This is a genomic window from Paraburkholderia sp. GAS82 (assembly GCF_050436285.1).
Taxonomy (GTDB): Bacteria; Pseudomonadota; Gammaproteobacteria; order Burkholderiales; family Burkholderiaceae; genus Paraburkholderia; species Paraburkholderia phenazinium_B.
This window is the reverse complement of the sequence record NZ_JBNDLX010000008.1, coordinates 170,999-398,594: the sequence shown is the minus strand read 5'-3', so window position 1 is coordinate 398,594 and position 227,596 is coordinate 170,999. Positions and strand designations below refer to the sequence as shown.

The 227,596-nt window shown below is 62.2% G+C and carries 206 protein-coding genes, 3 tRNA genes and 3 pseudogenes (1 of these 212 only partly in view); 103 read left to right on the top strand and 109 right to left on the bottom strand.

Features of this window, described 5'->3' with window-relative positions:
• A protein-coding gene (locus P3T17_RS25860) for a DHA2 family efflux MFS transporter permease subunit (protein ID WP_429286979.1) crosses the window boundary here: on the bottom strand, positions 1-1,246 show its 5' portion. It extends 242 nt beyond the left edge of the window; the window shows 1,246 of its 1,488 coding nt (coding positions 1-1,246); its start codon is at positions 1,244-1,246; the stop codon falls past the left edge of the window.
• 213 nt (positions 1,247-1,459) lie between these two features.
• Here P3T17_RS25860 and P3T17_RS25855 point away from each other — a divergent pair, with 213 nt between their 5' ends.
• A complete protein-coding gene (locus P3T17_RS25855) occupies positions 1,460-1,906 on the top strand; it encodes a MarR family winged helix-turn-helix transcriptional regulator (protein ID WP_429409341.1) in 447 nt (148 codons plus the stop codon).
• 73 nt (positions 1,907-1,979) lie between these two features.
• On the opposite strand, the gene P3T17_RS25850 is transcribed toward P3T17_RS25855, so the two are convergent.
• Genes P3T17_RS25850 through P3T17_RS25835 form a run of 4 tightly spaced genes read right to left on the bottom strand, consistent with a single transcriptional unit; the run spans position 1,980 to position 3,739 of the window.
• Positions 1,980-2,417, bottom strand: coding sequence for a response regulator (locus P3T17_RS25850; RefSeq protein WP_074263428.1), 438 nt, complete (start codon positions 2,415-2,417; stop codon positions 1,980-1,982).
• 60 nt (positions 2,418-2,477) lie between these two features.
• On the bottom strand, positions 2,478-2,864 hold the full coding sequence (locus tag P3T17_RS25845) for a response regulator (RefSeq protein WP_429409340.1): 387 nt from the start codon (positions 2,862-2,864) through the stop codon (positions 2,478-2,480).
• Between the two features lie 29 nt (positions 2,865-2,893).
• The gene (locus P3T17_RS25840) at positions 2,894-3,322 is read right to left on the bottom strand and encodes a response regulator (RefSeq protein ID WP_074263430.1); all 429 of its coding nucleotides are present in this window, start codon (positions 3,320-3,322) and stop codon (positions 2,894-2,896) included.
• Positions 3,323-3,376: 54 nt separating this feature from the next.
• Positions 3,377-3,739 (bottom strand): response regulator, encoded by a 363-nt coding sequence (locus P3T17_RS25835; RefSeq protein ID WP_429409339.1) that lies wholly within the window; start codon positions 3,737-3,739, stop codon positions 3,377-3,379.
• 278 nt (positions 3,740-4,017) lie between these two features.
• On the opposite strand from P3T17_RS25835, the gene P3T17_RS25830 reads away from it, so the two are divergent.
• The 4 genes from P3T17_RS25830 to P3T17_RS25815 all read left to right on the top strand — a co-directional run bounded on the left by P3T17_RS25830 (position 4,018) and on the right by P3T17_RS25815 (position 6,683).
• On the top strand, positions 4,018-5,235 hold the full coding sequence (locus tag P3T17_RS25830; RefSeq protein ID WP_074263431.1) for a sensor histidine kinase: 1,218 nt from the start codon (positions 4,018-4,020) through the stop codon (positions 5,233-5,235).
• Between the two features lie 293 nt (positions 5,236-5,528).
• Positions 5,529-5,657: a hypothetical protein gene (locus tag P3T17_RS25825; RefSeq protein WP_429409338.1), complete on the top strand. Its 129-nt coding sequence runs from the start codon at positions 5,529-5,531 to the stop codon at positions 5,655-5,657.
• A gap of 296 nt (positions 5,658-5,953) precedes the next feature.
• A complete protein-coding gene (locus P3T17_RS25820; RefSeq protein ID WP_429409337.1) occupies positions 5,954-6,343 on the top strand; it encodes a DUF2917 domain-containing protein in 390 nt (129 codons plus the stop codon).
• Positions 6,344-6,398: 55 nt separating this feature from the next.
• Complete coding sequence (locus P3T17_RS25815; protein ID WP_429409336.1) at positions 6,399-6,683, top strand: hypothetical protein; 285 nt, start codon at positions 6,399-6,401, stop codon at positions 6,681-6,683.
• 187 nt (positions 6,684-6,870) lie between these two features.
• Here P3T17_RS25815 and P3T17_RS25810 read toward each other — a convergent pair.
• From P3T17_RS25810 to P3T17_RS25795, 4 genes are all read right to left on the bottom strand, one after another.
• Positions 6,871-6,947: transfer RNA gene (locus P3T17_RS25810), tRNA-Met, on the bottom strand.
• A 127-nt stretch (positions 6,948-7,074) separates the two neighbouring features.
• Positions 7,075-8,733, bottom strand: coding sequence for an MFS transporter (locus tag P3T17_RS25805; protein WP_074263435.1), 1,659 nt, complete (start codon positions 8,731-8,733; stop codon positions 7,075-7,077).
• Positions 8,734-8,963: 230 nt separating this feature from the next.
• Positions 8,964-10,505, bottom strand: a complete 1,542-nt coding sequence (locus tag P3T17_RS25800; protein ID WP_074263436.1) for a sensor histidine kinase — start codon at positions 10,503-10,505, stop codon at positions 8,964-8,966.
• Positions 10,506-10,514: 9 nt separating this feature from the next.
• Positions 10,515-11,270: a response regulator gene (locus P3T17_RS25795; RefSeq protein WP_429409335.1), complete on the bottom strand. Its 756-nt coding sequence runs from the start codon at positions 11,268-11,270 to the stop codon at positions 10,515-10,517.
• A gap of 230 nt (positions 11,271-11,500) precedes the next feature.
• Between P3T17_RS25795 and recA the strand changes: the two genes are divergently transcribed.
• From recA to P3T17_RS25755, 8 genes are all read left to right on the top strand, one after another.
• The gene (gene recA, locus P3T17_RS25790) at positions 11,501-12,577 is read left to right on the top strand and encodes a recombinase RecA (protein ID WP_074263438.1); all 1,077 of its coding nucleotides are present in this window, start codon (positions 11,501-11,503) and stop codon (positions 12,575-12,577) included.
• A 7-nt stretch (positions 12,578-12,584) separates the two neighbouring features.
• Positions 12,585-13,367 carry a recombination regulator RecX gene (gene recX, locus P3T17_RS25785; protein WP_429409334.1) on the top strand — a complete coding sequence of 261 codons (783 nt, stop codon included), beginning with the start codon at positions 12,585-12,587 and terminating at the stop codon, positions 13,365-13,367.
• Positions 13,368-13,464: 97 nt separating this feature from the next.
• On the top strand, positions 13,465-14,202 hold the full coding sequence (locus tag P3T17_RS25780; protein ID WP_074263439.1) for a DUF2889 domain-containing protein: 738 nt from the start codon (positions 13,465-13,467) through the stop codon (positions 14,200-14,202).
• The gene (sucC, locus tag P3T17_RS25775) at positions 14,199-15,368 is read left to right on the top strand and encodes an ADP-forming succinate--CoA ligase subunit beta (protein ID WP_074263440.1); all 1,170 of its coding nucleotides are present in this window, start codon (positions 14,199-14,201) and stop codon (positions 15,366-15,368) included. Before P3T17_RS25780 ends, sucC begins: the two co-directional genes overlap by 4 nt.
• Before the next feature lie 122 nt (positions 15,369-15,490).
• Positions 15,491-16,372, top strand: coding sequence for a succinate--CoA ligase subunit alpha (sucD, locus tag P3T17_RS25770; protein WP_074263441.1), 882 nt, complete (start codon positions 15,491-15,493; stop codon positions 16,370-16,372).
• Positions 16,373-16,576: 204 nt separating this feature from the next.
• Positions 16,577-17,314 carry a TerC family protein gene (locus P3T17_RS25765; RefSeq protein ID WP_429286810.1) on the top strand — a complete coding sequence of 246 codons (738 nt, stop codon included), beginning with the start codon at positions 16,577-16,579 and terminating at the stop codon, positions 17,312-17,314.
• 150 nt (positions 17,315-17,464) lie between these two features.
• On the top strand, positions 17,465-18,103 hold the full coding sequence (locus tag P3T17_RS25760) for a pilin (protein ID WP_074263443.1): 639 nt from the start codon (positions 17,465-17,467) through the stop codon (positions 18,101-18,103).
• Between the two features lie 111 nt (positions 18,104-18,214).
• The gene (locus P3T17_RS25755) at positions 18,215-19,999 is read left to right on the top strand and encodes a PglL family O-oligosaccharyltransferase (protein ID WP_429409333.1); all 1,785 of its coding nucleotides are present in this window, start codon (positions 18,215-18,217) and stop codon (positions 19,997-19,999) included.
• 77 nt (positions 20,000-20,076) lie between these two features.
• Here the strand turns inward: P3T17_RS25755 and moaC are convergent, their stop codons facing one another.
• The 7 genes from moaC to P3T17_RS25720 form a co-directional block, all read right to left on the bottom strand.
• On the bottom strand, positions 20,077-20,559 hold the full coding sequence (moaC, locus tag P3T17_RS25750) for a cyclic pyranopterin monophosphate synthase MoaC (RefSeq protein WP_429409332.1): 483 nt from the start codon (positions 20,557-20,559) through the stop codon (positions 20,077-20,079).
• 69 nt (positions 20,560-20,628) lie between these two features.
• Positions 20,629-21,234: a DUF2946 family protein gene (locus tag P3T17_RS25745; RefSeq protein WP_429409331.1), complete on the bottom strand. Its 606-nt coding sequence runs from the start codon at positions 21,232-21,234 to the stop codon at positions 20,629-20,631.
• Positions 21,227-22,297 (bottom strand): hydrolase, encoded by a 1,071-nt coding sequence (locus P3T17_RS25740; protein ID WP_074265935.1) that lies wholly within the window; start codon positions 22,295-22,297, stop codon positions 21,227-21,229. The genes P3T17_RS25745 and P3T17_RS25740 overlap by 8 nt, the downstream gene beginning before the upstream one ends.
• 34 nt (positions 22,298-22,331) lie before the next feature.
• Positions 22,332-22,778 carry a nuclear transport factor 2 family protein gene (locus P3T17_RS25735; RefSeq protein WP_074263447.1) on the bottom strand — a complete coding sequence of 149 codons (447 nt, stop codon included), beginning with the start codon at positions 22,776-22,778 and terminating at the stop codon, positions 22,332-22,334.
• Between the two features lie 164 nt (positions 22,779-22,942).
• On the bottom strand, positions 22,943-23,968 hold the full coding sequence (gene waaF, locus P3T17_RS25730; protein ID WP_074263448.1) for a lipopolysaccharide heptosyltransferase II: 1,026 nt from the start codon (positions 23,966-23,968) through the stop codon (positions 22,943-22,945).
• Between the two features lie 166 nt (positions 23,969-24,134).
• Positions 24,135-24,329, bottom strand: coding sequence for a zinc-finger domain-containing protein (locus P3T17_RS25725; protein WP_074263449.1), 195 nt, complete (start codon positions 24,327-24,329; stop codon positions 24,135-24,137).
• Between the two features lie 69 nt (positions 24,330-24,398).
• A complete protein-coding gene (locus P3T17_RS25720) occupies positions 24,399-25,319 on the bottom strand; it encodes a branched-chain amino acid transaminase (protein ID WP_074263450.1) in 921 nt (306 codons plus the stop codon).
• A 233-nt stretch (positions 25,320-25,552) separates the two neighbouring features.
• On the opposite strand from P3T17_RS25720, the gene P3T17_RS25715 reads away from it, so the two are divergent.
• The 3 genes from P3T17_RS25715 (at position 25,553) to P3T17_RS25705 (ending at position 28,069) form a co-directional block, all read left to right on the top strand.
• Positions 25,553-26,311 (top strand): AzlC family ABC transporter permease, encoded by a 759-nt coding sequence (locus P3T17_RS25715; RefSeq protein ID WP_074263451.1) that lies wholly within the window; start codon positions 25,553-25,555, stop codon positions 26,309-26,311.
• The gene (locus tag P3T17_RS25710; protein WP_074263452.1) at positions 26,308-26,634 is read left to right on the top strand and encodes an AzlD domain-containing protein; all 327 of its coding nucleotides are present in this window, start codon (positions 26,308-26,310) and stop codon (positions 26,632-26,634) included. The genes P3T17_RS25715 and P3T17_RS25710 overlap by 4 nt, the downstream gene beginning before the upstream one ends.
• Before the next feature lie 241 nt (positions 26,635-26,875).
• Positions 26,876-28,069: a phosphoglycerate kinase gene (locus tag P3T17_RS25705; protein ID WP_429409330.1), complete on the top strand. Its 1,194-nt coding sequence runs from the start codon at positions 26,876-26,878 to the stop codon at positions 28,067-28,069.
• Between the two features lie 223 nt (positions 28,070-28,292).
• On the opposite strand, the gene P3T17_RS25700 is transcribed toward P3T17_RS25705, so the two are convergent.
• Positions 28,293-28,484, bottom strand: coding sequence for a hypothetical protein (locus P3T17_RS25700; RefSeq protein ID WP_143787464.1), 192 nt, complete (start codon positions 28,482-28,484; stop codon positions 28,293-28,295).
• Between P3T17_RS25700 and pyk the strand changes: the two genes are divergently transcribed.
• From pyk to P3T17_RS25665, 7 genes are all read left to right on the top strand, one after another.
• A complete protein-coding gene (gene pyk / locus P3T17_RS25695; RefSeq protein ID WP_074263454.1) occupies positions 28,483-29,919 on the top strand; it encodes a pyruvate kinase in 1,437 nt (478 codons plus the stop codon). The genes P3T17_RS25700 and pyk overlap by 2 nt on opposite strands.
• Positions 29,920-30,119: 200 nt before the next feature.
• A complete protein-coding gene (gene fba, locus P3T17_RS25690) occupies positions 30,120-31,184 on the top strand; it encodes a class II fructose-bisphosphate aldolase (RefSeq protein ID WP_429409329.1) in 1,065 nt (354 codons plus the stop codon).
• Between the two features lie 132 nt (positions 31,185-31,316).
• Positions 31,317-32,207, top strand: coding sequence for a phosphoribosylaminoimidazolesuccinocarboxamide synthase (locus P3T17_RS25685; protein WP_074263456.1), 891 nt, complete (start codon positions 31,317-31,319; stop codon positions 32,205-32,207).
• Positions 32,208-32,247: 40 nt separating this feature from the next.
• A complete protein-coding gene (gene purE / locus P3T17_RS25680; RefSeq protein ID WP_429409328.1) occupies positions 32,248-32,784 on the top strand; it encodes a 5-(carboxyamino)imidazole ribonucleotide mutase in 537 nt (178 codons plus the stop codon).
• Between the two features lie 160 nt (positions 32,785-32,944).
• Entirely contained in the window at positions 32,945-34,141 is a 1,197-nt protein-coding gene (locus P3T17_RS25675; protein ID WP_429409327.1) for a 5-(carboxyamino)imidazole ribonucleotide synthase, read from the top strand.
• A 12-nt stretch (positions 34,142-34,153) separates the two neighbouring features.
• Positions 34,154-35,311, top strand: a complete 1,158-nt coding sequence (locus P3T17_RS25670; protein ID WP_429409326.1) for an L-threonylcarbamoyladenylate synthase — start codon at positions 34,154-34,156, stop codon at positions 35,309-35,311.
• Positions 35,312-35,438: 127 nt separating this feature from the next.
• The gene (locus P3T17_RS25665; RefSeq protein ID WP_074263459.1) at positions 35,439-36,020 is read left to right on the top strand and encodes a nucleotidyltransferase domain-containing protein; all 582 of its coding nucleotides are present in this window, start codon (positions 35,439-35,441) and stop codon (positions 36,018-36,020) included.
• Positions 36,021-36,187: 167 nt separating this feature from the next.
• Here P3T17_RS25665 and P3T17_RS25660 read toward each other — a convergent pair whose 3' ends face one another.
• From P3T17_RS25660 to dacB, 3 genes are all read right to left on the bottom strand, one after another.
• Positions 36,188-37,426: an SGNH/GDSL hydrolase family protein gene (locus P3T17_RS25660; protein ID WP_429409325.1), complete on the bottom strand. Its 1,239-nt coding sequence runs from the start codon at positions 37,424-37,426 to the stop codon at positions 36,188-36,190.
• An 85-nt stretch (positions 37,427-37,511) separates the two neighbouring features.
• Positions 37,512-38,468 carry a sterol desaturase family protein gene (locus P3T17_RS25655; RefSeq protein ID WP_429409324.1) on the bottom strand — a complete coding sequence of 319 codons (957 nt, stop codon included), beginning with the start codon at positions 38,466-38,468 and terminating at the stop codon, positions 37,512-37,514.
• A 195-nt stretch (positions 38,469-38,663) separates the two neighbouring features.
• Positions 38,664-40,370: a D-alanyl-D-alanine carboxypeptidase/D-alanyl-D-alanine endopeptidase gene (gene dacB, locus P3T17_RS25650; protein ID WP_429409323.1), complete on the bottom strand. Its 1,707-nt coding sequence runs from the start codon at positions 40,368-40,370 to the stop codon at positions 38,664-38,666.
• Positions 40,371-40,694: 324 nt separating this feature from the next.
• Between dacB and P3T17_RS25645 the strand changes: the two genes are divergently transcribed.
• The 6 genes from P3T17_RS25645 to P3T17_RS25620 all read left to right on the top strand — a co-directional run bounded on the left by P3T17_RS25645 (position 40,695) and on the right by P3T17_RS25620 (position 46,452).
• Positions 40,695-41,357, top strand: coding sequence for a response regulator (locus tag P3T17_RS25645; RefSeq protein WP_074263462.1), 663 nt, complete (start codon positions 40,695-40,697; stop codon positions 41,355-41,357).
• Between the two features lie 4 nt (positions 41,358-41,361).
• A complete protein-coding gene (locus P3T17_RS25640) occupies positions 41,362-42,663 on the top strand; it encodes an ATP-binding protein (RefSeq protein WP_429409322.1) in 1,302 nt (433 codons plus the stop codon).
• Positions 42,664-42,792: 129 nt separating this feature from the next.
• Entirely contained in the window at positions 42,793-44,319 is a 1,527-nt protein-coding gene (locus P3T17_RS25635; RefSeq protein WP_074263464.1) for a DegQ family serine endoprotease, read from the top strand.
• A 209-nt stretch (positions 44,320-44,528) separates the two neighbouring features.
• On the top strand, positions 44,529-45,026 hold the full coding sequence (locus P3T17_RS25630; protein WP_429409321.1) for a carboxypeptidase regulatory-like domain-containing protein: 498 nt from the start codon (positions 44,529-44,531) through the stop codon (positions 45,024-45,026).
• Between the two features lie 216 nt (positions 45,027-45,242).
• A complete protein-coding gene (locus P3T17_RS25625) occupies positions 45,243-45,665 on the top strand; it encodes a DUF427 domain-containing protein (RefSeq protein ID WP_429409320.1) in 423 nt (140 codons plus the stop codon).
• Positions 45,666-45,699: 34 nt separating this feature from the next.
• On the top strand, positions 45,700-46,452 hold the full coding sequence (locus P3T17_RS25620) for a CoxG family protein (RefSeq protein WP_429409319.1): 753 nt from the start codon (positions 45,700-45,702) through the stop codon (positions 46,450-46,452).
• Between the two features lie 7 nt (positions 46,453-46,459).
• On the opposite strand, the gene P3T17_RS25615 is transcribed toward P3T17_RS25620, so the two are convergent.
• Positions 46,460-47,119, bottom strand: a complete 660-nt coding sequence (locus P3T17_RS25615) for a TetR family transcriptional regulator (protein ID WP_429409318.1) — start codon at positions 47,117-47,119, stop codon at positions 46,460-46,462.
• A gap of 422 nt (positions 47,120-47,541) precedes the next feature.
• On the opposite strand from P3T17_RS25615, the gene P3T17_RS25610 reads away from it, so the two are divergent.
• The 3 genes from P3T17_RS25610 to P3T17_RS25600 are packed head-to-tail and all read left to right on the top strand — an operon-like array spanning position 47,542 to position 53,518.
• Positions 47,542-48,768 (top strand): efflux RND transporter periplasmic adaptor subunit, encoded by a 1,227-nt coding sequence (locus tag P3T17_RS25610; RefSeq protein WP_074263469.1) that lies wholly within the window; start codon positions 47,542-47,544, stop codon positions 48,766-48,768.
• A gap of 15 nt (positions 48,769-48,783) precedes the next feature.
• On the top strand, positions 48,784-51,993 hold the full coding sequence (locus P3T17_RS25605; protein WP_074263470.1) for an efflux RND transporter permease subunit: 3,210 nt from the start codon (positions 48,784-48,786) through the stop codon (positions 51,991-51,993).
• A gap of 1 nt (position 51,994) precedes the next feature.
• The gene (locus tag P3T17_RS25600; protein WP_429409316.1) at positions 51,995-53,518 is read left to right on the top strand and encodes an efflux transporter outer membrane subunit; all 1,524 of its coding nucleotides are present in this window, start codon (positions 51,995-51,997) and stop codon (positions 53,516-53,518) included.
• Positions 53,519-53,733: 215 nt separating this feature from the next.
• Here P3T17_RS25600 and P3T17_RS25595 read toward each other — a convergent pair whose 3' ends face one another.
• A complete protein-coding gene (locus P3T17_RS25595; RefSeq protein WP_074263472.1) occupies positions 53,734-55,149 on the bottom strand; it encodes a nucleobase:cation symporter-2 family protein in 1,416 nt (471 codons plus the stop codon).
• A gap of 485 nt (positions 55,150-55,634) precedes the next feature.
• On the opposite strand from P3T17_RS25595, the gene P3T17_RS25590 reads away from it, so the two are divergent.
• The gene (locus P3T17_RS25590) at positions 55,635-56,741 is read left to right on the top strand and encodes an S-(hydroxymethyl)glutathione dehydrogenase/class III alcohol dehydrogenase (RefSeq protein ID WP_074263473.1); all 1,107 of its coding nucleotides are present in this window, start codon (positions 55,635-55,637) and stop codon (positions 56,739-56,741) included.
• A 34-nt stretch (positions 56,742-56,775) separates the two neighbouring features.
• A complete protein-coding gene (gene fghA / locus P3T17_RS25585; RefSeq protein ID WP_429409314.1) occupies positions 56,776-57,639 on the top strand; it encodes an S-formylglutathione hydrolase in 864 nt (287 codons plus the stop codon).
• 11 nt (positions 57,640-57,650) lie between these two features.
• Here the strand turns inward: fghA and P3T17_RS25580 are convergent, their stop codons facing one another.
• The 3 genes from P3T17_RS25580 to P3T17_RS25570 are packed head-to-tail and all read right to left on the bottom strand — an operon-like array spanning position 57,651 to position 60,345.
• Positions 57,651-58,433 (bottom strand): metal ABC transporter permease, encoded by a 783-nt coding sequence (locus P3T17_RS25580; protein ID WP_074263475.1) that lies wholly within the window; start codon positions 58,431-58,433, stop codon positions 57,651-57,653.
• Positions 58,426-59,364 carry an ABC transporter ATP-binding protein gene (locus P3T17_RS25575; RefSeq protein WP_429409313.1) on the bottom strand — a complete coding sequence of 313 codons (939 nt, stop codon included), beginning with the start codon at positions 59,362-59,364 and terminating at the stop codon, positions 58,426-58,428. Before P3T17_RS25575 ends, P3T17_RS25580 begins: the two co-directional genes overlap by 8 nt.
• 24 nt (positions 59,365-59,388) lie before the next feature.
• Positions 59,389-60,345 carry a metal ABC transporter solute-binding protein gene (locus P3T17_RS25570; protein ID WP_429409312.1) on the bottom strand — a complete coding sequence of 319 codons (957 nt, stop codon included), beginning with the start codon at positions 60,343-60,345 and terminating at the stop codon, positions 59,389-59,391.
• A 345-nt stretch (positions 60,346-60,690) separates the two neighbouring features.
• On the opposite strand from P3T17_RS25570, the gene P3T17_RS25565 reads away from it, so the two are divergent.
• The 6 genes from P3T17_RS25565 to P3T17_RS25540 all read left to right on the top strand — a co-directional run bounded on the left by P3T17_RS25565 (position 60,691) and on the right by P3T17_RS25540 (position 66,776).
• Positions 60,691-61,473 (top strand): L-iditol 2-dehydrogenase, encoded by a 783-nt coding sequence (locus P3T17_RS25565; protein ID WP_429409311.1) that lies wholly within the window; start codon positions 60,691-60,693, stop codon positions 61,471-61,473.
• 78 nt (positions 61,474-61,551) lie between these two features.
• Entirely contained in the window at positions 61,552-62,874 is a 1,323-nt protein-coding gene (locus tag P3T17_RS25560) for an ABC transporter substrate-binding protein (protein ID WP_074263479.1), read from the top strand.
• Between the two features lie 178 nt (positions 62,875-63,052).
• Positions 63,053-63,988: a carbohydrate ABC transporter permease gene (locus P3T17_RS25555; RefSeq protein WP_074263480.1), complete on the top strand. Its 936-nt coding sequence runs from the start codon at positions 63,053-63,055 to the stop codon at positions 63,986-63,988.
• On the top strand, positions 63,985-64,854 hold the full coding sequence (locus P3T17_RS25550; RefSeq protein ID WP_074263481.1) for a carbohydrate ABC transporter permease: 870 nt from the start codon (positions 63,985-63,987) through the stop codon (positions 64,852-64,854). Before P3T17_RS25555 ends, P3T17_RS25550 begins: the two co-directional genes overlap by 4 nt.
• The gene (locus P3T17_RS25545) at positions 64,851-65,555 is read left to right on the top strand and encodes an HAD family hydrolase (protein ID WP_429409310.1); all 705 of its coding nucleotides are present in this window, start codon (positions 64,851-64,853) and stop codon (positions 65,553-65,555) included. The genes P3T17_RS25550 and P3T17_RS25545 overlap by 4 nt, the downstream gene beginning before the upstream one ends.
• Positions 65,556-65,666: 111 nt before the next feature.
• Positions 65,667-66,776: an ABC transporter ATP-binding protein gene (locus tag P3T17_RS25540; RefSeq protein WP_074263483.1), complete on the top strand. Its 1,110-nt coding sequence runs from the start codon at positions 65,667-65,669 to the stop codon at positions 66,774-66,776.
• 70 nt (positions 66,777-66,846) lie between these two features.
• Here P3T17_RS25540 and P3T17_RS25535 read toward each other — a convergent pair whose 3' ends face one another.
• The 3 genes from P3T17_RS25535 to dalD all read right to left on the bottom strand — a co-directional run bounded on the left by P3T17_RS25535 (position 66,847) and on the right by dalD (position 70,918).
• Entirely contained in the window at positions 66,847-67,794 is a 948-nt protein-coding gene (locus tag P3T17_RS25535; RefSeq protein WP_074263484.1) for a sugar-binding transcriptional regulator, read from the bottom strand.
• Positions 67,795-67,868: 74 nt separating this feature from the next.
• Positions 67,869-69,350 carry a xylulokinase gene (gene xylB, locus P3T17_RS25530; RefSeq protein ID WP_429409309.1) on the bottom strand — a complete coding sequence of 494 codons (1,482 nt, stop codon included), beginning with the start codon at positions 69,348-69,350 and terminating at the stop codon, positions 67,869-67,871.
• 161 nt (positions 69,351-69,511) lie between these two features.
• The gene (gene dalD, locus P3T17_RS25525) at positions 69,512-70,918 is read right to left on the bottom strand and encodes a D-arabinitol 4-dehydrogenase (RefSeq protein ID WP_074263486.1); all 1,407 of its coding nucleotides are present in this window, start codon (positions 70,916-70,918) and stop codon (positions 69,512-69,514) included.
• Between the two features lie 441 nt (positions 70,919-71,359).
• Between dalD and P3T17_RS25520 the strand changes: the two genes are divergently transcribed.
• On the top strand, positions 71,360-72,349 hold the full coding sequence (locus P3T17_RS25520) for an AraC family transcriptional regulator (RefSeq protein ID WP_429409308.1): 990 nt from the start codon (positions 71,360-71,362) through the stop codon (positions 72,347-72,349).
• Between the two features lie 52 nt (positions 72,350-72,401).
• Here P3T17_RS25520 and kynA read toward each other — a convergent pair whose 3' ends face one another.
• The 3 genes from kynA to kynB are packed head-to-tail and all read right to left on the bottom strand — an operon-like array spanning position 72,402 to position 75,336.
• Positions 72,402-73,400: a tryptophan 2,3-dioxygenase gene (gene kynA, locus P3T17_RS25515; RefSeq protein WP_429409307.1), complete on the bottom strand. Its 999-nt coding sequence runs from the start codon at positions 73,398-73,400 to the stop codon at positions 72,402-72,404.
• Positions 73,401-73,410: 10 nt separating this feature from the next.
• Complete coding sequence (gene kynU, locus P3T17_RS25510; protein WP_429409305.1) at positions 73,411-74,661, bottom strand: kynureninase; 1,251 nt, start codon at positions 74,659-74,661, stop codon at positions 73,411-73,413.
• 30 nt (positions 74,662-74,691) lie between these two features.
• Positions 74,692-75,336 (bottom strand): arylformamidase, encoded by a 645-nt coding sequence (kynB, locus tag P3T17_RS25505; RefSeq protein WP_429409304.1) that lies wholly within the window; start codon positions 75,334-75,336, stop codon positions 74,692-74,694.
• A gap of 131 nt (positions 75,337-75,467) precedes the next feature.
• On the opposite strand from kynB, the gene P3T17_RS25500 reads away from it, so the two are divergent.
• Complete coding sequence (locus tag P3T17_RS25500; protein ID WP_074263491.1) at positions 75,468-75,983, top strand: Lrp/AsnC family transcriptional regulator; 516 nt, start codon at positions 75,468-75,470, stop codon at positions 75,981-75,983.
• 98 nt (positions 75,984-76,081) lie between these two features.
• On the opposite strand, the gene P3T17_RS25495 is transcribed toward P3T17_RS25500, so the two are convergent.
• Positions 76,082-76,591, bottom strand: coding sequence for a flavin reductase family protein (locus tag P3T17_RS25495; protein WP_429286823.1), 510 nt, complete (start codon positions 76,589-76,591; stop codon positions 76,082-76,084).
• 342 nt (positions 76,592-76,933) lie between these two features.
• Between P3T17_RS25495 and msrA the strand changes: the two genes are divergently transcribed.
• Positions 76,934-77,482 carry a peptide-methionine (S)-S-oxide reductase MsrA gene (gene msrA / locus P3T17_RS25490; protein WP_429409303.1) on the top strand — a complete coding sequence of 183 codons (549 nt, stop codon included), beginning with the start codon at positions 76,934-76,936 and terminating at the stop codon, positions 77,480-77,482.
• An 81-nt stretch (positions 77,483-77,563) separates the two neighbouring features.
• Here msrA and P3T17_RS25485 read toward each other — a convergent pair whose 3' ends face one another.
• The 3 genes from P3T17_RS25485 to pdxH all read right to left on the bottom strand — a co-directional run bounded on the left by P3T17_RS25485 (position 77,564) and on the right by pdxH (position 81,005).
• A complete protein-coding gene (locus P3T17_RS25485) occupies positions 77,564-78,916 on the bottom strand; it encodes a DUF72 domain-containing protein (protein WP_429409302.1) in 1,353 nt (450 codons plus the stop codon).
• Between the two features lie 79 nt (positions 78,917-78,995).
• Positions 78,996-80,219: an SAM-dependent methyltransferase gene (locus P3T17_RS25480; RefSeq protein WP_074263494.1), complete on the bottom strand. Its 1,224-nt coding sequence runs from the start codon at positions 80,217-80,219 to the stop codon at positions 78,996-78,998.
• A gap of 144 nt (positions 80,220-80,363) precedes the next feature.
• A complete protein-coding gene (pdxH, locus tag P3T17_RS25475) occupies positions 80,364-81,005 on the bottom strand; it encodes a pyridoxamine 5'-phosphate oxidase (protein WP_074263495.1) in 642 nt (213 codons plus the stop codon).
• Positions 81,006-81,230: 225 nt separating this feature from the next.
• Here pdxH and tcdA point away from each other — a divergent pair, with 225 nt between their 5' ends.
• On the top strand, positions 81,231-82,097 hold the full coding sequence (tcdA, locus tag P3T17_RS25470; protein ID WP_074263496.1) for a tRNA cyclic N6-threonylcarbamoyladenosine(37) synthase TcdA: 867 nt from the start codon (positions 81,231-81,233) through the stop codon (positions 82,095-82,097).
• Between the two features lie 40 nt (positions 82,098-82,137).
• On the opposite strand, the gene trxA is transcribed toward tcdA, so the two are convergent.
• Together trxA and P3T17_RS25460 are read right to left on the bottom strand one after the other, a co-directional pair.
• Complete coding sequence (gene trxA / locus P3T17_RS25465) at positions 82,138-82,986, bottom strand: thioredoxin (protein WP_429409301.1); 849 nt, start codon at positions 82,984-82,986, stop codon at positions 82,138-82,140.
• 159 nt (positions 82,987-83,145) lie between these two features.
• Positions 83,146-84,027, bottom strand: a complete 882-nt coding sequence (locus tag P3T17_RS25460) for a pirin family protein (RefSeq protein ID WP_074263498.1) — start codon at positions 84,025-84,027, stop codon at positions 83,146-83,148.
• A 129-nt stretch (positions 84,028-84,156) separates the two neighbouring features.
• On the opposite strand from P3T17_RS25460, the gene P3T17_RS25455 reads away from it, so the two are divergent.
• On the top strand, positions 84,157-85,038 hold the full coding sequence (locus P3T17_RS25455) for an EamA family transporter (RefSeq protein ID WP_429409300.1): 882 nt from the start codon (positions 84,157-84,159) through the stop codon (positions 85,036-85,038).
• Between the two features lie 43 nt (positions 85,039-85,081).
• On the opposite strand, the gene P3T17_RS25450 is transcribed toward P3T17_RS25455, so the two are convergent.
• Both P3T17_RS25450 and tsaE read right to left on the bottom strand, forming a co-directional pair.
• Positions 85,082-86,635: an N-acetylmuramoyl-L-alanine amidase gene (locus tag P3T17_RS25450; protein WP_429409299.1), complete on the bottom strand. Its 1,554-nt coding sequence runs from the start codon at positions 86,633-86,635 to the stop codon at positions 85,082-85,084.
• On the bottom strand, positions 86,617-87,186 hold the full coding sequence (gene tsaE / locus P3T17_RS25445) for a tRNA (adenosine(37)-N6)-threonylcarbamoyltransferase complex ATPase subunit type 1 TsaE (RefSeq protein ID WP_429409297.1): 570 nt from the start codon (positions 87,184-87,186) through the stop codon (positions 86,617-86,619). Before tsaE ends, P3T17_RS25450 begins: the two co-directional genes overlap by 19 nt.
• A 17-nt stretch (positions 87,187-87,203) precedes the next feature.
• Here tsaE and queG point away from each other — a divergent pair, with 17 nt between their 5' ends.
• From queG to xerD, 3 genes are all read left to right on the top strand, one after another.
• Complete coding sequence (gene queG, locus P3T17_RS25440; RefSeq protein ID WP_429409296.1) at positions 87,204-88,478, top strand: tRNA epoxyqueuosine(34) reductase QueG; 1,275 nt, start codon at positions 87,204-87,206, stop codon at positions 88,476-88,478.
• An 82-nt stretch (positions 88,479-88,560) separates the two neighbouring features.
• Positions 88,561-89,037: a methylated-DNA--[protein]-cysteine S-methyltransferase gene (locus P3T17_RS25435; protein WP_429286981.1), complete on the top strand. Its 477-nt coding sequence runs from the start codon at positions 88,561-88,563 to the stop codon at positions 89,035-89,037.
• The gene (gene xerD / locus P3T17_RS25430) at positions 89,034-89,978 is read left to right on the top strand and encodes a site-specific tyrosine recombinase XerD (protein ID WP_074263504.1); all 945 of its coding nucleotides are present in this window, start codon (positions 89,034-89,036) and stop codon (positions 89,976-89,978) included. Before P3T17_RS25435 ends, xerD begins: the two co-directional genes overlap by 4 nt.
• 41 nt (positions 89,979-90,019) lie before the next feature.
• On the opposite strand, the gene P3T17_RS25425 is transcribed toward xerD, so the two are convergent.
• Positions 90,020-91,582, bottom strand: a complete 1,563-nt coding sequence (locus P3T17_RS25425) for a class I adenylate-forming enzyme family protein (RefSeq protein ID WP_429409295.1) — start codon at positions 91,580-91,582, stop codon at positions 90,020-90,022.
• A 139-nt stretch (positions 91,583-91,721) separates the two neighbouring features.
• Between P3T17_RS25425 and ybaK the strand changes: the two genes are divergently transcribed.
• Positions 91,722-92,213 (top strand): Cys-tRNA(Pro) deacylase, encoded by a 492-nt coding sequence (gene ybaK, locus P3T17_RS25420; protein WP_429409294.1) that lies wholly within the window; start codon positions 91,722-91,724, stop codon positions 92,211-92,213.
• 214 nt (positions 92,214-92,427) lie between these two features.
• Positions 92,428-93,063, top strand: a complete 636-nt coding sequence (gene plsY, locus P3T17_RS25415; protein WP_429409293.1) for a glycerol-3-phosphate 1-O-acyltransferase PlsY — start codon at positions 92,428-92,430, stop codon at positions 93,061-93,063.
• A 180-nt stretch (positions 93,064-93,243) separates the two neighbouring features.
• On the opposite strand, the gene P3T17_RS25410 is transcribed toward plsY, so the two are convergent.
• Positions 93,244-93,729, bottom strand: coding sequence for a YajQ family cyclic di-GMP-binding protein (locus P3T17_RS25410; RefSeq protein WP_074263507.1), 486 nt, complete (start codon positions 93,727-93,729; stop codon positions 93,244-93,246).
• A gap of 172 nt (positions 93,730-93,901) precedes the next feature.
• On the opposite strand from P3T17_RS25410, the gene murB reads away from it, so the two are divergent.
• Positions 93,902-94,942, top strand: coding sequence for a UDP-N-acetylmuramate dehydrogenase (gene murB / locus P3T17_RS25405; protein WP_429286836.1), 1,041 nt, complete (start codon positions 93,902-93,904; stop codon positions 94,940-94,942).
• Positions 94,943-95,134: 192 nt separating this feature from the next.
• Here murB and argF read toward each other — a convergent pair whose 3' ends face one another.
• Positions 95,135-96,064: an ornithine carbamoyltransferase gene (gene argF / locus P3T17_RS25400; RefSeq protein ID WP_074263509.1), complete on the bottom strand. Its 930-nt coding sequence runs from the start codon at positions 96,062-96,064 to the stop codon at positions 95,135-95,137.
• A gap of 424 nt (positions 96,065-96,488) precedes the next feature.
• Between argF and P3T17_RS25395 the strand changes: the two genes are divergently transcribed.
• Positions 96,489-96,830: a DUF3579 domain-containing protein gene (locus tag P3T17_RS25395; RefSeq protein ID WP_074263510.1), complete on the top strand. Its 342-nt coding sequence runs from the start codon at positions 96,489-96,491 to the stop codon at positions 96,828-96,830.
• A 272-nt stretch (positions 96,831-97,102) separates the two neighbouring features.
• On the opposite strand, the gene rpsT is transcribed toward P3T17_RS25395, so the two are convergent.
• Entirely contained in the window at positions 97,103-97,381 is a 279-nt protein-coding gene (gene rpsT / locus P3T17_RS25390) for a 30S ribosomal protein S20 (RefSeq protein ID WP_074263511.1), read from the bottom strand.
• A 391-nt stretch (positions 97,382-97,772) separates the two neighbouring features.
• Here rpsT and murJ point away from each other — a divergent pair, with 391 nt between their 5' ends.
• Both murJ and P3T17_RS25380 read left to right on the top strand, forming a co-directional pair.
• Positions 97,773-99,323: a murein biosynthesis integral membrane protein MurJ gene (gene murJ / locus P3T17_RS25385; RefSeq protein WP_429409292.1), complete on the top strand. Its 1,551-nt coding sequence runs from the start codon at positions 97,773-97,775 to the stop codon at positions 99,321-99,323.
• Positions 99,320-100,171, top strand: a complete 852-nt coding sequence (locus P3T17_RS25380; protein WP_074263513.1) for a SirB1 family protein — start codon at positions 99,320-99,322, stop codon at positions 100,169-100,171. Before murJ ends, P3T17_RS25380 begins: the two co-directional genes overlap by 4 nt.
• Positions 100,172-100,240: 69 nt before the next feature.
• On the opposite strand, the gene P3T17_RS25375 is transcribed toward P3T17_RS25380, so the two are convergent.
• From P3T17_RS25375 to lpxK, 5 genes are all read right to left on the bottom strand, one after another.
• On the bottom strand, positions 100,241-100,999 hold the full coding sequence (locus P3T17_RS25375; RefSeq protein WP_429409291.1) for a 3-hydroxyacyl-CoA dehydrogenase: 759 nt from the start codon (positions 100,997-100,999) through the stop codon (positions 100,241-100,243).
• Between the two features lie 318 nt (positions 101,000-101,317).
• Positions 101,318-101,983 carry an adenylate kinase gene (gene adk / locus P3T17_RS25370; protein WP_429286839.1) on the bottom strand — a complete coding sequence of 222 codons (666 nt, stop codon included), beginning with the start codon at positions 101,981-101,983 and terminating at the stop codon, positions 101,318-101,320.
• A gap of 217 nt (positions 101,984-102,200) precedes the next feature.
• Complete coding sequence (gene kdsB / locus P3T17_RS25365; protein ID WP_429409290.1) at positions 102,201-103,016, bottom strand: 3-deoxy-manno-octulosonate cytidylyltransferase; 816 nt, start codon at positions 103,014-103,016, stop codon at positions 102,201-102,203.
• Positions 103,017-103,168: 152 nt separating this feature from the next.
• Positions 103,169-103,375, bottom strand: a complete 207-nt coding sequence (locus P3T17_RS25360) for a Trm112 family protein (RefSeq protein WP_074263517.1) — start codon at positions 103,373-103,375, stop codon at positions 103,169-103,171.
• Entirely contained in the window at positions 103,356-104,372 is a 1,017-nt protein-coding gene (gene lpxK, locus P3T17_RS25355) for a tetraacyldisaccharide 4'-kinase (protein WP_429409289.1), read from the bottom strand. Before lpxK ends, P3T17_RS25360 begins: the two co-directional genes overlap by 20 nt.
• Positions 104,373-104,887: 515 nt before the next feature.
• Between lpxK and xseA the strand changes: the two genes are divergently transcribed.
• The 3 genes from xseA to P3T17_RS25340 all read left to right on the top strand — a co-directional run bounded on the left by xseA (position 104,888) and on the right by P3T17_RS25340 (position 108,683).
• Positions 104,888-106,267 (top strand): exodeoxyribonuclease VII large subunit, encoded by a 1,380-nt coding sequence (gene xseA / locus P3T17_RS25350; protein WP_429409288.1) that lies wholly within the window; start codon positions 104,888-104,890, stop codon positions 106,265-106,267.
• A gap of 197 nt (positions 106,268-106,464) precedes the next feature.
• Positions 106,465-107,043, top strand: a complete 579-nt coding sequence (gene sodB, locus P3T17_RS25345; protein WP_074263520.1) for a superoxide dismutase [Fe] — start codon at positions 106,465-106,467, stop codon at positions 107,041-107,043.
• A 521-nt stretch (positions 107,044-107,564) separates the two neighbouring features.
• Positions 107,565-108,683, top strand: a complete 1,119-nt coding sequence (locus tag P3T17_RS25340; RefSeq protein WP_429286843.1) for a porin — start codon at positions 107,565-107,567, stop codon at positions 108,681-108,683.
• A 48-nt stretch (positions 108,684-108,731) separates the two neighbouring features.
• On the opposite strand, the gene P3T17_RS25335 is transcribed toward P3T17_RS25340, so the two are convergent.
• Together P3T17_RS25335 and clpP are read right to left on the bottom strand one after the other, a co-directional pair.
• Positions 108,732-110,174 (bottom strand): NYN domain-containing protein, encoded by a 1,443-nt coding sequence (locus P3T17_RS25335; protein ID WP_429409287.1) that lies wholly within the window; start codon positions 110,172-110,174, stop codon positions 108,732-108,734.
• Positions 110,175-110,241: 67 nt separating this feature from the next.
• Positions 110,242-110,871: an ATP-dependent Clp endopeptidase proteolytic subunit ClpP gene (gene clpP / locus P3T17_RS25330; protein WP_074263523.1), complete on the bottom strand. Its 630-nt coding sequence runs from the start codon at positions 110,869-110,871 to the stop codon at positions 110,242-110,244.
• 298 nt (positions 110,872-111,169) lie between these two features.
• On the opposite strand from clpP, the gene P3T17_RS25325 reads away from it, so the two are divergent.
• Complete coding sequence (locus tag P3T17_RS25325) at positions 111,170-112,225, top strand: sigma-70 family RNA polymerase sigma factor (protein WP_429409286.1); 1,056 nt, start codon at positions 111,170-111,172, stop codon at positions 112,223-112,225.
• On the opposite strand, the gene P3T17_RS25320 is transcribed toward P3T17_RS25325, so the two are convergent.
• From P3T17_RS25320 to P3T17_RS25310, 3 genes are all read right to left on the bottom strand, one after another.
• Positions 112,181-113,455 carry an EAL domain-containing protein gene (locus P3T17_RS25320; RefSeq protein WP_074265940.1) on the bottom strand — a complete coding sequence of 425 codons (1,275 nt, stop codon included), beginning with the start codon at positions 113,453-113,455 and terminating at the stop codon, positions 112,181-112,183. The two genes, P3T17_RS25325 and P3T17_RS25320, sit on opposite strands and share 45 nt — an antisense overlap.
• 255 nt (positions 113,456-113,710) lie before the next feature.
• Positions 113,711-115,171 (bottom strand): multidrug transporter subunit MdtD, encoded by a 1,461-nt coding sequence (gene mdtD, locus P3T17_RS25315; RefSeq protein WP_429409284.1) that lies wholly within the window; start codon positions 115,169-115,171, stop codon positions 113,711-113,713.
• 123 nt (positions 115,172-115,294) lie between these two features.
• Positions 115,295-116,707 (bottom strand): PLP-dependent aminotransferase family protein, encoded by a 1,413-nt coding sequence (locus P3T17_RS25310; protein ID WP_429409282.1) that lies wholly within the window; start codon positions 116,705-116,707, stop codon positions 115,295-115,297.
• Positions 116,708-116,880: 173 nt separating this feature from the next.
• Between P3T17_RS25310 and P3T17_RS25305 the strand changes: the two genes are divergently transcribed.
• Complete coding sequence (locus tag P3T17_RS25305) at positions 116,881-117,201, top strand: DUF2917 domain-containing protein (RefSeq protein WP_429409281.1); 321 nt, start codon at positions 116,881-116,883, stop codon at positions 117,199-117,201.
• Between the two features lie 104 nt (positions 117,202-117,305).
• Here P3T17_RS25305 and P3T17_RS25300 read toward each other — a convergent pair whose 3' ends face one another.
• Positions 117,306-118,535 (bottom strand): citrate/2-methylcitrate synthase, encoded by a 1,230-nt coding sequence (locus tag P3T17_RS25300; RefSeq protein WP_429409280.1) that lies wholly within the window; start codon positions 118,533-118,535, stop codon positions 117,306-117,308.
• Between the two features lie 130 nt (positions 118,536-118,665).
• Between P3T17_RS25300 and P3T17_RS25295 the strand changes: the two genes are divergently transcribed.
• The gene (locus P3T17_RS25295; RefSeq protein WP_429409279.1) at positions 118,666-120,060 is read left to right on the top strand and encodes a CoA transferase; all 1,395 of its coding nucleotides are present in this window, start codon (positions 118,666-118,668) and stop codon (positions 120,058-120,060) included.
• Positions 120,061-120,087: 27 nt separating this feature from the next.
• Here P3T17_RS25295 and P3T17_RS25290 read toward each other — a convergent pair whose 3' ends face one another.
• The gene (locus P3T17_RS25290) at positions 120,088-120,834 is read right to left on the bottom strand and encodes a GntR family transcriptional regulator (RefSeq protein WP_074263530.1); all 747 of its coding nucleotides are present in this window, start codon (positions 120,832-120,834) and stop codon (positions 120,088-120,090) included.
• A 253-nt stretch (positions 120,835-121,087) separates the two neighbouring features.
• On the opposite strand from P3T17_RS25290, the gene P3T17_RS25285 reads away from it, so the two are divergent.
• Complete coding sequence (locus P3T17_RS25285; RefSeq protein ID WP_429409278.1) at positions 121,088-121,933, top strand: aldo/keto reductase; 846 nt, start codon at positions 121,088-121,090, stop codon at positions 121,931-121,933.
• 177 nt (positions 121,934-122,110) lie between these two features.
• Here P3T17_RS25285 and P3T17_RS25280 read toward each other — a convergent pair whose 3' ends face one another.
• The 10 genes from P3T17_RS25280 to P3T17_RS25235 all read right to left on the bottom strand — a co-directional run bounded on the left by P3T17_RS25280 (position 122,111) and on the right by P3T17_RS25235 (position 134,375).
• Positions 122,111-122,914, bottom strand: coding sequence for a hypothetical protein (locus tag P3T17_RS25280; protein ID WP_429409277.1), 804 nt, complete (start codon positions 122,912-122,914; stop codon positions 122,111-122,113).
• A 498-nt stretch (positions 122,915-123,412) separates the two neighbouring features.
• The gene (locus P3T17_RS25275; protein WP_429409276.1) at positions 123,413-125,572 is read right to left on the bottom strand and encodes an ABC transporter ATP-binding protein; all 2,160 of its coding nucleotides are present in this window, start codon (positions 125,570-125,572) and stop codon (positions 123,413-123,415) included.
• Positions 125,569-126,441 (bottom strand): ABC transporter permease, encoded by an 873-nt coding sequence (locus tag P3T17_RS25270; RefSeq protein ID WP_429286854.1) that lies wholly within the window; start codon positions 126,439-126,441, stop codon positions 125,569-125,571. The genes P3T17_RS25275 and P3T17_RS25270 overlap by 4 nt, the downstream gene beginning before the upstream one ends.
• Positions 126,438-127,448, bottom strand: coding sequence for an ABC transporter permease (locus P3T17_RS25265; RefSeq protein WP_429409275.1), 1,011 nt, complete (start codon positions 127,446-127,448; stop codon positions 126,438-126,440). Before P3T17_RS25265 ends, P3T17_RS25270 begins: the two co-directional genes overlap by 4 nt.
• 28 nt (positions 127,449-127,476) lie before the next feature.
• Positions 127,477-129,141 carry an ABC transporter substrate-binding protein gene (locus P3T17_RS25260; protein WP_429409274.1) on the bottom strand — a complete coding sequence of 555 codons (1,665 nt, stop codon included), beginning with the start codon at positions 129,139-129,141 and terminating at the stop codon, positions 127,477-127,479.
• Between the two features lie 292 nt (positions 129,142-129,433).
• Positions 129,434-129,976, bottom strand: coding sequence for a cupin domain-containing protein (locus tag P3T17_RS25255; RefSeq protein ID WP_429409273.1), 543 nt, complete (start codon positions 129,974-129,976; stop codon positions 129,434-129,436).
• A gap of 160 nt (positions 129,977-130,136) precedes the next feature.
• The gene (gene fusA, locus P3T17_RS25250) at positions 130,137-132,242 is read right to left on the bottom strand and encodes an elongation factor G (protein ID WP_074263537.1); all 2,106 of its coding nucleotides are present in this window, start codon (positions 132,240-132,242) and stop codon (positions 130,137-130,139) included.
• A gap of 299 nt (positions 132,243-132,541) precedes the next feature.
• Positions 132,542-133,048: a DUF192 domain-containing protein gene (locus P3T17_RS25245; protein WP_074263538.1), complete on the bottom strand. Its 507-nt coding sequence runs from the start codon at positions 133,046-133,048 to the stop codon at positions 132,542-132,544.
• Between the two features lie 155 nt (positions 133,049-133,203).
• Positions 133,204-133,404, bottom strand: a complete 201-nt coding sequence (locus tag P3T17_RS25240; RefSeq protein WP_074263539.1) for a hypothetical protein — start codon at positions 133,402-133,404, stop codon at positions 133,204-133,206.
• A 395-nt stretch (positions 133,405-133,799) separates the two neighbouring features.
• Entirely contained in the window at positions 133,800-134,375 is a 576-nt protein-coding gene (locus tag P3T17_RS25235; protein WP_429409272.1) for a pseudouridine synthase, read from the bottom strand.
• Positions 134,376-134,730: 355 nt separating this feature from the next.
• Here P3T17_RS25235 and icd point away from each other — a divergent pair, with 355 nt between their 5' ends.
• The 3 genes from icd (at position 134,731) to P3T17_RS25220 (ending at position 138,493) form a co-directional block, all read left to right on the top strand.
• A complete protein-coding gene (gene icd / locus P3T17_RS25230) occupies positions 134,731-135,987 on the top strand; it encodes an NADP-dependent isocitrate dehydrogenase (RefSeq protein WP_074263541.1) in 1,257 nt (418 codons plus the stop codon).
• A gap of 151 nt (positions 135,988-136,138) precedes the next feature.
• The gene (locus tag P3T17_RS25225) at positions 136,139-136,612 is read left to right on the top strand and encodes a hypothetical protein (protein WP_429409271.1); all 474 of its coding nucleotides are present in this window, start codon (positions 136,139-136,141) and stop codon (positions 136,610-136,612) included.
• Between the two features lie 303 nt (positions 136,613-136,915).
• Complete coding sequence (locus P3T17_RS25220; RefSeq protein WP_429409370.1) at positions 136,916-138,493, top strand: multicopper oxidase family protein; 1,578 nt, start codon at positions 136,916-136,918, stop codon at positions 138,491-138,493.
• A 141-nt stretch (positions 138,494-138,634) separates the two neighbouring features.
• Here P3T17_RS25220 and cspD read toward each other — a convergent pair whose 3' ends face one another.
• Positions 138,635-138,841 carry a cold shock domain-containing protein CspD gene (gene cspD, locus P3T17_RS25215; RefSeq protein ID WP_017776809.1) on the bottom strand — a complete coding sequence of 69 codons (207 nt, stop codon included), beginning with the start codon at positions 138,839-138,841 and terminating at the stop codon, positions 138,635-138,637.
• A gap of 673 nt (positions 138,842-139,514) precedes the next feature.
• Here cspD and clpS point away from each other — a divergent pair.
• Together clpS and clpA are read left to right on the top strand one after the other, a co-directional pair.
• The gene (gene clpS, locus P3T17_RS25210) at positions 139,515-139,829 is read left to right on the top strand and encodes an ATP-dependent Clp protease adapter ClpS (RefSeq protein ID WP_074263544.1); all 315 of its coding nucleotides are present in this window, start codon (positions 139,515-139,517) and stop codon (positions 139,827-139,829) included.
• Positions 139,826-142,123: an ATP-dependent Clp protease ATP-binding subunit ClpA gene (gene clpA / locus P3T17_RS25205; protein ID WP_074263545.1), complete on the top strand. Its 2,298-nt coding sequence runs from the start codon at positions 139,826-139,828 to the stop codon at positions 142,121-142,123. Before clpS ends, clpA begins: the two co-directional genes overlap by 4 nt.
• 136 nt (positions 142,124-142,259) lie before the next feature.
• Here clpA and dut read toward each other — a convergent pair whose 3' ends face one another.
• From dut to P3T17_RS25175, 6 genes are all read right to left on the bottom strand, one after another.
• Positions 142,260-142,706, bottom strand: coding sequence for a dUTP diphosphatase (dut, locus tag P3T17_RS25200; protein WP_429409270.1), 447 nt, complete (start codon positions 142,704-142,706; stop codon positions 142,260-142,262).
• 64 nt (positions 142,707-142,770) lie between these two features.
• Complete coding sequence (locus tag P3T17_RS25195; protein WP_429409269.1) at positions 142,771-143,772, bottom strand: LLM class flavin-dependent oxidoreductase; 1,002 nt, start codon at positions 143,770-143,772, stop codon at positions 142,771-142,773.
• A gap of 51 nt (positions 143,773-143,823) precedes the next feature.
• Entirely contained in the window at positions 143,824-145,038 is a 1,215-nt protein-coding gene (gene coaBC, locus P3T17_RS25190) for a bifunctional phosphopantothenoylcysteine decarboxylase/phosphopantothenate--cysteine ligase CoaBC (RefSeq protein WP_429409268.1), read from the bottom strand.
• A gap of 28 nt (positions 145,039-145,066) precedes the next feature.
• Positions 145,067-145,570, bottom strand: coding sequence for a signal peptidase II (gene lspA, locus P3T17_RS25185; protein ID WP_429409267.1), 504 nt, complete (start codon positions 145,568-145,570; stop codon positions 145,067-145,069).
• Positions 145,570-148,407 carry an isoleucine--tRNA ligase gene (ileS, locus tag P3T17_RS25180; RefSeq protein ID WP_429409266.1) on the bottom strand — a complete coding sequence of 946 codons (2,838 nt, stop codon included), beginning with the start codon at positions 148,405-148,407 and terminating at the stop codon, positions 145,570-145,572. The genes lspA and ileS overlap by 1 nt, the downstream gene beginning before the upstream one ends.
• Before the next feature lie 175 nt (positions 148,408-148,582).
• Positions 148,583-149,578: a bifunctional riboflavin kinase/FAD synthetase gene (locus P3T17_RS25175; RefSeq protein ID WP_429409265.1), complete on the bottom strand. Its 996-nt coding sequence runs from the start codon at positions 149,576-149,578 to the stop codon at positions 148,583-148,585.
• A gap of 111 nt (positions 149,579-149,689) precedes the next feature.
• Here P3T17_RS25175 and purN point away from each other — a divergent pair, with 111 nt between their 5' ends.
• The 5 genes from purN (at position 149,690) to nadA (ending at position 155,843) form a co-directional block, all read left to right on the top strand.
• Positions 149,690-150,355, top strand: coding sequence for a phosphoribosylglycinamide formyltransferase (gene purN / locus P3T17_RS25170; RefSeq protein ID WP_429409264.1), 666 nt, complete (start codon positions 149,690-149,692; stop codon positions 150,353-150,355).
• Positions 150,352-151,611, top strand: a complete 1,260-nt coding sequence (locus tag P3T17_RS25165; RefSeq protein ID WP_429409263.1) for an RsmB/NOP family class I SAM-dependent RNA methyltransferase — start codon at positions 150,352-150,354, stop codon at positions 151,609-151,611. Before purN ends, P3T17_RS25165 begins: the two co-directional genes overlap by 4 nt.
• An 83-nt stretch (positions 151,612-151,694) precedes the next feature.
• The gene (locus P3T17_RS25160; protein ID WP_429409262.1) at positions 151,695-153,047 is read left to right on the top strand and encodes a mechanosensitive ion channel family protein; all 1,353 of its coding nucleotides are present in this window, start codon (positions 151,695-151,697) and stop codon (positions 153,045-153,047) included.
• 263 nt (positions 153,048-153,310) lie between these two features.
• Positions 153,311-154,507: a DesA family fatty acid desaturase gene (locus P3T17_RS25155; RefSeq protein WP_074263555.1), complete on the top strand. Its 1,197-nt coding sequence runs from the start codon at positions 153,311-153,313 to the stop codon at positions 154,505-154,507.
• A 196-nt stretch (positions 154,508-154,703) separates the two neighbouring features.
• On the top strand, positions 154,704-155,843 hold the full coding sequence (nadA, locus tag P3T17_RS25150; RefSeq protein WP_429409261.1) for a quinolinate synthase NadA: 1,140 nt from the start codon (positions 154,704-154,706) through the stop codon (positions 155,841-155,843).
• A 234-nt stretch (positions 155,844-156,077) separates the two neighbouring features.
• Here nadA and nadB read toward each other — a convergent pair whose 3' ends face one another.
• The 4 genes from nadB to radC form a co-directional block, all read right to left on the bottom strand.
• Positions 156,078-157,676, bottom strand: coding sequence for an L-aspartate oxidase (gene nadB / locus P3T17_RS25145; protein WP_429409260.1), 1,599 nt, complete (start codon positions 157,674-157,676; stop codon positions 156,078-156,080).
• A 306-nt stretch (positions 157,677-157,982) separates the two neighbouring features.
• The gene (rpmG, locus tag P3T17_RS25140) at positions 157,983-158,150 is read right to left on the bottom strand and encodes a 50S ribosomal protein L33 (RefSeq protein ID WP_074263557.1); all 168 of its coding nucleotides are present in this window, start codon (positions 158,148-158,150) and stop codon (positions 157,983-157,985) included.
• A gap of 10 nt (positions 158,151-158,160) precedes the next feature.
• On the bottom strand, positions 158,161-158,394 hold the full coding sequence (rpmB, locus tag P3T17_RS25135) for a 50S ribosomal protein L28 (RefSeq protein WP_007180631.1): 234 nt from the start codon (positions 158,392-158,394) through the stop codon (positions 158,161-158,163).
• Between the two features lie 264 nt (positions 158,395-158,658).
• A complete protein-coding gene (gene radC / locus P3T17_RS25130) occupies positions 158,659-159,462 on the bottom strand; it encodes a RadC family protein (protein ID WP_429409259.1) in 804 nt (267 codons plus the stop codon).
• Between the two features lie 190 nt (positions 159,463-159,652).
• On the opposite strand from radC, the gene P3T17_RS25125 reads away from it, so the two are divergent.
• The 7 genes from P3T17_RS25125 (at position 159,653) to P3T17_RS25095 (ending at position 166,371) form a co-directional block, all read left to right on the top strand.
• Complete coding sequence (locus P3T17_RS25125) at positions 159,653-160,108, top strand: FKBP-type peptidyl-prolyl cis-trans isomerase (protein WP_074263558.1); 456 nt, start codon at positions 159,653-159,655, stop codon at positions 160,106-160,108.
• Positions 160,109-160,110: 2 nt separating this feature from the next.
• Positions 160,111-161,070: a 4-hydroxy-3-methylbut-2-enyl diphosphate reductase gene (gene ispH, locus P3T17_RS25120; protein WP_074263559.1), complete on the top strand. Its 960-nt coding sequence runs from the start codon at positions 160,111-160,113 to the stop codon at positions 161,068-161,070.
• A 640-nt stretch (positions 161,071-161,710) separates the two neighbouring features.
• Positions 161,711-162,427 (top strand): ABC transporter substrate-binding protein, encoded by a 717-nt coding sequence (locus P3T17_RS25115; protein WP_429409258.1) that lies wholly within the window; start codon positions 161,711-161,713, stop codon positions 162,425-162,427.
• Positions 162,428-162,655: 228 nt separating this feature from the next.
• Entirely contained in the window at positions 162,656-163,606 is a 951-nt protein-coding gene (locus P3T17_RS25110; protein WP_074263561.1) for a branched-chain amino acid ABC transporter permease, read from the top strand.
• A 24-nt stretch (positions 163,607-163,630) separates the two neighbouring features.
• Complete coding sequence (locus tag P3T17_RS25105) at positions 163,631-164,800, top strand: ABC transporter permease subunit (protein WP_074263562.1); 1,170 nt, start codon at positions 163,631-163,633, stop codon at positions 164,798-164,800.
• Between the two features lie 78 nt (positions 164,801-164,878).
• Positions 164,879-165,655: an ABC transporter ATP-binding protein gene (locus P3T17_RS25100; protein WP_074263563.1), complete on the top strand. Its 777-nt coding sequence runs from the start codon at positions 164,879-164,881 to the stop codon at positions 165,653-165,655.
• Positions 165,655-166,371 carry an ABC transporter ATP-binding protein gene (locus P3T17_RS25095; protein WP_074263564.1) on the top strand — a complete coding sequence of 239 codons (717 nt, stop codon included), beginning with the start codon at positions 165,655-165,657 and terminating at the stop codon, positions 166,369-166,371. Before P3T17_RS25100 ends, P3T17_RS25095 begins: the two co-directional genes overlap by 1 nt.
• A 160-nt stretch (positions 166,372-166,531) precedes the next feature.
• On the opposite strand, the gene P3T17_RS25090 is transcribed toward P3T17_RS25095, so the two are convergent.
• The 3 genes from P3T17_RS25090 to P3T17_RS25080 all read right to left on the bottom strand — a co-directional run bounded on the left by P3T17_RS25090 (position 166,532) and on the right by P3T17_RS25080 (position 169,605).
• Positions 166,532-167,041, bottom strand: coding sequence for a GNAT family acetyltransferase (locus P3T17_RS25090; RefSeq protein ID WP_074263565.1), 510 nt, complete (start codon positions 167,039-167,041; stop codon positions 166,532-166,534).
• 16 nt (positions 167,042-167,057) lie between these two features.
• The gene (locus tag P3T17_RS25085) at positions 167,058-168,242 is read right to left on the bottom strand and encodes an acetylornithine transaminase (RefSeq protein WP_429409257.1); all 1,185 of its coding nucleotides are present in this window, start codon (positions 168,240-168,242) and stop codon (positions 167,058-167,060) included.
• A gap of 331 nt (positions 168,243-168,573) precedes the next feature.
• Complete coding sequence (locus tag P3T17_RS25080; RefSeq protein WP_074263567.1) at positions 168,574-169,605, bottom strand: CDP-6-deoxy-delta-3,4-glucoseen reductase; 1,032 nt, start codon at positions 169,603-169,605, stop codon at positions 168,574-168,576.
• A gap of 67 nt (positions 169,606-169,672) precedes the next feature.
• Between P3T17_RS25080 and P3T17_RS25075 the strand changes: the two genes are divergently transcribed.
• Positions 169,673-170,680 carry an NAD-binding protein gene (locus tag P3T17_RS25075; protein ID WP_429409256.1) on the top strand — a complete coding sequence of 336 codons (1,008 nt, stop codon included), beginning with the start codon at positions 169,673-169,675 and terminating at the stop codon, positions 170,678-170,680.
• Here the strand turns inward: P3T17_RS25075 and P3T17_RS25070 are convergent.
• From P3T17_RS25070 to P3T17_RS25045, 6 genes are all read right to left on the bottom strand, one after another.
• Positions 170,673-170,861 (bottom strand): hypothetical protein, encoded by a 189-nt coding sequence (locus P3T17_RS25070; protein WP_074263569.1) that lies wholly within the window; start codon positions 170,859-170,861, stop codon positions 170,673-170,675. The two genes, P3T17_RS25075 and P3T17_RS25070, sit on opposite strands and share 8 nt — an antisense overlap.
• A 189-nt stretch (positions 170,862-171,050) precedes the next feature.
• Positions 171,051-171,755, bottom strand: coding sequence for a pseudouridine synthase (locus P3T17_RS25065; protein WP_429409255.1), 705 nt, complete (start codon positions 171,753-171,755; stop codon positions 171,051-171,053).
• 118 nt (positions 171,756-171,873) lie between these two features.
• Complete coding sequence (locus P3T17_RS25060) at positions 171,874-172,695, bottom strand: quaternary amine ABC transporter ATP-binding protein (RefSeq protein ID WP_429409254.1); 822 nt, start codon at positions 172,693-172,695, stop codon at positions 171,874-171,876.
• 36 nt (positions 172,696-172,731) lie between these two features.
• Positions 172,732-173,718 carry an ABC transporter permease gene (locus P3T17_RS25055; protein ID WP_429409253.1) on the bottom strand — a complete coding sequence of 329 codons (987 nt, stop codon included), beginning with the start codon at positions 173,716-173,718 and terminating at the stop codon, positions 172,732-172,734.
• A gap of 80 nt (positions 173,719-173,798) precedes the next feature.
• The gene (locus P3T17_RS25050) at positions 173,799-174,839 is read right to left on the bottom strand and encodes an ABC transporter substrate-binding protein (RefSeq protein ID WP_429409252.1); all 1,041 of its coding nucleotides are present in this window, start codon (positions 174,837-174,839) and stop codon (positions 173,799-173,801) included.
• Positions 174,840-174,939: 100 nt separating this feature from the next.
• Positions 174,940-176,079 (bottom strand): mandelate racemase/muconate lactonizing enzyme family protein, encoded by a 1,140-nt coding sequence (locus P3T17_RS25045; RefSeq protein WP_429409251.1) that lies wholly within the window; start codon positions 176,077-176,079, stop codon positions 174,940-174,942.
• Between the two features lie 210 nt (positions 176,080-176,289).
• Between P3T17_RS25045 and P3T17_RS25040 the strand changes: the two genes are divergently transcribed.
• The 6 genes and pseudogenes from P3T17_RS25040 (at position 176,290) to P3T17_RS25015 (ending at position 185,376) form a co-directional block, all read left to right on the top strand.
• Positions 176,290-177,720: a PLP-dependent aminotransferase family protein gene (locus tag P3T17_RS25040; protein WP_429409250.1), complete on the top strand. Its 1,431-nt coding sequence runs from the start codon at positions 176,290-176,292 to the stop codon at positions 177,718-177,720.
• A pseudogene (locus P3T17_RS25035) lies at positions 177,713-178,111 on the top strand (MFS transporter); the annotation flags it as partial. The gene P3T17_RS25040 and the pseudogene P3T17_RS25035, both read left to right, overlap by 8 nt.
• 143 nt (positions 178,112-178,254) lie before the next feature.
• Positions 178,255-179,979: a ubiquinone-dependent pyruvate dehydrogenase gene (gene poxB, locus P3T17_RS25030; protein WP_429409249.1), complete on the top strand. Its 1,725-nt coding sequence runs from the start codon at positions 178,255-178,257 to the stop codon at positions 179,977-179,979.
• A gap of 181 nt (positions 179,980-180,160) precedes the next feature.
• The gene (locus tag P3T17_RS25025; protein ID WP_429409248.1) at positions 180,161-181,537 is read left to right on the top strand and encodes an amino acid permease; all 1,377 of its coding nucleotides are present in this window, start codon (positions 180,161-180,163) and stop codon (positions 181,535-181,537) included.
• Positions 181,538-181,998: 461 nt separating this feature from the next.
• Positions 181,999-184,887 (top strand): muramidase, encoded by a 2,889-nt coding sequence (locus tag P3T17_RS25020; RefSeq protein ID WP_429409247.1) that lies wholly within the window; start codon positions 181,999-182,001, stop codon positions 184,885-184,887.
• Between the two features lie 3 nt (positions 184,888-184,890).
• On the top strand, positions 184,891-185,376 hold the full coding sequence (locus tag P3T17_RS25015) for a hypothetical protein (RefSeq protein WP_429409246.1): 486 nt from the start codon (positions 184,891-184,893) through the stop codon (positions 185,374-185,376).
• A gap of 245 nt (positions 185,377-185,621) precedes the next feature.
• Here P3T17_RS25015 and P3T17_RS25010 read toward each other — a convergent pair.
• Positions 185,622-186,181 (bottom strand): annotated as a pseudogene (locus tag P3T17_RS25010) (transposase); the annotation flags it as partial.
• On the opposite strand from P3T17_RS25010, the pseudogene P3T17_RS25005 reads away from it, so the two are divergent.
• The 3 genes and pseudogenes from P3T17_RS25005 to P3T17_RS24995 form a co-directional block, all read left to right on the top strand.
• Positions 186,116-186,394 (top strand): annotated as a pseudogene (locus tag P3T17_RS25005) (aromatic amino acid transporter AroP); the annotation flags it as partial. The pseudogenes P3T17_RS25010 and P3T17_RS25005 sit on opposite strands and share 66 nt — an antisense overlap.
• A 124-nt stretch (positions 186,395-186,518) precedes the next feature.
• Positions 186,519-187,154, top strand: a complete 636-nt coding sequence (locus tag P3T17_RS25000; protein WP_429409245.1) for a biliverdin-producing heme oxygenase — start codon at positions 186,519-186,521, stop codon at positions 187,152-187,154.
• 106 nt (positions 187,155-187,260) lie between these two features.
• Positions 187,261-188,895 carry a sensor histidine kinase gene (locus P3T17_RS24995; protein ID WP_074263579.1) on the top strand — a complete coding sequence of 545 codons (1,635 nt, stop codon included), beginning with the start codon at positions 187,261-187,263 and terminating at the stop codon, positions 188,893-188,895.
• 79 nt (positions 188,896-188,974) lie between these two features.
• Here the strand turns inward: P3T17_RS24995 and P3T17_RS24990 are convergent, their stop codons facing one another.
• From P3T17_RS24990 to hemN, 4 genes are all read right to left on the bottom strand, one after another.
• Positions 188,975-189,412 (bottom strand): response regulator, encoded by a 438-nt coding sequence (locus tag P3T17_RS24990; protein WP_074263580.1) that lies wholly within the window; start codon positions 189,410-189,412, stop codon positions 188,975-188,977.
• An 11-nt stretch (positions 189,413-189,423) separates the two neighbouring features.
• A complete protein-coding gene (locus P3T17_RS24985) occupies positions 189,424-191,814 on the bottom strand; it encodes an ATP-binding protein (protein ID WP_429409244.1) in 2,391 nt (796 codons plus the stop codon).
• Positions 191,815-191,960: 146 nt separating this feature from the next.
• Positions 191,961-192,045, bottom strand: a tRNA-Leu gene (locus P3T17_RS24980).
• A gap of 93 nt (positions 192,046-192,138) precedes the next feature.
• On the bottom strand, positions 192,139-193,524 hold the full coding sequence (hemN, locus tag P3T17_RS24975) for an oxygen-independent coproporphyrinogen III oxidase (RefSeq protein ID WP_429409243.1): 1,386 nt from the start codon (positions 193,522-193,524) through the stop codon (positions 192,139-192,141).
• 233 nt (positions 193,525-193,757) lie between these two features.
• Here hemN and P3T17_RS24970 point away from each other — a divergent pair, with 233 nt between their 5' ends.
• The 3 genes from P3T17_RS24970 to P3T17_RS24960 all read left to right on the top strand — a co-directional run bounded on the left by P3T17_RS24970 (position 193,758) and on the right by P3T17_RS24960 (position 195,653).
• Positions 193,758-194,111, top strand: a complete 354-nt coding sequence (locus P3T17_RS24970) for a YkgJ family cysteine cluster protein (protein ID WP_429409242.1) — start codon at positions 193,758-193,760, stop codon at positions 194,109-194,111.
• 28 nt (positions 194,112-194,139) lie between these two features.
• Positions 194,140-194,724: a DUF1439 domain-containing protein gene (locus P3T17_RS24965; protein ID WP_074263584.1), complete on the top strand. Its 585-nt coding sequence runs from the start codon at positions 194,140-194,142 to the stop codon at positions 194,722-194,724.
• A 92-nt stretch (positions 194,725-194,816) separates the two neighbouring features.
• Positions 194,817-195,653, top strand: coding sequence for an undecaprenyl-diphosphate phosphatase (locus P3T17_RS24960; RefSeq protein WP_429409241.1), 837 nt, complete (start codon positions 194,817-194,819; stop codon positions 195,651-195,653).
• A gap of 28 nt (positions 195,654-195,681) precedes the next feature.
• Here the strand turns inward: P3T17_RS24960 and trmB are convergent, their stop codons facing one another.
• Together trmB and P3T17_RS24950 are read right to left on the bottom strand one after the other, a co-directional pair.
• A complete protein-coding gene (gene trmB / locus P3T17_RS24955; RefSeq protein ID WP_074263586.1) occupies positions 195,682-196,467 on the bottom strand; it encodes a tRNA (guanosine(46)-N7)-methyltransferase TrmB in 786 nt (261 codons plus the stop codon).
• 182 nt (positions 196,468-196,649) lie between these two features.
• Positions 196,650-196,723: transfer RNA gene (locus P3T17_RS24950), tRNA-Gly, on the bottom strand.
• Positions 196,724-197,409: 686 nt separating this feature from the next.
• On the opposite strand from P3T17_RS24950, the gene P3T17_RS24945 reads away from it, so the two are divergent.
• On the top strand, positions 197,410-198,291 hold the full coding sequence (locus P3T17_RS24945; protein WP_074263587.1) for a hypothetical protein: 882 nt from the start codon (positions 197,410-197,412) through the stop codon (positions 198,289-198,291).
• Positions 198,292-198,428: 137 nt separating this feature from the next.
• Here the strand turns inward: P3T17_RS24945 and P3T17_RS24940 are convergent, their stop codons facing one another.
• From P3T17_RS24940 to P3T17_RS24930, 3 genes are all read right to left on the bottom strand, one after another.
• The gene (locus tag P3T17_RS24940) at positions 198,429-198,992 is read right to left on the bottom strand and encodes a YggT family protein (protein WP_074263588.1); all 564 of its coding nucleotides are present in this window, start codon (positions 198,990-198,992) and stop codon (positions 198,429-198,431) included.
• Positions 198,993-199,131: 139 nt separating this feature from the next.
• Positions 199,132-199,452: an EthD family reductase gene (locus P3T17_RS24935; protein WP_074263589.1), complete on the bottom strand. Its 321-nt coding sequence runs from the start codon at positions 199,450-199,452 to the stop codon at positions 199,132-199,134.
• 77 nt (positions 199,453-199,529) lie between these two features.
• Complete coding sequence (locus tag P3T17_RS24930) at positions 199,530-200,468, bottom strand: Rossmann-like and DUF2520 domain-containing protein (protein ID WP_429409240.1); 939 nt, start codon at positions 200,466-200,468, stop codon at positions 199,530-199,532.
• Between the two features lie 251 nt (positions 200,469-200,719).
• On the opposite strand from P3T17_RS24930, the gene P3T17_RS24925 reads away from it, so the two are divergent.
• From P3T17_RS24925 to P3T17_RS24915, 3 genes are all read left to right on the top strand, one after another.
• On the top strand, positions 200,720-200,881 hold the full coding sequence (locus P3T17_RS24925; protein ID WP_167379372.1) for a hypothetical protein: 162 nt from the start codon (positions 200,720-200,722) through the stop codon (positions 200,879-200,881).
• Positions 200,882-201,295: 414 nt separating this feature from the next.
• Positions 201,296-201,595 carry a hypothetical protein gene (locus P3T17_RS24920; RefSeq protein WP_074263591.1) on the top strand — a complete coding sequence of 100 codons (300 nt, stop codon included), beginning with the start codon at positions 201,296-201,298 and terminating at the stop codon, positions 201,593-201,595.
• A gap of 263 nt (positions 201,596-201,858) precedes the next feature.
• Positions 201,859-202,824: a threo-3-hydroxy-L-aspartate ammonia-lyase gene (locus tag P3T17_RS24915; RefSeq protein ID WP_429409239.1), complete on the top strand. Its 966-nt coding sequence runs from the start codon at positions 201,859-201,861 to the stop codon at positions 202,822-202,824.
• Positions 202,825-202,914: 90 nt separating this feature from the next.
• Here P3T17_RS24915 and P3T17_RS24910 read toward each other — a convergent pair whose 3' ends face one another.
• Positions 202,915-204,483: a UbiD family decarboxylase gene (locus P3T17_RS24910; RefSeq protein ID WP_429409238.1), complete on the bottom strand. Its 1,569-nt coding sequence runs from the start codon at positions 204,481-204,483 to the stop codon at positions 202,915-202,917.
• Positions 204,484-205,067: 584 nt separating this feature from the next.
• Between P3T17_RS24910 and P3T17_RS24905 the strand changes: the two genes are divergently transcribed.
• Positions 205,068-206,222, top strand: a complete 1,155-nt coding sequence (locus P3T17_RS24905) for a transglycosylase SLT domain-containing protein (RefSeq protein WP_074263593.1) — start codon at positions 205,068-205,070, stop codon at positions 206,220-206,222.
• Between the two features lie 88 nt (positions 206,223-206,310).
• Here the strand turns inward: P3T17_RS24905 and P3T17_RS24900 are convergent, their stop codons facing one another.
• From P3T17_RS24900 to ribBA, 4 genes are all read right to left on the bottom strand, one after another.
• Positions 206,311-207,498 (bottom strand): pyridoxal phosphate-dependent aminotransferase, encoded by a 1,188-nt coding sequence (locus P3T17_RS24900; RefSeq protein ID WP_429409237.1) that lies wholly within the window; start codon positions 207,496-207,498, stop codon positions 206,311-206,313.
• Positions 207,499-207,507: 9 nt separating this feature from the next.
• The gene (gene nusB, locus P3T17_RS24895; RefSeq protein WP_074263595.1) at positions 207,508-207,942 is read right to left on the bottom strand and encodes a transcription antitermination factor NusB; all 435 of its coding nucleotides are present in this window, start codon (positions 207,940-207,942) and stop codon (positions 207,508-207,510) included.
• Positions 207,939-208,457, bottom strand: a complete 519-nt coding sequence (gene ribH / locus P3T17_RS24890) for a 6,7-dimethyl-8-ribityllumazine synthase (RefSeq protein WP_074263596.1) — start codon at positions 208,455-208,457, stop codon at positions 207,939-207,941. Before ribH ends, nusB begins: the two co-directional genes overlap by 4 nt.
• Positions 208,458-208,532: 75 nt before the next feature.
• Positions 208,533-209,669 (bottom strand): bifunctional 3,4-dihydroxy-2-butanone-4-phosphate synthase/GTP cyclohydrolase II, encoded by a 1,137-nt coding sequence (gene ribBA, locus P3T17_RS24885; protein WP_429409236.1) that lies wholly within the window; start codon positions 209,667-209,669, stop codon positions 208,533-208,535.
• A 192-nt stretch (positions 209,670-209,861) separates the two neighbouring features.
• Between ribBA and P3T17_RS24880 the strand changes: the two genes are divergently transcribed.
• On the top strand, positions 209,862-210,626 hold the full coding sequence (locus P3T17_RS24880; RefSeq protein ID WP_074263598.1) for a tetratricopeptide repeat protein: 765 nt from the start codon (positions 209,862-209,864) through the stop codon (positions 210,624-210,626).
• Between the two features lie 164 nt (positions 210,627-210,790).
• Here the strand turns inward: P3T17_RS24880 and P3T17_RS24875 are convergent, their stop codons facing one another.
• A complete protein-coding gene (locus P3T17_RS24875) occupies positions 210,791-211,999 on the bottom strand; it encodes a porin (protein WP_429409235.1) in 1,209 nt (402 codons plus the stop codon).
• A 444-nt stretch (positions 212,000-212,443) separates the two neighbouring features.
• Complete coding sequence (locus P3T17_RS24870; RefSeq protein WP_074263599.1) at positions 212,444-212,956, bottom strand: cupin domain-containing protein; 513 nt, start codon at positions 212,954-212,956, stop codon at positions 212,444-212,446.
• A gap of 668 nt (positions 212,957-213,624) precedes the next feature.
• On the opposite strand from P3T17_RS24870, the gene P3T17_RS24865 reads away from it, so the two are divergent.
• Positions 213,625-214,803, top strand: coding sequence for a porin (locus tag P3T17_RS24865; protein WP_429409234.1), 1,179 nt, complete (start codon positions 213,625-213,627; stop codon positions 214,801-214,803).
• Positions 214,804-214,861: 58 nt separating this feature from the next.
• Here the strand turns inward: P3T17_RS24865 and P3T17_RS24860 are convergent, their stop codons facing one another.
• From P3T17_RS24860 to P3T17_RS24845, 4 genes are all read right to left on the bottom strand, one after another.
• Complete coding sequence (locus P3T17_RS24860) at positions 214,862-215,623, bottom strand: ATP-binding cassette domain-containing protein (RefSeq protein ID WP_074263601.1); 762 nt, start codon at positions 215,621-215,623, stop codon at positions 214,862-214,864.
• Positions 215,620-216,594, bottom strand: coding sequence for an ABC transporter permease subunit (locus tag P3T17_RS24855; RefSeq protein ID WP_083611355.1), 975 nt, complete (start codon positions 216,592-216,594; stop codon positions 215,620-215,622). The genes P3T17_RS24860 and P3T17_RS24855 overlap by 4 nt, the downstream gene beginning before the upstream one ends.
• 98 nt (positions 216,595-216,692) lie before the next feature.
• Entirely contained in the window at positions 216,693-217,673 is a 981-nt protein-coding gene (locus P3T17_RS24850) for an ABC transporter substrate-binding protein (RefSeq protein ID WP_074263603.1), read from the bottom strand.
• Between the two features lie 336 nt (positions 217,674-218,009).
• A complete protein-coding gene (locus P3T17_RS24845) occupies positions 218,010-218,303 on the bottom strand; it encodes a hypothetical protein (protein ID WP_074263604.1) in 294 nt (97 codons plus the stop codon).
• A 238-nt stretch (positions 218,304-218,541) separates the two neighbouring features.
• On the opposite strand from P3T17_RS24845, the gene P3T17_RS24840 reads away from it, so the two are divergent.
• From P3T17_RS24840 to argG, 3 genes are all read left to right on the top strand, one after another.
• Positions 218,542-219,615, top strand: a complete 1,074-nt coding sequence (locus P3T17_RS24840) for an esterase (RefSeq protein WP_429409233.1) — start codon at positions 218,542-218,544, stop codon at positions 219,613-219,615.
• Between the two features lie 83 nt (positions 219,616-219,698).
• Positions 219,699-220,169, top strand: coding sequence for a cyanase (gene cynS, locus P3T17_RS24835; RefSeq protein WP_074263606.1), 471 nt, complete (start codon positions 219,699-219,701; stop codon positions 220,167-220,169).
• Between the two features lie 199 nt (positions 220,170-220,368).
• Positions 220,369-221,703, top strand: coding sequence for an argininosuccinate synthase (argG, locus tag P3T17_RS24830; protein ID WP_074263607.1), 1,335 nt, complete (start codon positions 220,369-220,371; stop codon positions 221,701-221,703).
• A gap of 105 nt (positions 221,704-221,808) precedes the next feature.
• On the opposite strand, the gene P3T17_RS24825 is transcribed toward argG, so the two are convergent.
• The gene (locus P3T17_RS24825; protein WP_429409232.1) at positions 221,809-223,488 is read right to left on the bottom strand and encodes a tetratricopeptide repeat-containing sulfotransferase family protein; all 1,680 of its coding nucleotides are present in this window, start codon (positions 223,486-223,488) and stop codon (positions 221,809-221,811) included.
• 169 nt (positions 223,489-223,657) lie between these two features.
• On the opposite strand from P3T17_RS24825, the gene P3T17_RS24820 reads away from it, so the two are divergent.
• Together P3T17_RS24820 and P3T17_RS24815 are read left to right on the top strand one after the other, a co-directional pair.
• Positions 223,658-224,812 carry a serine hydrolase domain-containing protein gene (locus P3T17_RS24820; protein ID WP_429409231.1) on the top strand — a complete coding sequence of 385 codons (1,155 nt, stop codon included), beginning with the start codon at positions 223,658-223,660 and terminating at the stop codon, positions 224,810-224,812.
• Between the two features lie 92 nt (positions 224,813-224,904).
• On the top strand, positions 224,905-225,231 hold the full coding sequence (locus P3T17_RS24815) for a transposase (RefSeq protein ID WP_429409230.1): 327 nt from the start codon (positions 224,905-224,907) through the stop codon (positions 225,229-225,231).
• Between the two features lie 93 nt (positions 225,232-225,324).
• On the opposite strand, the gene P3T17_RS24810 is transcribed toward P3T17_RS24815, so the two are convergent.
• Complete coding sequence (locus P3T17_RS24810; protein WP_429409229.1) at positions 225,325-225,588, bottom strand: PAAR domain-containing protein; 264 nt, start codon at positions 225,586-225,588, stop codon at positions 225,325-225,327.
• A gap of 469 nt (positions 225,589-226,057) precedes the next feature.
• Positions 226,058-227,596, bottom strand: a complete 1,539-nt coding sequence (locus tag P3T17_RS24805) for a DUF6396 domain-containing protein (protein ID WP_429409369.1) — start codon at positions 227,594-227,596, stop codon at positions 226,058-226,060.

Genomic DNA, 227,596 nt, shown 5'->3' with positions numbered 1-227,596 from the left:
AATGCGCGACTTGCGTACCGCGCGTCATTAACGTCTGCACGATCGAAATGCCGATACTGCTGCCGATATTGCGCATCAGGCTATACGTGGCTGTGCCATCTGCGCGCAGTTGTGGCGTGAGAGTGGAAAACGTCAGCGCGCTCAGCGGCACGAAAACGAGACCGAGCCCGAATCCCTGAATGACGCCCGGCCATACGATATCCGACGCGGAGAGCACGATCGTGTAGTGCATCATCTGCCACAGCGCGAACGCAGAAATGAGGAATCCTGAGAGCAGCAGCAGGCGCGCGTCGATCCGTTTGAGCAGACGCCCCGCAAACAGCATGGCGATCATCGTGCCAGCGCCGCTCGGCGCCGTGACCAGGCCGGTCGTCGCGACCGGATAGTTCATGAGCGTCTGCAACATCGGCGGCAGCAGCGCGCGCGTGGCATACATCACCGCGCCGATCACGAAGATAAAGAACGTGCCGGTGGCGAAATTGGGGTCTTTCAGCAACTCGGACTTGAAGAACGATGTCTTGCCGACTGTCGTCGTGTGCACCAGAAAGAACGCAAAACTGATGGACGCAAGCAACGCCTCAGTGACGATTTCATTCGAGCCGAACCAGTCGAGTTGCTCGCCCCGATCGAGCATCGCCTGCAGTGCACCGATCGCAAGCGCGAGTGTCGCGAAGCCGAAGGCGTCGAACTTCACGTCGTGGCGGGGTTCCTTGCTCGGCAGAAACGTCAGGACGCCGAACAGCGCGAAAGCGCCGATCGGCAGGTTGATGAAGAAAACCCAGCGCCAGTTATAGCTGTCGGTCAGCCAACCGCCGAGCGTCGGCCCGAGAATCGGACCGACCATCACGCCCATGCCCCACACCGCCATCGCCTGACCTTGCTTCTCGCGCGGATTGATGTCGAGCAGGATCGACTGCGACAGCGGCACCAGCGACGCCCCGAAAATGCCTTGTAGCAGGCGCGAGGCGACGATCTCGGTCAGCGTTTCCGACATGCCGCACAACGCCGAGGCGATCGTGAAGCCCGCGATGGAAAAGGCCAGTAGCCGTTTGACGCTGAACCGGTCGGACAGCCAGCCGGTCAGCGGCGTGGCAATGGCGGCGGCGACGATGTACGAGGTCAGCACCCACGTGATTTCGTCCTGCGAGGCGGACAGCGTGCCCTGCATGTGCGGCAGCGCCACGTTGGCAATGGTGCTGTCGAGCGTCTGCATCAGGGTGGCGAGCATGATCGAGACGGTGATCATGGGCCGGTTAAGCGCGGCGGTACTGCTCCCTGACGAGGTTTCTGCAGACATGGACGGACGATTGGGCTATGCGGAGAAAGATAGTAAGCATGCTTAGTATAATGGAGCACACACTACGCGACTACCAGGAACAGTACGAGGACGGCCGTCTATAGCCCGGTACCGGACTGCTGTTCGCCGCCCGTTTAGCTCCTGCTTTCGTATAATCGCGCGATGGAAAAAGCCCAATTCGAAGAGCGTTTCGGCTTCTTGATTTCGGACGTTGGCCGCCTGTGCGGCAAGCGCTTCGACGACCTCGCCAAGTCGACTGTCGATCTGACCCGCGCGCAAGCCCGCGCCCTCGCGTATCTCGCGCACTATGGCGACGTCAACCAGGCGCGCCTTGCGGATCTGCTCGAAGTCGCGCCGATCTCAGCCGGACGCCTGCTGGACCGCATGGAAGAGGGTGGCTGGATCGAGCGCTGGAGCAATCCCGAGGATCGCCGCGAGCGTCAGGTACGGATGACGCCCAAGGCGGAGCGGGCGCTCGGCAAGGCCCGCAAGGTGGGCGACGAAGTGGCGGCGGAGGGCCTGAGCGGCTTCAGCGATGAGGAGGCCAGACAGTTCATTGCGCTGCTGCAGCGGGTGCGTGGCAATCTCAGCCGGATCGTGGACCGGTAGGCGAGCATCGAAAGACGCTCCTGATCCCATCCATCAGGCGCTCGCGATCCGGATCCAGACCGGAGTCGCCACGTCAATTCCAGAGTTTCCTTGGTGCCGGCTGCCAGCGCGAAGGTGCCGGCGCTGCGATAGTCGTGGCGTGGTGAGGGCTCGCAAGACGCTTCGCCAATAACGTATCGATGGTCGACTCAAGCGTATTCAGTTCAACTGGCTTTGGAAGAAACACAGTCCATAACGCCGATTTTTCCGCGGGTGGAGTCTGCCCCGACGACATCACAACCGGAATCTGGGCGAGCGCCGGATAAAACTTTAGCCGTCGGCACAGTTCGACGCCATCCGTGCCCGGCATGTTCCAGTCTGTCACGATCAAATCGGGGAGGCATCGGCTCGCCTTGTCCAGCGCCGCTTTGCCGTCCTCCGCGAGGATCACGTGGTGGCCGTGTCCCTCGAGCGCCAGTTGAAGCAGCCAGAGCGAATCGACGTCATCGTCGACGAGGAGGATGGTAGACATAGGTCGAAAAAGTCAGGAGTCTTCTGCTTTTCCGCAACAACCATGCCGCCCGGGCGGCGCCTAGGTTGCCGGGCGATCCCCGCCTGCTTCTGCGACGAGGCGCGTCAGCTGGTCCATCGACACGGGCTTGGTCACGTGTGCGTCAAAGCCCGCTTCGGCGGCTTTTTTCTTGTCCGCGTCGCCGGCGTATCCGGTGAGCGCGATCAGCCGCGTGTTCGCTAACGCCGGGTTGCTGCGCAGCAGCTGCACGAGATGCATGCCGCTCATGTCCGGCATGGAGACGTCGATCAAAGCCACGTCGGGGATAAACGTTTCAACCACGGCCAATGCGTCCGCGCCGCTGTACGCAGTGCGGACGCCGTGCCCGTCCAGCTCGAGCAGCATGGCCAGGGCGTCGATTGCGTCTGCCTGGTCGTCAACGAGAAGGATCTGTTTTGCTTGCGCCATGTATTAAGGTCTGGTTCTCATGAAATGGCTTAGCGCCAAAGCTTTTGCATCAATGCGAGCAGCGCCACCGGGGCCGTACCTTTGCGGCAGTAGCCATCGAAGTTGTGGCGCGCTTTTCCCGTTTCGCGGACATGGTCGTCGTCAAGCGAGGTAAAAGCCACGATCCCGAGGTTGGTCGTCGGCAGATACGTGCGTAACGCCTCGGCGGTTTCAAAACCGTCGCGCTCCGGCATCATGATGTCGAGCACGACTACGTCGGGAACCCAGTCCTTTACGCAGCGCAACGCTTCTCCACAACCATTGGCAGTACGTGTTTCCACACCTTCGTACGACAGATAGACGGCGAGGGCCTCGGCCGCTTCAGGGTTATCGTCGACCACCAGCACACGTGGTACGGCGTTCAGGAGACGAAGCTTGCGAGCGCTCCAGGTTTGGCACGGAGAGTGGAGTTGGGACAATTTCGACCGCCTTTAAAACGTTGACTGTCGACGAGCAGCAAGCCGCATGCCACATCAAGATCGGTCACCCTTACATAGCCCCTCGACAGTAGTCAGAAACATTTGCATAGGAGCGGGCTTTTGCAGGCAGGCATTCCAGGTCTGTACTTCTTCGGCACGCGGCGGCGCGGCCGAATGGACGAGAATAGGCAGATGCCCCAGCTCAGGGTGGGCTTTTAATTGACGGCACAACTCCGCACCGCCCATCAGCGGCATCATCCAGTCAGTGATCACGAGATCGGGGATGCTGACTTTCAGGTGATCGAGGGCTTCCAGACCGTTGCGCGCACAACATACCGCGTATCCTTCGTGGACCAGAATAGCCTGCCATGCGGCGAGCATGTCCGGGTCGTCATCCACAAGCAAGATTGAGTGCATTCGCGACTGCCGGTTCGTGAGCATGGGTTGGGCCGTATTAGCGCATGCAAAAGTCGTTCCATCGTTTGCGGTGCGTCATAATGGGCGAGCGATCAGTTGGCGCAAGGCTGCGAGGTCGACGGTCAACGCCCGCGCCGTAACCGGTTGCGCGATGACGGCCACGGGCGCGAAAGCCGCGCGGAAGTCGTACGGATGAGCCACAGCGCTTACCGCCTTAACTGTTTGACCCGGTAGAAGCAGATTCCTGTTGTAGAAACGATCTTCACTGAGTGGCCGTTATGACCGATACACCTACCGGGCCCCTGCGCGGGTTCGCAAATTATCTTCGCCGCGAGCGGCTTCGCCTGACCAACCAATGGATGAAGGCGGTCTTCGGCGACGCCGATCTGGTCGAAGCCGACAAGCTGACGTATGAACAGCTTGCCGACCACCTTCCGGAAATTCTCGACGCGCTATGTCTAGCCCTCGAAGCCGAAGATCTCGAGAAAGTGGAGCCGGCAATCGAGCGTGACGCGCGAATGCACGGCATGGTGCGCTGGCGCCAGGGATACCGGATCGAAGAACTGGTGCGCGAACTCGACCTGTTTCACCAGACGCTGATCGACGCTCTCGATGCGTTCGCGGAGACCGAAAGCGCCTTCACGCGCCGCCATGAGAAACGAGCGGGTCGCCTGATTGCAGAGGCATTGAGTCTCGTCACCTTGATGTCGATACGCGAGGTGGTCAACGAACGCGACCGGAAAATCGACGAATACACCGGCAAGCTTGAACGCGCGAATCACGAATTGAAGTTCAATCAGCGGCTGGTTAGTGATCTGCATGAATCGCGGATGCAAATTACCCGCAGCGTTGTGCACGACCTGCGTAATTTTCTGAACGCGTTTTCGGTTGCTCTGGCGCTGATCGAACGGGCACCTGCGAAGGCGGAAGCTGCGTTGACGTTGGCCAATCGCCAGGCGGCGGATATGAAGCAACTGGTCGACCAGATGGTGGAGTACTCGGTCGTATTGGGGGATAGCAGTCCGCTCGCCGTCGAGCCATTCGACTTGAGAGGGCTGTTCGATGAACTGGTGATATCGTCGAGACCCGCTATCGAGGCAAAGCGCCTGCGTCTGCTTACCGCGTTCGACGCGTCGCTGGCGCCGGTGATTTCGAATCGCCTGAAGCTGAAACAGGTTGCACTCAACCTGCTGTCGAATGCGACCAAGTACACGGCGGCCGGTGAGATAGAACTCGCCATGACCCGCGTGGGAGACGGGCATTGGTCCATTCGTGTCTCCGATACGGGTATCGGGATTGCGCCTTCGGATGCGGACCGGGTGTTCGATGAATTTGAGCGCGCCGCCGGTGACGATATTCCTGGCACAGGACTGGGACTCGCAATCGTCAAGGAGCTTTGCCGCGTGTTGCACGGACAAATCCATTTCGAGTCGCGCGAAGGGCGCGGGACGACGTTTGAGATCCGCTTTCCATTTGAACTCGAGGTGGTGAGCTAAGCCGTCGTGACGTCGCTATTTTCGTGGAACATGCTGCTCCCTCGTCAGGGTTCGACAAGGGACAACTGTGAAGCGATGGGTTATCCGTATTGCATCGGCGTTTGCCGTGCTGATCGCATTCATCGTTGTGACGGGGAGCGCCTATGAGTTTCTGCGGCGACATCAAGCTCGCCAGGAGTTTCCTCCGCCATGCAGCCGTTCTCCGAAGAAGAACTTCAGCAGATGAAGATAAGTGCGGCGCAGGGTGCCAAGGACAGGGCGATCTGGAAGCAGATGCAGGATGATGAAGCGACGTGGCGTCCAGAAGCCAGCATCAACTGGTCTACGACTCCAGCCACTACATCCAGTTTCACAGGCCTGATCTGGTGATCAATGCGGTGCTGTCGGTTGTCGATACGGTGCGTGCGGATACCGCTCATTAGACTGACGATGCGCTTCGCTTAAACGGCAGGAAGACGTGTCGCGCTAATGTCAACATTGTCAAAATTTTTGATTGACAAGCTATTCCATGCAATAGAAACTTCATGACATGAACACGCCAGCCCTTATCGCCATCGCGATTAAACACCGAATGATCACCGTATGGGGTAGATCATCGGGGGCGTGTGCGCGTTAGCCAGTAAGCAGTAACGCAAGTCACAAGGCCTCGCCGGAAACGGATGGGGCCTTTTTCTTTTGGTGGCTTCTCCGTCAATCGGCTCAATCGACGGAGATGACCATGCAACACGCCAGCCCGCAGTTCGATTGCTCCCAGTTATCTGGCGATCATGATGCCGTGCGTGAGACGTACGCGCCGCGGATGGTGATTCACCTGAGTCTCGTGCCACGGCAGACCGTGTCATGGCGGGTCGTCGCGGACTGCGAGGTCCGCGCATACGGCTCGCGTGTATGGCTCACGCGCATATTTTCCCCGCACGACTATTGGATGCAGGTTGGCGACGTGATTCGGATCGCGCGCGGGGAGCGCATCTGGCTGAGCGCCGATGGTGACCGGCCGGTGGAAGTCACTTTGACGAGCGAGTATGTCGAGCGAAAGCGATTGTTAACGCGAAGACCTTTGCGGTGGTTGCGGCGGCTTTTGGATATTTTGTTGCCGCTGGCCAAGTAGGGGTACTGACGTCAAATTGTGAAAGCGGTCGCGACGTACTATATAGGAATGCGAAATGAATAAGAGCGTTCAGGAACAAGTGATGGATCAGGCTGCGCCCCTGAGGGCGCGGCTCATTTCCGAGGTGGGGTGGCAATGGATGGTGGGGATCGCCAACATGCTGTTGATACTTGCGTTGTTCGTGTTGGCGGTCGTTAAGGCGCCGTCGAGCGCTAGGTCAAACAATACGCGATGCCTGCAGCAAGTCTCCAACGAGGAGCATGTGAGTCTCGAGGCGTTTTTTCAGAATCCGATGGAGCAGGATGCGATGGTGCAGGCTATGGAGGTTTGTGCTCGATGAGGGGGTACTGGAAGCCGGTACGATGTTACCGATATTCGGTACGCAGGGCTGGTGTCCGGCTGCGATGAAGGCAGGATAACGGAGATGGGTGATTGCCATGGCGAAAGCTTGATGAGAATTCGAGCTTTCGAGTTGCTTCGCCACGCGGAAAACGAAAAGCCCCGACGAGTCGGGGCTTTAGTAAAACTGGTGGCGAATCAGGGATTCGAACCCCGGACCTGCGGATTATGATTCCGTCGCTCTAACCGGCTGAGCTAATTCGCCAAAGAAGAAGCGAGATTATGAAGATGGTCGCGGCGACTGTCAACCCCCACCGCGGCACGGCGTCAAACCCCGCGACCCGGCCCGAACCAGCCTGAATAAGGCTGGCCCAGCCCCAGAAACCCCAGCCTCAATCCTGCGCGTAAATATCCGAGTCCTTGGTCTCCTTGACGAACAGCAGACCGATCACCAGGGTAATGAGCGCGATCACGATCGGATACCACAGCCCGGAGTAAATATTTCCCTTCGCCGCGACGATCGCAAACGCCGTAGCCGGCAGGAAGCCACCGAACCAGCCATTACCGATGTGATACGGCAGCGACATCGACGTGTAACGAATGCGCGTGGGGAACATCTCCACCAGCATCGCCGCAATCGGCCCGTACACCATCGTCACGTAGATCATCATGATCGTCAGGATCACCACGCTCATCGGCCAGTTGATCTGTGAAGGATCAGCCTTGGCCGGATAGCCGGCGGCCTTCAGCGTCGAGCCGAGCGTCTCGTCGAACGCTTTGCCTTGCTCCTTCGCATCCGGCGCTTTGCCGTCGAACGTATTGACCACCGTGTCGCCCACCTTGATCTGCGCGACGGTGCCCGCCGGTGCCGCAACGTTCTCGTAGTTCAGGCCGGCCTTCGACAGCGCGCTCTTCGCGATGTCGCATGAGGACGTGAACTTCGACGTGCCCACCGGATTGAACTGGAACGAGCACTCATCCGGGTTGGCGATCACCACAATCGGCGACTTCTGCGTGGCGGCTTCGAGCGCCGGATTGGTGAAGTGCGTCAACGCCTTGAACAGCGGGAAGTAGGTCAGCGCGGCGATCAGCAGGCCGGCCATGATGATCGGCTTGCGCCCAATCCTATCCGACAGCGAGCCGAAGAACAGGAAGAACGGCGTGCCGATCAGCAATGCCAGCGCGATCAGGATGTTGGCGGTCGGACCGGCAACCTTGAGCGTCTGCGTCAGGAAGAACAGCGTGTAGAACTGTCCGGTGTACCAGACAACGGCCTGGCCGGCGGTCAGCCCGATGAGCGCGAGAATCACGATCTTCAGGTTCTTCCATTGGCCGAACGCTTCGGTCAGCGGCGCCTTGGACGTCTTGCCTTCGGCCTTGATGCGCGCGAACACCGGCGATTCGTGCAGTTGCAACCGGATCCACACCGACACGCCCAGCAGGATGATCGACGCGATGAACGGCACGCGCCATCCCCAGACGCCGAACGAGTCTTCGCCGATCGAGGTGCGCACGCCGAGAATCACGAGCAGAGAGAGGAACAGGCCCAACGTGGCTGTCGTCTGGATCCATGCGGTGTAGAAGCCGCGACGGCCGGCCGGAGCATGTTCCGCGACATAGGTCGCAGCACCGCCGTACTCGCCACCGAGCGCCAACCCTTGCAGCAACCGCATAGCGATAAAAATCACCGGTGAAGCCATGCCGATCGCCGCATATCCCGGCAGCAGACCAACGAGGAAGGTCGACAGACCCATGATCACGATCGTGATCAGGAAAGTGTATTTACGTCCGACCAGGTCGCCCAGTCTGCCGAACACGATTGCACCGAACGGCCGCACGGCGAAGCCTGCCGCGAAGCTAAGCAGCGTGAAGATGAAGCCGGCTGTGGGATTGACCCCGGAGAAAAAGCTCTTGCTGATGAAGACTGCCAGCGAACCGGCAAGGTAGAAGTCGTACCACTCGAAAACAGTGCCTAGCGACGATGCGAAGATCACCCGCTTCTCTTCGTGCGTCATCGGCACGTGGGAGATTTGCCCGCCAACGGTAGCCATATGTCGTCTCCAATATTGATATGTGTACTCGGTCCGCCCGCGAGGCGTACCCGTGTCTCGGATTATTGGAGTGGAAACTTACGGCCTACTGACGTGGCATCTCAAAATCGTGTTAGAGGAGGAATGGCGTTGGATGTTGGTATCTGTCGTTAAATTAAAGCTAATTATCAGTCATCGTTGATTAAAACGGCGCTATGTTGCAAATTTTCGGCGGTTTAGTCTGGCCCCCGTTAGGGTAAGTCCCGGGCCGTTTCTCGCGCCCTCAAGCTGACGCGTACAAGTGTTCCGGCGAGACGCGGCGTGCTTTGATAAACGTTATCGTCGATCGTTAGCGTGCCGCCGTGCATGGTGACGATCTCGCGCACGATCGCCAGCCCGAGTCCGCTGCCGTCGCCCTCGCGGCCCAGGATCCGGTAGAAGCGTTCGACCACCCGCGCCCGTTCGGCAGCTGGAATGCCAAGCCCGGTGTCCTCTACCTCAAGGTGTACCTGGCTGGATGCCGGGTCTGGACGCACCCGCACTGTGATCCGGCCGCCGGCTGGCGTGTAACGGATCGCGTTGTCGATCAGGTTCGACAGCATCTCGCGCAGCATCAGCAGGCTGCCGTCTATTTCAACGGCTTCGTCCGGTCCCTCGTAGCCCAGATCCATCTGTTTGGCGAGTGCCGCCTGCACCCAGTCGCGCACCGCATTGCGCGCGACTTCGGTGATCTCGACCGGCGCAAAAATCTGTCCCGACAGCCGGTTTTCCGCGCGCGCGAGCGCCAGCAATTGCGTGACGAGCCGCGCGGCCTGCTCGGAACTGGTAGCGATCTGCTCGAGGGAACGGTGGACTTCCGCAGACACGTCCTGGCGCAGCGCCAGTTCGGCCTGAGTGCGTAGACCGGCGAGCGGCGTTTTCATCTGATGGGCGGCGTCGGCGATAAAACGCTTTTGCAGCTCCATATTCTGTTCGAGGCGCGTTAGCAGATCATTGAACGACGTTACCAGCGGTTCGATCTCCGGCGGAGCGCGGCGCGCTTCGAGCGGCGACAGGTCGTCGGGACGCCGCGCGCGGATATGCGCCTGCAGCGCATGCAACGGAGCGAGCCCGCGCGAGAGTCCGAACCACACGAGCACGATCGCGAGCGGCAGGATCACGAACTGCGGCAGGATCACGCCTTTGATGATGTCGTTGGCGAGCTGACTGCGTTTGTCAAGCGTCTCGCCCACCTGTACGAGCACCGGCAACGCACCCGGCGTGTGCGGGAACTCGACCGTCGTGTAAGCGACGCGGATGTCGTTGCCGTGCAGCACGTCGTCGCGGAATTCAACGAGGCCCGGCGGCGGCCGGTCTTCCTCGTGCGGCAGCGGCATATCACGATCGCCGCTCACCAGCTCGCCGCGCGTGCCCAGCACCTGATAGAAGACCTTATCGACGTTGTCTGCGCTCAAGAAGTCGCGCGTCGCAGCGGGCAGGGACAGCTCCGCCACGCCGTTCACCGGATGAATCTGGCGGGCCAGCACGTACGCATCGGTTTCGAGCGCGCGGTCGAACGGGCCGTTGGCGATCGATTTGGCGACCAGGTAAGTGACCGCAATGCTCATCGGCCACAACAGCAGCAACGGCGCCAGCATCCAGTCGAGGATCTCGCCGAACAGCGAGCGCGGGCGTGCCCCGGCGGCGGCTTCGGTTTCGTCGGGTGGCGCGAACGGGTTCGCGTAGCGGGCGTCGCGCGCCTCGTCGTCGAGGTCCACCGCTGGCGCCGCGGCGCGCTCTGCGCGTGCGGACATGAGCGCTCTCTATTTGAAGGGGTGGCTCGCGGGCATCTGGGTGGATGCAGGCGAGGAGGGCGTATTGGATTCGGGAGTTCCTGTTGTCCCCACTGCCGCGGTGGCCTTCTCCAGGCAGTAGCCAAGGCCGCGCACGGTGAGGATGCGCACGCCGCTTGGCTCTATTTTTTTGCGCAGCCGGTGCACGTAGACTTCGATCGCGTTATTGCTGACCTCTTCGCCCCATTCGCACAGATGATCGACCAGTTGCTCCTTCGATACCAGCCGGCCGATCCGCTGCAGCAACACTTCGAGCAGGCCCAGTTCGCGTGCCGACAGCTCGATGATCTGCTCGTTGATATAGGCGATACGCCCGACCTGGTCGAACGACAGCGAACCGTGCCGTACCACCGTCGGCCCACCCCCTGCACCGCGGCGCGTCAGTGCGCGCACGCGGGCCTCGAGTTCATTGAGGGCGAACGGTTTGGCCATGTAGTCGTCGGCGCCGAGGTCGAGGCCTTTGACGCGTTCGTCGACGCTGTCGGCGGCGGTCAAAATCAGCACCGGCAGGTTCGAATTGCGCGCCCGCAGACGGCGCAGCACTTCGAGTCCGGACATGCGTGGCAGGCCCAGATCGAGTATCAGGAGGTCGAAAGTTTGCATCGACAAGGCGGTATCCGCTTCGACGCCGTTCTTCACATGATCAACGGCGTATGCCGATTGGCGGAGTGATCGAATCAGACCGTCCGCGAGTATGCTGTCATCTTCGGCAATGAGAATTCGCATGATGCGCCAGCCTGGCCTTGCCGGCACCGTAGAAATCCCGGCGCACAGCGGTCTCCAAAGATTTTGTGGGTAGTTTGGTGCAGTTTGACCACACATAAATGCATCGATGTGCGAATCGTGCTTGCCAAAACTACTGTTTTTTTATACAGTGTCTGCGTTTAGTGTGCTGTCTGTGATGAATGGGCCGCACACCTGCCTCAGACGCCGTTCATCATAGCAAAGGACGATTCATGGAAGAAAGCAAGAAAGGCCCGGCTGGACTGACTGCTGAAAAGAGCAAGGCATTGGCTGCCGCGCTCGCGCAGATCGAAAAGCAGTTCGGCAAAGGGTCGGTCATGCGGCTCGGCGCAGGCGAGGCAGTCGAAGATATCCAGGTGGTCTCAACGGGATCGCTCGGGCTCGACATCGCATTGGGCGTCGGCGGTTTGCCGCGTGGCCGGGTGGTCGAAATCTACGGGCCGGAATCGTCGGGTAAAACCACGCTGACGCTGCAAGTGGTCGCTGAAATGCAGAAGCTCGGCGGCACGGCAGCATTTATCGACGCGGAACACGCGCTGGACATCCAGTACGCGGGCAAGCTCGGCGTGAACGTGAACGATCTGCTGGTCTCGCAACCGGATACGGGCGAACAGGCGCTGGAAATCGCGGACGCACTGGTGCGCTCGGGTTCGATCGACATGATCGTGATCGACTCGGTCGCGGCACTCGTGCCGAAGGCCGAAATCGAAGGCGAAATGGGCGACTCGCTGCCGGGTCTGCAGGCGCGTCTGATGTCGCAGGCGCTGCGTAAGCTCACCGGCACGATCAAGCGCACGAACTGCCTCGTCATCTTCATTAACCAGATCCGTATGAAGATCGGCGTGATGTTCGGCAATCCGGAAACCACCACGGGCGGTAACGCGCTCAAGTTCTATGCATCCGTGCGTCTGGACATCCGTCGTATCGGCTCGATCAAGAAGAACGACGAAGTGATCGGCAACGAAACGCGCGTGAAGGTCGTCAAGAACAAGGTGGCGCCGCCGTTCCGCGAAGCGATTTTCGACATCCTGTACGGCGAAGGCATTTCGCGTCAGGGTGAAGTGATCGACCTGGGTGTGTCCGCGAAGATCGTCGACAAGGCCGGTGCCTGGTATAGCTACAACGGCGAGCGTATTGGTCAGGGTAAAGACAATGCACGCGAATTCCTGCGCGAAAATCCCGAGATCGCACGCGAAATCGAGAACCGCATCCGTGAATCGCTGGGCGTGAATGCGATGGCGGATGTTGCTGCCGGCGCAGGCGCTGAACTCGCAGGCGAAGAGGAGTGATCGCCGCGTGATACGCAAGGGCCGACCTGTATCCAATGCAGGGCGTGATGCGGACGGCCCGCGCGACGGTGACCCAAGTGACTTGACCGGGTCACTGGGTTCACCCGAATCGTCATTCGATCCGTTCGAGTCTTTCGACGCGCACGATCAAGCTTCTGGCCGCGCATCCTCCGCGCGGCGGGGTTCAGCACTGGCGGGGCCAAGCGGCAACACTGACACCGCCAGTTCGCCCGCAGAAACCACCTACACCCGCTCACGCCGCACACCGGGCGAGGCTCGAGGCGGAGCCCAGGATAAGTCCGGTTCCGATCAAGACCGCGCCGCCAAATCAAAAGGCCCTGGCCGCTCCCTGAAGGGTCGCGCACTCGGCTATCTATCTCGCCGCGAATACAGCCGTGCCGAACTCTCGCGCAAGTTGATGCCCTTCGTCGAAGAGGCCGATTCTCTCGATACCTTGCTCGATTCACTCGAGAAAGAGGGCTGGCTGTCCGATTCGCGCTTTGCCGAAAGCCTGATCCATCGCCGCGCATCGCGTCTTGGCGCCAGCCGGATCGTCGGTGAATTGAAGCGCCATGCGGTTGGCCAGACACTCATCGAGGAAGCCAGCGCACAGCTGCGCGAAACCGAGCTCACACGTGCCCAGGCCGTCTGGAGCAAAAAATACGGTCAGCTTCCGGAAACGCCCGCGGAACGCGCGCGGCAAGCGCGTTTCCTCGCCGCACGGGGGTTTTCCGGCGCGACGATCGGCAAGATTCTCAAGGGTCTCGACGACGAGTGGTCAGGCGATTAGCCCTGCCCCCGGATTGGTGCTGTGCACAATCCAACCTGTCTCAAATACCCGGTATGCTAAAATCAGGTGGTTTTCCAATTCGGCCTTTTCCTTCCGCATGTCGCTTTCCCCGCCCGTCTCCCGTCAGTTGCGCCATCGCCGCGCAATTCGTGCGGAAGCTTACGAGCGCGAGGACGGCCTGTGGGACATAGAGGCGTGCCTAACCGACCAAAAGCCACGTGACGTGGCGCTTGCGTCGGGCGTCCGGCCCAACGGTCAGCCGATCCATGAACTCTGGCTCCGCATTACGATCGATCGCAAGCTCAACGTTGTCGACGCGCAAGCGTCGTCCGACTGGGTGCCCTATCCCGGTCTGTGCGAAGCCACCAATCCCGCCTATCGTGCCCTCATCGGGCTCAATCTGTTCCACAATTTCCGTCGCGAAGCCGCCCGTTTGCTCGGTGGCACTGCAGGTTGCACGCATCTCACCGAGTTGTGCGCTTTCCTTCCTACGGCCGCCATTCAGGCGTTCGCCGGCGACGTGTGGAATACCAATGATGGCAAGCCGCCACACGAAGCGGATTCAGGGGACGCTTCACCTCAAGCCTCAGACGAGCACTCAAACGACAAGCCGCCATTCCAGCTGGGTCGCTGCCACGCGCTGCGATTCGATGGTGAGGCGGTGCGACAGTTTTATCCGCGCTGGTATGGTCGTGCGCCGCGCTCAGCGGAACGCGCGGATGCAGCAAGCGAGCAAAGCCAGTCCGCCGGCAACGGCAGCGGCACGTCCCGTTTGAACGACAGCAGCGGAAACGAAGTTCAATCCAACTCTCAGACTGAAGGGAATCACGCATGAAGATTCACGAGTACCAGGGTAAGGAAATCCTGCGGAAATTCGGCGTCGCGGTACCGCGCGGCAAGCCGGTCTTCTCGGTGGATGACGCGGTCAAGGCCGCTGAAGAGCTCGGCGGCCCGGTATGGGTCGTGAAGGCTCAGATCCACGCGGGTGGCCGTGGCAAGGGTGGCGGCGTGAAGGTCGCAAAGTCGCTGGAGCAGGTTCGCGAGTACTCGAACCAGATCCTCGGCATGCAACTCGTCACGCACCAGACTGGCCCGGAAGGCCAGAAGGTGAACCGCCTGCTGATCGAAGAAGGCGCTGACATCAAGAAGGAACTGTATGTCGGCCTCGTGATCGATCGCGTCTCGCAGAAGGTCGTCGTGATGGCTTCGAGCGAAGGCGGCATGGACGTCGAAGAAGTCGCGGAAAAGACGCCTGAGCTGATCCACAAGATCGCTGTCGACCCGTCGACCGGTCTGAAGGATGCGGAAGCGGATGAACTGGCAACGAAGATCGGCGTTCCCGCCGCTTCGCTGCCGCAAGCTCGTGCAATCCTGCAAGGCCTGTACAAGGCATTCTGGGAAACGGACGCGTCGCTCGCAGAAATCAACCCGCTGATCCTGACCGGCGACGGCAAGGTCATCGCGTTGGACGCCAAGTTCAACTTCGATTCGAACGCCCTGTTCCGTCATCCGGAAATCGTCGCTTACCGCGACCTGGACGAAGAAGATCCGGCTGAAGTCGAAGCCTCGAAGTTCGATCTCGCGTACATCTCGCTCGACGGCAACATCGGCTGCCTCGTGAACGGCGCTGGCCTCGCAATGGCAACGATGGACACCATCAAGCTGTTCGGCGGCGAACCGGCGAACTTCCTCGACGTGGGCGGTGGCGCCACGACCGAGAAGGTCACGGAAGCGTTCAAGATCATGCTGAAGAACCCGAATCTGACGGCCATTCTGGTCAATATTTTCGGTGGCATCATGCGCTGCGACGTGATCGCGGAAGGCGTGATTGCAGCTTCGAAGGCTGTCTCGCTGAAGGTGCCGCTCGTGGTCCGCATGAAGGGCACGAACGAAGACCTGGGCAAGAAGATGCTGGCTGAATCCGGCCTGCCGATCATTGCGGCAGACAGCATGGAAGAAGCGGCTCAGAAGGTCGTCGCGGCCGCTGCGGGCAAGGCGTAAGCCTGCCGGGCGTTTACCAGGATTAGCCAGATTACGAATGGCGGCGCGCACGGCGACGCGGGCGGAGAACATTCCGCCGCGCAGTCGGCCAGAGCGCCCGCCAAACGAACAGAGGTCAATACATGTCGATTCTGATCAATAAAGACACGAAGGTCATCACGCAGGGCATCACCGGCAAGACCGGTCAGTTCCACACGCGTGCCTGCCGTGAATATGCAAACGGCCGCGAAGCGTATGTCGCGGGCGTGAACCCGAAGAAGGCCGGCGAAGATTTCGAAGGCATTCCTATCTACGCAAGCGTGAAGGAAGCGAAGGCTGAAACGGGCGCAACCGTCTCGGTCATCTACGTTCCGCCCGCAGGCGCAGCGGCAGCGATCTGGGAAGCCGTCGAGGCGGATCTGGATCTCGCAATCTGTATCACGGAAGGCATTCCTGTCCGTGACATGATCGAGCTCAAGGCACGCATGCGCGCAAAGAACAGCAAGACGCTGCTGCTCGGACCGAACTGCCCGGGCACGATCACGCCGGACGAACTGAAGATCGGCATCATGCCGGGTCACATCCACCGCAAGGGCCGCATCGGCGTCGTGTCGCGTTCGGGCACGCTGACGTATGAAGCAGTCGGCCAGTTGACGGCGATCGGCCTCGGCCAATCGTCGGCAGTCGGTATTGGCGGCGACCCGATCAACGGTCTGAAGCACATCGACGTCATGAAGATGTTCAACGACGATCCGGAAACGGACGCCGTCATCATGATCGGCGAAATCGGTGGTCCGGACGAAGCGAATGCGGCTGAGTGGATCAAGGGCAACATGAAGAAGCCGGTTGTTGGCTTCATCGCGGGCGTTACGGCTCCGGCCGGCAAGCGCATGGGTCACGCAGGCGCGCTGATCTCGGGCGGTGCCGATACGGCTGAAGCCAAGCTGGAAATCATGGACGCATGCGGTATCAAGGTCACGAAGAACCCGTCGGAAATGGCGCGTCTTCTGAAGGCGATGCTGTAAATCGAAATAGGCCAGCCAGTCCGGCCCGTTTTTTGATACTCTTACGAAGTCCTTTCGTAAGAACGAAGTCCTAAAAGCGAGGGAGCGAGCAATTGCTCCCTCGCTTTTTTATGTCGACCGGCGTTCGCGCTTTAGCGCTTGCTCCGGTCCCATGCAGTTTCATCGCGCTTTGCCCGGTTCCAATCGCCGTCTATCCTGCTTTCAATGCTCGCATTCTTCGCTACGCTCCACTGGGGGGCCGTTATCCAGATCATCGTGATCGACATCCTGCTGGGTGGCGATAACGCGGTGGTGATCGCGCTCGCCTGCCGCAATCTGCCGCCGGCGCAGCGCGTCAAGGGCGTGTTGTGGGGGACGGCGGGGGCAATCCTGCTGCGCGTCGCGCTGATTGCGTTTGCGGTGGTGCTGCTCGACGTGCCGCTGCTGAAGTTTGCTGGAGGCCTGTTGTTGCTGTGGATCGGCGTCCGCCTCATGGCGCCCGCACACGACGCTCACGAGCACGTGAAGCCCGCTGACAAGCTAATGACTGCCGTCAAGACCATCATCATCGCCGACGCGGTCATGAGCCTCGACAACGTGATCGCGATTGCCGGCGCGGCGGAAGCGGCGGACCCGGAGCATCGGCTGGCGCTGGTGATCTTCGGGCTGTTGGTCAGCATTCCGCTGATCGTATGGGGCAGCCAGCTCGTGCTGAAGTTGCTGGACCGCTTCCCGATCGTAATTACGCTCGGTGCCGCACTGCTTGGCTGGATTGCGGGCGGCCTGATCATCAACGATCCGGCCGGCGACCGCTGGCCGATTCTCGACTCGCCCGTGGCCGAGTACGGTATGAGCATCGCGGGAGCGCTGTTCGTAGTGATCCTTGGTTACGTGCTTAAACGGCGTAATGCCGAGCGGGCTGCGGCTCAATTGCCGCCTAATGCGCCTCCGGGTTCGCATTGACAACAGGGCACCCCCTCACGCTTTCACAGGCCCATCATCAGGTCCAACGTTAGCCATCTGGCTGACTGTTTAGAATCACCGTGGCTGGCTACGATCAATGCGCCTGTTCCGATTCACGGGGCAGGCGTTTTTCGTTTCTGGAGCCTGCCGATGACCGTTTCTCTCCCCAACTCTTCATTCCGTTGCGTGCTCTTGCGGCGCGACGACCCTGCTGCAGGCGCACCGATCTCCGACCCTGGCGTGCAATGGCCCACGCGGATCGCACGGGTCAGCCGCAAGCTCGGCTTCACGTTGATCGAACTGATGATCGTGCTCGCCATTGTTGGGGTGATTGCCGCCTATGCCATCCCCGCGTATCAGGACTATCTGGCGCGCAGCCGGGTAGGCGAGGGCCTGTCGCTCGCCACGTCGGCGCGGCTCGCGGTGGCGGAAAACGCCGCCAGCGGCGCGGCGTTCGGGGGCGGTTATGCGCCGCCAACCGCCACGAAGAATGTGGAATCAGTCCATGTGGATGACGACACAGGTCAGATCACCGTGGTCTTCACCACGCGCGTCGCGCCGTCCGGCAGCAATACGCTGGTGCTGGTGCCGTCGGTGCCCGACAACGCCGATACGCCGACCGCCCGGATCGCGCTAGTCAAAGGCTCGGCCCAACCGGGGACGCTGACATGGGAGTGCTTTGCGGGTGGCAAGTTGGCTTCGTCACTGCCCGCGCCGGGCGCAGGCCCGAGCCCAGCGGATCCGCCGACGTTGCCGTCCAATCTGGCGCCGCCCGAATGCCGCAGTTGATGGTTCGGTAAGGATACGGACCTGCCGATTTCGGGATATTTGAGGCCGTCCGGCGCACAGGGGGAGGATTTTTTTGTATAGTGCGCCGGTTGCTGACGCCCCCGGTTCCTCATGCCCACCCCATTTGCGCGCTTTTTATCTCTGGCCATACTGGCTTGTGCGTTGATTCTGCCTTACGCAGTGGTCAACCATACCTATCCGATTCCGACCTTTTACGCGGAATTTACCGCGCTGACGCTGTATGTGTTGACCAGCGCGGCCGTGGTGCTGCTGGCCTGGACGGAGCGTCGCCGCTTCGAGTTTGAATCGCCCACGGTCGCGCTTGTGCCACTGCTGTTCGGCCTGTTGCTGGTGGTGCAGACGTTTGTGCTGCAGGTCGAGCAGCCGTCGATGAACTGGCTCGGTGCCGGTTATCTGCTGGCGGCCTTCATGGCGACCCACACCGGCTACACCTTCAGCCGGGTCAGGATGAGCGAGGAGGCGCTGCGCTGGGCCGCCTACGCGTTGATTATCGGTGGACTGTTTGCAGTGTTTTGCCAGGTGATCCAGGTGTTCCATCTGGAGACCAAGGTCACGCCGCTCGTGGTTGCGTACAACATCACGGTCGATCGCCGGCCGTTCGGCAACATGGCGCAGGCCAACCACCTCGCCACCTACATCGCCTTCGCGATGACCGGCGCCTTGTTCCTGGTACAGACGCGGCGGCTTCCGCTCATCCTGTGGGCGCTGCTGTCGGTGATTTTTGCGGGCGGCCTTGCGTTGACCGTCTCACGTGGGCCGTGGTTGCAGATGGGCGTGATCGTCGTGGCTGGGTTCTGGATGGCCTTTGCCGAAGTCCGGCGCAATCCGGTTCTGCGGCGCAGTAACCGCGAATGGTTGACGCCAGTAGCGCTCGGCGTGTTGTTCTTCGTCGTGAACGCGCTGGTTCGTTGGGCTAATGTGCACTATCAGCTCGGTCTGGCCGAATCCGCTGCCGATCGTTTCAAGGATGCCGGTCAGATCGCGCCACGCCTTGCCCTATGGAAATACGGTTGGACGATGTTCAAGGCGCATCCGTTGCTCGGCGTCGGCTGGGGCGAGTTTCCGCGTTACCAGTTCGACTATGTACGGTCGCTGGGCGCCGTCGAGATTGCTAACAACTCGCACGACATCTTCCTCGATCTGCTAGGTAAAACCGGCCTGATCGGCCTTGCGATCGTGCTGCTCGGCCTGCTGGCGTGGCTCGTGCGCGTGGTGCGTGCTCCGCACACGGCCGCTCGGGTGTTCGGCGTAGCGCTGATCGGCGTGCTGGTGATGCACGCGCTGGTCGAGTATCCGCAGCAGTACATGTTCTTCCTGCTGCCGGCGATGTTCGTGTTTGGCCTGCTGGAGACGCGCTCGTTGCGGCTGGTGCCGAGCCGCGTGTCGTTCGGCGTCTACGCGGTGGTCGTGCTCGTTGGATTGGCCGCGCTGTATCCGGTCTATCGCGACTACAACCGCTCGGAGGTGTTGTACTACGGCTCGAGTCCGGCGCAGCAATACGCCAGCGATCCATCGTTCCTGTTCGGTGCGTGGGGCGAGTACGGGATGGCGACGCTGCTGCCGATGAACGCCCAGGATCTCGCTCACAAGCTCGCCATGCACAGGCAGGCGCTCGCACTGCTGCCGGGCGAAACGGTGTTGCGGCGTTATGCGGTGCTGCAGGCGCTGAGCGGTGACACGAACGGCGCTTTCGACACCGTCGTGCGGTTGAAGATCTTCGCGGAAGAATTGAAGGATTGGCCGTCGCAACAGGCCTATCTGTATCAGCTGTGCGATGAGCAGAAGAGTCTCGCTGGCTTCAAGGCGGAACTGATCAAGCTGTACGGTATGCCGCCGAAAGACGTCAATCAGGATGACGACGATAGCGACGATTGAGTCCGAGCGTCGTGCGTGAGCGCGACGCGGGATGAACGGAAATGCAGCGGAAGGGCGGGTAAGCGCAGAAGCAGCGTTTACTCAGCCGCTGCCACCCAGTCCCCAGACTTCCCGCCGTGCTTCTCGAGCACTTTCACATCGGTGATCGTCATGCCGCGATCCACCGCCTTGCACATGTCGTAGACCGTCAGCAGTCCCACCTGTACAGCGGTCAGTGCTTCCATCTCAACGCCTGTGCGCCCCAACGTTTCCACCTGCACCGTGCAATGCACGCCGGGCAGGGTCTCGTCGAGTTCGAAGTCCACTTTGACGCGGGTAAGGGCTAGCGGATGACACAGCGGAATCAGATCGGCGGTGCGCTTGGCTCCTTGAATCGCAGCGATGCGCGCGATGCCGATCACATCGCCTTTCCTGGCGTTGCCGTCGCGGATGAGCGCAAATGTCTCCGGCAGCATACGGATCGAGCCGCGCGCGATAGCGATGCGTTTGGTTTCCTGCTTGGCGCCGACATCCACCATGTGCGCCTGGCCGGCGGCGTCGAAGTGGGTGAGTTCAGGCATGGTGGGGCTCCTTCTGAGAGCGCCAATCATACCAGCGTGATGCGGATGGCAACCCGGGCGGAGCGTCGACTATGACGCCGCGTTTTTCGGAGCCGCAGCCTGAGCGGGACTTGCAACAAACCCAAACTGTTCGGCTACCTCCGCGCGTGCGACCGGCTGCAACGGTAGTGTCATCCCGTCACGCCAATGGAACCGCCCAGCGTCGCCATTCGCGGCCAGTTCGGCGTGCTCGGAAAACAGATCGAGATCGTGGTCATGCAAAACGGCGATTCGCGGCGGCGTTGACGCGTCCGTGAACAGCACCCCGCCCTCGTCATCCAGATAAGCCGCGGCAGGCTCAAACGCATTCCCGGCCTGATCCGTCAGCGTCAATGTCGCCTTGGCGCCATCCCCATCATCGAGGCCAAGCCGCACCACCCACGGCGTATAACCCAGTTCCACATACACCCGCTGTGGCCCGTTCTGAAAGAACCACTGCCCACCCGCGTCCGCTTCGTAGTTCCGGTTGATAAAGGCAAGCAACGCCGCATGCCGTATCGGTTCTCCCGGCGCGCCGCGCGCCTGAGCCTCATCGTCACGCATGCGCCAGTTGCCGCGCCGGTCAAGCAGCAGCCAGCCAGTGCAATGCGGCACGTTGGGCCATTTGGCGAGCGCCTGGCGAACGATGTCATCCATGGTCGACGAATGGGGCGAGGTAGTTGAAAACGCGCCGTGACAGCCAGTCGCTGCGCCCCGGAAACGGACCCGTCATGAAGCCGACGTGGCCGCCGTGCCGAGGCTGGTCCAGTTCGATCGCAGCCGACACTTCATGCCGTCCCGGCAACACGGCGCCGGGCAGGAACGGATCGTTCCGCGCGTTGAGCACGAGCGTAGGCACCGTGATCTGCGGCAGCAATGGCCGTGTGGTCGCTTGAGTCCAATAGTCGTCGGTATTGCGAAAGCCGTGCAGCGGGGCCGTGACGATGTTGTCGAATTCGTACATGTTGCGGCTTGCGAGCATCGCGTTGGCGTCGTACAGGCCCGGATACTGTTCGAGCTTCTGCAGCGCCTTCACTTTCAACGTTTTCAGAAAGTTGCGCGTGTACACCTTGCCGAAACCCTGCGATAGCGCCTGACCACCGGCATGCACATCGAGCGGCGCGGAGATTGCCGCGGCGGCAGTGAGAAACGAGGCATCTTCGCGCCGTTCGCCTAGCCAGCGTAGCAACACATTGCCGCCCAGCGAAACACCTGCCGCGACGATCGGCCCGCGATGCACGTCCCGAAGGCGCCGCAGGACCCAGTCCACTTCGGCGCTATCGGCGAGGTGATAAAAGCGCGGCAACAGGTTCAGCGGTCCGCTGCAGCTGCGAAAGTGCGGCACAACCCCGTGCCATCCGCGTTCACGCGCCGCGGCCATCAACGCGCGGGCATAGTGGGAGTTCGAACTGCCCTCTAGGCCGTGAAACAGCACGAAGAGCGGGACGTCGGACGAGGCTTCTTCGTTGTCCCAGGCGCCCGAGGCATCTGCCTCATGCACCAGCCAGTCGAGTTCGATGAAATCGCCATCCGGCGTGTCCCAGCGTTCGCGCCGATAGGTCACCGCGGGAAGTCGTGCAAAGAGGGCCGGGACAATGGTCTGAACGTGGCTGTTCGGCAGCCAGAGCGGCGCGCGGTAGAACATTTCGACGACGCTCGTCTCGACGGCCGCTGCGCGAGCGGTTGCGGGAGAAACGGTCTTGTTGTGCGTCGTACTCATGCCAGCGACCGGAAAAAACAGAAAACGTGAGTCGTCAGTGCAAAGACCCCTGACCATGACGCATTTTCGCAGCAAACTGATTCGCCGCTTCGTTCGGCATCGCACTCGCGTGGATATGTGCGATCTTCCATTCGCCGCGCTCGTGGACCATTACGTAGGTGCTGAAGACCATGGTGGGCGCGACCTTCGGATCCGCCGGGCGGTGCGCTTCCGCAATGGCATACACGACGGTGCCGAGGCTGTCGTACACGCGGATATCCACCGGTTCGATCGACACGGGATTGAGTTCGAGCTGGACGGCGAGGCCGGCGCGGATGGTGTCCAGACCGTGCAGGTGCGAGCCATCGGCGCTGATGTAGCTGGCAAACTCCTCGTCGATCCACAGGCCCATCAAACTCTCGAGATTGACCTCTGCTACCGCCTGGTAATAGGCGTTGAGAGTATCCGCAGCGGCTTCGAAGATGTGGGCAAAACGTGGCATGGCTCGTCAGTCTCTTGTGCGCGGCGCGCGCGGTTGCGGGCAGCAGTAAAAACAGGACAACCAGGAACAACCCGGCGGGACAACCGCGAGGATGCCCGCGCTCCAGGGCGCAGGGATGACGCCGCGTGGCGTGCTTGCAACGCGGCGTACGGCTGCCGGACGGTTCAGCGTTGCGCGAGGAGCATGCCGCGCAGGTCGCCGAATACCTGTTCGGCGCTCAGTTGCCGCAGGCAGTTCAGATGACCGAGCGGACACTCGCGCTCAAAACAGGGACTGCATTCGAGATGCAGCCATTGTACCTTCGCAAGCTCGGACAATGGCGGCGTGTGGCGCGGATCGGTCGAGCCGTAGACAGCCACAAGCGGCCGTCGCAGCGCCGCTGCCACGTGCATCAAACCGGAATCGTTGGTGACCACAGCGTTGGCGCGTGAGATCAGCGCGCACGCTTCGCCCAGCGCGGTTTGTCCGCACAGGTTGCGCACGTTGGGCGAGCGTTCCGCGATCGCCTGGGCGAGCGGCGCGTCTTTCGGCGAACCGAGCGCGATGATTTGCGTGTACGGAAAAGACTGGCCGACGATTTGCGCCAGTGCCGCGAAGTGTTCCGGCGGCCAGCGCTTGGCCGGACCGTATTCCGCGCCAGGGCAAAACACCAGCAGCGGCACCCGCGTATCCAGATTGAAGCGGGCCGATACGCGTGACGCCTCGTTCAGATCGGCGTCGAGCCGCGGCATCGGCAGGTCGTCCGGCACTTTGGCGTCCGGCTTATAGGCTAACGCCGCGTAGTGGCCGACCATCGGCGGACGCGCGTCCTTGCGCGGATTCGAATGGCGCACGTTGAGCAGGCCGTAGCGGCTCTCGCCGGTATAGCCAATGCGCAGCGGAATACCCGCCATCCACGGAATCAGCGCCGATTTGAGCGAATTCGGCAGCACGTAAGCCGCGTCATAGCCGACATCGCGCAGATCGCTGGACAGTTGCCAGCGCCGCAACATCTGCAGCTTGCCGTGCGCGAGATCGGTCGCATGGACATCGCGGATCTCCGGCATGCGTTCGAGCACGGGCGCCACCCACGAGGGCGCAACCGCGTCGATCGCGAGGCGGGGATGCAGCTTCATGAGGCGCGAGAACAACGGCTGCGCCATCAATGCGTCACCGATCCAGTTCGGTGCGATAACCAACGCGCGACGCATCAGGGTGAGTTTCCGGTGTCGAAAGAACGCGCCGCACGCATCGGCGCGCAGCGTTCTGGTTTTAGCAGGGAGGCGGCCGCATGCCTGCGCGCGGCGCCAGGATAAGTGGCTCCGCGCGCAGCATGCGGCCTGAGTGTGGTGGGCGCGCCCAGCCGGTGAGCGGCTTTCAGTGGCCTTTGACCACTTCGCCGTCACGCAGCTTGTAGCGCGTGCCGCAGTATGGGCAGCGCGCTTCGCCGTGCGTCACGTCGATAAACACGCGCGGATGGGCGCTCCAACGTGCCATCGACGGGTTCGGACAGTAGGCGGGCAGGTCTTTTGCCGTCAGTTCGACCAGCGGCATTTCCTTGATTTCGCTCATGAGGGCTTTCTCGATAGAGACAGGGCGCAGGCGCGCCGCAATGGCGGCCTGCGTTAATTTCATTCGGACTTAGACCTTGCTCAGCCAGTGCGCGTACTTCTCGCTCTTGCCGTTGACAATGTCGAAGAAGCCGCTTTGCAGCTTTTCCGTGATCGGGCCGCGTGCGCCGGAGCCGATCGTGCGGTTGTCGAGTTCGCGGATCGGCGTGACTTCAGCGGCGGTGCCGGTGAAGAACGCTTCGTCGCAGGTGTACACCTCGTCACGCGTGATGCGCTTTTCGATCACTTCGATGCCGGCATCTTTCGCCAGCGTGATGACCGTGTCGCGCGTGATGCCGTCGAGGCACGACGAGAGGTCCGGCGTGTACAGCTTGCCGTTGTTCACGAGGAAGAAGTTTTCGCCGGAGCCTTCCGACACGTAGCCGTCCACGTCGAGCAGGAGCGCTTCGTCATAGCCGTCGGCAGTGGCTTCCTGGTTGGCGAGGATCGAGTTCACATACCACCCCGAGGCCTTGGCGCGGACCATGGAAACGTTCACATGGTGACGCGTGAACGACGAAGTCTTCACGCGGATGCCCTTCGCCAGGCCGTCTTCGCCGAGATAGGCTCCCCACGGCCAGGCGGCGATGGCCACGTGGATCGTGTTGCCCTTGGCCGACACACCTAGCTTTTCCGAGCCGACCCAGATGATCGGGCGCAGATAGCAGGATTCGAGCTTGTTCTCGCGCACCACTTCGCGTTGCGCTGCGGCGAGCGTTTCGTGGTCGAACGGCACGTCCATCTGGAAGATCTTGGCCGAATTCAGCAGACGCTTGGTGTGTTCCTGGAGACGGAAAATCGCGGTGCCGTTAGCGGTCTTGTAGGCGCGCACGCCTTCGAAAACCCCCATGCCGTAGTGCAGTGTATGGGTGAGGACGTGGATCTTGGCGTCGCGCCAGTCGATGAGTTTGCCATCCATCCAGATCTTGCCGTCGCGGTCGGCCATTGACATACGATTCTCCAGCAGTGCGTTGTGAGGGGCGCGCCAGGCCGTACAGCGGTTCGGCAAGCGGCGAAGACCGTCATTTTAACGTCTTTTGCACACGGAACGGGCATTTGGCCGCACCCAGGACGCTATAATCCGGCCTCACATATTACAAATCCGATTGCGCCAGCGGGTGCTGGTCGGCCCGGCGCCGACTCCATGCCGCCGCGGCGTCGTCCCGCGCCGAGGCGCCCCGTCCGATGCTCGCCAGCCTGACCGATTTCCAGCGTCGTAGCTTTCGCGAAGGCGTGCGAGATTACTCGCCCACGCTGATGGCAATCTTCTCCTGGGGGCTCGTCACGGGCATCGCGATGAGCAAATCGGCACTCACGCTGCCCCAATCGCTCACCATGTCGCTGCTCTGCTATGCCGGTTCCTCGCAACTGGCCGTGCTGCCGCTGCTCGCCGCCAAATTGCCGGTCTGGACCGTGCTGCTGACTGCCGCCATGGTGAACACGCGTTTTGTGATTTTCAGCGCAGGACTCGCACCGCATTTCTCCTATCTGCCCATGTGGCGCCGGATCGTCCTCGGTTATTTCAACGGCGACGTCATCTATCTGCTGTTCCAGAAGAAAAGCTTTCAGACCGGTTACGTGCCGGGCAAGGAGCCGTACTACTGGGGCATGGCGAGCGCGAGCTGGTTGTCCTGGCAGGTCTCGTCGATCATCGGCATTCTGCTCGCCAGCCTGATTCCGGATAACTGGGGGCTCGCGCTCGCGGGCACGCTGGCACTGATTCCCGTGATGGTGTCGGCTATCAACAGCCGTGCAACGCTGGTTGCCGTGAGCGTGGCCGGCGTCGTGGCGCTGCTGGGCTTCGATCTGCCTTACCGGCTGGCCTTGCCGCTTGCGGTGATCGCGGCGATTGTCGCCGGCAGCGCGGCGGATCTGATGGTCGAGCGCGCCGACCTGCGCCGCATCCGCAACCGCGCCGGGGATTCCCCGGAGGGTTCGCCATGACCAGCACGCAAATCTGGATCGCCATCTTCGGCATGATGTTCGTCACGACATTGACGCGCGCGCTGTTCCTGATCGGCGGCGAGCGCACGGTTTTGCCGGAGCGCCTGCGGCGTATGTTGCGCTACGCGCCGGCTGCGGCGCTCGCTGCGGTTGTGCTTCCCGACGTGCTGGTCACTCCTGACGGACTGTCATTCGGGCTCTCCAACCACGAGTTTTACGCGACGCTCGCCGGGCTCGGCTGGTTCCTGTGGCGGCGCACGATGCTCGGCACGATTGTCGTCGGCATGCTGACTTTCACGATCCTCCGTCTTGTATTTCACTGACCTTGGTCTTGTTGTTGCGTCGCAGCATGCGAGCCTATCTCCCAAATACGGGACATTCGCTTCGGCGCGGGGCATCGCGGGGTGGGGATCGGTTAAAATGGTCGACTCCCGGATCACCGCGCGACGCTGCGGCAGATGCCGCCAGTGCCTGTTCGCAGAGCCACCCCTGCGGGGCTCGTGAGCGGAGGCTGTTCGCGCGCTGTCCGTCTCCGCCTTCCAATCAACTCGCAATCCAACGCTCATGAACCAGGTACTGCGTCTCTCCGATCTGATCTCCGAAGGCAAGCTGTCCGGCAAACGCGTGTTTATCCGTGCCGATCTGAACGTTCCGCAGGACGATCAAGGCAACATCACCGAAGACACCCGCATCCGCGCCTCCGCGCCGGCCATCAAGGCCGCGCTCGACGCCGGCGCCGCCGTGATGGTGACCTCGCATCTGGGCCGTCCCACCGAGGGCGATTTCAAGCCGGAAGATTCGCTCGCGCCGGTCGCGAAGCGTCTGGCCGAATTGCTCGGCCGCGATGTGCCGGTGGTGGCGAACTGGGTCGAAAACGGCGTGAACGTCGCGCCGGGCCAGGTCGTGCTGCTGGAAAACTGCCGCGTCAACAAGGGCGAAAAGAAGGATTCCGACGAACTCGCGCAAAAGATGGCGAAGCTCTGCGACATCTACGTCAACGACGCGTTCGGCACTGCGCACCGCGCCGAAGCGACTACGCACGGCATCGCGAAGTACGCGCCTGTGGCTTGCGCAGGTCCGCTGCTCGCGGCTGAACTCGAAGCACTCGGCAAGGCGCTCGGCGCCCCGAAGCGTCCGTTGGTGGCAATCGTCGCCGGCTCGAAGGTGTCCACCAAGCTGACCATTCTGAAGTCACTGGCCGAGAAGGTCGATCAGTTGATCGTGGGCGGCGGCATCGCCAATACGTTCATGCTGGCCGCCGGCCTGAAGATCGGCAAATCGCTCGCCGAAGCGGATCTGGTGAACGAAGCCAAGGCCATCATCGACGCTGCGAAAGCACGCGGGGCCTCGGTGCCGATCCCGACTGACGTCGTCACGGCCAAGGAGTTCTCGCCGACCGCCAAGGCGGAGGTGAAGGCTGTAGCCGACGTGCAGGACGACGACCTGATTCTCGACATCGGACCGGAAACCGCCAAGGCACTTGCCGCACAACTTGAAAAGGCCGGCACGATAGTTTGGAACGGCCCGGTCGGCGTGTTCGAATTCGACCAGTTCGGCAACGGCACGAAGACGCTGGCGGATGCGATTGCCAAGTCGCCGGCGTTCTCGATTGCCGGCGGCGGCGACACGCTCGCGGCCATCGCCAAGTACGGCATCCACGACAAGGTCAGTTATATCTCGACGGGCGGCGGCGCGTTCCTCGAATTCCTCGAGGGCAAGAAGCTGCCGGCGGTCGAAGTCCTGGAATCGCGGGCTTAATCAACGTGACGACACGTTCCCCATCGGCGAAAACTGCAAAGACGCGTGTGAAGTCGTCGGCCAGCAAGAACGCAGGCTCCGTGGCCTCCGCCAAGGTGAAGGCGGCAACGAAACCAGCAGCCACACAGGGCGCGGGGGCCACGCAGTCAGTCGCAGCAGGGGAGCGTGCTCCAGGTTCCACCGCTACACCGCAGCACACTGTTTCCACAGTTTCACCCGCCGGTCATGCCGGCGGCGCAGTATCCGCCGTACCGCTGGCGTCCCGCACGCTGGTCTCGAACACCGCTTCATTCCACAAGAAAGCGACGCCGGTTTCAACCGGCGCGCAGCCCCAGGCAGCTTCCATCGGTGCGCAGCCTCCGCACCCAACTCGCAGCGCTCTTTCCAGCGATCCCATCCAGACGAGGAGACTCATGCATCGCGCCACCAAGATTGTCGCCACCATCGGCCCGGCTTCCAGTACGCCCGAAATCCTGTCGCAAATGATTAAGGCAGGGCTCGATGTGGTACGCCTCAACTTCTCGCACGGCACGGCCGACGACCACCGCCAGCGCGCCGAATACGTGCGCGAAGCGGCCCGTCAGGCGGGCCGCGAAGTTGCCATCATGGCCGACCTGCAAGGCCCGAAGATCCGGGTCGGCAGGTTCGAAAACGGCAAGACCACGCTCGTTCCCGGCAACGCTTTTGTTCTCGATTCCGAATGCGAACTCGGTAACGACGACCGCGTCGGCCTCGACTACAAAGACCTGCCGCGCGACCTGAAACCGGGCGACGTGCTGTTGCTCAACGACGGCCTGATCGTGCTCGACGTCGTGCGCGTGCTCGGCAGCGAGATCCACACTACCGTGAAGATCGGCGGTGAGCTGTCGAACAACAAGGGTATCAATCGCCAGGGCGGCGGCCTCACGGCGCCCGCCTTGACGGCCAAAGACATGGAAGACATCCGCACGGCGATGTCGCTCGGCGTGGATTACGTCGCGGTCTCGTTCCCGAAGAACGCTACCGACATGGAAATGGCCCGCCAGCTCGCGAACATCGCGGGCGCGCCCTACGGCATCAAGCCGAAGATGATCGCCAAGATCGAGCGCGCGGAAGCGATTCCGGCACTGCAAGGCATCCTCGACGCCTCCGATGGCATCATGGTCGCGCGTGGCGACCTCGCCGTGGAAGTGGGCAATGCCGCGGTCCCGGCGCTGCAAAAGCGCATGATCCGCATGGCGCGCGAATCGAACAAGTTCGTGATCACCGCCACGCAGATGATGGAGTCGATGATCTACGCGCCGGTGCCGACCCGCGCCGAAGTATCGGACGTCGCCAATGCAGTGCTGGACGGCACCGACGCGGTGATGCTCTCCGCCGAATCCGCTGCCGGCAAGTACCCGGTGCAGACCATCGAAACGATGGCCGCGATCTGCGTCGAAGCGGAGAAGTCGGAGCAGTCCGAGCTGGACAAGGATTTCCTCGACCGCACGTTCACCCGCATCGACCAGTCCATCGCCATGGGCGCGCTGTTCACGGCGTTCCACCTGGGCGCCAAGGCGATTGTCGCGTTGACGGAGTCGGGCTCGACCGCACTGTGGATGTCGCGTCACTGGACCCACGTGCCGATTTTCGCGCTGACGCCGCGAGTGGGCAGCGAGCGCGCCATGGCGATCTACCGCAACGTCACCTCGCTGCATCTCGACACCAGCAGCGATCGCGACACCGCGCTGCAGCAGGCGCTGGAGACGGTGGTAAGCAAGGGCTACGCATCGCGCGGCGACATGGTCGTACTGACGGTGGGCGAGCCGATGGGTCAGGCCGGCGGAACGAACACACTGAAGATCGTGCGGGTGGGCGAACCGTACTGATCTGATCGGCTTCAAACTGCTCGAATCGGCACGGCGAAGCAGTCGCAGTACCCGCTAGAGGCGGCGCGCAGGTTTTTGGGGCAAGCCCTTTGGGCGAGCCCCGAGCCTTGCTGCGCAAGGGTAGGCGATTTGCTTCGCGATAAAATTGGTAAAAATTAGATGCCGACGGCACAGGATTCGTTTCAACTTAGGAGTAGTGCATGCCTCTCGTATCAATGCGTCAACTGCTGGACCATGCCGCCGAAAACGGCTATGGACTTCCGGCATTCAACGTAAACAATCTGGAGCAGGTGCAGGCCATCATGGCGGCGGCGGATCAGATCAACGCCCCGGTGATCATGCAGGCCTCGGCCGGCGCGCGGAAATATGCGGGCGAACCGTTCCTGCGCCATCTGATCGAAGCGGCCATCGAGTCGTATCCGCATATTCCGGTCGTGATGCACCAGGATCACGGGCAGTCGCCGGCAGTGTGCATGGCGGCAATTCGCAGCGGCTTTACCAGCGTGATGATGGACGGCTCGCTCGAAGCGGACGGTAAAACGGTCGCTTCGTATGAGTACAACGTGGACGTGTCGCGCAAGGTGGTGGAAGCGGCGCATTCGATTGGCGTGACGGTGGAAGCGGAGCTCGGCGTGCTCGGTTCGCTGGAAACCATGAAGGGCGACAAGGAAGACGGCCACGGCGCGGAAGGCACGATGACGCGCGAGCAACTGCTGACGGACCCGGAGCAGGCCGCCGACTTCGTCAAACTCACGCAATGCGACGCGCTGGCAATCGCCATCGGCACATCGCACGGTGCGTACAAGTTCAGCAAGAAGCCCTCGGGCGACATCCTGTCCATTCAACGCATCAAGGAAATTCACCGGCGTGTTCCGAACACCCACCTGGTGATGCATGGTTCGTCATCGGTGCCGCAGGAACTGCTCGCGGAAATCCGCGAATTCGGCGGTGACATGAAGGAAACGTACGGCGTGCCGGTCGAAGAAATTCAGGAAGGTATCAAGCACGGCGTGCGCAAGGTTAATATCGATACTGACCTGCGTCTGGCAATCACCGGTGCGATCCGTCGCTACATGGCGGAGAATCCGGGCAAGTTCGACCCGCGCGATTACCTGAAGCCGGCGCGCGAAGCGGCCAAGAAGGTTTGCCTGGAGCGTTTCGTCGCCTTTGGCGCCGAAGGGCAGGCTGGCAAGATCAAGCCGGTTTCGCTTGATAAAATTGCGGAGAAGTACAAGTCGGGCGGCCTCGCACAGGTCGGCCACTAAGCTGGCAGTACAGCATGGGCCTGGCCATCCGGCCAGGTTGCGGTCCGCCTCGCCGTTCCCGCATCATAGGGGGAACGGCGTTTCCCTTTTGTTCCGGTCTCATTTTTGCCTCACTTTTAGCGAACTACGACGATGTCTACCCTCTACGAATCCACGCTCCGCTCGCTGCCGCTGCTCGGCCGAGGCAAGGTCCGCGACAACTATGCGGTGGGCAACGACCAGTTGCTGATCGTGACTACCGACCGTCTGTCGGCGTTTGACGTCATCATGGGCGAGCCGATTCCGAACAAGGGTCGCGTGCTGAACCAGATGGCCAACTTCTGGTTCGACAAGCTCAAGCACATCGTGCCGAATCACCTCAGCGGCGTCGCGCCGGAGTCTGTGGTCGCGGCGGACGAAGCCGAACAGGTGAAGGGCCGCGCCGTGGTAGTGAAGCGCCTCGAGCCGATCCTCGTCGAAGCAGTGGTACGCGGTTACCTGGCTGGCAGCGGCTGGAAGGACTACCAGGCCACGGGTGCGGTATGCGGCGTCGAACTGCCGCCGGGTCTGCAAAATGCGGAAAAGCTGCCTGAGCCGATCTTCACGCCGGCAGCCAAGGCCGAAATGGGCCACCACGACGAGAACATCACGTACAACGAGATGGAACGCCGCATCGGCACCGAACTGTCGGCCACGATCCGCGACATCTCGATCAAGCTATATAAGGAAGCGGCGGATTACGCGGCGACCCGCGGCATCATCATTGCCGACACGAAGTTCGAATTCGGTCTGGATAATCACGGCAAGCTGTATCTGATGGACGAAGCGCTGACCGCCGATTCGTCGCGCTTCTGGCCGGCGGACGAATACCAGGTGGGCACCAATCCGCCGTCGTTCGACAAGCAGTTCGTGCGCGACTGGCTGGAAACGCAGTCGTGGAAGAAAGAGCCGCCGGCGCCGAAGCTGCCGGACGAGGTCGTCGCGAAGACCGCCGCGAAGTACCAGGAAGCGCTCGAGCGCCTGACCGGGCAGACGCTCGCTTAACGCCGCGCCTGCAGCCAAGGAAGATGAGGAAGTTTTACAGATGAGCCAAGTCCAGACTGCCCAGGCAGCACAAACTGCCCATACGCATGCTGCGCCGCTCGTCGGCGTGCTGATGGGGTCCAGTTCCGACTGGGAAATCATGAAGCACGCCGTTGCGATCCTGCAGGAATTCGGCGTACCGTACGAAGCAAAGGTCGTGTCCGCGCACCGCATGCCCGACGAGATGTTCGAGTATGCAGAAAAGGCGCGCGAGCGCGGCCTGCGCGCAATCATTGCGGGTGCCGGCGGCGCCGCGCATCTGCCCGGCATGCTGGCCGCCAAGACGACGGTGCCGGTGCTTGGCGTGCCGGTGGCGAGCAAGTATCTGAAGGGCGTCGATTCGCTGCATTCGATCGTGCAGATGCCTAAGGGCGTGCCGGTTGCGACGTTTGCGATTGGCGAAGCAGGCGCGGCGAATGCTGCGTTGTTCGCGGTGTCGATTCTGAGCGTCACGTCGACTGAATACGCGAACGCGCTGGCCGCGTTCCGTGTGCGCCAGAACGAAGCCGCGCACGCGATGGTGTTGCCCGCGCTGTAAGCGCGGTTTGATGCGCCGAAGTTTGTCCGCTAAGTCCGCCTGTTAAGTTTGCACAATGAGCTGGCCCGATTGATTCGACTGATCCGATCGGCCTGATGTCCATTGCCTGACCCCCGGTGTGGCGCACATTCATGTGCGCCGGCCGTGACCGACCACTGAGATGAATCCAGACAACACACCGGTTTCACCGATCATGCCCGGCGCCTGGCTTGGCATGGTAGGTGGCGGCCAGCTCGGCCGCATGTTCTGCTTTGCCGCCCAGGCGATGGGCTATCGCGTCGCCGTGCTCGATCCGGACGAAGCAAGTCCGGCAGGCGCTGTGGCGGACCGCCATCTGCGTGCCGCCTACGACGACGAAGCCTCGCTCACCGAACTCGCGCGCCTGTGCGCAGCGGTTTCGACGGAGTTCGAGAACGTGCCTTCAGCGAGCCTCGATTTTCTCGCGCGCACCACCTTTGTCAGCCCGGCTGGCCGATGTGTAGCAGTGGCGCAGGACCGTATCGCCGAGAAGCGCTTTATTGCCGAGTCGGGCGTTGCTGTGGCGCCGCACGTGGTGATCGAATCGTCGCAGGCGCTCGCCGCGCTCAAGGACGCCGCGCTCGATGCGGTGCTGCCCGGCATTCTGAAAACTGCCCGCCTCGGCTATGACGGCAAGGGGCAGGTGAGTGTGCGCAACGCCGAGGAAGTGCGCGAGGCGCATGCGTCGCTCGGCGGCGTTCCGTGTGTGCTGGAGAAGCGCCTGCCGTTGAAGTTCGAAGTGTCGGCGCTGATTGCGCGCGGCGCCCAGGGCACCTCGGTGGTTTATCCGCTCGCACAGAACACCCACCGCGACGGCGTGCTGTCGCACACCGTCGTGCCCGCGCCGGATGCCAGTTCGGCGCTCGTCAGCCAGGCACAACAGGCCGCGCTGCAGATTGCCGACAGGCTTGGATATATCGGCGTGCTGTGTGTCGAGTTCTTCATTCTGGAAGACGGCTCGATGGTGGCCAACGAAATGGCGCCGCGTCCGCACAATTCCGGCCACTACACCGTCGATGCCTGCGCGACCAGCCAGTTCGAACAGCAGGTGCGCGCCATGACCGGCATGCCGCTCGGCGACACGCGCCAGCACTCGCCGGCGGTGATGCTGAATATCCTCGGCGATATCTGGTTTCCGGACGGCGGCAAGCGTGCTGCCGTCACGCCGCCGTGGCACGAAGTGGCTGCGATGCCGGCCGCGCGTCTGCATCTGTACGGCAAGGAGGAGGCGCGTCCTGGCCGCAAGATGGGTCACGTGAACTTCACCGCCGCGACGCTCGACGAAGCCCGCACAGCGGCGCGCGATTGCGCGCGGCTGCTGCACATCCTGAAGGGCTGACGCGCTCGGATCATGCCGGATCAAGATAAACCTGCTGAGGGTGCTGCCAAGGCTGCTGCTGGCAGGACTGGCGCGGCGGCGAAAGCCGCTGAAGCGGCAAGTGCTGCGGGCGCTGTCGAAGGCGCTGAAGCTGTTCAGCCAGCTGGCGGTACCCCGACTGGCCCGGTTGTGAGTCCCGCGGAAATCACACACGCTGCGGCGCTGCTTGACGCAGGCGAGCTCGTCGCGTTTCCCACTGAGACCGTTTATGGCCTCGGCGGCGACGCCCAGAGTTCTGACGCCGTTGCGCGCATCTACGCGGCGAAAGGGCGGCCGGCGAATCATCCGGTGATCGTGCATCTCGCGCCGCATGGTGACCCGGGATATTGGGTCGAGCAACTGCCGCCGGAAGCGCTGCGCCTCATCGACGCTTTCTGGCCCGGCCCGCTCACCCTGATTCTCAAGCGCGCCGCGCATATCCCCGCTGCCGTGAGCGGCGGACAGGACTCGGTGGGTTTGCGTTGTCCCTCGCATCCGGTGGCGCAGGCGCTTCTCGAAGCGTTCAGCGCGCTACGTGGCGGTCACGGCGGCGTGGCTGCGCCGTCGGCTAACCGCTTCGGTCATGTGAGCCCGACTACCGCGCAGCACGTGCGCGACGAGTTTGGCGGCAGCATTCATGTGCTAGATGGAGGCTCGTCGGATGTCGGCATCGAGTCGACCATTCTCGATTTGTCGCGTGGGTTCCCCGCACTGCTGCGCCCGGGACGCGTGACGCCGCAGGATATCGCCGAAGTGCTCGGCGAAGCGCCGCGTCTGCCCGATGGCTCGGATGCGACGGCGCCGCGTGCCTCAGGCACGCTCAAGGCGCATTACGCGCCGCGCACACCGCTTGCGCTGCTGCCGTTCGAAGCGCTGGAACCTCTGCTGGCCGCACGTGAGGCGAACGAACGCGTGGCGCTCGTGGCTCGCGTGTCGCGCGCCAGCCGCTGGGCCGAGGCTGAAGGCGTCCACTTCATCGCGGCGCCCGAGGATCCCCACGTGTACGCGCGTGAACTCTACGGCTTGTTGCGTGCACTCGATCGCGCGAACGTCACGCGCATCCTGATCGAAAAGCTCCCCGATACGATCGAATGGATCGCGGTGAACGACCGGCTCGGCCGAGCCGCTGCGGCGTTCGAAGCGCAGGGATAAGCGACACAACAGGAGTAGGAACTGGGAGTCGTACCGCCCAGAAGTCTCCGCAGTGAAGATGCGGTCAGATGCCAGATGCTGGCATACTCATGCCAAGAATTGGTATTGACCACACCAAGGGAGACGCATGAGCATCGCCGATTTCATGTTCACGCCGCGCGAGCAGCGAGTACTGTCGTTGGTCCTTTCGGCCCCCGAGCGGACCTTTAATCTCGCGGAACTGATGTCCCGTTCAGGCGCCGGCAGCGGCGCCGGTCAACATACGGTGCGCCGTCTCTGGGAGGCGGGCGTGCTGCGCGAATCGCGACTGGGCAACCAGCGTCTGTTCCAGGCGAACACGGAGTTTCCGCTTTACCCGGAGTTGCGCAGCATCTGCGCTAAGTCGTTCGGTCTGGCCGGCATGCTGCGTGAGGCCCTGGCGCCGCTCACGGAGGAGATCGACGAAGCCTTCGTGTTCGGAGCGGTGGCACGGGGGACGGATACGGCGGGGAGCGTTATCGATCTGATGGTGGTCGGGCGAGTGAGTCTGGACGATCTGCTCGATCATCTGGCGCCGCTCGATGCGCAACTCGGGCGTTCGGTGCATGCCAACCTGCACCATCCGGCCGAATGGGCTGTACTGTCGCGGGACGATACGGTGGTCCGCGCAATCCTCGATTCGCCCACCATCAGGATCGTTCCGGACGACACGCCAAGACTGGCCGGATGAGCGCCGGCAACGCCACGACGCCACGGCGTTTCGCTTTCAGGCCACGCGCCAGGATCCAGACGCGCTCAAAGAATAAAAAGGCCCGGCTTAACCCAGCCGGGCCTTCCACCATCAAACAGGTAAAACGGCGGATCAGATCACCTCGATCCACCGTCACCCGTCCCGCCTTACTTACCCAATCCCGTTGCCGCAATCTGCTGCTCGACGAACTGCGCGAACAGTGCGTGCGAGTGCGTGCTCGGGTGGACCGTATCGGCGAAGACATAAGTCTGGTCGGCCCCCGCTACCGTGTAGGTCGCCGGCGAGCAGAACAGCGACGAGGCGAACTGCGAGCCATACTCGGCCGGAGTCAGACCGTTCAGGACAGCCGGATTCGCCGTGGCGTACTTGGTGGCGTTGGCCGCCATCGCCGTCAGGTTACACGCCGTGCCGGTATTGGTCGTGGTGAAGCCCAGCGACTGGGCGTTCGGCAGCAGGACGGTATCGAGCCACGTGAACGCATCGGCGACGATGACCGTGTGCGCTGCGATCTGCGTCGCGAGCGCCTGCTCGACGATGCCGTTAAAGGCGGCGCTGATGCCGGTCAGCAACGCGGCCGAGCCCGCTGCCTGGGCGTTCGCTGCGACGCCGAGAGGCGTCTGGCCGATGTCGGGCACGGTCATCAGCACGACGTGTGTCGCGCCGTTAGCGATGATGGTCTGGATCTGCGTCGCGAGCGCGACGGCGGCCGCTGCGACCTGGGTGCTGTTCGTCTGCAGGTAGCTGGCGATGAACTCCACCTGACCCGCCTGCGTGTTCGGCAGCAGGCCGGCCGCGACGGCAGCCGGGTACTGCGTCTGCAGCGCGGTGCCGAGCGCCGTCAGATTGGCCGTGGTCGCGAACTGGAAGATGTCGTTCGCGCCGCCGTCCACCAGCACGAGCTGGCTCGAATTGAAGCTCGTATGTGCGCTCAGGTATTGCGACACCTGAGTCGTGACCGGCACGGTCGTCGCGGCCAGGTTGTCCGGCGCCCAGCCTTCGCCTTCGGCGATGACGACGTCCGACCCGCCCTGCGCATAGCCATAGCCGCCGGCTGCCACCAGCGGCTGGCCGAAGCCGCCCAGGTAAGCCGCGGTCAGCGTGCCGCCATAGTATTGGGCGATCAGTTGCGTCCACACCTGACCCGGATTGGTCGTGAAGCGGCCGCCGCCAAAGTCTGCTGCGATGACCGGCGCGTACGTGCCCACGTCCGACAGGCTGTCGCCGAACGACACGACCTGCAATTTGACGCCGCCTGCCGGCGTGCTGCTGCTCGGACTGCTGCTACTGCCGCCGCCGCAGGCTGCCAGCATGACGAAGGCTGCGCTGGCGATCGCGACTTGCGACAGGCGCAACAGACCGCGATGTTTGGTTCCCTGTTGTTTCATGTTGATTTCATCTCCTCGTATGTGTGTGGCCTTTTTTGCCATGTGATGCAGGCGGCGCCCACCGCGTCGGCGGCGTGGCGACAGCTTACAGAATCTTTCCCGGTCTGCGTGGCGTTTGAAACGCCGCCGGGTTGTTTGCCGATGCATTGACGCATTCGTCCGGATGGCGCCCAGCGGTCTGCGAGTCGCGCGACGCGTGATACGCGGCAGCCCACGCGGGCGGCGCGAACAGCGCGCTCAGCTTGTTGCGCCAGCCCTGCACCTGCAGGAAATCGGCACCCATCGACGCCCATTCGTGAAACGTCGCCTTTAGCGGGTTATAGGTGTGAAGCGGCTCGACGATGCCGTAGACCGGTGCATCGTGGGCATCTTCTTCCACATAGCTGCCGAACAGCCGGTCCCAGATGACGAGCACGCCGGCGTAATTGCGATCGATGTAGCGGTCGTTGCGCGCGTGGTGTACGCGATGAATCGACGGCGTGTTCAACACGTATTCGAGCCAGCCGAGTTTGCCGATCGCCTGGGTGTGCACGAAAAACTGAAAGCCGAGATTGATCAGGACGATGGCGACGATCTGCTTCGGCGGAAAGCCCAGTACTGCGAGCGGAATCCAGAACACCCACATGCCGGCGATGGGGTACATCAGGCTCTGGCGGAAGGCAGTGGAAAAATTCATTCGCTCCGACGAGTGATGCACGACATGTGCGGCCCACAGCCAGCGCACCCGGTGGCTGCAGCGGTGAAACACGTAGTAGAGCAGGTCCTGTGCAACGAACAGGACGACGAACGATAGCCATCCCGCGCGCCATGTGTAGACGCGAAAATGGTCGAAGCAATACGCATAAATGGGGATGATCGCGAGCCACGCGAGCTTGTCGGCGGCCTGCTGCAGCAACGCAAGTGCGGCGTTGCAAAGCGTGTCGCGCCAGCTATAGAGGCGTGCTGCGGGGCGCGTGCGATGCAGGTGCCACGCCTCCCAGCCGATGCATGCAAGGAAGACGGGCGCCATGGCGAGCAGCAGCAATTCGGCATCGAATTGCATGGGCGTCTTCCTCCTGGGTCCCTGGCCGCTGCGAATGCCGCAGCAGGCGTTGTCGTTATCGTCTGATTCCGCAACGCCGCCCTGGGTGGCGCGCGGTTGGCGCGCGCCTGTATGGATGTCACGCGCGCTTCAAACACTGCCCGCAAGCGTACACGCTCTGGGGCCTGCCGCGCATGGCTTCGCTAGAAGGAATCCTCAATGCTGGTTGCCCTTGTGCGGGTTTTTCCTGGGCTTGCTGCGCGGTTCTTCCGCGACTTCCTGCATCGGTTGCGACGGTCCCTGGTAGACCCATTCGAGCAGGGCATCGTGCGCGGCTCGCGCAGCTTCCGAGTGTGGGTCGTTGATGATGCTGACGACGATATAACTGACACCGTCGGCGGAGGCCACGTAGCCCGCGATGGCGCGCACGTCGCGCAACGTGCCGGTCTTGATGTGCGCGTTGCCGCCGACCGGTTGCGAGGTGAGGCGGTTGCGCATCGTGCCGTCGACGCCGGCCACCGGCAGCGAATCGACGAACACCTGGGCGACCGGGCTCGCGTTGGCCGCCTGCAACAGATCCGCCAGCGAGAGCGCCGTGATGTGCTCGTCGCGCGACAGGCCCGAGCCGTTGTCGAGCGAGAGGTACTCCATGTCGAGGCCGTTTTTCTGCAGGAACGCTTCGATTGCACGCGCGGATTTTTCCGGCGTCGCCGGCGGTTTGCTGGTGACCGCGCCGATCGTCAGGAACAGGTTGCGCGCCATCGTGTTGTTGCTGAACTTGTTGATGTCGTGAACGATGTCCGACAGCATCGGCCCCTCGTGAGTGGCGATCAGGCGTGCTTCGACCGGTACAGGGCCTTCGCGCGTCGCGCCGGTGAAGGTGCCGCCGTTCTGCTCCCATAGCGCGAGGAAACCGCCGGCGAAGAACGCCGAGTGGTCGAGCATCGCCACGTTCAGTGTGCGTGGGCCGCAGCGCACGGGGTATTCGCCGATGAACGATGCGCTCACCGTGCCGTTCGGCTGCGGCGTCACCTCGGGCGTGGGCAGTTCGCCGCGGCACGGGCCGCCGGTGGCGTGCAACTGGTTGTCGATCTGAAGTTGCGCGAGCGCGGGTATGACGTCGATGGCCACGCTGCCATCAGGCGACGGCGTCAGCGTGAACGACAGCGACTTGAAAGCGTACAGCAGAGGATCGGGGCCGACGTTGTACGGAGCCGTGACATCGTCGTCGAACGGTGGCAGGTCGCGCGTCGAAGCGTCGAAAAAACGCTTGTCGAGCACCAGCGCGCCGTCGATCCCGTTGATGCCGGCCTTGCGGATTTTCTGCACGAGGTCGATCAGTTCTTCCGGCACGAGCTTCGGGTCGCCGGTGCCCTGGATGTAGAGATTGCCGTGCAGGATGCCGTTGGCGTCGAGCGTGCCGTCTGCGTAGGCGCTGGTGCGCCAGCGGTAATCGGGGCCCAGGATCGACAGGCCGGAGTAGGTCGTGACGAGCTTCATCGTCGAGGCGGGCATCATCGGCTTGCCCGCGTTGAGCGCGACGATGGGCGTGCGATCGCCGACTTTCTCGACCACCACGCTGATATTGGACAACGGCACGTGGGCGCGTGCGAGGTCAGTCATGACGACGGGCGGCAGCACCGTACTGACGCTGACAGTAGGGTGCTTGGCTTTGATGCGGGCTTGCGCCGGCGCGGCGCAGGCAAGCGCCGCACACGCCATCAGCAGGGCGACCGCGCCCATTGGGGCACGCCGCGCCGGGTTGCGCCGTGCTGCTCGCGTTGGGGCGACACCTTGCGCGGTAACGGTACCGTGTGGGATCGCGTCAGAGCATGTGGACGGTGCAGCAGTAACGAATGAGACCGACGAAGCAGCGCATGGCGCGAGGCGGCGGACGAGAAAAGACAGAAAGGCGTGCGTCATGAACGGGCGAAAAACCAAAGAGTCACGTGCTGAAGCACGGCGCTCGGCGCGCTGTACTCATGTAGGGCATACAAGGGGTCTAACGGCCGCGCGCAGCAAAACTTCATCGTCATGCGCGCGTTTGTTTTCCCTTGTGCGAGTCGCCATGTGGCCCCTTGTTTTCAGGGCCCGATGGCGCGCTGCGCAAAAGCGCTCATTGTAGAGACATGCCGCGCTGGTGAGGTGAAATTGCGCCATACCTGCAGCAATCCGCGGGGGCGAGGCGCACGAGGCCGGGACGGGCGCTAGAATGCGGCATCATGAGTGTTTCGGAATCGTAGAGTCATGCGCATATTGCTAGTCGAAGACGACCGGATGATTGCCGAGGGCGTGCGCAAAGCGTTACGTGGCGAAGGCTTTGCTGTCGACTGGGTGGAAGACGGCGAGGCGGCGCTCAGCGCGGCCGGCGGTGAACCTTACGATCTGGTGCTGCTCGATCTCGGGCTGCCCAAGCGCGACGGCCTCGACGTGCTGCGTGCATTGCGCGCACGCGGTCATACGCTGCCGGTGCTGATCGTGACGGCGCGTGACGCCGTGGCCGATCGCGTCAAAGGACTCGACGCGGGTGCCGACGATTACCTCGTCAAACCTTTCGATCTCGACGAACTCGGCGCCCGCATGCGCGCGCTGATTCGGCGTCAGTCGGGCCGCAGCGATTCGACCATCCGCCACGGCACGCTCACGCTCGATCCCGCTTCGCACCAGGTAACGCTGGCCGGCACGCCGGTCGCGCTTTCCGCGCGCGAATTTGCGCTGCTCGAAGCGCTGATTGCGCGGCCCGGCGCGGTGCTCTCGAAGAGCCAGCTCGAAGAAAAAATGTATGGCTGGGGTGAGGAAATCGGCAGCAATACCGTCGAGGTGTACATCCACGCGCTGCGCAAGAAGCTCGGCGCCGACCTGATCCGCAACGTGCGAGGCCTCGGCTACATGATCGCGAAGGACGCCTGAGCCGATGCGTTCCATTCGTCGTCAATTGCTGTTCTGGCTGCTTGCCATCGTGTTGCTCGGCGTCGGCATCGCCGGCTGGCTGATCTACCGTCAGGCGCTCGCCGAAGCCAACGAACTGTTCGATTACCAGTTGCAGGAGATTGCCGAAGCGCTGCCGTCCGAGCCCTTCTCGCAGGTGCTCGGCTCGCGCGATACCGGCGACGAAGGCATCGTGCTGCAGATCTGGAATCGCAACGGGGCGTTGATGTACTACTCGCGGCCGCGCGCGCCGCTCGCGCCGCGCGCCGAACTCGGCTTTTCAACCGAGCGCACCGACCGCGGCGACTGGCGCGTGTACGGCGCGATCGTCGGCGATAACGTCGTGCAACTGGCCCAGCCGGTGTCGGTGCGCAACCGCCTTGCTGCGAACGTGGCGTTACGCACGCTATGGCCGTTGATCGTACTGCTGCCGTTGCTGGGGTTGGCGGTGTGGATGGTGGTCGGGCGCGGACTCAGGCCGCTGCGCCGGGTAACCGGGGCGCTCGACACACGCCATCCGGAAGCGCTCGATCCGCTGCCCGACAGCCGCCTGCCGCTCGAAGTGCAGCCGCTGGTGCGCGCGCTCAATGGCCTGCTGCAGCGTCTCGCCACAGCGCTCGACACACAGAAGGCGTTCGTTGCCGATGCCGCGCACGAACTGCGCACACCGCTCGCCGCGGTGCAGATCCAGACACAACTCGTTGCGCGCGCGACCGACGACGCCACGCGCAGTGAAGCGCTCGCCGATCTGCAGGCAGGCGTCACGCGAGCGACGCGTCTCGCCGAACAGTTGCTGGCGTTGGCGCGTTCGGAACCGGACGGGCACACCCAGACCCAGGCGATCGATCTGCACGCGTTGCTCGAAGACTGCGTGATGGCCTACGCGCCGCTCGCGCAGCAACGTGGTGTCGATCTCGGCATTGAGTCGAGCGAGGCTGCTAGCGTGACTGGCAATGCGGACGCGCTGCGGGTGATGTTCAATAACCTGGTGGACAACGCAACCAAATACACACCGCGCGGCGGCAGGGTGGATGTGAGCCTGACCATTGAGGCGGGGCATCCGGTCGTGCGCATTGGCGACAGCGGACCGGGCATTCCGCCCGCCGAGCGCGAGCGTGTGTTCGACCGCTTCTATCGTGCCGGGGCGAGCGCCGATCGCGCCCGCACGGATGTCTCCGGTAGTGGACTGGGGCTGGCGATCGTGCGGCGCATCGCGCTTCAGCATGACGCGAGCGTGACCCTGGGCGAAGCACCGGCCGGTGGCCTCGAAGTGAGCGTGCGGTTCTGACGGGGAAAGTGCGTCGCGTGGTGGAAAGCTGGCTGTTTTGCCGAAGTTCCCCTGCTTAAGACTCTTTTAAGCGATAGCACGTACGCTTCATCCCATTCCCAAAGCCTTCCTCCCTGTCAGGAGCTCACGATGAATGCGAAAACCCTGTCCCGCAGTGCTGTTGCCGTGGCCGTTGTCGTCGCGCTGTCCGCCGGTTATGTGGCTGGCCACCGCGATCTGCCCGCGCCGCAGGTTATCGCGCCGGCGCAGGCCGCCGCGATGATGCCTGCCGAAGCTGCGGCAAAAACCGGCATCCCCGATTTCTCCGGCCTCGTCGAGACCTATGGTCCCGCTGTCGTCAACATCAGCGCGAAGCATGTCGTCAAGCAGACCGCTCTGCGCAGCGGCGGCGACAATGGCGAAAACGGCGGCAACGCCCAGCAACTGCCGATCGATCCTAGCGATCCGTTCTACCAGTTCTACAAACGCTTCTTTGGCGGCATGCCTGGCATGCAGGGCGGAGACGGCGGCGGCGATCAAGGCGACCAGCCGAGTGCGAGTCTCGGTTCAGGATTTATCGTCAGCAGCGACGGCTACATCCTGACCAATGCGCACGTGGTCGATGGCGCGAACGTCGTGACCGTGAAGCTGACCGACAAGCGCGAGTTCCGCGCCAAGGTGGTGGGTGCCGACAAGCAATCCGACGTGGCCGTGCTGAAGATCGATGCGAGCAATCTGCCGATCGTGAAGATCGGCGACCCGAGCCAGAGCAAGGTCGGCCAGTGGGTGGTGGCAATCGGCTCGCCCTATGGCTTCGACAACACGGTGACCTCGGGCATCATCAGCGCGAAGTCGCGCTCGCTGCCGAACGAAAACTACACTCCGTTCATCCAGACCGACGTGCCGGTGAACCCCGGCAACTCGGGTGGCCCGCTGTTCAACCTGCAAGGCGAGGTCATCGGTATCAATTCGATGATCTACTCGCAAACGGGCGGCTTCCAGGGACTGTCATTCGCGATTCCGATCAACGAAGCGATCAAGGTCAAGGACGATCTCGTCAAGACGGGTCACGTAAGCCGTGGGCGCCTCGGTGTTGCCGTGCAAGGCATGAACCAGACGCTGGCCAACTCGTTCGGCTTGACCAAGCCGAACGGCGCGCTCGTGAGCTCGGTGGACCCGGGCGGCCCGGCCGCCAAAGCCGGCTTGCAACCCGGCGACGTGATCACGGCGGTGAACGGTTCGCCGGTGGCCGATTCGACCGATTTGCCCTCGCAGGTGGCAAGCCTCGCACCGGGCAGTTCGGCGACCATCACGGTGTGGCGCGACAAGACGAGCAAGGACATCAAGGTGACGCTCGGTTCGATGTCGGATACCAAGGTCGCGAAGAACGACAATGCGCCTGAGCAGGTTCAGGGCCGTCTCGGGGTCGCGGTGCGGCCGCTTACGCCGGACGAAAAGAGTAACGCTTCGGTGTCGCACGGCTTGCTGGTGCAGCAGTCGGGCGGCGCGGCCGAGAACGCCGGGATCCAGCCGGGCGACGTGATTCTGGCGGTGAACGGCCGTCCGGTGACGAGCGTCGACCAGTTGAAGCAGATGATCTCGCAGGCGGGCAACAGCATCGCCCTCCTGATCCAGCGTGATAACGCGCAGATTTTTGTGCCGGTGGACCTCGGTTGACGTAAAACTTGCCGGTCCGTTTGCATAAACTGCCCACGGACCGGCGCCTTGTACGGGCAGCGCGCCCGCCTTTTGCCGCGACAGTAGTCTCAACGCGGGCCAGCAGGTTGGATGTTGGTGGGAAAAGTGGTCTGGGACTCAGGCGGGCACGGCAGTTGCAGTTGTCTGTCGGGGGTAGACCCACCAGGACTCTAACAAGGAGCGATGCAATGAAATTTCAAGGCAATCAGCGACGTCTCGTGGCGGTGGCGCTAACCGCGGCGCTGACGCTAGGTCTCGCGGGTGGCGCCTGGGCGCAGCAGTCGAACGACACGACCGGCGGCACCACCAGCGAGAGCGATAGCGCTGGCAACGTCAACGGCGGCGGCATGCCGCAGATCCAGCATCAGGGCGGCGTGGCCTACGTATCGGGCGGCGTCGGCAGCGACGAGTCGAAGGCGCTCCAGGGTGCCGAAAGCCACTGGCCGCTGGCGCTGCGCTTTACCGGCCCGGGCTCCGACTTCCTCGCCGACGTGCACGTGCAGATCGTCGACGCACACGGCGCGGATGTGCTGCAGGCCGATTCGCGCGGTCCCTATATGCTCGTGAGGTTGCGTCCGGGCCGTTATACGGTGCACGCGCGCTACAAGAGCGACGATCAGCAAAAGGCAGTGACGGTGCCCGCCCAGGGCGGCACCAAGTCGGCCTTCTACTGGAATACGCAGTAACACGGGCCGAATTCGCCGGCCGCGCGAAGGTTGCGCAATTGGCCGAAGATTGGCCGATAATGAAGCCACGGGTGCTCCCCGTGGCTTTTTTCATTCTGAAAGCCGCCGCCGGGCGTTGAAGTCCGAGCCATTCCTGGGACGCTTCGTGTGGATGGTTGCCTGATCACTTTTTGGCCGCTGCCTGAACCGCCGTTTTATCGCATACGGAGTCCTGACATGAGCGATCCCACGCCGCCCGCAGGGAGTCCCCCAGGGACCTCCCACGGCGCTTCGGGTTCCGGTGCGGCTACTGGCGCTCATCGCATCGAGATTAGCGTCAACCATCACCGGGTGCGGGTGATCCATCAGGGCGTCACGATGGCCGACACGCAGGGCGCGCTCACGCTCACGGAGAGCGGCCTGCCCGAGGTATTTTATTTTCCGCGCGGCGATGTCAATATGGCGCGGCTCGAAAGCTCGAACCATACGTCGCGTTGCCCGTTCAAGGGCGAGGCGTCTTATTTCCATCTGCGCACCGAAGACGGCCTGGTTGAGAATGCCGCCTGGTGTTACGAAAACCCGCTCGACGGGGTCCAGCAGATCAAGGGCTATCTGGCGTTTTATGCTTCGCGTGTCGACCGCATCTATCAGACATCCTGATTGTGTAGACGGCGCGTTTCTCGGGGAGTGGGTCATGGAGCTGAACAACGCGTTACGGATTGCGCTTGCACCGGCCGATGTCTGGGACGCGCTGCAAGACATCGCGTTGTTGCGCGCGAGTCTCGACAACTGCGAGTCGTTCAGCCGCCTTGCGGGCGGCGAGTATGCGTTGACGCTGACGGTGCCGCTCGGACCGTTGCGCGCCCACTACGAAGTGCGCGCCCATGTCGCCAACAAGAACCCGGTACAGCTCGACGAGCCGCATCGTGCGCTCAACTTCAAGGCGCGCGCCGAAGGTGTCGGATCGCTGCGTGGACAGATCGATGTGACGCTGCGCGCGGACGATTCAGGGTCGAACAAGGCGCCGAGCACGCGGATCGATTATTCGGTGTGGGCCACCTTGACGGGGCCCCTCGCCGAATTGCCGACGCGCCAGATCGAGAATGCGCTGCACGAGCTAGCCGACGATTTCTTCACGGAGTTCTGCGCGGTCGTGCAGGCCAAGCATGGGCAAGGTCCAAACCGCGCGCGCGGCACCCACAGTCGGCGGCAGCATGTGTTCCTGCGGCCGATCAATCTTGGCAGCGTAGCGCGCCGGGTCAGGCCGCACGATCACGGAGGCTCGCTCTCCGGGCGTGCCACCAGCACGCTGTTCGGGGCACGCTCGCATAGCGTGTCGCATCGCGAGCCGACGCCGCATGCCATGCCGAACTGGGCGTGGGCCGCGATGATCTTCGTTGTCGCATTGCTGCTTTATGCCGCGCACTGGTTCAGTACCCAGAGCTGAGCGGACCTCAGGCTTTCTTCGCCTCGCCATTCGCGCCGGTGCGTAACGCCGGACTGAGCCGCAGCGCGTCGAACATGGCTTCCACCATCTGCTGCGCGTGCTCGGCGAAATCGGTGGAGTCGGGCAGAATCAGCATGTCCCTCAGCGAACCGCCAACGAACGCATGCAGCATCGTGGCTGCCAGTTTCGTGTCGAGATCGGGCGGCATCTGGCCTTTGGAGATTGCGTTGCGCAGGCCGATCTCGATCTTGCCGAGCCCCTCACGCATGTTGGTCTGATAGCGGACCATCACCGGGCCCATATCTTCTACGAACTCGCATTTCAGAAACAGAATGTCGAATACGCGTCGCCGCCGCGGATCGGCCGCGGTGTCGCGCAGACAAAGCGTGCAGATTTCGATCAGCCGTCCGAGCGGATCGACCTCTTCCGGGTTGATCGACGCGGCCTTCAGTTCGTCGAGCGGCAGCAGCACGCGGTCGAACATCTCGGTGAAGAGGTCACCTTTGTTGGCGAAGTGCCAGTAGATCGCCCCGCGGGTGACGCCCGCGGCCTGGGCGATGTCAGCCAGCGACGTGCGCGACACGCCTTTCTCGAAAAAGACCTTCTCGGCGGCATCGAGAATGCCGGCGCGCGTCTCCAACGCCTCTTCCTTGGTCCTTCTGACCATTTCGTCTGACCTGCGTATTGGTGGGATTACCCGGACACTTTTAAACGTGGCCCGTCACAATCCGCCCGCGCGTTTCGTCTTTAGCGAGCAGGTATTGCCTTGGACTGCCTGAAAGGATAGCGAAAGACACTTTTACATGCATTCGCGAATGTATATATAATAGCACCCCATCGATCGGATAGCCCAAGCCGTGACGACCGGTTAATATCCGTCACTGTTGCCTTTCAGAAAGCTTATGCGCCGTCCCAAAAGGGTCGACGGCGTGCGGCATTTCCCGGTTTGGCGCATATCGCCCGGGGTGCAGAGCGGGTCCGCACTACTGGGCTTCCGGTTACGCGTCGTAAGACGCATGCGTGCGCTGTCGTCCCCGGGGTAGGGATGCGCGCACTTTTCATTCTCTCAGCCTTGACAGAGGTCGCTCCATGCGCGTCGAACGGGTTCCATTTCGCTTAATCAGTGCCGCGACGGCTGCCGTATTGCTGGCAGCGTGCGGACCAAAACAATCGGCCCCGCCACAACAAACACCCGAAGTCGGCATCGTCACCGTCCAGCCGTCGGCCGTGCCGGTCGTCACCGAATTGCCGGGCCGCACCAATGCTTTCCTCGTGGCGCAAGTGCGCGCGCGGGTGGACGGCATCGTGCTGCGCCGTGAGTTCACCGAAGGCAGCGAAGTGAAGGCCGGTCAGCGTCTTTACAAGATCGATCCGGCGCCTTACATCGCGCAACTGAACAGCGCCAAGGCGACGCTTGCCAAGGCTCAGGCGAACCTCGTGTCCGTCACGGCGCAGGCCAGCCGCTACAAGGTGCTGGTCGCGGCCAACGCAGTCAGCAAGCAGGACTACGACAACGCAGTCGCTTCGGAAGGCCAGGCGGCGGCGGACGTCGCTTCGGGCAAGGCCGCTGTGGATACCGCGCAGATCAATCTTGGCTACACGGACGTCGTCTCGCCGGTGAGCGGCCAGGTCGGCATTTCGCAGGTGACGCCGGGCGCGTATGTGCAGGCGAGCGCGGCTACGTTGATGTCGACGGTCCAGGAACTGGATCCGATGTACGTCGACCTCACGCAATCGAGTCTCGACGGCCTCAAGCTGCGTCGCGATGTGCAGGAAGGTCGTCTGAAGACGAGCGGTCCGGATGCGGCGAAGGTCACGCTGATTCTCGAAGACGGCCGCACCTACTCCGAGAAGGGCAAGCTGCAGTTCAGCGACGTCACGGTCGATCAGAGCACCGGTTCCGTCACCGTGCGCGCGCTGTTCCAGAACAAGGACCGTGTGCTGCTGCCGGGCATGTTCGTGCGTGCACGCATCGAAGAAGGCGTGAACGATCAGGCGATCCTCGTACCGCAGATCGGCGTGACGCATGACCAGAAGGGCACGCCCACCGCGCTCGTCGTCGGTGCAGACAACAAGGTCGCGTTGCGTCAGCTCGTCACCTCGCGCACGTATGGCTCGAACTGGGTGGTCGACAGCGGCCTGAATCCGGGTGACCGCGTGATCGTGCAGGGCACCGACAAGGTTCGCCCCGGCATGGACGTCAAGACTGTCGCGGCGCAACTGCCTGCTTCCTCCGACGCGGCTGCTGCAGCTGCGCCGGCCGCCAGCGGTGCCCAGACGGCTCAGGCTGCTTCTGCAGCATCGGGCGCGCAATAACAGGGAGCCTGTTTCATGGCAAAGTTTTTTATCGATCGCCCGATTTTTGCATGGGTGATCGCCATCATTTTGATGCTCGCGGGCCTCGCGTCGATCTTTACGCTACCGATCGCGCAATACCCGACCATCGCGCCGCCGGCCGTGCAGATCAGCGCAACGTACCCGGGCGCATCGGCGAAGACGGTGGAAAACACCGTCACGCAGGTGATCGAGCAGCAGATGAGCGGTCTCGACCACTTGTTGTATATCTCGTCCACTTCCGATGACTCGGGTACGGCCACCATCACGCTGACGTTCGCCGCCGGCACTAATCCTGACATCGCACAGGTGCAGGTGCAGAACAAGCTGCAGTTGGCTACGCCGCTGCTTCCGCAGGCCGTGCAGCAGCTCGGTACCAAGGTCACCAAGTCGAGCAGCAGCTTCCTGCTCGTGATGGCCTTCAACTCCGAAGACGGCAGCATGAACAAGTACGACCTGGCGAACTACGTCGCGTCGAACATCGAAGACCCGGTCAGCCGGATCGACGGTGTGGGTACGGTCACGCTGTTCGGCTCGCAGTACGCCATGCGGATCTGGCTCGATGCGAACAAGCTCACCAACTTCGGTCTCACGCCGGTCGATGTGCAGACCGCGTTGACCGCGCAGAACGTGCAGGTCGCGGGCGGCTCGCTTGGCGGCACGCCGGCGGTACCGGGTCAGGCGCTGCAGGCCACGATCAGCGAAGCAACACTGCTGCAGACGCCGGAGCAGTTCGGCAACATTCTGCTGAAGGTGAATCAGGACGGCTCGCGCGTGCTGCTGAAGGACGTGGCGCGCATCGATCTGGGCGGCGAAAACTACAACTTCGACACCAAGTACAACGGTGTGCCGACGGCCGGCTTCGGCATTCAGCTCGCAACGGGTGCCAACGCGCTGGCTACGGCCAAGGCGGTGCGCGCGAAGGTCGACCAGTTGTCGAAGTACTTCCCGCACGGTCTTGTCGTGAAGTATCCGTATGACACGACACCGTTCGTGCGCCTGTCGATCGAAGAAGTGGTCAAGACGCTGCTCGAAGGGATCGTGCTGGTGTTCCTGGTCATGTACCTGTTCCTGCAAAACCTGCGCGCGACGTTGATTCCGACGATCGCGGTGCCGGTGGTGCTGCTCGGTACGTTCGCGATCATGAGCGCGGTGGGCTTCTCGATCAACGTGCTGTCCATGTTCGGGCTGGTGCTTGCCATTGGTCTGCTGGTGGACGATGCGATCGTGGTGGTGGAGAACGTCGAGCGGGTGATGGCTGAAGAGGGACTATCGCCACGCGATGCGACCCGCAAGGCCATGGACCAGATTACCGGTGCGCTGGTCGGTGTGGCGCTCGTGCTGTCGGCGGTGTTTGTGCCGGTGGCGTTCTCGGGCGGCTCGGTGGGCGCCATTTACCGGCAGTTCTCGCTGACGATCGTGTCGGCGATGGTGCTGTCCGTGCTGGTCGCATTGGTGTTGACGCCGGCACTCTGCGCGACGATTCTCAAACCGATTCCGCAGGGTCATCACGAAGAGAAGAAGGGTTTCTTCGGCTGGTTCAACCGGACCTTCGAGAAGAGCCGCGACAAGTACCACAGTGGTGTGCACCACGTGATCAAGCGCTCGGGCCGCTGGCTCATCATCTATCTGGTGGTGATCGTGGCGGTGGGCATGCTGTTCGTGCGTCTGCCGAAGTCGTTCCTGCCGGATGAAGACCAGGGCACGATGTTCGTGCTGGTGCAGACGCCGTCGGGCTCGACCCAGGAGACCACCGCGCATGCGCTGAAGGACATTTCCGACTACCTGCTCGACAAAGAGAAGGGCATCGTGGAATCCGTCTTCACGGTGAACGGTTTCAGCTTTGCCGGTCGCGGCCAGAACGCGGGTCTCGTGTTCGTGCGGATGAAGGACTACTCGCAGCGGCAACACGCCGACGAGAAGGTTCAGGCACTGGTGGGCCGGTTGTTCATGCACTTCGCGGGCTATAAGAATGCGCTGGTGTATCCGGTCAACCCGCCGTCGATTCCAGAACTGGGTACGGCATCGGGCTTCGACTTTGAACTGGAAGACCGTGCAGGGCTTGGCCACGAGAAGCTGATGGAAGCGCGCAACATGCTGCTCGGCATGGCCGCGAAGGATCCGGTGTTGGCGCAGGTACGTCCGAACGGGCTGAACGACACGCCGCAGTTCAACGTGACGATCGACCATGAGAAGGCTGCCGCGCTCGGCGTGTCGCTCGCCACGATCGACCAGACGTTCTCGATCGCCTGGGCATCGGCCTATGTGAACAACTTCCTCGATACCGACAGCCGGATCAAGAAGGTGTACCTGCAGGCTGACGCACCGTTCCGGATGAACCCGGAAGATCTGAACGACTGGTACGTGCGCAACGGCGCCGGCACGATGGTCCCGTTCTCGGCGTTCACGACCGGCACGTGGGCCTACGGTTCGCCGAAGCTCGAGCGCTACAACGGTATTTCCGCGGTGGAAATCCAGGGTGCGGCTGCGCCTGGCAAGAGTACGGGTCAGGCGAACGCGGCAATCGAGGCGATTGCGGCCAAGCTGCCGGCGGGTATTGGTTACGAGTGGACAGGTTTGTCGTTCCAGGAAATCCAGTCTGGTTCGCAAGCGCCTATCCTCTACGGTATCTCGATCCTCGTGGTGTTCCTGTGTCTCGCGGCGCTGTATGAAAGCTGGTCGATCCCGTTCTCGGTGATCATGGTGGTGCCGCTCGGCGTGTTGGGCGCACTGCTGGCCGCTACGCTGCGTGGCCTCGAGAACGACGTGTTCTTCCAGGTGGGTCTGTTGACCACCGTGGGGTTGTCGGCGAAGAACGCGATTCTGATCGTGGAATTCGCCCGCGAACTGCAGCAGGGCGAAGGCATGGGGCCGGTCGAGGCTGCGCTGGAAGCCGCGCGTCTGCGGTTGCGGCCAATCCTGATGACCTCGCTCGCGTTCATTCTCGGTGTGATGCCGCTGGCTATCAGTAACGGTGCTGGGTCTGCGAGCCAGCACGCGATTGGTACCGGCGTGATCGGCGGGATGCTGACGGCGACCTTCCTCGCGATTTTCATGATTCCGATGTTCTTCGTCGTGGTTCGTGCGAAGTTCGGCGGCGAGAAGGAAGATCCGGATGCGGCGCTCGAACACTATAACCAGCACCATCCTCATGATCCGCAGGGCGACGGTCATGATGGAAGCGGCTCGGGCAAGGAAGGACATTGAGATGCAAAAACACTCTTTGATAGCAGTGGCGGTCGCGTTCCTCGCTGCAGCTTGCACGATGGAGCCGAAGTACGACCGGCCGGCCGCACCGGTGTCGGGAACGTTTCCGACGGACGGCGTCTACGCGACGCAGCCGGGCCCGGCGAACGGCGGCGCGCGTAGCGCGAACGCCCAGGCCGCGTCCGATATCGGCTGGCGCGACTTCTTCGTCGATCCGCGCCTGCAACGGTTGATTGAGATTGCGCTGAAGAACAACCGCGATCTGCGCGTGTCGGTGCTGAATATCCAGCAATCGCAGGCGCAGTACCGGGTGGTGCGCGCGGGGCTTCTGCCGTCCGTCAGCGCGGCGGGTTCGGAGACGCGCACGCGTACTCCGGCGGATCTCGCGCTGCCGGGCGAGGAGCTCAGCACTGAGTATTCCGTCGGGCTGAATGCCTCGTGGGAACTCGACTTCTTCGGCCGGATTCGCAGCCTGAAGGATCAGGCGTTGGATCAATACCTCGCCACGGCGCAGGCGCGTAAGGCGGCGGAGATCTCGCTGGTGTCGCAGGTGGCGGATCAGTATCTGACGGTGCTGTCGTATGACGATCTGCTGAAGGTAACCGAAGGCACGCTGAAGACCGCGCAGGAATCGTATCGGATCAACAAGCTGCAGTTCGACAACGGCACAGGTTCCGAGCTCGATCTGCGCCAGGCGCAAACGGTGGTCGAGCAGGCCAACGCGAACTACCAGGCCGAGGCGCGTTTGCGTGCCCAGGCGGTCAACGCGCTGGTGTTGCTGGTTGGCGAACCGTTGCCTGACGATCTGCCGCCGGGTCTGACGCTCGACAACCAGAATCTCCTCACGGATATTCCGGCTGGCTTGCCGTCGGATCTGCTGACGCGGCGTCCGGACATCATGGAAGCCGAGGAGAACCTGCTGGCCGCCAACGCGAATATCGGTGCGGCCCGCGCAGCGTTCTTCCCGAAGATTTCGTTGACGGGCAACTTCGGCACGCTGAGTCCGACGTTGGGTACGCTGTTCAAGCCGGGTTCTGCGGCGTGGGGTTTCACACCGACGATCACCTTGCCGATTTTCGCTGGCGGTGAGAACAAGGCCAACCTCGACCTCGCTCACGTGCAGAAGAACATCCAGGTCGCGACGTACGAAAAGGCGATCCAGACGGCCTTCCGCGAGGTGGCGGACGGATTGGCTGCACGCGGCACGTACGACGAGCAGATTGCGGCGCTCGAACGCGATACCTTCGCGGAACAGCGGCGCCTGGATCTGTCGGATCTGCGCTATCGCAATGGTGTGGACAGCTATCTGTCGGTGCTGACTGCGCAGACCGATCTGTATTCGGCGCAGCAGGCGTTGATTTCGGCGCGGGTCGCGCGGCTGACGAACCTGGTCGATCTGTATCAATCGCTTGGTGGCGGGTGGCTCGAACACAGCGGCGATCAACCGCGTCCGGCCGATGCACCGGTGGACTACAGCGCGGCGCCGGGTGCAACGGCGGCGGCTTCTGCGCCTGCGGTGAATTAAGCACAGGGCGCGATAGCTCCAATGGCAGGCGGCGGGCTGTTGTTCTAGGCCTGCTGCTTACGTAGCAAACAGAAACGCCACGGCATGCCGTGGCGTTTCTGTTTCAGCGCTGCCGCGTCTATCGCACGACCTTTTCCGCGTGGCCTGTGCGCTCGGGCTTGCGGGCATCGCATGAGTGCCACCTCGCACCCACCAGCTTTTCCCCTCATTCCAACTCAGTGCAGATCCGCAGCCCTCAGCATTTCATCGCCCGGAGCGGCTTCTTCATTGCCACCACGTCCATCGAAATCATGTCCGGCGCGGCGGATTTCGCGCCTCGCGGTACGCTCTCCTTTGACGCCGTTAAACACGAGATTCAGCACGACCGCAGACACCGATGCCAACAGAATCCCGCTATGCAACAGCGGTGAAAGCGCCGGCGGCAGTCTGGAGAAAAACTGCGGCGACACCACCGGCACGAGACCGAGACCGATGCTCACCGCGACGATGAACAGGTTGTGGTGGTTCTTCACGAAATCGACCTTCGACAGCACCTTGATGCCGTTCGCGGCCACCATCCCGAACATCACGATGCCTGCACCGCCGAGCACGAACGCCGGCACCGACGCGACCACCTGAGCCATCTTCGGAAACAGACCAAGCAGCACGAGGATCACACCGCCCGTCGCGCAGACGAAGCGGCTCTTCACACCCGTCACGCCGATCAGCCCCACGTTCTGCGAGAACGATGTGTGCGGGAACGAGTTGAAGATGCCGCCGATCAACGTACCCAGGCCATCCACACGCAGGCCACGCACGAGCGTCTTCTGATCCACGGGGCGGTCCACCATATCGCCGACCGCGAGGAACATGCCGGTCGATTCGATGAACGTGACGAACATCACGGTGACCATCGTCGCGATGGCGAGCGGATCGAAGTGCGGCAGGCCGAAGTGGAACGGCATCACGATGCCCACCCACGGCGCGGCCGTCACACCTGCCATGTTGACGCGGCCGAGCAGCGCGGCGATCACAAAGCCAGCGACGATACCGAGCAACACAGAGATATTGGCCACGAAGCCTTTGCCGAACTTGTTGATCAGCAGGATCAGCGTGAGCACGACGAGCGACAGGCCCAGATACACCGGATTGCCGTAATCAGGATTGCCGACACCGCCGGCCGCCCAGTTGATACCAACCTCCATCAGCGACAAGCCGATCACCGAGATCACCACGCCGATCACCACGGGCGGGAAGAACCGCAACAGCTTGCCTACAGCAGGGGCCAGTAATATGCCCACCACGCCGGCCGCGATCGTCGAACCGAAGATATCGAGAATGCCCAGACTCGGGTTGGTGCCGATCGCCACCATCGGGCCGACGGCCGCAAACGTGCAGCCCATGATGACGGGCAGGCGAATGCCGAAGATCCACAGGCCGAGCGTCTGGATCAGCGTGGCGATGCCGCAGGAGAAGAGATCGGCGCTGATCAGGAACGCAATCTGATCCTTCGGCAGTTTGAGCGCGCTGCCGACGATCAGCGGCACCGCCACTGCGCCGGCATACATGACGAGGACGTGCTGAATGCCGAGCGTGAGCAACTGGCCTGCGGGCAGTCGCTCGTCGCACGGGTGAACCGTGTTCGATTGCATTTTGTCTCTCTCCACCATCTCGTTTTGGGATGACTCCAAGGTATGCGGAGAGAAAAAGCACAACAAGACCACTGGGGCCTATTCCGGGCTTCGCGACGATCATATGGGTGGGGGCAATTTGAAAGCCGATCGAAATGCGTGGGCCGCGCAAACAGCCTGTGAGCCCCGCGCTGCGGTGCGAAGGTCGGACCGCAGCACGGGGCTGATGTAAAGCGATATGTGTGAGAATCCATGAGGTGTATTCGAGGCGACGCATAGTGCCGTTTTGGCGCCGCTTCCGGAGTGGCGGGGTAAACCCGCAATTGGCGTTTCCCGGAGCCCCCGCTCTCTCAAACATGCAATCGTCGCTGACACATGCCTTGAACTGGCGGTGGTGAACGCTGGAATACGCGCGCCGCAGTTTTCAGCGATCATAGGCGCCGGTCGTGTTGAAGGTTCAAGCCGCGCATCACGAGATTGATTCAAGAACTACAGGAGCATTCACCATGAAGACGAAAGCAGCCATCGCATGGAAGGCCGGCGCACCGCTGACGATCGAGGAAGTCGATCTGGAAGGGCCGCGTGCCGGCGAAGTGCTGATCGAAGTGAAAGCCACCGGTATTTGCCACACCGACTACTACACGTTGTCGGGCGCGGACCCGGAAGGCATCTTCCCAGCGATTCTTGGCCATGAAGGCGCGGGCGTAATCGTCGACGTCGGGCCGGGCGTCGGCACCCTGAAGAAGGGCGATCACGTGATTCCGCTCTACACGCCGGAGTGCCGTCAGTGCAAGTTCTGTCTGTCGCGCAAGACCAATCTGTGTCAGGCGATTCGTTCGACGCAGGGCAAAGGGCTCATGCCCGATGCTACTTCGCGCTTCTCTCTGGACGGCAAGCCGTTGTTCCATTACATGGGGACGTCGACGTTCTCGAACTACATCGTGGTGCCGGAGATTGCGGTGGCGAAGGTGCGTGAAGACGCGCCGTTCGACAAGATCTGCTACATCGGCTGCGGTGTGACGACTGGCGTCGGCGCAGTGGTGTACTCGGCCAAGGTCGAGGCGGGTGCGAACGTGGTGGTGTTCGGTCTCGGCGGGATCGGGTTGAACGTGATCCAGGGCGCGAAGATGGTGGGCGCGGACAAGATCATCGGCGTCGATCTGAACCCGGGGCGGGTCGAGCTCGCGAAGAAATTCGGTATGACGCACTTCATCAACCCGACTGAAGTCGAGAACGTCGTCGATCATATCGTTCAACTGACCGACGGCGGCGCCGACTACTCGTTCGAATGCATCGGCAACACGAAGGTGATGCGCCAGGCGCTCGAGTGCACGCACAAGGGCTGGGGACAGTCGTTCATCATCGGCGTGGCGGCAGCAGGTGAAGAAATCAGCACCCGTCCGTTCCAGCTCGTGACGGGTCGTCAATGGAAGGGTTCTGCGTTCGGCGGCGCACGTGGCCGCACCGATGTGCCGAAGATCGTCGACTGGTATATGGAAGGCAAGATCAACATCGACGATCTGATCACGCACCGTCTGCCGCTCGATCGCATCAACGAAGGCTTCGACCTGATGAAGAAGGGCGAGTCGATCCGCTCGGTCGTGCTGTACTGATGCCGGATTCACCTTGCATTCAAGGGAGGGCGCGATGCTCGAACTGCTAGCCAATCACACCTGCTACGGCGGCGCGCAGCGTATCTACAAGCATGAGTCGAAGGTGATCGGGCTGCCTATGCGTTTTGCGGTGTATCTACCGCCGCAAGCCACGCAGGGAGCCGATGCCGCGGAGGTGAAGGTGCCGGCGCTGTTCTACCTCGCGGGTCTCACCTGTACCGAGGAAACCTTCCCGATCAAGGCAGGCGCGCAGCGCTTCGCCGCGCAGCACGGGATTGCGCTGATCGCACCGGACACCAGTCCGCGCGGTGCGGGTATCCCGGGCGAAAGCGCGGCATGGGACTTCGGCGTGGGTGCGGGATTTTATGTCGATGCGACTGAGGAACCCTGGTCGAAGCACTTCCGGATGTACTCGTACGTGCGCGACGAACTGCGAGAAACGGTGCTGGCGAATCTGCCGGTGGACGGCGAGCGGCTCGGCATCTTCGGTCACTCGATGGGTGGCCACGGCGCGCTGATGCTGGCGCTACGCAATCCACAGATTTACCGGTCGGTGTCGGCGTTCGCGCCGATTGCGGCGCCCTCGATCGCTCCGTGGGGCGAGAAGGCGTTCGGCGGCTATCTGGGCCGAGATCGGGAAGCGTGGAAGGCGTACGACGCGAGCGAACTGGTGGCGAACACCTCGCACAAGTTCGCGGAGGGGATTCTGATCGATCAGGGTCTGTCGGACCAGTTTCTTTCCGAGCAGTTATACCCCGATGTGTTCGAAGCGGCGTGCCATGCCGCAGGACAGCCGTTGATGCTGCGGCGTCACGTGGGTTACGACCACGGGTACTTTTTCATCTCGACGTTCATCGAGGATCATATTGCGCATCACGCGAAGGTTTTGCTCGCCTGATGCGCGATCTCTCACCGCCGGCCTAGCAAACTCCCGCCATATACCAAGGCGGCTAGCGCGGTGATCCAGAAGCTCGTCGGCCAATCCGTATAAAACGCGAGCGTGAGTCCCAGCCACGCTTGCACCAGCGCGAGCAGCGCCGCGAGCACGAGCCCGGTGGAGAGCCTCGTGGTGAGGTTCTGCGCCGCGGCCGCCGGCCCTACCATCAGCGTGAACACCAGCAACACGCCGACGATCTGCGTGCATGCCGCCACTGCCAGCGCCGCAATCGCCAGAAACAGCACCGACACGAGCCGCAGCGACACGCCCTTGGCCTCGGCCAGTTCCGGTTGAAGCGAAGCGAACAGCAACGGCCGCATGATCGCGGCGAGCGCAAGCAGGCTGAGCAGACCGAGTCCCGCGAGCACGCCCAGCGTGGACGCGTTCACGCCGAGCACATTGCCGAACAGCAGTGCAGTGACCTGAGTCGCGTAAGCGGTAAAGAAGTGCAGAAACAGCAGTCCGAAGCCGAGCGCGAGCGAGAGGATCACGCCGATCGCCACATCGCGCCCCGCGAGTTTCTCGCCGAGCGCGCCCATGCCGACACCTGCTGCCAACGTGAAACCAATCATCCCCCAGATCGGCGAGATGCCAAGCAGCACCGCGCCGGTCGCACCGGTGAAGCCGACGTGCGAGAGCGCGTGGCCTGCAAACGTCTGTCCGCGCATCACCAGAAAATAGCCAACAATCCCTGCCAGCACCGCGACGATCCCCGACGCCGCGAATGCGTTCACCATGAAATCGTATTCAAACATCGTTCGTGTGTCCGTCGCGTGAGGCGTGGTGATGGCCGTGTGAGTGGCCATGGCCGTGCTTATGCCCGTGGCCCGACGCGCCGCCATGATCGTGATCATGGGCGTCGTCTTCGTGTTCGTGATCGTGCTTTTCGACTTCGACGTCGCCTGACATCACGAAGATGCGGCCATTCACGCGCATCACGTCGATGGCCGAGCCGTAGAGCCGCGACAGCACCGGCTTCGTGATAACTTCATCAACCGTGCCGAGTGCTGCGACTCCGCTGCCCAGGTACAGCACCCGGTCGAGCGCATGTAGCAGCGGGTTGAGTTCGTGCGCAGAGAACAGCACCGCGATGCCGAGTTCCTGCTGCACGTTGCGCACCAGTTCGACCACGCTCTTTTGATGATGCGGATCCAGACTGATCAGCGGCTCATCGAGCAGCAGCAGTTTGGGATTGCCGAGCAGGCACTGCGCGAGCAATAGACGCTGACGCTCGCCGCCCGACAGCTCGGACAAAGGCCGCGCCGCCAGCGCTCGACCGCCCACCAGATCCAGCACGCGTTCCACATCTGCGCGCGTTTTCGCGTCGGCGTGCGGCAGACCCCAGCGATGACCATCGGCCGCCATCGCGACAAAATCGCGGCCGCGCACGCGGCGGCCGGCGAGCGCGGCGCGCGTCTGCGGCATATATCCAATCGACGCGTTGCCGCGCACTACCGGCTGACCGAGGACGCGGATCGTGCCGCTCGCCGCCGGCACGAGGCCGAGCACGGCACGCATCAGCGTGGTTTTACCCGCGCCGTTCGGCCCGAGCACGCCGATGAATTCACCTTGATTCACCTGCAGACTGGTGTCGCGCAGGATGGCACGGCCGCCCAGTTCCAGCGTCACGTTCTCGAGTTCGAGAACGGGCGCGGCATTGGACGATGTGCGGCCAGTCAGAGTCATTACGTGGTTCCGATGGTTACTGCCTTATTTGGCTGCCGCTGACGCCGCTGCCGGCGCACCGGTATCACCCGCCGCCAGCGCCGCGGAGAGCGCGTCCAGTTGCGAGAGCATCCACACCTGGTAGTTTTTGCCGGCCGGTTCCGTTTCCGTGACGCTCATGGTCGGCACGTGCGATTGCTGCGCGAGTTTCAACATGCGTTTGGTCAGGGCCTCGGTTGCCTGGCTGTTATAGATCAGGACCCGCACGCGCTTTTCGCGCAGGTCGCGTTCGAACGTAGCGATATCCGATGCGCTCGCTTCCGTGTCGTTCATCGTCGCCAGCTGGAAGCGCATATTGCGCATCGTCAGGCCGATGGCGTCCGACATGTAGCCGAACACCGGTTCCGTCGCCGTCACCGGTACGCCGGCATAGCGGCCGTGCAGATCGGCCACCTTGGCGTCGATCGGCTTGAGCGAATCGAGAAACTTCGCGAGGTTCGCATCGTACGCCGACTTGTTCGCCGGGTCAGCCGTTTCGAGTGCCGTGGTGACTGCACGGGCTACTGCGGGCATGGTTGCCGGGTTATACCAGAGGTGCGGATTGTCGCCGCTTTTCTTGCCGATCAGATCGGCGGCGACGATGATCGTGCGCTTTGCATTGTTCTTCGATGCGTTCAGCAGCTTCGCCATCCACGGATCGTAATCGGCGCCGTTGTAGACCACAAGGTTCGCGTGCTGCAACGCGCGGGCGGTCTTCGGACTCGCTTCGAACAGATGCGGGTCTTCGTCCGGGTTGCTCAGGATGCTGGTGACGTCCACATGGTCGCCGCCCAGCTGATGCACCACGTCACCGTAGAAGTTCTCCGCGGCCACCACCTGGATCTTCGCATCCTGCGCGAAGGCGCCTTGGCCGAGCGCCAGCACGGCGGCGCCGGCCACCAGATACTTCGACAGGCTGAGCGCACGGCGCGCATCGTGCCACTTCAAGCTGAGTTTGTTCATCGGTATCCCTGCTGCTAAAGAGTTGAATGCGAAGGGTGCCGGCCGATCCGGGAGAGCTTCGCGGTTAAGCGGGGATGCAATGATATAACGTATCTAATAAGTTTGTCAGCGGCTGAGGGCAGTCCGCTGCCGGCGTATTGCCGCCACAGGTGCGTGCCGCGGCCTCGACAGAGCACGACGAACTGACTCCCCCCAGCACTGCCGCGCTGCACCATCGAAATCTCGTTAACCGCCTTGACATGACCGGACGCGTATCCGATCATTCGATCACCAACAGAGCAATTGTTCGCGCAACGAGCGTTCGCTCACCGCGCGACAAAACTCGAAACGAACCGGAGACACGCAGTGGCAACGCGATTGCAAGGGAAAGTGGCGATCCTCACAGGTGCAGCGAGCGGAATCGGCGAAGCCGTTGCCCGCCGGTATCTGGACGAAGGTGCGCGTTGCGTGCTGGTCGACGTCAAGCCGGCTGACGGCTTCGGAGCGGCGCTGCGCAACGCGGACGGCGACCGGGTGCTAACCATCAGCGCCGACGTCACGCGCCGCGAGGACATCCAGCGCATTGTCGCAAGCACGGTCGAACGCTTCGGCCAGATCGATATTCTCTTCAACAACGCCGCGCTGTTCGACATGCGTCCGATTCTCGACGAATCCTGGGACGTCTTCGACCGCCTCTTCGCCGTCAACGTCAAAGGCATGTTCTTCCTGATGCAGGCCGTCGCCCAGCGCATGGTCGAGCAGGGCCACGGCGGCAAGATCATCAACATGTCATCGCAGGCCGGCCGGCGCGGCGAGGCACTCGTTTCACACTACTGCGCAACCAAAGCCGCCGTACTAAGCTATACGCAGTCCGCTGCACTGGCGCTGGCGCCGCACAGGATCAACGTCAACGGGATCGCACCCGGGGTCGTGGATACGCCGATGTGGGATCAGGTCGACGCGCTCTTCGCGAAATATGAGAACCGTCAGCCCGGCGAAAAGAAGCGTCTGGTCGGCGAGGCGGTGCCGCTCGGCCGTATGGGTGTTCCCGACGACCTGACCGGCGCAGCGTTGTTCCTTGCTTCCGCTGATGCGGATTACATCACCGCACAGACGCTGAACGTCGATGGCGGCAACTGGATGAGCTAACCCGTGGGCCCTTACCTGCTTAACGCCCGTTTGCACAACAACGCAGTAAAACATAACGTACTAGAAAGGAGACAAGTGATGAAAGCAGCCATGAAACCCGCGCTCAAGGCCGTCGGTGCCGCCGCCGTTGCGTGCGCAGCGTTGAACGCCACGGCCGGGACGGTGACGATCGCGACGTTGAACAACCCGGACATGATCGAGCTGAAGAAGCTGTCGCCGGCGTTCGAGCAGGCCAATCCGGACATCAAGCTGAACTGGGTGATCCTGGAAGAAAACGTGCTGCGTCAGCGCGCCACCACCGACATCACGACCGGCAGCGGCCAGTTCGACGTGATGACGATCGGTGCGTACGAGACGCCGCAATGGGGCAAGCGCGGCTGGCTCACCCCGATCACGAACCTGCCCGCCGCCTATGATCTGAACGACGTCGTGAAGACGGCGCGCGAGGGGCTCTCGTACAACGGCTCGCTGTACGCGCTGCCGTTCTACGTCGAAAGCTCGATGACGTATTACCGCAAGGACCTGTTCGCAGCGAAGGGTCTGACGATGCCGGATCAGCCGACTTATGACCAGATCCAGCAATTCGCCGACAAGCTCACCGACAAGGCCAACGGCATCTACGGTATCTGCCTGCGCGGCAAGGCCGGCTGGGGCGAAAACATGGCGTACGCGACCACGGTCGTGAACACCTTCGGCGGCCGCTGGTTCAATGAGAAGTGGGAACCGCAGCTCACGTCGCCGGAATGGAAGAAGGCTATCGGCTTCTACGTCAACCTGCTGCAAAAAGACGGCCCTCCGGGCGCAAGCTCGAACGGCTTCAACGAAAACCTGACGCTGATGTCATCGGGCAAGTGCGCGATGTGGATCGATGCGACGGTGGCGGCCGGCATGCTGTACAACAAGCAGCAATCGCAGATCGCCGACAAGGTGGGTTTTGCTGCCGCTCCGACCGAAGTGACGCCGAACGGCGCACACTGGCTGTGGGCCTGGGCGCTGGCAATTCCGAAGTCGTCCAAGCAGGCTGATGCTGCGAAGAAGTTCATCGCGTGGGCCACCTCGAAGGAATACATCGAGATGGTCGCGAAGGATGAAGGCTGGGCCTCGGCGCCTCCGGGAACCCGTCAGTCGACCTATGCTCGTCCTGAGTACAAGGCGGCCGCACCGTTTGCCGACTTCGTGCTGAAGGCGATCGAAACGGCTGATCCGAATCATCCGACGCTCAAACCGGTGCCGTACACCGGTGTGCAGTTCGTCGGCATTCCTGAGTTTCAGTCGTTTGGTACGGTAGTGGGCCAAAGCATCTCGGGTGCCCTCGCCGGACAGATGACCGTCGACCAGGCACTGGCAGCCGGACAGGCTACCGCCGAACGTGCTGTGCGTCAGGCCGGTTATCTGAAGTGACGTGAAACACGCCGGCTGACGCCAGTCAGCCGGCCCTTGCAGCACAGCGGGCCGTCGCGGCTGAGCCGTTACGCCTGAGCCACGTCCCGGTCGCACCCGCTTCGCCGCGACCGGCAGCACCTCGGGCTGAACTTTCAGCCGCGCGTTTACCGCGCTTTACCGAACAGGTGGTCACATCATGCGTCCTCTGCGCCTTCCTCTCATGCATGCCACTCCCCAGACCGAAAAAGAGCGCGAAACGCGCAAAGCCAATTCCGCGCGCTGGTTAGCGGCGCCGTCCACTGCTGTACTGGTACTGTGGATGGCGATTCCGTTGGCGATGACGATCTGGTTTTCGTTCTCGCACTACAACCTGCTCAACCCTGATGAAAAGGGTTTTGCGGGGATCGACAACTACAAGTACCTCGCTACAGACCCGTCGTTTGGACCGTCGATCGGACACACGCTCGAACTGATTATCGCCACGCTGGTGATTACGGTAGTGGGCGGCGTGCTGATGTCGGTGCTGTTCGACCGTAAGTTCTACGGCCAGGGTGTCGCACGGCTGCTGGCGATTGCGCCGTTCTTCGTGATGCCGACGGTCAGCGCGCTGATCTGGAAGAACATGATCCTGCATCCGGTGTACGGCCTGATCGCGCAGGGTATGCGCGCCATAGGCATGCAGCCGATCGACTGGTTCGCCGACTATCCGCTCACCGCGATCATCATGATCGTCTCGTGGCAGTGGTTACCGTTCGCGTTCCTGATTTTGTTCACGGCCATCCAGTCGCTCGACCAGGAGCAGAAGGAAGCGGCCAAGATCGACGGCGCGGGTGCCTTCTCGATGTTCTTCTACATCACACTGCCTCACCTGAAACGGGCGATTGCAGTGGTGGTGATGATGGAGACCATTTTCCTGCTGTCGATCTTCGCTGAAATCTATACGACGACAGGCGGCGGCCCAGGCACGGCGACCACCAATCTGTCTTACCTGATCTATTCGCTCGGCCTGCAACAGTTCGACGTGGGCCTCGCCTCGGCCGGCGGGATTCTCGCGGTGGTGCTGGCGAACATCGTGTCGTTCTTCCTTGTCCGCATGCTCGCGAAGAACCTGAAAGGGGAGTACGAAAAATGAGCCACGTTGCCGCTTCACCTGTTTCGTCGTCGGCCACCTCGTCGAAGAACGCGCCGTGGGCCGTCTTCAAGCGCGCGATTCCTGGTGTGTTCGCATGGCTGATCGCGTTGTTGCTGTTCTTCCCGATCTTCTGGATGACGATCACCGCGTTCAAGACCGAGCAGCAGGCTTATGCGTCGTCGTTGTTTTTCATCCCGACGCTGGACAGCTTCCGTGAGGTGTTCGCACGCAGCAACTATTTCTCGTTCGCGTGGAATTCGGTGCTGATTTCGGCGGGCGTCACGGTGCTGTGTCTGTTGCTCGCCGTGCCGTGTGCTTACGCGATGGCGTTCTTTCCGACCCGCCGCACGCAGAAGCTGCTGTTGTGGATGCTGTCGACGAAGATGATGCCGTCGGTGGGCGTGCTAGTGCCGATCTATCTGCTGTGGAAGAACTCCGGGCTGCTCGATACGGTGTCGGGGCTCGTGATCGTCTACACGCTGATCAATCTGCCGATTGCGGTGTGGATGACCTTCACGTACTTCGCCGAGATTCCGCGCGATATTCTTGAAGCAGGCCGCATGGATGGCGCGGCGACCTGGCAGGAAATCGTCTTCCTGCTGATGCCGATGTCGCTGCCGGGTCTGGCTTCCACGGCGCTGCTGCTGGTAATCCTGTCGTGGAACGAGGCGTTCTGGAGTATCAACCTGTCCAGTTCGAACGCGGCGCCGCTGACGGTGTTTATCGCGTCGTACTCGAGTCCTGAAGGGTTGTTCTGGGCCAAGCTTTCGGCCGCTTCGCTGCTGGCGGTGGCGCCGATCCTGATCGTCGGCTGGCTGTCGCAGAAGCAACTGGTGCGTGGGCTGACGTTCGGGGCGGTTAAATGACCGGTAACACCGTGACTGGTAACCGGCTGGCGTTGATCTGCGATTGCGACGGTGTCCTGATCGACAGCGAAGCGGTGGCGGCGCGCATGCTGGTGCATGAGCTGGAGGCGCGCTGGCCGGATACCGACGTCGAACCGGTGGTGCTGCCACTGCTTGGGTTGCGCATCGAACGGGTGCTCGAAAACGCTGCCGCGCAACTTGGCCGCAGCCTGAGCGCGGAAGACATGGCCTCGATACGCCACGCCGTCGAAGCTGCGGCGATGCAGGCACCTGCAGTCGCCGGCATTGCCGAGGCGCTCGCGCAGATTCCGCTTATCAAGGCATGCGCGAGCAACAGCTTCAAGGCGTATGTGCAAACGGTGCTGGCGCGCACGGGCCTCGAGAAGTTCTTCGATGGCCGGCTGTACTGTGCCGATGCCGTCGCCATGCCGAAACCCGCTCCGGACGTGTATCTGGCGGCGGCAAAGGGTTTCGGTCTGGCGAGCAGCGCCTGTCTGGTCGTGGAAGACAGCGTAACCGGCGTGACGGCGGCGAGCGCGGCAGGAATGACGGTGCTGGGATTTATCGGAGGCGGTCACGCGAGCGAGGCGCAGATCGGCGCGTTGCATGCGGCGGGTGCTTCCCACGTATTCGACGATATGACGCAACTGCCCGAGCTGGTGGCGCAATGGACCCAGCGCGTGACGGCGGCATTGCATTGAGAAGGTATCGAGAGGGTTTGCGAGCCGGGTGCGGAAAGAGACAGGCACACGCCGCTAGCGGACGCTGTCAAACTGGATTAACGTAGTACGAGAAACATACGGAGACACATCATGGCAAGCTTAACTCTGCGCAACATCAGAAAAGCCTACGACGACAATGAAGTGATGCGCGACGTCAATCTCGACATCGCGGACGGTGAGTTCGTTGTGTTCGTGGGCCCGAGCGGCTGCGGGAAATCGACGCTGATGCGCATGATCGCCGGCCTCGAGGACATCACGAGCGGCGATCTGAATATCGACGGCACGCGCGTGAACGACGTGCCGCCGGCCAAGCGCGGCATTGCGATGGTGTTCCAGTCATACGCGCTTTATCCGCACATGACGCTGTACGACAACATGGCGTTCGGGCTGAAGCTTGCCGGCACCAAGAAGCCGGAGATCGACGCGGCGGTGCGCAATGCAGCGAAGATTCTGCACATCGACCACCTGCTCGACCGCAAGCCCAAGCAGTTGTCGGGCGGCCAGCGGCAACGCGTGGCCATCGGCCGTGCGATTACGCGCAAGCCGAAGGTGTTCCTCTTCGACGAACCGCTGTCGAACCTCGATGCCGCGCTGCGCGTGAAGATGCGCCTGGAGTTCGCCCGTCTGCACGACGAGCTGAAGACCACGATGATCTACGTGACGCACGATCAGGTCGAGGCCATGACGCTGGCGGACAAGATCGTGGTGCTATCGGCGGGCAATGTCGAGCAGGTCGGCAGCCCGACGATGCTGTATCACGCGCCGGCCAACCGCTTCGTGGCAGGCTTTATCGGCTCGCCGAAAATGAACTTCATGGAGGGCGTGGTGCAGTCGGTTACGCACGACGGCGTCACGGTGCGCTACGAAACCGGCGAGACCCAGCGCGTTGCAGTGGAGCCGGGCACGGTGAAGCAGGGCGACAAGGTGACGGTTGGGATTCGCCCCGAGCATCTGCACGTCGGCACGACCGATGACGGCGTTTCGGCACGCACGATGGCGATTGAATCGCTTGGGGATGCGGCTTATCTGTACGCGGAATCGAGTGTGTCGCCGGAAGGTCTGATTGCGCGTATTCCGCCGCTCGAACGGCATACGAAGGGCGAGACGCAGAAGCTCGGCGCGACGCCCGAGCATTGCCATCTGTTCGACGCCCAAGGGAAAGCGTTCCAGCGCAAGATTGTCGAGGTACTGGCTGCTTAAGCGAAGACCGCGAAGACCGCGAAGAAGGCAAGGTGCGCCGCGTATAGCCGGCGCATCTTGCCTGTAGCGTTCACGCCTCCAGCGCCGCTCGTGCGCACAGTTCGTCGGTCACCAGCCCCGACAGCCATCCGCCTTTGAGCACTGCAATCACCGCCTCGCGCTTGCGCTCGCCGCCGGCGAAGCCAATCGTGGGCCGCCGCGGCGGCGAATCCAGCGCCACGCTGGTGACGCGCTGCCCCGTCGACGATTCGACGTGCCCACCCGCCGCGTCTATCGGCAGACCGAGGATCTCGGCTACCGCCTTGTTTTGCACGAGCTCCTTCACTTCGCTTGACGTAATAAACCCATCCTCGTATAGCGGACAGTGCGGTCCGATGTTGCCAATCCCGACAAACGCCACATCGGCCTCGCCTGTCAGCGATTCGACGATCCGGTACAGACGGTGATTGCACCACTGCGCGCGCTCGGCCTCGCTATCGGCGAGCAGCGGCGCGGGCAGCAGAAAATGCTTGCCGCCGGTCTTCTCCGAAATGTGCAGCGCGACGTCGTAGCGGTTCGAGGAGCCGTCCTGGGCGATCGCCCCGACCATCGATACCAACCGGTGTTGCGGACGCTCCAGTTGGGCGATCTGGTCGACCGCGGCTTTGAGCGTCCGGCCGCTGCCCACCGCGACTACCATTGGCTTTTCTTCGTTCAGATAGCGTTCCATCACCTGCGCGCCGGCGACGGCGAGCTTGCGGTCGACTTCCTCGGCGGTGTCGTTGTCGACCGGCACGACTTCGCACATCGCGAGGCCATAGCGCTTCGATAACTGCTCGGCGAGCGCGAGGCAATCGGCGAGCTGATGATCGACCCGCACGCGGATCAGGTTTTTCTCGACCGCGAATGCGACCAGCCGCTGTGCCACCGGGCGCGACACCTGCAGCTTCTCGGCGATCTCGTTCTGGGTGTTGCCTGCGACGTAGTAGAGCCACGCGGCGCGTGTGGCGAGGTCGAGTTTTTCGTTGGACTTGGGCACGGTGGGCTTCTTGTGGTTTGCGCCGAGGATAGCAGTCTCTCAGTCTGCTGATTCCGGCATGGGGGACGTCATCGCTAAGCCAGCCGCTCGCGCGACGGGTCGAACAGCGGCCGTACATGCCGGTACAACGTCCGGAAGCCATCCAGCCGCGCGCGCAAGGCCGCGTGTCGCGCCGGGTCCGGGGTGAATTCCATTTCGACCGGGGGTTTGGTGAGCACCTGCGCCGGATCGCCACCTGCCGCCAGCCAGCCGAGGCGGGCCGCGCCGAGCGCGGCGCCGGTTTCGCCGCCGCCGTGCTTGCGGGTGGTGGTGTTTAGCGCGTCCGCCAGTAGTTGCGCCCAGTAGTTGCTGCGCGCGCCGCCGCCAAGCAGTGACAGTCCGCTCGCCTCGGTGCCGGCAGCGCGCAGTGCATCGAGCCCGTCAGTGAGCGCGAAGGTTACGCCTTCGAGCACCGCGTAACCGAGCAACGCGCGATCGGTGGCGTGATTCATGCCGAAGAACACGCCCTGCGCATACGGATCGTTGTGCGGCGTGCGCTCGCCGGATAGATACGGCAGGAAAAATGGCGCGCTCGCCAAAGCTTCGGGCGTCAGCGCTTCGACTTCGGCGAGCAGCGTGGGTTCGTCGGTGGAGGTAAGCTTGCAGACCCAGCGCAGGCAACTCGCTGCCGAGAGCACCACGCTCATCTGATGCCAGCGGTCCGGAATCGCGTGGCAAAACGCGTGCACGGCGGATGACGGGTTCGGCCGGAAGCTGTCGCCGACCACACACAGCACGCCCGAGGTGCCCAGTGAGACAAAGCCGTCGCCCGGTTGCGTCGCACCGATGCCGATCGCGCTCGTCGCGTTGTCACCACCGCCTGCCGCGACGACGACACCGTCGCCGAGGCCAAACTCATGGGCCACGTCGGCGCGCAAGATGCCGGACGATTCGCTGCCTTCGCACAGACGCGGCATCTGCGAGCGGCTCATGTCGCAGGCGGAGAGCAGCGTGTCGGACCAGTCGCGCTTCGCCACATCGAGCCACAACGTGCCCGCGGCATCCGAAGGATCGGACACCTTGTCGCCGGTCAGCTGCAGCCGCAGATAATCCTTCGGCAGCAGCACATACGCTGTCTGCCGGAAAATCTCCGGCTCATGACGTGCGACCCACAGCAGTTTGGGCGCGGTGAAACCGGGCATCGCGAGATTGCCGGCTATCTGGTGCAACTCCGGCGCACGCTCGGTCAGCTCGGCGCATTCCTCGACACTGCGCATGTCGTTCCACAGGATCGCCGGGCGCAGTACACGGTCCTGCGCATCGAGCAGCACGGCGCCGTGCATCTGCCCCGAGAGGCCAATGCCGCGGATCTGGGCGAATTCGTCGGGGTGCTTCGCGCGCAGCGCAAAGAGGGCGGCGCGCGTGCCTTCCCACCAGTCGGAGGGATTCTGTTCGGCCCAGCGCTGATGCGGGCGCGAAACGGTAAACGGAGAGCCTGCCGTACCGATCACGCGTCCGTTTGACGCGAGCAGCAGGACTTTCACTTCGGACGTGCCGAGGTCGATGCCGAGATACATGGGCGCGGAACCTTCGTCGTTGGGGATGCGCTACTGTAGCCGCACACGGCGGTCGATGCCATGGGCGTTAGACCTGACCCGGGACGGCGTGCGGTGGTTCGTGGTGGCCGCGGCAGTGTGTCGTCAAGGAGGCGGGGGCGCGGTGGGCGCGCCCCCGAGCCTTAGGCGCGCGTGGCTAGCCACGCATCCACGCGGGCTAGCGCACCGCGCAGCGCCTTCTCCAGATGGGGCGTTTGCGCGAGGCTGCCCCACAGAAGCCGATCGGCGCAGAACGCCTGCAACGGGTCGGGCGCGGCAAAGAATGCGCGCGCAACGCGTTCGTCCATCACACCGTCCTGATACTTGTACGGCAGCTTGCCGGCCTGCCAGCGGTCGAGAAAGCGGAAGAACAGCGCGGGCAGCATGGCAGTGGCCGCCGGCTCGACACCGCGTTCGAAGCACTCGGCGAGGGTCGGGGCAATGAAGCCCGGGATCTTCGAAAAGCCGTCGGCCGCGACCCGCTGATTGGTATCCTGGATATGCGGATTGCTGAAGCGGTCGAGCACGACGTCGCGATAGCGCGCCAGATCGAGCGGACTCGGCGTGAGACAGGGGATCACATCCTGTGTGACGTAATCGAAGGCGAACTGGCGGATCTCAGCGTCTTGCGTGCCTTCGTGGATGTAGTTCAGCCCGACCAGCGTTCCGGCCCAGGCAATGCAGCTATGGGTGGCATTGAGGATGCGGATCTTGGCCTCTTCATACGGCACCACCGATTCGACCAGCTCCGCGCCGACCCGCTCCCACGCCGGCCGTCCGGCGCAAAAGCGGTCTTCGATGACCCACTGGATAAACGCTTCGCCCATCACCGGCACGGCATCGTCGAAACCGGTGGCCGCCAGCACGCGTTCGCGCACATCGGGGGTGGGTCGTGGCGTGATGCGGTCGACCATGGAGCTCGGCGAGCTTGTATTGGCGTCGAACCAGGCCGCGAGCGCCGCCGCGCCGCTGCGCTCGAGGAACTCGCTCATTCCGGCGTGGAAACGCTCGCCATTGCTGCGCAGGTTGTCGCAGCTTTGCAGCGTCACCGGCCCGGCGTTGCGCTGCATGCGCGCTTCGAGAATCGCCGCCAATGCGCCGTAGATGGTCGTGCGGGCGCCTTTGAGGTCGGCGGCGAGGTCGGCAAGGGCTGTGTCGAGGCGGTCGTGCTCGTCGAGGTAATAGCCGCCTTCGGTGACCGTGAACGCGATGATCTTGCAGGCCGGATCGGCACCCGCTTCGATCAGTCCGTCGAGGGTCTCCGACCACGGCACCACGCGCTCAATCGAACGCACCGTCTCATACTCGCGCTCACCTGCGGGCGTGACGGTTTCGAGCGTATAGACACCGTCTTGCGCCGCGAGTCCTTCGAGCACAGCGTTCATGTCGCCGCGAATATTGCCGACCGTGAGCGACCAGCGCGGTTCGCCTTCCTTGCGTAGCTCGTTGAGGCGGTGCAGATACCACGCCTGATGGGCGCGGTGAAACGATCCTGCGCCAATGTGCAAGATCACGTGGGCGTTCGCGACGCCGCTTTGGCCGCTGTTCATAGGTGTCTCCTTTGTGGACCGGAGTTAGCGCTTGAGCGCTCGTGTCGATCCCTTGCGAAAGTTTTTCACGCACGGTCTACGCGTGCGTTTTCTGAGTGGAGCATTTGCTCTGCATGTGAACGAATGATCGTATCCGGCGAATCGAAAGTCAAGGCGGCAAACGCCTCAATCTGTGGCGCAGCGCCGCGTGGCGGGGCTTCTGCGAGGTGTGCGGAGAGTGGGCAGCGTTGTCTGGTGCCCGTTTGCAGCGCTGTTGCAATGCATCAAATTTGACATTCAAAGCGTCAGGAGTAACCCCGATGCAAAAAAGTATCAGTCTGCAGTCTCATTTTTAGTGGTGCGCAGCGCGTTTGAGGGCTAATTTCCGTTATACAAACCGAAGACCGGCGGCGCGCGCCAGAAATCAGCGCTGCAGCAAGCCGCTTCAATGGAGGAAGACACGTGCAACCCGATCTCGAGCTCGTGGCCGTGCGCCGCGACGAATCGTTCAAGGTGTGGTCCCACGGGTATCCGTACCGCACGGTGCGCTGGCATTTCCACCCCGAATACGAAATCCATCTGATCGTGGCGACGACCGGCAAGGTGTTCGTCGGCGATCACATCAGCAACTTTGTGCCTGGCAATCTGGTGATGGTGGGGCCGAACCTGCCGCACAACTGGGTGAGCGACGTGCCGGAAGGCGAAACCGTTGAACGGCGCAATCTGGTCGTGCAGTTCGGACAGGAGTTCGTCGCGCACTGTATGGAGAGCTTTCCGGAGTGGCGTCAGGTGGAGGCGTTGCTGGCCGCTTCGCGGCGTGGAGTGTCGTTCGGCGCGCAAACCAGCGCGGCGATCCAGCCGCTCTTTATGGAGCTGTTGAACGCGCGTGGCTTGCGCCGCATCGTGCTGTTCATGTCGATGTTCGAAGTGCTGGTGAGTGCTCAGGATACCGAACTGCTGGCGAGCCCTGCTTATCAGACGGATCCGACCAGTTTCGCTGCCACGCGCATCAATCATGCGCTGTCCTATATTGGCAAGAATCTGTCCTCGGACTTGCGTGAGTCAGATCTCGCGCAACTGGCGGGGCAAAGCGTAAGCGCTTTCTCACGTTATTTTCGCCGTCATACCGGCATGCCGTTCGTGCAGTACGTCAACCGCATGCGTATCAATCTCGCCTGCCAGATGTTGATGGACGATGAGTTGAGCGTGACCGATATCTGCTACAAGGTCGGCTTCAACAATCTGTCCAATTTCAACCGGCAGTTCCTGCTTGCGAAGGGAATGTCACCTTCGAAGTTTCGCCGTTACCAGCATCTGAACGACGCGAGCCGCGATGCTTCCGATGAAGCCGCGGCTCGTGGTGATGGTGTTGCTGATGCTCCGGCGATTGTGCCGGCGGTGCAGAAGCGGGGGCGTGCGCGGATATCGGCTGGCGCTTATCGGGCGACGTAGCAGGTTCGAGGTACGTCGCTCGTCCCGTGGTGGTGGAGCGAGCGTCTGCGGACTAAAGCATCGTCCTCACATGCCACAACTCTGGAAACAGCACCACGTCCAGCATCTTGCGCAGATACAGCGCGCCGCTGGTACCCCCCGTGCCTTGCTTGAAGCCGATGATCCGCTCAACCGTCGTCACATGACGAAAGCGCCACTGCCGAAACGCGTCTTCCAGATCGACCAGCTCCTCGGCCATCTCGTACAGTTCCCAATGTTGCGACGGATTGCGATAAACCTCGAGCCATGCTGCTTCCACTGACGCATCGTGCGTGGTCGGCTGGGTCCAGTCGCGCTCCAGCCTCCCGGATGCAATCGCAAATCCGCGCCGCGCGAGCAGACGGATCACTTCGTCATAGAAGGAAGGCGCTTCGAGCGTGGCCTGCACTTCGGCGAGCACGTCAGGCCGATGCGCATGCGGCTTCAGCATCAGTTCATTCTTGTTGCCGAGCAGGAACTCGATCTGCCGGTATTGATGCGACTGAAATCCGGACGAGCTACCCAGGTAAGGGCGCATCGCCGTATATTCGGACGGTGTCATCGTCGACAGCACGCTCCACGCCTGTACTAACTGCTCCATGATGCGCGACACGCGCGCCAGCATCTTGAACGCGGGCGGCAACTCATCGCGATGCACCGCTTCGAGTGCAGCGCGCAGCTCGTACAACGCAAGCTTCATCCACAGTTCACTCGTCTGATGCTGGATGATGAACAGCATCTCGTTGTGATCCGGCGAAAGCGGATGTTGCGCAGACAGGATGGAGCCGAGCGAGAGGTAATCTCCGTAGCTCATCGACTTCGAGAAATCGAGTTGGGCGTTGTGCCAGCCGTTATCGATCTCGCCCGCGCTTTCGTTTTCGTCGTCCGCCGCCGGGACATGTGGCGCTGAGGCAGCGTGAACTGCAGCAGTGCTACCGCTGCCGTGACCAAACGGACAGCCGCCCTGCACCGGCGCAGCAGCAGACTCATCAGGTGAACCAGGCAGCCCCGGCGTTTGCATATGATCGGTCATCGCGCGCTCCTCAGGTCACCGCGCCGCGAGCGGCAAATTCCGGTGCACGCCAGGTCTCTTTGACCAGCACCTCATGCAGCGTTTCGACGGCATCCCACACGTCGACAAAGCGCGTGTACAGCGGCGTGAAGCCGAAGCGCAACACACGTGGTTCGCGATAGTCGCCAATCACGCCGCGCGCAATCAGCGCCTGCATCACTTCATAACCGTGCGGATGTTCGAAGCTCGCATGCGAGCCGCGTTGCGCATGATCGCGCGGCGTGACGAGCGTAAGCGGAAACTCGGCGCAGCGCGATTCGACCAGTTCGATGAACAGATCGGTCAGCGCCAGCGACTTCTGGCGAACCGCCTGCATATCGGTTTGCAGGAACACGTCGAGCCCGCATTCCACGAGCGCCATCGACACCATCGGCTGCGTGCCGCACAGGAAGCGTCCCACGCCGTCATCGGGCTTGTAGACCGGGTTCATCTCGAACGGCGCACGATGACCCCACCAGCCCGACAGCGGTTGCGCGAACGCATTCTGATGACGATGCGGCACCCACACAAACGCCGGCGAGCCGGGGCCGCCATTCAGATACTTATACGTGCAGCCCACCGCGTAATCCGCGCCGACACCATTCAGATCCACCGGCACCGCGCCCGCCGAATGCGCGAGGTCCCACAGTGCCAGCGCGCCCTTGTCGTGAATCAGTTTCGTGAGCGCCGCCATGTCGTGCATATAGCCAGTGCGGTAGTTCACGTGCGTGATCATCGCGATAGCGGTGTCGTCGCCGATCGCTGCAGGCAGTTCGGACGGATCGTCGACGAGGCGCAGTTCGTAGCCCCGATCGAGCTGCTCGATCAGCCCCTGCGCGATATACAGGTCCGACGGGAAGTTCGAGCGTTCCGAGACGATCACGCGCCGCTTCGGGTCACGCTCGTTCGCAAGACGCACGGCGGCTGAAAGCAGCTTGAACAGGTTGATCGAAATCGTATCGGTGACGACGACTTCGTTGTGCGCTGCGCCGATCAGCGGTGCGAGCTTGTTGCCCAGGCGCCGCGGCAATGCGAACCATCCCGCGCTGTTCCAGCTGCGGATCAGTCCTTCGCCCCATTCGGCGGCGATCACGGTTTGCGCGCGCTGCGCGGCGGCGGCCGGCGGCACGCCAAGCGAGTTGCCGTCCAGGTAGATGGTGGTCGAGGGCAGCGCGAACTGGTCGCGCAGGGCGCCAAGCGGGTCGGCGCGGTCGAGCGCTACGGCTTCGTCACGGTTTTTCATGATGGTCCAGAGTCAAAAAATCAGAATGGGTCAGCCGAGTTCGGCGGCGGGCAGCGCGCGCAGAACGGCGCGCACCGGGCTCGCATCGAGCGTGGCGAATTTGAGAGGCAGCGCGATCAGTTCGTAGTCGCCGGGCGCGACGGCATCCAGCACGATTCCTTCGAGAATCGCCATCCGGTGCGCGCGGATGCGGTGATGCGCGTCCATCGTCTTCGATTCCTGCGGGTCGAGCGACGGGGTGTCGATGCCGATCAGCTTGACGCCGTGCGACGCCAGCAGATCGATCGTCTCCGGCGCGACTGCGCAGAACGCACTGTCCCACGTCGTGGTCGGCGCTTGCTGGTAGGTGCGCAGCAGGACGCGCGGCGGCACACCGTCCAGCGAGCCGGCCACATGCTCGGGCGTGACGACCGGTGTTGCGCCAATGCAATGGATCACGCGGCAGCGGCCCAGATATGCGTCGAGCGGCACTGCGCCAATGGCGGCGCCCTCGGCGTCGTAGTGAAGCGGCGCGTCGGTATGCGCGCCGGTATGTGGCGAGAGCGTGAGCCGTCCGACGTTGACGGGCGAGCCCGCCTCCATGCGCCAGACGCGCTCGATGCCAACCGGCGTATCGCCCGGCCAGACGGGCGTTGCGGTGTCGACGGCGGGGGTGATGTCCCAGAGTGTAGTCATGTCTCCGATGCGCCTTTCTGTGTATCTCTCGAATGATAGGCGGGGCGAGATGAAATGTGCTTGCGAAAAAATCTCGTTTTTTGGTCTCCCTTGGAACATAATTTGATGCAAACAGGAAAGGGAGACCGAATATGAACGCGATCTCGCTCGACGCCACCGATTGCCGTATCTTGACGGTGCTTCAGCAAGAGGGAAGGATCAGCAATCTCGACCTGGCAGAGCGGATCTCGCTCTCGCCCTCCGCGTGTCTGCGGAGGTTGCGCTTGCTGGAAGAGCAGGGAGTGATCGAACGTTACCGGGCGTGCCTGAACCGCGAGGTGCTGGGTTTCGAACTGGAGGCGTTCGTGCAGGTATCGATGCGCAACGACCAGCAAAACTGGCACGAGCGTTTCGCCGAGGCGTTAAGGGACTGGCCGGAGGTGGTGGGAGCGTTCGTCGTGACGGGCGAGACTCATTATCTGCTGCGGGTGCTCGCGCACAACCTCAAGCACTACTCGGATTTCGTGCTGCAGCGGCTGTATAAGGCGCCCGGCGTGATGGATATCCGCTCGAACATCGTTCTGCAGACGCTCAAGGAGGATTCGGGCGTGCCGGTGGAACTGGTGCCAGGAGCGATGGCCAGAACCAGCGTGGTTGCAGGCGACTGAATGAAAGTGCGGAGGAAGTCCGGAGAAACGGCGCGGGCAGCATGCCGTGGGCCGACTCCGCGAGCAAATACTCGCGGCCCGGACGCAACATGAGCCGCCTAGAGCGGCTTTAGTCCGTGGAATTCGCCGTTCTGGAACACCAGCGGTGCAATCTCCCCGGCATCCTCACGGATCCCGCAGCGTTCCACTTCTCCAACGAAAATAACGTGGTCGCCTTCCTCGTAGCGGCTGCGGTTGTGGCATTCAAACCACGCTAGCGCACCGTCGAGCACCGGCATCCCGGAATCGCCCGCCGCGTGTGAGACACCCTCAAAGCGGTCACCCTTCACGGTCGCAAAGCGCTTGCACAGATCGAGCTGCGACGCGGCCAGCACGTTGACGACATAGTGGCTATTCGTCTGGAATGCCGGCATCGACGCCGAACGCGTCGCGAGGCTCCACAGCACGAGTGGCGGGGCGAGCGACACCGAATTAAATGAGCTCGCCGTGATGCCGATCAACCGCCCCGACGCCGCACGTGTCGTAATGACGGTAACGCCGGTGGCGAACTGGCCCAGCGCCTTTTTGAAGGCGAGCTGGTCGAAATTGGGCGGACTGGCGCGCTTCATCGGAAGCAGATCCGCAGGGCCGGCCAGGCGGCCGCATATGGCGCGCGAAGGGTATAAATTGAATCGAAAGTCATGTAGAAAATCGGCGATTTGTCCCAATTTTAACGGAATCGCGGGCGAACTGGCCGCGAACCTTGGCCGATGTCGCCATCAGGCGACCTCAATTCTTTCCAGTTGCCTTCGAGCGCTTGAGCTGCCATGAACCGCCGCCGCAGGCGTGGCCCGCTTCATGCGGGTAGCGGTAAATGTCCGCCGGCGGTCTGGCACGACAGGCGTGAAAAAGGGCGGCGGCGCGGCGAGGCCGCCGTATCCGCGGGTGGCAACCAACGAGGAGCAGGCAACATGAGTGAAACAGTCGAAACCGCCACCCTTGGAGGCGGATGTTTTTGGTGCCTCGAGGCGGTTTTTCTCGGCGTCGACGGCGTCAATGTCGTGGAGTCCGGCTACGCGGGCGGTCAGACGGAGCGCCCGACTTACGAGCAGGTGTGCGACGGTGTCACCGGGCATGCTGAAGTCGTGAAGGTCGATTTCGACCCGGCACGCATCAGCTACCGCGAGATTCTGGATATTTTCTTCGCGATCCACGATCCGACCCAGCTTAACCGGCAGGGCAACGACGTCGGCACGCAATACCGTTCGGTGATCTTCACTCATTCGGAAGCGCAACGCGAAACGGCGTTGCAGGCGATTCGCGAGATTGCCGCCGAAGGCATCTACGACGGACAGATCGTTACCCAGGTGCTGCCGCTCGACGGCAACTACTGGCCGGCCGAAGCCTATCATCAGAACTATTTCGCGCAGCATCCGGATCAGGGCTATTGCTCGTTCGTCGTGGCGCCGAAGGTCGCGAAGTTTCGTCAGAAGTTCGCGCATCGGGTCAAGGCGGGTTGAGCGCTGGGTGACCGGCGATGGAGTTCGGCTCGTTCCGGTTTGAGCGCGCGTTGGTTGGGCCCAGGTGCCAGGTGCGGGATGTCAGATGCTCTCAGGGGCTGCCGGTGCCGGTTCGCGGATTGCCGCTTCGTCCAGCAATCGTGAGTACGCCTCGACAATCGCCCGCGCGAGTTTCACGCAGGTCAGCGGCGCCGAGCCTTCCGCCTTGTTGTTCACGGCGATCAGCACCGGCTGCCCGGCAATCGCGTAGCGGGCGGCCAGTTCGGCCAGTGCTGTGCGGGTGGCCGGATCTTCGTCGACCAGACGGTCGAACGGATCGTACTTTGCCTTCGCCTGTTCGTATTTGAAGCCGCCGTGCAGACTCCAGCGCACGATCAGCGGGCCGGCCGGCTCGCCGTCGAGCAACGCAAGCGCCGCTGCCTGGCGCAGCGGGTCGGGCATGCGCGCATGAATCCCTACGCAATATCGCACCCCGGTCGCTTTCAGCGTGCGGATGAAGCGCGGCGTCAGCAGGCATGCGTCGCGAATCTCGACCGCGTAGCGCGTGCCTTCGGGTAGAACCGGCAATGCTGAGAGAAACCCGGCGAGCTGCTCGATGAAGCCGGCGGGGTTCGCCAGCATCTGATCGGGTAATGGCGAGAACTGGAACACAAGTGCGCCGGCCTTCGCACCCAGTCCCTCGAGGCAGGGCCGCACGAACTCGTCGATGGCCAGTTGCGCGTTCAGAAAGCACGGATTGAGCGAGACCGGTTCGCCGCGCTCGGCGCGCACGGTGGCATCGGTGACGAGCGCGGGCGCCTTGACGATGAAGCGGAAATGCTCCGGCACCTGCTGCGCGTAGCGCAGATAGTCAGTGACGGTAAGCGGCGCGTAAAACGAGCGGTCGATGCTCACCGTGCGCAGCAGCGGATGCAGGCCGTATGCGGTCAGACCGTCGCGAGAGAGTTTGCTGTTGCTGTAGTCGTCGCCGTAGACGATGCCTTTCCAGCCAGGAAACGACCACGTGGATGTACCGAGCCGGATCTGCGGGGGTAGCCCGGCGGCGATTTCGAGGACATCGGAAGAGGGTTCGGCGGCGATCACGTCGCGCGAGCGGCGTTTTTTGGGTGCAGTGGCGTCAGACGAGGGCGCCTCGTCCGTGTGGGGTTCCGTTTCAGCCCCGGATTCGGCATCAGCCTCATCGGCTTCCGTCTCGTCTTCCCATAACGAAGCGGCCAAAGAGGTTCGCGCTTGCCGCTGCCGGGTCGTGCCGGAAATGCCGCCCGGCGCAGCTTGGGGAGCAGCAGACGAAGAAGCGGGCATACCCACCGGCATGCCAAACAGATCCAGTTGCCCGGCATCCGCGTCCGGCGTGGCGGCGCCCTCACTGACCGCGTCCGTCCCCGCCTTCACCTGCGTCACCGACGCAAATTCGCTCGCTCCGCCTTCGTCCATCGATTCCTGATCTTCTCACTGTCAAGGGTTGCGCCGGAACGATCGCGCGGCTGATAGTGCTAGCTCCGGCGCAACCGCATCACAGCGGTTTGTCCTGCCTCTCGTACATGTACCGGCGCGACCACGGCAAGGTCTTCGCGCTGCGGCCAGCCTTGCGGCACACCACCTGGTAGATCGACACGTCGTCGTTTTCGAACGCATACGCGCAGCCGGCCAGATACACACGCCAGATGCGGAATTTTTCGTCGTCGACGAGCTTGCGTGCTTCTTCCGCGTGGGTTTCGAAATTCTCCGCCCAGATATCGAGCGTGTGCGCATAGTGACGGCGCAGGCTTTCGACGTCAACTGCCTCGAGCCCGCCGCGCTGCATCGATTCGAGCGCGAGGCTGATGTGCGGCAGTTCGCCGTCGGGAAACACGTAGCGATCGATGAACTCACCGCCGCCAAGCGCCGTTTCGCCGCTGTCCGAATCGCTCGACGTGATGCCGTGGTTCATTGCAATGCCGTCGTCCACCAGCAGATCGTGGATCTTCTGAAAGTAGCCCGGCAGATTTTTGCGGCCGACGTGTTCGAACATGCCCACACTCGTGATGCGGTCGAACTGGCCTTCCACGTCGCGGTAGTCCTGCAGGCGGATCTCGATCCGGTCTTCAAGCCCGGCGGCTTTCACGCGTGCAGTAGCCAGATCGAACTGGTTCTGCGACAGCGTCACGCCCACGCACTTCGCTCCGAACTTCGAGGCGGCCCGCAGCACGAGCGCACCCCAGCCGCAGCCGATGTCGAGCAGACGCTGCCCTGGCTGCAACTGGATCTTGGTAAGGATGTGGTCGATCTTCTTGATCTGCGCAGCGGCGAGATCTTCATCGCCCTCTTCGAAGTACGCACACGAGTACACCATGTTCTCGTCGAGCCACAGCTTGTAGAACTCGTTCGAGACATCGTAGTGGTACTGAATGGCTTTCTTGTCCGACGATTTCGAGTGATTGAAGTAGCGTCGCACCCGCGCCAGCTTGCTCGCACTGGTCACGGTGTTGCGTGCCAGCGAGTAGCCGATGTTGATGATGTCCGACAGCTTGCCTTCGATGTCGATCTTGCCCTTCACGTACGCCTCGCCCAGATTGTCGAGGCTCGGTTCGAGCAGGTAGGGCAACGCCGTTGCGCTCTTCACGTGCAAGGTGACCTGGGGCGCGGCAAACTGCCCGAAGTCGTGTTGCTGGCCGTCCCACAGAACAAGGCGTGCTGGCAGGTTCGCCCTGGTTTTTACGTCTTCAACCCACTGCGCCAGCTTCTTCTCCCAGAACATGTGATTTCTCCGTGTCCGATGAAATACAAAGCAAAGCTTTTCAGGTCGCTGCGTGCCTTGGCGTCACTCCCACACCGAATGGCCGCGCGATCCTGCCGGTGCACGCGCAGCTTGCAAGGCTAGCGCGCCGGCGTTGTTATAGGTTCAGGGCGATAGCCGGGCGATTTGCCAGTCGCCGTCTTGCACCGCACGTGTGTAGAGCAGCCGGTCGTGCAAACGCGACGGCCTGCCCTGCCAGAATTCTATGGCATCCGGAACCAGCCGGTAGCCGCCCCAGTGAGGTGGCCGCGGCGGTTGATCGCCGTACTTCGCGCTAATTTCTTTCTCACGCGCTTCGAGCACCGCGCGGCTTTCAATTACCTGACTTTGATCCGATGCCCATGCGCCAATCCGCGAACCGAGCGGGCGCGATTGGAAGTACTGATCGCTTTCGGCGGGACTTGTCTTTACGACGTTGCCCTCGATGCGCACCTGGCGCTCGAGTTCGATCCAGTAGAACAGCAGGCTCGCATGCGGATTGTCCGCGATTTCGCGGCCTTTACGGCTGTCGTAGTTGGTGAAGAACACAAAGCCGCGCTCATCGACGCCCTTGATCAGCACAATTCGGGCCGAAGGCCGGCCGCGCGAATCGACCGTGGCGAGCGTCATCGTATTGGGTTCGGGCAACTGGGCATCGAGCGCCTGTGCGAACCATGCTTCGAACTGGCGAAACGGGTTGTGGTCGACATCGCCGACGTCCATTGAACCTAGCGAATAATTTTTCCGAAGTTCGGCGAGTGAGGTCATGTTCTTATGCGAACGCTACAGTTCATCCAGTATAGCCAGGGAACAACTTTTCTGCGTGCGCGGTGACAACCTGTGCAGGCGCTAAAGCCACGGTTAGCGCAGGGCTGCAGCGTTCATGGCCACGTGATCAGGCAAAATAGCGGATTGGCACATGCGCGCGATTCGCTTCTGTGTTTCCCCGCTTCTTTGTCCGCCTCCATGTCCGTTTTCGACGAGCCCCCGACCATGTCCACGCCTGGCACTGCCGCGCCTTCCGATCTTACTACCAGCCCCGGCGGCTTTGAAGCCGCCGACCACGCGCGGCGTTTTGGCGGCATCGCCCGGCTGTACGGCGCGCCGGCACTGGCGGCGTTCGAGCGTGCGAGCGTCGCGGTGATCGGGATTGGCGGCGTCGGCTCGTGGGTGGCCGAGGCGCTGGCGCGCAGCGCGGTGGGCTCGCTGACGCTGATCGATCTGGATAACGTGGCGGAGAGCAACACCAACCGGCAGATTCACGCGCTCGACGGCAACTACGGCAAGCCGAAAGTCGACGCCATGGCTGAGCGGATTGCGCAGATCAATCCGCTATGCGACGTGCGTCTCGTTGAGGACTTCATCGAGCCGGATAATTTTGCGGCGCTGCTGGGCGGCGGTTTCGATTACGTGATCGATGCAATCGACAGCGTGCGTACCAAAACCGCGTTGATCGCATGGTGCGTCGAACAGGGGCAGCCGCTGATCACGGTGGGCGGCGCCGGCGGCCAGCTCGATCCGACGCGTATCCGCATCGACGATCTGGCGCTGACAATTCAGGACCCGCTGCTCTCGAAGGTCCGCGCGCAATTACGCAAACAGCATGGGTTCCCGCGCGGGCCGAAGGCGAAGTTCAAGGTGAGCGCGGTGTATTCGGACGAGCCGCTGATCTACCCGGAAGCGGCGGTTTGCGATATCGATGAGGTCGCCGAGCACGTCACCACTTCGCCGGGGTATGCCGGGCCGGTCGGGTTGAACTGTGCGGGGTTTGGTTCGAGCGTGTGTGTGACGGCGAGCTTCGGTTTCGCCGCCGCAGCCCATGTGCTGCGCGCGTTAGGGCAGCGGGCGGCGGCGGCTTAGCGCCTATAGGTTGCCTCGCGGCTCAAGGGTTCTCCGCTCCTCAGAACAACGCCGCGCTCAACTTGCGCCGCCACTGCGAGACGATTTCCGGCTGGTGTGCGGCCAGATCGAACACCGACAGCATGGTCTTGCGGCCAATATCGTCACGGAACGTGCGGTCGCGCTGCACGATAGCGAGCAGATGCTCGAGCGCGCCAGCATAGTTACGCCGCGCAATCAGCGCGCTAGCGAGGTCGAAGCGTGCTTCGAGATCGCCAGGCTCGGCGGCCACACGCGCTTCCAGCGCGTCCGTGGGCGGCAGGTCGGCCGCGGCATCGACGGCGTCGAGGCGCGTCTTGATTGCATTGAAGCGCGCATCGATACCCTGGGTGGTCTTTGGCGACAGCAGATTGACCTCGTTGCGCGCCTCGTCGATGCGGTTGTCTTCCAGCAGCAGCTCGATCAGATCGAGGCGGGCGTCGTCATAGCCCGGATCGTAGGCAAGCGCTTCCTTGAGTGCGTCGTATGCATCTTCGCGATGGCCTTCGGCGAGAGCGGTCTGCGCTTCGGCGCGTGCGGCGTCGGCGCCCTGCGGCACCAGCCGGTCGAGAAACTCGCGCAACTGACCTTCCGGCAGCACGCCGACGAACTGGTCGACGGGACGGCCGTCAGCAAACGCCATCACGTGCGGGATGCTGCGCACCTGGAAGTGCGCTGCCAGTTCCTGATTCTCGTCGACGTTCACCTTCACCAGGCGCCATTTGCCGGCATACTCGGTTTCGAGCTTTTCCAGCATCGGCCCGAGCGTCTTGCACGGGCCGCACCACGGCGCCCAGAAGTCGACCAGCACGGGGGCGAGCGTCGAGGCGGCGATAACGTCTTTTTCGAAAGTGGCCAGACTTGTTTCCATTGCATCCTCGTCGGTATAACGGTTCGTCCCGCTAGATGGGGGCGAATGCGGTGGGTTCAATGCGCGCAGGGGCTGGGTTCACGGCGCGGGCGGAATTGGGTGTCTCCGTGGACACCCGCGCGTTGCCACACCGCTACGCGGCTGCACCGCCCGAAGCACTCAGTGCGCTTTCCGCTCGGGCAGCGGAATCCACTCCGTTTCGCCGGGCACCTTGCCCATTTCCTGATTCGTCCACGCGAGCTTGGCCTGCTCGATTTTCTCGCGCGAACTGGCGACGAAATTCCATTCGATGAAACGTTCCCCGTCCAGCTTGTCGCCGCCGAGTACCATCACGGTGGCGCCGTTGCTACTGGCGAGCGTGACCGTTTCATCGAGCGCCAGCACTGCCATCGTGCCGACTTCGAGCGGCGTCCCGTCGATCTCCAGATCGCCTTCCACCAGATAGACGCCGCGTTCCTCATGTTCCGGTTCCAGCGCGAACGCGCTGCCGGGCGTGAAATGCGCGGCCACGTAAAGCGTGCCCGAGAAGGTCGTGACCGGCGCGGTCTGGCCGAACGCCGTGCCGGCGATCACGCGCAGCGTGACGCCGTTGCGTTCGATCTCGGGCAGCGTGGCAGCGGCGTGATGCTCGAAGGACGGCTCGGTATCTTCGTGATCCAGTGGCAGCGCGACCCAGGTCTGGATGCCGTGCATGGCGAGGCCACTCGCGCGGTCTTCGTTGGGTGTGCGTTCCGAATGGACGATGCCGCGGCCGGCGGTCATCCAGTTGACGTCGCCAGGGACGATTTTCTGCTCCGAGCCGATGCTGTCGCGATGCATGATCGCGCCTTCGAACAGATACGTGACCGTGGCGAGGCCGATATGCGGATGCGGCCGCACGTCGAGGCCGACGCCGGGTTCGAGCACGGCGGGACCCATGTGATCGAAGAAGATGAACGGCCCGATCAGGCGCGCGGCCAGCGCCGGCAGCACGCGACGCACGCTCAGGCTGCCTACGTCTCGCAGATGGGGCTTGAGGACTGCTTTGATCGAGGAGGACATGGTCACGCTCGTTGGGGAGGATTGGGGTCATTCTACTGGTGTGCGGGGGAGGATGTTGTTTGGCGGCTTTCGACGAAGCGAGGTTGCTCCGCTAAACTCTCTCTTCCGACAAAACCAAAGGAGACGGCCATGGCGCCGAAGGATTTGTTGCTGGCGCTAGTGGTGGTGATCGCGTGGGGCATTAATTTTGTCGTGATCAAAGTGGGCCTGCACGGCGTGCCGCCGATGTTGCTCGGCGCGCTGCGCTTCACGCTCGCCGCGGTTCCCGCCGTATTTTTCGTCAGGCGCCCGCAGATGCCGTGGCGCTGGTTGCTTGCCTACGGCGCGACCATCTCGTTCGGCCAGTTTGCGTTTCTCTTTTCCGCCATGTACGTCGGCATGCCCGCCGGGCTGGCGTCGTTGGTGCTTCAGGCGCAGGCCTTCTTCACGCTGATCTTCGCCGGGCTGTTTCTGCATGAGCGCTTTCGCGTGCCGAACGTCATCGGGCTGGCGATCGCTTCCGGCGGACTTGCTGTGATCGGCATGCAGGGCGGTCACGCTATGACGCTCGCCGGCTTCGTGCTCACGTTGTGTGCGGCCGGGTCGTGGGCGCTGGGCAACATCGTCACCAAGAAGGTCGGCAAGGTCGACCTCGTGGGGCTGGTGGTCTGGGGCAGCCTGATTCCGCCGCTGCCGTTTCTCGCGCTTTCCTACGCCTTCGAAGGTCCGCAGCGGATCGCCGCTGCGCTGTCGGGTATCGGCGCGACCTCGATCTTTGCCGTGGTGTATCTCGCCTTTATTGCGACGCTGTTGGGATACGGTTTGTGGAGCCGCCTGCTCTCACGCTATCCAGCGAGCCAGGTGGCGCCGTTTTCGCTGCTGGTGCCGATTGTGGGTCTGGCATCCGCCTCGGTGTTTCTGGACGAGCATTTGACGACGCCGCAGATTGCCGGCGCCGCTCTCGTGATGGTGGGTCTTGCGGTGAATGTGTTCGGCGGCTGGTTCGTGCGGCGCTTCGCGCCGGCACGTTAGTTCGCGCGGCGAAAAACCGCGATGGCAGACCGCCTCAAGCGCCTCAAGTCATGCGGTTTTTCGCCAGCGGAGGATTCGCCGCGAAATAGCGCTTGATGCCCTTCATGATGGCCGTAGCCATCTGATCGCGATAGGCGTCGTCGTTCAGGCGCTTCTCTTCGTCCGGGTTGCTGATGAACGCGGTCTCGACGAGGATCGACGGAATGTCCGGTGCCTTCAGCACGGCAAACCCGGCCTGTTCGACGGAACCCTTGTGCAGCTTGTTGATATCGCCGATCTCGTTCAGCACGAAGTTGCCATAGCGCATCGAATCGCGGATCTGCGCCGTGGTCGACATATCGAACAACGCGCGATTGACTGCCGCGTCATCCGATTTGATGTTGATCCCGCCGATCTGGTCCGACGAGTTTTCCTTGTCCGCCATCCAGCGCGCCGCGGCGCTCGAGGCACCGTGCTCCGATAGCGCGAACACCGACGAGCCGCGTGCTTCCGGCGTGGTGAACGCGTCTGCGTGAATCGACACGAACAGATCCGCACCGACGCGCCGCGCTTTCTGCACGCGCACGTTGAGCGGCACGAAGAAGTCGTCGTCGCGGGTCATCATCGAGCGCATGTTCGGCTGGGCATCGATCTTCGCGCGTAGTTTCTTCGCGACGTCGAGTGCGATGTGCTTTTCATATGTGCCCGCGCTGCCGATCGCGCCCGGATCTTCACCGCCATGTCCCGGGTCGATCGCCACGGTCAACAGACGCACCGTGTTGTTCTTGCCTGACTTCGGCGTGGTGAAGGCGTAGGTGTCGTCGGGGCTGTTGCCGCTGTTGTTGCTGGCAAGCGCGCCAGGTGGCGTGAGCGGCTTGCCGGGCAACGGCGCTTGCGCCAGGGTGTGCGGTGCGGGCACCGGAACGGGAGCTGGCGTCGTGTGAGCCAGCGGATGAGGCACATCCGGCGCGTGGTCGTCGTTCTGCGCGTAGCGGTCGAAGAACGCCTCGCTGTTGTCCGCGGTGGGCGGCGTCGTGCCGGGGCCGCTCAAGGTGGTCGGCGGCGCGGCATTTTCATCGAGGCGTTGCTGCTTGCGCTCGCTTTGCGCGAGCAGGTCCATCATCGGATCCGGCGCGACGGCCGGATACAGGTCAAACACCAGCCGGTACTTGTACGAGCCGACCGGCGGCAACGTGAACACCTGCGGCTTCACCGAACCCTTCAGATCGAACACCATCCGCACCACATGTGGCAGATATTGCCCGACGCGCACAGCCTGAATCTGCGGATCGTTCGGTGTGATCTTCGAAACCAGATCCTTGAGCTCCTGGTCGAGATCGAGGCCGTTCAGATCCACCACCAGCCGGTCCGGGGTCTGCAGCAATTGCTGGGTGTTCTGCAGCGGCTGATCGGATTCGATCGTCACGCGCGTGTAGTCGCGGGCCGGCCAGACCCGCACGCCGAGCACCGAACTCGCCCACGCGAGGCGTGGCGCGACGAGACCGAGCACGAGCGTCGAGGCGCCGGCGCGCAGAATCTGCCGGCGCCGCCAGTTATGCGAGGCGGTGGCGGCGGATTCGATCGAGCGAAATGGCTTGATTAACATCTTTCTAGACATGCTTTTCCTGATTCGCTGTACGCCCGGGCAACCAGCAGCCGGCCGTCGCCGTCGACATCGAGCGAGAAAACAAGATCCGGCACGCCTAGCAGGCCGCCCGCGCGTTGCGGCCATTCGACGAGGCAAACCGCACCGCTGTCGAAGTACTCGCGAAAGCCGGCGTCGGCCCATTCAGCCGGATCGGTGAATCGATACAGATCGAAGTGATAGAGCTCAAGTTCCCCATCGGGTCTTTGAACTGCGTACGGTTCGACAAGCGTATAGGTGGGACTGCGCACGCGCCCGGTGTGACCGAGGCCGCGCAAAGTAGCCCGCACGAGCGTGGTTTTACCGACGCCGAGGTCGCCGGTCAATTGCACCTGCAGGCCCTGGAATCCGTCGACGCTCGCGTTGCTGTCATGCGCTTTCTGCGCGGCGCCGCGCACGCTCTCGATCGCCTCCGCGAAGCGCACGCCGAACGCGCTGGTGGCTGCTTCGTCCGCGAGCGCGAAGTGGCGCTCGAGCAGGACTGCAGCGGGTGGTTGGATCGCGAGATCGGCGTTGTCGGGCATTCTCGTAAAATGGCGTGATGAACCGAAGTCCGGAGTCCCCCGTTTCCTGCACGCCTGCGTCCGATGACGATGCGCGCGCCACGCGTCAGCTGGATGAAGCGGCGCTGGCGGCGCTTGCCCTGCGCATCAAGGCGTGGGGCCGCGAACTAGGTTTCGGGGCGATCGGTATCAGCGACACCGATCTCTCCGCTGCCGAGGCGGGTCTTGCCGCATGGCTTGAAGAGGGCTGCCACGGCGAGATGGATTATATGGCTAAACATGGGATGAAACGCGCGCGGCCCGCAGAGCTTGTGGCCCATACGCGACGCGTGATCAGCGCGCGGATGGCTTATTTGCCGGGGGATTCGCTGTCTCGAGAGCGTCCTCATTCGCCTGATCAGTCCGAGGTTGGAAAGCTCGCCGAAAGCGCACCCACCGAACTCACTGAAGCGCGTAACTGGCGTGCTGACGAGTTTGCGCGGATAAACGACCCGTCCGCCGCGGTAGTGTCGATCTACGCGCGGGGCCGTGATTATCACAAGGTTATGCGCAACCGGCTGCAGCGGCTTGCCGAGAGGATCGAAGCCGAAATCGGTGCCTACGGTTACCGGGTGTTTACCGATTCCGCCCCGGTTCTCGAGATCGAACTCGCGCAGAAAGCGGGCATTGGCTGGCGCGGCAAGCACACGCTGTTGCTGCAGCGCGACGCCGGATCGCTGTTTTTCCTCGGCGAAATCTACGTGGATGTGCCGCTGCCGACCGATGCGCAGTCGACACCCGAGAGCGCCCCCGAAACGCCGGGTGCGCATTGCGGCACTTGTACGCGCTGTATCGACGCGTGCCCAACCGGTGCGATTGTGGCGCCTTACAAGGTCGATGCGCGGCTTTGCATCTCCTATCTGACCATCGAACTGAAAGGCAGTATTCCACGGGAACTGCGGCCGTTGATCGGCAATCGGGTGTACGGCTGTGACGATTGCCAGCTCGTCTGTCCGTGGAACAAGTTTGCCCAGGCGGCGCCGGTTGCCGATTTCGATGTGCGGCACGGCCTCGATCGTGCGACGCTGGTCGAACTGTTCGCGTGGAGCACCGACGACTTCGATACGCGCATGCAGGGCAGCGCGATTCGTCGCATCGGCTACGAGGCGTGGCTGCGCAATCTGGCGGTCGGTATGGGTAATGCGTTGCGCGCCGATCCGGCGAGCCTGGCAGTCGACGCGCGGGCGGCGATCGTGGATGCCTTGCGTCAGCGTATGGATGATCCTTCGGCGCTGGTGCGCGAGCATGTCGAATGGGCGCTTGAAGCCGCCTGAGCTGGCGGCGTACAGTAACGGAAATCCGGCGCGGCAGCGGGCCGCGTCCAGAGTGGTTCAGGAAATTTCAGGCCAATACATCATGTTCAACGCAGTGATCGACGCGCCGTTCGGCAAAGTCGGCATTCGTCTCGACGCCGAAGCCGACTCGGTGCGCGAGATCGCCTATTTGCCGGATCCGGTGCAGAACGTCGCGCCTGATACACCGCTCGCCGAAGAAGTTGTGCGGCAGATCGAGCGCTATCTGGAGAACCCTGCGGCGGCCTTTGACCTGCCGCTGGCTGCAATCGGCACCGACTTTCAGCGACGCGTGTGGGCGGGGATCAACGCGATTCCGCCGGGCGTGGTGCTGACCTATGGGCAACTTGCCAAAGAGGTGGGCAGCGTGCCGCGCGCGGTCGGTCAGGCATGCGGCTCGAACTATTTTCCACTGGTGATTCCGTGTCACCGCGTGGTGGCGTCGAGCGGAATCGGCGGCTTTGCGCATCACGCGGACGATGACTTTTTTCGCAAGGTCAAGCGCTGGCTGCTGGCGCATGAAGGTGTGTCCTACGCATGAGTGAACCGATTATTGCCGACGCTCCCGACACGCCCGCTCCGTCACCGTTGTTCGTGACGAGCAATGCCTCGATTGACGCCTTCTGCGACGCGCTATGGCTCGAACATGGCCTGTCGCGCAACACGCTCGACGCCTACCGGCGCGATCTGCGCCTCTTCTGCGAATGGCTTGCGCAGAGCCGCAATGCTTCGCTCGATACGGCCAGCGAAGCGGACCTCACCGCCTATAGCGTCGTGCGGCAGAAGGACAAGTCCACTTCGTCGAACCGGCGACTGTCGGTGTTCCGGCGCTACTACGCATGGGCTGTGCGCGAGCATCGCGCAAAGGTCGACCCGACGCTGCGCATCCGCTCGGCCAAACAGCCGGCGCGTTTTCCCGCGACGCTGAGCGAGGCTCAGGTCGAAGCGCTGCTCGGCGCGCCGGATATCGCCACGCCGCTCGGCCTGCGCGATCGCACGATGCTCGAACTGATGTACGCAAGCGGCTTGCGCGTCACCGAACTCGTTACGCTGAAAACAGTGGAAGTGGGGCTCAACGAAGGCGTCGTGCGGGTGATGGGTAAGGGTTCGAAAGAACGCCTCATTCCGTTCGGCGAGGAGGCGCATGCGTGGATCGAGCGCTATCTGCGCGAGGCGCGGCCGGCGTTGCTGGGCGCGCGTGCGACAGATGCGCTGTTCGTGACCAGCCGGGCCGAAGGCATGACGCGCCAGCAGTTCTGGAACATCATCAAGCGTCATGCGGCGGCAGCCGAGGTGCATGCGCCGCTCTCGCCGCACACCTTGCGGCATGCGTTCGCGACGCATTTGTTAAATCACGGCGCCGATCTGCGTGTCGTGCAACTGCTGCTTGGACATACCGATATCTCGACCACGCAGATTTACACGCATGTGGCGCGTGAGCGCCTGAAGTCGCTGCATGCGGCGCATCATCCACGGGGATGAGGGTGGATGAGCCCGTGTGACTTGCGCGTGCGCGCTGGCGTTTAAACCAGATCGCGCAGGCGGTGCTTCAGGATCTTGCCGGTTGACGCGGCCGGCAGCGCAGCGAGCGGACGTACTTCGGCGGGACGTTTGTACGGGGCGAGCCGCTCGCCGCACCATGCGACCAACTCTTCCGGCGTTACCTTCGCGCCGGCCTTCAGTTCGACAAAGGCGACCACCTCTTCGTTGCCTTCTACCGCGCGTCCTACCACCGCCGATTGCATGACCTCCGGGTGCGCGTTCAGCACGTGCTCAACTTCAGCCGGATATACGTTGAAGCCCGAACGGATAATCAACTCCTTGCTGCGTCCCACGATATGCAGCGCACCGTCGACATCCTGGCGCGCGAGATCGCCAGTCTTGAGCCAACCCTCCGCGGTGATTGTGGCGGCGGTCTGTTCGGGACTGCGGTAATAGCCAAGCATGACGTTTGGCCCGCGCACCCACAATTCGCCGACCTCTCCTTGCACGAGCTCCTCGCCATCGAGCGAGACGAAGCGCACCTCGATGCCGGGAATTGCGGGTCCTACCGAGCAATCGCTGCGCGGTGCGTCGAGCGTGGTCTGCGCGACGGTGGGGCTGCTCTCCGTCATGCCATAACCGTTGTGCAACGTGATGCCATACACGCTTTCAACGTGTGCCTTGAGCGACGCGTCGAGCGGTGAGCCGCCCGAATAAGCGAAGCGCAGACGCGGCGCGGACCACGCATGGCCGTGCCTCTGCAGATGTTCCAGCAGCTTGGCATGCATCGCGGGGACACCCTGGAAGATCGACACACCTTCTTCGGCGAGTGCCCGGCGCACCGCTTCGGGCGCGAAACGCGGCACAAGCCGCAGGGTGGCGCCGGCATACAGGCTGCCGAGGCACACCGAAGCGAAACCGTAGACATGCGAGATCGGTAGGACGGCGTACACCACATCGTCGGGGCCGACGCGGCGCAGGCCGCTCGACATGGCCGCGATAAACAGCAGATTGCGGTGCGATAGCATCACGCCTTTGGGCGCGCCGGTGGTGCCTGTGGTGTAGATCAAGGCGGCGCATTGGCGCTCGCTGGCGCGTTCCACCGGCTCTGCCGTGACGGCGTTGTCGAGCGCAAAGGCCCATGCGCCGATAGCGGGCGCGAGCGCGGGCGCCGTCGCGGCGCCGTGACGTTGCGCATGCTGTGACGCGTCGGGCGAGCTTTCGACAGCATAGGCCACGAGCCGCGGCTGGGCGTGCGCGCGGATTGCGTCGAGTTCGGCGGCGGATAGGCGCGCATTCGACACGAGCGCCCACGCGTCGAGCTGGGCGGTAGCGAACAGCAGCACCACCTGCGCGATGCTGTTTTCCGCGACAATCATTACCCGGTCGCCGCCGCGTACGCCCCATTCGCGCAGCAGCGCCGCGGTAGCGTTCACGGCTTCCAGCAGTTGCATGTTCGTCAGACTTCGCGCGTCTTCGATCAGCGCGACATGCTGCGGATCGCGTGCGGCAGCTAGCGCCGGAATTTGCGCAATGCGCTGCGGCAAGGCGGCGAGCAAGTCGGGCACGTGGATGGTGCTACGTGCAGGTGAGTCGAAGATCAACGCGGTCTCCTTGAAACGATAGGGCCCCGGCAGGCGTTGCGCCGGGTGATTTCCGAACGATCGTGCCACAGTCGCCAACGGCGCACAATTGGCCGTTCGGCCAATGGCGGTCGCTCAAGGCCGCCATTACAATGCGCCGATGAGCAAATCCAGACACGTCTCCGAAACGCCCGCGACGCAGTTTCTGCGCCGTCACGGCGTCGAATTCGGAGAGCACCCTTACGATTATGTCGAGCACGGCGGCACAGCGGAATCGGCGCGCCAGCTAGGCGTGGACGAACATCAGGTCGTGAAGACGCTGGTAATGGAAGACGAGCACGCCAAGCCTTTGATCGTGCTGATGCACGGCGACCGTACCGTCTCCACCAAAAACCTCGCACGGCAGATCGGTGCGAAGCGCGTGGAACCGTGCAAGCCGGAAGTGGCGAACCGACATTCCGGCTATCTGATCGGTGGTACGTCGCCGTTCGGTACGCGCAAGGCGATGCCCGTCTATGTGGAGTCGAGTATTCTCGAACTCGAGAAGATCTGGCTGAACGGCGGCCGGCGCGGGTTTCTGGTGAGTATCGCGCCCTCTGTGCTCACGCAGTTGCTGAAGGCGAAGCCGGTGCAATGCGCGAGCGTGGATTGAATGCTGCCAACGCTGTCGCTGCCTGCTTCGGGGCATCGACTGATGCCCCGAAGCAGGCTCGGGTTGCGCCGACGGTTTCGGGAATACCCTCTGCAAAAGTGGCTGGCCGCGATGGCCCGGTTCGGTAGAATGTTCGCCGTTTCGTTCGTGCCGCGGGATGCGTGTTCTACCTGTCGCCCCTGTTGCGCTTTCCGATAACTATAAGAGTCCCCAGATGCAAAACCTGATCGTCGCTGTCGTCGCTTATCTGATCGGTTCGGTGTCGTTTGCCGTGATCGTGAGTTCCGTGATGGGACTGGCCGACCCGCGCTCGTACGGCTCGAAGAATCCCGGCGCCACCAACGTTCTGAGAAGCGGCAACAAGACGGCCGCGATCCTGACGCTGATTGGCGATGCGTTCAAGGGCTGGCTCGCCGTCTGGCTCGTCAGCCACTTCGGCGCGCGCTACGGACTTGACGATACGGCGATTGCGCTTGCCGCGATCGCCGTTTTCCTCGGCCACCTGTATCCGGTGTTTTTTCGCTTCAAGGGCGGCAAGGGCGTCGCGACAGCCGCGGGCGTTCTGCTGGCTATCAACCCCGTGCTAGGCATCGCCACCCTACTGACCTGGCTGATCGTCGCCTTCTTTACGCGCTATTCGTCACTAGCGGCGCTCGCGGCCGCGGTGTTCGCACCGCTTTTCGACGGCTTCCTGTTCGGCGCGAACATCATTGCGCTGTCCATCGTCGTGATGAGCTCGCTGCTCATCTGGCGTCATCGCGGCAATATCGCGAAGCTGATGGCGGGGCAGGAAAGCCGCATCGGCGACAAGAAGAAGGCCGAGGCCCAGGCGGCGGCGAAGCGGCACTGATCTGATGCGACACTGAAGCGGTGGCGCCGCGGCGCCCACGGCGGTCTCGCAGGCGTTGCGTGACGGGAAAACCAGGCAGGACATCAGGCCGGACACGCAACCTGGATGCGCAGGCATGTGCACGCATGAGCAGCACGATCGCCACCGGCGTCGCCGCCACTCCCGCGCAATCTGAACGCCTTAATCGCGGAAGTTGTTGAAGTCGAGCGGCGTGTCCGTGACATCCTTGCGCAGCAGCGCAATCACACTCTGCAGGTCGTCGCGCTTGGTGCCGTTCACGCGCACCGCATCGCCCTGAATGCTTGCCTGGACCTTGATCTTGCTGTCTTTCACAAGCCTGACGATCTTCTTCGCCAGATCGCCCGACACGCCTTTCTTGACGGTGACGACCTGCTTGACCTTGTCGCCACCGATTTTCTCGATCTTGCCGTACTCGAGGAAGCGCACGTCGACGTTGCGCTTGGCCATTTTCGACACCATCACGTCCTTGACCTGACCCAGCTTGAAGTCGTCGTCGGCGTAGAGCGTCAACTCGTGCTCCTTGTGTTCGACGCGCGCGTCCGACCCCTTGAAGTCGAAGCGGGTGGAAATTTCCTTGTTGGACTGCTCGATCGCGTTCTTGACTTCGATCATGTTGGCTTCGCACACGACGTCAAACGATGGCATTGCTCTCTCCAATAGTGCTGCGATACACGGCGCCGCCGGACGGCTGCGCACGATGCACTCGCTATAATCACGAACCGGACGTCATTTTACCGACGCCTTTCTCTTTTGCCCAAGGCCGCTGCGCAATACCGCCTGGCTTGCGGCACACGGCCCTCACATTCCGATGTCCCTGATGTCCCAGTCCGACTCCACTGTTTTCCTCGCCGGGTATCCGCTCAAGGCCCACAACACCTTTGGCTTCGATGTCCGCGCGCGGTTCGCGTGCCGCATCGAACGCGAGGACCAATTGCTCGCGGCGGTGCGTGACCCGCGTGCAGCCGGCCTGCCTCGGCTGGTGCTGGGCGGCGGCAGCAACGTCGTGCTGACCGGCGACTTCGAGGGCCTCGTGCTGCTGGTGGCATTACGCGGTCGCCGTCTCGTGCGTGAGGACGACGAAGCGTGGTACGTCGAAGCGGCTGCTGGCGAAAACTGGCACGACTTCGTGTCCTGGACCCTTGCACAGGAGAAGCCCGGCCTCGAAAACCTCGCGCTGATTCCGGGGACGGTGGGGGCCGCGCCGATCCAGAACATCGGCGCCTATGGACTCGAAATGTGCGAGCGCTTCGCATCGCTGCGCGCCGTGGAACTGGCGACCGGCGAAGCGCGCGAGTTCGACGCAGCGGCTTGCCGGTTCGGCTATCGCGACAGTTTCTTCAAGCGAGAAGGGCGTGACCGCTTTGTGATCACGTCGGTTACGTTTCGCTTGCCGAAAGCGTGGGTGCCACGCGCGAGCTATGCGGACATCGCCCGCGAACTGGCCGCCGAGGGTCATGGTGACACATCGCCGAGCGCGCAGGCAATTTTCGACGCCGTCGTGGCCGTGCGCCGCGCGAAATTGCCCGACCCGTCGCAACTCGGCAATGCCGGCAGCTTCTTCAAGAATCCTGTGATCGACGCAGTGCAGTTCGAGGCGTTGCAGCGCCGCGAGCCGGAGGTGGTTTCGTACCGGCAGGCGGACGGTGCGGTGAAGCTTGCGGCGGGGTGGTTGATCGATCAGTGCGGCTGGAAAGGGCGCGCGATGGGCGCGGCCGCTGTGCACGAACGTCAGGCACTCGTGCTGGTGAATCGGGGTGGGGCAAGCGGCGCAGAGGTGCTTGCGCTGGCGCAGGCGATTCAACGGGATGTGCGTGAACGGTTTGGAGTGGAGCTGGAGGCCGAGCCGGTTTGTCTGTAGGACGCGGTGCAGCGGGGTTTTGAGTTCTGCACGCGCAATAAAAAAAGGTACCGTGAGTGAGCCGGGCACCTTTTGCTGGCTGCTAGCGCAGGATTTGGTCCGTTCAGCCGCGCCGCAGACACGCACAAGCACGGCGCGTACGTGGATGCCCGCCTCGTATTCGGGCCCCGTCGCGCTTCGCGCAGAAGCCGCTCAGTGGTTCAGCTTGCCGAGCAGCAAAAATTCCATCAACGCCTTTTGGACATGCAGACGGTTTTCCGCTTCGTCCCATACGACGCTTTGCGGTCCGTCGATCACCTCTGCGCTCACTTCCTCGCCACGATGGGCCGGCAGGCAGTGCATGAAGAGTGCATCTGCGTTGGCGCGCGCCATCATCTCGGCGTCCACGCACCAGTCGGCAAACGCAGCCTTGCGCGCTTCGTTCTCCGCCTCGAAGCCCATGCTGGTCCAGACGTCGGTGGTGACCAGATCGGCGCCGGCGCAGGCCTCGTTCGGATCGTCAAACTCTTCGACAAACGGTGCGCTCTCAGGCGCCACCATGGCGCGGTCGAGCTTGTAACCCGGCGGCGTGGACAGTCGCAGCTGGAAGCCGAGAATCTGCGCCGCCTCGATCCAGGTGTACAGCATGTTGTTCGCATCACCGACCCAGGCGACCGTTTTGCCGCGAATCGGGCCGCGATGTTCGAAATACGTGAAGATGTCAGCCAGCACCTGGCACGGGTGATATTCGTTGGTCAGGCCGTTGATGACCGGCACACGCGAATTGTCGGCAAAGCGCTTCAGGATGTCCTGGCCGAAGGTGCGGATCATGATGATGTCGACCATGCGCGAGATGACCTGCGCAGCATCTTCGATCGGCTCGCCACGGCCCAGTTGCGTGTCCCGCGTGCTCATGAATACCGCATGGCCGCCTAGCTGGAAGATGCCCGCTTCGAACGAGAGGCGCGTGCGTGTCGAGTTTTTCTCGAAGATCATCGCCAGCGTGCGGTCGTGCAGCGGGTGGTAGGTCTCGTAGTTCTTGAACTTGTTCTTCAGGATGCGGGCGCGTTCAAGCACGTACTCGTAGTCTTCCAGCGAGAAATCCTTGAACTGCAGGTAGTGGCGAATTTTCTTGGCGGTCATGAAACAAATACGGCGGTCTCACCCGGCGAAATTGCCGGACGCTGCCGCCGTCGTTTGTGGTAACTCTATGCAGCATAAAGGATTCTGGCGCGTTTGACGAGCTAGCCAGAAGGCCAGGCGGTCATTCCTAAGCGGGCCTGCGAGTCTTAAGAGGTGTGCTTGTGTGCAGTGCGGAAGAAGGTCCGCTACGCTATAATCTCGGGGTTTCCCAAAAAGCCCAGCAAGCAGGCTACATGCTTGCGGGACACGGCTCGCGCGCCCGGAAGGCTTTCCTCGCGGTGCGCCGTCATGACGATTGCCGAGGTGGCCCTGGCCGGCACTGCGGCGCCCAGCGGCATGGTTCGCGGGGTCGTGTACGACGTGTTCATGCAGCCGCAGCCACATTCGCTGGCATTGTGCTGGGCAGTCACTCAGGTATTCCTACATGGCCGAAGAAGCTCCAACCGAATATTTCATTCAGGGCATCACGTCGAACGGAAAGAAGTTTCGGCCGAGTGACTGGTCGGAGCGGCTCGCCGGGGTGATGTCCATGTTCGGGCCGGGCACGAAAAGGGGGCCGAATGCCTACATGCAGTACTCGCTGTACGTCCGCCCCACGATCATCGACGACCTGAAATGCGTCATCCTCGACTCGCGGTTGCGCGACATCGAACCCATGGCCTTCGATTTCGTCATGAATTTCGCGAAGGACAATGACCTGCTGGTCACCGAGGCCTGCGAACTGCCGCCCGAACACGGTACTCAACAGGCGTTGAAGGCGAAGTAAGGCGGCTGTAGGTGCCCGAATGGGCTAAGACGGCTGATCCATTCAGGCGAGGATCGAGCCAGGGCAGTGAGGCGAAAGGAAACGATGGAAACCCAACCCGCGAAGGCGGGTTTTTTTGCGCCTGTAGCAAACAGTAGCGTCAAATGAGTACTGTGCGCGCAGAGACCGGGCAGACGAGACAAACCCTAAAACCAAACAAAAAAGCCCGCCTAGGCGGGCTCTCATGACGCAGCGGAAACAGGAGGTAGCCCGCCGGAGCGGGCTGACCGGATTTACTGCGCTGCGGGCGCTTGCAGACCCTTGATGGCTGCAGCGAGGCGGCTCTTATGGCGAGCTGCCTTGTTCTTGTGAACGATTTTCTTGTCGGCGATGATGTCGATCGTCTTCGTCGACGCCAGGAAGATCTCAGCGGCCTTAGCCTTGTCGCCGGCGTCGATCGCCTTGCGAACAGCCTTGATTGCCGTGCGGAACTTCGAGCGCAGGGCCGAGTTATGCGAGTTTGCCTTCGCGGCCTGACGGGCGCGCTTGCGTGCTTGTGCGGAGTTAGCCATGACGGTTCCTTATCCTGTTCCTGTTTCCAGTACCTGACCTTCAAGTGGCCGGGCGCTGCTTTAGCTCGAACCCTTGGAAGCGATTGCCCAAGAGCGCAAAAAATGTCGAAATTGGTAATTCAACTACGCGAAATCTGGCTCGTTCCAACAGACATCGAGAGGGCATCTGAATGCCGTCCGAAAATTGAGCGAGCGTCGAAACCGGCGATTATAGCAACAAAAACAGGCACGTGGCAAACGAAAATGGGCGATCTGACGCCCGGGCGCTCCTGCTGACGCTCTCCGGTTCCCGGCCCGCTTTGCGCGAAATCGAACGTCTGCGGCGTAAATCGGTCCGATTCGCGTCAAGGCTCATCGTCCGCACCTGCGGCACCCTTATAATAAGCCCCCCATGAATCTATTCCGAGCCCTGCTGACGGTCAGCGGCTTCACGCTGCTGTCGCGCGTGACCGGCCTGGCCCGCGAAACGTTGATCGCCCGCGCGTTCGGCGCCAGCCAGTTTACCGACGCGTTCTACGTCGCCTTCCGCATTCCCAACCTGCTGCGCCGGATTTCCGCCGAGGGTGCCTTTTCGCAGGCGTTCGTGCCGATTCTCGCCGAGTTCAAGAATCAGCAGGGGCACGACGCGACCAAGGCGCTCGTCGACGCAACCTCCACCGTCCTTGCCTGGGCGCTGGCGATTCTCTCGCTGCTCGGCGTGCTGGGCGCCTCCGGCGTGGTGTTCGTGGTGGCGTCCGGCCTCGCGCACGATGGTCAGGCGTATCCGCTCGCCGTCACGATGACGCGCATCATGTTTCCGTACATCGTATTCATCTCGTTGACGTCGCTGGCCTCGGGCGTCCTGAATACTTACAAGAACTTTTCGCTGCCGGCCTTTGCACCGGTGCTGCTGAACGTGGCGTTCATCGTCGCGGCCGTGTTCGTCGCGCCGCATATGAAAACGCCGGTCTACGCGCTCGCGTGGGCCGTGATCGTCGGCGGCATGCTGCAGTTTCTGGTGCAGTTGCCCGGTCTCAAGAAGATCGACATGGTGCCGAAGATCGGCTGGAACCCGGTGCGTTCGCTCGCGCATCGCGGCGTCAAGCGCGTGCTCTCGAAGATGGTGCCGGCCATGTTCGCGGTCTCGGTGGCGCAGATCAGCCTGATCATCAACACGAATATTGCGTCGCGGATCGGGCCCGGAGCGGTGTCGTGGATCAATTACGCCGACCGGCTGATGGAGTTTCCCACCGCGCTGCTGGGCGTTGCGCTCGGTACGATCTTGCTGCCGAGTCTATCCAAGGCGCACGTCGATGCCGACCCGCACGAGTACTCGTCTCTGCTCGACTGGGGCCTGCGTGTGACCTTCCTGCTCGCCGCGCCGAGCGCGATCGCGCTGTTTTTCTTTGCCGAGCCGCTCACCGCTACGCTGTTTCACTACGGTAAGTTCGACGCCCACTCGGTCGTGATGGTGGGCCGGGCGCTGGCCGCCTATGGTGTCGGCCTGATTGGGCTGATCCTTATCAAGATCCTCGCGCCGGGCTTCTACGCGAAGCAGGACATCAAGACGCCGGTGAAGATCGGGGTCGGCGTGCTGGTCGTCACGCAGTTGAGCAATTTCGTCTTCGTCCCGATCTTCGCTCATGCGGGTTTGACCCTTAGCGTCGGGCTCGGCGCTTGCGTGAACGCGCTGTTGCTGTTCGTCGGCTTGCGCCGGCGCGGTATCTATATGCCGTCGGGTGGCTGGCTGGTTTTCTTCGTGCAGATGATCGGGGCGTGCCTCGTGCTCGCGGGCGTCATGCACTGGTTTTCCATCAGCTTCGACTGGATCGGCTTACATGCCCAGCCGCTTGCCCGTATCGTGTTGCTGGCGGCGTGCCTGGTTCTGTTTGCTGCGCTATATTTCGGTATGCTTTGGCTGATGGGCTTCAAATACGCGTATTTCAGAAGGCGAGTGAAGTGATCACGACGACGCGGGTTCTCGACTATTTCAGCACGCTGGTCGCCGAAGACGACAGTCTGCCCCTGACCGAGGCAGCACTCTCGCTTGCACAGGACGCTTATCCCGATCTCGATCTGCAAGGCGCACTCGCCGAGATCGACGAACTGGTGGTGCGCCTGCAGCGCCGCATGCCAGCCGATGCTGACATCAAGCAGAAGGTCGGCATCCTGAATCGCTTTTTCTTCCGCGAGCTGGGTTTCGGCAACAACCTCAACGATTTCCTTGACCCCGACAACAGCCATCTGAACGTGGTGTTGAAACGGCGCCGCGGCATTCCGATTTCGCTTGCCGTGCTGTATCTGGAGATGGCCGAGCAGATTGGTGTTCCGGTACGCGGTGTGGCGTTTCCCGGTCATTTCCTGTTGCGCGTGACCACGCCCGATGGTGACGTGATGCTCGATCCGACCACCGGGCACTCGCTCTCAGAGTCGGAGATGGTCGAGATGCTGGAGCCCTATGTGGCGTCGGCGGGCGAGTCGGTCAGCCGTGCTTTGCGCATGCTGCTGCAGCCGGCCACCCGGCGCGAGATCATTGCACGCATGCTGCGCAACCTGAAGTCGACCTATCTTCAGACGGAACGCTGGCAGCGTCTATTGGGCGTGCAACAGCGGCTGGTGATTCTGCTGCCTGAGAGCATCGAGGAAGTGCGTGATCGCGGCTTCGCTTATGCGCGGCTCGATTATCTGCGCCCGGCGCTCGAAGATCTGGAGCGCTACCTGGGCGACCGCCCCGATGCGGACGATGCGACGGTCGTCGAGTCGCAGTTGCATGAGTTGCGCCAACGTACGCAGCACAACGACCGGGACTGAGATTCGCCGGGGCGTGCACGCCATACGCCGCGGTCGTCGCGGCATATGACGGGCGGCGAACCGCTCCCGCTACTTCGGCTGCATCCGGATGGCTCCATCGAGACGGATCACTTCGCCGTTGAGCATCGGGTTATCGAAGATCTGTTTGGCCAGCATTGCGTATTCCGCCGGCTTGCCGAGACGCGGCGGGAACGGCACCATCGCGCCGAGCGCGTCCTGCACTTCCTGCGGCATGCCGAGCAGCATCGGCGTTTCGAAGATGCCCGGTGCAATCGTCATCACGCGGATTGCGTTGCGCGACAGATCGCGTGCGATCGGCAGCGTCATCCCCACCACTCCGCTCTTCGATGCGGCATAGGCGGCCTGGCCGATCTGGCCATCGAACGCCGCCACCGATGCCGTGTTGATGATCACCCCGCGCTCGCCATTCGCATTCGGCTCGTTCTTCGCCATCGCCGCAGCGGCAAGGCGAATCATGTTGAAGGTGCCGATCAGGTTGATCGAGATCGTTCGCGTGAACGAGTCGAGCGGATGCGGGCCGTCCTTGCCCACGGTCTTGATAGCCGGCGCGACTCCCGCACAATTGACCAGGCCGCGCAGCGTGCCGAGTTTCATCGCGGCATCGACTGCTTGCGTAGCGTCGTCTTCGCGGCTGACATCGCACTTCACGAACACGCCGCCCAGTTCCTGCGCGAGTGCCGTGCCCGCATCCTGATTGAGGTCGGCAACGACGATCTTGCCGCCCTCTGCGGCGAACAGGCGCGCAGTGGCGGCGCCGAGACCCGATGCACCGCCGGTGATCAGGAATACATTGTCACGAATCTCCATGTCTGCTCCTTTGCTTCAGTTCAGTAATCGTCACGATCGAATATCTTTTCGATGGTCGATTGTAACGGCTGTGCTGCAGCGCGGAAAGAAAAGGGCGGGTGGTTGCACCGGAGTGGTGCTTGAATGTGGCCAGAAATTTGATCGGGATAACTGAGCAAATTGACTGCGCGGATCACGCGCCGCGAATGCAACGCGTAAAGCGAAGTGCGAATAAAAAACCCGCCCATGTGGGCGGGTTTTAGCGAAGCGGATCTGACGTATTGTGAGAGGGCAAAAAATCCAAAGTCCCGCGCGTCTCACCACCTCACTTCATCGAATTCACTTCAACGCATCGAACACACGCGTGCGGATTTCGTCGACGGTGCCCAGGCCGGAAATAGCCCGGTACTGCGGCGCCTTCAAACTGCTCGACGCGTCACCGTTTTTGGCCCACGTGGTGTAGTACTCGATCAGCGGCTTGGTCTGCGCAACATACACTTCCAGACGCTTCTTGACCGTTTCTTCCTTGTCGTCGTCGCGCTGGATCAGCGGTTCACCCGTGACGTCGTCGACGTTGTCGACCTTCGGCGGGTTGAACTTGACGTGATACGTACGTCCCGAGGCAGCGTGCACGCGGCGGCCGCTCATCCGCACGATGATCTCGTCGAACGGCACGTCGATTTCCAGCACGTAGTCGATGGCGACGCCGGCCTGCTTCATGGCTTCCGCTTGCGGCAGCGTGCGCGGAAAACCGTCGAACAGATAACCGTTGGCGCAATCCGCTTCCTTCAGACGCTCTTTGACGAGATTGATGATCAGCTCGTCCGACACCAGTTCGCCTGCATCCATAGAACGCTTGGCTTCAATGCCGAGCGGCGAGCCAGCCTTGACGGCCGCACGCAACATATCGCCGGTGGAAATTTGCGGAATGCCGAATTTTTCCTTGATGAACGTTGCCTGAGTGCCCTTACCCGCTCCGGGAGCACCCAAAAGGATCAAACGCATGTGATATCTCCAGATCTATGTGAATTCTTGGGTGGCGCTACGCTTAAGGCATCCGCGCATTGGACTCAGGGGGCCCGCTTCGAAGTGACCGCAGTGCGCCTCGCGCTGCACGTCGTGAACGACGGCGCTGCAAGGGGGACGGCGGGACGACCGGGCAAACCCTGGCCAACGATCATTGCAGATGGTGCGCACAGCCGTTTGATTATGCCACGGGTTTTTACGCCGACGGACCGAATAACGACCTTACGCGAGCGAGGTCCGCAGGGGTATCGACACCCGGCAGCGGTGCTTCGCCGGTGACGAGCACGGCGATCCGCTCGCCATGCCACATGGCACGCAGTTGCTCTAGCGCCTCGGCCTGTTCGATTGGCGAGAGGGTGAGCGTTGGGTACGAGCGCAGAAACTTTGCACGGTACGCATACAACCCGATATGCCGGTAGACCGTGGCAGGCGCGGGCGGCGTGGGCATCGCGGCGACGTCCGGCCAGTGCGGCTGATACGCGTCGCGCGCCCAGGGAATCGGCGCGCGCGAGAAGTACAGCGCAACGCCGCGCGCGTCCAGCACGACCTTGACGACGTTCGGGTTGAAGATTTCGGCCGGGTCGGTAATCGGGTGTGCCGCGGTTGCGATGGCACAGCCGTGGCTCGCAGCGAGGTGCGACGCAACGCCGCACACCAGTGCGGGATCGATCAGCGGTTCGTCGCCCTGCACGTTGACGACGATCGTGTCGTCGCTCCAGCCGTAATGTGCCGCGACTTCGGCAAGACGGTCGGTGCCCGACGGATGATCGGCACGCGTCAGCATGGCTTCGATGCCGTGTTCGCGTGCGACGTCGAGGACCGACTGCGCATCCGATGCGATCAGCACGTGCTGCGCGCCCGAGGCCAGCGCCCGCTCCGCAACGCGCACGACCATCGGCTTGCCGCCGATATCGGCGAGCGGCTTGTTGGGCAGACGGGTCGAGGCGAGCCGCGCGGGTACGACGGCAATGAACGGCGGGGCGGCAGGGACGGTGGACGTGGGTTGAGTCATGGGAAACGCGGCGGCAAAACCGGAACAAGGCGCCGAACAGGGGGCCAAAGAAGGCGCCGAAGAGGACGCGGAACGGGACGCGCCCCAGCTACGGCGCGCGCAGAAAAAACAACGAAGCGGAACGAACGGCTCTGCCCATCAGGACTACGGCATCAGGCTCCAGGCGCAGGATGCAAAGGCTCGACCGGGGTGCCTTCGACGGTTTGACGCGCTTCGTCCACCAGCATCACGGGAATGCCGTCGCGGATCGGATACGCCAGCTTGTCTGCGTTGCAGATGAGCTCCTGCGCCGGACGATCGTAGCTGAGCGGGCCCTTGCAGATCGGGCAGACGAGAATTTCAAGCAGGCGAGCGTCCACGGACTTTCTCCACAACTAATTCAATGAGGCGATGATCGAGCGCAGCTTCGACGGGGACGACCCAGATGCGCGCATCGTGCCAGGCCCCCAATTTTACCGCATCCTTTTCAGTGATCAGGATCGCATCTGCATCGACATCGGCAAATGGATTGCTGGTGAACGCATAGTGGTCCGGTAACGCACGGGTCTGGGGTTTCACGCCCGCGGCACGCAAGGTCGCGAAGAAGCGCTCCGGCGCGCCGATGCCAGCCGCGGCCAGCACGCGATCGCCGCTGAACTGCGCAAGCGGCCTGCGCAGCGCCGGGTTGCCGAGATGCCACGCGTCAGCTGGCGTGAGTGAGAGCGCGAAGGTGTTGGGCCAGGGCGGCAGCGTGCGTTCGTACGGACTGTTGATCAGCGTGGCGTCGCGGCGGCGCGACAGCGGCTCGCGCAACGGCCCGGCCGGCAGCAGGAAGCCGTTGCCGCCGAGGCGATGGTCGAACACCACGAGTTCGGCGTCGCGGGCGAGGCGGTAGTGCTGCAGACCGTCGTCGCTGACGATCACGTCGACCTCGGGATGCGCGCTGCATAGCGCTTGCGCCGCCGCCACCCGGTCGGGACAGACCCAGACCGGCGCGCCGGTGCGGCGCGCGATCAGCAAAGGCTCGTCGCCGGCATCCTGCGGCGCCGAAGTGGCTGTGACGGGCGTAGGCCGGTTGACCCGCGCGCCATAGCCGCGCGACACGACGCCGGGCTGGAAGCCCGCGACGCGCAGCGCTTCGACGAGCGCAATCACCGTGGGCGTTTTGCCGGTCCCGCCGACCGTCACATTGCCCACCACTACGACTGGCACGCCGACGCGTATCGCCTTTAGCCAGCCGAGCGCAAAGGCCGCGCGACGTGCCGCGGCGATCGCGCCGAAGATGCCGGCAAACGGCAGCATGGCCCACGCGAGCGGGCCGCGCTGTTGCCACTCGCGCGCAAGACGCGTTTCAAGTTGGTGCTTGACCTCGCTCATGAGGCCAACGCCGGTGTGCGCAGCAATCGCAACTGCGGCACCGGTTCAGGTGACGCGATACACGGGACAGGTATCAACGCGTTTCTCCGGGCGGGACGATCAGGGCAGGGCATGGCGAGCGCTGCATAAGCGGCGTGTCGCTCATGATGCCCTTAAAACCCGGCACTCTAGCGCGCGAGCGTCGTGCGCCGCAAGTCGCCAGCGTGACACACGGCCGCGCGATAGACGCGGGACCGGTCTCCTCAGCCTGTGGATAACTTTGTGGAGAACTCGCCTCCGGCGGGGCTGGGAGGGCCATTCGGCGCGGGTCCTGTCGGCGTGCATCGGTATATATGAGATAGAAATGCTTTATAAATCAAAAGGTTAAATCGGCATTACGGGCCTCTGCACGCATCCTTACAAGGCCTTTCACGCTCCTCCCGACATGTGGACACTTTTAACAATTCGTACAACGTGCTGGACGTGATTGGCTGCTCGGTCTATCGTCTGTCCGGCCTGTCATCCCTATTCATCGCATGAACTCCGAAAGTCCCTTTTCGTCTTCGGGCGCGCCCGGTGGCGACGTCGTTGTGCCGGTGTCGGCGCTCAATCGCGCCATCAGCACGATGCTCGAACGCTCTTTCCCGCTCATCTGGGTGGCGGGGGAAGTGTCGAATTTCACGCGCGCCGCGAGCGGTCACTGGTATTTCTCGATCAAGGATGCGCAGGCGCAGATGCGCTGCGTGATGTTCCGCGGCCGCGCGCAGCACGCCGAGTTCACGCCGCGCGAAGGCGACCGGATCGAAGTGCGGGCGCTTGTCACGATGTACGAACCGCGCGGCGAGTTGCAACTGAACGTCGAAGCCGTGCGCCGTACCGGGCAAGGGCGGCTTTTTGAAGCGTTCCTGAAGCTCAAGGCGCAACTCGAAGCGGAGGGGTTGTTTGCCGCGGAGCGCAAGCGGCCGTTGCCGACGCATCCGCGGGCAATTGGCATCGTCACTTCATTGCAGGCCGCGGCGTTGCGCGACGTGTTGACCACATTGTTGCGCCGTGCGCCGCATATTCCGGTGATCGTGTATCCGGCACCGGTGCAGGGCGTGGGCGTCAGCGCGAAATTGGCAGCGATGGTCGAGACGGCCAACGCGCGGCGCGAGGTCGATGTACTGATTGTCTGTCGCGGCGGCGGCTCGATTGAAGACCTGTGGGCGTTCAACGAAGAAGTACTGGCGCGAGCGATTGCCGAAAGCCGCGTACCGGTGGTGAGCGGCGTCGGTCACGAAACCGATTTCACGATTGCCGATTTCGCTGCAGACGTGCGCGCGCCGACACCGACCGGCGCCGCCGAGCTCGTCAGTCCGCAACGCGTGCTGTTGTTACGCGATCTCGATCACCGCCATGCCACGCTCGCACGCGGCTTTGGCCGCATGATGGAGCGGCGTGCGCAACAACTCGACTGGCTCGCACGGCGGCTCGTCTCGCCATCCGAGCGGCTCGCGCGACAACGCACGCATTTGCAGCAACTCAGCGTGCGTCTTGGATCAGCCGGTGCGCGTCCGGTGCGCGATGCTCGAGCGCGGTTTTCGCTGCTGCAGATGCGCTGGCAGCGCTGGCGTCCGGATCTCGTTGCGCATCGTGCCACCTTGAACGCACTTGCGCAGCGGCTCGACGGCGCAGCGTTGCGCCAGCACGAACGGCATACAGCGCGCGTGGCGACGCTGGCCGCGCGTCTCGAGGTGCTGAGTCCGCAACGCACGCTCGAGCGTGGCTACGCGGCTGTGCTCGACGCGCAGAATGGTCGCGCACTGCGTGCGCCGGCCGCGCTGAAACCGGGGCGTCATCTGACTGTGCACCTTGCAGAGGGCGCTGCGGATATCACGCTGGCCGATGTGCAAGCACGTCTGTCCGACGATTTCTGACGCTCTTACGCCGACGTACTTTTGACCGTGGCACGTGCATTGCGTGAGCACTGGTTACGGTTGTCCTGGCGACTTTCTAACGCATATCCGACATAAAGGCCGTTGGTTTGCGGGGTTATTCCAAGTCGCCTACAATCGAGTGCTCTACAGCGTTATCCTCAGACTGACCCCCCACACACAGATAGAAGGAAAGCACCATGGAACATACGCTCCCGCCGCTGCCGTTTGCAAAGAACGCACTCGCTCCGAACATGTCGGAAGAGACGCTCGAGTATCACTACGGCAAGCACCACCAGACCTATGTGACTAACCTGAACAATCTGATCAAGGGCACGGAGTTCGAGAACCTGTCGCTCGAAGAGATCGTCAAGAAGGCATCGGGCGGCGTCTTCAACAACGCCGCGCAAGTGTGGAACCACACGTTCTTCTGGAACAGCCTGTCGCCGCAAGGTGGCGGTGCACCGAAGGGCGCGCTCGCCGACGCGATCAACGCGAAGTGGGGTTCCTACGACAAGTTCAAGGAAGAGTTTGCCAAGACCGCAGTCGGCACGTTCGGCTCGGGCTGGGCATGGCTCGTGAAGAAAGCAGACGGCTCGCTCGACCTCGTGTCGACCAGCAACGCTGCCACGCCGTTGACCACGGACGCGAAGGCACTGCTGACGATCGACGTGTGGGAACACGCGTACTACATCGACTATCGCAACGCTCGTCCGAAGTTCGTCGAAGCATACTGGAACATCGTGAACTGGGACTTTGCAGCGAAGAATTTTGCGTAAGTTTCATGCCGGCGGTGTGGTGTAGCCGCCCGGTGTAAACGGATAGTTTGCAAAGTCCGGCAATCGCGACGCCGCGATTAAACTTCGAGCCGTTAGTAAGCTAGTGACAGTGAAGCCCTCCAACGCGAGGGCTTTCTGCTTTTTGTGCGTGTCAGTTCCCCCTCGTTTCATTCCCGCTGGCCGCCTTGGCCACATCTGCAACGTCAACCCGGTTTAACCCTCTCGCACGCAGGCGTTTAGAGCGCCACGGCCTCCCATCGCGTCTCCGCGCCAGCATGCATCTTCTGCAAGCTCGTCATGAAAAGAATGCAATGGCTTTGCGGGTCTAATTGACTTCAAATTAGCACGCCCATTCTATTTTTCGACCTGACCGGCATCTCAGCGAAGCCGGGCACACGGAACCTGAGAGAAGGATCGCGCGCACCTGACTGGCCAGATCGGATGGAGACAGCGACCGGGTTGTACCGCAGAGATGTAATCAAAGCCCGCAACAAGCGGCTATCAAAAATGAGGAGACATGCATGCGTTTGATCAGTCAGGGTATCTGCGGGGCCACGCTGGTTCTCGCCGCAGGCAGCGCCGTGGCGGCGGACTCGAGTGTGACGTTGTACGGCGTGGCCGACACGTTCATCCAATACCTCGACAACGGCGGCAATCATTCGTTTTCCGAACGAAGTGGCGGCGCGGCGGGCTCGCAATTTGGCCTTAAAGGTAACGAGGATCTCGGCGGAGGTCTGTCCGCGCAATTCGATGTCGAAACCGGTTTTAACCTGAATAACGGCACGTTTTTCGCGGATACGACTTCGCTGTTCTATCGGCAGGCTTGGGTTGGCCTGAACCACTCGAGCTATGGCTCGCTGACGTTCGGGCGGCAGTACGAGCCCAGTTTTCGCGTCGTTTATCCGACCGATCCGTTTCGCGTCAACGAGATCCTCTCACCGTTCTCCGCAGACGTGCTCGCGGTCGACAAGAAAACGCTCTCGACGCAGTACGACTCCGGCCGTGCCAGCAACTCCGTGCTTTATCAGTCGCCGAATCTCGGTGGCGTGCAGCTCTACGGCATGTACGCGTTTGCCGCCACCGTGACCCAGCCGGTGCCGGCGACCACGGGGAATATGCTCAACCTCGGCGCGAGTTATACGGGTTATGGCTTGTATGCGGGTCTTTCGTATGTCAATCAGCATCCGGGGCAGGAGACGATCGCAGGTCTGCCGACCGCGCTCACTCTGCTCAGCACCGAGCACTTCATCGGCGCGCTCGCTTATCGGGTGGGTATTGTGAACTTCCAGTTCAACTACTCGTATCAGCGCGCGCAAGATCCGTCGCCCAGGTCTCTCGCAGCGGTGCTCGGCACGGCGCATTCGCTCAGCATCGCCGAGCTGGGTGCCACGATCCAGGCTACGGCTGCGGATACGATCGAGATCGCGGCTTTGCAGCGCAACGTGCGCGGCGCGCATGACAACACGCCGGGCTTCGAGATCGGTGCCGATCATTCGATCTCGAAGCGCACGAGTTTCTATGTCCGCGCGGGCTACATGAAGAACAACGGTACCTCGACCGTCAGCTGGCCGGGCGTCACGGTGAGCGAACCCGGTACCAACCAGGTTCTCGCCACCGTGGGCATGACGCACCGCTTCTGAGGACGGATAGTCTTCAACCGGACGCGTTGCGTCCGGTCTCGCGCTGACTTATGAGGTAGCCGCGGCCTTGCGCGGACGACGATTGCGTGTCGTGGATTTACGCGCGGTCTTGACGGCCGCGGGGGCCTCCACCACAGCCTGAGCGGGTACCTCCTCGTGTGGCGCTTCGCTTGCGACTGCAGGTGCAGCGTCGTGCGATTCCGGTGCGGCCTTCTTCGTTTTTCTCGCCGCAGTCTTGCGGCTGCCGCGTCCCTTGCGGGGTGTCTCCGGAGCAATTTCCTCACGCCCTTCAACAGCGGCTTCCGGCTCTGATTCCGGTTCCGGTGCTGTGTCGAACGTGAACAACCCGGGCTGGGCCGCTGGTTCCGCTGGCTGCTCGTCCGGCTCGTCGTAAGCGAAAGGCGATCTGCCGCCGTGGTTGAAGTAAGTGTCTTCCGGTTCGTGCGGCGACGTCTCAGCGTCCTCGTGACTCGCCGCCGGTTCTGCGAGTACCGCTGCCGGCGCGTCGCGCTGCGACTTACGGTTGCCGCGCCCGCGGCGGCGAGCGTCCTGCTTGTGACCACCGTCTCCCTGCTGCGCGGCGTGTGCCGGTTCCGCGGCCGCCGGCTCCTGCGTTTGCTCTGACGTCTCACCAATGGTTTCGCTGAGCGTCGTCACGACATTGCTGCGATACACGTACGCGCCCGACTTCTCATCGCGGCCGAATTCGAGCAGACCGCGTGCCTGTGCTTCTTCCAGCAGATTGCCGAACGCACGGAAGCCGTAATACGTTTCGTTGAAATCGGGCTTGCGGCGCTTGATAGCGTTTTTCAGCACCGAGGCCCAGATCTTGCCGCTGTCGCCGCGTTCCGAGGCGAGCGCATCGAAGGTCTGTACCGCGATTTCCACCGCTTTGGTCCGGCGCGTTTCGAGATCTTCCTTCGGACGCTTCTCTTCATTCGGCGTGCGCTTGGCCGTAGCGGTCGGCTGCTGTGCCGGACGCGCCGTCTCGCGCTTGACGACAGTTCGCTGACTTTCGCGCACCAGGTCGTCGTAGAAAATGAATTCGTCGCAGTTCGCGATGAGCAGGTCGGACGTGGACTGCTGAACGCCCACGCCGATCACCTGTTTCGCGTTTTCGCGCAGCTTCGAAACCAGCGGCGAAAAATCGGAGTCGCCACTGATGATGACGAAGGTGTTGACATGCGATTTGGTGTAGCAGAGATCGAGCGCGTCGACGACCAGACGGATATCCGCCGAATTCTTGCCCGACTGGCGCACGTGCGGAATCTCGATTAGCTCGAAGTTGGCTTCGTGCATCGTGCCCTTGAAGCTCTTGTAGCGCTCCCAGTCGCAGTACGCCTTCTTGACGACGATGCTGCCCTTGAGCAGCAGGCGTTCGAGCACCAGCTTGATGTCGAATTTCTCGTACTTCGCATCGCGTACGCCGAGGGCGACGTTTTCGAAGTCGCAGAACAGCGCCATGCTGATGGTTTCGTTGGATGACGCCATGTATTTCTCCAATGAGGCGACCGTCGAACTCGACGGATCGCGCCCATGATAGCGTCCCTGCGACCGGCTACGAGTTTTCTGTCTGCTGGCGGGTCTGCAGCACGTCGTCGATCAGCCCATAGGTCTTCGCATCCGCCGCGGTCATAAAGTTGTCCCGATCGGTATCCTTGACGATGTCTTCGATGCTGCGTCCCGTGTGTTCGGCCATGATCGCGTTCAGGCGTTCGCGCTGATACAGGACTTCGCGCGCCTGAATCTCGATGTCGGCGGCGGTGCCCTGGCTGCCGCCGGAGGGTTGGTGGATCATGATGCGTGCGTTCGGCAAGGCATAGCGCTTGCCGCGCTGGCCGGCGGTCAGCAGAAACGTGCCCATGCTCGCCGCGAAACCCGTGCAGAGCGTCGATACTTCCGGCTTGATGAACTGCATGGTGTCGTAGATCGCGAACCCGTCGTAGACCGAGCCGCCCGGCGAATTGATGTAAAAGGAAATATCCTTGTCAGGGTTCTCGGATTCGAGAAACAGCAACTGCGCGACAATCAGGCTCGCGGACTGCTCGTTGACCGGACCGACGAGAAACACAATCCGTTCGCGTAGCAGCCGCGAAAAAATGTCATAGGCGCGCTCGCCGCGTCCGGACTGTTCGATGACGGTCGGCACGAGACCGAGGCCGTTGAGGGACGGGTAGGTGGAATGCATGTGCGCCTCGCTAACTTGGGGTTAAGCTGGATCAGGTTGAATGAGCTTGAGTGAGTGGCCAGTCCCGCACCGCCGCTGCGGATGTGAGTGACTGTCCCCATGACGAGGGCGCGCGCCGGGGTGTGACATAAATATTTTTGTGCTGACCTGTCACATCGTGCGGTGCTCGAACGTCAGGATTCAAAAGGTGCGGGTTGCGGTGCGCTTGCCGCACTGCTGGCGTGTCTGAGCCTGCGCGGTTTTGTCCACGCTTTAGCTACGCGCCAAAAAACAGTTCACGTTTATGGGAGCAGCACGCATGACCGAACCCACCGTCGACAAGTCATCCGCCTTCGAGGCCGCCCGCGCGCGACTCGTTGCGCTGGCGTACCGCATGCTGGGCAGCCGCGCCGAGGCGGAAGACGTGGTGCAGGACGTCTGGCTGAAGTGGCATCTCGCCGATACGCGCGAAGTGCGCACGCCGGCGGCATGGCTGACCACGCTTACTGCACGTCTCGCGATTGACCGGCTGCGTCATCTGCAACTGGAGCGCAGTGTGCAGGCCCAAGGTTGGCTGCCCGAACCGTGGCTTGACGAACTGGCGCCTTCCGCGGAGGAACTGGCGTTGCGTTCGGCGGAGATGTCGTACGGACTGATGCTGCTGCTTGAACGGCTTAAGCCGGATGAGCGGGCCGCCTTCGTACTGCACGAGGCGTTCGACTGCGACTACGCGGAGATTGCGAGGATCCTCGAGCGTACGCCGGCGGCTTGCCGGCAGATCGTGCATCGGGCGAAAGCCCGTTTGCAGCGCGACGGTGCGCCCGTAAGACGCCCGGACCCGATACAGCATGCACGGCTCGTCGAGCGCCTGCGGACAGCGCTGGAGGCGCAGGATCGAGCGGGCTTGCTGCAACTGTTTAGTGACGCGCCGGAGATTGTCAGCGATGCGCCGGTTCGCGTGGACGAGCCCGTGGTCGCTGCAATGGATTGGGTGAACACGGTGACGTCGCTAGCCGGAGCGGCCGTGATGAGCGCAATGCAAGAGATCGGAGAGGTGCGGGCGCTGCAACAACTGCGCAGAGGATATGCCGCAACGATGGTACACGCCGAGTGCCTGTCGATCGACGGCGCCCCGGGAGTAGCGCTCATGCTAGATGGCGAGATCACCGCGCTACTCGATGTATCGATTAGCGCCGGCCGGATCGTGAAACTGCGCATCGTCACGCGTGCCGCGCATCTTCAGACCGCGCGTCGCAATTTCGGCTTACCGGCCGTACGGCAGATACTCAACGAGATCCGCGAGCGCGCATGGCTTACAGCGCAGCGCGCGTCAGTTACGGTGTGCGGCGACTTCCCAGTTGATATCGACGCATAGCACCTGCATACCGCGCGGTGTCTGCGCGGCAATCGAAGCGGTCACGCAAAGGTGCGCTTCGTTGATCGAAAGATACGGTGGCGTGAGATGCACCTGACCCGGCGTGCGCATCGCGCCGATGAAATACGGCCGACGCTCCCAGCTCGCGCCTTCCGAATGCAGCAACGGACGGAAACGCTTGGCCCGTTGCGACGCGCGTCCCGGCGGCAACACGTTGTCGCCGATCTGCCGTCCCGAGCCGTCCAGCACGAAACAGCGCGCGGTTTCACCGAGCGCCAGCAGCGGCGCCGTGGCCTGAGCCACTGATTCACCCGCCACCAGTAATGCGCTCGCGGTTTCGAGCGCTTTCGCGTACGGCGCAAGCCGTGCCGCCTGGGCGCGTTCGCGTGCCCCGACCCGTTCGCGCAGCGCGGCAGACAACGCATCCATCAAACCAGCCGCTGCCTGCGGCTGCACTGGCTCCACGCTTGGTCCTGCGAAAAAGGCGCCTTGCACGAAATCCACGTTGCATTCGAGTGCGATCAACGCGTCGCGCTCGGTGGACAAGCCGCCCATCAGCACCAGTTGTCCCGACTCGTGCAGCAGCGACACAAGCCCCGGCAACACGCGTTCGATATGCGAATGCTCGCTCGCCTGCGCGAGGATGCAGCGGTCGAGCGTGACGATATCGGGCCGCAGGTTCCAGACGCGGTCGATGTTCGAGTGTTTGGCGCCGAAGCCGTCCAGCGCGATCAGAAAGCCCGATTTGCGCAGCGCATCCACGATCTCGGCGAAACGCGTAGTCTCACCGCCAGCCTGCTCCGACACCTCCAGCACCACGCGTTGCGGCGGCAGGCCGAGGGCCTTGAGGCCGGCCAGCAGCGCGTCGCCGTAGCTGGTATCCATCAGCGCGGCGGGATGCAGGCTCAGGAAGAGCCATTCGTCATGGCTCTCGAACGCGTTGAAGTTGCCCAGATGCAGTGATTCGGCGAGCCGTCCGAGTTCGAGCAGATCGCCGCGCCGCGCGGCCTGGGTGAACACTTCGTGCGACGGCACCTGCTTGGCATGTTCGTCGTGAGCGCGCAGCGAGGCGTGATAACCGATCGCGCGACGGTGCGATACGGAAAACACCGGCTGGAACACGCTGAACACCGTGTAGCCGCCGTACAGGACGGTGCGCCGGGAGCCCTCATCGCCCGCCATGGGGCGCGGAGGCTGGAAGCCGGGAGGATCGAGTTCGATCATGCTCATCATGTGTCAGTCGTGTGAAGGATGGCGGCGCAGTTGGCACGCCTAAGCGGCCAGTTTACAGGATAGGCGAGCAAGAACCATGCTCGCGGAGGAATTACCCTTCCAGCGTTGTCGAGGACTCATTGTGCGCCGGGAGGTGCGTTGCGGCTATGCAGCGCACAGACATGGTGCGCCGCGCGCCCCGTCACGGGTCGAGCGCAGGGCCGTGCAGGCCGTTACCAGGCGGCCATGTGGGCCAGCTGGCGTTGGGCGTTTTCAGGTCCGTTCGGACGGGTCGGTTTTCTTCGCTGTGCGACGGATGTCGGCCGCCAGTTGCGCGAAGATCCATGACGAACAAGCGGTCATGATGCCGACGCACAGGAACGTCGCATGGAAGGCGGGCAGCGAATTCGCCGCGGTCACCTTGTGGATCAGTCCGGTGAACGTTGCGAGCAAGGCGCCCGCGACGGTGACGCCGAGACTCATCGACAGCATCTGTACCAGCGAAAACAGACTGTTGCCGCTGCTGGCGCCGCCGGTGCCAAGATCTTTGAGCGTGAGGGTGTTCATCGCCGTGAACTGCATGGAGTTCACACCACCGAAGAACGCAAGTTGCACGAGCCGCAGCCACAGCGGCTGGGCGAGGGTGGTCAGCCCGAAGCTGGCCATGGCGAGGCCTACCAGCACGGTATTGGTGACGAGCACGCGCCGATAGCCGTATTTCATGATCAGCGTCGTGACGAGACGTTTGGACATCATGCCGGCTGCGGCGACCGGCAGCATCATCAGACCCGCTTCGAAGGCGCTGTAGCCGAGGCTCACCTGCAGCAGCAGCGGAATCAGATACGGCATGGCGCCGCCTCCGATCCGCGCAAACAGATTGCCGAGCAGGCCGACGCTGAACGTGTGGATCTTGAACAGATCGAGCGAGAACAGCGGATGCGGATCGCGCACGGCATGCAGCCCATAGGCGACGAAGCAGGCAAGGCTCAGCACCAGCAGCACGAGCACAGTGGCCTGCTGGATGCCGAGTTCGGTACGGCCGTCGAGCGCGAACGAGATCGCCACCATGCCGACCACCAGGAACAGATAGCCCTTGATGTCGAATTTCGCGGTATCGGGGTTACGGCTGTCCTGCATGAAGATGAAGGTCACAATGCAGCCGATCACGCCCACCGGCACATTGATGAGGAAGATCCAGTGCCACGAGGCGATCTTGACGAGCCAGCCGCCGAGCGTCGGGCCGATCAGTGGCCCGATCAACCCAGGAATCGCGACAAACGACAACGCGGCCAGATAGCGTTCGGCGGGAAACGTGCGGAGTACGGCGAGGCGTCCGACGGGCAGCAACATGGCGCCACCCACTCCCTGGATCACGCGGTACAGCACCAGTTGATCGAGCGTTTGCGCGTTCGCGCACAGCAGCGAGCCGATGGTGAACACCAGAATCGCGCTGAAAAACACCTTGCGTGTGCCGAGTTTGTCCGCGAGCCAGCCGGACACCGGGATCATCACGGCCATCGTCAACGAATAGGCGATCACCACCGATTGCATCCGCAGCGGCAGCTCGCCGAGACTCGTCGCCATGGCCGGCAGCGCCGTGTTGACGATGGTCGAGTCGAGGGTCTGCATGAAGAAACCGGTGGCGACGAGCCACAGCATCACGGTGAGTGAGCGCGCGGTTGGCTGGGGGGCGGTGGGGGCGGGTGTGGGGGCGGCGTTCGGCGGATTCGACATGGAGGGCGGCTGCTCGCGCGCACCGGACGGGCTGAGGAGTGCCCATTTTAGGGAAATCTGCGCGGCCGTGCAGCAGGGTTTGCAGCTTTGGAGGGCGCTTTGCCCTCTGCCCTGCACCCCGGTTCAAGGTTCGAGCCGGGCCGCCGCATCGAAAAAAACCTGTGCGCGCGGATCGCTCGCGTATGCCGCGTTGATGCGAATCCATGGGCTAACCTCGGCGTTCGGCCGGAAGTAGCTCCCTGGCGCGACGGTGACGCCCAGTGGCGCGCCGCATTCGACGAGGCGCATGGAGTCGGCGATATGCGGCACGCGCGCCCATACGAACTTGCCGCCGAGCGGTGTCTCGAATACCTCCCAGCCGCTCGCCTCGAGTGCCTGCACCGCGGCGCCGAGCGCGTCGCGCATGCGGCGGCGCAGCCGTTCCAGATACTTGCGATAGGCGCCGCGCTCGAGCATGGCGACGGCCACTGCTTCGGCAAAGCGCGAACCGCCGATACTCGTGAGCATCTTGATGTCGGCGAGATCCTTGATGGTCGCGTTGTCGGCGACAACGTAGCCAATCCGCAGCGACGACGACAGCGTCTTCGACAGCCCGCCCACATAGATCACGTGTTCGAGCTGGTCGAGCGTCGCGAGACGGTCGGTGACATCGGTCTGGAAGTCGGCGTAGATGTCGTCTTCGATGATGCGGAAGTCGTGCTCGCGGGCGAGTTGCAGCAGCCTGAACGCAACGGGTGGAGCGATTGTCGTGCCGGTGGGGTTGTGAAACAGGCTGTTGACGAAGAACAGCTTCGGCCGGTGGATGCGCAGTTGCGCCTGCAGGACGTCGAGATCGGGACCGCTGCGGGTGCGCGGAATGCCAACCAGCTTCACTCCATGCAGCTTCAGAAGACCGTACAGGTTGTAGTAGCCCGGGTCCTCGACAAACATCATGTCGCCGGCTTTGAGCATGTAGCGCATCAGCAGGTCGAGCGCCTGGCTCGCGCCGTTGGTAATGAGGATCTGTGAGGCGTCCGCTTCGATGCCGAGTTGCCCGAGGCGGCTTTGCAGATGCTCGCGCAACGTCGCGTTGCCGAGTTGGGTCGCATAGTCGACGAGGCTCGTGGGATCCGCTCGCGAGACGTGACGAATCGCCTGGCCCAAGCCGTCCATATCGCGCCATGCCTCGGGGATAAAGCCGCTACCCAGCTTGAGCGACTCGCCCGGGTGGTTGAACTGCTGCAGGATGTGCACCGCTTCGTCTTCCGCGCGGCGCGGGTCCGAGCTGCCTTGGGCGCCGCTCGCATTGCGCTGGCGTTCGGCGACATAGAAGCCTGAGCCCGGGCGCGAATCGAGGTAGCCGAGGGAGACCAGCCGGTCGTACGCCTCGATGACCGGGAAGCGGCTCACCTCGTGATCGGTCGAGAACTGACGGATCGACGGCAGTTTGGCGCCCGGATGGGCGGAGCGCGAGCGGATCCATGTCGTGACGCCGGTGACGATCTGGTCGGTCAACGGCACACCGTTTTCGCGGTCGAGTTCGATGTCGAGTTTCATGATCTCTCGTGCATAGGAAGCCGGCAAGGCGGCGCCTGATAGATGACACTCGGGCAACTGTCAGGTTTTTTCACTGCACAGTTCCGCGGAAACTGTTCGGAACTGTGCATGGGGTTTACATCATCGCACGGCAATAATGTGTCAACCAGAGAAGCCGTTCAAGGAGCAATGCGATGCGTGAAATCCGTACTTTCGAACTCGATCACGGTGAGCCGGCAACCGCCTGGCGTGTAGCACGGCCGCTTACGCTGCAGGTGATGGCGGGGCAGGTCTGGTTGACCGTGGAAGGTGATCTGCGCGATTACTGGCTTGCGTCAGGCGAGACCTTTGAGCTCAATCGTGGCGCACGCGTGTGGGTGAGCGCGGGGCAGGGAGGCGCGCGGCTGGCGCTGGCTTTCGCGAGCGGTGCGGCCGGTGCAAGGGTGCGGCCTGCTGTGGAGACGGCGCGGATGTCCCTCTGGAGTTGGGTGCCGCGCTGGTTGCAGACCATCTGAAGGATGCGGGGGCGTTTGAACGCAGAGGCGCTCGCGGGCAGTGTCCTGCTAGCGCCTTGCCCGCCAGTTCTTGCATCCGCCTCGACATCCGGCAGGCGCACCGCTCACGCTTCGTAGTCCCCGATGTATCGCGCTCGCGGCCGGATCAGGCGGCCATCCGCAGTCTGTTCCATCGCGTGCGCAATCCACCCCACCACCCGGCCAACCGCGAACAGCGTAAACGCGGCGCCCGCAGGCAAACCCAATACCCGTTCAATGGATGCGAGCGCGTAGTCGAGCGTCGGCTCGGCGCCGCTCGTCTCGCGCACCGCGCGCGCGAGCGCATGGACCTCGGCAATCGGCGAGCGAGCCGGCGCGCACTCCGTCAATAACTCGAGCAACACCCGCGCACGCGGATCGCCGTGCGGATACAACGTGTGTCCGAAGCCGGACAGGATGGCGCCGTAGCCACCGTGCTCATCACGGGCGAGGCGGGTGGCCAGGAAGCGGTCAAGATGCGGTGCGCGGGCTGCTTCGTCAAATAGCGCGGCCACGCGCACAGTTTCGCCGCCGTGACGCGGTCCCGACAACGCCGCAAGACCACCCGCCACTGCGCCGAACAGGTGGGTGCCCGTCGAGGTGATGCAGCGCACCGTGAACGTCGACGCGTTCAGCTCATGATCGGCGCACGCGATCAGCGCGGCGCGCAGCACGCCCATTTGCTGACGGTTGCGGATGCCCCAGGCGGCGGCGAGCTGCCGGTGCATGGGTTCATTCGACGGCGCCGCGGAGATCATCGACGCCGCCAGCAGACGCATTACGGTGCAAGCGGTATCGAGCTGCGCGTCGCGGCCCTGTGCCCAGACCCGTGGCATCTGCGCGGCGGCAGCAGGCAGCAGCACCAGCGCGCGGTCGAGCGGCGTGCTGTCACCCCACAATTTGAGCCACGCGGCCCATTGCGCCGCGCCGAGTGGCGCCGGCGGCGCTTCGGCAAGACGCCGCGGACTGCACTCCCATAACAGCGCCGCGACTTCTTCGAGCGATGCCGTGCGCGCTAGCTCGACCGCATCATGGCCGCGATAGAGCAGGCGACCGTCCGCGATCAACGTGATTGACGACTCGAGCACCGGCACACCCCAGTCGAGCACCTTCTGCGCGACCTTGCCGGCACGCTTGCCGTCTGCCTTGCGGCGCGCGAGCCGCCGGACTTCAGCCGCGTCGTATAACCGGTGCTTGCCGTGCGCATCGGGTGACGAATGCAGCATGCCGCGGCTCACATACGCATAGAGCGTCGGCACGCTGACGCCGAGCAGCGCGGCCGCTTCGGTGGCGGTGAGTGTGGTGGCCATGGGCATAAGAACGTGAAGAAACCGGAGAAATCAATATATATTGATTATCTTAATCAAGATTGATTGTGAGAGGGTGGAATTTTAGACTCGGCTCAGTTCCTCCTTCAACTTCATCGCGCCGCTCGGGGCCCTGCTTATGACACCTCACCTCGCACTCGATCATCTCTGGACCGCGGCCGGTTGCGATGCCGCGGCGCTTGACGCCGTCACGCTGACCGGCGAGGACCCAGGTCTGCCGTCCGTGTACCGGGTCGGCACGCTCGCAACGGCCACGATCGCGGCGATGGGTCTCGCCGCGGCCGAATGTTTCCGTCTGCGCACCGGTTGCCGGCAGCGTGTCGAAGTCGATATGCGGCGCGCGCTGGCCGCGTTTCGCAGCGAGCGGTATCTGCGTATCGACGATGGTCCGCCGCCTGCCTTGCGCGATCCGGTGATGGGTTTCTACGCGACGCGCGACGGGCGTTGGATTCAGTTGCACACCAACTTCCCGCATCATCTGGCGGGCATCCTGAAGGTGCTGGGTTGTGCGAATAGTCGCGCAGCGGTAGCGGAGGCGATTCGCGGCTGGGATGGCGCAGCGCTGGATCAGACGCTCGCCGACGCGGGTTTGTGTGCCGCGCTGATCCGTTCGCCGCGCGAATGGGCTGCACTCGAGCAGGCTCGGGCGATCGCCAATCTGCCGCTGTTCGAGATCACGCGCATCGGCGATGCGCCGCCGGAGCCTGCTGGCCGCGGCGGCGCCGACCGGCCTCTGGCAGGGGCACGCGTGCTCGACCTGTCGCGGATCATTGCAGGTCCGGTGGCGGGACGCGCACTTGCGCAGCACGGCGCGCAGGTGCTGCTGGTCAACGGTCCGCACTTGCCGAATATCGCGCCGCTCGTGATCGACAATGGACGCGGCAAGCGCTCGGCCATTGTCGATCTGCGCAATGAGGCCGGGCGCGACCAGTTGCGCGCCCTGGCGCGCGACGCCGATGTGTTCCAGCAGGCTTACCGGCCAGGAGCAGTCGCCGCGCTGGGTTTTACGCCCGAAGCGCTGGCGCAGGCGCGGCCCGGGATCGTGTACGTGTCGATTTCCGCGTACGGTCACACCGGGCCTTGGGCGCAGCGACGCGGCTTCGACAGTCTCGTGCAATCCGCGAGCGGCATTGCGTGGACCGAGAGCCGCGCGGCGGGCGTTGATGAACCGAAGCATCTGCCGTGTCAGGCGCTCGATCACGCCACCGGCTATCTGGCCGCGTTTGGTGCGATGGTTGCGCTCGCGCGCCGGGCTACTGAGGGCGGCAGCTGGCATGTGCGCGTGTCGCTCGCGCAGACTGGGCGCTGGCTGCAATCGATGGGACAGATCGAAGACGGCTGGCGCGCGCCTGAGGTTGGCGCCGAAGATCTGCAGGACTGCATGGAGACTGTGGATTCTCCGTTCGGCCGCGTGCGTGGCACTTTGCCTGCCGAGCGTTTATCGGAGACGCCACCGTTTTATGCCCGCCCGCCGGTGCCGATCGGCACCGACGAAGCGTCCTGGCTGGCCTGACGGTACGGCATTTACTCGCGTGCGCAGCTACTTGCGCAACTCGGCGACGAAATCGTAGTAATCGTTGCGGCAATAGGTGTCGGTCAGTTCGATCGCGCGTTGATCGGCCGTGTAGCCGACGCGCGTGATCAGCAGCAGCGCCTCATTCGGCGCAATGCTCATCTGCTGCGCAATCTCATCGCTGGCGTTGACGGCGCGAAAATGCTGCAGCGCGCGCACGATCCCGAGACCGCGTTGCTCGAGATAGCTGTACAGCGAGTCGCCGATGGCTTGCGGATCGGGTATCACCGCGGCCGGGAACGTCGAGTTTTCAACCGCCATCACGATACCGTCCGCGAGGCGCAGGCGCCTCAGGCGCGTCACCGCCGCCGCTGGCGATAAACCCAGTTGAATGACTTCGTCGCGATTGGCGGGCAGGATCTCGCGCGAGATCCATTCTGAACTCGGACTAAAGCCGCGCCGCCGCAGCATCTCGCTGAAGCTCGACAGACGCGAGAGCGGATCTTCATAGCGCGGCGTGATAAAGCTGCCCGCGCCCTGGGTGCGGCGGATCAAACCCTGTTCGACCAGCAGCGCGATTGCCTTGCGCGCGGTAATCCGCGAGACGCCGAGCGCGTCGGACAGCACCCGCTCGGACGGCAGCGCCTCGCCTGCGTTCCAGCGGTTTTCATGAATCGCGTTGCCGAGCTTGCGAGCGAGTTGCAGATAAAGTGGCGTATCGTTTTCCGGGTCCGGGCGCAGATCGCGCCAGCGGTCTTCCGAGGCAGAGTTCATGTGGCAGACGCAAGAAGGGCAAGCGGCAATTCTATGACATTGGCGCGCTGTGTTATAGCGGGCTTTTGCCTGGGGGGTCGATTTGACGGTCTGCAAGCGGATAAACTTGTGCGAACCGGGGCCGTCCAAAATGAGCGACCTTAACGCGCTGTCCGCGGTCGTGTGAAGCCGGCCGTCCTTGATACGGCAGGCATTAGCCGGCAGCCCGCCGCCGGTCGCCCGCCGCCGGTCGCCCGCAATCGAAGGAGAACGTATGACGATCGATATCGCCACTGTGAGCTTGCCCGACGGCGAGCACATACCGAAGCTGGGGCAGGGCACCTGGGAGATGGGCGAGCAGCCCGCACGGCGTGCCGCGGAGATCGCGGCGATACGCGCCGGCATCGAACTCGGCATGACGCTCATCGATACCGCCGAGATGTACGGCGACGGCGCGACGGAAAGCCTTCTCGGCGAGGCGCTCGGCGGATTGCGCGAACGCGTGTTCCTCGTTAGCAAGGTTTATCCGCACAACGCCAGCCGGCGCGGCGTGCAGACGGCCTGCGAAAAGAGCCTGAAGCGGTTGAAAACCGATCACCTCGATCTGTATCTGCTGCATTGGCGCGGTTCGGTGCCGTTGGAAGAGACGGTGGCAGGTTTCGAAGCCCTGCAGCAGGCCGGCAAGATTCGCCATTGGGGCGTCAGCAATTTCGACACCGACGATATGGAAGAACTGATGACGGTACCCGGCGGTGACGCCTGCGCGACCAATCAGATTCTCTATAACGTCGCGCGACGCGGCCCGGAATATGACCTGCTCCCATGGCTTGCTGGCCACGACATGCCGGCGATGGCATACAGTCCGGTGGATCATGCGCGCCTGCCGAAACGCTCGGCGCTCGACAACATTGCCGACGCGCGTGGTGTCTCGGTGTTTCAGGTGGCGCTTGCGTGGGTGCTGCAACAGCCTGGCGTGTTCGCGATCCCGAAGGCAGGACGCGTTGAACATGTGCGCGACAATCAGCGCGCGCTGGAACTGCGACTCGACGCCGACGAATGCGCGGCCATCGACGCGTACTTCAAACCGCCGCGTAACAAACGGCCGCTTGAAATGCTCTGAGGGTGATTGGGACTCTCGCAACGCCGCTGACGAAATCGTTGATGACTCGATCCCGGCTGTGGCGGTGACGCTCGACCGGGGGATCGAGACGCCACCGCCTACGCTCGCCGGGAAGGGCTGCCGCGACGGAGCACGGCCCGCGGGGTAGGAACGGCTCGGGGGTGCCGTTCCCTGGATCTAATGTCCTTTCCCGCCGCTACTTCCGCCACTGCTGCTTCCACCCTTGCCTCCGTGGCCGCCATTGCCGAAACCTCCGCCAAGGCCTCCGCCGAAGCCACCACCGAAGCCGCCAAACCCACCGCTGGGACCGCTGCCGCAACCGCAACCGCCGCCAAAGCCTCCGCCGAAACCGCCGCCGGGGCCACTCCCGCCACCACCGGGGCCACTGCCGCCGCCACCGGGACCACTACCGCCACCACCACCCGGACCACTACCACCGCCGCCACCGGGACCACTACCACCGCCGCCGCCTGGGCCACTACCGCCGCCACCACCGGGACCACTACCGCCACCGCCGCCCGGGCCACTACCGCTACTACCACCGCCGCTGCTTCCGCTTCCACCACCCTTGCCGGCGCTCGCCCCATTTCCACTCGGCCCTGCGCCGGCCGCGGCCCCTGCGCCGCTACCCGCACCGGCGTTGCCGCTGGAACCGGCCGCTCCGCTTCGACCATGCGCCGCACAGTGACCCGCGTTGGTGCCACGGCATTCCAGACCGCCGAAGACCGTAGCGACGTCCTCAGCCGCGGTGGCGTTATAAGCCGCTTCTCCGGTTCCAGACGGATCGTTCTGCGCAAGCTGCGTCGTAGTGGCCGCGCCGCTCGCGGGCAACGGAGCAGCGGTCGCAACCGTCAGCCTCGCAGCGTCGTCACTGGAGCCGGCGTAAGCGACCTGAGTTGAAAGTAACCCCGCGCCGGCGGCGAACATCGCCATACCGCCGGCTATCCCGTAGCAGTACTGATTTAATATTCTGGTCTTCATCACTTCTCTCCCGAGGAGACGCCAGCTCCTCGTCGCCGCCGTCTCTCAAGCGTGTGTGGTATGCGAGCGGCCTGTCGATCTGCGAGCCTGATCGCCTCCCCGAGTCGCTCTGCGCATCGCGTGCCGTTGCATAACACACGCGATGTGCGCGAAACGCTGTCACCGTTTTGCCGATCCTTCGTGGCCCCGGTCCGCGAGATTGATTCCCCCTCCCTCGCGCGCTGCGGCAAACGCCGGTGGCCCGCTCGTTTGCCGGGCGCGATGTCGACGACGCGCGCCATGCCGCTGGACTCGTCCATGCATATGGATGTCAGCGCAACGGATCGCGCACGCGGCTGGATCGTTCAACGCGGGCCGGATACCGCTCCCTTTATAGCGATATCCGTGCCACTGCCCGCTCAAGCCCGTCCGATGTGGCGTCTTCGTGATGGGCGTGAGGCGCCATGTCGGGAATCGACGGAAAACGTTTCGGACGTGAAACGCGCGAGTGGGAGCGGCTTAAACTTCGCCTGGGGTTCCACCTGGGGGCGCGTCCGGGACCGTGCCCTGGACGACGACGGGCTGCGCGCCTTGCAGCGCGCGCAACTCTTCGATGGGGATGTGGCAGCGGATCCGATGCCCGCTGCCGGCGTCGACGAAAGGCGGATCCTGCTGCTCGCAGATAGCGCCGAGCTTGCGCGGGCAGCGTGTGTGGAACACGCAGCCCGAAGGCGGTGATGCCGGGCTCGGCATCTCGCCGGACAGGCGAATGCGCTCGCCGCGATTGACGGCATCGAGCGCCGGTGCCGAAGACAGCAGTGCCTCGGTATACGGATGATGCGGTCCGTCGAAGACCGCGGCGGCAGGCCCGATCTCCAGAAGCCGTCCGACGTATAGCACTGCGATGCGATCGGACAGGTAACGAACCACGTGCAGATCGTGCGAGATGAACACGTAGCTCACACCGCGCTCGCGTTGCAGATCGGCGAGCAGGTTGAGGATCGACGCCTGCACGGAGACATCGAGCGCGGAGGTGGGTTCATCGCACACCACCACGCGCGGCTCACCCGCGAAGGCGCGGGCAATCGCAACGCGCTGCTTGAGGCCGCCCGACAGCTGTCGCGTGCGGGAGCCGAGATAGCGATCCGGCAAGCGCACGGCTGCCGTCAACGCCGCGAGCCGCTCGTCCTGTGCCGGGCCGCTCAACGCTGCGAGCCGCGAGAGCGCGCGGCCAATCAGCCGTCTCACGGAATGCGACCGGTTGAGCGCCGAGTCGGGGTTCTGGAACACGATCTGTAGCGATTTGACCTGCTCGTCGTTGCGGCTCGTGACGCGAGCGGGCAGCGGTTTGCCGTCGAGTTCGAGGACGCTGCCGGCGTCGGGCGCGAGCAGGCCGAGCATCAGCTTGGCGAGCGTCGTCTTGCCGCTGCCCGATTCGCCGACGAGGCCCAAGGTTTCGCCGGTAGCCAGGTCGAGGGAGACGTCGTCGACCGCGCGTAGCGCGACGCCCCCCACGTGGAATGTCTTCGAAACCCGCTCGGCGCGCAGCACGAGCGCGCCATGGGCGGCAGCGTTGGCAGGTAATGCATCTTTGCCAGCGCCGGCTTGAGGCGAGGCCGCTTCCGTGCTGGTGCGCGGCAATTCCATCGCCCGCTCGTGATAGTGGCAACGCGACATCTGATCGCCGTGCGCACCGGCAACACGATGCGGCGGTGGAACCTCGCGGCGGCAGCGGTCATCCGCGAGACGGCAGCGGTCTGAGTAGATGCAACCCTGCGTGACCGAGCCGGGCGAGGGCAGTTGCCCCGCGATCGTGTCGAGCCGTTCGCGCTCCTTGCTGCGCCCCGACGTAGGCAGGCAGCGTAGCAGGCCGACCGTGTACGGATGACGAGGCCGGGCAAACACATCTTGTGTCGCGCCTTCTTCGACGAGCCTGCCCGCATACAGCACGCCGACACGTTCGCACATGCGGCCGATGACCGCGAGATTGTGGCTGATGAAGAGGACCGCGGTGCCGAGTTCCTTGCGCAGTTGCGCGACGAGATCCAGCACCTCAGCTTCGACGGTGGCGTCGAGACCGGTAGTGGGTTCGTCGAGAATGAGCAGGGCGGGGTTCGACGCGAGCGCCATCGCGATCACCACGCGCTGTTGCATGCCGCCCGACAATTGATGAGGATAACTGTCCATCACCCGTTCAGGCGCCGCGATGCGCACACGCCGCAGCATCTCGAGCGTGCGCGTCAGCGCCTCGCTGCGGCTGGCGCCCGCTGCTTCGAAGGCCTCGGCGACCTGGCGCGCAATCGTCATCGACGGATTCAGCGCGCGGCCCGGGTCCTGGTAGACCATCGAGATCGCGGTGGCGCGCATCGTGCGTAACGCATCGGCGTTGAGCGTCTGCACATCCTGTCCAGCGATCAGGATCTTGCCTGCTTTCGCTTTGCCGTTGCGCGGCAGATAGCGCAGCGCTGCCATTGCGACGGTCGATTTGCCGCAACCTGATTCGCCCACCAGGCCATATGCCTCGCCGCGCCGTATGCGGAACGAGACGTCGTGCAAGACCTCGCGATCACGTCCGCGGATCCGGTAAGTGACGGTGAGGCCGACTAGCGTCAGCGCGTCGGTGCGGTCGCTCTTCGAGACATCGAAGGCGGGAAACGAGGCGGGAGGGGGGCCGTTCATCGGTCGAGCACGCCTTGCACGCTATCGGCGATCAGGTTCACGCCGACCACCAGCGAGGCGATGGCAGCGGCGTCGAACACGACCGTCCACCACGCACCGCCCGCCATCAGCGTGTACGACTCGGACAACGCGAGGCCCCAGTCCGCAGACGGCGGCTGGATGCCGAAGCCGAGAAAGGACAGCGTCGCCACCGCGAAAATCGCATAGCCGAGGCGCACGGTGGCTTCGACGATAATCGGCGGCAGCACGTTCGGCAGGATCTCCGCAAACATGATGTAGGGCGCGCGCTCGCCGCGCAGTTGTGCCGCCGCGACGTAGTCGAGATGGCGTTCGGCAAACACCGCAGCGCGCACGGTGCGTGCCGTGATCGGCGTGAACGTGATGCCGATTACGAGGATCACCGTTAGGTTCGACGCGCCCACGGCGGCCAGCGCAAGCAGTGCGACGATCACGAGCGGCAGCGCCAGCACGGCGTCGATCGCGCGCCCCACTACATTGTCGACCCAGCCTTCGAAGTAGCCGACCACGAGGCCAAGGGCCGTGCCCGCCACGGTGCCGAGCAGCGTGGCGAGCGGCGCGATGGTGAGGATGTCGCGAGCGCCGACGATAACGCGCGAGAACACATCGCGGCCGAGCTGATCGGTGCCGAACCAGTGCGCGTGGTCGGGCGGCATCAGCGAGTTGAGCGGGTCGGAGGCGTAGGCGTCGAGCGGTGCGATCCAGCGTCCCGCAATTGCGCAGACCACCCACCACAGGACGATCACCACGCCGACCACGAACGTCGGCGAGCGCAGCAGCACGCGCAACTGATCGAAGCGGGGCTCGCGTACGGCAGGCGTAGCCGGTGTGCCGGGGACAATCGTGCTCATTCGCCGCTCCTCACGCGCAGGCGCGGATTGAGCATGACCTGCAAGGCATCGGCCGCGAGATTCGCTACCGTATAGACGACGCCGATCGTCAGCACGCCGGCCTCGAGCATCGGGAAGTCCTTCGCCTTGGCGGCGTTGTAGATCAGCGAGCCGATGCCCTGATAGTGGAACAGCGTTTCCACCACGACGAGGCCGCCGATCATATAGCCGAGCTGTGTAGCGGCCACGGTGATGGTAGGCAGCAGCGCATTGCGCAACACGTGCCGCCAGATCACGACACGCTGCGGCAGGCCTTTGAGAATGGCAGTGCGCGTGTAATCGGCGTCGAGTGCCTCGACGGTGCCGGCTCGCGCCATGCGCGCGATGTAGCCGAAGAACACCAGCACGAGCGGCAGCACCGGCAGGATCAGATGTTTCAGTTGTTCGAGCACGCCTGCGCCAGGAGGATACGAGGCTTCGATCGGCAACCAGCGTAACCACACGCCGAAGATCAGGATCAACGTGATCGACGAGACGAATTCCGGCACGACCGTTGCCGACAAACCGGCGATGCTGATTGTGCGGTCGATCCAGCGTCCCGCGTGCATCGCGGCCCACACGCCGCCGGCAATACCCAACGGCACGACAACGATGAAGGCGAGCAGCCCAAGCTTCGCCGAATGCGCGAGAGCGTCGGCGATGAACGGTCCAACGGGCTCGCGATACGCGTACGACAGCCCCATGTCGCCACGCAAGAAATGCGTGATCCACTCGACGTATTGGGTCAATAGCGGCCGGTCCGAGCCGAGCTGATGATTGAGCGCGGCGACCGCGCGTGCATCGGCGAGCGGGCCGAGAATCGCGCGGCCGATGTCGCCAGGCAGCAACTGCCCGCCCGCAAACACGATCACCGAGAGCAGCCACAGCGTGATCACCGACAGCGCCAGACGCGTCGCTAGAAAACGCGCAACCCGTCCCGCGTTGCCTTTGCTAACGCGAGGGGTGGAGGGCGTGAGCGCAGTCGACATGGTTAGCTACGAGCGGCACACACCGCGCTCAGGCACTGAGCGTCACGCGGTTGAAGTACAGCTGCGCGAGCGCAGTAAAACGCATTCCGTTGACGCCCGAGCGCATCGCAATCAGCTGATCGTAGAAGAACGGAATGATCACGGGCGTCTCGTCGAGCAAGAGCGTTTGAATCTGGCCGGAGAGTTTGCGCTGCGATGTGATATCGACGGCCGCCACAAATTGCGCGACCAGTTGGTCGTACTGAGGGTTCTTGAAGTGCGCTGCGTTCCACGTCCCGTTGCTCGTCAGCGGTGCGTTGAGGAATACGTTCGGCACGCCGCGATGGCCGTAATCGGTGATGCCGAGCGGCGAGTCGAGCCAGTCCGATTTGCCGGGTGTGGCCGCGCCATAGTAGAGCGACTGGCTTTCCACCTTCAGGTTGATACGTACGCCGATCGCCTTGGCCGCGTTTTGCACGACGACCGCGAGATCGGGAATCTCCATGTACTTTTCCGTGGTGAGCGTCACGTCGAAGCCGTTGGCCACACCCGCCTGCGCGAGCAGTTGCTTCGCTTTGGCAACGTCGATCTTGCGTTGCGGCACGCCCGCATCGGACGACGGAAACACCGGCGCGAACGGGCTGTCGTTGCCGACCTGCGCCTTGCCGCGAAACAGGCCACGCACGATCACGTCGCGATCGAGCGACAGCGCCAAGGCCTGGCGCACGCGCTTGTCCTTGAAAAGCGGATCGTCGTTGCGCATGTGGATCTGGCGATGCGCGCTCGACTTCACACCGATCGTCTTGAACTCAGGGTTGTTCATGAGGCCCACGCCGCCCTGCACGGTGAACGTACCCATCACGTCCGCCTGACGTCCTTGCAGCGCGAGAATCTGCGCCTGTTCGTCGGCGTAGAACGAAAACTGCACGCGTTCCGGCAACGCCTTTTCACCCCAATAGTCGGGATTGCGTACGAATGAGGCGCCGACCTTCGGCGTGTACTTCTCAAGCTTGAACGGACCGGTGCCGATGAAGCTCTTTTCGTAGTTGCCCGCGTAGTTGGCCGGCAGCACGATGGCGTTGTAATTGTCCGAGGAAACGTAGTACGGGAAGTTGCCGTTCGGGGCGTCGAGGTGGAACGCGACCGTATGATCGTCGACGACCTGAGCGCCGCCCTTGGACAGCACGCCCTTCAGCACGGAGAGCGCTGCCGAGCCGCTCGCCGGATCGGCCAGGCGGTCGAAGGTGGCGACGACGTCTTTCGCCGTGAACGGCTGGCCGTCGTTGAACTTCACGTTTGGACGCAGCTTGAAGGTCCAGACATCGCCTTTGTCATTCGGCTTCCACGAGAGCGCGAGCGCCGGCTTGAGGACCAGGTGCTCGCCATCGTCGTCGATCAGGAATTCGCCGCTCTGCACCAGCAGCGCGAGACCGCCGGCATCGCCGACGGTGAGGGGATCGATCGCACCGGTCGGAGTCAGATGGGCAACGCGAATGGTCGCGTTCGCAGCGCCCGGAGTGCCTTGTGCGCGTGCCTGCGGGGTAGCGAAGAGACCACCGCCCGCGAGCGAAAGTCCAATCACGCTGGCGTAGCGCAGCAGTTCGCGGCGTGACAGGCGGCCGGCGACGAATTCGTCGATCGCATGGTTGCCGTAGTCATCGGCACTGCGGCGTGCAGTTTCGAGCGCGAGGAGTCGATCCGCGGGAGTCTTCATCGATGGGGCGTCCAGTCCGTTCTGATAGGTGCCGCGCAGCTTGCGCACGGCAGGGGCGACGGTATCGCGATGGCGAAAAGCGGTTTCAGTGTAAGCGATTGGGCAGCGGTTCGGAACGTCTGCGGCTGCTGAGGCTGGAGTTGACGCGCTTAAAAGGGCCAACCTGTCTCACCGTGACAACGCTCGGGTGCCCTGCGCCGCGGGCGAGCACGGCGTCCTATAACACTTGCCGATGCGCTGGCAGACGAACCGCTGTGGTGGCGACATCCTTACCGGCTCTTCGCCGCCTGGCTTAGTGTTCGTGCGGATGCTTGTGGATCGGATCGACCCAGAACACGGTTTCCGGCGCTTCGACCGCGTCGATGTTCAGATTCACCACCACCGCCTCATTATCGCTGCGCACGAGCACGCATTCGAGCGGGTCGTCGGTGCTGGCATTGATCTCCTGATGCGGCACGTAGGGCGGAACGAAGATGAAGTCGCCGGGACCGGCTTCGGCGGTGAACTCGAGGTGCTCGCCCCAGCGCATGCGCGCCTGGCCGCGTACGACGTAGATGACGCTTTCCAGCGCGCCGTGATGATGCGCGCCGGTCTTGGCATTCGGATGGATCGTCACGGTGCCTGCCCAGATTTTCTGCGCGCCGACGCGCGCCGCGTTGATTGCGGCGGCGCGGTTCATGCCCGGCGTTTGTGCGGTGTTGCTGTCGAGCTGATCGCCGCGGATCACCTTGACGCCGTGTTCGCGCCAGTCGACAGGCGCGCTTTCATTGGACGCGGCGCTATCGGGTTCATGCGGGTGGTCATGATCGTGATCATGCGGATGGTCGTGACTCATGGCGTGTCTCCCATGCAAAGCCGCCGGGTGAGGGCGGTCATGTCTGGTTGCAGTTTCGCCATTCTTGCATGTCCGCCGCTTATGCGCGCGGCGTGCATCGTGGCAAAAAAAAGCCCGTTCAACCTGAACGGGCTTTGTGCACGCTAACCTTCAGCGCTGGTTACTTCTGCTTGGCATTGATCACCGCTTCCGCGACGTTGTTCGGCGTTTCAGCGTAGTGCTTGAACTCCATCGTGTACGTCGCGCGGCCTTGCGTTGCGGAACGCAGCGAGGTGGAATAGCCGAACATCTCCGCGAGCGGCACTTCGGCGCGTACCAGCTTGCCGCCACCGCCGGCGATATCCTCCATGCCTTGCACCATGCCGCGACGGCTCGACAGGTCGCCCATCACGTTACCCATGAAGTCTTCCGGCGTCTCGACTTCGACGGCCATCATCGGCTCGAGCAGGACCGGCTTGGCCTTGCGCATCGCTTCCTTGAAGGCCATCGAACCGGCCATACGGAACGCGTTTTCGTTCGAGTCGACGTCGTGGTACGAACCGAAAGTCAGCGTCACTTTCACGTCCACCACCGGATAGCCCGCCAGCACGCCGGCCTTCAGCGTTTCGATAATGCCCTTGTCCACCGCCGGGATGTATTCGCGCGGAATTACGCCGCCCTTGATCGCGTCGACGAATTCGTAGCCCTTGCCTTGCGGCGCCGGCTCGAGCGTGATCACAGCATGACCGTACTGACCGCGGCCGCCCGACTGCTTGACGAACTTGCCTTCGACATCCTCGACCTTGTTGCGCACCGTTTCGCGGTAAGCGACCTGCGGCTTGCCGACAGTGGCTTCCACGCCGAACTCGCGCTTCATGCGGTCGACCAGAATTTCCAGGTGCAGCTCGCCCATCCCCGAGATGATGGTCTGGCCGGATTCTTCATCCGTTTGCACGCGGAACGACGGATCTTCCTGAGCAAGGCGGTTCAGCGCAATGCCCATCTTTTCCTGGTCGACCTTGGTCTTCGGCTCGACGGCCTGCGAAATCACCGGCTCAGGGAAGATCATCCGTTCAAGGATGATCACGTGATTCGGATCGCACAGCGTGTCGCCCGTGGTCGCTTCCTTCAGGCCGACGGCCGCGGCGATGTCGCCCGCGTAGACTTCCTTGATTTCCTTGCGCTCGTTCGCATGCATCTGCAGGATCCGGCCGAGGCGCTCCTTCTTTTCCTTGACCGCGTTGTAGACCGTGTCGCCCGAATTCACCACGCCCGAATAGACGCGGAAGAAAATCAGCTGGCCGACGAACGGGTCGGTCATGATCTTGAAGGCGAGCGCGGAGAACGGATCGGTGTCGCTCGGATGGCGCTCGATTTCCTTGTCGTACTCGTCGTGACCCGTGATGGCGGGCACGTCGATCGGCGACGGCAGGTAATCGATCACCGCGTCGAGCATGGCTTGCACGCCCTTGTTCTTGAACGCGCTGCCGCACAGCATCGGCACGATTTCGTTGGCGATGCAGCGCACGCGGATGCCGTGCTTGATTTCCTCTTCGGTCAGGGTCTCGCCGCCGAGGTATTTGTCGAGCAGTTCCTCGCTCGCTTCAGCGGCGGCCTCGACCATCTTGTCGTGCCATTCCTTCGCGGTGTCCGCGAGTTCCGCCGGGATGTCGCGGTACTCGAACTTGATGCCCTGGTTCTCTTCGTCCCAGTAGATCGCCTTCATCTTGACGAGGTCGACCACGCCCTGGAAATGATCTTCCGCACCGACCGGAATCTGGATCGGCACGGCGATGCCCTTCAGGCGATCGCCGATCTGCCGCTGCACGCGGAAGAAGTCGGCGCCGACGCGGTCCATCTTGTTGACGAACGCGATACGCGGCACCTTGTACTTGTTCGCCTGACGCCACACGGTTTCGGACTGCGGCTGCACACCGCCGACCGAGTCGTACACCATGCAGGCGCCGTCGAGCACGCGCATCGACCGTTCGACTTCAATCGTGAAGTCGACGTGGCCCGGGGTGTCGATGATGTTGATCCGGTGTTCAGGATAGTTGCCGGCCATGCCTTTCCAGAACGCAGTCGTGGCAGCCGATGTGATCGTGATGCCGCGCTCCTGCTCCTGCTCCATCCAGTCCATCGTCGCCGCGCCGTCGTGAACTTCACCGATCTTGTGAGTCACGCCGGTGTAGAAGAGGATGCGCTCGGTGGTTGTGGTTTTGCCGGCATCGATGTGAGCGCTGATGCCGATATTCCGGTAGCGCTCGATGGGAGTCTTGCGGGGCACGTGAACCTCCTTGAATTGGCGCGCCGGTAGTGGACGTCGGGCGGCGCACGACGCCGACCGGACGAACTCCGTGCTGCGGTTAGTCTACTAGAATAGCGCGTCGTAAGCTCTTTTGCAGGAATCTTGCCAGCCTCGCCCGCGCGGCCACCGGCGGGGCGCTCCGCCGGTCCTGTTCCGGTCTGCTCGCGTGCACGCAAAAAAAGCCGGCGCCCTTGCAACAAGGCACCGGCTTTCCGGAAACGGGCCGTGAATGGCGATTGCGCGGCTTACCGCACGATTCGCACGATCTGTCGCGCTGCTTATTGCGCCGCCGGCAACCCCTGAATCGTCATACCCGGCTTGATGCCCTTCGACGCGAACCAGTTCTTGCTCATTTCCAGCGCGTACACACCGTTGTTGCGCGGGCAATGGTTGTTGGTCGTTTCGGCATCCATCTCGTCGATGTCGGTGATCGTGCCGTCGGCGCGGATGAAAGCGATCGACAGTGGGATCAGCGTGTTTTTCATCCAGAAACAGTGCACCGCATTCTCGCCGAATACGAACAGCATGCCTTCGTTGGGGGCGAGTTGCGAGCGGTACATCAGGCCTTGTTCGCGATCCGCATCATTGGAGGCGACAGCGGCGTCGATCACGAACATGCCCACAGTCAGCTTGGCGCGCGGGAAATCGCCGGGTTGCTTGGCACCGGGCGGCATCTGCTGCGCGTACGCATTGTGGACGGGGGCGAGCGTGAACGAGGCGGCGGCCAACGGTAACGCAATGGCAAACGCAAAGCGCGCGAGCAACGAGCGCAGGGAAATTCGCACGGCAAGACTCCTGGGTGGGAAATTAACCCGCGAATGTTACGCGAGCGCGTCAAAGCACGTCAAAAACAAAAAGGCAGATCGCCTTGCGGGATCTGCCTTTCAACGCCGTAAGAACGGCAATTGCTGCTAGTTCTTGACTGCGTTTTACAACAAACTTACTCCGAAGCGCCCGAAGCTGCAGCAGCCGATGCTGCCTTCTTCTTCGATGCCTTCTTGTGCGTTGCCTTCTTCGTGGTCTTCTTTGCCGACGAAGCTGCTGCTGCCGGAGCTGCCGAAGCTGCGACCGGAGCCGAAGCTTGTGCGAATGCTGCCGTTGCGAAGAGGCCAGCGACCAGAGCGGCGATCAGTTTGTTCATTTTGTGAATCCTCAGCTTTAGTTAATTAACCAAATGACCCGGTTATGTATGAGTCATGTCGGTAAACGTGCCATCCACCTTTCGGTTGACAGCCGCATCAACAAATTTTTCGTGACGCGTCTGCGAGCGCTCGGACTCCTGCACTGACCGCGAAAACGGCTTGCACAAAGGCCCTCAAGGCTGAATGCCGGATAGCTTCGGGCGGCATCTGCGTCGAATAACGCGTCAGCTTGCGACGCGGTTGACGTCAATTCTCCGCAAATTTTCGGGAATGTTTATTCCTGGCTTTAATGAGCTGCCGGAGATGCCGCGGCAATGCCGTATGCGATTTTTATCAGCATTAAAAACGCTTGCGGATACAACGGCTTAGCGGGACTTTGCCTAAAGCTTGAGCATCAGCGGAGACCGTCCCAGGGAGCTCGCGCAGGCAGTTCGAGCGACGCGCCAGGCGCAAGACCCAGCGAAAAAATATCGAGCGCACCGATGCCGACACGCACCAGACGCAGGGTAGGAAAGCCGACTGCTGCCGTCATGCGACGCACCTGGCGATTCTTACCTTCCGTTATCGACAGTTCGATCCACGTGGTGGGGATGGCAGCGCGATAGCGGATCGGCGGATTGCGCGGCCAAAGAGCGTCGGTCGCGGCTGGATCGATCAGTTGTGCGTGACATGGGCGCGTCACATAGTCGCCGAGATCGACGCCGCTTGCGAGTGCCGTCAGGACTGTCTCGTCCGGCGCGCCTTCGACTTGCGCCCAGTAGCGTTTGACGAGCTTGTGACGCGGCTCGGCAATACGTGCCTGGAGCGTGCCGTCGTCGGTGAGCAGCAGCAGGCCTTCGCTATCGGAATCGAGACGGCCGGCCGGATAGACGCCGGGCACCTTGACCCAATCGGCAAGCGATGCGCGAGTTTCGTGCGGCGAGAACTGGCAAATGGTGCCGAACGGCTTGTTGAGAGCGAGGAGGCGCATGCGGAGTCCGGCGATATCAACCGGTACGGATGCGTAAGCCGGTGCTGGCACACACCCGCGCGACGCCCGGCTGGGTTGGTTCTGTGGCGAATGGTGGGATAATAATGCATAAAAGCCGCGGGCAGATTTTATGTCTTATATAAGACATAGGAGTGAGCGTACGTTGCCGGCACATTCTGCGGCTGCCGTGTCGCGTCTCGGAACCTGGCTGATCGGCCGATGCCCGTGCCCGGCGGTGGGGCGCTAGAATAGCCGCTCAGTTGCTTGCAGGCGTGCTGCTTTGCGCGTAGCGAGGAGCGCCAGATTTCGCAGTTCCCATCTGCTTCAACCAGAAAGCCATCACTGGAGTCCGATCATGCCGTATCAGCACATTAAGGTTCCGACGGGCGGAGACAAGATTACCGTCAACGCAGACTACTCGCTCAATGTCTCCGACCAACCGATCATTCCGTATATCGAAGGTGACGGCACGGGTGTCGACATCACGCCGGTCATGATCAAGGTGGTGGACGCAGCGGTCGAGAAAGCCTACGGGGGCAAGAAGCAGATCCACTGGATGGAAGTTTTTGCAGGCGAGAAGGCAACCAGGATCTACGGCCCGGATGTGTGGCTGCCGGAAGAAACACTCGCTGCCGTGAAGGAATATGTCGTCTCGATCAAGGGACCGCTGACCACGCCGGTGGGCGGCGGCATCCGTTCGCTGAACGTGGCGCTGCGTCAGGAACTCGACCTCTATGTGTGCCTGCGGCCGGTGCGCTACTTCAAGGGCGTGCCTTCGCCTCTGCGCGAGCCGGAGAAAACCGACATGGTGATCTTCCGTGAGAACTCCGAAGACATCTATGCCGGCATCGAATGGGCCGCGGGATCGGAACAGGCGAAGAAGGTCATCCACTTTCTGCGCGAAGAAATGGGTGTGAAGAAGATCCGCTTTCCGGAGACCTCGGCGCTTGGTGTCAAGCCGGTGTCGCGCGAAGGCACGGACCGCCTGGTGCGCAAGGCGCTGCAGTATGCGATCGACAACGATCGCCGTTCGCTGACGCTGGTGCACAAGGGCAACATCATGAAGTTCACGGAAGGTGCGTTCCGCGACTGGGGCTATGCGCTCGCGCAGAAGGAGTTTGGCGCGGAGCTGGTGGACGGCGGTCCGTGGATGAAATTCAAGAACCCGAAGACAGGTGGCGACATTGTCGTCAAGGACGTGATTGCCGATGCGTTCCTGCAGCAGATTCTGCTGCGTCCGGCCGAGTACGATGTGATCGCGACGCTGAACCTGAACGGCGACTATATTTCGGACGCGCTGGCGGCACAGGTTGGTGGTATCGGCATTGCGCCGGGCGCGAATATGTCGGACTCCGTGGCAATGTTCGAAGCCACTCACGGAACGGCGCCGAAATATGCGGGCAAGGACTACGTGAATCCGGGCTCGGAAATTCTCTCGGCGGAAATGATGCTGCGCCATCTTGGCTGGACCGAAGCGGCGGACGCCATTATCAACGCGATGGAAGCGTCGATTCTGCAAAAGCGCGTGACGTACGACTTTGCGCGTTTGATGGAAGGCGCGACGCAGGTTTCTTGCTCGGGGTTTGGGCAGGTGTTGATCGGGAATCTGTAATTGCGTTTGGCGTTATCCTGAGAAATCTGGCGAACCCCGGTGTGCTTTCTGTGACGCCGGGGTTTTTTGTTGTGCGACGGTGGGTGGACTATTCGTCGTCCTTGACAATGAATGCATGCGCGGACGAACGAACTTCGCGACGGTCTGCGCTATGATGCTCGGCAAGATGTTCATCCTCGCGTACAGTGTTTCGCGCCCCTGCTCGACCATGCTCTTACTCAAGCGTCTTCTCATTCTGTTTTCGCTTGTGCTGTTTTCAGCGCACGGCGCATTTGCGCATGTTGCGTTCGCGCATAGCGAGTGGTCGAGTGAGCACGCGGCGCAAATGTCCGGCATGGCCATGGAAACGTCTTCTGCGGCGAATGTGAATGTGTCGCCTTCGGCTTCCGGCGCTCCTGCTCATTGCCTGGCTTTTTCCCACGGTCTTGTGGCCTCAGGCCATCCCTGTGGCCACGAGCACGGCCGCTGCTGCTGTGTCGCGACTTGCGGTGTTCACTGCGGTGCACTGTTCATCGCTTTTCAGTTCGAACCACGCGTCCCCGGTTCGAAGCTTCTTCCGCCTCTTCCCGAGCAACGGCGCGATGGCCTGACTCACGCGCCTCCTGTACGTCCGCCGATCGGCTGATCTTCGATGCATGCATTGCACGCGCGCGCCTTTCAGTCCTGCGCAATGCATATCAGACAGCAGGGCCCGTGCAGCGGTTATCGCGGAGCGGGCACTTGAACGATCACGCGCGGTCAGCCGCGAGCGCTACCGCGTCGTCCACGTTAGGGAGTATTCATGATCCGCAGGGAATTTCTCGTCCGCACACTGAGTGCGGCCGTTGCGTCGCTGTTTGCGCGCGGTGCGTTTGCACAGCAGTCGATGCATGGGATGCAAGGCATGTCGGGGATGAACGGCATGCAAGGAATGCAGGGCATGTCCGACATGCCGGATATGCCACACGCCGGTACGTCGCAAACCGTCGAACTGGCCGGCCCCGAGACGCTGCCCTCTGGCGCGCCGCTGGCGCCGTTGCGCAAACTTGCGAACGAAAGCCGTGAACCAGGTGTGTTCCGCGCTACGCTCGTTGCACAGCCGGTTCAACACACGTTGATCGCCGGTCACCCGACAACCTTTTGGCAGTACGGCGCTTCTGCTGACCTCCTGAGTGCAGAAGCCGAATCTGCATCACCGCAAGTTCCGATTATCGGACCGCTGATCGACGTGCACGAAGGCGACACGGTTGAAATCCGTTTCGTGAACCACTTGTCGCAACCTTCGACGATCCATTGGCATGGCCTGCCGGTGCCGCCGGATCAGGACGGCAATCCGTCGGATCCGGTCGCGCCAGGCGCCTCGCGCGTCTATCGCTTCACGCTGCCACCGGGTAGCGCTGGTACGTACTGGTACCACCCGCACCCGCACATGATGTCATCCGAACAGGTATTTCGCGGACTCGCTGGCCCGATCGTGGTCCGCGCCGCGGTCGATCCGCTGGCCGCGTGGCCCGAGCGGCATCTGTTCTTCTCCGATCTGCGCCTCGCGAGCGACGGCACGATCCCTGCAAACGACATGATGGACTGGATGAACGGGCGCGAAGGGCAGTTCGTGCTGGTCAACGGCGCGCGTCGTCCGCTGATATTGATGGCGACCAACGAGCGCTGGCGCGTGTGGAACGCGTGCAATGCCCGCTATTTGAGATTGTCGCTGGATGACGGGCGCACTTTTACCCAGGTCGGAACGGATGGCGGCCTGCTCGGAGAGCCGCGCGAGGGGGTGACGTCGCTGTTACTGGCGCCCGGCGAACGTGCGGAGCTGATTGTCCCAGCGGGTCGAGGACCGGGTTCGGCCTCGCAAACGGCGCAATCCGGGCAGCCCGCGCAATCTGCACAATCTGCGCAGTCCTCACCGTCGACGCGAGCAGTTTTGAGTTCCGCGGTCTACGATCGCCGCAAGATGGCGATGGCGGGCGGCAGCTTGCCACTGGGCGCCGCGATCCCGCTCGCCGATGTCCAGTTCGAACCGGGCACCGCCAGTCAAAACGAGGCCGCCCAGCCGATCCCCGCGTCGTTGCGTGCAATTTCGCCGCTCGGCGCGCCGGCCGCGCAGAAATCGGTGGTGTTTTCGGAGCGCATGGACATGGCCGCGATGCACCGCAAGGGCGCGCCCCGCAACGGAATGGCCGCTGGCATGGCCTTCATGATCAACGGTGCGACCTTCGATCCGCGCCGCGTTACGCTGACCAGCCGGCGCGGCGACGTCGAACGGTGGTCGATCGAGAACCGCACGGATATGGATCACCCATTCCACCTTCACGGCACGCAGTTTCAGATACTTGAGCGGGAGCAGGGCGGCGTCGTGACGCCGGAGCCTTATCTGGCGTGGCGCGACACGGTCAACGTCCAGCCCGGAGAGAAGGTGCGCATTGCCACAGTTCAGCAGCAGGCGGGCGAGCGCATGTTCCACTGCCACATCCTCGAACACGAAGATCTCGGCATGATGGGCACCCTCAACGTGATCTGACGGACATCCCCAATCGTCGGGAGGATGCCTTCAACGCGACACGACATGTGAGGAGGAAGCGGCTGACGCGCAAATTCCGCGCTCCAGAATGAAGAAACCCGGCACGAAGCCGGGTTTCCAGGGTACGGGTATCGAACAGACTCAGGCGGCGGCCTGGATGTTCGATGCCTGCTTGCCTTTGGGGCCTTGCACGACCTCAAAGCTAACCTTCTGGCCTTCCTTCAGGGTTTTGAACCCATTCATCTGGATGGCCGAAAAGTGTGCAAACAGATCCTCACCGCCTTCGTCGGGCGTAATGAATCCGAAACCTTTCGCGTCATTGAACCATTTGACCGTACCAGTTGCCATACCTACTTCCCCTGTAACTCATGACACCACCACGAGCCCTCGAAAAGCTCAACGGCCGCGGGCATGCAGCCGCTCCCTCCTCACAAGCTCACCATCGGCATTTTTTCGAATATGTTGCTGGAAAAAAGTGCCAGCTTGATTGTTGAGGCTCTTTATTCGAGTGTCAAGAAAATTTTGAGACGGGTCTGCGGACGTTGCAAACACCCCATTTCCAGGGTTTTTCCCGCTTTTCTTATGTGCGGTGGCGCAAGCGTCCGGTCTTGAAAAGTCGCATAATCGACTCACATGCAGTCCTGTGGGGCGAAGGTCCCGAAACTGTTACCGCCGCAACCATTACCGTTTCAAGACAAGCCCGCCCAATGGGCACCTCAAATCTGTCGCCTGGCGCCAGACGCGCGAAGGGTGGGCAGGGAAATTTGGGGTAGTCCTTCGTTTTCGAGAGAGTCGTCGCGCACACGCTCAGCTTGCTGCGGCAGGTTGTGCGATACTCAATCTAACTGCAATTCAGCCGTTAACAGTATTGACATTCTTGGAGGGCCGGCTCCGCGATCGGCTCCGTGCAAGGCGCACGCGTGACAGGCAGTGCCGTCATGTGGAGGCGAATGGGAACACCGGCCAGCCGGTCGGGTTTTGACAGGATTGCGGGCCTGTCCGAGTTGTTTAGAATGGGTGTATGGCAATTATCCCGGACAAGCAGGACGGCACCGTACTGGAGCGGCAGGAAAAAAAGCTGAAGCCGCCGGCCATGTACAAGGTGGTGCTGTTGAACGACGACTTCACGCCAATGGAATTTGTCGTGATGATCGTGCAGGAATATTTCAATAAAGATCGTGAAACCGCAACGCAGATTATGCTGAAGGTGCATCGCGAAGGTAGGGGAGTTTGTGGGGTCTATACGCGGGACATCGCGTCGACCAAAGTCGAGCAAGTCGTTACCCACGCACGGCAGGCCGGGCATCCGCTGCAGTGTGTGATGGAGGAAGCATGATTGCCCAGGAACTGGAAGTCAGCTTGCACATGGCGTTCATGGAAGCACGCCAGGCGCGGCACGAGTTCATTACGGTCGAACATCTTTTACTGGCCCTGTTGGACAATCCGACGGCTGCAGAGGTGTTGCGCGCGTGCGCGGCCAACATTGAGGATCTGCGCCAAAACCTGCGCAACTTCATTCATGACAACACGCCGACCGTGCCTGGCACGGACGACGTCGACACGCAGCCCACGCTGGGTTTCCAGCGCGTGATCCAGCGTGCCATCATGCATGTGCAGTCCACCTCGAACGGCAAGAAGGAAGTGACCGGCGCGAACGTGCTGGTGGCGATCTTCGGCGAGAAGGATTCGCACGCGGTGTACTACCTGCAACAGCAGGGTGTCACGCGTCTCGACGTGGTGAACTTCATCTCGCACGGCATTGCCAAGACCAGCAGCACCGACGCCGCCAAGGCGAGCGATGCGAATGCCGAGTCTGACGAAGCCGCTGCGCAGAAAGAAACGCCGCTCGCCCAGTTCACGCAGAATCTGAACCAGATGGCGAAAGAGGGCCGCATCGACCCGCTGATCGGGCGTGAGTCCGAAGTCGAGCGCGTGGTGCAGGTGCTGTGCCGCCGGCGCAAGAACAATCCGCTACTGGTCGGCGAGGCTGGGGTCGGCAAGACCGCGATCGCCGAAGGGCTCGCGTGGCGCATTACGCGCGGCGAAGTCCCGGATATCCTCGCCGATGCGCAGGTGTATTCGCTCGACATGGGCGCGTTGCTGGCCGGCACCAAGTATCGCGGCGATTTCGAACAACGCCTGAAGACGGTCCTCAAGGAACTGAAGGAACGTCCGCACGCCATCCTGTTCATCGACGAGATTCATACGCTGATCGGCGCAGGTGCTGCGTCGGGCGGCACGCTGGATGCATCGAATCTGCTGAAGCCGGCGCTGTCGTCGGGCACGCTCAAGTGCATCGGCGCGACGACTTTCACCGAATACCGCGGTATCTTCGAAAAAGATGCGGCTCTGTCGCGCCGCTTCCAGAAAGTGGATGTGACCGAACCGACTGTTGAACAGACGGTGGCGATCCTGCGTGGTCTGAAGTCGCGTTTCGAAGAGCACCACGGCGTGAAGTATTCGTCGGGTGCGCTGTCGGCAGCGGCTGAACTGTCGGCGCGCTTCATCACCGACCGTCATTTGCCGGACAAGGCGATTGACGTGATCGATGAAGCAGGCGCGGCGCAACGCATCCTGCCGAAGTCGAAGCAGAAGAAGACGATCGGCAAGGGCGAGATCGAGGAAATCATCTCGAAGATCGCGCGCGTGCCGGCGCAGAGCGTATCCGTGGACGATCGCAGCAAGCTGCAGACGCTGGATCGCGACCTGAAGAGCGTGGTGTTCGGACAAGACCCGGCCATCGACGCGCTGTCGGCTGCGATCAAGATGGCGCGCGCAGGCCTTGGCAAGCTGGACAAGCCGATTGGTGCGTTCCTGTTCTCCGGCCCGACCGGTGTCGGCAAGACCGAAGTGGCCAAGCAACTGGCGTTCACGCTGGGTATCGAACTGATCCGTTTCGACATGTCCGAGTACATGGAACGTCATGCTGTGAGCCGTTTGATCGGTGCGCCGCCGGGCTATGTCGGTTTCGATCAGGGCGGTCTGCTGACGGAGGCTGTGACGAAGAAGCCGCATTGCGTGCTGCTGCTCGACGAAATCGAGAAAGCGCATCCGGACATTTACAACGTGCTGCTGCAGGTGATGGACCACGGCACGCTGACGGACAACAATGGGCGCAAAGCGGACTTCCGTAACGTCATCATCATCATGACGACGAATGCGGGTGCCGAAGCCATGGGCAAATCGGTGATCGGCTTTACGACTCGCCGCGAAACCGGCGACGAGATGGTCGACATCAAGCGCATGTTCACGCCGGAGTTCCGTAACCGTCTGGACGCGACGATCAGCTTCCGCTCGCTCGATGAAGAAATCATCATGCGCGTGGTCGACAAGTTCCTGATGCAACTGGAAGATCAGTTGCATGAGAAGAAGGTCGATGCGCTCTTCACCGATGCGCTGCGCGCGCATCTGGCGAAGCACGGTTTCGATCCGCTGATGGGCGCACGTCCGATGCAGCGTCTGATCCAGGACACGATCCGTCGTGCATTGGCGGACGAGCTTCTGTTCGGCAAGCTGATGAACGGTGGCCGCGTGACGGTGGATGTGGACGCGGAAGACAAGGTTCAGCTGACGTTCGACGAACAGGCTGCGCCGCGTAATCCGAATCCGGAAGCGGTCGAAGTCGAGTAAGCGCCTGAATAAGCGTCAAAAGTTTCTCGCAGCAAGCAAGGTAAAACGGCGTGGGTTATATGACCCACGCCGTTTTTTTATCCCACTGCCGCGACTCAGGAACTGTGCGGGGCTGTTAAGCACCCGACCGGAAACCTCAGTGTTTACCGGTGCTGCCGAAACCGCTTGCACCACGTTCGCTTTGTTCGAAGTCCTCGACGATATTGAATTCAGCTTGCACGACAGGCACGATGACGAGTTGCGCGAGCCGCTCCATCGGATTCAGCGTGAATGTGGTCTGCCCGCGGTTCCACGTCGAAATCATCAGTTGACCTTGATAATCCGAATCGATCAATCCCACCAGATTGCCGAGCACGATGCCGTGCTTATGTCCGAGGCCCGAGCGCGGCAAGATCAAAGCCGCATAGCCCGGATCGCCGACATGGATCGCCAGACCCGTCGGCACCAGCGCCGTTTCGCCGGGTTGCAGCGTTAGCGGTTCGTCGAGGCACGCGCGCAGATCGAGGCCAGCGCTGCCGGTCGTGGCGTAGGCCGGGAGTTGTTCGCGCATGCGCGCGTCGAGAATCTTCAGGTCAAGTTTCATGCAGGTCGAATGTGAGAGGGGGAGAGTAAAAGATCAGTGCCAAATCAATCCAGTTCAGCTTGATTCAACGGCCAAGCTCGAAAGCGTCCGCAAGCAGTTCGTACGAGCGCAGCCGCGCGCGATAACTGCCCGCCACAGTCAATACCACCAGCTCGTCGGCCTCGAACTGTTCCTGCAGCGCGAGCATGCGTTCCGTCACACGCTCAGGTGTGCCGATGATACTGCGGGGCTTCTCGCGGTCGATCACCAGTCGCTCGCGTTCGCCGTATTCCTGAGCGAGACCTTGCTCGATGTTCGGAATCGGAGCGTTCAGGCCATAGGCCATCTGCACGCGGCGCAGATCGACGGCTTTTTCCAGTGCCTCCGCTTCCTCGTCCGTATCCGCGCAGATGACAAACACCGCGGCGGCCAGGTATGGCTTTGCTTCGTTGCCGGCCTTGAAGCGCTCGCGATACGCTTGCGCGACCTGGTGGCCGAAGTGCGCGTTGATGAAATGCGCGAACGCGAAGCGGATGCCGAGTTGCGCCGCCAGCAGGCCGCCGAACTCGCTCGATCCAAGCATCCACAGTTGCGGTCGTGTCTCGACCTGCGGCTGCAGCAGCACGCCTTGCGCGACGTGCTCGTCCGGCAGCGTGCCGTTCATCAGCCCGACCAGATCGGCCACCTGTTGCGGAAAGATATCGCCGCGGTTGTACGCACCTGCCGCCACGGCTTGCGCCGTGCGCATGTCGCCGCCCGGTGCGCGGCCGACGCCAAGGTCGATGCGATTCGGGAACAGCGCTTCGAGCATCATGAACTGCTCGGCGACCTTGAATGGGCTGTAGTACGGCAGCATCACACCGCCCGACCCGAGGCGAATGCGCTTCGTCACGCTGCCGAGGCGCGCGAGCATGACCTCGGGGCACGGGTTCGACACGCCGCGCAGACCGTGGTGCTCGGCGCACCAGTAGCGTGTGTAGCCGAGGTCGTCGGCAAGCTGCGCGAGTTCGATGGTGGCGGCGATCGCGTCCGCCACCGAGTGCCCGTCGATCACGGGCGTTTGATCGAGCACGGAAAGTAGCGTCATGACAGTGCTGCTCCAGGGTGACTCAGGGTTCCGGCAAGAAGGACCGTATGGTTACCGGATCAGGCTCGTATCGGGCAGGCGTTTGGCGATTTCGGCGATCAGTGCGCCCGCCAGCGCCTGCTTGTCCGCGCGCGGCAATTTCGTTGCGCCGCCGGCTTCGAACAGGACGACTTCGTTGTCGTCGAGGCCGAAGGTCAGCGGACCGAGATTGCCGATCAGAAGTGGCACATTCTTGCGCACGCGCTTTTCCTCCCCGTGTACATCGAGGTCGCCGCTCTCCGCTGCAAAACCGACACAGAAGGGCGGATGCGGCAGCTTTGCTACTGCAGCCAGAATGTCCGGATTTTCAACGAACGTGAACGTGGGCATGGCACGTTCGGCCGTCTTCTTGATCTTGTGTTCGCTGACATGATCGACGCGCCAGTCGGCGACCGCGGCCACGCCGATGAAGATGTCGTAATCGGGCACCGCGCGCATCACGGCGTCGTGCATCTGCTGTGCTGTTTGCACGTCTTCGCGGATCACGCCCCACGGTGTTTCCAGCGCAACCGGTCCGGCGATCAGATGCACGTCGGCGCCGGCCTGCTGCGCCGCGCGCGCGAGCGCGAAGCCCATTTTGCCGCTCGAGCGGTTGGTGATGCCGCGCACCGGGTCCAGCGGTTCGAAGGTCGGGCCGGCGGTCAGCAGCACACGGCGGCCGGCGAGAATCTTTGGCTGGAAAAACGAAGCGATCGCCTCGTAGGTCGCGGCGGCCTCGAGCATCCGGCCATCGCCGACTTCGCCGCAGGCCTGCGGACCTGAATCCGGGCCGAGCACTTCGATGCCATCCGCGCGCAGTTGCGCGACGTTGCGCTGCGTGGCCGGGTTCTGCCACATCTGGCGGTTCATCGCCGGTACAACTAGCAAGGGGCAATCACGCGCCACGCAGAGCGTCGAAAGCAGATCGTCGGCCATGCCATGCGCCAGCCTGGCGAGAAAGTCAGTCGAAGCCGGGGCGATCACGATGGCGTCCGCTTCTCGCGACAGATCGATATGCGCCATGTTGTTCGGCACGCGCGCATCCCATTGGCTCGTGTAGACCGGACGGCCTGACAGCGCCTGCATCGTGATGGGGGTGATGAACTGCGTGGCCGCCTCGGTCATGACAACCTGCACGGTCGCGCTTGCCTTGGTCAGCAGGCGCGTGAGTTCGGCGATCTTGTAGCAGGCAATCCCGCCGCTCATGCCGAGGACGAGATGTTTTCCTGCGAGTTCTGCGGTTGCCAACGAAAGCCTCCGAGACAAAGCAACAGCGTTAGCGCGAGACGCGTACGCGCCGCAATTCGTCGAGCACGAGCAGGATCGCACCGATCGTGATCGCGCTGTCGGCGAGGTTGAACGCCGGCCAGTGCCAGGTGCCCACGTGGAAATCGAGGAAGTCGATCACGTGGCCGTACGCCAGCCGGTCGATCACATTGCCGAGCGCCCCGCCGAGAATCAGCGCCAAAGCCGTGCAAAACAGCTTTTGCGCGCCGTGGCGCTTGAGCAGATAGCAGATCACCAGCGCCGCGACCACGCCAAGGCCCGTAAAAGCCCAGCGCTGCCAGCCGCCCGCCATGGCGAGGAAGCTGAAAGCGGCACCGCGGTTGTAGACCAGAATCAGGTTGAAAAACGGAGCCACCGCATGCGGCACACCGTAGGCGAACACCTTCTGGACTGCAATCTTCGTGAGCTGATCGAACAGGATCACGATCAGCGCCACGCCAAGCCACGGTGCCAGCGAACCGCCGGCGGGTTTCGACAGACTTCTTGTTGCCATTATGCCGCGCTCCTTGTTTCGCCGCTTCCGAACAGATTGCTGAAGCACCGGCCGCATAGGGACGGGTGCTCGGCGTTCTCGCCGACGTCTGCGCGATAGTGCCAGCAGCGTTCGCACTTCAGATATTTCGATGCGACCACTTCGACGCTTTCCGCTGCTTCGTCTTCGACCTTCACAACCGTCGCGGCGGACGTGATCAGCACGAACTTCAGATCCGCGCCGAGGCTCGCCAGCGCGTCGTGACGGGCACCGCTCGCGCGGATTTCGACTTCCGCCTGCAGCGATGAGCCGATCAGGTTGGCAACGCGCGCTTCTTCCAGCGCCTTGGTCACGTCACTGCGCACCGCGCGCAACAGCGTCCATTTGTCGAGCAGCGCAGCCGCATTCGCCACTTCCGGATAAGCGTGATACGTCTCCGTGAAGATGGTTTCGCTGTTCGGCTGGAACACCTTCCACGCTTCTTCTGCGGTGAACGACAGGAACGGCGCCATGATGCGGAGCAGTCCATGAGCGATGTGATACAGCGCGGTCTGAGCGGCGCGGCGCGCGACGGAGTCCGGCGCCATGGTGTACAGACGGTCCTTCAGCACGTCGAGGTAAAAGCCGCCGAGGTCTTCCGAGCAGAACGTCTGCAGCTTCGCCACAACCGGGTGGAACTCGTACTTCTCGTAGTGCGCGAGAATGTCCGTCTGCAGATTGGCCGACAGCGCGACCGCATAGCGGTCGATCTCGAGCCAGTCTTCCACCGGACGCGCGTTCTTCTCGAAGTCGAAGTCCGACAGGTTTGCAAGCAGGAAGCGCAGCGTGTTGCGGATGCGGCGATAGCCTTCCGTCACGCGCTTCAGGATTTCCTCCGAGATCGCCAGTTCACCCGAGTAATCCGTCGAAGCGATCCACAGGCGGATGATTTCCGCGCCCAGGCGATTCGCCACTTCGTGCGGATCGATGCCGTTGCCGAGCGACTTGCTCATCTTGCGGCCTTCGCCGTCGACAGTGAAACCGTGTGTCAGCAGGGCGTTGTAAGGCGGTCGGCCGTCAAGCATGGAAGCCGTCAGCAGCGACGAATGGAACCAGCCGCGGTGCTGGTCCGAGCCTTCCAGATACAGGTCGGCCGGGAATTGCAGTTCGTCTTTGTGCGAGCCGCGCAGCACGTGCCAGTGTGTCGTGCCTGAATCGAACCACACGTCGAGCGTGTCGCGGTTCTTTTCGTACAGGTTGGCGTCGTCGCCGATCAGCTCGCGCGGATCGAGCGATTGCCACGCTTCGATGCCGGCCTTTTCGACGCGTTGCGCGACTTCTTCGAGGAGTTCCAGCGTACGCGGATGCAGTTCGCCGGTTTCCTTGTGCACGAAGAATGCCATCGGCACCCCCCACTGGCGCTGACGTGACAGCGTCCAGTCCGGGCGGTTGGCGATCATGCTGAACAGACGCTGCTTGCCCCACGACGGATAGAACGCGGTGTTCTCGATGCCTTCGAGCGCGGTTTCGCGCAGCGTCTTGTCGGTGTCGTTCGGCTTCACGTCCATGCCGGCGAACCACTGCGAGGTCGCGCGGTAGATGATCGGCGTCTTGTGGCGCCAGCAGTGCATGTAGCTGTGCGTGTACTTTTCCGTGCGCAGCAGCGTGCCGGCCGCTTCGAGCGCCGCGACGATCTTCGGATTGGCTGCCCAGATCGACAGACCGCCGAACAGCGCGAGCGATTCGATATAACGGCCGTCGCCCATCACCGGACTGATGATGTCCGAATCGGACATGCCGTGCGCCTTGCACGACACGAAGTCTTCCACGCCGTAGGCGGGCGACGAGTGGACGATGCCGGTACCGGTTTCCGTCGTCACGTAGTCGCCGAGATACACCGGCGCCGTGCGCTTGTAGCTCGGATGTGCCGAGGCGAGCGGATGATGAAAGCGCAGGTTGGCGAGCTTGGCGCCCGTGGTGGTCGCAACAACATGCCCTTCGAGGCCGTATTGCTTCAGGCACGCTTCGACGCGCTCCTCAGCGAGGATCAGCAGGCCGCGCGGCGTATCCACGAGTGCATAGACGATCTCCGGATGGACGTTCAGCGCCTGGTTGGCGGGGATTGTCCACGGTGTCGTGGTCCAGATCACGATGCCGCCTTCGTTGCGCGGCAACGCCGGGAGGCCGAACGCCTGCGCGGTCTTCTCCGGTTCGGCGAAGGCGAACAGCACGTCGATAGTCGGATCGGTCTTGTCGTGGTATTCGACTTCCGCCTCGGCCAGCGCCGAGCCGCAGTCGAAACACCAGTTCACCGGCTTCAGGCCGCGGAACACATAGCCCTTTTCCATGATCTTCGCGAGCGCGCGGATTTCACCGGCCTCGTTCGTGAAGTTCATGGTCTTGTACGGGTTGTCCCAATCGCCGAGCACACCCAGACGGCGGAAGCCGACCTTCTGCTTCTCGATCTGCTCGCTCGCGTAGGCGCGCGCCTTCTGCATCACTTCAGCGGCCGGCAGCGACTTGCCGAACTGCTTTTCGATCTGGATTTCGATCGGCATGCCGTGGCAGTCCCAGCCCGGCACGTAGGCCGCATCGAAGCCCGCCAGGTTGCGCGACTTGACCACCATGTCCTTGAGGATCTTGTTCACCGCGTGCCCGAGGTGGATGTCGCCGTTGGCATACGGCGGCCCGTCGTGCAGGATGAACTTCTTGCGACCCTTGGAGGCCGCGCGGATCGTTTCGTAGACCTTGCGTTCCTGCCATTCCTTGACCCATTGCGGCTCGCGCTTGGGCAGGTCGCCACGCATCGGGAACGGCGTGTCGAGCAGGTTGACCGGGTAGCGTGACGGCGGTTTCGAATCGGCTTTCTTGTTGCTCATGGTGTGGTCGCAGTGAATTCGTTTGATGCGCGTTAAGGGCGCGATTTGCGCACGATGCGCGGGGCGTTGAACGCGCCCGGCAGGCATGTCGCGTGATCCACGGATGCCCTTCGATGCGCGCGGCTAGGGCACGTGCTGCGCTTGATGCTGGGCGCGCTGGCACGTACCGCGGCGGCTATCTAATTCGGTCTGTGGCTGAAGTGGCGAAGCCGGTCGAGCGGCTGCCCGGCGCGCCGCTGCCAACCGCAGCAAACCACGCGCGCGCATTGGCGACGTCGCGTGCAATGGCGGCGGTCAGCGTTTCGAGGTCGACGTACTTTTCCTCGTCACGCAGTTTCTTCAGGAATTCGACGCGCACGAGTTTGCCATACGCATCGCCGTGCCAGTCGAGCAGGTGAACTTCGAGCAGCACGCGGCCGGAGTCGTCGACGGTCGGGCGCAAGCCGAGACTCGCGACGCCGGGTAGCGGCTCCGCTTCGATGCCATGCACGCGCACCACGAAAATGCCGGCCAGCGCCGGGCGCTTGTGGGCGATGGCCAGGTTCAGCGTGGGAAACCCCAGGTCGCGGCCGAGCTTCATGCCGTGCACGACGTGGCCGCTGATCAGGTAGTCGCGCCCGAGCGCGGCGCGTGCGGCGTCCAGGTCGCCCGCTATCAGCGACGCGCGCACCCCCGAACTGGAGATACGTGCACCGGACGGATCCGCGACGGTAGCCATCTGTTCGACTTCAAAACCGTGTTGTGCGCCCGCGGCCTTGAGCGAGTCGAAATCGCCCGCACGCCTCGCGCCATAGCGGAAGTCGTCGCCGATCATCACCCAGCGGGCATGCAGGCCGTTGACGATGATCCGCTCAACGAACGTATCCGGCGACTGGCTGGCGAAGGTGTGATTGAAATGCTCGACCACGACCCGGTCGACCCCATTGGTGCGCAACGCTTCCAGCTTGTCGCGCAGCATCGCGATACGCGGAGGCGCGCCGGCGGGATTGAAGAATTCGCGCGGGTGCGGTTCGAAAGTCATCACGCAGACGGGCAGGCCGCGTGCATCGGCCGCCGCCCGGACGTGGGCGAGCAGAGCCTGATGGCCGCGGTGGACACCGTCGAAGTTGCCGATGGTCAGGGCGCAGGGCGCACGGCTCTCGGCATTGGGAAGACCGCGGAAGACTCTCACAATAGCGGGTTGGGGCGACTTTAAGTTGCAAAACAAACGATTATAAACGCTCAAAGCGAGCCACGGCGGCGCAGCGCCGTTCAGGCGTCCCCCGAATGATAAAATCCGCGGATGAAAAAACTTGTCATCCTGATTTCCGGGCGGGGCAGCAACATGGAAGCCATCGTTCGCGCCTGTTCGCGCGAAGAGTGGCCGGCGCAAGTCGCCGCCGTGATTGCCAGCCGTCCAGACGCTGCGGGCCTTGCGTTTGCCGCGTCGCATGGTATTGCCACGGCGGTGGTCGACCACCGCCAGTTTCCCGATCGCGAGTCGTTCGACGCAGCATTGGCGCGTCAAATCGATGCTTTTGCACCTGACCTGGTGGCGCTCGCCGGCTTCATGCGTGTCTTGACCCCCGGCTTTGTCGACCGCTACGCGGGGCGCATGCTGAACGTGCATCCGTCGCTGCTGCCGAGCTTTGCCGGCCTGAAAACACACCAGCAGGCGCTCGATGCCGGCGTCCGGCTGCACGGCGCGTCTGTCCATTTTGTCACGTCGCAGCTCGATCATGGGCCGATCGTGGTCCAGTCAGCCGTGCCGGTGCTGAACGGCGACGACGCCGCGGCGCTCGCCGAGCGCGTACTGGCTACCGAACACATCATTTACCCACGCGCGGTGCGCTGGTTCGTCGAAGGGCGCCTCGCGCTCGACGGACTGCGCGTCACGCTCACGCCGCCGGAGCCGCAATGGCTCTTTGCCGACATCAATAGCAACAAGATCGCCGGAGAGGGCGTATGAGACTACATGGATTTCTGATTGGACAAACCGAAACGCTGCTCGCGGACGTGCTGAAGCTGGCCGGCCCCGCGGACGCAGCCACCAGCCGCTTTTTCCGCGCCCACCCGAAGCTCGGGCACGGCGAGCGCGGCGTGATCGCCGAGGCGGTGTTTGCGGTGCTGCGGCGCCGGATGGAGTTCGCCCACCTGGCCGAAAGCGGCGCCGGCAGCCCGGCGCGGCGGATGGCCTTGCTGGGCCTGATGCAGACGGCGGGGCGCTCGGCGTTGAAGCCATTCATTTCCGACTCAGAGTCCAACTGGCTCGAACACGTCGCGAAGATCGATCCGGAAAGCCTGCCGTTGCGGATTCGCATGAATCTGCCCGACTGGATCTATCAGGCGCTGTCAAAGCGTTTCGAAGCTGAAGAGCTGGCGCAACTGGCCGCCGCGCTGAACTATCCGGCGCCGTTGGATCTGCGCGCCAATCCGATCAAGGCGACTCGCGATCAGGTGCTGGACGCGTTGTCCAAGGCCGGTATCGAGGCGGGCTCCACGCCGTTCGCACCGTTCGGCGTGCGGGTGGTCGGCAAGCCGCCGCTCACCAAGCTCGATGCGTTCCAGCACGGCTGGGTCGAAGTGCAGGACGAGGGCAGCCAGTTGCTGTGCACGCTGGTTGCGCCGAAGCGCGGCGAAATGATCGTCGACTTCTGCGCCGGCGCGGGCGGCAAGACCCTCGCGTTGGGCGCGATGATGCGCTCCACCGGCCGTCTGTACGCCTTCGATATCTCCGAGCGGCGTCTCGCCAAGCTCAAGCCGCGCCTCGCGCGCAGCGGGCTGTCGAACGTCAATCCGGTACTGATCGACAACGAGTATGACGCGAAAATCAAGCGTCTGGCGGGCAAGATCGACCGTGTGCTGGTGGACGCGCCGTGCAGCGGACTCGGCACGCTGCGGCGCAATCCGGACCTGAAGTGGCGTCAGTCACCGGAATCGGTTGCGGAGCTTGCGCCCAAGCAGTTGTCCATCCTGACGAGCGCGGCGCGCCTCGTGAAGGTGGGCGGGCGTCTGGTCTACGCGACCTGCAGCATTCTAGAGGCGGAGAACGAGTCGATCGTCACGCAGTTCCTCGCCAATCACCCGGGCTTTGCCCTGGTGCCGGCGCGTGAGGTGCTCGCCGAACAGCGCGTCGAGATTGAAATGGGCGACTACCTGTCGCTATGGCCGCACCGCCACGCCACCGACGGCTTCTTCGCCGCGGTGCTGGAGCGGCGCGCTTAAGGGCGCCTGAGGGGTCGCTGGCGCGCTGCCTGCGTTTGTCTTAACCACAGCAGGCATGCCGCGACGGGCGCTCCCACGACACCATGCACAACCGGATCTTCTTTCACCTGTTCGGCGACGTCGCCCATGACTTCGGCCAGCCGGTGATGCTCTGGCAGGTGGGCTTGCTACTCGGCACGCTCGCGCTTGCATGGGGGCTCGCCTGGCTGCTGCGCCGGACCCTCGATTTGCGTCGCCAGACGCGCTATCAGGCACTGCGCTTCGGTGCGGAAAGCCTGAACCGCGCATTTTTTCCGTTGATCGGCGCTGCGCTGGTCTGGATCGCGCAGGCGGTTGCAGCCCCGTTCATGCACACCGCGCTGCTCGATCTCGCGTTGGTGCCGCTGTTCGGCATCGGCCTGATCTATGTCCTGTTCTTCCTCGCCCGTCGGGTGTTCGCAAGCCATGGCGAAGCCCATAAGTGGCTCTTCCTGATCGAGAAAGTCGTCTCGCTGATCGTGTGGATCGGCATGGTGCTCACCGTAATGGGCATTCAGGACGACGTCCTCGACTGGATGGCGAGCGTGCACTTTCGCGTCGCCAATGCCCACATGACGCTGCTGTCGCTGTCGACGGGGCTGCTGTGGGTCTGCGTGACGATGATCGTCGCGATGTGGCTCGGCGCCGCGTTCGAAGAGCGCCTGATGCGCTCGAACACGCTCGATGCGAATCTGAAAGTCGCGGCGGCGCGCGTGGGGCGAGCGTTGTTCGTGCTGGCGGCGGTGTTGATCAGCCTGTCGCTGGTGGGCATCGATATCACGGTGCTAGGGGTGTTCGGCGGTGCACTGGGTGTCGGACTCGGCTTCGGTTTGCAGAAGATCGCGAGCAATTACGTGTCGGGCTTCATTATCCTGATCGACCGTTCGCTGCGGATCGGCGACACGATCAACACCGGCGGCCTGCAGGGCATGGTCACGCAGATCCGCACCCGCTACACGGTGGTGCGCGGCCTCGACGGTATCGAAACGCTGATTCCGAACGAAAAGCTGATTACCGATGTCGTACAGAACCAGTCGTCTTATCTGACGCGCGGCTACTCGAAGATCGCAGTGACAGTGGCTTATACGTCGGACGTCGAGCGGGCGATGCAGTTGCTCGTGCAGGCCACCGACGGGGCGGAGCGCGTGCTGCGGGATCCGGCCCCGACGCCTTACCTGGCCGGCTTCGGGCCGGATGGCATCAACCTCGAACTGGGCTTCTGGATCGAGGATGCGGCACTCGGCACCGCTGGCGTGCGCTCGGCGGTCAATCGCAATCTCTGGCGACTTTTTAGCGAAAACGGCGTTTCGATCCCGCTCTCTCAGCGCGAAGTGCGGATCGTCGGCGCGGGCGACATACTGTCGCGACCGGTAACTATGACCGGAGATGCCGCCAACGAGCCGGGCAGCGCCGCCTGACGGGGCGGCGGGACCTCGAGAAGGGTGCCAAAAAGACACATCAGCGTGTTTGCCCTGGTTGTTGGGTTGCAAAAAATCCCCAATTGTTACAAACACTTGGAACGGTTCGCGTAGAATAACGTCCAAGCTGTTTGTATGCTTTCACTTTCTTGACGTCGCGTTTTTGGTTACCCTTTGGTTGGCCTTTGATTGCCCTCTTCTGGTTACGTTGTTCGCGTTGTCTTCCTGGTGTCCTGTAACTCTCGTTCCACAGGTAAATTGCCTTGTTGAATTCCTTGCTTGATTTCCTTGCCCACGGTCTGTTGCGTTTCTCGTGGTGGCAACTCGTGGTGTACACGCTCGTGGCGACGCACATCACGATCATCGGCGTGACCGTGTATCTGCACCGCTGCCAGGCGCACCGCGCCCTCGACCTGCATCCCGCCGTCAGTCATTTTTTCCGCTTCTGGCTGTGGATGAGCACGGGCATGCTGACCGGCCAATGGGCCGCGATCCATCGTAAGCATCACGCCAAGTGCGAGACCGAAGAAGATCCGCATAGCCCGCAAACGCGCGGCATCTGGAAGGTGTTGCTGGAAGGCGCTGAACTCTACCGCGTCGAAGCGAAGAACGAAGAAACGATGCGCAAGTTCAGTCACGGCACGCCGAACGACTGGATGGAACGCAACGTCTACACGAAGTACCCGATTCTCGGCGTGAGCCTGATGATGGTGCTCAACGTTGCGCTGTTCGGCCTCGTCGGCCTGACGGTGTGGGCTGTGCAGATGATCTGGATTCCGTTCTGGGCAGCGGGTGTGGTCAATGGCCTTGCTCACTTCTGGGGCTATCGCAACTTCAACTCGTCGGATGCGAGCACCAACATCTTCCCGTGGGGCATCCTCATCGGCGGCGAAGAACTGCACAACAACCACCACACGTATGCGACGTCGGCCAAGCTGTCGAACAAGTGGTACGAGTTCGATATCGGCTGGATGTATATCCGCATCATGTCGGCGTTCCGCCTCGCCAAGGTGAAGAAGATTGCGCCTACGCCGCGTCTGACCACCGGCAAGCTGGTGCTCGACCAGGACACGTTGCAGGCCGTGCTGGCCAACCGCTACGAAGTGATGGCTCGCTACGGTAAGGCGCTCAAGCGCGCCTATCGCCAGGAACTGGCGCACCTGAAGGAAGTGGGCGCGCGCGAAAAGTATCAGGTGATGCGCGGCGCACGCAGCTGGTTCCACAAGGAAGAGGCTGGCCTCGACGAACCGCAGAAGCGTCAACTGCCGCAAATCTTTGCGAACAGCCAGAAGCTGCGTACCTACATCGAGTTGCGTAATGAACTGGCGGCCATGTGGGAGCGCTCGAACGCTTCGCGCGAACAGTTGCTGGTGCAGTTGCAGGATTGGTGTCACCGCGCGGAACAAAGCGGTATCAAGGCTCTACAGGAGTTTGCTATGCGCCTGCGTCGCTATGCGTGAGCAAGAACGTACGCACGAAATCAATTAAAATTTAGTCACGTCACAAAACCCCGCGCTGGCGGGGTTTTGCTTTTTGGGGCCGCCAAAAACGTCGGACGTGACACGCGGCATGTCCATCGCGTGTGGCATGTGCGTGCTATGCACGATGTGTATCACTCGCGGCGATGAGCGGCAAATCAGCAGGGCAGAGGGGATCATGAATCAGCAGGCGATCAGGAGCGTCGAATACGACCGGCCGCAAGCGCAGGGCCTGACATGCGGCATCGGACAGGCGTGGGCGAAGGTGCCGGATGCACCGTCGGCGGAAGAAAAGCTCGCGCTGAAGGCGCGTATTCGCGAGCTGCTTGTGCGTGAGAAAGCGGTGCTCGTCGCGCACTACTATGTCGACGCAGAGCTGCAGGAGCTCGCCGATGAAACGGGCGGGTGCGTTGCGGACTCACTCGAGATGGCACGCTTCGGCCGCGATCATGACGCACAGACGCTGGTCGTCGCCGGTGTGCGCTTCATGGGCGAGACGTCGAAGATTCTCAGTCCCGACAAGCGGGTGTTGATGCCAGATCTCGATGCGACCTGCTCGCTCGATCTCGGCTGTCCTGTCGACGAGTTTTCTGCTTTCTGCGATGCGCATCCGGATCGCACTGTGGTGGTCTATGCGAACACCAGTGCGGCCGTGAAAGCACGGGCGGACTGGATGGTGACGTCGTCGATCGGACTGGAGATCGTTGCCGACCTGCATGCACGCGGCGAAAAGATCATCTGGGCACCGGACCGGCATCTCGGCGGCTACATCCAGAAGAAAACCGGCGCGGACATGCTGCTGTGGCAGGGCTCGTGCCTCGTGCATGACGAATTCAAAGGTATCGAACTCGATCTGTTGCGCGAGCAATATCCCGATGCGAAGGTGCTCGTGCACCCAGAGTCACCGGAAAGCGTGGTGGCTCAGGCGGATGTCGTAGGTTCGACGACACAGTTGATCGACGCCGCGCAGCGGCTCGATGCGAAGCACTTTATCGTCGCGACGGATCTCGGCATTCTGTACAAGATGCGCCTGGCCGCGCCTGGCAAGACCTTCGTTGAGGCGCCTACCGCCGGCAACAGCGCGACTTGCAAGAGTTGCGCGCATTGCCCGTGGATGGCGATGAACGGACTGGCGAATCTGGCTGACGTGCTGGAACGCGGTCACAACGAGATCGTCGTCGATCGCACGGTGGGCGAACGGGCGCGGCTGCCGATCGACCGCATGCTCGATTTTGCTGCGCGCCACAAGAAGCGCGTGCAGACGAGCGGCGACCTGGCGAAGGACACGGCGTTGTTTTCGAATGTGGGGCCTGCTTGACGAGGGCGGCCGGGCAGCATCAGGTGCGCAAATCTGGTTGATGCCGTCTCGCCGCTTTTTGCTGAAGCGCGAGCGTTGCCTGAAGTGATTGTCTGAGTCTTCAGCATCAATTTCAGGGAGCGGTACACATCAGCGCCGCCGCAACAAAAAGGCCATCGCCTTCCAGCGATGGCCTTTTTACTTTTGCTCGAGCTTGATCTCTTCGACAAGTTGCGTTCTGAAGAATCGCGCGCGTCACACGTTGCGATTGCGCACGTTCTCCGGCGACAGAACCGTGGGCAACGCTTTCGGCAGCGCAGCGGGCCAGTCGCGGCTGAAGTGCAGTCCGCGGCTTTCGCGTCGTGAACGTGCGCTCTCGACGATCAAGGACGCAACGTCGACCAGATTGCGCAGTTCAAGCAGATCGCGGCTCACCTTGAAGTGCGCGTAGTACTCGTGGATCTCATCGCGAAGCAGCGCCAGGCGATGCTTGGCGCGCGCGAGCCGCTTGTCGGTTCGGACGATGCCCACGTAGTTCCACATCAGGCGGCGCAGTTCGTCCCAGTTGTGCGCGACGACCACCTCCTCGTCTGGATCGGACACTCGGCTTTCGTCCCAGTCGGGCAGTGGCGCGTGGACTGCGCCGCCGAAGCCCTCGCCCTCGATTGCGGCAGCCGCCGAACGGCCTATCACCAGGCATTCGAGCAGTGAGTTGCTGGCCAGGCGGTTGGCGCCATGCAGACCGGTGCAGGACGTCTCGCCGACCGCATAGAGGCCAGCGAGATCGGTTCGGCCAGCGAGGTCCGTGACGACGCCGCCACAAGTGTAATGAGCCGCCGGGACGACCGGAATCGGTTCTTTCGTGATGTCGATCCCAAACTCGCGACAACGCGCGAGGATGGTGGGAAAGTGTTCTTGCAGGAACGCCGCAGGCTGGTGACTGATATCGAGGTACACGCAGTCGATGCCGCGCTTCTTGATCTCAAAGTCAATCGCACGGGCGACGATATCGCGCGGTGCCAGTTCCGCGCGTTCATCGTGTTGGGGCATGAAGCGGGTGCCGTCCGGCAGCTTCAGAATGCCGCCTTCGCCACGCACCGCTTCCGAGATCAGGAAGGACTTGGCATAGGGGTGGAACAGGCAGGTCGGGTGGAACTGGATGAACTCCATGTTCGACACACGGCAGCCGGCGCGCCACGCCATGGCGATGCCATCGCCTGTGGCGGTGTCCGGGTTTGTCGTGTACAGATAGACCTTGCCTGCGCCACCTGTAGCTAGCACCGTATGCGGCGCTTCGATGGTGACGGTGCGGCCGCTTTCGAGATCGAGCGCATATAGGCCGTGGCAGCGACGCCCTGGCAGGCCGAGGCGGTCCGACGTGATCAGGTCGATCGCATAGTGGTTTTCAAGCAACGTGATATTCGGATGGCGACGCACGCGCTCGCTTAACGTGGCGACGACCGCATGACCGGTCGCGTCCGCTGCGTGAATGATGCGGCGATGACTATGGCCACCTTCTCGCGTGAGGTGAAAGCCGAGCTCGGCCGCGTCGTCTTTGGTGAACGGCACGCCTTGCGCGATCAGCCATTCGATCGCCTCGCGGCCATGCTCGACGATGAAGCGCGTTGCGCCTTCGTCACACAGGCCGCCGCCGGCGATGAGCGTGTCGTTGACGTGGTTCTCGATACTGTCCGCGGAATCCAGCACTGCCGCGATGCCGCCTTGCGCCCAGTCGCTGGCGCCTTCGGTCATCGAGACCTTGGCAATCACTGCAACCCGCCGCGTCTCCGCCAGATTTAGTGCAACGCTCAGACCCGCTAGACCACTGCCGACAATTGCCACATCGAAATTCATTTCCTGCGTCTCCGTCACTTGATCAGCCGTTGCGGCTCGTGTCGCCGCTCACCGATAAACGAGCTAGGATACGCGTCGCACGACATGAGGGAAAGCTGGCCGGATGGCTAATGACGCAAGCGGGGAGATGGGAGGCGTGACATGCACGCATGCCGGAACGGAAGAGCGGCCGTTAAAGCTAACAGCAACGCAGGAAGTACACAGAACGGCGCGCGCCGGAATCTTCATCATTTAGCGCACCGTAAAACAAAAAGCCCCGCACAAGTGCAGGGCTTTCGTCTTCGTCAACAAGCAGGAAGCAAGATCTTATTTGATCTTGGTTTCCTTGTACGGCACATGCTTGCGAACGACGGGATCAAACTTGCTGATCTCCATCTTTTCCGGCATGTTGCGCTTGTTTTTCGTCGTGGTGTAGAAGTGACCCGTACCTGCGGTCGATTCCAGCTTGATCTTGTCGCGTGCGCCTTTGGCCATGATTTACTCCTTAGGCTTCACCGCGTGCGCGCAGGTCTGCGAGCACGGCGTCAATGCCGTTCTTGTCGATCAGACGCAGGCCGGCGTTCGAAACGCGCAGACGCACCCAACGGTTTTCGCTTTCCACCCAGATGCGGCGGTTTTGCAGGTTCGGCAGGAACCGGCGCTTGGTTTTGTTGTTCGCGTGGGAAACGTTGTTGCCGCTCATCGGCGCTTTCCCAGTTACTTGGCATACGCGTGCCATATGAGAGCACTCCTAATACGCTAATTCTGAGTTCGGACGCCGCGAAAGTTATCCGGAAGGGCCGCGATGATCGCTCAGTTGCGTTCAGTCGCTTATCTCCCGAAAGGCCTTTGATGGCTTCGGAACAGGGTTGGAAACAGGCAAACCGGAATTCTAGCAGAAAAAAAGCCGATAAATCAAACCTTATTTGCGATCCGGCTAGCAGGACAAGGTGCAGCAACAACGGCAATCAGACGGGCATTCCGGCATTGACGGCTCTGGAATTCACGACCATCCGGCGCGCGCAAACGAGAAGGTTTCGTGCGTGCCGATTACAAGGTGATCGACCAGATGGACGTCGATCAGCGCGAGGGTGTCACGCAGCACCTGCGTGAGATGCCGGTCGCTCGCGCTGGGCTTCACCGCGCCAGAGGGGTGATTATGCGCCACGATCATGCTTGCCGCGTTCGCGGTCAGCGCGCGCCGGACAATTTCGCGTGGATAAACCGCCATCCGCGTGAGCGAGCCGCGCGAGCTTTCCTCGGTGACGATCAGGCGGTGCCGGGCGTCCAGAAAGAGGCAGACGAACACTTCATGAGGCCTGGAGCCGATCAGCAGACGTAAATAGTCCTCGACCGCCTCAGGCGAGTCGATGATCGGTTTCTCGCGCATTTTTTCGACGAGCGAACGCCGCGCCAGTTCGAGGATGGCGAGTAGTTGCGCCGTCTTGGCGGGGCCGATGCCGGGCAGTCCCTTGAAGTCAGCCGGTGTGGCGTCGAGCATTGCGCGCAGCGAACCAAAGCGTTTCAACAGCGAGTCAGCGATGCCGAACACATTGTGACCGGGCAGTCCCGAGCCCAGCACGAGCGCCACCAGTTCGGCGTCGGTGAGGGTGCCGGGTCCGAAGTCGAGCAGCCGCTCACGCGGCATGTCCCGCTTACGACGCGAGCGTTTGGGTGCGGACGGCTTGGGCCGGCCCGCGTCGGGCGCGTCCGGCCGAGGTGCGGCCACATCCTCATTGAACGGCGCCAGCAAGCCGACCTCCGCGGTACGACTAGCCGCCACCTCGGCGCAAGCGTAATAGTTCATCTCATCGTTCTCCTGTTCGCGGGCGGGAAAAGTCCTCGCCCATGGCGCTTGTGCCTACGATGCACCCAAGCCGCCGCTTGATATGTGGCTTACAATAGAGCCTTTGCGCACGGCACCATTACGGTTTGCCAACCGCACAGGCGGCGCCCCGGCGCCCGCGTGCAGCGCGTCCCGACTGAACGAGTACCGCATGAGCATCATCGACATCTCTGAAGTGAAACCCGGTTCGCACGTCACGCTCCATTACCGGCTTTCGCTTGCCGATGGCGCTGAAGTCATCAACACCTTTACCGAAAAGCCAGCCACGCTGCTGCTGGGTGCAGGCCAACTTGCGCCGCCGCTGGAAGACATTTTGCTGGGATTGAAGGTCGGCCACCATTCGACCTTTCAGCTACCCGCCGGGCAGGCCTTCGGTCCGCGCAATCCGGAGCTGATCCAGCGGGTCTCGCTCGCCACGCTGCGCGAAAACAGCATGATCGGTGAGGATTTTTCGCCGGGCGATCTCGTCGAATTCAACGCACCGGGTGGCGGACGCTACGCTGGCGTGCTGAAGGAAGTCGGCGAAACGTCCGCCCTGTTCGATTTCAATCACCCGCTCGCCGGCCAGGCGCTGGCGTTCGAAGTGAAAATCATCGGGATTCTGTAAACATGAGCACCACGGATACGACTGTGACTGAAGCCGAGATCCTGCTGGCGCAACCGCGAGGGTTCTGCGCGGGTGTCGATCGGGCAATCGAAATCGTCGAACGCGCGATCAAGCTGCACGGTTCGCCCATCTACGTGCGCCACGAAATTGTTCACAACGCTTACGTTGTCGAGGATTTGCGCAAGAAGGGCGCGATCTTCATCGAGCAGTTAGAGGAAGTGCCGGCCGGCAACACCGTCATTTTCAGTGCGCACGGTGTTTCCAAGACGGTTCGCGCCGAAGCCGAATCGCGTGGCCTGCGCGTGTATGACGCGACCTGTCCGCTTGTCACCAAGGTGCACATCGAGGTGGCGAAGATGCGTCAGGAGGGCTTCGACATTGTGATGATCGGCCACAAGGGGCATCCGGAGGTTGAGGGCACGATGGGGCAGACGGGCGAGGGCATGTATCTTGTCGAGGATATCGGCGACGTGCAGAAACTTTCGCTCGAAGATCCCGAGCGGATTGCCTTCGTCACCCAAACCACCTTGTCGGTTGACGATGCCGCCGAGATCATCGCTGCGCTCAAGGCGAAATATCCGCAGATTCGCGAGCCGAAAAAGCAGGACATCTGCTATGCCACGCAGAACCGCCAGGACGCGGTCAAGTTCATGGCGCCACAATGCGACGTGGTGATCGTGGTGGGTAGTCCGAACAGCTCCAACTCGAATCGCCTGCGTGAAGTCGCCGAGAAGCGCGGTATTCCCTCCTATATGGTCGATTCACCCGACCAGATCGACCCGGCCTGGATCGTCGGCAAGCGCCGCATTGGCGTTACGGCAGGCGCTTCGGCGCCCGAAGTGTTGGCGCAGGCGGTCATTGCCCGTTTGCGCGAACTGGGTGTGCGCAACGTGCGTGCGCTCGAAGGTATTGAGGAAAATATCGCGTTTCCGCTACCGCGCGGCCTCGGTTTGCCTGCCTGACCCATTCCTGCCGTCTCATCAGAAAAGCGCGCCCATGGCGCGCTTTTTCATTTCCGCAGTCTGCGAACCGCGCCTTTTAAATAAGTGTCACATCACATAAATAGACCCGTTTGCGACGCGCAGAATGAAAATTTTTTGCCTCCCAGCGATTTTATTTTATTGGTCTGGACGTGATCGGTCCCCGCTTTTTCTATTGATATCCGACATCTCATAATTTTGATGCACTAGCATTGTGCGTATGGGGGCTGAGATATTAAAAAGTCGTACTTATCGCTCAGCGCTGTGAAACCGGGGCTTGACCGCGATTGCCGCAACACTTGATGCTGCCTGTGTCTAGCTTGGTGCAACTGATGCACGAAAAAATGTCGCAACCGGGTTGCGCCCCTTACTGATTATTAGTCGCAAAATGAGGTTGCAATGCAGGAAAACCCTGCCGTTTCAACAATATTGCCCATCGCATAATTGGAGTTACAATGCGCGCGTTCTCAAGGCCTCTGGCCGTCGGACACTGAATTTAGCAAGGCGCTGGAGACCTATCTAATGCGAGTCAAGTTTGCTTACGCCGCGTCCTGCGCGGCCAAGGTTGCGAAGTTGACCGCGTATTGCCGGTTGCGGCAAACACAACGAAAACGGGGCGCGATTGCTGCTTGAGGACATCACCACGCAGGGGTCGACGCTCGACGGCCGGAAGATCCGGCCGCAGCTGGCCGCGAAGCGTATCGCGCAGATGAATGACGCATCTGCGCCCGCCATTGGCAAATGGCTCGCGGGCGAGCTCGCGAAGACCGCTCGCGCGAGCGGCGCAAAAGTCGTTGCCGGGGAAGCAGCGAATGACCAGGTCGCGGATGTCCCGGCCTTTCTCACCAGAATGAAGTGCGTTCAGCCGGACCTGATCGGGTCCGGCGGTATGAACGCGACGGGCGGACCGCTGAAGAAGCAGGCGGCCATGCCCGGTATCAGGGCAAAAATCCTTGGCGGCGACGGTGTGTGGACCGACAAGGTGGGGGAGCTGGCGAGATTCGCCATGCAAAACCCGGTTAGCCCGAAGGCGGCATTCGCGCCTTCGGACATGGCCAAAGGAGCGGACTTCGAGAAGAAGCATGAAGGCCGTTCCGACACACCGGTGCAGAGTGACGCGCCGTTCACGTATGACGCTTTGTACGCGAACGTCGAAGCAATCAAGCGCGCCCACTCAATCGATGCGCCCGAGGTGCTGGCTGCGATGCCGTCCCCCGGTTACGACCGCGTAACCGGACCCATCGCATTCGACGACAAGGGTGATTTGAAAGAAGGCGCTATTACGCTTTACGACTTCAAGGACAGCGAAGCTGCGGTCCTCGACGCCGTAGAGATGTAATGACGGGACGTACAGCCTGACGGCACCCTGGCCCACCCATGGTGTCGTTTTTGCATCCGTTTCCGGCGAGCCGGCGACTGTATTCCGGTCGCAAGACAAGCCGGTGGCGGATAACCCTTACCGGTCTTTTACATCAGTACCCGCAGTGCCGTTGCGATTTGTGTGAAGCATCACCGCCCACCGATGATGACGAACACGAATCCAGTCGCACGGGCTAAGGAGCATTAAATGGATATCTTCATCCAGCAGATCCTCAACGGACTGGTGCTTGGCAGCGTTTACGCCATCATCGCACTGGGCTATACGATGGTTTACGGCATCCTGGGCATCATCAACTTCGCGCACGGCGATGTGTTGATGGTGGGCGCGATGGTTGCGCTTTCAGCCATAGGCGTGCTGCAGAACCACTTTCCGGGGCTAGGCCATGTGCCGACGCTCATCATCGGGTTGATCATCGCAGCTGTCGTGTGCTCTGTAGTCGGCTACACGATCGAGCGGGTGGCCTACCGGCCGCTGCGTCGCGCGCCGCGTCTGGCTCCGCTGATTACCGCCATCGGCGTGTCGATCCTGCTGCAGACGCTCGCCATGATGATCTGGTCGCGCAATCCGCTGCCGTTCCCGCAGCTGCTGCCTACCGATCCGATCAACGTGATCCAGGCCGGACCGAACAACCCGGGCGCCGTGATCTCGATGACTGAAATCGTCATCATCGTGGTCGCGTTCCTGGTGATGGGCGGGCTGCTGCTGCTCGTGCACAAGACGAGGCTCGGCCGTGCGATGCGCGCGATTGCCGAGAATCCGAACGTCGCGAGCCTGATGGGCGTGAACCCGAACTTCGTGATCTCGGCAACCTTCATGATCGGCTCCGCACTCGCTGCGCTGGCCGGCGTCATGATCGCCTCCGAGTACGGCAACGCTCACTTCTACATGGGCTTCATCCCCGGTCTGAAGGCCTTTACTGCGGCGGTGCTCGGCGGTATCGGCAATCTCGGCGGTGCGATGGTCGGTGGCGTTGTGCTCGGCCTGATCGAGCAGCTGGGTGCGGGCTACATCGGCAACCTCACGGGTGGCGTGTTCGGCAGTAACTACCAGGACGTGTTCGCCTTCATTGTGCTGATCGTCGTGCTGGTGTTCCGTCCGTCGGGCCTGCTTGGCGAACGTGTCGCAGATCGCGCCTGACCTGGGCCATAAGGAGCAAATAACATGACCTCAATTCAACCGATCGAGCCGTCCACGACGCTCATCCCCGAGAAGAACAAGACGAAGACACTGACGGTCGGCATCATCACCGCAGTACTGGTCATCGTTGCGCCGATGATTATCGGTGCAGCCGGCGGCAACTACTGGGTGCGGGTGCTCGACTTCGCCATGCTCTACGTGATGCTGGCGCTGGGTCTTAACGTGGTGGTCGGCTTCGCCGGCCTGCTGGACCTGGGCTACATCGCGTTCTACGCGATCGGCGCCTACACCACGGCTCTGCTGTCTTCGCCGCACCTGTCCACGCAATTCGCGTGGATCGGCGCAATGTTCCCGCATGGACTGCATACGCCGTTCTGGATCATCGTGCCGATCGCCATGGCACTCGCCGCGATGTTCGGCGTGCTGCTCGGTGCACCGACGCTGCGTCTGCGTGGCGATTACCTCGCCATCGTGACGTTGGGCTTCGGGGAAATCGTGCGGATCTTCATGAACAACCTCGACCGTCCGGTGAACATCACCAACGGTCCGCAGGGGATCACGGGGATCGATCCGGTGAGCGTGGGCGGCTTTAGCCTCGCGCAGACTCACACGTTCCTCGGCTTCCAGTTCACGACGGTGTACATGTACTACTACCTGTTCGTGCTGTGTGCGCTGCTGGTGATCTGGGTCTGTACGCGTCTGCAGCACTCGCGTATCGGCCGTGCGTGGGCCGCGATCCGCGAGGACGAAATCGCCGCCAAGGCCATGGGCATCAACACCCGGAACGTGAAGCTGCTGGCGTTTGCGATGGGCGCGTCGTTTGGCGGCCTGTCGGGCGCGATGTTCGGCGGCTTCCAGGGCTTCGTGTCGCCGGAATCGTTCACCTTCTGGGAATCGGTCGTGGTGCTGGCCTGCGTGGTGCTGGGCGGCATGGGCCATATCCCGGGCGTGATTCTCGGTGCGGTGCTGCTCGCCGTGTTCCCGGAATTCCTTCGTTCGACAATGGGTCCGCTGCAAAACGCCATCTTCGGCCACGAAATTGTGGATACCGAAGTGATCCGTCAGTTGCTGTACGGTCTCGCGATGGTTCTCATCATGCTGTACCGCTCGGAAGGCCTGTGGCCCGCACCGAAGCACGAGGACAAGATTGCGAAAATCGCGAAGCGCAACAGCAAGAAGCCGGTGCGCGCCTGAGGCTGCGCAGGGCGAGTGCCCTGCATGGGACCAGAGTAAGCGCTAAAGCGCCAACTCTGGTCGACAACGGAGAATTCTATGAGTGACAACAACATCCGCCTGTCCGTCAAAGGCGTGAACAAGCGCTTCGGCGGCCTGCAGGCATTGTCGGACGTTGGCCTTGAAATCAAGGCGGGCGAAATCTACGGCCTGATCGGTCCGAACGGCGCTGGCAAGACCACGTTCTTCAATGTGATCACGGGGCTGTACACGCCGGATTCGGGCGACTTCCGCCTGGACGGTGAAAGCTACACGCCGACCGCGGTGTACCAGGTCGCGAAGGCCGGCATCGCCCGCACGTTCCAGAACATTCGTCTGTTTGGCGGTATGACTGCACTGGAAAACGTGATGGTGGGCCGTCACGTGCGCACGAAGCACGGTCTGATTGGCGCAGTGTTCCAGACGCCGTCGGAACGCAAGGAAGAGCGCGAGATCAAGGAACGCGCGCTCGAACTGCTGGAGTATGTCGGCGTGCTGCAATACGCGGACTACACGTCGCGCAACCTGTCGTACGGCCACCAGCGCCGTCTCGAGATTGCACGTGCATTGGCAACCGATCCGAAGCTGCTCGCGCTCGACGAACCGGCCGCCGGTATGAACGCGACGGAGAAGGTCGAACTCACCAAGCTGCTCGACAAGATCCGCGGGGACGGCAAGACGATCCTGCTGATCGAGCACGACGTGAAGCTCGTGATGGGCCTGTGCAACAACATGACAGTGCTCGATTACGGCAAGGTGATTGCCCAGGGTCTGCCGCAAGACGTGCAGAAGGACCCGAAGGTGATTGAGGCTTATCTGGGTGCGGGGGTCCACTGATGGCTACGGCAATGTTGAAAATCAAGGGCCTGCAGGTCAATTACGGCGGCATTCAGGCAGTCAAGGGTATCGACCTCGAAGTTGCCCAGGGCGAGCTCGTCACGCTGATCGGCGCGAACGGTGCGGGCAAGACCACGACGATGAAGGCGATCACGGGTCTGAAGGCGTACGGTGCGGGCGATATCGAGTACATGGGCGAATCGATCAAGGGCCTGCCCGCGCATGAACTGCTGAAGCGCGGTCTGGCGATGGTGCCGGAAGGCCGCGGCATCTTCGCGCGCATGTCGATTATCGAAAACATGCAGATGGGTGCGTATCTGCGTAACGACACGGACGCCATCAAGGCAGACGTGGACCGCATGTTCGGCTTCTTCCCGCGTCTGAAGGAACGCGCCACGCAGTACGCGGGCACGTTGTCGGGCGGCGAGCAGCAGATGCTGGCCATGGCGCGCGCGATCATCAGCAAGCCTAAGCTGTTGTTGCTCGACGAGCCGTCGATGGGTCTCTCGCCGATCATGGTCGAGAAGATCTTCGAAGTGGTGCGGGCGATTTCGGCTGAAGGCATGACCGTGCTGCTGGTCGAGCAGAACGCACGTCTCGCACTGCAGGCGGCGAATCGTGGCTACGTGATGGACTCGGGGCTGGTGACGATGTCCGGTGACGCGAAGCAGATGCTCGACGATCCGAAGGTGCGCGCTGCTTACCTCGGTGAATAAACGCTGAACGGAAAGAGTGGATGAAATAACCATTCTGACCTGCGCAAGAAAAAGGCCGCATGCATCGTTTGGTGCATGCGGCCTTTGTTATTTCCGACGCGCCTCGCCGGGCGAGTGCACGAGGGTGACGAGTGTGACGCGGACGGTTATCCAGCCGGCACTAAGCAGCGGATGGTGACGTCGTCTCCGCTGGCAACACCGGCGCGGCGGCGTCAGCGAATTCACCCAGCCGTTTGCCCATACTGATCACAGCATCCGCCCGATACCCAAGCGCCTCATAAAACTCGCGGATCTCTTGCTTCGCCGAGAGCACCTGCAGATTCACCTTCGGACAGCCACGCGCGGTTAGCGCCGCCTCCGCATGCGCGACCAGCCGCTTGCCGATGCCATGCCGTCGATACGCCGTATCCACCGCGAGCGAATACATCCAGCCGCGATGGCCGTCATAGCCCGCCATCACCGTGCCGACCACACGTGCGTCGATCTCGGCGACAAAGAACAGTTCCGGCTGCGTCGTCATCTTGTTGGCGATCGACAGATGCGGGTTGCGCTGCGGCCTCGTCACGTCCCGGTACTCGGGAAACGCTTCTTGCCACAACGCGACCACGACATCGGTATCGCCGGCTTCGAAGCAGCGGATCGCGAGCGGTGTGGTCGTGGTTACCGTCATATGTACTCCGGGCGAATTACAGGGTGTCGAGAATCGACCGCAGCATTGCCATCATCTGGTCGATTTCTTCGTTGGTCACGTTCAGGGCCGGCATGAAGCGCAGCAGGTTCGGACGCGCTGCGTTCAGCAGCAGGCCGTCCGGTTGCAGGTTGCGCGCCTTCTCGACGATCTGGTTGCCGATGTCCTTGCCGAGCAGCAGCGCGCGAAGCAGCCCTTCACCGCGTTCGCCTTCAAAGCCGCGCTCTTCCGACAGTTCAAGCAGCTTGGCGCGCAGATATTCGCCGCGTGCCCGCACGCTTTCTAGGAAGCCTGGCGCCGTCAGTTGCGAGATCACCGAGTAGCCAACCGCCGTCATCAGCGGATTGCCGTTGTAGGTACCGCCCTGGTCGCCCGCTTCGAACACTTCGACCGCCGCCGTGCAAAGCAGCGCCGCGAGCGGCACGCCGCCGCCAATCCCCTTGCCGAGCGTCATGATGTCGGGCTCGATGCCCGACAGTTCATACGCGAACAGCGTGCCGGCACGGCCGCAGCCGCTTTGCACTTCGTCGACGATCAGCAGGAGGTTGTGCTTCTGCGTCAACGTGCGCAGTTGCTGCATGAATTCGCGCGTTGCGGGAATCACGCCGCCTTCGCCCTGGATCGGTTCGAGCATGACCGCCACGGTCTTGCCGTTGATGAGCTTCTCCACCGACGCGATATCGTTCAGATCCGCCTTCGGGAAACCCGGCACCTGCGGCGCGTAGATCGTGTCCCAGCCCGGCTTGCCGCTTGCCGACATGGTGGCGAGCGTACGGCCGTGGAAGCTGTGGTCGAACGTGATGATCTCGAAGGCGCCGTCCTTGTGTTTCTTGCCCCACTTGCGGGCGAGCTTGATTGCGCCTTCATTGGCTTCCGCACCGCTGTTCGTAAAGAACACCTTGTCGAAGCAGCTATGCTCGGTGAGCAGTTGCGCGAGCTGGGCCATTGGGCCGTTATAGAACGCCGGCGACGGGTTGATCAGCAATTGCGCCTGCTTGTTCAGCGCTTCGATCATGCCTTCGTTGCAGTGCCCGAGGCTGTTGACGGCCCAGCCCTGGATGAAATCGAGGTATCGCTTGCCGGTGTTGTCGTAGATCCACGAGCCCTTGCCGTGCGTGAAAACGATCTCGGGCCGGTTGGTGATGTACATCAGCGACTCGACGGGATACTCATTGAAATTCATGGCGGCAGGCTCCGGGCGTTGCAGGGGTGAAGGAACAGTAAAAAGGGACGAAGAAAACAAAAAGCCACGGCATGCCGTGGCTTTCATGATTCGAACTACATGCGCCTGTCTGGCGCGAATCCGTGACAAAGCCGGCGGCGTCCCTAAGGGAGCAGCGAGCGGCGACGTCGGAGTTCGGACTGGATGCGGTTCATGCGCGAAAGAATACGACAACGCGAGCGCCGGTGTAAACCATGAATTTCGTCTGTGGCGGATTTTTTTGTCCCGCCACAGACAGCAAACCCGCCTCGGAGTTACTACGGGCGAGGGTTCGCCGAGCTACGTTCACTGGTTAAACCGGGTTCGCGAGGTCGGCTGCGCTCGTGAAGGAATCCGCATAAAACTCGTCTTCCGGCAGGCCGTGGTGCTGCGTGAAATCGCGCTGCGCCGACTCGACCATCACCGGTGCGCCGCAGGCGTACACCTGATAACCCGACAAGTCTGGCAGGTCTTCGATGACGCTGCGATGAACGAAGCCAGTGCGGCCGGTCCACGCGTCGCTCGGGTCCGGCTCGGAGAGGACGGGCACGAACTTGAAGTTCGGGATTTCGCGCGCCCATTGCTCGGCCAGCTCCAGCAGGTACAGGTCTTTCTTGCGGCGCGCGCCCCAGTACAGCGTCATGGGCCGGTCGAGGTTCTTAAAGACCGCGTGTTCGACGATCGCCTTCAGCGGTGCAAAGCCGGTGCCGGAGGCGAGCAGCACGATCGGCTTGGCCGAATCTTCACGCAGGAAGAAGGTGCCGAGCGGCGCCTCGAAGCGCAGGATGTCGCGCTCTTTCATGGCGGTAAAGACGTGATCGGTGAACGCGCCGCCGGGCATATGGCGGATATGCAGTTCGATCGGGCCTTCCACGTGCGGCGCATTCGCCATCGAGTAGCTGCGGCGCTTGCCGTCTTTCAGGATGAATTCGAGGTACTGGCCGGCGAGGTATTGCAGACGCTCGTTGGCCGGCAACTGCAGCTTCAGCACGACGACGTCGTCGGCCTTGCGCTCGATGGCGTTCACGCGGCACGGCAGCTTCTTGACCTGCACGTCGCCGACACCGGCGACTTCGCGGATGTCGATCTCGAGATCGGTGCACGGTGTGGCGCAGCAGAAGAGCGCCATGCCGCGGGTCTTTTCGTCGTTCGAGAGCGCCGACGAAGAATGCTGGCGCTGTTCGACTTCGCCGCTGACCACGGTGCCTTTGCAGGAGCCGCAGGCGCCGTTCTTGCAGCCGTACGGCAGGCCGATGCCCTGGCGCAGAGCCGCGATCAGCACGGGTTCATCGGGTTCTACCTGAAACTGCCGGCCGCTTTGCCGGAGCGTTACATTAAATGCCATAGCGTGTTCGAGTTCTGAGAGTCGGTAATCGGTGCGAGCCGCCCTTGACGGCTACAATGCGTCCACCATGAAAGCCACACGAAACTTGTGCCGCCCGCGCGTGCTCATTGTGGGCTGCGGCGATGTCGGCATGCGTTGCGTCGCGCTCTTGCAGCCACGCGCGCATGTGTTTGCGCTGACCACCCAGCCGGCCCGTGGCGCCGAATTGCGCGCAGCGGGCGTGACGCCAATCATCGGCGATCTCGACAGCCGCCGCAGTCTGAAGCGGCTCGCGGGCCTCGCGCCGACCGTGCTGCATCTGGCCCCGCCGCAAAAAACCGGCGATGACGACCGCCGCACGCGCGCATTGCTTGGCGCCCTGAGCGCGCGCCGCATCCGGCCCGCACGCAGTGCCGTGGCGCCGGTAGCGCGTCTGCGCCATCTTCGCGGTGCATGGATGGAGCGGGAAGCAGCCGATATTGTACCCGACGGGGTAGGGCGCTCCGCCGCTGCGCGGCCACCCGTGCGTATCGTTTACGCCAGCACGACCGGGGTGTACGGTGATTGTGGCGGCGCGCTGATCGACGAAACGCGCACGGTGCGACCGGCCAACGCACGTGCGAAACGGCGCGTCTCCGCTGAGTGGCAATTGCGGCGAGCCACCGCCCGCGGCACGTTCGCCGCGAGCATCGCGCGCATTCCCGGGATCTATGCGGGCGATCGACTGCCGCTGGTGCGGCTCGAAAAGCGCACGCCCGCGCTGGTGGATGCCGATGACGTCTACACCAACCATATCCACGCCGACGATCTCGCCGCGATTCTGGTACGCATGACGAGACTCGGGCGGCGCGGACGGGTAATCCACGCGTCGGACGATACGACCTTGAAAATGGGCGAGTATTTCGATCTGGTGGCCGACGCATACGGACTCGAGCGCGCACCGCGCATCACACGTGCGCAGGCCGAAGCAGAGATCGAGCCGATGCTGCTGTCGTTCATGCGTGAATCGCGGCGTCTTGCGAACGAGCGGATGAAGCGCGAGTTGCGCGTGCAACTGCGCTATCCGACGGTCGCGGATTTTCTGCGGCTCAGGTGAGAGCCGGTAGTGCTTCGAGCAGCAGGAAGCACAATACCGCGCCGATCAAAGCGCCGATCAGGCTTGGATGATACTTGTGCCGCAGGCGTATCACGACCAGCACAGCGGCGACCAGGACCGCCGCGATACAAATCAAACCAAACAGCGCGGCCGGCATCTCGAATGAAGAGTTGATGACCATGGCACACCTCCCTGAAACCTTTGTAGTCGTTGTTTAATCGAGTATAGAGCGACTTTTTCAGAAGGGCATGCTGCGACGCAGCGCAAAAGGGGCGGTATCGATGGCCGTGTGTGCGCCAGCACGCGCAGGGTGCCCGATGCCACGGGGCTTTGCGGCCCAGGACCGTGCGATTGGCTCGCGATTACCTGTTTACCCGCTCCGTAAAGATCCGAGGTCGGCGTCGTCGAGCCATTGCCATGCGCCGGCTGCCAGCGTCGCGGGCAAGCCGAGGCCGCCAATCCGTTCGCGATGCAACGCCTCGACGCGGTTGCCGGCCGCGGCGACCATGCGCTTGACCTGGTGGTACTTGCCTTCGAGCACGGTCAGTTCGAGTGCGTGCTCGCTGCGCGCGTTCGCGGCGACGGCGGCAATCGGTTTAGGCTCTCCATGCAGCAGCACACCCTCGCGCAGCGCGCTGAGTTGCGCCTCGTCGAGCGGATGGCGCGTGGTCGCAAGGTAGACCTTGGGTACCTTGCGTTTGGGCGAGGTGAAGGCATGCACGAACTTGCCGTCGTCGGAGAGGAGCAGCAGGCCGGTCGTGTCCTGATCGAGCCGGCCGACGCATTGCACGCCGCGCTCGGCGAATTGCGGCGGCAGCAGGTTGAACACGCTCAGATGATGCTGCGGCTCGCGCGAGCATTCGTAGCCGGCGGGTTTGTTGAGCAGCAGGTAAGCATGCTCGCGATACGGCCAGGCGACGCCGTCGACGCTGAAGGTGAGCGCCTCGGTTGAGACATCGGCATCGGGATCGGCGTGTACAGCACCGTCGATCGTCACGCGTCCGTCGGCGATCAGCGTGCGGCATTGACGTCGTGAACCGAAACCCTGGGTGAAGAGAACGCTTTCGAGATTCATGAGGACGAGAGAACGGCAGGGCGACATGCTGGCGGCAGACCGTGTGGTTCGCCGCCTCGCGTATATTCGCGTGCATTCTACCCGTCGCCCGTCGCTACCCTGAGCGACAGCTTTATCTTCACTGCACGCCTGCGCGCCGCTCCACAAAACGCCGCACATAGTCGTCGGCCGGGCGCGTCAGGATCTCATCCGGCGTGCCTTCCTGCACCAGCGTGCCGTCACGCAGGATCGCGATGCGGTTGCCGATGCGCAGCGCCTCGTCCAGATCGTGCGTGATGAACACGATGGTCTTGTTCAGCGTCGCCTGCAACTGCAGCAACTGGTCCTGCATTTCGGTGCGGATCAGCGGATCGAGCGCGGAGAACGCTTCGTCCATCAGCAGCACGTTGGTGTCGGCGGCAAGCGCCCGGGCGAGCCCCACGCGCTGACGCATGCCGCCCGAGAGTTCGTCGGGATAGTGCTCGCCGTAGCCGTCGAGGCCCACCTTGCCGAGCCACGTGCGTGCCTTCTCGTTGGCCTGGGCTTTGCCCTCGCCACGCGTGCGCAGCGCGTAGGCGGTGTTGTCGAGCACAGTCTGGTGCGGCAGCAGGCCGAAGTTCTGGAACACCATGCTGACCTTGTAACGGCGCAACTCGCGCAAGCCCTGCGGGTTGAGCTTGATGACGTCCGAGCCGTCGATCACGATCTCGCCCGCGGTCGGTTCGATCAGCCGGTTGAAGTGACGCACGAGCGTCGACTTGCCGGAGCCCGAGAGGCCCATGATCACGTAGATCTCGCCCGAGCCGATGTTCAGGCTCACATCGTTCAGGCCGACGTTGCAGCCGGTCTGCGCGAGCACGTCGGCCTTGCCCTTGCCGCTCCTGAGCAGGTCGAGCACGCGCGCGTGGCTGGTATCGGGGCCGAACAGCTTGTACACGTGCTTTACTTCTATCGCTGCCATGTCTGTCTCCTTCATACCGTCGTGCTGTCCTGACGACTACTTCGCCGTACGGGTTTCGAGCCCGCTCTGAGCCGCTTCGCCGTGGCCATCTGCGCTGTCCGTACCGGCTTCGGTTGCCGCGGCCTTGTACGGCAACCGCGACACCGCCCTCGCCCTGCGGCGCAGCGCCAGCAGTCGACGCGTGCGGCGGTCCTGTCCATAACCCTGGCTGATACGGTCGATCACGATCGCCAGAATCACGATCGCAATACCCGCCTGCGTGCCCTTGCCGACATCGAGCGTCTGGATGCCCGCCAGCACGTCTTCGCCGAGTCCGCGTGCGCCGATCATCGAGGCGATCACCACCATCGACAGCGCCATCATCGTCGTCTGGTTGATGCCGGCCATGATGCTCGGCCGCGCGAGCGGCAACTGCACATTGACCAGCAACTGCCAGCGCGTGGTGCCGAAGGCGCGGGCGGCCTCGACCACATCGGAATCCACGTGACGGATGCCGAGATCGGTCAGACGGATCAGCGGCGGCAACGCGTAAATGATGGTGGCGAGAATCGCCGGCACCTTGCCGAGGCCGAACAGCATCAGCACGGGGATCAGGTACACGAAGCTCGGCAGCGTCTGCATGATGTCGAGCACCGGCAGCAGAACCCGCCTTAGCAACGCACTGCGCGACGTGAAGATGCCGAGCGGCACACCGAGCACGACCGACAGCACGGTCGCGACCAGCATCAGCGCGAGCGTCTCCATCAGCTTGTCCCACAGCCCGAAGCAGCCGATTGCATAAAGCAGTAGTACGAAGAACGCAGCAATCGGCAGACGCCGCGTCGCATTCCACGTGATCGCGCCGACCGCGAGCAGGATCAGCCACGCGGGCGTAGCCCTCAGCGCGCCTTCGAGCGGCACCAGCAGATAGCGCAGCAGTGCGATGCTGAAGTTGTGGAAGCTGTCACCGTGCGCGGTGACGAACGCCTGAACGACATCGTTCACCCAGTCGGCGATCGACAGATGCAGAAAAAACGAATGCATGATCAAACCTCCGATGCGCGTGAACGGGTGGCGCAGTGCGTCAGCCGTTCAGCGCAAAGCGTCGTGACTTCGTCGGAGAATCAGGCGCCTGTGAGCGAGGCCTGGACTTTCTGGGCCACGTCGTTCGGGACCCACGGTTTCCACATCTCCGGATGGTCGTGGAGGAACTGCCTGGCCATCGTCGGACCGTCGATCTTCTTGCTGGTCATCTCGAGGATGGTCTGGTTCAGGAAGTCCATCGAGAAGCTGACCTTGCCAAAGGCCGCCATCATTTCAGGCTCAGCTTGATAGAACGGCGTCGACACACCGACCTTCAGATGCGACACCAGATACGACGACGCGCACTGCGAGGTGCTGGTATCGGCACGCAGCGTCTTCCAGCAATCGGCGTTGAACGGCGGCATCTTCAGTTGCACGAACTTATATTTGGCCATCAGCGCTGCCGGTTCCCAGTAGTAGAACAGGATCGGCTTGCCACGCTGATATGCGGACGAGATGGCCGCGTCGAGCGCCGCACCGGTGCCTGGGCGGAAGTTCGTGTAGCTGTCGTCGAGCTTGAGCACTTTCAGCAGACGCGTGTTCACGCGTTCGCAGTCCCAGCCGGCCGGACAATTCAGGAAGCGGCCCTTGCCCGGTTCTTCGTCGTCCTCAAAGAGATCCTTGTATTTCGGCAGATCGGCGACCGAAGTCAGGTTCGGTGCGACCGGTTTGATGCCGCGTGCCGGGTCGCCCTTGACGACGTATTCCGGCACGTACCAGCCTTCGTTGGTGCCGCCCGGCAGCGTATCGCCGACCAGCTTGACCTGACCGTCCGCGACGCCCTTGGCGATGATCTCCGAGCGGCCCGTCCACTGTTCGCCCCAGACCTGCAGATCATTACGCGCGAGGGCCGTTTCGGTCGCGGCGGTGCTGCCCGGCACGGTATCCGTTTTGCAGCCGTAGCCTTTCTCGGCGATATAGCGCAGCACTTCCGAGGTGAACGAACCGCTTTCCCAGGTGACGCCCGCAAAGCGGACGGTCTTGCCACTCGAGCACCAGGTGCCCGCGTGCGCGGCGGCCGGGAAGAGGGCGCCCGCGGCGAGTGCCACGCAGGCTGTGCGTATCCAGGTTTTCATCAGCATTGTTTGTCTCCAATGTCGACCGGAGTTGGCGCTTCAGCGCTTACTCCGGTCCCATGCAACGTAGTTGCGTCGGTTTTTAGTTTGTGCCTCGGCAGAGGCGTCAGGCGTAGGTACTTCGAGAACTTTGCGTTGCGGCGAGCACGGCCTCGTCGAGCGCGAGACCGAGACCCGGTTCGTCAGAAAGCGTGAGCCAGCCTTCGCTGTCGACGTCGATCGGTTGCATCAGCATGAAATCGCGGCGCTCGATCGACCATTCCGGCGGGTCGTAGGGAAACTCGATGAAAGGCGCCGACGCGGCGCCCGCCGTCAGATGAAGATTGGCCGCGAGTCCGATACCGTTGCCCCACGTATGCGGCGTGAACACCTTGCCGCGCGCTTCGACGGCTTGCGCGAGCTTGCGCAGGCCTTCCATGCCGAGTGAACAGGCGACGTCGGGTTGAAACACGTCGAGGCAATCGCGTGCGAGCAGCTGATCGAACTCGTAGCGCTCGCGGGTCATCTCGCCACCGGCGATGCGCATGCCGGTGCTGCGGCGCAGTTCGACATGGCCGTCGTAGTCGCCGCGATGCAGCGGCTCTTCCATCCAGTAGACGCCGTGTTTTTCGAGCTCGCGGGCGACTTCGAGCGCTTCGTTCACCGTCCAGGGTGCCGCTGTGTCCCACGGCATGCGCCAGCCCTGGTTGCAGTCCACCATCAGTTCAAGACGGTCGCCTACCGCATCGCGTACTGCAGCGAGCGCTTCGAAATCGTCGGCGAGGCTTGGACGGCCGAAGCGGATTTTCAGCGCCGGGAAACCGCGTTCGACGACCTGCAGCGCCATCTTCGCCATGTCGTCCGGATGCCGGTGCACGCCGCCCGAAGCGTACGCGCGGATCCGGTTGCTGCGGCCGCCCATCATCTTCCAGCAGGGTTCGCCGCGAATCTTGCCGGCCAGATCCCATAGCGCGATATCGAGTGGCCACGGGCGTCCCGCATGAAAGCCGATGTTGTCCAGCACGGCGCTATGACGCCCGAGAGCGAGCGGATCGGTACCGACGAACAGGTGCTGGTAGTCCGCGAAGCCGTACATCGCATCGCCGGAGCCGATGCCCACGTGGCCAGCGTCGTCATGTACGCGCACGATGGTCGCGGGAAATTTGCGCCGCGGCTGGCTATCCCAGGAAGCGGGGAACGGCGGATCGAGCTCCAGCTGGTGGTGCGTGATCTCAATCCGGCTAATGCGAGGTGTCTCAAAACTCATGGGCGTTCCTGGGACGAATGCCGCAATGCCGCATGAGGCGGCACGATTGGATTAGGAATGACGTCATGCTATGGAGGTGGCACGAGCAACTCAATCGCTTCAATTAAAATAAATGACTGCATGCAATGTCGTGCGATTGAATGCGTATGATGCGAATGACACCCATGGCCTCGATGCCAGCGGGAAGGGAACAGGAAGGAGACCGTCGCTATGGCGATGAACGCGTGGCTGCCCAGGATCGAAGCGGGCAGCGATCCAAAATATCAGGTCATTGCGCGAGCTTTCGCGCAGGCCATTCTCAACGGCCAGCTACCAGCGGGCGAAAAGCTGCCGCCGCACCGCTCGCTCGCCAGCGAATTGCACGTCACCACCGGCACGATCAGCCGCGCCTATGCCGAGCTGGAGCGGCAGGGGCTGGCGAATGCGCGCGTCGGCGACGGCACATATGTGGCGCAGGCGCGGGCTCGTGAGATGTCGTCGGGCACGACGACGCGTGGCACGCTGCGTCCTGGGATGCCACCCGCGCCGGCCTTGATCGATCTCGGGCAGAACGTGCCGCAATCGACGGGCGAAGCAACAGCGCTATGCGTCACGCTGCGCGAAATTGCCAACGACGAACGCCTTGCCGCCGAGCTGCTGCAATACGCGCCCGAAGCAGGCTCGATGCGGCATCGTCTGGCGGGTGCGGCATGGCTGGGGCGCGCCGGCAGTCCGGCGAGCGCGTCGCGCGTGCTGGTTACGCAGGGCGCGCAGCATGCGTTGGCGTCGGTGTTGCGCGCGGTCGCCCGGCCGGGCGATACCGTGCTGGCCGAAGTGGTCAGCTATCCTGGGATCATTGCGTTGGCGCGGCAACTGCGGCTGCACCTCGTCGGCGTCGAAATCGACGCCGAGGGTCTTGTGCCCGCCGCGCTCGAACTCGCGTGCAAGTCGCTGCACCCGCGCGCGATTTTTTGCGTACCCACCATCCACAATCCGACCACCGCGACGATGTCGAGCGAGCGGCGCGATGCCGTCGCCGATATCTTGCAGCGGCACGGCGTGCTGCTGATCGAAGACCTGGTGCCGGCGATGTTGCTCGAGGCGCCGCCCGAACCACTTTCGACGCGTCTGCCAGATCAATCGTTTCTGATCGCGGGCCTGTCGAAGTCAGTGGCGCCCGGGTTGCGGGTGGGCTATCTGCAAGCGCCGCCTGCGTGGTGTTCGAAGATCGCGGCGGTGATTCGCAGCGACTGCTGGATGACCGCGCCGTTGATGGCCGAAGTGGTGTCGCGCTGGATTGAAAACGGCGAGATGGAGCGGTTGAATGGCTTGCAGCGCGCGCATATCGAAACGCAGCACGAGGTGGCGAACGAAGTGCTCGAGGGGGTCGCCTACCGGCATGCGGCGACGAGTTCGCATCTGTGGCTGCCGTTGCCCGAACCGTGGCGTGCCGCGGAGTTTGCGGCGGCGTTGCGGCACGAGGGTGTGCTGGTTAAGACTGCCGACAGTTTTGTGATTGGGCGTAACGCGGCGCCGCATGCAATTCGGGTTTGCATGACAGGCGCTACTTCGCACGACGCGCTGCTGCGCGGGTTGTCGATTATTCGCACCACGCTCGATCACGGGCTCGAGAGTGGGATGGCGTCCTCGTATGCGCCGTGAGGGGTTCGGGCGCGTGCTGACGGTTGGTCCTTTTTGCGGACTGCTCGCTTCTCTGGTGATGGTGGCAACGCTGGCCGTACCGTCGCTCTGGTTGGCAATGCCAAGCTTCTTTCTGCTCGGCGTGGTGCCGATTCTCTGGGTGGTCGGCTCGACGACCTTGCGCCAGGCCATCACGCCTGATGGAATGATGGGACGTGTCTCGGCGATCAACAGCACGGCGACCTATGGCGCGCGACCGCTCGGCGCATTGCTGGGTGCCGCGGTCAGCGGGCATTCGGGTATGGAGGCGTGTCTGGTAATGGCAGTCGTTGCGTTTCTGGCGCAGGCGCTGATCATAGTGGGGTCGCCAGCGGCGCGACTAGAAGCGGTTCCCGACGGGGCCGCGGCGTGACCTGCAATCGGGCGATTGACTGCACGATCGGCCCACGACAGCTATCCTGTCAGTTGCGTCACCCAGCCCATGCGATGTCACGGAGCGGCAACGTCGACTCATGACATCCGCGTGCACTTCTCTCTTCTTTTGCGGAGCAGAGCATGAGCAAACAGACTATTGCAGACTTCCTGGCAAAAACGCTTCACGCGGCTGGAGTCGAACGTATCTGGGGTGTGACCGGCGACAGCCTGAATGGCCTGTCCGACAGCCTCTACCGCCTAGGTTCGATCCGCTGGATGCACACCCGCCACGAAGAGGTCGCCGCCTTCGCTGCAGGTGCCGATGCCGCCGCTACCGGCAAGCTCGCGGTCTGCGCCGGCAGTTGCGGTCCCGGCAATCTGCATCTGATCAACGGCCTGTACGACTGCCATCGCAACCATCAACCTGTGCTCGCCATCGCGGCGCATATTCCGTCATCGGAAATTGGCCTCGGTTACTTTCAGGAGACTCATCCGCAGGAACTCTTCAAGGAGTGCAGTCACTACGTCGAACTCCTGACGAACCCGTCGCAGTTCCCACGCGTTCTGGCCACCGCGATGCACACGGCGATCGAACAGCAGGGCGTGGCCGTGATCGTTTTGCCCGGCGATGTGGCGCTCGGCGAAGCACTCGACGAAGTGCCGGCATGGGCGGGCACGTTGGAGCCTGCCACGCTGTTGCCTGCCGCTGCGGATATAGACAGACTCGCCGAGCTGCTGAACCAGGCCGAAGGCGTCACGCTGTTGTGCGGCAGCGGTTGCGCAGGGGCGCACGACGAAGTGGTCGCACTGGCCGACGCGCTCGGCGCGCCGACCGTCCATGCGTTGCGCGGCAAACAGTACGTCGAATGGGATAATCCGTACGATGTCGGTATGACGGGCCTGATCGGTTTTAGCTCGGGCTACTACGCCATGATGTCGTCCGATACGCTTGTCATGCTCGGCACGGATTTTCCGTATCGCAACTTTTATCCGTCGCATGGCAATGTAGTGCAGATCGATCGCCGGGGTAGCACGCTCGGCAAACGTACGCCATTGAAGATGGGTTTAGTCGGCGACATCAAGCCTACCCTGCAAGCGCTGTTGCCGAAGCTCACCCGCAAGACCGATCGCGACTTTATCGAGCGGGCCCGCACCCATTACTTTGCCGCGCGGCTCACCCTCGACGACCTCGCGCGGCCATCCGATCCCGGCAAGCCCATTCATCCGCAATACCTGACGAGCATCGTCGATGAGATCGCCGACGAGGATGCGGTGTTCACCGTCGACGTCGGCACGCCGACCCTGTGGGCCGCCCGCTATCTGACGATGAATGGCAAGCGCACTTTGCACGGCTCGTTCAATCACGGCTCGATGGCGAACGCCATGCCGCAGGCGCTCGGCGCCAAAGCCGCGCAGCCGGATCGGCAGGTGATCTCGCTATCGGGCGACGGCGGCCTCTCGATGCTGCTCGGCGATCTGCTGACGGCACGACAACTCGATCTGCCGATCAAGGTGGTCGTGTACAACAACAGTTCGCTGGGCTTCGTGGCCATGGAGATGAAGGCTGGCGGTTACCTCGATAGCGGCACGGACCTCAGTGCCACCGATTTCTCCGCTATTGCGAAAGGTGCTGGCATCTATAGCGTACGTGTGGAGGATTCCGAAGCAATTGGCGACGCCTTGCGTGATGCGTTCGCGCATCCCGGCCCGGCGGTGATCGACGTCGTCACGGCAAAGCACGAGCTCGCCATGCCGCCGAAGATCCAGTGGGCGCAGGCCAAGGGCTTCAGTCTGTATATGTTGCGTGCGGTGCTCAACGGGCGTGGCGATGAGGTGGTGGAACTGGCGAATACGAATCTGCGCTAGCAATATCGGCAACGGTCTGCTGCTGCTTCTGCGTCGCGCGTCGCGGGTTCGTCCCATGTCGCGGGTTGGTCCCAGTGCCCGGTCACATCGGACAGGCTAAAATCTTTGGCTTTTCCAGGCGAGGCCATGAATCTGGCCTGGTGACCGATATCCACACACAGAGACACACTGAGGCGCAATTTTGAATAGTCCACAGCAGCAAGAGGGCCTGAAGCGCGGGCTGAAAAATCGTCACATCCAGCTCATTGCGCTGGGCGGGGCGATCGGCACCGGTCTGTTCCTCGGTTCGGCTAGCGTGTTGCAGGCGGCCGGGCCCTCGATGATTCTCGGCTATGCGATCGGCGGCATCATCGCATTCATGATCATGCGGCAGCTCGGCGAGATGGTCGCGCAAGAACCGGTGGCGGGTTCGTTTAGCCATTTTGCCTACAAGTACTGGGGCGATTTCCCAGGCTTTCTGTCGGGCTGGAATTATTGGGTCCTCTACGTGCTGGTCAGCATGGCCGAGTTGACGGCTGTGGGAACGTACGTGCATTTCTGGTGGCCTGGTGTGCCGGCCTGGGCGTCGGCGCTGGTGTGCTTCGTCGGCATCAACGCGATCAATCTGGCGAATGTGAAGGCCTACGGCGAGACCGAGTTCTGGTTCGCGATCGTCAAGGTGGTAGCGGTGATCGGCATGATCCTGTTCGGCGGCTATCTGCTGATTAGCGGCCATGGTGGACCGCAAGCGTCGATCACCAATCTCTGGGCCAATGGTGGCTTCTTTCCGCACGGGTTTCATGGCCTCTTCATGATGCTGGCTGTGATCATGTTTTCCTTCGGCGGCCTGGAGCTGATCGGCATCACGGCGGCCGAGGCGGATGAGCCGCGCAAGAGCATTCCCAAGGCGGTGAATCAGGTGATCTACCGGATTCTGATTTTCTACATCCTCTCGCTGGTGGTGCTGCTGTCGCTGTATCCGTGGAATCAGGTGGCGGCCGGCGGCAGCCCGTTCGTGATGATCTTCTCGCAGATCGGCTCCACGCTTACGGCGAATATTCTCAACATCGTGGTGTTGACGGCCGCGCTGTCTGTCTACAACAGCGGTGTGTATGCGAATAGCCGCATGCTCTATGGCCTCGCGGAGCAGGGCAACGCGCCGCGCGCGCTGATGAAGGTCGACCGTCGTGGTGTGCCGTATCTGGCGATTGGCCTGTCCGCGCTGGCGACATTTGCCTGCGTGATCATCAACTACCTGATTCCTTCGGAAGCCCTCGGTGTGTTGATGGCGCTGGTGGTGGCCGCGCTGGTGCTGAACTGGTCGTTGATCAGCCTCACGCATCTGAAGTCTCGCAAGGCGATGGTGGCGGCAGGGCAGACGCTGGTGTTCAGGTCGTTCTGGTTTCCGGTCAGCAACTGGATCTGCCTGGCGTTCATGGCAATGGTTCTGGTGATTCTCGCGATGACGCCGGGGTTGTCGGTTTCGGTGTGGCTGGTGCCGGTGTGGTTGCTGGTGATGTGGGTGGGTTATGTGGTGAAGCGGCGGCGGGCGGGGGCGGTTGTTGGCGTTTTGCGATAACGGTTGGGCCTACTGATCAAGGGGCGCAACAGCGCTCAACTGCTCAACGGCCTGATGACCCACGGTTACTTCGACCAGATGCGCCTACCCCGACTCTCATAACCTCAACTTTCCGAACCGCCCCGTGCGGACCCGCATGCAGGGGGCAGGGGAACGGCCTCATGGCCGTTTCCTACGCCGATGCACGTATAGCGGTACTTGGTCAGTCAGCCGCGATCCCAGCCGCATTGCGCCTCGACAATAAATGACAAATTTTTAGACTTTGCTGGATTGAATCGAGATAGCTCGCAGGGTAAAAGGCTTTAAGGGCGAAATTAGCCCCGCATCGCGGCCCTCCTTACCTTTGTAGTTCTGTTGCACGAGGCCGTGTCCATCAATTCGCGCACGCCGCCCCATTGAAAGCCGGCACGCGGCGCTCGCGATTCAGTACACACGCAAACTGACAGGAGTACGCGAAGCACATGGCTACACACAGTCATTCGCATCATCCCGCAGCGCCAGTGTCACCTACCCCTCCTCCGCCACAATGGCAGCCGCTGAACTGGAGCTTCCCGTTCACACCTGCCAGCGGCGATTCAGCCGATCCCCAGACCTGGCTCGATGCGCTCGCAGGAGCGGACGGTGGATTCTATCCGCTGGGTCGAAACGGCATGTTCCACGGCGGTATCCACTTCGATGCGGGAACCGGCGGCGACCTTAAGCAGGGCGATGGCGTCAAAGTCATTGCCGATGGCGAGGTCGTCGCGTACCGGCTGGATTCGGCGTATCCCGAACTGACTTATCCGACCACGCCACCCCGCTACGCGCTGTATTCGACGGGGTTTGTGCTGGTGCGTCACAAGCTTGTGTTGCCGCCCGCGCCGAAGGCCGCCGATTCACCGGCTGGTGCGTCAGTGGCATCGGCGCCCGCTGCGACTCCGGCGGGCGCGAGCGGCGCGCAGGCCCCACAGACGTATCAGCCGCCCCCCGACGAGGTGTTGGAATTCTATAGCCTTTACATGCACCAGCTTGACTGGGCGGGTTACCAGGCAGCCGAACAGGCGGACAGCAGTAGCGCGCAGTCTGTGCCTTCGATTCGCCGGTTGCCTTTCTGGCAGGGCGACCGGCTTTTTCGGGTCGGCGCGAAAGCGAAGGACAAGTTGCCTGTGTCGCCGGCCAGTCCGGTTGACGCCGCCCAGAATACCGATGCATCGCAGACCGGTGTTCGCATTTGCGACCGCGCATCGGGATCGGTAATCGGCCTGTTGCCCCGCGGTGGCGAACTCACCATCGTTGGCAATGCAGCGAAAGGATGGGCGCAGATCGCAGCCATTTCGACGGGCGTGCCGGTTGCAGCCGTCGCAGGCGTGACGCCCGACCCGCGCGCCGCTACGGGCTGGGTGAACCTTGACGAACTCGACGGAGTCACCGATCCGAAACCGCTGGATACGGTCGTTGTGCTTGATACGCCGTTCGAGGTTCGCGCGGGCGATCTAGTGGGCTACCTGGGCGAGTATCAGAACTCCACCCAGTCGAGCGCGTTCCCACCCACGCCGGTGCGACCGCTGCTTCACGTCGAGGTCTTTACCGGCGCGCAGATCAACGATTTCATCCAGAAGAGCCGGGAGCGCGCGAACAAACTGGGTGATAAGGTCCCTGGCGGAAAGTCCCTGCTGGTGATCCGGCAGGGGACAAAATTCGTCGAACCCTCCGATTCGCAAAGCAACGCTCAACTGGCGGGTCTCACGCTTGCACTCGCGCTGGGCGATCCTGGCAAGGGATGCTGGGCCAAGGTGCAGCCGACCCGGATTGCGGCACAATCCGGCGCGCACGGCCACGGTCATACCCGTCAAGTCAGCGGCACGCTCGTAGGCAGTCCACTATGGGTTGAACGCAAGTACGCGGGCAAGGTTGCCGGTGCGACGGTGCAGACGTGGACGGACTTCCCGTTGCAGCTTGCCAATGCGCAAGGGTCGGCGGTCGGCTACCAAGAGGTATTTTCACGCGCCCAGCTTGACCAGCTTCCCGATGACAGAAGGGCGGCGGACGAGAGGAAGAACCAAGGGACGCCCACACAATGGTGGTCAATTGATGCGGGCGACAGTGACGGCAAGGCGATCTACGGCTGGGTGTGCGAGAAGGGCCACCTCGAAACGCTATGGCAAAGCCCGTGGGCGTGGCCGGATTTCGATACGGTTGATACGACCGGAATCCCCGTAATTGACCTGTACCGGCGCAACCTGTTTGAGACGAAGCAGTTGCTCGACGGCGAGGAACAGGCATTCAGCCCCGTTGCTACGAAGGCGAACGCCAGTCCGTTAATCGCGAAGCTGGAGAAGGCGGTGAAGCGTGGGGGTAGCGGCAACGGGAACGTGCTGGTTCCGGCTGACCTGAAGAAGGCGTTGACCGTGCCATGGCTGGCGGAAGTGGTTTCGCACCTGATCGTCAGCTACGAAAGCGAATGGGGCGGCGACATGAGCAAGTGGGAAGCGTTGTCGCCGCTGATGGGTGACGACGGCAAGCCTATCTGGCAGACCGAGCTTGAGCGTATCGAAAAGCTGAAATGGTGGGACAAGGCGAGCGCGATCAACGGCTTTCCCGCCAGCCCGGACGTTTGGCATATTCACCCAATCGGACTGGTGGGCAATTTTATGAATCAAAGCCAACTAATAACGCTAGAAATGTTAGTGGCGGTTGAGCCATCAAATTCGACTGATTATTATCAAACTATTTTACCTTACTTGAACAAGTATGCAGCAATCTATCTGGTTAATAAACCAAAAAGAATTGCGCACTTTCTTTCGCAAGCAGCGCACGAAAGCCGACTGCGCGCGTCCGAGGAAGAGTTAAGCTATAGCCCGCAAAATATGAGAAAAACCTTTGGCTGTAAAGGCGGCCCAAAGAATTATGATTCCCGTTGCGACGATTGTACGCACGGAAGATTAAGAGAAAAACTTTGGGGGCAACCGCAATATTATGCCCATAATCCGAAGCATCTCGCTGATTATGTATATGCGAACCGAATGGAAAATGGCGCCGAAGACAGCGGTGATGGGTATAAATATCGCGGACGCGGATTTATTCAAGTAACGGGCAAGAGCGGGTATCAGTCATTTCAAGATGAGCATAATCGGAGATCGCCAGACGATCGACAGGATTTTGTCGAAAACCCTGATCTTGTGTTTTCAAATGCCGAATATGCCGTCGAATCAGCCTTTGTGTTTTGGGCACGTACCAATCTGAATTCCGTTGCTGATTCCGGAACTGTCAAAGACGTGACTCAGGTTGTGAACGGAGGGCAAACAGGATACTCGGATCGATTGCGCCGATTCAACACGATTGCACCTATTTTAAATCTGGAAGCAGAGTAATTCATGAAAAAATTAAAAATCATCATCACATTGATTGTTAATTTGACTATCGCAATAGCCGCTCATGCAGAGGGGATGTGTAAATTGGGAGAATTGACGATCTTCAATTGCGAACTGCCTAAATCAACTTCATCGCTATGCCAATCCACGGATAGGAGTGCTTTGACGTATCGCAATGGAGTCGGTGGAAAGATTCGCTTCGAGTTGTCAAGTAACGATAACAAAAGCGCGCCTGTTTTCTATTTTTCTAATATCCCATACTCAGGAGGTGGAGAGGCTCATGTTCGATTTTCAAACCAGGAATACACCTATTATCTATATGACAAGACGATCAAAAGCGACGAGGGGCCAACATTTTCTGCCGGCATCGTTATATACAAAAAGCAGGACAAGATTTCAAATCTTGTTTGCGGCAATGATGCCTCCGTTCATGAGAGCGCCTATCAATCCATTACCAGGGAAACTTATCACTCCATTGGCGCAAAGTGATCACCTCAGACTTCCCCAAGAGGCTCGACTAGGGCGTCTGCGTAAAGCTGCCCCCATAAGCGCGCAGTAAATGCCGTGGCTGACAACGATGACGTGCGTGCGGTTACTCATGCGGTCAATGCCTGCGAGAACGGATACGCTGATCGAAAGATTGCGTACAAGAATGTGGCGCGGATTTTTGGGATTGGCTTTAGAAGAGGCTTGGTGTGCGTGCATTCAGATTTTTTATCTACTTCCTCGTTATTTCAAACTGTATCGGGCAAGCAGTTGGCCGCGAATTCAGTCTGCCATATCCTCATTTGAATCCGCAGGGGATGGATGTCGAGACGCTGCTCGAAACGAATGCGCAGTTTGCCGAAACCAGCAAACCAGGCATGCGTGCGCTCGACCCCCAGCGATGCCGCCCGAACCGCTCCTTGCTTTCCACGGCGCGACGGGCGATACGTGCCGTAATACCGCGCGGCTTCAGGTAACGCCGACAGCGGGCAAAGTCATATCCCTTTTCTGCATGCAACTTGCCCAAGCGGTTGCGCGGCTGTCCACGCAGGCCCGAGACTGCCAGAATGGCATCGAGCGTGGGCTCGAATGCCATCGAGTCATGTCGGTTAGCGCCCGTGATGGTGATGGCCAGTGGAAGGCCGCGCGTGTCTCCAACTATGAGCCGCTTCGACCCGAGCTTTCCCCGGTCTTTCGGGTTGGGGCCGCTTTCCTGGCCCCCGGGGCCGGGAGCACTGGCAAGGTGGCCGCGCTGGTGCTGAACTGGTCGTTGATCAGCCTCACGCATCTGAAGTCTCGCAAGGCGATGGTGGCGGCAGGGCAGACGCTGGTGTTCAGGTCGTTCTGGTTTCCGGTCAGCAACTGGATCTGCCTGGCGTTCATGGCGATGGTTCTGGTGATTCTCGCGATGACGCCGGGGTTATCGGTTTCGGTGTGGCTGGTGCCGGTGTGGTTGCTGGTGATGTGGGTGGGTTATGTGGTGAAGCGGCGGCGGGCGGGGGCTGTTCACGCTACGCCTTGAGCCTGGCGCCCGGAGCCTCGTTCAGGAGGCCCTGCGTCGTGCCGTACCTTCATGCCCGGCCGAAATTCGGCCGCGCGACGCGCCAGATAGAATGCATGGATCGTTATCCGCTTTGGAACACTTCGTGGCCGTATCTTCACCGCATTCCCCGGACGTCCTTGCCGCGCTGCGCGCGGCCACCGCGCAACGACATGCCACACTCGACTCCTCGATGCCGCTGGCGAAACCGCATCCGTCCATTGCCGATTATCGCGATCATCTGTTGCTGCTAAAGGCGTGGCTGGGTCCAATCGAAAGCTGGCTCGCGGGTTTCGCGGATGGTCCGCAGGATCCCCGGACGCTGACACCGTTGCGGCGTCTGCCGTTAATCGAAAGCGATCTGGCGCACGACGCGATTGCCGGGTTGAGTGAGCGGACGAATGACGCGAGGCCCCGAGCGTTGCCGCACGCTCACGGCGACAATCCCGCCTACCGTTGGGGCGTGTGCTACGTCGTGGAAGGATCGCAACTGGGCGGCGCGGTGCTTTATAAAAGGTTGCACGCACAACTGGCGCCGCACCCGCTGCGCTATCTGGCTGGCAATGGCGAACCGGTCGGGCCGCGCTGGCATCGGTTCGTCCAGGGTTTACAGCAGGGCGTAATGGAAGACGCTGCGGTGCTGAGCGCCTGCGAGGGCGCAAGACACGCATTCGATAGCTTGCTTGAACTTTTACCGCATTCGAGCAGGCATGCCGGGGGAGTTTTTACCGACCACGCCTGATGGTTCGTGCTTCACGGTGCCTGGCGGCTTCGTGCCGAAGATATGCCGGGAATGCTGGCCCAAACCCTGCGGTCAAGCTTTCTGGTTTCGGGTAAAGTTTCGGACTATGGATAGACCTTCCCGAGAGCAGACAGCAGCGTCCTCCATCGACCCGGCGTCGGTGTTCGATTTGCTGCCCGATGCTTACCTCATCCTTGACGAACAGCGGGTCGTGGTTCTGGCCAACGCGCGATATCTGAGCGTGCTCGGCGTAACGCTGGCCGAAATACAGGGGCGCTCGGTCTACGACATCAACCAGTTCGGTTCCGAGCAGCAACGCAACGAACGCCGTGCCTGGCTTGGAGACGCGCTGGACAATCTGGTGCCCGGAGAAATGCGTCTGTCACCGCTGCTGCGCTACGACATGGCAGCGGGTGGCCTCGAAGCGAGCCGTCCCGATGTGCGGTATTGGCAAATCAAGGCCAGCATGATGCCCGGGGGGGCGGCGCAAGGGCGACTGATAGCGCTATGCGTGCTCGATGTCACCGCAAGCATCGCGGCCAACGAGCGCAACCAGCGCGAGCGCGCCAAGTTGCGCTCACAGGCACGCCTGCGCCAGGTACTGGTGGAAGAGGCGACCGCGCAGCTGCGCGACCATCAGGAGCAATTCCAGCAGGCGTTGGCGTTTGCGCATGTGGGCGCCTGGGAACTCGATCCGTCGACTGGCGCCATCGATTGCACGGCCCAGTGCAAGGCCAACCTGGGGCTGCCTTCCGACGTGGCGCTCGATGAGCACCGCTTCTTTACCGAACTCGTGTATCCCGACGATCGCGCGCGCGTACGCGAGACCATGCTGCACGCGATCGAGAACCGCGAGCCGTTCGAAGTCGAATACCGGGTGGTCTGGCCAGCGCAATCCGTGCATTGGATTCTGGTGCGCGCCGCGGGACGTTACCTCGGGGACGGTACGCTTAAATCAATGCTCGGTTTCACCCTCGATATCACCCGGCGCAAAGAGGCCGAGCTCGAGCAGCAGGCCATCGCGCAAGCGGAGAAACGTGCTCGCGAAGAAAGCGATCGCGCCGCTCGCGCCATGGATCATTTTGTCACGGCGGTCAGTCATGAGCTGCGTTCGCCGCTCGGTGCGATTCTCTCGTGGACGGCGCTGTTACAGCGTGCAGGCGACGCTTCACATGTTGTGCGCGTAACCGATGTGATCGAACGCAACGCCCGCCAGTTGTCGCATATGGTCGACGATCTGCTCGATAGCGGCGCGATCGCCACCGGCAAACTATCGGTCAACCGGCAGCCCGTGGACCTCGGTGCGCTAGCCGGCAATGTGGCGGAAGATATTCGCATGAAGGCCGAGGCCAAGGGACTGCGTCTGAAAGCGGATGACATACGCTCCTGCCTGGTGATGGCAGACGAAAGCCGTATGAAACAGGTGGTGTGGAATCTGTTGTCGAACGCCGTCAAATTCTCTGCGAGCGGTACCGTCGAACTGGTTGTCGGCGTGAACGGCGACAAGGCGGAACTGAGCGTGCGCGATAGCGGCTCGGGGATCGAGGCTGAGGCGTTAGGCCGGATCTTCGAACGGTTCGAACAGATCGGTGCAGAGGGCGCGGGGCGTGTGGGCGGTTTAGGGCTGGGCCTGTGGCTGGTCAAGCATCTGGTCGATCTGCACGACGGCAGTGTGTTTGCCGAAAGCGCCGGGCGTGGGCAGGGCGCCACGTTTCACGTCCTGTTGCCGCTTTATCAATGATGGCGCCGATTTAGCATCTTCGAAGTGCATTCAGTCGAACGCCGGACGACCGGCGCACCTGGCGAACCTTCGGTCCCGCTCAGTCGGTATAAGGCGGCGGTTCGTTAAGGACTGCCCAGAACATACCGAGATCGCTGATCGCAGCCATGAAGTCGTCGAACTCTACCGGCTTCACGACATAGGCATTCACGCCGAGATCGTAGCTGCGCAGTAAATCTTTCTCTTCACGCGAGGACGTCAGCATCACGACCGGAATTCTTTTCAGGCGGTCGTCGGCGCGCACGCTTTTCAACACCTCGTGGCCGTCGATCTTGGGCAATTTCTTGTCCAGCAAAATGACTGCGGGATTCTCGTCCGTGCGTGTGCTCCATTGTCCTTCGCGCCGCAGATAATCGAGCGCCTCCGCGCCGTCGCGTACGGATACCACCGGATTCGCAAGGCGCGATTTCTCGAGCGCAATCAGTGTCAGCTCGATATCGTTAGGATTGTCTTCCACTAAGAGGATGGGTCTTAACACGCTGCGTTCCTTTACGTTGACTCTGCTGAATCCGTCGATGCGTCGTTGGTTGGCTCTTTGGGAACGGGCCGAAACGGACGGCCGGGAGAAAATGCCGTGAGACGCGCGACAGCCGCGGCCGTTTCATCGTAGTCAGCTGCCTCGGCGGCGAAGACCTTCGGCAAGGAAAAATAGACCGTTGCGCCCTTGTCGATTTCGCCGACTGCCCACGTTTTGCCGCCGTGCCGCTCGATAATCCGTTTGACGCTGGCAAGGCCAATGCCCGTGCCTTCGAATTCTTCGAAGCGATGCAGCCGCTGAAACACACCGAACAGTTTGTCGACGTAGCGCATGTCGAAGCCGACGCCGTTGTCGCGCACATAAAACACGTGCTGCTCGGCCAACTCCCGTTCGCCTTCCTCGCTGCCAATTTCAATGATCGGATGTTCATCCGGCCCGCGACGATGCTGGCTGAATTTTACCGCGTTCTCGAGCAGATTTCGCAGTACGACATGAATCAGTACCGCGTCAGCCGTAACGCTACACAGTGGACCGACGCGCCATTCGATCTGCGTGTCGCCGGATTGTTTTCGCTCGTCTGCAATCAGGCCGTCCACTAAAGAGCGCAAATCGACGTTTTGCGGTCGCAGTGCGGCGCGGCCCATCTGCGAGAATGCGAGCAGATCGTCGACCAGCTCGCCACCGAAGCGCGCCGACGCAACGATGCGCTCGACAAAGTGCTTGCCTCGTTCAGACAGGCGCGACGATTCCATCTCGCGGAGCAGATCGGCGAAGCCGACGATATGCCGCAGCGGTGCGCGCAAATCGTGCGACACCGTATAGGAAAAGCCTTCGAGTTCCTGGTTGGCGCGGCCCACTTCCATAGCGAGTTGCGCGAGTTCTTCAGCGCGGCGCAGAACGACGCCGAGCATCGCCGTGCGAAATTCCGCCGCAATTTCCAGCTCCGCGGGGCGCCACGGCTGCGAGCGGCCGCGAACGGTTTCGGTCCACGCATCGAAGCTTTCGCGCGGCGAGAGCGATGCGGAGAGCGACGCAAGTTTGTTGCGGGGATCGCCGGCCCACTTCACCGTGCGTATCACCTCGGCGCGAAACCAGATAATGTAATTCCGGAACAGCTTCGAAATCGATACGGAGAGAATGCCCGCGCAATCCGGCTCGATGGGCGTGTCGCGCACGGCGGCCAGCGCGTCGGTCGAGTAGATGTCGTCGGGACGGGTGTCCATCCACGCGACCAGTTTATCGACCTCGGCCGCCGCAGGTGTCGCGCCAACCAGTACGATGCGCCCATCGAACACGATAGCCGCGCCGGTCGCGTCGGTCAGCCCTAGCAGTTCCTTCGGATCCTCGGCGAGCGTGTCGACAAAGTTTTCGGTATTGGCCATTGCGGCAAGCAGGCGCGATTGCCGGCGCCGCAGTTCGATCCGGTACTCCGCCTCTTCACGCTCTTCCTTGGCTTCGACCTGCAGCGAGAGGACCTGCGCGATATGTTCGCAGGCGGTGCGCACCTCGAATGGCGGAACGCGCGCTGTTGCGTGATGGCAGGAGATCAACCCCCATAGCTTGCCGCGCACTACGATCGACATCGACATGGAGGACCACGTCCCCATGTTCTTCATGTATTGGACGTGCACCGGCGAAACGCTGCGCAACGACGAGTACGTGAGATCGGTTGGCCGGCCCGTGGTCGGGTGCAGGGCCGGAACGAGCGGTGCGGGTAGGTAGTCGGCGTCGGCGATCAGGCGAATGCGATTGCGCACATAGAGCGCGCGCGCCTGGGCGGGAATATCGGAGGCGGGGAAATGCTGGTCGAGATACGACGGATAGCCTGGTTCGATCGCTTCGGCGAGGACATGTCCATGACCGTCGTGGTCGAAGCTGTAGACAAGCGTGCGGCCGAAGCCGGCAATGCGGTGCACCTCTTGCGCGGCTAGCGCCGCGAGCCCGTCGACACTCTGAACCTCTTGCAGGCGGTTGATAAACGTGCGGACAAGTGGATAGATCGACGAGAACACGTCGGCCGTGCCCCGGGCCGGTTCGAGTTCGACAATGCCGACGCCGTCGAGGCGATGCACCACGACAGCCAGCGGCGAAACGCGCTCGCTGCCAACGTTACGCGGATCGTTTATCGAGCCTGCGTAGAGAGGGACGCCATCGGCTTCGAGCGTGCGTAATGCATCGAGCGCGAGCGCCGCGGCCGCGCCGAGGACGCGTTCGAGAGGTTGCCCAAGAAGCTGCTCTACAGGCGTGGCCGTGAGGGCTGAGATGTTTTCGCTGGCTTGCAGCACGGTGCCGTCGTTGGCCGTGCTGATGAGGAATCCATGTGGCTGGATGCCCCCAGGAATATGGATGGGTTCGCTAGCACAGTCGGATGTCGCGACCCGGCCGTTTGTCATGTCTGTCATGCTCGCTCCGTGCGGACTCGCTGACATTCTCGCATAGACGCGCGGGTTTGCAGGGTTGCGGGAGCGTGTGCGATTCCGTGTGCAGAATGCACGCGCAGTCTGGATTGGGATGCAATTTTTGGGGGGAGTAGTGCGGGAGGAAGTACTGGTGCCCAGGGCCGGACTCGAACCGGCACGCCTTGCGGCGGGGGATTTTGAGTCCCCTGCGTCTACCTGTTTCACCACCTGGGCTTGTCTTGCGACACGTGCGCAAAGGATGCGCGCGGCGGGAAACGCAGATTATGGCCGAAATTGGCGTTCCGGGCAAGTTGCGCGCTGACCGCCTCAAACGGTCCGCGAAAACCGCTCCAAGGTCTGTTGACCGAGATACCGGTCGAACACCATCGCTATGTTGCGCACGAGCATCCGCCCGGCCGTCAGCACTTCGAGCTTGCCACCGCTCAATAACACCAGGCCGTCCTCCGCGAATCCGCGCAGACGTTCCAACTGCGGCGCGAACGTCTCGGCGAAGCGGATGCCATACGCAGCCTCGAAGTCATCGAAACGCAGCTCGAGATTGCACATCAGTTGCGTGATGATGTCGCGGCGCAGGCGGTCGTCGGCGGTCAGGCGCACCCCGCGCGTGAGCGCGAGGCGTCCGGCGTCGATTGCGGCGTCGTAGTCTGCCAGGTCTTTGGCGTTCTGCGCGTAGACATCCCCCACCTTGCCGATGGACGACGCCCCGAAGCCGATCAGATCGCATTCCGCGCGCGTGCTATAGCCCTGGAAATTGCGATGCAAGCTGCGCTGGGCTTGTGCGATAGCTAACTCGTCGGAAGGCAAGGCAAAGTGGTCCATGCCGATGTACACATATCCCGCACCCGTCAAACGCTCGACAACCAGCTTGAGAATCGCGAGCCGCACTGCCGGCGAGGGCAGCGCCGCAGCGTCCATCTGGCGCTGCATCTTGAAGATCTGCGGCATGTGTGCATAGCCGAACACCGACAGCCGATCCGGCGTGAGAGCAAGCATGGTATCGAGCGTGCGGCCGAAACTGTCGACTGTCTGATGCGGCAAGCCGTAGATCAGATCGACGCCGATCGAATGAAAGCCGACGGCGCGTGCGGCTTGCATCACCGAGGCGGTCATCTCGAGCGGCTGGACACGATTGATAGCCTGCTGGACCATCGGATCGAAATCCTGCACACCGAGACTTAGCCGGTTAAAGCCGAGTTTGCGCAGATGGGCGATGGTTTCGGCGGAGGCTTCGCGCGGATCGACTTCGATCGAAAACTCGCCCTGCGAGTCTGGGGTCAACGAGAAATGCCGGCGGGTGGCCGCCATCAGCTCGCTCATCTCGTCGTGCGACAAAAACGTTGGCGTGCCGCCGCCCCAATGCAGTTGTGAAACCGGCCGTGCGGTATCGAAGCAGGCCGCCTGCAAGGCGAGCTCACGCTTGAGCCGCTCGAGGTAAGGACGGGCACGCGCACGGTTCTTCGTCGCGATCTTGTTGCAGCCGCAATAGAAGCACACGGTGTCGCAGAAGGGGATGTGGAAGTACAACGAGAGATCCGTCGCCGACGCGCCCGGATCAGCCGCGGCACGCAGATAGTCGGCGTGATCGAAATCGTCGCGGAACTGAAGTGCGGTTGGATAGGACGTATACCGTGGGCCGTTTGCGCTGTATCTGGCGAGCAGATCGGGACGGAAGAGGGTGTCGGCGGTGGTCATGGGCGGCTCGGTGGACGCCACGCCGGGAAGTACGGAGACACCTGTGTGCCGGCAAGACCGGTGGAACGGGACAGGCGCCTCTTGAGCGTGGCCTTGTGTAGCGGTCCAGTTTACGGGAGCACTTCAGCCGGGTCTTGTGTAATAAGGTCGCACGCCGCTCAATGGCACAATGCAGGGTTGGCGTGCCGCAAGCGCGCGTTCATTAGGTTGTTGGGCGTTTCAGGAAGAGTCTGGTGACTGTCGTCGAATCTCCGTTCAATGTAGCCGGTCATGCGTGCCGCCCAGATTGCGGGGCGTGCTGTATTGCGCCGTCGATCTCGAGCCCGATCCCGGGCATGCCGCACGGCAAGCCGGCGGGCGTGCGTTGCATCCAGCTCGGCGACGATCTGCGTTGTGCGATCTTCGGCGAGCCTGAACGGCCAGCGTGCTGCTCCGGTCTGCAACCGCAGGGCGAGATGTGCGGGACGACGCGTACCGAAGCGCTCGCCTGGCTCACCCAGCTCGAAACGCTGACGCAACCCGACCTGCCATCCGATCCCCGCAACGGGGCTGTTTCAACCGCAACCCGTTGCATGGGAATGGCGTAAGAGCTTTGCATTGGACCGGAGAACCTGCATGACCCAACCCGTTGCGCCGACCCGGCGCGGATTTCTGCTCATGGCCGCTGCGGCGGTGGGCATCACTGTGTCGCTGGCGGCTTGCGCGGCCTCGACGTTTCCGTTCATCCCGTCGCACTACACGTTCTCGCAGCAGCAGGTGCAAGAGGCAGTGCAGCGCAAATTTCCTTACCAGCGCACCATCTCACAGGTGTTCCAGGTTCAGCTGGCCAACCCGGTTGTCGGCTTCCTGCCGGATGCCAACCGCGTCTCGATCCGGCTCGATGCGCACCTCGCCAGCCCGTTCCTGCAGGAACCGGTGGATGGCGTCTTCACGTTGTCTAGCGAACTGGCCTATGACGAAGCCAGCAAGTCCGTAGTGCTGAAATCGCCGAATGTGGATAGCGTGAACGTCAGCGGGGGCGCGCAAGCCTACACGCAGCAGATCAATGCCGCCGCCGCGCTGCTAGCGACGCAGTTGCTGAACAACTATCCCATCTACACCTTCAAGCCGGACCAGTTGCAATTTGCCGGCGTGAACTACGAACCCGGTACAATCACCATCCTTACAAACGGCATACGCGTGCAGATCGTCGAGAAATGACGCGCGCGCGGCCGCCAGGGCCGCCGTGCGCCGCTTGTTTCCGTGCGCCTTGCAAGCCCTGATTCGACAACTGTTGGCGATGAGGGGGATAGATGGACTGGTTACTCGCTTGCAAGGCGTTGATACTCGGCATCGTCGAAGGCCTGACCGAGTTTTTGCCGGTATCGAGCACCGGCCATCTGATCGTCGTGGGCAGCCTGCTCGATTTCACGGGCGAGCATGCCAAAACCTTCGATGTCGTGATCCAGCTCGGAGCGATTCTGGCGGTGTGCTGGGAGTATCGGCGGCGGATCGGCGATGTTCTGACGGGGTTGCCGGCGCGTCCCGACGCGCGCCGCTTCGTGCTCAACGTGATTATCGCGACCATTCCTGCGGTCTTACTCGGCTTGCTGTTCGAAAAGGCAATCAAGGATGCGCTGTTTTCACCTGTGCCGGTCGCGTTCGCGCTGGTGGTGGGCGGCGTGGTTATCCTGTGGGCCGAAGGGCGGCAGCGCACACGCGATGCCGTGCCACCGCGCGTGCAGTCGGTCGACGCGCTGACCTCTCTCGATGCCCTCAAAGTAGGCCTTGCTCAGTGCTTCGCGCTCATACCGGGGATGTCGCGCTCGGGCTCGACCATTATCGGCGGCATGCTGTTCGGTCTCGAACGGCGGGTGGCGACCGAGTTCTCTTTTTTCCTTGCGATGCCGATTATTTTCGGCGCGACGGCGTATGAACTGGTCAAGAGCTGGCATCTGCTGTCGGCAAATGCGTTGGGGATGTTCACGCTTGGTTTTGTCGCTGCGTTTGTGAGCGCCTTCATATGCGTGCGTTGGTTGCTGCGCTACATCGCGGCCCATGATTTCACGGTGTTCGCGTGGTATCGGATCGCGTTCGGTTTGCTGATCCTGGTCGCAGGATACAGCGACCAGCTGGACTGGGCTGAGTGACGGCTGTTCGCTGGCTGTAGCCCGCGTTTCAGCTGCCCCTGCGCCGCTTGAACACCAGATCCCAGACACCGTGACCAAGCCGCAGGCCGCGGCGCTCGAATTTCGTCACCGGACGATAGTCGGGGCGCGGCGCGTAACCGTCGGCGGTGTTTTCGAGCGCAGGTTCTGCGCCGAGCACTTCGAGCATCTGCTCGGCGTAGTTTTGCCAGTCAGTGGCGCAGTGCAGATACGCGCCTGGCTTCAGACGCGAGACGAGCAGCGCGACGAACTTCGGTTGAATCAGCCTGCGCTTGTGATGACGCGCCTTGTGCCACGGATCCGGGAAAAAGATGTGCACGCCGTCGAGACTTTCCGGCGCGATCATCTGCTCGAGCACTTCAACCGCATCGTGCTGGATGATGCGGATATTCGACAGTTGCTGCTCGCCCATCAGCTTGAGCAAGGCGCCGACACCAGGTTCGTGGACCTCGACGCCGAGGAAATCGTCATCTGGGCGATGCGCAGCGATTTCGGCCGTGGTCGCGCCCATGCCGAAACCGATTTCCAGCACGCGTGCGGCTTCGCGCCCGAACACCGCGTTCCAGTCGGGCTGCTGCGGCGCGTACGGAATCACAAAGCGCGGACCGAATTCGTCCATTGCACGACGCTGACCGGTCGAGACGCGCCCCGCGCGGGTGACGAAGCTGCGGATGCGGCGCAAACGCAGCGCTTCGTTCGAGTCGGTCGCGTCGCCCGCCGTGCCTTCAGCCGAAGTTGCGGAGGGTTCGTGGTTCGCTTCGCCGGGCAGGTCGGCTTGGTTCGGATCGTGGGTCATCTTCGATGGCTACAACGGTAGCGGCAAGGTCAAGGCGGTATGGGCGGCGTTGCGTGCACCGGAAGGCGCGACTGCATCGATAGCCGACAGTGACCGCCGTCCCGTCAGTACGGCCAGTACAAAAAAGCCGCCTTCGTGGAGGCGGCTCTCGTGCTGGAATTCCGCTGAGGGTCAGCTGAATGTGGAGCGGGCGATGGGAATCGAACCCACGGCTCTAGCTTGGGAAGCTAGGGTATTACCATTATACGACGCCCGCAGAGCGCGCCATTTTACGCGGGTTTGGGGTGTTTAGGCAAATGCGGGGCGGTAGGGTGACGGGCGCGTGGATCCCATCCGAGCCTGGTGGCCGCAGGAATTGGCCGGAAATTCAAAGTCTTAACGCGGTACTTCGAGAATTATCCAAATGAGATCTATCACCGCTCCCGAATCCGTATCAATTCGTTTTACTAAATGAATATCCCACTAGCGCAAGCACTATTATGCCAAATGATTAATCTTGAAGCTAACGAGCTAATTTATCTGAAGCACTAACTGATTGCTGTCTTTCAGTCAAGCATGACAGGCGCACAACATCCGAAAAGTCAAATATCTACCTAAAGCGCATAGATATATCGCCGATGAACAAACAAGCCTTCGAGCGCCGCAGATCAACGCGCTAGCCCCTATCCCAAAGCGCTCACCATTCCGCGTCACCCCAATCCACGTTCACCCGGATTCGCAGAAAAATACTCGCATCGTAACTAAAGATAGCGAAAACCGTGCCGTATACATCTTCAGCACCCTTTCAAAAAATTACATGGATCCGTTTGAAGAAACCTGTCAAGCAGATCGAGAAGTAATTCCGAGAGCACGTGCTAGCAGGAAAAATCGAGGTCAAATCTAACTAATGGCGTGAGATTGCGGACGTGAGAGCCCGTGCTCGCCTGGATAAAACAAACAGATATGAAAAACAAACCACTATTGGCGTTGTCTCTTGTTGCATCGCTTGTTCTGACCGCTTGCGGGGGCGGTGGGGGTTCCGGTTCGTCGACGACGCCTGCCGCGACCAGTGCTTCATCACCTTCGGCGGCCAGCGCGCCGGTCGCCAGCGCTCCGGTGGCGGCATCGACGCCTACCGTCAACGGCGAAACGCTGCCAAGTCTGACGAGCCCGCAAGCCGGCTCGACCGCGGCAACCGGCAACGGTCTGCAGGGGATCTGGACGGCGAACGCGAGCGGCGACAAAACCACCGCCTTCATCGATGCGCAAAACAACATTTCGTATCTGAGCACGGTTCTCACGCTCCCCGTGTCGCAGTTCTTCGGCGTCATCTCGCCGACCAGCACGACGTGGACGTTGACCTCGGGCGTCCAGTTTCTGCAGCCCTTCTTCTACGCGACCACCTCGGGCTCGGGGACGTTCACGGCCAATCAGGCATTCAGTGGCAGCTTTGTCGCTAACAGCAGCACGGTCAATCTGTCGTGGACCTACGATCCCGCGAACGCTCTCGCTGTGACGCAGGCATCCGTAGTGGGGACGTGGGCGGAGACCAACTCCTCGATCACGGTCGATAGCAGCGGCGCCGTCACCGGCACGTTGAGCAGCTGCCCGGTCACCGGCACGCTGCTGCTGACGAGTGCAGGCTCGAGTCAGAATCTCTACTCGTTGAGCCTCACGACCGGCACGGCCGCAGCCTGCGCAACTCCGGGCAAGACGCTTTCGGGCAACGCGGCAATTGTGTTTCTGCCGATCTCGGGCAGCACGTTGTACGCACGCTCGATCCTCTACGTGATCCACTCGTCGGACAACTCGGCCGTCGCTTATGGCCAGGTGTCGCCGCAATAAAAGCAGCATGAAATAACGCCGCCGCCGTCGCGTCAGACAGGCGGCGCTCGCCTCATCGGGACCGCTCACGGCTACCGGTTCTGAGGTCTACACATGCAGAGGCGGACGCGGCCAACAACCGCGCCCGCACTCGCCGCTCAGATCACGAAATACGTCAGTTGCACAGCGGCTCGCGTCACGACCATCAACAGCACCTGCACGATCACAAACAACAGGATCGGCGACAGGTCGATGCCGCCCAGGTTCGGCACCACGCGGCGCAACGGATTCAGAAATGGCGCGGTGAGCTGAAACAGAATCGGCATTGCCGGCGAGCGCGGGTTGAGCCACGACAGCAGCGCCATCAGGATCGTCAGCCAGATGATCAGGTTGAGCCCCCACTTGATCACCGTCAGCAGTGCGACGATCAGCAGCGTGGGCCACAGCGCGAGCGGATCGACGCCGGTCACGGCCACCATCAGCATCACATACACGACCGCTGCGATCAGCGCGGCGAGAATGCTCGCCCAATCGATGCGGCGGGTACTGGGCACGATCCGGCGCAGCGGCAGCACGATCCAATTGGTGGCATGCATGACGGCGTTCGAGACCGGGTTGTACGGCGGCAGACGGACGACCTGCAGCCATGCGCGCAACAGCAATGCCGCGCCGAACAACGTGAAAACGGTATTGAGCAGAAAACGGGCGATATCGCCGAACATCTCGTGTCCTTTCCTTCAGGGTAGCGGCCGGTGCGAACCGGCCGCCGGGCGTCGGCACGCCGCTATGGGCGCGCCGACGTGTTTATCAGTTTGCATACTGCGAGCTGGCGCGGCAGAGACCGGGCCACACCGCGATGAGTTACACCGTTACCTTGATTTCGCTGATCAGGATCGAGCCGTTGCCGCCGTCGGTGTAGTTCGGAATGTCGGCGAGCAGTGTTTCGGACGCTGGCTTGAATACCGTGTAGAACGCCTCGAGCGTATCAAACAGAAAATGCCCCGCCGCGACGAAGGGTGGCGGCGTGCCCGGCGGCCCGGCGTTGATGCCGGCGTCGACGGACCAGCCTTTGAGTGCCGCGCCGAACAGCTTCGCGGCCAGCGGCATGTGCGTGCCGCAGTAGTAGTCCATGTCGAAGCGGCCGTTTTCTCGATACGGATAGAGGATGCTGACCTTGATCATTATGTGTTCTCGTCGGTTGGTCCCGGTGCGAGGCGCTGGCGGATTGCGCGCTGCGCCGGACGTCACATTATCACGGCTTAGTTGACGCTAGTACCAGCCGGCGCCTGATTCAGCGACCGTCCGAGCGATTCTTCAACGGCGTCGGCGATTGCGTCGATGGCGGCCGGCGGCGTAGCCCGGCGCCGCGCGAGTGCAATCGCGCGCCGGCTCATCAGGCCGTACAGCGCCGCATGGTCGCCGCCGAGCGTTTCGAACAGTTCGAGCTGCTTGCGCACGACGCCCGCATCGCCGCGTGACACAGGGCCGGCGAGGGCGCCCGGCAAGCCCTTTTCACGGGCCGTTTGGATCGTGCCGGCCAGCATCGGCAGGAGCGCGCGCAGCGCGTCGTCCTCCGCGAAGCCGAGGGTGCGCCACAGGGCGACGCATTCGGCGAGGCCGCACAAGGCGAAGCTGGCAGCGTAGTGGGCGGCGCCGTGGTAAAGCATGCGCGTGCCCGGTGGAATCGACAGTGGGTGGCAGCGCAACGCCAGCGCGAGCGCAGTCAGCGCGTCTTTCAGTGCGCCGTCGGCCTCGATGGTCACCGAGCAGCCGGCGATGCGCTCGATATCTGCGAGATCGCCGCTAAACAGGTAGAGTGGGTGAAAACCACCTATCGACGCACCCTGCGCCCCGGCTGCCGCGAGCAGATCCACCGGTGAGGCGCCACTGCAATGCACCAGCGCGCGCACGCGCCCAGCGGCTTGCGGCGCGCAATCAAAGCGCAAAGTGTTCGCCGTCGAACCGATGCTATCGTCGGGAACGGTTAAAAAGACGATATCGGCGGCGTCGACAACCTCTTGGGGGATGTCGTACGCCGCGCACTGGTCGATCTGGGCGGCGAGCTGGCGTGCCGATTGAGGCGTGCGGCTGGCCACCGCGGTGACCGCATAGCCGGCGCGGGCGAAGCCGAGCGCAAGGCAGCGCGCAAGGCGCCCTGCGCCGATGAAGCCGAGACGCGGCATGGACGGCTGGGACATGGTGACTGCTCCGGACGGCACGATGAACGGAAAGCTGGAGTATCGCGCATTCAATTGTCGCTCGCGAGACGGCGGGTTGGCGGTGCACTGCGCGAAACCTTTCCTCAGATTAAATTTCGTGCCATATGGTTTGGCCGGCGGCACATTTGCCCGCGCGACCCCTGCAGGCCCGGAAACTGCTCACAATGAATTTGGTCGATGAAGTGAGGGGTTGGAGTTTTCTGTCTCGCAGTCTGATTCGGGAGGTCACCATGAGCATCTTTTCTTACCGAAAGCACTTGCGGTTCTTGACTCATTCGCAGCGGCGCCGCTGGTGGGATCAAAAAAAGCGCCTGACGCCACGTGTCAAAATCAGCGGTGCCTATGTGCCGCCGAATGTCATACGCGAATTTACCTACGTCAAGGTGGGTTGAAGATTTGTCCCTATGGGTAAAAAATGCCCGGCCGTGAGCCGGGCATTTTCGTTTTGTGAGCGGCGATGCGCTTTGAGCGTTATGTGTTTGTTTCGGTCAGCCTTCAACCTGAACGTGATTGAAGTGAATTTGTAATTAAAGATTACCGCTGCTGGGGATTTCCCAGACTGCTGGCCGGTAAAAGTGGAGTTTGCCGGTGGGCGATCCGGCGCAAACCCTTGGTTTCCGAGATGTTGCGGGCAGGGTGTGCATGAGTGCTCACACGTTTACCCGTTGCGGCGAATTACGGCTCGTCTACACCGATTGCAATTTGCAACAAATGCGAACAGCTATGCGGGTCCTTTTTCGATACATTCAATTCCATAGCATGCATGTCATGCGACACGGTCATCCGGCCGCGCTTGGAGAAGAAAAGTGAAAAAGATCATTCCGCTTGTTGTTGCCGCTGCGCTTGGTGTTGGCTTTGCCTCTGCTGCCGAGGCGCATGTGTCCGTCGGTATCGGGATCGGCATTCCGGTGGCTCCGGCCTATCCGGTTTATGCGGCGCCGCCGCCGGTGTACTACGCACCGCCGCCCGTCTATGCTCCGCCGCCGGTCGTTGTGGTGGGTGGTGGCTACGGCTACTACGGTCACCCGTACTACCATCGTGGATACTACGGGCGTGGTTATTATGGTCACGGCGGCTATGGCCACGGTGGCTATCACCACTATTGATAAACGCGCTCCCGGGATGCGTCGCAGTTTGACTTCGACGTAGTTCGTGGCTCAAATGTTTATCGAAGGTTGGTGAAACAGCTAAACGGCGTGATGCGGGCTCGGTTGCCTGCATCACGCCGTTTTCATTTGCGCGGCGCTACGCCTCTTTTGCGAATTCGTTGGACATCGGGCGAGGCGCTGACGTCGCCCTCGTGCATTCCATAGTGCGGCTGAAGCTGGGAGAATGCCTGCTTATTTCACCGCTCTGGAGTGTCCCGCCAATGCAAGCGCTTCCCGCTCCCACGTATGTCGATGTCGTCGATGCCGCTGCGCGGCTCGAGGGCGTCGCGCATCGCACGCCGGTTCTGACGTCCACCACGGCCAACGAACGGACCGGTGCGTCGATTTTCTTCAAATGCGAAAATTTTCAGCGCATGGGTGCGTTCAAGTTTCGCGGTGCCTATAACGCGATCTCGCACTTCGACTACGTGCAGCGGGACGCTGGCGTCGTGACGTTTTCGTCGGGCAATCACGCTCAGGCGATTGCACTGTCGGCACGTCTCGCGGGAATCCATGCAACAATTCTCATGCCGCACGACGCGCCTGCGGCGAAGGTTGCCGCCACCCAGGGCTACGGCGGCGAAGTGATCATTTACGACCGCTATAAAGAGAACCGCGAAGAGATAGGCCGGCGCCTCGCGAAAGAGCGCGGCATGACGCTGATCCCGCCGTACGATCATCCGCACGTCATCGCAGGGCAGGGCACGGCGGCGAAAGAACTGTTCGAGGAAACCGGTCCGCTCGATCTGCTGTTTGTGTGTCTCGGCGGCGGCGGATTGCTTTCCGGCAGCGCGCTCGCGGCAGCCGAGTTGAGTCCGCAATGCAAGGTGATCGGCGTCGAGCCGGAGGCCGGCAACGATGGCCAGCAATCGTTGGCTCGCGGTGAGATCGTGCACATCGACGTGCCGCAAACCATCGCCGATGGCGCCGCGACTCCACACCTGGGCGCTTACACGTTCCCGATCATCCAGCGCCTGGCGGAGCAGATCGTGACGGTGACGGATGCGCAACTGATCGAGACGATGCGCTTTTTCGCGCAGCGCATGAAGATCGTCACCGAGCCGACGGGTTGCCTCGCCGCGGCCGCCGTGATGAACGGCATTGTCCCGGTGAAGGGCAAGCGGGTTGGCGTGCTGATCAGCGGCGGCAATGTGGATCTGGCGCGCCTCGCGCAGTTTCTTGCGTGAGCTAAGGACCAAAGCTAAGTCCGCAAGTTACGGACTTAAGTGATGGACCCAGGCCACGCGCCCAATCCACGGTCCGACGAGCGCGCCTAACTACAGACCCAGTTCGCCCCACAACGTGTCGATACGCTGCTTCACCGCAGCGTCCATCTCGATGGGGCGGCCCCACTCTCGATCAGTTTCGCCCGGCCATTTGTTGGTGGCGTCGAGACCCATCTTCGAACCGAGTCCCGCCACCGGCGAGGCGAAATCCAGATAGTCGATCGGTGTGCGATCCACCAGCACCGTATCGCGCACCGGATCGATACGCGTCGTGATGGCCCAGATCACCTCTTTCCAGTCGCGGATATTCACGTCCTCGTCGACCACGACGATGAACTTCGTGTACATGAATTGTCGCAAGAAACTCCACACGCCGAACATCACCCGTTTGGCATGGCCGGGGTAACTTTTCTTCATCTGCACGATGGCCATCCGGTAGCTGCAGCCCTCGGGCGGGAGATAGAAGTCGGTGATTTCGGCGAACTGCTTCTGCAGCAACGGCACGAACACTTCATTGAGTGCGACGCCGAGCACGGCCGGTTCATCGGGCGGTTTGCCGGTGTAGGTGGAGTGGTAGATTGCGTCGCGTCGCATCGTGATGCGCTCGACGGTGAACACGGGGAACCACTCCTGTTCGTTGTAGTAGCCAGTGTGATCGCCGTAGGGACCTTCGAGCGCGTGTTCATAGGTAGCGCTCGCACCTTTCGAGGGCCGCGGCGGCGCACCTGCGGGAGCCGGCGCAGGCGCGCCTTCCTGCGGATAGATAAACCCTTCCAGAACGATCTCCGCGCGCGCCGGCACTTGCAGCGTGTCGACGCCGGGCGTGATGCACTTCGCGAGCTCGGTGCGGCCGCCACGCAGCAGGCCGGCGAACTGGTATTCCGAGAGCGTATCGGGCACCGGCGTGACCGCGCCGAGGATGGTGGCCGGATCGGCGCCGAGCACGACAGCGACCGGATACGGTTTGCCGGGATTCTGCAGCGCGAACTCGCGAAAATCGAGCGCGCCGCCGCGATGCGCAAGCCAGCGCATGATGAGTTTGTTACGCCCGATCAGCTGCTGGCGATAAATGCCTAGATTTTGGCGGCTCTTGTTTGGGCCGCGCGTAACGGTCAGTCCCCAGGTGATCAGCGGGCCGGCGTCTCCCGGCCAGCAGGTCTGAATCGGCAGCTTTGCGAGATCCACATCGGCGCCTTCCCAGACGATTTCCTGGCAAGGCGGGCTGCTTACAGTCTTCGGCGCCATGTCCCAAACTGCCTTGGCGAGCGAGAACAGTTTGCCGGCGTCCCTGAGGCCCTTGGGCGGCTCCGGCTCCTTGAGGGCGGAGAGCAGACGCCCGACGTCGCGCAGCGACTCCAGTGCCGCGCTATCGCCGTCCTGTTCGCCTGAGTTGATGCCCATGCCAAGCGCAACCCGCCGCGGCGTGCCGAACAGGTTGCCGAGCACCGGGAACGCGTGGCTTTGCCGGCTCTCAAACAACAACGCCGGGCCGCCGGCGCGCAGCACGCGGTCGCACAGTTCGGTCATTTCCAGGATGGGCGAAACGTTTTGCGGGATACGGCGCAACTCGCCTAGCGTTTCGAGACGGCCGACGAAGTCGCGCAGGTCTTTGTATTTCATCTGGTCGGGATTGGGGCCGCGCAGCGCGGCGGGAAAGTGGGGCGCGACAGGCAATCGCCGCGCGGGATCGATTGTCGATTTTACCTGCGTTGGTTACCGTACGTTGCGGACCGAAAACTGTAACTGACCCAAGAGGCGCGCAGCGCGCGGCTTTCCACACGCTGAACACTGTTCGTTATTACAATTAGTTATACATTTGCCTGTCTATAGTGTTGACGATCTATTAAACCCTGCTAGAATCCGGTCACATTGGTTGCAGGGCGTGAACCTTTTTACCTCCGCCCCCGGTCCTTACGACGCAACGCGTCACCGCTTACCGACCCCCCTGCACGGTATTTGACGGTCTTTTTTGCAGTCCTCGCCAGCGCAATCTGACGCTGGTTTTTCGCGTGGGAGCCTCTGCGTGCGTGTTTTTTAAGCACGGCGCCGAGCAGTTTCGAGATGGCTCCCCACCGACGGTTTATGCCGTATTCCCGACGCCGCAGCTGCCCTAACCAGAGCACGCGACGTCTTGACTCTGCGAACGTGATTTGATGCCGGCTCGACCGGTGGGGTTCGCAGAGCATGCAAGATGGGAGATCTGAATGAACGCCTGGTTATCGTGGCGTCCCGACGAACGACTTGCGCAAGGCTTACGCGCAGTCTTACGTCGCGGTACGCGTATGAGTCATCATCTGTTCAGCATTGTTGGCGGTTCCGCCATCCTGCTGGCAGTCGCGCTGTGGCTGATGCCGACCTGGCGCGGCACCTTGGCCGCAAAGTTGATGCCGGTCATTTCCGCTGCTGTGCAGGCCGGCCCCGCCCGTCTGTTGCAGGGCAATCCGCTACCGTCGTTCGCGCCCTCCGGGGTGTCGTCGTCCGACGATTCGCTGTCCGCCAATTCCGTTGGCGGCGACGTCAGCAACGGCGCTACCAGCAGCAACACAAGCTATGACGGCGCCTTTGACGGCAGTGGCACCAGCGGCCTCAGCGTCGCAGCTGTCAACACGCTCGACCCGCATTCCGTGCAAAGCATCAGCGCGCTGGCACACCTGATTCCTTCGCAACGCGTTGCCGCTGACGCACGTGACGACCGCGTGCTGGTCTCGACGCGCGAGCAGGATCTGGTGGCGAACTACCTGGCGCGGCGCTATCACGTCGCCCAGGAACCTGTCAGCGAACTCGTGAAGGCTGCGTTCGATACCGGCCGTGAAGTCGGCCTCGACCCGCTGCTGCTGCTCTCCGTGATGGCGATCGAATCGGGTTTCAACCCGTATGCCGAAAGCGGTGTAGGCGCGCAGGGTCTGATGCAGGTGATGTCGAAGGTACATTCGGACAAATTCCAGTATTTCGGCGGCCAGAGTGCCGCACTCGATCCGTTCGCCAACATCAAGGTTGGGGCGCTCGTGCTCAAGGATTGCATTGCACGCGGCGGTTCACTGCCGGGTGGGCTGCGTCTCTACGTAGGCTCTAGCACCCAGGACGACGGTGGCTACGGCGCTAAGGTGGTGGCTGAGCGCGGCCGTCTGCGTGACGTGGCGCGCGGCCGCAAGGTGCCGATCAACGCACCGCAAGCACCGGTTACGACGACCGCGTCAGTGACGCCGGCGCCGGCTGCGGGAGCCGCTCCGGCCAAGCGTGTTCAGGTGACGCTCGATGCAGCGCATCCGTTGACTGCCACGACGCCGGTGAAGGCCCCCGAGCAGGATGACGCCGAGACTGCGACCAAGCATGCAGCGTCGCCGGAGCTGGGCGCCTGAAGTCGTAAAAGCAAAGCAGGACCAAAAGGAAAGGCACCCGAGGGTGCCTTTTTTTATGGTCTGACGCTGACGCTGACGCTGGGCAGAATCAAAAGAATCCGCGCAGGCGCTCGACCGCCTCTTCGAGCTTCGAATACGCCGTGGCGTAAGACAGGCGGATATACGAGCGCGGCGCGTGATTGCCGAAATCCATCCCCGGCACCAGCACGACGCCTGCGTCGTGCAGCATGGCTTTGGTGAGTGCCGCGCTGTCGCCAGCTGCAGCGTGGGTCACATGAGTGCAATCCGCGTAGACGTAGAACGCGCCGTCCGGCATCACCGGCACTGAGAAGCCGAGCGTTTCGAGCGCTGGGGCGATGAAGTCGCGCCTGCGCTTAAACTCCAGGCGGCGTGCTTCGTAGATTGCCAGGGTGTCCGGTTCGAAGCAGGCGAGTGCCGCGTGCTGGGCCAGCGCCGACGCACAGATAAACAGGTTTTGCGCGAGCTTCTCGAATGCGCCGACCATCGACGGCGGCACGACGAGCCAGCCGAGACGCCAGCCGGTCATGTTGAAGTACTTCGAGAAACTGTTGACGGTGATCACATCTTCGCCGTACGACAACGCCGAAACCGGCGGCGCGCCGTAGCTCAGGCCCTGATAGATCTCGTCGACAATCGTGAAGCCGCCGCGCGCACGAACCGCTTCGACGATGCGCTTCAATTCCGCGGGCTCGATAGACGTGCCGGTGGGGTTGGACGGCGACGCCAGCAGCACACCGCGCGTCCGTTCGTTCCATAGGCTTTCGACATCAGCCGCGGTCAACTGGAAGCGCTCCGCAGGACCGCTCGGCACCAACACGGGTTTGCCTTCCATGGCGGCAACAAAGTGCCGGTTGCACGGATAGCACGGATCGGGCATCAGCACTTCATCGTCGCGGTCGACCAGTGCCGCACACGCCAGCAGCAATGCAGCCGAAGCGCCCGCGGTGACCACGATGCGCGCCGGATCGACGCTGATGCCATAGGCCTGCGCATAATGCCCGGCGATCGCCTCGCGCAGCGAGTGCAGGCCAAGCGCGCTGGTGTATTGCGTGACGCCACGGCGCATCGCGTTCGCGGCCGCTTCGATGACCGGCTCGGGCGCAGTGAAATCGGGCTCGCCGATTCCCATATGGATGATGTTGCGTCCTTCGCGCTCCAGCAGGGCGGCTTCTTTCGCCAGCTCCATCACATAGAAAGGCTGGATGGCGTCGACGCGTGCAGCAAGCCGCACCAGTGGTTCGGTCACGGAGTTCATACAGGCATCTTATTGCTTGCGGTTGGCCTGGGTTTCGGCAACGCGCAACTGCGCCGACAGCTTGTCCAGCACGCCGTTGACGTACTTGTAGCCGTCCGCGCCACCAAACGTCTTGGCGAGTTCGACGGCCTCGTTGATCACAACCCGGTACGGAATATCGACGTGATTCTTCAGCTCATACGCTGCGACGAGCAGCACCGCGCGCTCGACCGGCGAGAGCTGATCGATGGGGCGGTCTAGGCACGGCGTGAGGTCGGCCGACAGCGCTTCCGAGTCGCGGATCACGCCGTGCAGCAGCGCGTTCAGATGCTCGAGATCGGCCTTGTCGAATCCTTGCGCGCCGCGCAGCTGCGCGTCGATCTCGCCGCCGGGCGCGCCCGACAGCAGCCACTGATACAGCCCCTGCGTGGCCAGTTCGCGGGAACGTCGGCGAGCGCTCTTCATGCCTGTGCCTCTTCGTCGTCCTCGTCTTCTTCCTCGTCGTCATCGTCGCCGCCGAGTTGTTCGAGCGCGACCGCGAGATTCGCCATTTCGACGGCCACGCGTGCAGCGTCGCGACCCTTTTCGGTCATGCGTGCGACCGCCTGCTCGTCGGTTTCGGTCGTCAGCACGGCGTTCGCCACCGGAATGCCGAAGTCGAGGCCGACGCGCGTGATGCCGGCGCCGCTTTCGTTCGACACCAGTTCGAAGTGGTATGTCTCGCCGCGAATCACCGCGCCGAGCGCGATCAGTGCGTCGAATTGCGCGCTTTCAGCGAGCTTTTGCAGCGCCAGCGGGATTTCAAGTGCGCCGGGCACCGTGACGAGCAGTACGTCTTCGCCGGTAACGCCAAGGCGTTCGAGTTCTTCGATGCATGCATCCGCGAGGCCATTGCAGACGGGCTCGTTAAAGCGCGCCTGGACGATGCCGATACGCAGTCCGTCGCCGTCGAGGTTCGGTTGGTATTGTCCGATTTCCATAGTGAGTCCGTAGTGTGTTTGAGTGAGCGCCAGGGCGCGTGAATGGTCGGATCAGGCTTGCGTTGCGAGTGCCGGTCAGGGCGTCTGCGGCGCCTGGGAAGGGCAGCCCGGCATCGGCACGAAGCCTGTGACTTCGAGACCGTAGCCCGACATGCTGCCCAGCTTGCGCGGGTTCGACAGCACCTGCATCTTGCCGACACCGAGCTCGCGCAAAATCTGCGCGCCGATGCCGTAGGTTTTGAAGTCGACCGGACGGCGCTTGAGCGCATCGGCCTTGTCCTTCGAATCGAACGCCTTGAAGACATCGATCAGATGATCTTTTGAGTCGCCGCAGTTCAGCAGCACGACCACGCCGAGATCACGTTGGGCGATCTCTTTCATCGCGGCGTCGAGCGTCCACGAGTGGGTCGACGCGCCGACTTCGAGCAGATCCAGCACCGATAGCGGCTCGTGCACCCGCACCGGCGTTTCCTGGTCCGGCGTGGGCTTGCCGCGCACCAGCGCGATATGCGGCTGGCCGCTCGGCTGGTCGAGGTACATCACCGCACGGAACGGGCCGTGCGCGGTCTGCATGGTGCGCTCGCAGATACGCTCGACGATCGATTCCGTGCGGCTGCGGTAATGGATCAGATCGGCGATCGTGCCGATTTTCAGCTTGTGTTCGTCGGCGAACGCGATCAGGTCCGGCAGGCGCGCCATCGTGCCATCGTCCTTGATGATCTCGCAGATCACCGCGGCGGGCGTCAGCCCCGCGAGCGCCGTGAAATCGCAGCCGGCCTCGGTATGGCCGGCGCGCACCAGCACGCCGCCGGGCTGGGCCATGATCGGAAATACGTGACCAGGCTGAACGATATGCTCGGGCCGTGCGTCGTGCGCGACGGCGGCGAGGATCGTGCGGGCCCGGTCGGCCGCCGAAATGCCCGTGGTGACGCCTTCAGCCGCTTCGATGCTGACCGTGAAGGCCGTGCCGTACTGGGTGCCGTTGCGGTATGTCATCAGCGGCAGGTTCAGCTGCTTGCAGCGCTCCTGCGTCAGCGTCAGGCAGACGAGGCCGCGGCCGTAGCGGGCCATGAAGTTGATCGCTTCCGGCGTGACGAATTCGGCCGCAATCACGAGGTCGCCCTCGTTTTCGCGGTCTTCTTCGTCGACGAGTATCACCATCCGGCCGGCTTTCAGTTCGGCGATGATCTCAAGGGTGGAGGCGAGCGTCATGGTGGCGAGAATTTCGGGAAAGCGCGTATTTTACGCCACGCGCGGGTCCGCGTCGTTGCGGCGAATGGGATAGTCCGTTTGGCGGGTGGCGGCACGGGCTGAAAGGTGCTGTAAAGCGGCGAGCCTGGTCGGGCCATTGCCCGCGCCGTCTTAGGTAGACTGTGGTCTTACCTGGTCACAAGTCGAATCAACATGTCATTTTTCGGAATTGGTATTCACGTCATCATTGCGCTGTTTTTTGCTGTGCATGTGGTGCGCACTAACCAGAATATGTATTGGCTGTTGCTGCTGTTCGCCTTCCCGCTGCTCGGCAGCCTGGTGTATCTCTTTGCAATCTATCTGCCAAGTCTGCGCCAGTCGCGCAGCGGCCGGGCCGCTACGCGCGCCATTTCGCAACTGGTGGATCCCAATCGCGCGGTGCGCGAGGCGCGCGATAACTTCGATCGTGCGCCTACCGTCGAGCATCGGATGCGGCTTGGTGCGGCGTTGCTGGAGGCCGGGCAGCCCGGCGAAGCACTGCAGCACTATCAGGCTGCGGCGAGCGGTCCGTTTGCCACGGATCCCGCGCTGTTATTGGGCATGGCAAAAGCGCAATTCTCAGTTGGCCAGCATGCGGCGGCGGACGCCAGCCTCGCGCGGCTGTTCGAAGCCAATCCGCAGGCGCGTCAGCAGCCCGAGCCGGCCTTGCTCTATGCGCGGACCCTCGCTGCGCTCGATGCACCCGGCACGCGCGCCGCGTTCGAGCAATCGCTGGCCTGTGCCAGCGATGCGGCGCCGCGATGTCTGTTTGCCGACTGGCTGGTAAAGCAAGGCGATCAGGCGGATCGTCAACGGGCCATGAGCCTGTACGCAGATATTGCGCAGGACGCAAGGCACTGGCCGAGGCATGCGAAGGAGCACAACCGCGAATGGTTGCAGCGCGCCCAGGCCGCGTTGGCTGCGGCGCCCTCGCGGTGATGACGAGAGGGCGCCGGCTAGCAGGATCAGCTGGGGACAAAAAATAAATGGACACCGTCGTGGCAAGGTCGCCAAGGGTGTCCATGTCCAGGTACTGACAAAGCCAGGCCTGGTATCAGCTTGTTCAGACTGACCGGCCGCCAGAGAGCGGCCGGATCACCCGCTTAGAACTTGTGGGTGATGCCGAAGATACCGGCGAGCTGGTGCTTGTCGGCCGAGTAGGCGCTGCCGTTCAGGTCGGCAACGGCTGCCTTGCCTGTCGAGTCGACACCCGAAGCCGTTTCGTAGAAGCCGATTGCATACAGCGACGTGCGCTTCGACAGCGAGTAGATTGCGCCCAGGTTGAACTGGTTGTACTTCGCGCTGCCCACGTTGTCCGCGCCGCCGTTGTGCGTGTAGATATAGGCGCCTGCCAGCAGCAGAGCCGGGTTCACCTGGTACTTCAGGTTGATTTCACCCGAGTTGAACGTTGCCGTGCCGCCCTCGTACTTCGGAGCGGGAGTGATCTGACCGACGGCCGTGACCGAACCCAGGTTCTGGAATTGCGTGTTCGAGTACAGCAGGCCGATAGTTGCCGGTCCGAGTGCGTACGAACCGCCCGCCACGATGATCTGCTGCGAACCCGCCGAAGCGTAGCCGCCGAAGATCTTGTTGTTCATGTTGTCGTTTGCGCTCGACGAAACCGCAGTCGACGGTGTCGACGAATTGCCCTGGTTGCCGAAGAACGAGTAGTACGGATCCTTCACGAACGTATAGCCTGCGCCGAGGCTGATCGGGCCATTCGAGTAAGCGATCGACGCGTCCCAGATCGAGTTCTGCGAGAAGTTGCCTGCCACACCGCCCAGGCTGTACAGCAAGCCCACTTGCAGACCGTTGTAATTCGGGCTTTCGTACTTGAGCGAGTTCTGGATGCGGTTCGACGTATCGACGTTGTCGACGTCGCTTGCGCGCGTGCCGTAGCCGAGGCCCGAAGCGGCCCAGTCGGCGCCCGACGCGAAGCTGGCGGTGTAGTCATTGCTGACCGAGTACTGACGGCCGGCCGTCAACGTACCGAACTGTTTGCTGCTCAAACCGACGAATGCTTTACGGCCGAATTCCAGGCCACCTTGGGACAGTGCGCCCGTGCCCGTGGTGTAGCCGTTTTCCAGGTCGAAGATCGCCGACAGACCGCCACCCAGGTCTTCTGTGCCTTTCAGGCCCCAGCGCGACGAGGTTGCTTGCGAGAGTGCGTACTCGTGCAAGCCTTTGACGTTGTTGTTGATGAGGATACCTGTGTCGACGATGCCGTACAGGGTCACGCTGCTTTGTGCGTGTGCAGCGCCGGCAAATGCGCCGAGCGCCAGAAGAGCCACCGAGGTCTTTTTCATTTTCATCTGTCTTTCACGTGTTGTTAGAGGATGGATCTATCGCTCGCATAACGAACGTGATCCATTCGTGTCGGTCACCCGATGCGCGTATCACAAGTCATACGCTGTGAGATTCGCACTCCGATCAACCTGTCGAGAGCAAGAACGAACCTTGTAGAGCGGTTCTCGCCGGTCCCGCCGGGCTCGCGGGACACGCATGCTTTCAGGCCCGAGTGATGCTGACGTCGCCAGATTAAAGTTCGGTGAAAGCAGTTCAAACCCGATTGTTTCGCGTTGCAAAACCAACGCGATGTCTCATTCTTGCAACGCTTGCAACAAAATCGGCGTCGTGTCGCGGCGTGGTAAGCGCGATGAAAGGCGTAGGGCCGCATGCAGCGACCCGCGGCATGAGCGCCTGGATGAGGGCTGATTCGTAGTCGTTGCGAGCGCAACGAAATCAGAAGCGCTGGTTTATACGGCCCGCGCGAGAGGCTTATCCGGTTCCGCCAGACGGATGTCCACCGGACCGATGCCGCAGATGGCGATGGTCGCCGGCCCTGCTTCGCCGCGTGGGACACCGTCGTAATGCCAGGTGCGGGCAATGCGCCGCACGAAGGTGCCGGCTGGCACCGGGACTGTATGTGCGGGATCGAAGTCCGCACCGCTGTTGATCCACCAGGTGCCGGACAACACCACGCAGAGACGATCCGAGGCGTAGCTGTGCGGCGCGCTCATGTAGCCAGGGTGCCAGCGTAACAGCGCGTAATAGATGCCTTGCTTCGACGGATTGCTGTAGAGGAACGCGCTCTCGACGCTCTGCGGTGGAGCGCCGTCCTGCGGGGTGAATTTGATATCGCCGGGCAGCGTGTACAGGGTCTGGTTGGTATCGATCGGACTGGCTTCGGCTCCTCCGGTCAATAGCAACGGGGCGATTCCTCCCAGCATTGCTAATAGTTCGCGTCGGCTCATGTTGTTTCCCGCCATCGAGACTCTCCTTGTTGTTCAGGGGTGCCCGTCGTGCCACGTCGCGCGTTGAATCACGGCAGGGCGAAGAACACTATAGGACAGGCTGAAAAGGACAAGAGAGTGGCTTGGCCTGATTCCATTGCTGCCATACCATTCATAGTTATACGACGACATACAACAAAAAATGAGATTGGCCTGAGTTCTTTGTTTGCCAGGGAATTGCCTACATAGAGATAAGCATATCCTTGGACGTGCCGTGTGATCTCCCTAGCAGAAAATTCCAGCAAGCTGAAACGTGGGTAAACACCGACTATCCACGCTTTACTTCGCGCTAAACGGTGAGATACGATGACCGACAAATTCAGGTGGTGGTTCACGTATTGACGGTTTGAGCGCGAGTAACGGCCCGGAAGCCCGGTTGCGCATGCCAACACGCGTGACGCAGCTGTACTCGTACGTGGTCGGCGCGTTCCAGATTGGCTACACGATCATGCAACCGGTTTGCGACCTGGTGGTCGTGTCGGCGGTTTTGCGCACCAGATGATTTCGGCTCTCGTCAGCACACTGAGTCCATACGAGCACTGATCGGAAACAGACTCGCATTGGCGTTGATTTTTCGATCTTGCAGAAAAGAAAAAATAATCAGGTTAACGAAATAGTAATGGCATTCAACCGGAGATCTTGAGATGAGTATCAAACGAGCAGCGCTTTACCGAGGCATGGTGACAGGACTTTGTGCGGCAGTCTCGTCGGGGGTTCCGTTGGTCGCACAGGCCCAGAGCAGCGTGACGTTGTATGGCGCTATCGATAATGCGATTGCCTACAGCAGCAACCAGAAGGGCAACCACAACATCTACCTGACCCAGGGCGCCCTGAACGCGAGTAAATTCGGCTTCCTCGGTTCGGAAGATCTGGGTGGCGGCCTGTCGACGATCTTCCGGCTCGAAGCCGGCTATAACTCGTTGACGGGTGCCTCCGGCTCGTCAGGCTACATATTCAACCGCCAGGCCTACGTGGGTTTTAACGATCAGCAGTACGGCACGCTGACCGTAGGTCGCCAGTACACTCCGTACTTCAACTTCGTGGGTGCGCTAGGTCCGACGGGTTATCTGACGGGGGCGACCGGCGCACATCCGGGCGACCTCGACGCACTCGACACCACCTTGCGCTTCAACAATTCCCTGACCTACACGTCGCCGCTGATCAGCGGTCTGCAAGGCAGTGTGCAGTACGGTCTGGGCGGTGTGGCGGGCGATTTCACGGAAGGCAATACGCTGAGCGCGGCGCTCAAATACGAGATGGGCGGTTTCAGGGCCGCGGTGGGCTACATCCGGCTGAACGATCTCTCCACCAGCACGGCGCTGGGTACCGTCGCCGACAACTCGCCTGTCAACGTTGCGTACGCAAGCGCCGAAAGCAACCAGATGCTAGCCGCGGCGGCCACGTACAAGTTCGGTGGTGCGATGGTCGGGTTGAACTACTCGAATGTGGTGTATCGCCCGGGTACCGTGTCGGCTTTCAAGCAGACGGCCGTGTTCAACACCTACGGCGCGATCGCAACCTACCAGCTGACGCCAGCAATCGCCCTGGCAGGCGGGTACAGCTACACGCGGGCGAGCGAATCGAACGGCATCTCGGATTCGGCGCGCTATAACCAGGTCTCGTTCGAACAGACCTATTCGTTCTCGAAGCGGACCTGCATCTACTTCCTCGAGGCTTATCAGCACGCCAGCGGGGACGCGCTGGCGTCGAACGGCACTTCGATTGTCAGCGCGGTGGCAGTGGTCGGCGATTCGCAAAACACCACGCCTTCGTCGGGACCCACGCAGTTTGTCGGGACTATCGGCCTGCGTCATTTCTTCTGATTGGAATTTGAGGAAGTGCGCATGAAGTGACCGGATCGGCGCCATCTGTCTGTGCTCCCTATCCGGGACTCACGTAGGTATCGCCGACCATCAGGTGCACGATCTCATCGCCATTGGTCTGCCCGACCTGACGCTCGCCGGCCACTTCGCCACGCCGCAGCACGACGATGCGATCCGCGATTGCAAAGATATCGTGCAGATTGTGCGAGATCAGGATCACGGACACGCCTTGCGTCTTCAGCGTCGCAATCAGTTCCATGACCTTGCGCTGCTCGGGCACGCCGAGCGCGGCGGTGGGCTCATCCATGATAAGCACGCGGGCGTTCCAGTAAATGGCCCGGCCTATTGCAATGGCCTGGCGCTGGCCGCCGGAGAGCATCTTCACAGGACCGCCGAGCTTGCGTTCGGGAATCACGATGTCGAGGCGCTCCAGCACCTCGCGCGCGACCTGCGCCATGCGAGGGCGGTCGATCACGTGGAAGCCGAGTTGCCTGCGTGTCGGTTCGCGTCCAAGGAAGATATTGCTGCCCACGTCGAGGTTGTCCGCGAGCGCGAGATCCTGATAGATCGTCTCGATCCCTTGGGCGCGCGCGTCTTGCGGATCACGCAATTGCAACGGCGCGCCGTCGAACAGCAGCTCGCCCTGATCGGCCCGGTACACGCCCGAGATGATCTTGATCAAAGTCGACTTGCCCGCGCCGTTGTCGCCGGCAAGCGCCAGCACTTCGCCCGGCATCAGCTGCAGCGACACGTTCCTGAGCGCCTCGACACCACCAAAGCGAATCGAGATGTCGCGTACCTCAAGGATGGGCGTGCTCATTGCGCACCTCCGAGACGGTCCTTGTACTGATCGATCAGCACCGACAGGATGATGACGATGCCCACCACGATGAATTGCCAGAACGCGTTGACGTCGATAAACACCAGGCCGAACTGGATCACCGCGATGATCAGCGCACCGATCAGCGTCCCGACAACATTGCCCGTCCCACCGAACAGGCTCGCGCCACCGATCACCACTGCAGCGATCGAATCGAGCAACATAGGCTCGCCGGCGTTGGCTGCGCCTGCAGCAAAACGCGCCGTATAGATGATCCCACCGACCGCGGCGAACGCTGCGGCGATCACATACACCACGAGCAGATGACGTTTGACATTGATCCCCGCCCGCACCGCGGACTGCGGATTGCCACCGATCGCGTACGTATACTGGCCGAAGCGCGTTTTCGAGAGCAGCAGATGCATGATGACCAGCAACACGGCAGTGAGCAACACCGGCGTCCAGCCGGCGCCGAGCCAGACGAGGCCGGGGTTGTCCACCGAGACCGTCATGCCGCTGCCGGCAGCGAGAAAGCCTGCGCCGCGCGCCACGCCGTACATGCCGAGCGTGCCGATAAAAGCCGGCACGCGCAGCCACGCAATCAGCACACCGTTGACGAGACCTGGAATCAGGCAGACCACAACGGTGAGCGGGATAGACAGGAGCAGGATCCATGGCGAGCCGTTGCCGAACAACGTGAACTGTGCGACGCAGACGGCCGCGAGTCCCATCACGAAGCCCGCGGACAGATCGATGCCGGCTGTGATGATCACGAAGGTCTGGCCAATGGCCAGAAGCAGCGGGGCAGCGGCGGCGAGACCGATCGATTGCAGGTTGTAGGCGTTCAACACAAACGACCGATGTGCCGACACCTGCGCATACACCTCGAAAAAGACGAGCAAGGCGGCGAGGAACAGCCACGGCCATAGCTTGGTAATCAGCGCGATCCGGTCGAGACGCGAGTTATCCATGAAGTGATCCGCTTTATCAGGAACAATGCCAGGAGCAAAAACCCGCATGCGCTGCAGCGCACGCGGGACGATCTACGACTCCAGCCGGCCTGCTTTGGCTAGTTCGAATAGATGTATTGCTGCATGTCGGGCTGGTCGATATTGTTCTTGTCGAGAACTTCGAAACCCGTGCTCTTGAGGGTGGGGATTTTCTTACCGTGAATCACGTCGGCGGCGAACTTGACGCCGTAGTAGCCGATCTCGTCCGGGCGCTGGGCAATCGCGATGTCGACGAGTCCGCTCTTGATCTGCTTGTCGATGCCCGGAACTGCGTCGAATACGACGACTTTCACCACGCCTTGCTTGCCGGCTGCCTTGACGCCTTGGGCCGCACCGCTGCCCGAGAAGGTGTTGGCGCCGAACACGCCGGCCAGACCCGGATTGCGCGCCAGAACCGCGGCGACGTGAGCCGCCGCCTGGTTGGCGTCGTCTTCGTTATAAAGGGTCTGCAGCACGGTGATATTCGGGTGCTTCTTCATCTCGTCCGCGAAACCTTCAGCACGCGCGTCGGTGCTTGAAATACCCGGCTTGTTGTTTTCGCAATAGACCGTGCCCTTGTCGCCGATTGCTTTGGCAAGTGCGCGCGCTGCCACACGGCCGCCTTCCAGATTGTCCGAAGCGATATAGGACAGCGGGAAATCCGCATCGCCCTTGCCGGTCTGGTAATGGCCATCGCCGATATAGGTGTCGACGGTAATCACCTTGATACCGGCGTCGGCGGCCTCTTTGAGCGGTCCGATCAGCTGTTGCTTGTCGACTGGGGAAATCAGCAGGACATCAGGATGCTTGGCGATAAATGCCTTGAGAATCGGTACTTGTTCACTGGTGTTCCATTCTTTGGGAACCTGAAACAGCAATTCGACGTTCTCTTCCTTGGCGGCCCGCTCGGCGCCGCGATGCATTGTGAAGTAGAACGGATCAACCACGCCGGGCAGGAGCGCCACCACTGGATGGGCAGCATCCGCGTGCGCCAGTCCCGACAGCGAACAAACGATGATCGTTGAGACGGCAACCATACAGCGGGAAACGAATCGCTTCATTTTGTCTTCCTCCAGTTTTTTTGAGTCCGACTTGCGACGCCCGAGTTCTTTTGACGCTCCATGGCGACGTTGATCGGCTGTTCGGCAGTATAGGCCTGGGGGATGCCCGTGGCCATGCGAATGACAATGTTGTTCGCGCGGAACCGGCATTGCAGGGCATGGGTCCGACGGGCACCCGGCGTCCGGCAGATGAGCCACGCAGCGCTCGCGGGCAAGGGGGGGCTGCCCCAGCGTCGGCGGCTTCGAGCAAGGAAGTGAAGAGGTTCTAACCGTTGATCGGTGGTTGCCTGCGCGCAGTCATTGTGTTGACTTCGCGCGGGCAAGCGCACCTTCCGCCTACGACTTCGAGTTTTCGTAAAGCGTGTCGCGCGGGAAGAACATGCGCGGTTCGAAAGCCGGCATGATCACCGTCGCGCCTCGTGCGGTGACGTTGACATTGCAGGTCTGGTCAATCTGCTTGCCGCGCCGGTAAATGAACGCGCCCGGGCCGCCATCGCATTCGCTGGTGTGCTCCAGCAGGCGCAGTTCGCGTCCGTTCGAAATGGATCTCGTGATGACGAACCCGTCGGCATAAGCGGCGGTTACGCCAACCAGGGCGGCTATTCCGATTACGACTTTCGCAATCTTCATGATGGGATCTCCCGATTCGGCTGCGTGGCGCCGATGCCAATTTAACTATTTTAGACCGTCCCGCTTTCAAAATCCCACCTTCGATCCACGGCCGGGAGCCTTCAACGTCAGCGGCTGACGGACGTCCCGCAAGCGCTCGTTGTACGATATCGACCCAGAATCATGGGCAACGTCAGAGCGCTTTGCGCATGACGGCCCTGATCGCCAAGGCACCCACCGCTAACGAGGAGACAGTCGCATGGTACGTACGAGAAAGCTCACAGCAAGTCTGATTGGCACGATGCTGGTTGCGGCCGCATGCGCCGTCGGACTGGTTGCCTGCGCATCGGCTCCAGCCAATCGCGCCGCCGCGCTGTCCGGCCCGATGTCGATTGCGAAGCAGGGGAGCTTTTTCATCGGCGGACGTGACATGCATTCGGACACGCTTTCGACGCTGCCGAACTACGTGGCCTCGGGCACCGTCACCGTCGACCAGATGTATGTTCATTACCAGGTTCCCACGAGCGCCAAGCCGGTGTCGCTGACGCTAATACATGGCTGTTGCCTGACGGGCATGACATGGGAGACGACGCCGGACGGGCGGATGGGGTGGGAGGAGTATTTCGTCCGGAGCGGCTATCCGACGTATGTGATCGATCAGTCCGACCGCGGACGTTCGGCGACTGACATCAGCGCGATCAATGCCGTGCGCAGCGGCAAGGCGCCGACTTCCCAACTGCCGAACGTGTTCGCGGCGTCGCACGAATCGGCGTGGGCCATCTTCCGTTTCGGACCGAAATATCCGGAGACCTTCCCCGGCGAGCAGTTTCCCGTCGATGCGCAAGCGGCCCTCTGGCAGCAGATGGTGCCTGACTGGAGCCCGTCGGTGGGCATGCCCAATCCGACCGTTCCGGCGCTTTCGCAACTGGCGATCCAGCTCCGTCATACGGTGCTGATCAGTCACTCGCAGGCTGGCATTTACCCGTTCCAGACGGCGGCTATCAGTACGCAGGGTATTGCTGGCATCGTGTCCATCGAACCTGGCGAATGCCCGTCTGCGACCGGCGATCTCGCGCCGTACACCCGGCTGCCCATCCTCGTGCTGTTTGGTGACTATGTCGACCTGTCTCCTCGCTGGGCTCCGCGGCTCAAAAGCTGCCAGGCTTTCGTCGATGCGGTGGACCGTGCCGGCGGCCGCGCGCAGCTCGTGCTGTTGCCGAACGAAGGCATTCACGGCAATACGCACATGATGATGCAGGACCGGAACAACCTTGATGTGGCGGACTGGATCCTCAAGTGGATCGATACGCATGTGAGTGCGGCGGGGGCGTAAAGGGACGGGGACCGGGTCTTCGACGCTATTTTTTTAGGCGGCATATGCTGCGTCAATCGACTTCCACCTCAAGGAGTATCGCGATGACGCAATCCCTACACAGCCCGGCATCCCGTGAAGCGTTGACCGACACGATCATGGACGCGAAGCTGCGCAAAAACCTGACGTTCGAGCAGATCAACGAAGGCACCGGCCTCAGCCTCGCATTCGTTACCGCGGCGCTGCTCGGCCAGCATCCGCTGCCGGCCGATGCGGCCAAGGTGGTGGTCGACAAGCTCGAGCTCGGCGAGGACGCGCTGCGTCTGCTGCAGGCCATTCCCGTGCGCGGCAGCATTCCGGGCGGCGTGCCGACCGATCCGACCATCTACCGCTTCTACGAGATCGTGCAGGTATATGGTTCGACGTTAAAGGCGCTGGTCCATGAAAAACTCGGCGACGGGATCATTAGCGCGATTAACTTCAAGCTGGACTTTCAGGTAATCGACGATCCTGAAGGCGGTAAGCGCGCCGTCATCACGCTGGACGGTAAATATCTGCCGACCAAGCCGTTCTGAGGATTGCGGTAGCCGTCTCAGCCAGACGGCTTTCCTCGTATTTATCGGGAGTGCGCGTTGCGCCGCAATGCCACGTACTCCCCGGAATTCAGCCGTTTCGACCGAGTATGATACAAATGAGGGTTACGGGCGGTCAGGCACCGCTGATCCTTTCACGTCGCCCAGCATTCTCTCTAACTCGATTTAACGGTTTTTCCACATGAGCACAATCCTTGAAAGTCTTCCGACCGGCCAGAAAGTTGGCATCGCGTTCTCCGGCGGACTCGACACGAGTGCCGCGTTGCACTGGATGCGGATCAAAGGCGCCGTCCCATACGCGTACACGGCTAACCTCGGCCAGCCCGACGAAGACGACTACGATTCGATCCCGCGTCGCGCGATCCAGTACGGCGCAGAAGGGGCGCGGCTCATAGACTGCCGGGCTCAACTGGTCGCCGAAGGAATCGCCGCGCTGCAAGCCGGCGCGTTCCATATCTCGACCGCCGGCGTGACCTACTTCAACACGACGCCGATTGGCCGGGCTGTAACCGGCACGATGCTGGTCGCCGCGATGAAGGAAGACGGCGTCAACATCTGGGGCGACGGCAGCACCTATAAGGGTAACGACATCGAGCGGTTCTACCGCTACGGTCTGCTCGTCAATCCGGACCTGAAGATCTACAAGCCGTGGCTCGACCAGGCGTTCATCGACGAACTCGGCGGCCGCGCGGAAATGTCCGAGTTCATGCGCCAGTCGGGCTTCGAATACAAGATGTCGGCGGAAAAGGCGTATTCCACCGACTCGAACCTGCTCGGTGCGACGCACGAAGCGAAAGATCTCGAGAGCCTCGAAAGCGGCATCAAGATCGTCAATCCGATCATGGGCGTCGCATTCTGGCGCGATGACGTGCAGATCGCGAAAGAAGAAATCACGATCCGCTTCGAAGAAGGACGTCCGGTCGCGCTTAACGGCGTTCAGTACACGGATGCAGTCGAATTGCTGCTGGAGGCGAATCGCATTGGCGGCCGTCACGGTCTCGGCATGAGCGACCAGATCGAGAACCGGATCATCGAGGCGAAGAGCCGCGGGATCTACGAAGCGCCGGGACTCGCGCTGCTGTATATCGCGTACGAGCGTCTCGTTACGGGCATCCACAACGAAGACACCATCGAACAGTACCGCGAGAACGGCCGGCGTCTCGGGCGCCTGCTGTATCAGGGCCGCTGGTTCGACCCGCAGGCGATCATGTTGCGCGAAACGGCGCAGCGCTGGGTGGCACGCGCGATCACCGGCGAAGTCACGATCGAACTGCGCCGTGGTAACGACTACTCGATCCTGAGCACGAAGTCGCCGAACCTGACGTACCAGCCGGAGCGGCTTTCGATGGAGAAGGTTGAATCGACCTTCTCGCCGCGCGACCGGATCGGTCAACTGACGATGCGTAATCTCGACATCACGGATACGCGTGCGAAGCTGCTTATCTATTCGGACGTGGGGCTGCTTACGCCGGGTGAGGCGTTGGCGCTTCCGCAACTGAAGGACGATAAAGAGTAAGGCGGTATTGATCGCGGTCGGCCGGATGAGGATCCTCCTTCGTTCGGCCGTCTTTTGTGATTGGCAGGGCGCGACGAGTGTTACGCATCGCGCCTAGCGAGGCCTTCAGGCTTGCAAGCCATCCAGAAGAGGTTGCAACAACACCTCAGCCGGGCGCCAACGCTGCAATGACGATCTGAAAAGCGGTTCGCGAACCTGCCGCGCACTCATGGTCAGGACCTGACGCCTCGTTTGATGAAACGCCATGCAGCGTTCATCCCATTCGAGCCCGCAATGGGCAAGCATCCGCCGCACGTTGCGCTCGAAATCATTGACCAGATCCTCGTACTCCACTTCGAGCATGATGCCTTCGGGCAAGATGCTTCGCCAATGCGCCATCAGTTCCTCATAAGCGCGGTAATAGCGGCCAAGTTCACCCAGGTCGTAGGCAAACGGAATATCGCCGAACAGCTTCGAATAGATCGATAGACAGTTTTCCACCGGGTCTCTGTGGATATGGATAAACCTGGCATTCGGCAACGCCAGATGAATGAAGCCCAGGTAGATGAAGTTAAACAGGTATTTGTCGATGATCCGCTGATAGTCTTGAGGATTACTGATAACTGCCTGAATACGGTGCAGGTAGTCGTGGCCAATTGAAGTCAATGGTGTGGCTGCGATTGCGTGGAGTGCGTCGATGTCTATCTTGCTGCCAGGGTTCATCCGTGTCTTCAATGCTTTTTCGAAGTCGGGACGTTCGCCGACTCCGAACACCTGCGGATGGCTGGCCAGGATCTGTTCTATCAGCGTTGAGCCCGAGCGTGGCATGCCTACGATAAAGACCGGGGAGCGAGAGAGGGCGCCTGTGCCGCGATTGGCTTCCAGTAGCTCGGACGTTATCAGGCTCGGGATGCGTCTGAGCAGGTCGAGCGCGCGTTGTTCATCGTAGTCGATGCTGGCGCGATATATGGCATTGGCGCGCCGGAAGTGTTCGAACGATTCCTCATGGTTGCCGTTGTCGTCCAGCGCCTGTGCGAGTGCGAAGTGCAGGTGCATCTGGTTAGTTGGCGATAGCGGGTCAACGCTTTTTACCCGAGCGGCCATGGAGACAACGCATGGATCGGTGAGAGACAGGCGCTTGCTCTGAGTCAGAAGCCGGTAATACGAAAAATTCTCCGAGTCGAATGCGATGGCGCGTCGGAAATGCAGTTCCGCTCCGTCCATATCGCCCAACGACATGAGCGTTTTGCCGAGGTTGTTGTGTACCGCCGGAACGTCTGGCGCGAGTTCAAGTGCTTCGCGGACATGCTGCAGAGCCGCCTCTGGATCCCCCAGGTCATTCAGGACAGTCCCAAGATTGTTATGCGCCTCGGAATTGCCCGGATCAAGCTCAATTGCCTTGCGATAGTGGAGGGCAGCGTCCGATAGATTCCCGTCGAACTGAAGGGCCAGTGCCAGATGGTAGTGCAGCATGGCGAAATCCGGCTGCCGCGCCAGTCCTTCGCGCGCGGTTTGAGCCGCGGCTGTGAACGCCTTCATCGTCAACTGGACGATGCACAGGCTGTTGTAGAACGCCGGATTTGGGGAGACGTTGATTGCGTGCGATATCCACGCTTCTGCAGAGGCCTGCTCGTTCGCGTTGAAGGCGACCAGGCCGCGTAGATGCAACGCGTCGGCATGTGCAGGATTGACCGCGATCAGACGCTCAAGCAACTGCGCTGCGGTGTTCAGGTCGCCGGACTGGTACGCCCGTTGACCTTCCTTGAACCAGACTTCGCAATATTGCTGTATCGAAACGGAATCCATGTCGAAGGCGTCGTCATCGTTTCGGTGGTTGAGGGGAAACGGACGGCACGATTGGGATCGTGGCCGCGATTGGTACGTGTTGGGAGTATATGAGATTGCTCACGCCGGGGTGATATAAAGCACCTGTCCGAGCGGCGTGATGGCAGCCAGAAACCAGTACAGGAACAGGATGACTACCTCTATCAAACCTGCAGGTTGTATCGCCAGTAGTGTCTTGCTCGCATCGTTACTGAGCGCGTGTGCTACGGACCAGCCGCCAGTCTCTGTGCCCGGCCAGTACAGTGCGCAATCGCCGTTTCCCGGTGCTGAATGGACCCGTGTCGATCCTGCGACAGCAGGCTTCTCACAGGAAGGAATCGACCAGGCCGTCGCCTATGCAAAGCGGGAAGGATCGACCTCCGGCATGATTGTCCAGCACGGCCTTGTCGTCGCCCAATGGGGCGACGTTTCAAGGAAGTCGAATCTTCATTCAGCGCGCAAGAGTTTCGCGAGCGCCCTGATTGGCATTGCAGTCGCACGGGGCCAGATAAATCTTGACGAGACGTTGGCACAACTCGGTGTCGACGACAGCGAGCCATCCCTGACGCCAACCGAGAAGCAGGCAACCGTGCGTATGCTGCTCGAAGCGCGCTCGGGCGTTTATCACCCGACGGTGTATGAAACCGCTGGTATGGAGGCGTCCAAGCCACCGCGCTATAGCCATGCGCCGGGCACGTTCTGGTACTACAACAACTGGGATTTCAACACGGTCGGCGCAATCTACGAAAAGGCCACCGGCCAGCGCATCTTCGACGCCCTGCAGACTGAGATCGCAAATCCGATCGGCATGCAGGATTATCGTCCTTCGGATGGGCACTACGTATCGGGCGGCCTTGCCACCCGGTATCCGGCTTATCCCTTCAACATGAGCGCTCGCGATCTGGCGCGCTTCGCCCTGCTGTATCTGCATGACGGCCGATGGCGCGACCAGCAGATTGTTCCGGCAGCGTGGGTTGCCGAATCGACAGCCTCGTACTCCAACACCCCGACCGGCGGCTACGGATACATGTGGTGGACAAGTACTCCCGCAAGCGGCCCGCGTGGTCCGAAGGTGGCGCTGCTCAGGCCAACCTACTGGGCCGATGGTAGCCACGGCCAATATGCCGTCGTGGTGCCCTCGCTCGACCTGGTTGTCGTCAATCTGGTCGACGACCGGCTGACTTCAAAGAGCATGCACCAGCACAATATGGAGGAACTGGTGTGGCTTGCCGAATCCGCAGGGGGCGCGACGGACATCGGGCCGGAGCCGAGGGACGGCAAGCGCGACCTTGCGATGCCGGAATAGACGTCTTCCTGCGAGCGACAGCTCCGCCTCCTGCATAAAAAGCACCGCGGTCCGATTTTTGCTGCTGAAGTGGATCGGGACAGGGAGGTCATATGACTGAAGCTGCGCTGCGCGCGTTGTTCACAACTGGCCCCGCCCGTCTGTCCGACGCGGATTGGTCGCGTATCGAGCATCTGTTCCCGACCGGCAGTCCCGGCCGTGGTCGCCCACGAGCGGACGCACGTCAGATACTCGATGCCGTTCTCTGGGCCTGCTTCGATGACCACGAATGGAGTCACCTGCCAGCCTCGTATCCCCCGCAGCAGACCTGCTACATCGCTTTCCTCAAATGGCGACGTTCTGGCGTGTTGACGCAAGTGGCCGAGGAGTTGGCTATGCCATACGAGGCGTTTTGCGCGCCGCCGTCGCCCGCAGAGTAGTACCGGACGCCGCGGCAGCGCAGCGCTTTAGCGCCCATTTCAAAAGTGGGACGCATGGTCCCGCGCGTGACGTTGCATTGCCAGGTTCGGTCTCTACCCGATAGAAAGTGTTGTGCCCCGACTCACGAGCGTACACCCACACGCGGCGTGGTGGCCTTGCAGTGCTACTGGTTGGCCATCGAGCATGCACGATTCGTCGCCCTCGCTGATCGCCTGCTGACCGTGCTCCTTGCAATCCACCATGTCATTCTTGCGAGCGACCGGCTTGCCTTCCACTGTATCGACGTTCGAGCCGGTGATCACGGTGCCGCCGTGCGGCGCCAGCGTGTCACCCACCACAATGACCTGCCTGACCATCTGGTTGCTCCTCACAACAAAACTGACCGTCCAACCGAAACCGGGAATGAGCTTGCACCTTATACCGGGAGCTGCTAGCTCCAGCCGTAAGCCCCCAAGCGCCTAACTGAGAAACGAGTCTAAGGCGGCGACGTAAAGCGCGACCCACAGGCAACCACCCACCGGCACAACGACCAGCAGCATACCTGCGAGGCCTTTAACGCGCCCCTGCTTCAATAGAACTGAGCCTGGCAGGCCAACGAACAGTACGAACTAAATGACCACCAACGCGTAGAAATATTTGTTTGCGAAATCATGCAGAGCGCCTAGCCCCGTCCCTTCTTTCGACGCTCAGAAGATGGGCAGACCCAAAAAGGCAATAGAAAAAACGGAAGCTGCCAGCCCGATCAACAGCCCCTTCCTGAAACCACGTTGCTCATAGGTGATCTTGTTCATACGTCGACGTCCGCTGCAGCCACTGGAAGTGAAACTACAAGGCAATCTCTCGCCGTCCGGGCACACCGGTGTCTGCATTCGGGCTACCGAGATACGTCCAGCGCACCGACTCTGGAGCGATATCGACGAATCGTTCGCTGGCCCGTGGAAATGCACTGCCTTCTTCTACGAAGGCCTGCTGGTCCCAGCGGTTATAAATGGATGCGAGCGGGTGATCCGCAGCAACCCGTGCTTCCCAGATACCAGTCTTCGCACAGATCTCATAACCGTCACGCTGGAATGGCCTTGTCAGCTCCGGCACCTCACGTATCAATCCAGTTTCGACCATATGCTTCAGGAAATCTTCACGCTGTGGCGGCAACGCGGAGGCCTCGCCGAGGTAGTGCCATTGGACCTGATCGGCGTTGAGCCACGCGAACGGGGATGCGTCGAAGCGCTCTCCTGTCAGATAGCGCTCTGGCCTGTTCCCCCGCGCAGGAATCAACCTGTCTTTGGGAGTCGATGCCGGACCGTAGAGTGCTAGCCAGTAGCCGTCACGCGGCACAGACTGGTCGCCAGTCACCGAAAACGCACTTTGCTCGAGAGATAGAACGACATGTCTTGGAGGGATGAATTCACGGCCCTCCAAGGCTGCTCCCTGCTGAGCTTTGGACTGCGGCGTCACCGCTTTCGCCGCGTCAGTCAGTGTTTTCATGTTGCCATCCCATTTAGGGAGTGGAGCCGGAGGTAACGGCAGCACCTTGTCCAGATTCGGAAGTTTCACTCGCCCATCGTAAAGCTTCAGGAAATCGCCTATCTTGCCGTAACGTTCGGCACGTGCTTTGTCGATTGCCTTTACCACACTAGTGCCGTCCGTCAGATAAGCACCATCAAACTCCACAGACAACTTGTTTGCACACTTCTCACATCCGAGCTTTACGCCTTCCTGAAAGACCCGAAGTGCTTTTTCTTTCGCGTCCGGAGTATTAGGACGCTTGTAAATGTAGCCTAGCTTGAATGCGGCTGGCCCATAGCCTTGCGCCATCGCACACTCCAACATCTGGGTCGCTACCGGGAGATTGCCCCAGAACTCCCCTTCGGGATCATCGTACGTTCCGGCGAGCTTTTCCCCGAGGAACGTCATGGCGGATGGACTCCCCATGTCAGCCGCACGTTGGAAGAACGCATAGGCGCTCGTAGCGTCACCTCCTTTGACCAATCCATTCTGGTGATAAATTCCCATGCGGTCGTAGGCATCCGGGATACCCAGCTTCATCGCTTTCTCAACCCACCGGATCGCGGCTTCTGGATCATGTTCCGGCACGCCGGCTCGGTTGCTCAGAATCAGCGACGCAAGGTTCAGCATGGCCTTCCAGTTATTCCTTTCGGCCGCTTGCCGATACAGGTAATACACCTTCGCGTAGTCGACGTTCCCGACTGGAATATTGGGATCATCCAGCGCTAGCGCCTGTTGAAACCACTGCTCGGACTGCGCATCGAGGGGGGGGACCTGTTGTGCCTGATATAAGCAGGCGAAGTCCTTGCGGTGCGGGTCGAAGAGCGGCAGTTTTTCGTAGCGTGGCAGGTCGGACAT

Bases quoted from the DNA above. Each gene is read 5' to 3' on its own strand.
- P3T17_RS25855 (WP_429409341.1), top strand. From the start codon at position 1,460: ATGGAAAAAGCCCAATTCGAAGAGCGTTTCGGCTTCTTGATTTCGGAC.
- P3T17_RS25850 (WP_074263428.1), bottom strand. From the start codon at position 2,417: ATGTCTACCATCCTCCTCGTCGACGATGACGTCGATTCGCTCTGGCTG.
- P3T17_RS25845 (WP_429409340.1), bottom strand. From the start codon at position 2,864: ATGGCGCAAGCAAAACAGATCCTTCTCGTTGACGACCAGGCAGACGCA.
- P3T17_RS25835 (WP_429409339.1), bottom strand. From the start codon at position 3,739: ATGCACTCAATCTTGCTTGTGGATGACGACCCGGACATGCTCGCCGCA.
- P3T17_RS25830 (WP_074263431.1), top strand. From the start codon at position 4,018: ATGACCGATACACCTACCGGGCCCCTGCGCGGGTTCGCAAATTATCTT.
- P3T17_RS25820 (WP_429409337.1), top strand. From the start codon at position 5,954: ATGCAACACGCCAGCCCGCAGTTCGATTGCTCCCAGTTATCTGGCGAT.
- P3T17_RS25815 (WP_429409336.1), top strand. From the start codon at position 6,399: ATGAATAAGAGCGTTCAGGAACAAGTGATGGATCAGGCTGCGCCCCTG.
- P3T17_RS25805 (WP_074263435.1), bottom strand. From the start codon at position 8,733: ATGGCTACCGTTGGCGGGCAAATCTCCCACGTGCCGATGACGCACGAA.
- P3T17_RS25800 (WP_074263436.1), bottom strand. From the start codon at position 10,505: ATGTCCGCACGCGCAGAGCGCGCCGCGGCGCCAGCGGTGGACCTCGAC.
- P3T17_RS25795 (WP_429409335.1), bottom strand. From the start codon at position 11,270: ATGCGAATTCTCATTGCCGAAGATGACAGCATACTCGCGGACGGTCTG.
- recA (WP_074263438.1), top strand. From the start codon at position 11,501: ATGGAAGAAAGCAAGAAAGGCCCGGCTGGACTGACTGCTGAAAAGAGC.
- P3T17_RS25780 (WP_074263439.1), top strand. From the start codon at position 13,465: ATGTCGCTTTCCCCGCCCGTCTCCCGTCAGTTGCGCCATCGCCGCGCA.
- sucC (WP_074263440.1), top strand. From the start codon at position 14,199: ATGAAGATTCACGAGTACCAGGGTAAGGAAATCCTGCGGAAATTCGGC.
- sucD (WP_074263441.1), top strand. From the start codon at position 15,491: ATGTCGATTCTGATCAATAAAGACACGAAGGTCATCACGCAGGGCATC.
- P3T17_RS25765 (WP_429286810.1), top strand. From the start codon at position 16,577: ATGCTCGCATTCTTCGCTACGCTCCACTGGGGGGCCGTTATCCAGATC.
- P3T17_RS25760 (WP_074263443.1), top strand. From the start codon at position 17,465: ATGACCGTTTCTCTCCCCAACTCTTCATTCCGTTGCGTGCTCTTGCGG.
- P3T17_RS25755 (WP_429409333.1), top strand. From the start codon at position 18,215: ATGCCCACCCCATTTGCGCGCTTTTTATCTCTGGCCATACTGGCTTGT.
- moaC (WP_429409332.1), bottom strand. From the start codon at position 20,559: ATGCCTGAACTCACCCACTTCGACGCCGCCGGCCAGGCGCACATGGTG.
- P3T17_RS25745 (WP_429409331.1), bottom strand. From the start codon at position 21,234: ATGGATGACATCGTTCGCCAGGCGCTCGCCAAATGGCCCAACGTGCCG.
- P3T17_RS25740 (WP_074265935.1), bottom strand. From the start codon at position 22,297: ATGAGTACGACGCACAACAAGACCGTTTCTCCCGCAACCGCTCGCGCA.
- P3T17_RS25735 (WP_074263447.1), bottom strand. From the start codon at position 22,778: ATGCCACGTTTTGCCCACATCTTCGAAGCCGCTGCGGATACTCTCAAC.
- waaF (WP_074263448.1), bottom strand. From the start codon at position 23,968: ATGCGTCGCGCGTTGGTTATCGCACCGAACTGGATCGGTGACGCATTG.
- P3T17_RS25725 (WP_074263449.1), bottom strand. From the start codon at position 24,329: ATGAGCGAAATCAAGGAAATGCCGCTGGTCGAACTGACGGCAAAAGAC.
- P3T17_RS25720 (WP_074263450.1), bottom strand. From the start codon at position 25,319: ATGTCAATGGCCGACCGCGACGGCAAGATCTGGATGGATGGCAAACTC.
- P3T17_RS25715 (WP_074263451.1), top strand. From the start codon at position 25,553: ATGCTCGCCAGCCTGACCGATTTCCAGCGTCGTAGCTTTCGCGAAGGC.
- P3T17_RS25710 (WP_074263452.1), top strand. From the start codon at position 26,308: ATGACCAGCACGCAAATCTGGATCGCCATCTTCGGCATGATGTTCGTC.
- P3T17_RS25705 (WP_429409330.1), top strand. From the start codon at position 26,876: ATGAACCAGGTACTGCGTCTCTCCGATCTGATCTCCGAAGGCAAGCTG.
- pyk (WP_074263454.1), top strand. From the start codon at position 28,483: ATGCATCGCGCCACCAAGATTGTCGCCACCATCGGCCCGGCTTCCAGT.
- P3T17_RS25700 (WP_143787464.1), bottom strand. From the start codon at position 28,484: ATGAGTCTCCTCGTCTGGATGGGATCGCTGGAAAGAGCGCTGCGAGTT.
- fba (WP_429409329.1), top strand. From the start codon at position 30,120: ATGCCTCTCGTATCAATGCGTCAACTGCTGGACCATGCCGCCGAAAAC.
- P3T17_RS25685 (WP_074263456.1), top strand. From the start codon at position 31,317: ATGTCTACCCTCTACGAATCCACGCTCCGCTCGCTGCCGCTGCTCGGC.
- purE (WP_429409328.1), top strand. From the start codon at position 32,248: ATGAGCCAAGTCCAGACTGCCCAGGCAGCACAAACTGCCCATACGCAT.
- P3T17_RS25675 (WP_429409327.1), top strand. From the start codon at position 32,945: ATGAATCCAGACAACACACCGGTTTCACCGATCATGCCCGGCGCCTGG.
- P3T17_RS25670 (WP_429409326.1), top strand. From the start codon at position 34,154: ATGCCGGATCAAGATAAACCTGCTGAGGGTGCTGCCAAGGCTGCTGCT.
- P3T17_RS25665 (WP_074263459.1), top strand. From the start codon at position 35,439: ATGAGCATCGCCGATTTCATGTTCACGCCGCGCGAGCAGCGAGTACTG.
- P3T17_RS25660 (WP_429409325.1), bottom strand. From the start codon at position 37,426: ATGAAACAACAGGGAACCAAACATCGCGGTCTGTTGCGCCTGTCGCAA.
- P3T17_RS25655 (WP_429409324.1), bottom strand. From the start codon at position 38,468: ATGCAATTCGATGCCGAATTGCTGCTGCTCGCCATGGCGCCCGTCTTC.
- dacB (WP_429409323.1), bottom strand. From the start codon at position 40,370: ATGACGCACGCCTTTCTGTCTTTTCTCGTCCGCCGCCTCGCGCCATGC.
- P3T17_RS25645 (WP_074263462.1), top strand. From the start codon at position 40,695: ATGCGCATATTGCTAGTCGAAGACGACCGGATGATTGCCGAGGGCGTG.
- P3T17_RS25640 (WP_429409322.1), top strand. From the start codon at position 41,362: ATGCGTTCCATTCGTCGTCAATTGCTGTTCTGGCTGCTTGCCATCGTG.
- P3T17_RS25635 (WP_074263464.1), top strand. From the start codon at position 42,793: ATGAATGCGAAAACCCTGTCCCGCAGTGCTGTTGCCGTGGCCGTTGTC.
- P3T17_RS25630 (WP_429409321.1), top strand. From the start codon at position 44,529: ATGAAATTTCAAGGCAATCAGCGACGTCTCGTGGCGGTGGCGCTAACC.
- P3T17_RS25625 (WP_429409320.1), top strand. From the start codon at position 45,243: ATGAGCGATCCCACGCCGCCCGCAGGGAGTCCCCCAGGGACCTCCCAC.
- P3T17_RS25620 (WP_429409319.1), top strand. From the start codon at position 45,700: ATGGAGCTGAACAACGCGTTACGGATTGCGCTTGCACCGGCCGATGTC.
- P3T17_RS25615 (WP_429409318.1), bottom strand. From the start codon at position 47,119: ATGGTCAGAAGGACCAAGGAAGAGGCGTTGGAGACGCGCGCCGGCATT.
- P3T17_RS25610 (WP_074263469.1), top strand. From the start codon at position 47,542: ATGCGCGTCGAACGGGTTCCATTTCGCTTAATCAGTGCCGCGACGGCT.
- P3T17_RS25605 (WP_074263470.1), top strand. From the start codon at position 48,784: ATGGCAAAGTTTTTTATCGATCGCCCGATTTTTGCATGGGTGATCGCC.
- P3T17_RS25600 (WP_429409316.1), top strand. From the start codon at position 51,995: ATGCAAAAACACTCTTTGATAGCAGTGGCGGTCGCGTTCCTCGCTGCA.
- P3T17_RS25595 (WP_074263472.1), bottom strand. From the start codon at position 55,149: ATGCAATCGAACACGGTTCACCCGTGCGACGAGCGACTGCCCGCAGGC.
- P3T17_RS25590 (WP_074263473.1), top strand. From the start codon at position 55,635: ATGAAGACGAAAGCAGCCATCGCATGGAAGGCCGGCGCACCGCTGACG.
- fghA (WP_429409314.1), top strand. From the start codon at position 56,776: ATGCTCGAACTGCTAGCCAATCACACCTGCTACGGCGGCGCGCAGCGT.
- P3T17_RS25580 (WP_074263475.1), bottom strand. From the start codon at position 58,433: ATGTTTGAATACGATTTCATGGTGAACGCATTCGCGGCGTCGGGGATC.
- P3T17_RS25575 (WP_429409313.1), bottom strand. From the start codon at position 59,364: ATGACTCTGACTGGCCGCACATCGTCCAATGCCGCGCCCGTTCTCGAA.
- P3T17_RS25570 (WP_429409312.1), bottom strand. From the start codon at position 60,345: ATGAACAAACTCAGCTTGAAGTGGCACGATGCGCGCCGTGCGCTCAGC.
- P3T17_RS25560 (WP_074263479.1), top strand. From the start codon at position 61,552: ATGAAAGCAGCCATGAAACCCGCGCTCAAGGCCGTCGGTGCCGCCGCC.
- P3T17_RS25555 (WP_074263480.1), top strand. From the start codon at position 63,053: ATGCGTCCTCTGCGCCTTCCTCTCATGCATGCCACTCCCCAGACCGAA.
- P3T17_RS25550 (WP_074263481.1), top strand. From the start codon at position 63,985: ATGAGCCACGTTGCCGCTTCACCTGTTTCGTCGTCGGCCACCTCGTCG.
- P3T17_RS25545 (WP_429409310.1), top strand. From the start codon at position 64,851: ATGACCGGTAACACCGTGACTGGTAACCGGCTGGCGTTGATCTGCGAT.
- P3T17_RS25540 (WP_074263483.1), top strand. From the start codon at position 65,667: ATGGCAAGCTTAACTCTGCGCAACATCAGAAAAGCCTACGACGACAAT.
- xylB (WP_429409309.1), bottom strand. From the start codon at position 69,350: ATGTATCTCGGCATCGACCTCGGCACGTCCGAAGTGAAAGTCCTGCTG.
- dalD (WP_074263486.1), bottom strand. From the start codon at position 70,918: ATGAACAGCGGCCAAAGCGGCGTCGCGAACGCCCACGTGATCTTGCAC.
- kynA (WP_429409307.1), bottom strand. From the start codon at position 73,400: ATGACCGATCATATGCAAACGCCGGGGCTGCCTGGTTCACCTGATGAG.
- kynU (WP_429409305.1), bottom strand. From the start codon at position 74,661: ATGAAAAACCGTGACGAAGCCGTAGCGCTCGACCGCGCCGACCCGCTT.
- kynB (WP_429409304.1), bottom strand. From the start codon at position 75,336: ATGACTACACTCTGGGACATCACCCCCGCCGTCGACACCGCAACGCCC.
- P3T17_RS25500 (WP_074263491.1), top strand. From the start codon at position 75,468: ATGAACGCGATCTCGCTCGACGCCACCGATTGCCGTATCTTGACGGTG.
- P3T17_RS25495 (WP_429286823.1), bottom strand. From the start codon at position 76,591: ATGAAGCGCGCCAGTCCGCCCAATTTCGACCAGCTCGCCTTCAAAAAG.
- msrA (WP_429409303.1), top strand. From the start codon at position 76,934: ATGAGTGAAACAGTCGAAACCGCCACCCTTGGAGGCGGATGTTTTTGG.
- P3T17_RS25485 (WP_429409302.1), bottom strand. From the start codon at position 78,916: ATGGACGAAGGCGGAGCGAGCGAATTTGCGTCGGTGACGCAGGTGAAG.
- P3T17_RS25480 (WP_074263494.1), bottom strand. From the start codon at position 80,219: ATGTTCTGGGAGAAGAAGCTGGCGCAGTGGGTTGAAGACGTAAAAACC.
- pdxH (WP_074263495.1), bottom strand. From the start codon at position 81,005: ATGACCTCACTCGCCGAACTTCGGAAAAATTATTCGCTAGGTTCAATG.
- tcdA (WP_074263496.1), top strand. From the start codon at position 81,231: ATGTCCACGCCTGGCACTGCCGCGCCTTCCGATCTTACTACCAGCCCC.
- trxA (WP_429409301.1), bottom strand. From the start codon at position 82,986: ATGGAAACAAGTCTGGCCACTTTCGAAAAAGACGTTATCGCCGCCTCG.
- P3T17_RS25460 (WP_074263498.1), bottom strand. From the start codon at position 84,027: ATGTCCTCCTCGATCAAAGCAGTCCTCAAGCCCCATCTGCGAGACGTA.
- P3T17_RS25455 (WP_429409300.1), top strand. From the start codon at position 84,157: ATGGCGCCGAAGGATTTGTTGCTGGCGCTAGTGGTGGTGATCGCGTGG.
- P3T17_RS25450 (WP_429409299.1), bottom strand. From the start codon at position 86,635: ATGTCTAGAAAGATGTTAATCAAGCCATTTCGCTCGATCGAATCCGCC.
- tsaE (WP_429409297.1), bottom strand. From the start codon at position 87,186: ATGCCCGACAACGCCGATCTCGCGATCCAACCACCCGCTGCAGTCCTG.
- queG (WP_429409296.1), top strand. From the start codon at position 87,204: ATGAACCGAAGTCCGGAGTCCCCCGTTTCCTGCACGCCTGCGTCCGAT.
- P3T17_RS25435 (WP_429286981.1), top strand. From the start codon at position 88,561: ATGTTCAACGCAGTGATCGACGCGCCGTTCGGCAAAGTCGGCATTCGT.
- xerD (WP_074263504.1), top strand. From the start codon at position 89,034: ATGAGTGAACCGATTATTGCCGACGCTCCCGACACGCCCGCTCCGTCA.
- ybaK (WP_429409294.1), top strand. From the start codon at position 91,722: ATGAGCAAATCCAGACACGTCTCCGAAACGCCCGCGACGCAGTTTCTG.
- plsY (WP_429409293.1), top strand. From the start codon at position 92,428: ATGCAAAACCTGATCGTCGCTGTCGTCGCTTATCTGATCGGTTCGGTG.
- P3T17_RS25410 (WP_074263507.1), bottom strand. From the start codon at position 93,729: ATGCCATCGTTTGACGTCGTGTGCGAAGCCAACATGATCGAAGTCAAG.
- murB (WP_429286836.1), top strand. From the start codon at position 93,902: ATGTCCCAGTCCGACTCCACTGTTTTCCTCGCCGGGTATCCGCTCAAG.
- argF (WP_074263509.1), bottom strand. From the start codon at position 96,064: ATGACCGCCAAGAAAATTCGCCACTACCTGCAGTTCAAGGATTTCTCG.
- P3T17_RS25395 (WP_074263510.1), top strand. From the start codon at position 96,489: ATGGCCGAAGAAGCTCCAACCGAATATTTCATTCAGGGCATCACGTCG.
- rpsT (WP_074263511.1), bottom strand. From the start codon at position 97,381: ATGGCTAACTCCGCACAAGCACGCAAGCGCGCCCGTCAGGCCGCGAAG.
- murJ (WP_429409292.1), top strand. From the start codon at position 97,773: ATGAATCTATTCCGAGCCCTGCTGACGGTCAGCGGCTTCACGCTGCTG.
- P3T17_RS25375 (WP_429409291.1), bottom strand. From the start codon at position 100,999: ATGGAGATTCGTGACAATGTATTCCTGATCACCGGCGGTGCATCGGGT.
- adk (WP_429286839.1), bottom strand. From the start codon at position 101,983: ATGCGTTTGATCCTTTTGGGTGCTCCCGGAGCGGGTAAGGGCACTCAG.
- kdsB (WP_429409290.1), bottom strand. From the start codon at position 103,016: ATGACTCAACCCACGTCCACCGTCCCTGCCGCCCCGCCGTTCATTGCC.
- lpxK (WP_429409289.1), bottom strand. From the start codon at position 104,372: ATGAGCGAGGTCAAGCACCAACTTGAAACGCGTCTTGCGCGCGAGTGG.
- xseA (WP_429409288.1), top strand. From the start codon at position 104,888: ATGAACTCCGAAAGTCCCTTTTCGTCTTCGGGCGCGCCCGGTGGCGAC.
- sodB (WP_074263520.1), top strand. From the start codon at position 106,465: ATGGAACATACGCTCCCGCCGCTGCCGTTTGCAAAGAACGCACTCGCT.
- P3T17_RS25340 (WP_429286843.1), top strand. From the start codon at position 107,565: ATGCGTTTGATCAGTCAGGGTATCTGCGGGGCCACGCTGGTTCTCGCC.
- P3T17_RS25335 (WP_429409287.1), bottom strand. From the start codon at position 110,174: ATGGCGTCATCCAACGAAACCATCAGCATGGCGCTGTTCTGCGACTTC.
- clpP (WP_074263523.1), bottom strand. From the start codon at position 110,871: ATGCATTCCACCTACCCGTCCCTCAACGGCCTCGGTCTCGTGCCGACC.
- P3T17_RS25325 (WP_429409286.1), top strand. From the start codon at position 111,170: ATGACCGAACCCACCGTCGACAAGTCATCCGCCTTCGAGGCCGCCCGC.
- P3T17_RS25320 (WP_074265940.1), bottom strand. From the start codon at position 113,455: ATGAGCATGATCGAACTCGATCCTCCCGGCTTCCAGCCTCCGCGCCCC.
- mdtD (WP_429409284.1), bottom strand. From the start codon at position 115,171: ATGTCGAATCCGCCGAACGCCGCCCCCACACCCGCCCCCACCGCCCCC.
- P3T17_RS25310 (WP_429409282.1), bottom strand. From the start codon at position 116,707: ATGAAACTCGACATCGAACTCGACCGCGAAAACGGTGTGCCGTTGACC.
- P3T17_RS25305 (WP_429409281.1), top strand. From the start codon at position 116,881: ATGCGTGAAATCCGTACTTTCGAACTCGATCACGGTGAGCCGGCAACC.
- P3T17_RS25300 (WP_429409280.1), bottom strand. From the start codon at position 118,535: ATGCCCATGGCCACCACACTCACCGCCACCGAAGCGGCCGCGCTGCTC.
- P3T17_RS25295 (WP_429409279.1), top strand. From the start codon at position 118,666: ATGACACCTCACCTCGCACTCGATCATCTCTGGACCGCGGCCGGTTGC.
- P3T17_RS25290 (WP_074263530.1), bottom strand. From the start codon at position 120,834: ATGAACTCTGCCTCGGAAGACCGCTGGCGCGATCTGCGCCCGGACCCG.
- P3T17_RS25285 (WP_429409278.1), top strand. From the start codon at position 121,088: ATGACGATCGATATCGCCACTGTGAGCTTGCCCGACGGCGAGCACATA.
- P3T17_RS25280 (WP_429409277.1), bottom strand. From the start codon at position 122,914: ATGAAGACCAGAATATTAAATCAGTACTGCTACGGGATAGCCGGCGGT.
- P3T17_RS25275 (WP_429409276.1), bottom strand. From the start codon at position 125,572: ATGAACGGCCCCCCTCCCGCCTCGTTTCCCGCCTTCGATGTCTCGAAG.
- P3T17_RS25270 (WP_429286854.1), bottom strand. From the start codon at position 126,441: ATGAGCACGATTGTCCCCGGCACACCGGCTACGCCTGCCGTACGCGAG.
- P3T17_RS25265 (WP_429409275.1), bottom strand. From the start codon at position 127,448: ATGTCGACTGCGCTCACGCCCTCCACCCCTCGCGTTAGCAAAGGCAAC.
- P3T17_RS25260 (WP_429409274.1), bottom strand. From the start codon at position 129,141: ATGAAGACTCCCGCGGATCGACTCCTCGCGCTCGAAACTGCACGCCGC.
- P3T17_RS25255 (WP_429409273.1), bottom strand. From the start codon at position 129,976: ATGAGTCACGACCATCCGCATGATCACGATCATGACCACCCGCATGAA.
- P3T17_RS25240 (WP_074263539.1), bottom strand. From the start codon at position 133,404: ATGAACAAACTGATCGCCGCTCTGGTCGCTGGCCTCTTCGCAACGGCA.
- P3T17_RS25235 (WP_429409272.1), bottom strand. From the start codon at position 134,375: ATGCGCCTCCTCGCTCTCAACAAGCCGTTCGGCACCATTTGCCAGTTC.
- icd (WP_074263541.1), top strand. From the start codon at position 134,731: ATGCCGTATCAGCACATTAAGGTTCCGACGGGCGGAGACAAGATTACC.
- P3T17_RS25225 (WP_429409271.1), top strand. From the start codon at position 136,139: ATGATGCTCGGCAAGATGTTCATCCTCGCGTACAGTGTTTCGCGCCCC.
- P3T17_RS25220 (WP_429409370.1), top strand. From the start codon at position 136,916: ATGCCGGATATGCCACACGCCGGTACGTCGCAAACCGTCGAACTGGCC.
- cspD (WP_017776809.1), bottom strand. From the start codon at position 138,841: ATGGCAACTGGTACGGTCAAATGGTTCAATGACGCGAAAGGTTTCGGA.
- clpS (WP_074263544.1), top strand. From the start codon at position 139,515: ATGGCAATTATCCCGGACAAGCAGGACGGCACCGTACTGGAGCGGCAG.
- clpA (WP_074263545.1), top strand. From the start codon at position 139,826: ATGATTGCCCAGGAACTGGAAGTCAGCTTGCACATGGCGTTCATGGAA.
- dut (WP_429409270.1), bottom strand. From the start codon at position 142,706: ATGAAACTTGACCTGAAGATTCTCGACGCGCGCATGCGCGAACAACTC.
- P3T17_RS25195 (WP_429409269.1), bottom strand. From the start codon at position 143,772: ATGACGCTACTTTCCGTGCTCGATCAAACGCCCGTGATCGACGGGCAC.
- lspA (WP_429409267.1), bottom strand. From the start codon at position 145,570: ATGGCAACAAGAAGTCTGTCGAAACCCGCCGGCGGTTCGCTGGCACCG.
- ileS (WP_429409266.1), bottom strand. From the start codon at position 148,407: ATGAGCAACAAGAAAGCCGATTCGAAACCGCCGTCACGCTACCCGGTC.
- purN (WP_429409264.1), top strand. From the start codon at position 149,690: ATGAAAAAACTTGTCATCCTGATTTCCGGGCGGGGCAGCAACATGGAA.
- P3T17_RS25165 (WP_429409263.1), top strand. From the start codon at position 150,352: ATGAGACTACATGGATTTCTGATTGGACAAACCGAAACGCTGCTCGCG.
- P3T17_RS25160 (WP_429409262.1), top strand. From the start codon at position 151,695: ATGCACAACCGGATCTTCTTTCACCTGTTCGGCGACGTCGCCCATGAC.
- nadA (WP_429409261.1), top strand. From the start codon at position 154,704: ATGAATCAGCAGGCGATCAGGAGCGTCGAATACGACCGGCCGCAAGCG.
- nadB (WP_429409260.1), bottom strand. From the start codon at position 157,676: ATGAATTTCGATGTGGCAATTGTCGGCAGTGGTCTAGCGGGTCTGAGC.
- rpmG (WP_074263557.1), bottom strand. From the start codon at position 158,150: ATGGCCAAAGGCGCACGCGACAAGATCAAGCTGGAATCGACCGCAGGT.
- rpmB (WP_007180631.1), bottom strand. From the start codon at position 158,394: ATGGCACGCGTATGCCAAGTAACTGGGAAAGCGCCGATGAGCGGCAAC.
- radC (WP_429409259.1), bottom strand. From the start codon at position 159,462: ATGAACTATTACGCTTGCGCCGAGGTGGCGGCTAGTCGTACCGCGGAG.
- P3T17_RS25125 (WP_074263558.1), top strand. From the start codon at position 159,653: ATGAGCATCATCGACATCTCTGAAGTGAAACCCGGTTCGCACGTCACG.
- ispH (WP_074263559.1), top strand. From the start codon at position 160,111: ATGAGCACCACGGATACGACTGTGACTGAAGCCGAGATCCTGCTGGCG.
- P3T17_RS25110 (WP_074263561.1), top strand. From the start codon at position 162,656: ATGGATATCTTCATCCAGCAGATCCTCAACGGACTGGTGCTTGGCAGC.
- P3T17_RS25105 (WP_074263562.1), top strand. From the start codon at position 163,631: ATGACCTCAATTCAACCGATCGAGCCGTCCACGACGCTCATCCCCGAG.
- P3T17_RS25100 (WP_074263563.1), top strand. From the start codon at position 164,879: ATGAGTGACAACAACATCCGCCTGTCCGTCAAAGGCGTGAACAAGCGC.
- P3T17_RS25095 (WP_074263564.1), top strand. From the start codon at position 165,655: ATGGCTACGGCAATGTTGAAAATCAAGGGCCTGCAGGTCAATTACGGC.
- P3T17_RS25090 (WP_074263565.1), bottom strand. From the start codon at position 167,041: ATGACGGTAACCACGACCACACCGCTCGCGATCCGCTGCTTCGAAGCC.
- P3T17_RS25085 (WP_429409257.1), bottom strand. From the start codon at position 168,242: ATGAATTTCAATGAGTATCCCGTCGAGTCGCTGATGTACATCACCAAC.
- P3T17_RS25080 (WP_074263567.1), bottom strand. From the start codon at position 169,605: ATGGCATTTAATGTAACGCTCCGGCAAAGCGGCCGGCAGTTTCAGGTA.
- P3T17_RS25075 (WP_429409256.1), top strand. From the start codon at position 169,673: ATGAAAGCCACACGAAACTTGTGCCGCCCGCGCGTGCTCATTGTGGGC.
- P3T17_RS25070 (WP_074263569.1), bottom strand. From the start codon at position 170,861: ATGGTCATCAACTCTTCATTCGAGATGCCGGCCGCGCTGTTTGGTTTG.
- P3T17_RS25065 (WP_429409255.1), bottom strand. From the start codon at position 171,755: ATGAATCTCGAAAGCGTTCTCTTCACCCAGGGTTTCGGTTCACGACGT.
- P3T17_RS25060 (WP_429409254.1), bottom strand. From the start codon at position 172,695: ATGGCAGCGATAGAAGTAAAGCACGTGTACAAGCTGTTCGGCCCCGAT.
- P3T17_RS25055 (WP_429409253.1), bottom strand. From the start codon at position 173,718: ATGCATTCGTTTTTTCTGCATCTGTCGATCGCCGACTGGGTGAACGAT.
- P3T17_RS25050 (WP_429409252.1), bottom strand. From the start codon at position 174,839: ATGCTGATGAAAACCTGGATACGCACAGCCTGCGTGGCACTCGCCGCG.
- P3T17_RS25045 (WP_429409251.1), bottom strand. From the start codon at position 176,079: ATGAGTTTTGAGACACCTCGCATTAGCCGGATTGAGATCACGCACCAC.
- P3T17_RS25040 (WP_429409250.1), top strand. From the start codon at position 176,290: ATGGCGATGAACGCGTGGCTGCCCAGGATCGAAGCGGGCAGCGATCCA.
- poxB (WP_429409249.1), top strand. From the start codon at position 178,255: ATGAGCAAACAGACTATTGCAGACTTCCTGGCAAAAACGCTTCACGCG.
- P3T17_RS25020 (WP_429409247.1), top strand. From the start codon at position 181,999: ATGGCTACACACAGTCATTCGCATCATCCCGCAGCGCCAGTGTCACCT.
- P3T17_RS25015 (WP_429409246.1), top strand. From the start codon at position 184,891: ATGAAAAAATTAAAAATCATCATCACATTGATTGTTAATTTGACTATC.
- P3T17_RS24995 (WP_074263579.1), top strand. From the start codon at position 187,261: ATGGATAGACCTTCCCGAGAGCAGACAGCAGCGTCCTCCATCGACCCG.
- P3T17_RS24985 (WP_429409244.1), bottom strand. From the start codon at position 191,814: ATGACAGACATGACAAACGGCCGGGTCGCGACATCCGACTGTGCTAGC.
- hemN (WP_429409243.1), bottom strand. From the start codon at position 193,524: ATGACCACCGCCGACACCCTCTTCCGTCCCGATCTGCTCGCCAGATAC.
- P3T17_RS24965 (WP_074263584.1), top strand. From the start codon at position 194,140: ATGACCCAACCCGTTGCGCCGACCCGGCGCGGATTTCTGCTCATGGCC.
- P3T17_RS24960 (WP_429409241.1), top strand. From the start codon at position 194,817: ATGGACTGGTTACTCGCTTGCAAGGCGTTGATACTCGGCATCGTCGAA.
- trmB (WP_074263586.1), bottom strand. From the start codon at position 196,467: ATGACCCACGATCCGAACCAAGCCGACCTGCCCGGCGAAGCGAACCAC.
- P3T17_RS24945 (WP_074263587.1), top strand. From the start codon at position 197,410: ATGAAAAACAAACCACTATTGGCGTTGTCTCTTGTTGCATCGCTTGTT.
- P3T17_RS24940 (WP_074263588.1), bottom strand. From the start codon at position 198,992: ATGTTCGGCGATATCGCCCGTTTTCTGCTCAATACCGTTTTCACGTTG.
- P3T17_RS24935 (WP_074263589.1), bottom strand. From the start codon at position 199,452: ATGATCAAGGTCAGCATCCTCTATCCGTATCGAGAAAACGGCCGCTTC.
- P3T17_RS24930 (WP_429409240.1), bottom strand. From the start codon at position 200,468: ATGTCCCAGCCGTCCATGCCGCGTCTCGGCTTCATCGGCGCAGGGCGC.
- P3T17_RS24925 (WP_167379372.1), top strand. From the start codon at position 200,720: ATGAGCATCTTTTCTTACCGAAAGCACTTGCGGTTCTTGACTCATTCG.
- P3T17_RS24915 (WP_429409239.1), top strand. From the start codon at position 201,859: ATGCAAGCGCTTCCCGCTCCCACGTATGTCGATGTCGTCGATGCCGCT.
- P3T17_RS24910 (WP_429409238.1), bottom strand. From the start codon at position 204,483: ATGAAATACAAAGACCTGCGCGACTTCGTCGGCCGTCTCGAAACGCTA.
- P3T17_RS24905 (WP_074263593.1), top strand. From the start codon at position 205,068: ATGAACGCCTGGTTATCGTGGCGTCCCGACGAACGACTTGCGCAAGGC.
- P3T17_RS24900 (WP_429409237.1), bottom strand. From the start codon at position 207,498: ATGAACTCCGTGACCGAACCACTGGTGCGGCTTGCTGCACGCGTCGAC.
- nusB (WP_074263595.1), bottom strand. From the start codon at position 207,942: ATGAAGAGCGCTCGCCGACGTTCCCGCGAACTGGCCACGCAGGGGCTG.
- ribH (WP_074263596.1), bottom strand. From the start codon at position 208,457: ATGGAAATCGGACAATACCAACCGAACCTCGACGGCGACGGACTGCGT.
- ribBA (WP_429409236.1), bottom strand. From the start codon at position 209,669: ATGACGCTCGCCTCCACCCTTGAGATCATCGCCGAACTGAAAGCCGGC.
- P3T17_RS24880 (WP_074263598.1), top strand. From the start codon at position 209,862: ATGTCATTTTTCGGAATTGGTATTCACGTCATCATTGCGCTGTTTTTT.
- P3T17_RS24875 (WP_429409235.1), bottom strand. From the start codon at position 211,999: ATGAAAATGAAAAAGACCTCGGTGGCTCTTCTGGCGCTCGGCGCATTT.
- P3T17_RS24870 (WP_074263599.1), bottom strand. From the start codon at position 212,956: ATGGCGGGAAACAACATGAGCCGACGCGAACTATTAGCAATGCTGGGA.
- P3T17_RS24865 (WP_429409234.1), top strand. From the start codon at position 213,625: ATGAGTATCAAACGAGCAGCGCTTTACCGAGGCATGGTGACAGGACTT.
- P3T17_RS24860 (WP_074263601.1), bottom strand. From the start codon at position 215,623: ATGAGCACGCCCATCCTTGAGGTACGCGACATCTCGATTCGCTTTGGT.
- P3T17_RS24855 (WP_083611355.1), bottom strand. From the start codon at position 216,594: ATGGATAACTCGCGTCTCGACCGGATCGCGCTGATTACCAAGCTATGG.
- P3T17_RS24850 (WP_074263603.1), bottom strand. From the start codon at position 217,673: ATGAAGCGATTCGTTTCCCGCTGTATGGTTGCCGTCTCAACGATCATC.
- P3T17_RS24845 (WP_074263604.1), bottom strand. From the start codon at position 218,303: ATGAAGATTGCGAAAGTCGTAATCGGAATAGCCGCCCTGGTTGGCGTA.
- P3T17_RS24840 (WP_429409233.1), top strand. From the start codon at position 218,542: ATGGTACGTACGAGAAAGCTCACAGCAAGTCTGATTGGCACGATGCTG.
- cynS (WP_074263606.1), top strand. From the start codon at position 219,699: ATGACGCAATCCCTACACAGCCCGGCATCCCGTGAAGCGTTGACCGAC.
- argG (WP_074263607.1), top strand. From the start codon at position 220,369: ATGAGCACAATCCTTGAAAGTCTTCCGACCGGCCAGAAAGTTGGCATC.
- P3T17_RS24825 (WP_429409232.1), bottom strand. From the start codon at position 223,488: ATGGATTCCGTTTCGATACAGCAATATTGCGAAGTCTGGTTCAAGGAA.
- P3T17_RS24820 (WP_429409231.1), top strand. From the start codon at position 223,658: ATGACTACCTCTATCAAACCTGCAGGTTGTATCGCCAGTAGTGTCTTG.
- P3T17_RS24815 (WP_429409230.1), top strand. From the start codon at position 224,905: ATGACTGAAGCTGCGCTGCGCGCGTTGTTCACAACTGGCCCCGCCCGT.
- P3T17_RS24810 (WP_429409229.1), bottom strand. From the start codon at position 225,588: ATGGTCAGGCAGGTCATTGTGGTGGGTGACACGCTGGCGCCGCACGGC.
- P3T17_RS24805 (WP_429409369.1), bottom strand. From the start codon at position 227,596: ATGTCCGACCTGCCACGCTACGAAAAACTGCCGCTCTTCGACCCGCAC.